We start from the raw sequence: 209,304 nt of genomic DNA on the forward strand, positions 1-209,304 counted from the left end.
TATTTTGAGCGTGCTGTTGATGGCATAAATAGACAAGTTGGAAGCATAGAGGATGATGCCGTTCGTAACATTAAAGGTGGATTACCAAATGGTTCTGGTAAAGCACTACTTGGTCACGAAAACTTATCTATTGGTGATTGCGACGGGGCTTTTTCGATATATCATGCCGGCGATGATTATCTTCAAATAGGTAACCGCAAAGTAAAATGGGGATTTTTTAATTTTGACGCATCACGAGTAGTTCCAACTGCGCACGAAAATAGACCAATCAACATCGGTATGACACCAGCAATCTATCTAGGAGTTTAGTATGATTAATTATTATTTCGATAACACAAATGAACTAAGACCATTCACACATGAGTTAGAAGCGAATATCGACACATTGCCACCCGATAATGCATTACGCATACCTCCCGAATTCAAAAACGGTTGTTGGCCATGCGAGCAAAATGGCGCATGGATTTTAGTTGAAGATAATCGAGGAAAAACGGTATATAACATTAATACGAAAGAATCAAGTACAGTTGATTATCTCGGTGAAATCAAAGATGGTCATACACAACTTGAACCATTTGAATTTTGCAAATGGGATGGAAAAAAATGGATTTTAGATGAAGAAGAAAAACGAGAGTTTAAAATCAAAAAAAATGTAACTATAAGAGATTCATTATTAAACGACGCTAATACAGAAATTGAAATCATTAATCGAGCAATTCGACTACGCAGAGCATCTGAAGCAGATAAAACTCGTTTAGAAAAGTTAGAACTCTACACTATCGATTTATACGAACTAGATTTAAACAATGTTGACGTTGTATTTCCAGAAAAGCCGTAAAGTTGTAATTCACTTTCAAATATAGAAATCAACGGCGTGGTTAATTATCAATTAATTTAAACAATAATTATCACACGCCGCATCACAAAGATAATACTAAAAAAGATGAAAGTAGCCTATCAGTAATCAAAACTGATAACAAATGGATGATTAATCTTAAATAAAAGGTAATATAGCAATGTTATATTAGAAAGGGTAGATACTATTTACCCTTTCTAGTTAAGAAAGAATTTTGATGAACTACTGTCGTTTTTTCTCGATTATTTTTATTATGCTGGCAACGGTTGTTTTTGCTAATGAGTCTGTTTATTCTTCAAATCCAACCTCTAAATTGCCTTATTCAGTAAAAGTAGGAGATTGGATTTTTAGAAAAGGTATACAAACCGATAGCCTTATTGTTAAACAATTAGGTGGTGGTGATTTTTCACATATTGGCATGATTATATCGACTAATCCCGAAATTAAAATTATTCATGCGACCACGAGTGATGATGACAAATTTCCTAATCAAGTGATTGTATCGACCTTACCCGAGTTCATAGCTCCTGAATTAGCCGAAAAATATGCTATAGCAAGACCTAATTTTTTATCTGATGTACAACAACAGCAAATTGTCGATGATCTTCTAACCAAGCAAGGTAAAGCCTTTGTCTTAGCTCCTCGCGAACAGCCACATCTTTATTGTACAACGTTACTTTTTGATTCGATAACTAAGTTTCAATCCGATTTTAATGTTGAATGGAAATATACCTATTTTCCATCATTAAGCGGTACTTATTTATTTCCAAGTGCATTTGCAAATTATTCTGATATTACTTGGATTTATAAGTATCCCGAAACATCAGAATAATTTGTTATACTATTGTAATCAAAAAATAAAAGCGCAATACATATTGCGCTTTGTTATTAATAAAAGTTAAATTAATCTTCGAGGTAGTTTTTTTGCATAGCTATGAAATCTTGCTCTGTGAACCCCAATTCTTGTTTGATGTAATTAGCTGGAGTGCCGGCAACTTCTTTCATAGTATTGAGAATTTCAATAACAAAACTTTCACGTGTATCAATTAAACTTAACAAATAACCTAACACATCTTCATTATCCGTAATTTTTCGATATGCTGCCATTTTTATTTTGTTTCGTTCTAAGCGATTTTGATGGGTTAACATATAATCATAAATAATGTCTTCTTCTGATACTCCTAACATTGTTTGTAGTAATAATACGCCATAACCTGTGCGATCTTTACCTCCTCGACAATGTTGTATACTCGGGCTGTTGTTAGGTTTTAACATTACGCGAAGCATCTGTTTATAAGCATTTTTCGATTTGTCACTTAATACGAAATTACGATATTGTTCAAGAACTTGTATGCCTTTACCATTAACCAATTCTTTAGGAATATCGTGTAGCACACTTTCAATTAGTGCACGATCTTCATCACTAGGGTCGGCAGCAAATTGAGCAGCAAGTTCAGCTGTTTGAGCTGAAGCATCTAAATTAAAAGTATTTTGCTCACCTATGAAAGTATTTGGACTAGTTTTGATTTCGTTAGCACAACGATAATCTATAATAGTCTTGATACCTAGTGATCGAATATAACTTTCAGCATTAGGTTTCAATCCATACAAGTGATTAGAACGATAAAGTTTTCCCCATTTTACTCGTTTACCATTACTGCCTAAGTAACCGCCAAAGTCACGAAAGTTATTTAAGCCTGCAATAGGTAAAGTACGTTCTCCAAATAAAAGTGAATCATGTTCTTGAGTTTGTAATATCAAATAAATTCGTCGCTTTGTTTGTAAAGGATCATCAATAGTGAAATCATTTTGTATATTTTTACTTATTAATGTTTTATTAGATGTATTGATATTGGCTTCATCTGTCCAATATAAATCTACGGGCATATTGTTGCTAATTTTAAATGAGATTTTTAATTTATTTTGTTTATTACGGATAACCGATGCTGTTTCAATTTGTTTTTTCATGTTACATCCTTATTTTAAAACTCCAAATACCGACAAAATTACACCTATTACCATTACACTTAAAATTAATGTAACTGTATATTTACCTTGAAATTTTTTCACTAAAAAGAATGTACCTAAAGCAAACATTAAGGTTAAAAAGTTAGGCATTACTTTATCAAACATTTCCTGAATTTTTACTGATTGCTCACCGACATTAATCGCCATTGGTGTAGATACTTTAACCGTTGTTGCAATTAAAGAGCCAAGAACCATAACTCCGACTACATTAGCTAGATTACTTATTCTTTGAATAATGTTTGAATTTTTGGATTGTTCAATTAGATCAACTCCTTTATTATATCCATAATGAATAAAAAAATATTTGGTTAATATATTGACTATATTGTAGATTAGGAACATCAAAATAGGGCCAATAATATTACCTTGTAGAGCAAAAGCAGCTCCAATACTGCCGCAGATAGGCATCCAAGTGAATTTTAAAAGACTATCTCCTAATCCTGCAAATGGCCCCATTAACCCCGCTTTCACAGAAACAACTGCTTCTTTTTCATCTTCTTTTGTTTTTTCTTCCATTGCAGCAGTTATACCTAAAATTAGTGCATTGGCATTGATTTGACAATTAAAAAATTCTAGATGACGATTCATTGCTCGAACACGAGTTTCTTTATCAGCATCATGATAAAGCCTATCTAATACTGGTGTCATACAGTGTGCAAAGCCGATCATTTGCATTTTTTCATAGTTATAAGAAAAAGACATCGTTTGTAAATTCCAAAAAATATGATTAAGATCTTTTTTTGTTATTTTTCTTTCATTTATCATAGGTCAAAATCCTCTTCAATGTTATTATTCAATACTGATTTATCATCTTGTTTATAATCATTATTTTTGCTGCTCATTGATGCCATATCGTACAGTACGGCAAATGCTAAGGCGATAAAAGTGATTGGGATAATTGGTAATTTTAAATAAGTAGTTAACATAAAACCAAGGAGGAAAAAAAACCACATTCTGCCTTTTAATAGCATCAATAGTAAAATACAAATACCTACAGCAGGAATTAGTTTAGAAGCAACCCCCATACCTGTGATAATACTTTGCGGGATAGCATCTAAAATTGTTTTAATAAGATCACTACCAAAATAAATGGCTATAAAGCAAGGTACAGCACGAATCAAAAACCATACAGGAGTTGAGAAATAATGAACCTTACTTAGTGCTTTATAATTACCATTTTCAACAGCTCGTGTTGCCCAAGGATTAAGGAAGCAGGCAAATGAACGCCATATAATAAGTAATTGTTGACACAGAAGTGATACAGGTACTCCTAAAGCGATACCTGTTGCAATTCCTCCTCCGGTAGTAATTCCAAGTGAAACACCAATAATTGCACCCGCTACAATATCTGGCGCAGAATAAGCTCCAACATTGCCAATACCCATCCACATTAACTCTAGTGTTGCACTGATTATGAGCCCTTGAACCATGTCACCCATGATGATACCTGCAATTGTGCCGGTCAATAATGGTCGACGTAACATTTGTGGTCCGACATCATCCATAGAACAAATTCCCGCCCAAATGGCGACAAGAATAGCCTGTGTTAACATAAGTTAATCTCCAAATTATATGAAAAATAAATAGTTAAAGTTTAATCAAGCAATGTTTCTAGCTCGATAATTGGATCTTTGGGTACCATTTGAATTTCTACTTTCACATTTTTCTCAATAATGTTTTTAAATGCTTGTTTCTCTTCAGGAGTTGCCGAGACCGCTCGTGATAGTTGATGTCGTCCTTCTTGCATACGCATTCCCCCTACATTAAGTTTTTCAATTTCTAGACCACCATCAATTAATTTATTTACATCAATACTATTTGTAAAAAGTAGCATTGTGCGTTTTTTTATAGGTGTTTTTTTTATAATGTCGATAAACTGTTGTACTCCAAAAACCAATACTTTTAATTCTGGAGGGGCTGACATGGTTAAGACTGATTGTTGAACTTTGTCCATTGCAACTTTGTCATTAATAATTAAGACTTGTTCAATATCATAATTTTTTACCCAGGTAGTGATCACTTGACCGTGGATTAGGCGGTCATCTATTCTTGTTAAATTTATTGGCATCATTATCTCCTTATAATAGAGTAGACTGTTCACGTTTGGTATTTAACACTTGTCCAACATCAATACAGCTTTGTGGAAATACTTCTTCAATAGCAATTTTAACGTCATTAAGTGTACCTTCTCGATTATTTAAAACTTCAAGTAATATTGGAATATTGAATCCACAAAAAAGTAAAACATCTTCATGTTTAAAGAGTAATTCCCCCGCCAAATTACATGGTGTGCCACCTATAATATCAACAAGGATAATTACACCATTACCTTGGTTGAGTGCTTGATAATTCTCCTCCATTTGTTGGCGTAATTCTTCGACATTGCTATCTATTTGAACGGATATTGCACGAATATTTTGTTGTTTACCCATTAGCATTTGAGCACAATCAAGTGCACCCTGTGCAAATGAACCATGGCTAGCTAAAATAACTGGCAATTGGTTATGCATAATCAATTTCCTTTTTTGATTAATTTTTTGTAATATTATTACTTTAAATTTGTGTTTATTTGGTAATAAAGTTACACCTATACTTAATTTTAGTCATCAATTTTTTTAAAATTTTAAAAAAAATGTGAGCTAGATCATGTTTGATTGTAACTATTTATCAAATAAAAATGTTTTACGAAGTTTATTAGATTTCTATAGAGTTATTAAGTTGATAGATAAAAAGAGGGAAAGCGTAGCTATTGTGTAATAAACTTGAATACTATATCGTTGTAAAGATAGTTAAAATGTTATTAATTGGCAGTGAATATATTACCGATGAGGATACTTTCGTTCTTCTCTATTTTGAGTTTGTAATAACAAACGTTCGTCATATTTGCGTATAAATAAATTAGTCACAAGAATATTGATAACTGAAATTTGCGACATTTTAGAACGAATCGGAATTAAACGTGAAACATGCTCTGTAGATGTAGTATGTAATATAATATCGGCTAGCATAGAAACTTGGCTTTGCCCCATTTTAGTTATAGCAATTGATGGTACTTTATTTTGTTGTCCTAATTTTAATAGCTCAATACATTCTGGTGTTTCTCCCGAGTGTGAGATAATTATAATTAAATCATTTTTATCGAGAGTGCTGACAATACTTTTTTGAATATGTGCATCAAAATGACAATTAACATCTTTTTTTATTTTAATAAGCTGGTATTCAAGCTCTTTACCGACTAAACCACTGCTACTGCTACCAAAAATAATAATTTTATTACTAGAAATAATTAGATCTATGGCTCTATCTAGCTCTTCAGGTTTGACCATTGAATGTGTTTCATCTATAGATGATTTTTCTATTGCTTGTACCTTTCTATTCACATCGATCAAAGTATCATTAAGATTTATATCATCTTGCAAAACATCAGTACTTAGTTTTTGTGGAGAGGATGAAATCAAGTCAACTTTAAAATCACTAAAACCGTTATAACCTAATTTCTTACACAAACGCAAAATAGTGCTTGTACTAACATGGTTAAGTTTAGCTAAGGTTTGAATACTCATATTTTTTAGTGTTTGTGAGTGGTCCATAATGTACTGAGCAACCCTTAACTCTTTTGAAGATAAGTCTTTTTTTACTTCTCTGAATTTTAAATTAATCATAATTTGGCCTATAATTGGAATATAGTTAGCTAAGTATATAAAATTAGCGTAAAAATAGAAAATATTTTTATAATGCATGTTATTTATATAATTTCAATAAGTTGTTATTATTTTTTTGAATTAACTTTCAAACTAATCATTATTTGATATGTATTGGGTTGCTAAAATTTTTTGTTAAAAAGCCGATTATTTGCAATACAGTTAAAAATGAAATGATTGCTGTATTTATAATCTATTTAATCTTGACGATTAGCCGAGCCAGTGCTACTATTTGCAACCTATTCAGATAGACCACTAAGGCGCGTTGGCAGAGTGGCCATGCTGCGGATTGCAAATCCGTCTACCTCGGTTCGACTCCGGGACGCGCCTCCATTTAAATTAATCAGTCTTTTGTCATCACATTTTTTCAATTTTGTAATCTAACTTTTCAATATTAACTATGAGCTACTTTAATTATCATGCAAAAGCGAAGAAGTTAATCAAGGATGGTTACCTTATCAGGTATGAGTTTGTAAATAATTGGAATGGTATCAAGCCTGCGTTAGTTTTATATTTTAGAGAGGCTAATCCCATGCCAATTAGAGAATATCGATGGAATGAGTATTTACCATTGTTGAGTAATGGGGAGAGTTTATTAAAATAAGTAGCTTTGCTTAATAAAGCATTAGGCTGATATGTAAGTGCTAATGCTCAAATTACTGTCTCCATAATACTTTGTGTAGCATTAGTTGAAATAGATATTGTTCGAATTAAATTGTCACCACTAGTAAACACTCTCAATTATTGCAAAAAAATAATCCTATTAACTAACCGTGCCAAGTAATGAGTTTAATCTTTGAATTTTTCCCTTAATTTATTTCCATTTTGCTAAGTTATATCCAAATTTATTTTAGTATTGTAATAGGTATCGCTCCATGCGGCTTTGCCTAAAAAGAATGATTGAAAATTAAAAGAGTGAAAAACATTCGTAAATTTGTTCGAATCTAATCTAATCATATTGATTAATAAAACACTTTTTAATGAGTGTAGTTTTTGCGTTATATAGCTTGACTATATAATAAATTTGCCAACTGATAGGCTAAAGCGTAAAATGCCCATCCTATTTTGCTTAACCTATTACTAATTAGTAATACTGACCTGAAATCAGAGGCATTTTTAATGACAAATTTATATGCAAAACCAGAATTACTTTCTCCTGCTGGTTCTTTAAAAAATATGCGTTATGCATTTGCATATGGTGCAGATGCAGTTTATGCAGGGCAACCCCGATATAGTTTGCGGGTTCGTAATAATGAATTTAATCATGAAAATTTAGCGATCGGCATTAACGAAGCTCATGCCCAAGGCAAAAAGTTTTATGTAGTGGTTAATATAGCACCGCATAACTCTAAGTTAAAAACTTTTATTCGCGATTTAGAGCCCATTGTAAACATGAAACCCGATGCCTTTATCATGTCAGATCCAGGTTTAATTATGTTAGTACGCGAACACTTTCCTGATATGGAAATTCATTTATCGGTACAATCTAACGCAGTTAACTGGGCAACGGTAAAATTTTGGCATCAAATGGGATTAACTCGAGTGGTATTATCGCGTGAATTATCACTGGATGAAATTGCTGAAATCCGTGAAAAAGTGCCCGAAATGGAATTAGAAGTGTTTATTCACGGTGCGCTATGTATGGCATATTCTGGGCGCTGTTTGCTTTCTGGTTATATCAATAAGCGTGATTCAAATCAAGGTACATGCACTAACGCATGCCGTTGGGAATATAAAGTTGCTGAAGGTAAAGAAGACGAAGTAGGGCAAATTGTTCATAAATGTGAACCGATACCAGTACAACAAGTTGAGCCAACATTAGGTATTGGTCAAACAACCAATAAAGTATTCATGCTTGAAGAGTCAGGGCGTCCAGGCGAATATATGCAAGCTTTTGAAGATGAACATGGCACATATATTATGAACTCAAAAGATTTAAGAGCTGTGGAGTTAGTCGACGATTTAACTAAAATTGGCGTACATTCGCTCAAAATTGAAGGAAGAACTAAATCTTTTTATTATTGTGCAAGAACGGCGCAAGTGTATCGCCAAGCAATTGATGCGGCAAGTGAAGGTAAACCTTTTGATCCTCGTTTATTACAAGAACTTAATGCACTTGCTCATCGAGGCTATACCGAAGGATTTTTACGTCGCCATAAGCATGAAGAAATGCAAAATTACGAACATAGCCATTCGGTTTCAGAAAGGCAACAATTTGTTGGCGAGTTTAGCGGTGAGAGGCTCAATGGCTTAGCTGAAGTTATCGTAAAGAATAAATTTTCTGTTGGGGATAGTGTCGAAATGATGACTCCCAAAGGTAATCAAAACTTCATTATCGAACGTATGGAAAACAAAAAAGGACAACCCGTTCCAGCAGGACTGGGGGATGGTCATATTGTTTATATTCCAATACCTGAAGATATAGATCTTAATTATGCATTATTAATGCGTAATTTTGATTAGTAAATTGGACAATAATAACTGTTCGGGATAACCGAACAGTTATTTTAAATCTTATTTTGTTATTGGCGAATTAAATCATCGCCATAACCAATCCACTTATATGTGGTTAAAGCTTCAAGACCCATTGGGCCTCGGGCATGTAATTTTTGAGTGCTAACAGCTACTTCTGCACCTAGACCAAATTGCCCGCCATCAGTAAAGCGTGTTGATGCATTGACATAAACTGCAGCTGCATCAACTTGATTTACGAATTGTTCTGCATTAAGTAAGTTACGTGTGAGAATTGATTCAGAATGACCCGTACCATATTCGCGGATATGCTCTACAGCCAGTTCAAGTGAATCAACAATGATTACGTTTAAATCTTTTGATAACCATTCTTGCCGTAATTCTTCATTTTTTACTGGTAGGATAGTTGCATTACTCGTTTTTAATATGTCATAACAGTTTTGGTCGGTATGTAATACGACGTTATTATCTACCATGACCTGGCAAAGTTTTGGTAAAAACTGCTCCGCAATATTTCGATGAACTAGTAACGTTTCAAGCGTATTACAAGTGCTTGGGCGCTGAATTTTGGCATTGACAATAATTGGTAGAGCATTATCAAAATCAGCAGTTTCATCAACAAAAATATGACAGACTCCAATACCACCTGTAATGACGGGTATTGTTGAATGTTCACGGCATAATTTATGTAAAGATGCACCACCTCGAGGGATAATCATATCAATATACTTATCGAGTTTAAGTAACTCATGAATATATTTACGATCAGGATTATTAATACATTGAACAGCTGTTTGAGGTAAACCAACTTGTTTTAACGCTTTTTGGATGACAGAAATTATGGCCGTATTAGTATTGATTGTTTCTTTACCCCCACGAAGTATTGCGGCATTACCTGTTTTTAAACAAAGAGCTGCAATATCAATTGTAACATTTGGTCGGGCTTCGTAAATCACACCAATAACGCCAAGCGGCACTCTGTGACGGTGTAACTTTAAGCCGTTTTCTAAAGTAGAACCATCAATGATTTGACCAATAGGATCAGTTAATGAAACTACTTTTCGAACATCATTGGCAATAGATGATAGTCGCTCAGGTGTTAAAAGTAGACGATCTAAAATGGCTTCGTTTAAACCTTGTTCTTTCGCCGCTTGGATGTCCTTTTCATTTGCAATGAGTATACTTGCGCTATGCTGTTCTAATAAATCAGCAATAACCATCAAACTGTTATTTTTTATTGAGGTAGGACATTGTGCTAGTTGATATGAAGCAAGTCTAGCTGTTTTACCCATTTGCTGTAACATTTTTATCACCACTATTTTATATTGCTATTTGATTGTTTTATATTATTTATTTCTTTTAGTAATGATTGTTTATCATCATCAGTCATATAATTTAAATCTATCAAAATTTGCTTATGAGAAGTATTTTGTTTGTAGTCTATTCTTAAAAAATTATTTTCTTCAATAATAGACTCAATATTTTTTAATAGGATACAATTCATTTTATTACTTTCATTGCTTCGCATCAAAGCATAGACAATAAAAAACAACGCAAAAAATAATAAATCAATTATTCTTAACTTACTGTTTTTTCCTACTGTTATATAGGTTTGACCCAAAATAATGTATTTTTCCGAACCGCGCAGCAATAAATAAATAATCATAAATATTATTGCTATACCTAATTGTAATGGCAGTTTTAAGGTTAAAGCAAGGCATAAAAAAATAACGAAAACTATAGATAATAGAATAATGCCATTTTTTATATATTTTCGTTGATAAAATACTAAGTCTTGATTTTCTTTTTTCCAGTTATTTGAATAACTATTAACTTCAATACTCAATTTTCTTTCTTCCCACTTTTTTTTGATAATAGTATTTTTTATTAAACGTAATTGTAATATTTTTAACGTTAATTTGTATATTTATAAATCATAAAATAATCAGGTTGATTTATTTTTTGAGAATTGGAAAATATTAGTTTTTTTATTGTCTTGCTTTTATTTATACTTTAAAACACATACGTAATTTATTTAATAATTTCTTTTTTACGTCATTTTTTTTAAAATTTAAATGGTTTTTTAAAGTGAATTTTTTACGAGTGATTTTATTGCAATATGAATAAATTCTTTTTATTCCATATTTGACCGATTAATTTTTTTCTACGGGGAAAGCCCAAATTAACTATAAAGTTATGAGAAAAAATACTGCCTTATTGTTTAATTATCATATCATCTCGATGAACAGCAACAGATCCATGTTCATAACCAATAATTTTGGAAATTTCTTGCGAATGGTGCCCAGCAATTTGCCTTAAAGCATCACTGTTATAACGACTAACACCTCGAGCAATATGTTTGCCTAAGCTATCACATATATCAATAACTTCACCGCGCGAAAAGTCCTTTTCAACTTTTAGAATACCTTTAGGTAATAGCGAACTGCCATTATTTAAAATCGCATTAACAGCACCATCATCTAATAACACTTTGCCTGCTTTGGGTGCGCCAAATAACCAGTGTTTTCGATGTTCTAGTGGCGTTTTTTGAGGAAGAAATCGTGTACCGACAGGGTGATTATTGATAATATCAATAATGACATTGGCTCTGTTTCCTGCCGCAATCACAACTTCAATACCCGCACTGCCAGCAACTTTTGCTGCTTGTAGTTTTGTTGTCATACCACCAGTACCAAGCCCCGAAACACTATCACCAGCAATGCTTAGTAATTTATCATCAATATGATCGACTTCATGAATTAACTTGGCACTTTTATCTGATCTTGGATCGGCTGTATAGAGGCCTTCAATGTCGGTTAATAAAATCAGCTTATCAGCTTCGGCTAAAATTGCGGCTAGCGCTGATAAATTATCATTGTCTCCAACTTTTATTTCGGCAGTTGCAACAGCGTCATTTTCGTTAATAACTGGAATGATATGATTATCCAACATGGCTTTTAACACATCTTGGGCATTTAAAAATCGTTCACGATCTTCGAGGTCGGCACGGGTAAGTAACATTTGGCCAATATAGATTTTATAGATAGAAAACAGTTGTTCCCAAAGCTGTATTAATTTACTTTGGCCAACCGATGCGAGCAATTGTTTTGATGCAACAGTATTAGGTAGAGTAGGGAAGTTTAAGTATTCTCGACCTGCTGCAATTGCGCCAGAAGTAACAATAATAACTTTATGTCCATCTTTATGTAAACATGCACATTGTCTTATTAGCTCAACTATGCGTGCCCGATCGAGTTGTTTTGTGCCATCAGTTAACACACTGGTACCTAATTTAACAACAACAATTTGCTGTTTTTTATTGATCATAACATTGCTCTTATTTTAAATCGTGAATTATAAAATAGACTCCATCCATTGTACTGATTGAGTTAACGCTTGATGCAAACTTTTTTGTAACTGTTTTTTAGACACTGTTACTACTTTATTTTGCTTAATTGAATGAATCAATTTTGCTTCACAAAGATTGCTTAGCTTATCATCCTCAAAGATGATATTCATCACCGGTACATGGCAAGCATGAGTTAAAAGCCCTTGATTTTTTAGTGAAAAGTATTTCAATTCTGCCGCTAATTGCTGATTGGATATCGAAGGTAATGCCAAGCGACTTGCGAGCATATCTTTGTAGCTATTAGGTAGATTTTTTTGCAGCTCATTATCAACAAAAATTTGGTGAACAAATGGAGTGAAGTTAAACAATCCTTTTATTTTATTTGGCATTAAATAGGCCAAACGTGTAGCAATATGCGAACCAAAACGAAAGCCTGCAACAAAAACACGATGATCATCAACCCATGGCACTGAGGACAATTGCTCTAATATAGCTTGATGAATTAGGCTACTATTTTGTGTTAAAGCAAAGTTACGGCTATATCCAACCGTCGGTAAGTCAACGGTTAACATAGCAAATCCATGTGGGGCTAAAAACTCACTAAAATAACGATAGTAATCGATTTGCAAATTACCTAATGCATTACAGATTAGCACAACAGGGCAAGCTTTTTCAGTTTTTGGTAGATGTAAAATTGCTTTGGCGCTACGATTATCAACCTTAATTTCAAGCTCTTTAATCAAAAACGGTGAAAAACTAAGTGCTTTTGTATAAGCTTGATAAGCACAAGTTTGGGCATACATTGCCAGTTCATCATTTTTAAAATGAGGATAACTGGCGATACTTGAAAATTCACTGGCAATAAGGTAATAATTGAGTAAATTATTTTTATCTTCGTTGGTCAGATTCGTTCTATCTATCGACTCTGCTTTCGCTTGCCAGATTGCTGCTTGGTTTAAAAATTCATAAACCCAGTTACCAGATTGATAACCAATAACCGTATCTAGCCAGTTATCATTTGTATGATGTCTAGTTGAAGCGGCAATTTTGGATAAAACCGCTTCAGCTTCTAATTTAGGTAATCCACGCCAATGCCATAAAATGGGATTAATAATGCGATACCACCTCGAATCAATTTCCCCATCTAACGCGCTAATACTACTACCATCACTACTATCGATACGATTTATGAGTGTTGATGTTTCAGGATAATCAAATTGTGGTTTAAATATCTGTGCCGTTAGATTTTCGGTAGTTGTCATAACAACCTTAATTTCCTTATTGATTATTTATGATCACAAATTGGTTTAACGAACATGACGCCAGTATCCCAAGGTTGTTCGATCCAAGTATCTTGCTCGATATCAACAACATAATCATCAACAAGTGGTTTACCTGCTGGTTTTGCAAAAATAGTAACAAAGTGTGCTTTTGGATACATTTCGCGGATAGTATGAGCGGTGTTACCTGTATCGACTAAATCGTCAACGACAATAAAGCCTTCACCATCGCCATTTGCCTGTTTTAATATTAGTTTTTCGCGTTGATGATCATGATCGTAACTTGAAATACAAACCGTATCGACATAACGAATACTTAATTCACGCGCTAAGATAGCTGCTGGAACTAATCCACCACGACTAACGGCAATAATACCTTTCCATTGGTTAGCAGGTAATAAACGTTCTGAGAGTTGACGCCCGTAGGATTGTAACATTTCCCAAGTGACATTGAATTTTTTCTTTTCAGCAATAAGTTCTGCTTTGTGTTGTTTTTTTGCTTGGATTTCTTCTTCTGTTAATAAAGTTTGTTCTGTTGACATGTGTAACCTGCAATTTTAATCGAATGTACGAATAAATAAATATTAATGGACTAAAAATAGTTGTAAAATTGCACCTTATTATAGAGTGATTAGTTAAAAAAAACCACTCATTAATTTATTACTTACTTAATAATTGAGGTTATATTATGCTTTCTACCTTAACACCTAAATTTGTTTGGCAGATTTTTAGTGATATTTGTAAAATTCCCCACCCATCTCATCATGAGCAAATGATAACCAAATATATTGTTGATTTTGCCAATAGGAATCACATTGATTGCAAGCTTGATAAAGTAGGTAATATTTTATTAACTAAACCTGCTACTAAAGGGATGGAGGCGTGCCCGTCGATTGCTTTGCAAGCCCATATGGATATGGTGCCTCAAAAAAATGAAGGCACTAGTCACGATTTTTTAACCGACCCAATTCAAGCTTATGTTGATGGTGAATGGGTAAAAGCCAAAGGTACAACATTAGGTGCAGATAACGGCGTTGGACTTGCATCTGCGTTAGCTGTGTTAATTGATCCTGCTGTTGAACATGGGCCGATTGAAGTGTTAATAACAGTATCAGAAGAAACCGGCATGCATGGTGCCTTTGGTTTACAACCAAATTGGTTAAAAAGCCACTATTTAATTAATACTGATTCTGAAGACGAAGGCGAAATATTTACTGGTTGCGCTGGCGGTGTTGACTTTACCACGACTTTTGCCATTACTTATGCAGTAATACCTGAAAAACATGATTGTTATATGAACATTTCGCTTAAAGGGTTAAAAGGTGGGCATTCAGGTTGTGATATTCACCTTGGTCGTGGTAACGCAATTAAATTAATGGCTCGTTTTTTAGCGCAATATGCACAAGATATCTCGTTTAGATTAGCCGATATAAAAGGCGGAACATTGCGCAATGCTATTCCAAGAGAAGCCTTTGCTGAAATCACACTAAATAAACAAGATTTACCTAAATTAGAAGCTATTGTTAAACAATATCAAACTATTTTACGCAGTGAATTAGGTCATGCAGAGTCTGCTGTTGAAATAATTTTATCAGAGGTTGAATCCAATAAAGTAAAACGTGTATTAACCACTGAACATCAAAATAAGATCATTAATTGGTTAAATACAGCACCTAATGGTGTGGTTAGAATGAGTGATCAACTTCATGGTGTGGTTGAAACATCACTCAATTTCGGTATTGTTAATATTGAAGATAACCAACTTAATGCCCATTTTTTAATTCGCTCTCAAGTTGATAGTGCTAAAGATGCCGTTGTATCGACATTGATATCTCTTAGTCAACTTATGAATGCCAATTATGAAATAAGTGGTGGTTATTCAGGATGGGAACCTAATTTAGATTCACAATTACTTAAACTAGCTAAAGATAAATATCTCGAAATTTTTTCTCAGCAAGCAAAAATAATGGTGATTCATGCAGGGCTTGAATGTGGTTTATTTAAACAAAGTTATCCAAATATGGACATGATTTCAATTGGGCCAACGATTGTTTCGCCACATTCACCAGACGAAAAAGTAAACATACAAAGTGTTTACCGCTATTGGGAATTATTGATAGCGATATTAAAGTCGGCAAGTTTTTTAAAATAATCTAAAGCGTGCCTGCCGATCTTTATCGGTAGGTATTTAAAGTTGTTTGCTTGTATTTACTTAAGAAAATAAAATCATAAATTAGATTCATTTAAAATATTAGGACAACCCCAAAAAAAAAAAATAAAAATGAAATTAAATTCATAAAAAGTGAATAAAAATTCATTTTAACACTTGTAATAGCCTTATAAATAACCTACTATATACAAATTATTGTATAAAAAATAGATAAGGATAGGTATGTTAAAGGCCATTATTGTAGGAGCGAGTGGTTATGCTGGTGCAAAGTTAGCTTATTATTTACATAAGCATCCGCATATAGAACTTATTGCTTTAATTGTATCAGAAAACAGCCAGGATGGTGGCAAGCTCATTTCTGATTACGATTTACATCCCCAGTTAAAAGGTGTTGTTGATTTACCTCTTATAGCCACTGCGGATTATTCCGCTTATATTAATGATGTCGATATCGTTTTTTTAGCTACTGAACATGCCGTTAGTCACACTATTGCCCCTTATTTCTTAGAACATGGCTGTACCGTTTTTGATTTATCTGGTGCGTTTAGAGTCAATTCCGCCACTTTTTATACTGATTATTATGGCTTCACCCATCAACATCCAAAATGGTTAGACAAAGCCGTTTATGGCTTAGCTGAATGGAATAGTGAACAGATCAAAAGAGCTCAACTTATTGCGGTACCAGGGTGTTATCCTACTGCTTCGCAATTACCACTCAAACCATTAATTAAAGAAGAACTACTAGACAGTTCACAATGGCCTGTTATTAATGCCGTCAGTGGTGTAAGTGGAGCAGGGCGAAAACCTTCGCATAATAATATATTTTGCGAAGTGAGCTTACATGCTTATGGGTTATTTACTCATCGCCATCAACCCGAAATTACGACACATTTAGGTCAAGAAGTGATCTTTATACCTCATTTAGGTAGTTTTAAACAAGGTATTCATGCCACTATAACTTGCCGAGTAAAAGAAGGCGTAACATCACAAGATATTCTTACGGCTTTGAATAAATATTACCAAAATAAACCCTTAATCAGAGTTTATCAAAAAGATTGGCCGGCATTAAAATCTGTCATTGGTTTGCCTTATTGTGATATTGGTTTTGTATTAAAAGATCGCCATTTAATATTAATTTCTGTTGAAGACAACTTATTAAAAGGTGCAGCAGCACAAGCAGTGCAGTGTATGAATATTCGATATGGTTTTGATGAAACCACATCATTATTATAAAAATGGATGAAATTATATTTAAATTCTGTAAAAAATTATTGAATAAATTAGCAGTAAGTTAAATTAATAGGAAACTAAAATGAAACCATTAATTATAAAGCTTGGTGGTGTATTACTTGATAACAAAGATGCCTTAAATAAATTATTTGTTGTTATTAGTGAATATAAAAAGAATTTTCAACGGCCATTAATTATTGTGCATGGTGGTGGTACAGTGGTCGATTCACTAATGGATAGACTCTCTTTACCCGTGGTACGTCGAAACGGGCTACGAGTCACCCCTGCTGACCAAATTGACGTTATTGTCGGTAGCCTTGCTGGCAGTGCCAATACCACTTTATTGTCAGAAGCTAAAAAACAGCAAATAGCCAGTGTGGGACTCTGCTTAGCTGATGGTAATAGTGTAGAAGTCAAACAAATTTCGGAAGATCTTGGTTATGTTGGCGAAGCCAAAACCGGCGATCCTACATTAATAAACCTACTTATTAATGCCGGTTATTTACCCATTATCAGCTCGATTGGTATCACTGAAGAAGGGCAAATGATGAATGTCAATGCTGATCACGCTGCGGTTGCGCTAGCTAAAACCTTAAATGCTGACTTGATATTGCTATCCGATGTGGTCGGCGTACTTGATGAAAACAAACAACGCATTGCATCACTAACGCAATCGCAAGCTGATCAACTGATTGCCAAAGGTATTATTACAGAGGGCATGGTCGTAAAAGTTAATTCCGCTTTTGAAGCAGCCAAAGCCTTAGGACGACCGATTGCAATTGCTAGTTGGAAAGAGTCTGACCAACTGATTAAATTATTTAACGAACAATCAGGTACAACAGGCACAAGAATTATTGCTTAAATATTAAGCTGATATTATATTAAGCTGGTTAGCTATATTTAACAATTTAAAGTAAAGGTCTCTAACTCATTTTTTACCGTAAGTTAATTTAGAAAGGGTGTAGCATGAAAAAAAGTGGAACAAAAAAAGTTGTATTGGCTTATTCAGGTGGTTTGGATACATCGGCGATTATTCCTTGGTTAAAAGAAAATTATGGCGGGTGTGAAGTTTATGCATTCGTTGCTAATGTAGGTCAAGATCCAAAAGAATTAAAAGATGTAGAAAAAAAAGCCAAAGCATCGGGTGCAGTTGCTTGTAAGGTTGTTGATTTACGAGAAGAATTTGTTAAAGACTATGTGTACCCTGTCTTAAAAACAGGGGCTTTATACGAAGGTACCTATTATCTTGGTACCTCGATGGCTCGTCCAATTATTGCTAAAGCACAAGTTGAGTATGCGCTAGAGGTTGGAGCTGATACATTATGCCATGGCGCGACGGGTAAAGGTAATGACCAAGTACGTTTTGAAACCACTTATACCGCACTCGCACCACAACTTAAAGTGATTGCACCTTGGCGTGAATGGGATCTACGTTCACGTGAAGCACTAATTGATTATTTAAAAGTCCGTAAAATTCCAACTACCGCAACTGTTGAAAAAATTTATAGCCGTGACGAAAACGCATGGCATATCTCAACCGAAGGCGGTGTGTTAGAAAGCACATGGAACCAAGCTAACGCTGATTGCTGGGCTTGGACTGTTTCGCCAGAAGAAGCGCCAGACAAACCAGAATTGGTAACCATTGGCATTGAAAAAGGTGAAGTGGTTTCAGTCAATGGTAAAAAATTATCGCCTTACAACTGTGTTGCAACATTGAATAAAATTGGTGCAAAACATGGTGTTGGACGAGTTGATATTATTGAAAACCGCCTAGTTGGCATTAAATCACGTGGTTGTTATGAAACACCTGGTGGAACAATCATGATGACAGCATTACGCGGTTTAGAACAATTAATCTTAGATCGTGACAGCTTTAAATGGCGTGAACAACTTGGTTTAGAAATGGCTTATGTTGTTTACGATGGACGCTGGTTTGCTCCATATCGTCGATCAATTCAAGCCGCAGCCGAAGTTTTAGCGCAAGATATGACAGGCGAAGTAGTGGTTAAACTTTATAAAGGTAATGCGACTGCGGTACAAAAGAAATCACCAAATAGCTTATACAGCGAAGAGTTTGCCACATTTGGTGAAGATGAAGTTTATGATCATAGCCATGCTGGTGGGTTTATTCGTCTATTCTCGTTATCATCACGAATACGTGCATTAAATGAAGAAAAGCAAAAACAACCTGCAAAAAAAGCTAAACCAGCTAAATCCGCTAATAACACAAAAATAGCAGCTAAAAAATCAGCAACAAAAGCGAAAAAGTAAACGCTAATGCGTAAATAAAAAAATGATAATAATAAATATATACAGGTTAAACCCTGTATATATTATTTTTATTTTTTATAAAATTTAAATTATTTAAGCAATTATTAAAGATAATATTGAGGTAATTATGGCATTATGGGGAGGACGTTTTAGTCAAGCGGCAGATCAACGATTTAAGCATTTTAATGATTCATTGCGCTTTGACTATCGTCTTGCAGAGCAAGATATCATGGGTTCAATTGCTTGGTCAAAAGCATTGGTGACGGTCAACGTAATATCTTATGATGAACAAAAAAAATTAGAAAAAGCCTTAAATGAATTACTAATTTCGGTTCAACAAGATCCCAAACAGATTTTACAAAGTGATGCCGAAGATATACATAGTTGGGTTGAACAAAAACTGATCGAAAAAATTGGCGACTTAGGTAAAAAATTACATACAGGGCGAAGCCGTAACGACCAATCAACGACCGATTTAAAACTATGGTGTAAAGATCAAATCCCTTACTTAATTAATGCGATTAATCACTTGCGACAATCTCTGGTTATAACTGCAGAACAGCATCAAAATGCCATTATGCCAGGTTATACCCACTTGCAACGAGCACAACCAATTACTTTTTCACATTGGTGCTTAGCCTATTTTGAAATGCTTAGCCGTGATGTCAGCCGCTTACAAGATACACTAAAACGCTTAAACGTTAGTCCATTAGGCTCAGGTGCATTAGCCGGAACCGCCTATCCAATGGATCGTGAGCAATTGGCGCATTGGTTAGGGTTTGCTCAAGCAACTAATAACAGTTTAGATTCGGTATCTGATCGTGATCATATTGTTGAATTATTAAATAACGCCTCAATAGGCATGGTACATTTATCGCGTTTTGCTGAAGATCTTATTATTTTCAACAGTGGCGAAGCCAACTTTGTTGAGTTATCAGATCGTGTTACGTCAGGTTCTTCACTCATGCCACAAAAAAAGAACCCCGATGCATTAGAACTAATTCGCGGCAAAGTAGGGCGGGTTACTGGTGCTCTAATGGGAACACTCATGACTATCAAAGGTTTACCTCTTGCTTATAATAAAGATCTACAAGAAGACAAAGAACACCTATTTGATGCGCTCGACACTTGGCAAGAATGCTTAGATATGGCCACACTAGTGTTAGAAGATATCAAAATCAACTATACAAACTGCCAAGAAGCCGCTAAACAAGGTTATTCAAATGCAACCGAACTTGCTGATTATTTAGTTACCAAAGGAATACCATTCCGCGAAGCTCATCACATTGTTGGCGAAGCTGTTGTTGATGCGATAGCAAAGCAAAAAGCACTCGAAGAACTCTCGCTTGCCGAACTACAAAAGTTCAGCTCCGTTATCGATAGTGATGTCTATCCAATATTATCGTTAGAATCATGCTTAGCTAAACGCTGTGCTAAAGGCGGCGTTGCACCACAGCAGGTAAAATCAGCGATTGAAGTTGCCAAGCAACAACTTTTATAATTACCTACATCAATCTAATTACAACCATGCCGGCATTCGCCGGTATTTTTATGCTAAAACACATGGTTTTCTGAAAATTTTTTACAAAAAATCTGATTGTATATCTGTCCATACAGTGTAAAAATAGAATCCTTCTTTGAATGGATTAAAGTGAATCGCAATGAATAAAAGTTATAACTTTAGTGCAGGCCCTGCAAAATTGCCTGCTGATGTATTAAAGCAAGTTCAAACTGAATTATTAAATTGGCGTAATACAGGCGCATCGGTCATGGAATTAAGCCATAGAGGCAAAGATTTTGATGCATGTGCTATTGAAGCCTCTAATGACCTGCGTGAAATTTTAAACATCCCTAATAATTACAAAATCCTCTATTGCCAAGGTGGTGCCAGAGCACAATTTGCTGCAGTTCCATTAAATATCTTAGGTAACAAAACCAGTGCAGACTATATTAACAGCGGTTATTGGAGCCAATGTGCAGCCAAAGAAGCCAGCAAATATTGCCAAATTAATGAACAAAATGTTGTTATCAAACAAAATGGACTAACAGCTATCAAAGCTATGTCAGAATGGCAATTAAATGATAATGCCGCTTATGTACACTATTGCCCAAACGAAACAATCGATGGAGTTCAAATCTTTGAAGAACCCAACTTTGGCAATAAAACCGTGGTTGCAGACTTATCATCATGTATATTATCGCAACCTATTGATGTAAGCCGATATGGCATTATTTATGCTGGTGCACAAAAAAATATTGGTCCATCAGGCATTACCATTGTGATTGTGCGTGAAGATCTTATTGGTTATGCACAAAAAATCCTACCATCAGTATTAGATTACAAAATCTTATTAGACAACGATTCCATGTTTAACACGCCGCCTACATTTGCATGGTATATGTCGGGCTTAGTGTTTAAATGGATAAAAAGCCTTGGTGGACTAAAAGCAATGCAGCAACGAAACCAAGCCAAAGCACAATTACTATACCAATTTATCGATCAATCCGATTTTTATCGAAATACTGTCGCAACAGCGAATCGATCAATTATGAATGTCACTTTTTTATCGCCAAATGAAGAACTAGATAAAAAATTTGTAAGCGAAGCAACTCAAGCTAACATTATTGGCATCAAAGGTCACCGTATTGCAGGTGGAATGCGTGCATCCATTTATAACGCGATGGATCAAGAAGGCGTGAATTATTTAATTGACTTTATGCAACAATTTGAAAAACAAAATGGTTAAATTAACTCAAGATATTACAATTGATTAATACCAATAAAAAAAGGGAGGCAAAGCTCCCTTTCTTATTTAACTAGCCTTATTTACAACTATAAACATCACCAACCATAACCGCATCTGTTGGCGCAATATCCGAAATATATTGCATAGAAGTATCTTGTGCGTTATAAATCACATTCCCCCCCATTGCAGCAGCCTTATTCATCAGCTCAGAAGCCGCATCGCGAATTAGCTCGCTATGCGTTTTAAGGCCAGAAAAGAAACTACTACGACGTCCTTCCGCTTTACCCAATAACTGACAAGAAGCCGCAGGTTTAGTATCAATAAACTGAACTTGACTACCAGCAGAAGTAGGTTGATATTTAGAACTACTACATGCACCTAAAAGCAAGGTTGCAAACATCGCAACACTAATAAATAATAATTTCTTGATAGACATAACATTTCCTCAACCAATAAAATAACTAACAGTAATAAACCAAATTATTGTATCAGTTTAATTAAACAAAAAATATCAGTAATTAAACTTGCATAAAATCCAATAAATTACAGTTTAATAAATAATCAAACCGACCTATTTTATTAATTAACTATAGCAAATTTGATTCAACTCTATTATAATCATAACCCTACTAACTCAGTAGCACACCCAAATGGCCCCTTAGCTCAGTTGGTCAGAGCAGTCGACTCATAATCGATTGGTCACTGGTTCAAGTCCAGTAGGGGCCACCATTAAAAATCATGATTTATATAATTTTTAAGCATTTCTTAGATTTTCCATTGTGCCATTGAATGAGCCTTGTGCCGTAAATGTGACGTTATTTGCGAATTCAAGCATGTGATCTGCGTTTGAATGGGCGTATTTATTTACTATCTTTAACGTCTCCCATCCGCCAAAATTCTTGAGCATAAAAAGTTCAATTTTCTGCGAAAAGCTTATAGTTATTCTAGTTACCAGCCAATTCCCTTGCAGTATGTCTTTGTGGTTACAGGAGCGATGCTTTCAAAGTTATTTTTAATCATACATTGTTCAAAATAATAATTTGTATAAAATGGAATATCAGGACCTATTTCCAGATAATGATATAATATGCCATCTTTTGGAATATAACGAGCGCACGCCTTATTTAATCTATCAACACTAGGAAAGTTGTCATTGTCGTCATAAGCTAAAAATTTGGTGAGGATTTGTTCTGTTGTACCTGTCAATTTTTCAGTGCTTTTACCAAAATAATAGTTCTCAATATAATTGTGTTGAATCCAAACAGCATCAGGTAAATATTCTTGGGATATATGCCCATCAGTACATAACTGGGTAAAAATATTAATAAGAATAATTCTTGCATTCTCTGCTTCTTGGCTACATTTTTTAATATCGAGCTTTGAAGCTTTAGATTTTTTATTATCAACTGATTGCCAATATGCATTTTTATAATCATTGAATGTCGATTTAACTGTACCAAAAAGGCAAAGCTCTCCACGACTCGAACAAGACGGAACAATAGCAACAATAATAGCAACAATAGCAATAATAGGGACAACAAAAAGCATTACTTTTAATTTAACCATTGATTATTCTCAATTCAATTTATGTGAACTCATTTTATATTACAAAAATCAAAAAAAATTAGAAAATGCCATTTTTCACCTAAATGGTGGGATTGTATATTTGACACAAAAAAATAGCAACTAATGTCATTGATGATTATAATTCTAATTGCATTAAAAAATTAATTTTATTTAAACTCAGCATCACTTTTTTAACCACAAACATGCAAAAATGATGTTGTTTTATTTATTAAATAATTAAATTAGTTAATTTTTTAAGATTAAAATTTTAATAATTTTTTCAGTCTTTTTATTCTTACCTTTTTAGGCTGATTTAAAGTTATTAAAGATTGAACGTTATTTTGTAAAACCACCATTTTTATAAGATACAAAACCTACTTAATCTCTTGCAATTCACTAGCACTACACTTAATCGTGACTTGTAATCGATCAAATTGATCTTTAGAATCGATTTCCCAGCAGCTTTTCATGATTGGGTTGATTTTTTTGACTAATTCTACTTCTTCATAGTTGTAGCTGCAGCTAACCCAACTACCTCCTTCGTCGTAAATGGTGTTTACGCTCCAAGTTGCTTGATGTTGTTTACCATCAATGATACCGGTTTCTGGTTTTTGCTGGATTTTTTTAGCGGGATTATCGGAATAGACGCCAACGCCATCAAGCAATAATAATGCATCTTTCTTTTCAGAAACCGCCCAATCGTTAGGCAGGTTATTAATATCTAAATGAGCGGATTTAATTGTTACTGAGCTTGGACAAGTTATTTCGTCGGCTTGAGCTGTGGGTAAAGCACTCATCCAAGCTAAAATGACAATACTAAGGCTGATTATTTTATATTTCATGGATAGATCCTAATAAAACATTGAACGTGTAATTATGCCAATGTCATCAATAACGTCAAGTATAAAAATAAGATTTTATTAAGGTTTTTAAAAGTATTGGGTATTTTATGGTAAATTTATAAGTGGATCGTTTTTTAACACAATAGTGATAAAAAATCAGTCAGGAAAGGTATTGATTTTATTGAATTTTTTTTGCTTTGTTATTTTTAGTAAAATCAAGGGATTATCTAATGTAGATCCCATCAATGTCTCAAATTTAAGTGATTTTTGCATAACCTATTAATTAATTGTTGAATTTGTAGTCATTGTGTTACATTATTATTTAGATAAGTACACTATGTTAATATGAAAAAGGAGTGCTAATTGAAATTAGTAACAAAATATATGTTCCAAAAAGTGCTAAACATTCGTCCCTTGCTTATAGCCTTTGCTATTTGTTATTTGTTTATGATTATTCCTATATTGGCGACTATTAAGTTTGATTCTTATCCAAATATTTACTTTCCTATTATTTATTTGTTTTTAGGTTTAACCCTATTGATCGAAGTTGTTTTATTTGTTTTGATGTTGATAAAACTGTTTACTGAGCCAAATAACTGTCAATTTACCTCGTTTTTAGGGCTGTTTTTCGGCGAACTTTTTTGTATTTTTTGGGGGGGAGCTGTTTACTTTAGTGCTGTGGCTTACAGTTTTGGTTTAAATGAACTTTTTGTCTTTTTATGTGCATTTTTATTTCCTGTTATAAGTGGCTTGGCATATGGCATACTGTTTATTATTAAGGTATTAAGATGGTTGGTTTGCTTTGTGTTAAAACAAAAGTAACGCTATTTTAACCCCCCCCAAGAGCCCAATTTTTCAAAACAATAGCAATATCAAAAGGATTGATTTTATTTAAAAAAACAATACAAAAACTTAAATAAAATCAATATTTTTCCTGACGGTTTTTTGTGTGATAAAAATAACAATTTCATTGATTTTTTGTTGAAAAATTATACTTGCTTTTTTCTTAAATCAGCGCTTATATATACATTGATAAGCAATTGGGCTTATCGCCAATTTTATCAGGAGGAAACTTATCATGGTACAAAAATTTGCTCCATATGGTAGTGATGTTTCGGCTGGTACTTATAAGTGTGCCGATTGCGGCTATATATATTCAAATCAAAGCAAAAAATCGTTACCTCCTTGCCCTGATCATAATAAAAAGCCGCATAGCAAAAATGGTTGGTATATTATGTCTGGGCAGGGTGATTCAGTTAAAGATCCTCATCCAAATAAAAAGTGATTTTAGTCACTTAAGACGATTAAAGGCAGCCATTGGGTTGCCTTTTTTGATTGTGTCGATTTTAGATAATTGCCGTTTTGATGAATATTTTATTCTGATTTATTATTTTTTTCTTATTTTTTGTGTAAAATAACAATCTAATTAGGCTTATTGAAACCAATAATGCCGTTAAAATAATATAACTGGATTAAGATTCAATGTAAGGAATACTGAAGTGAAAAAACGAATAAAATTGGCTGCGCTAGTTTCTGCTTTTTTTATGATTTCGAGCGCGTATAGTACCGAATTGCCTCCGTCAGCAAATATAACTAAAGCCTTTGCGGATAGTGCTAAAAGATCGATATTAGGCGAAGGTGGAACATTTCCGGTTAAAATCGAAGCGGGTTACGAAGTCACTAACATTTTTTATAACCTCAATAGCGTTGTTTTTGAATACAATATGCCAATCGATAGCCAAAGTGCATCAATGGTAGATATCACCGAAGGCATTAGGCTTGGTTTAAATGCTCAATTTTGTGACAAGCAAGACGTGATTGATGTGTTACGTGCTTATGATATTCGCTTCTTGTTCCGCTTTCAATTCACCGATAATCGTAATGTGCCCGCAACATTATCAATTGATGAAATTTGTCAAAAACAATAAGCAGATTATTGATTGTAGCCGTATCAATGCTGTGTTTGCTCTCTTAAAGTAGGTTGTAAAATTACTAGTAATTTTGCAACCTGAGTGTAATAAGAAGTTTTAAGTTAGCATTTTTATTTGTTCTTCATGGTTAAGTTTTGTTTTTTAATGTCAAATTTATCTTTTTATTTATTTCTCTTTACTTTAAAAAATTTAAATAGTTAGCGTAATTATATTTATAATTTTTAAGAAAGATTTTATCCTATCGAAAAACTTAAAAATCGACTAGTTTGTAGGATTAAACAAGCTGTTTATAACTTTAGATTTAGTGAATTGAAAAAGGAAATAACTATGAGCCTGAAAAATAGATTAATAGAATACGCACAGACTTTGAATGAAGTTCAAGTTGATCATCCTTTTAAAAAATTTCCTGATTATAAAGTACTTCGACATAAATGTAATGGTAAATGGTTTGGTTTAATTATGTCAGTTGAGAAAAATAAATTAGGTTTTCGAACTAACGATATGGTAGAGATAATTGATGTGAAATCCGATCCAGAATTGATTTCTATAATAAAAAATAGTTCAGGTTTATTACCGGCTTACCATATGAATAAAAATCATTGGATCACAATAATGCTCGACGGTTCGATATCATTTGAACAAATCATAAATTTATTAAACCATAGTTATAATTTAACGATCTAAACTGTATGGATATAGTTTTTAGGCAATATATAATTAAGCAGTTGGTTTATCCAATAACAAACGTGTTATGGATGACTTCTTGAGTATTTTTTATATAAACTATCTGATCAATGTTTTAGGTAGCATAAAGCCCAGATATTGAGCAGATAGTTTAGTTGAAGTGACTCAAAAATCATATTTTGAGCCCACACTTCGCTACTATAAAGATGAAGAGGCAAATCACGAATATCACGAATATCACGAAAGTTTGCAAAGGTGATATCATCTTTGGCAAAACTGTTAAGGCTAAAAGTGATAAAAGTTAGGCTATTAATACATTTTTAATTCGGTTAAATTTTAAATGCATATATAATCCAACAATAAGGCTGTTATAAGGTGCTAAAAATGTTGGATAAAATGAAGCAGTCTATTGTGAAATTATATTTACTAATATGACTCTAACTTTAGTTTCTGGTTGTAAAATAAACAGTAAATTTTATTATTGAAGATAGACAATAACAAAATAAACAGAAAATATTATGGAATTGCTTTATAATATAAGCGGACAATCCACTTTTCATTTATTTAGGAATCATTTCATGTCATTTGACTCTCTTGGCTTAGATGCTAAGATTTTAAAAGCAATTCAAGAACAAAACTACACAGACCCAACTCCCATCCAACAGCAAGCTATTCCAGTCATTTTATCCGGTAAAGATCTTATGGCAAGTGCGCAAACCGGTACAGGTAAAACCGCAGGTTTTGGTTTACCCATTTTGCAAAAATGGGTTGAACAGCAAGCGCAAGCAATCAATAAACCTGAGGCGAAAAAAGGCAAACGTCCTTTATATGCATTGATTTTAGCGCCGACTCGTGAGCTTGCTGCACAAATTGGCGAAAATATTCGTGAGTATAGCCGTTATTTACCCATTCGGTCATTGGTGGTATTTGGCGGAGTAAGTATTAATCCGCAAATGATGAAACTACGTGGCGGTGTGGATGTCTTAATTGCAACACCAGGGCGATTATTGGATTTAGTGCAACAAAATGCCGTGGATCTTTCAACGATTAAAATACTAGTGTTGGATGAAGCTGATCGCATGTTAGATATGGGCTTTATTCATGATATTCGCCGTGTGATTGCTAAATTACCTAAAAAACGCCAAAATTTGATGTTTTCGGCAACTTTTTCTGATGAAATAAAAGTATTAGCGCAATCGATTTTGCATGCCCCAGAATTGGTTGCTGTTGCGAAAACAAATAGCGCTTCAGAGCAGATCACCCAATATGTGCATCGAGTTGATAAACGTCGTAAACGTGAATTGTTGTCTTATTTAATTGGTAAAAATCAATGGCAACAGGTGTTGGTTTTTACTCGCACGAAATATGGCGCTAATCACTTAGCTGAACAGTTGACTAAAGATGGTATAAAAGCGTCTGCCATTCATGGCAATAAGAGCCAAGGCGCACGCACTAAAGCTTTGGCAGATTTTAAAAGTGGACAAATTAGAGCATTAGTCGCAACCGATATTGCTGCTCGCGGTCTTGATATTGAGTTACTGCCTTATGTGGTTAATTATGAACTTCCACAAGTGGCAGAAGATTATGTGCATCGCATTGGACGAACAGGACGTGCTCAAAATGAAGGACAGGCTATTTCGCTGGTATGCATTGATGAACTTCCTCAATTAAAAGCGATTGAAAAGTTAATTAAAAAAACGATTCCAGAATTAACAACTCAAGGTTTTGAAGTTGATCCTAAGATTAAAGCTGAACCGATAAAAAAATCATCACAAAGGCGAGCACCACCAAAAAGAGGAAGTGTAAGCGCAAACCGATCGTCGCAGTTCAATCAAAATGGTGTGAAATCATCAAGCCGACATAATCACACTAAAAATAAACAAACTAATTAATATTTAATAATGTAGAAGGAAACTATTATGGTAAATCGCAGCAGACGTTTACGAAAAAAATTACACATTGAAGAGTTTAAAGAGTTAGGCTTTACGGTTAGTTGGTCTTTTGACGAAGGCACAAGCGAAGAGACTTTAGATAATATCGTTGATCAGTTTATTCTTGAAGCTATTCAACCCAATGGTTTAGCTTATGAGGGAAGCGGTTATTTAAATTGGAAAGGGATTATTTGCACCCAAAAATTAGGGAACTGTACTGAAGAACATCGTGACATTGTCACAAAATGGCTAGAAACTCACGGTCTGAAAAATGTAAAAACTAGTCAACTTATTGATATTTGGTGGGATGAATTAGATTTCTAATTTAATTATTTGAATTATTTCAGTTAGAAAAAAAGCCACATTAGTCAGTGGCTTTTTGTGATCAATTGATATGTTTATACTAGACGTATCATTCAATTCCTTGACTACGCAAGTAATCTTCATAATTACCCGTATAATCAATTACTTTTTCTGGGGTGATTTCAACAATGCGTGTTGCCAGTGAGCTAACAAATTCACGGTCGTGCGAAACAAAAAATAGTGTGCCCTGATAAAGCTCTAATGCCATATTGAGTGATTCGATAGATTCCATATCTAAATGGTTAGTTGGTTCGTCCATAACAATAATATTAGGACGTTGCATCATCAATTTACCAAATAACATACGTCCTTTTTCACCACCAGATAAGACCTTAACTTGTTTTTTAATATCGTCTTGTGAAAATAGTAATCGACCTAGAATACTACGCACGGCTTGTTCATCGTCGTTTGGTTGTTTCCATTGGCTCATCCAGTCAAATACCGTTAAATCGCCTTCAAATTCGTACTCATGATCCTGCGCATAATAACCAATATTTGCATTTTCAGACCATTTTATATCGCCTTGCTCAGGAGTCAGTTCGCCCATTAGCGTTTTTAATAATGTGGTTTTACCAATACCATTAGTCCCTAAAATAGCAACTTTTTCGCCCACTTCAACCATGAGTTTAAGATTTTTAAAAAGAGGGCCATTGTCAAAGCCTTTGGTAAGGTCTTCAGCAACAAGCGCATTACGAAATAGCTTTTTATCTTGCTCAAAACGAATAAATGGATTTTGCCGACTAGAAGCTTTGACTTCTTCAAGTTTGATTTTTTCAATTTGCCTTGCGCGTGATGTTGCTTGTTTTGATTTTGATGCATTGGCACTAAAGCGACTAACAAAGGATTGCAGTTCACTAATTTGTGCTTTCTTTTTGGCATTGTCGGCTAACAAACGCTCTCTCGCTTGCGTTGATGCGGTCATGTAATCGTCGTAGTTACCTGGATAGATGCGCAATTCACCATAATCTAAATCTGCCATATGGGTACAAACCATATTCAAAAAATGGCGGTCATGCGAAATAATGATCATAGTACTTTCGCGTTGATTTAAGGTATCTTCAAGCCAGCGGATTGTATCAATATCTAAGTTATTGGTTGGTTCATCTAGTAATAAGATATCTGGATTTGAAAATAGGGCTTGGGCTAATAATACCCGCAACTTCCAACCTGGTGCGATTTCGCTCATTAATCCGTAATGTTGCTCAATTGGAATACCAACACCTAATAATAATTCGCCAGCCCGAGATTCGGCACTGTACCCATCCATTTCAGCATATTGGCTTTCTAAATCAGCAACTTTAAAGCCATCTTCTTCACTCATTTCAGGGAGTGAATAGATGCGATCTCGTTCTTGCTTGATCTCCCATAATTCGGTATGTCCCATAATTACGGTATCAAGGACGGTAAATTCTTCAAAAGCAAACTGATCTTGGCGTAATTTACCGAGTCTTTCATGTGGATCTAAAGCCACATTACCTGATGTAGGCACGAGATCGCCTCCAATAATTTTCATAAAGGTGGATTTACCACTGCCATTAGCGCCGATTAGACCATAACGATTACCGTTGCCAAATTTAACCGAGATGTTTTCAAATAATGGCTTACTGCCAAATTGCATTGTGATGTTATTTGTACTTAACACGAAAATTGACTCTCTTTAAAATGCGTTTTGCTCAAAAGCAATAATTAGCCTTTGCATGACGTCGCGAAAATATAAATTGGCGCACATTATGCCATAATTAATCATTTTTGAGGATCTTTGTTTTAGATAATGGCATTTAGGAAGGGTATATTTAATTTAATTATTAATATATTGTAAAGTATAGGAAAATTCCGTGATGTTTACACTTCATAATTAAAATAATCCTCTAAAGCTCATAAGACGTTTTCCCCGAAATCGCTTTATGCGGTTTAACCATATTATAATAGTTAATAAATCGCTTAAGTTTTTGTCGTCTATCTTTTGAATCTTCGAATATTTGCTGATTATGCCACATCGCCATTAAAGTTCGTATGACTCTTTCTGCTTTTCTATTCGTTTGCGGGCAGGCAGGTTTTGTAAATTTTTGATTGATAGGATGATTATTACATGTTTTAACAAATAGGTGTTCACATGTGTCTTGATATTCACGCCCATTATCGGAATAAATACATTCAATGGTATAAGGACATTGGGCTAACACATCATTTTGTAAAAAATAGTGCTGAGCTAAATTGGGATTTATCGGGGTAAATGATCGCATAGAGCTTACGTGAAAAATCATCGATACCAACGAATAAATAGTCTCTAGTTTGCTGTTTCGTTTCATTCTTAAGTAAAGGTAAACGTTTGGTATCAACTTTAGATGAAAAAAGTAGGGGACAAAGTCAAAATTGAAATTGACTCACAAACTCAAGCCATTGTTGATATGGTTGAACGAGTATTAGCCGCAAGAGAATGATAATATTAATCGAATTTGTGTCATATTTAAGCTAATTTGTGCTGATTATAGATTGAAAATTCCTTATGATGGCTTTTATTTAATAGTTAAAAGAGGCTAACATGCGTATTTTGTACAAAGCGAAAGCCATTATTTATAGTACATTATTATTGAGTACAAGTTGCAGTTATGCGGCGCAATTACAATTAACTAGCACTGATCTTATCGATAAAGGGTTTACTGCTCGGTTTATATCCAATCAATTTGGTTGCCAAGGCGAAAATATATCTCCGCAAATTTCATGGCAAAATCTACCCAAAGCGACAAAAAGTTTAGTATTAACTATGTATGATCCTGATGCACCAACGGGTTCTGGCTGGTGGCATTGGGTGATTGTTAATATTCCTGTACAAACGCCGCTTATTAAACAATCAGCAGGAAATAATCCCAATTTATTACCTAAAGGAAGTAGGTTAGTACGTAATGATTTTGGCGTGATAAATTACGGTGGTCCATGTCCTCCGCTAAATTCGACTCATCGATATCAATTTATACTTTATGCACTAGACATTGATCACATTGAGGTTGATGAACAAACCACACCAGCTTTAATTGGTTTTATTGCTAATTCGCATCAAATAGCGAAGGCAGATATGATTTACTCCTACTCACGTTGATATTGTTTAATAGGCTATTAGGATTATGGATTTTGCTTCAATTGGTCGAGTGACTTATATAACACAACGTTGTAATCAAACCCTAAAGCAGATTCAAAGCAATGATCCTATGATTGTCTATGTCATAAATGGCGAAAAACAGATTGAATGTGAGGGCGAATATTTTAAGGTAAAAACAGGTCAATTAGTCCTAATTCCAGCAGGTAATTTAATGAATATCAATAATTTTTATATTGATGATAAGGATTATCAAGCCATCTGTTATTCTTGGCATGCACAGTTACTAGATCAATTTGCTTTATCTCATCTTTGTCAGAGTAGTCAAATTCTTAAAAAAATTAAAGTTGAAACAATATTACCTGAAACTTTTATTACTCGATTGATACAGATTAAAACAGAATTATTGACACATAACCAATGCAATTCTAATCTTGTTAAACATTTATTTATTGAATTATTAATTAGATTATCTGCATTTGGTGTGTATTTTCCCCTGAATAATAACCCAAAAATTAGCCAAAAAATTCGCGAAATTATTAACCAGCAGCCAGACAAAAAGTGGCAGGCAGCAGAAATTGCTAAACAATTTGCTATGAGCGAATCAACTTTACGACGACATCTTGCTTTAGAAGGATATAATTTATCCAAAATTATCTTAGATATAAGAATGAATTTTGGTTTAATGCTGTTACAAACTACCCAAAAAACGATCCTACAAATTGCCCAAGAAGTGGGATATGAATCAGGCTCTCGTTTTGCTTTTTACTTTAAACAACGTTTTGGTTTTTCACCAAAGAGGCTACGTTAGTCAATTTTTTATCACTAACATTTAATTTTATTTATTAAATTTTTTTATGCGTGTTCATTACCGTGGTTTCTCAAATTACTGTATATAGCGACAATTGTTCTTACAGGTTGTCAATTATTTTCTCATAGTAATCAATTTTTATGATATAAAGTTTACAAGTGTTAAGCCAATTGATACGATCTGTATCTAGTTATTTTTTATATTCATCAATTATGCTTTATCTTATTTTTGTGACAATTATTTGGTCATTCTCATTTAGTTTTATTGCGGTTTATTTAAGTGGACAAGTCGATTCTTGGTTTGCTGTTGTAATGCGAGTGCTATTTGCCTTTATAACTTTTATTCCATTTTTACGTTTTAAAAATATTCGTTTTAAGCAGATGTTGCTTTTAATGGGAGTAGGGGCATGTCAATTAGGGATTATGTACTTTTTTTATTATAATTCTTTTCAATATATTTTGGTGCCTGAAGTTTTATTATTCACTATTTTTACACCAATCTATGTCACGGTTATTTATGATCTATTGCAACAACATCCTTTAAGGCTTAGCTATCTTTTAATGGCAATTATTGCAGTAGTTGGTGCAGCCATTATTCGTTATGATCATATTAGTGCCAATTTTATTATCGGTTTTTTATTAATTCAGGGCGCCAATATTGTTTTTGCATTAGGTCAAGTAGGGTATAAAAGGATTATGGAGGTTTATCCAATGCCCCAACATCAAGCTTTTGCTTGGGTTTATTTTGGAGCAGTGATTGTTGCCAGCTTTGGCTGGCTGCTGTTTGGTGATGCATCAAAATTACCAACAACTAATTTGCAATGGGGAATTATTATTTGGCTTGGAATAGTGGCTTCTGGTGTGTGTTACTTTTTATGGAATTATGGTGCAACCAAAGTGGATTCGGGCACTTTGGCTATTATGAATAATGTAGTTATCCCAACAGGAATTTTAGTGAATGTAGTGATTTGGCATCAATCCATTGATTGGGGGCGATTTTTAATTGGTAGTACTGTTATTATTTTTGCCTTAATTTTACATAATAAATTTAAACGTATTAAATGATACTCAATCAAGATTAAGCAAAAGGTAACTGCAACATAATAGATAAAATCAATGGCGTTGTGATAGAAGACAGCGTCGTTGATATTAGCAAACTAGAAGCAATAGGGCCTTGCAATACTTCAAACTGCCTTGCCATCATATAACAATTTATTGCGATTGAAACCGAACTGAGTAATACCACTACTTGCAATTCTAAAGTTGGTAGTCCGATGAGCTTACCTACAATATAAGTAACAATAGGTAACACAGTCAATTTTAATGTGCAGATAGCTGTTGTAATTAAAAGTTTATCTCGAATTTTATATTCAGCCAGCCCCATTCCTAAAACAATTAATGAAAGAGGTGCTGTCATCTCACTAACCATTTTTGTTGATTTATCGATAAAGTTAGGTAACGGTAAACCAATAAAATTTACTACAATACCTGTAAAAATTCCAATAATAATGGGATTTTTTGATACATTTTTAAAGGCTTTAACAATCCCTTTAGTTGAAAATTTTCCCATTTGCACAAATTCAATAGAAACCGTTGCAAGGGTCCATAAAATTAACGCATTAAAGATAACAATAATGGCAACAATAGGGATAGCACTATCGCCTAATAACATTTTGATAATAGGAATACCAACAAACACGGTATTGGTGTAGATGCTACCCATAGCAAACATTGTACTTTCTGAACCATTTAACTTAAATAGTTTAGATGCAATTAAGCAGCCAATCGCAAAGACGATAAATGATCCACCAAAAAAGACGAATAACAGTTTTATATCAATTTGTGAATGTTCAGAAAAATGGCTCATGATCTGAAATAACATGATGGGAAATGCAATATAAAAGGTAAATTTGGTTAAGCTATCGGTGACTGTTTTTTGCCAACGACCTAGTTTAACTGCTAGAAAACCTAATAAAATTAACATAAAAAGGGGCAGGGTAGATAAAAACTGCGCCCATAATGTAGTCAGAAATTCCATCGTTATTACTTTATTGATGATTGCGTATGAAGTACCATTCTAAGTCAGTTGAGCGTTTTGAATCAAATTGATAGCCCTCTAGATTAAAACTTTTAATATCTTCACTTTTTTCAATGCAATTTTTTATAATATATCGGCTCATCAGTCCACGTGCTTTTTTAGCATAAAAACTGATAACTTTATAGGTATCTTTGTTTTGATCTAAAAAGATGGGCTGAATAATAGTTGCGTTTAATTTTTTTGGTTTGATCGCTTTGAAATATTCGTTTGAGGCTAAATTGATTAATGTGCGATGTGATGATTTGGCTAGTTCGCTATTAAGGTGTTGAGTTAATTTATCGCCCCAAAATTGATAAAGATTAGTGTTATCGCCATTTTTTAAGCGGATACCCATTTCTAACCGGTAAGGTTGAATTAGGTCAAGTGGTCTTAAAATACCATAAAGACCTGATAATATTCTTAAATGAGATTGTGCAAACTTTAGATCTTTATCAGTAAAATCTTCAACATGTAATCCTTCGTAAACATCACCTTTAAAAGCAAGTATAGCTTGTCTTGCATTTTCAAGATTAAAATCACTATGCCAATTTTTGAATCGCTCATAATTGAGTTCTGCTAATTTTTCACTAATAGACATTAATTTAGACAAATTTTCAACACTTAATTTTTGACAATCTTGAATGAGTGTTTTAGTTGAGTTAATAAATTGAGGAAGTGTGTAAGTTTGGGTTAATAATGATGATTGGTAATCCAAAGTTTTCGCTGGTGAAATAATTGTTATCATATGTATTTGGCCTATTGTGTTTTGCAGGAAATAGGTTTATTTTACCTCTAATTCAACTCAAAGGAGTAGCAAAATGAACATCGATAAAAAAGAAATACATGATATTAAATCTTGGGCTTCAGTTCGTGAAACCTCGATTGAAATTGCAGAGGCGATTTTTGAGCTAGCTAACCATGATGAAAAACTTGCCGAACAAATTTGGTCGGAAGGTAATGATGAAGTATTGAAACTTGCGTTTTCTAAAACCAAAGCCGATAAGTTGTTCTGGGGTGAGCAAACTATTGAGCGTAAAAATGTTTAAATCTTTATGAATTTAACTTTTTTAGGGACAAGTGCTGGTTCCCCAACAGCAGAGCGCAATGTAAGTAGTATGGTGCTTGATCTTAGACAAGAGAGGGGTAAGTTATGGCTTTTTGATTGTGGTGAGACAACACAAATGCAAATGCAAAAAGCCAAATTTAGCCTTGCTAAACTTGAGATCATTTTTTTAACGCATTTACATGGTGATCATGTATTTGGACTACCGGGAGTTTTAACGTCTCGTTCTTTGATGCAAAATCAATCACCTTTAACATTGATTGCTCCTAAAGGAATTAAACAACTTATCGAAACGATTATTGATATCAGCTCTTCTTGGTTAACCTACTCCCTTAATATCATTGAACTTGAAGAAGACGGCATCGTTTTTGAAGATAATAAGTTTCAAGTTGAAGCAAAATTATTACAACACCGTGTACCATGTTTTGGTTATCGTATTATTGAAAAAGATCTGCCTGCAACGCTTAATATCGATAAATTAGAACAAGATAATATTCAGATTGGTTCTTTTTATAATGATCTAAAAAATGGTAAAACAGTAACCTTAGCGGATGGTCGAATCATTCATGGTAATAATTATCAAAATAAAATTAGGAAAGGTAAAAAAATAGCGATATTAGGCGACACTACCCCTTGCCAAACTTCAGTTGATCTTGCTAATGACGTTGATTTACTTGTTCATGAAGCTACACAAGAACATGCTTTAGCCGAAAAGGCGATTGAGAGAGGTCATTCTACCACAGTTCATGCTGCAACTATTGCCAAACAAGCTAATGCAAAAAGACTTATTATGACCCATATAAGCCCCAGATACAGTTTGAATGATAATAAAAAGTTAGTTGATGAAGCAAAAAGTGTCTTTGTTAATACTGAAATTGCTACCGATTTTGCAACCTTTCACGTTTAATTAATCAAATTTCTTTTATTAAACTTCGCCGAAATTATCGGCGAATTGAGATAATTGATTAAAGACAAAAATCCTTAATTAGCCTTTCTATAGTTACTTTGGTTGGTTTTAAAAAGTCCATTGAAATAAACTCATCCGGTTGATGTGCTTGTTCGATTGAGCCAGGTCCTAATACAATTGTCGGCGAGATTTGATTTAAGTATGGTGCTTCGGTGCTATAGTTAACCGTTTCGGCACTATGACCAACTAATTTTTCAATATGCTGTAATGCTGGATGATCTTTTTTACATTCATACCCCGGAATTGGCGCAACCTCATACTGTATCTCAATTCGATTTGGGTATTTATCCATAACGGGTTGTAGTGCTTCGCAAAGTGCATGATAAAGTGAATCAACATTGTTATCGGGCAACACACGAATATCAATCACAAGCTCACAACAACCACAAATACGGTTGGCCGCATCGCCACCATGAATAACACCTAAATTTAGGGTAGGGTAAGGTACGCTGAACCCGTCATTATGGTATTGTTCTTTAAATTTCTGTTTTAGCACTAACAAGCGTTCAATGACTAAATTCATCACTTCGATAGCGTTAATGCCTTTATCGGGATCGCTTGAATGTCCTGATTTACCAATCACTTTAATAGAATTAGAGATAAACCCTTTATGTGCGCGAATTGGGATTAACGATGTTGGTTCACCAATGATAGTGCAGTCAGGTTGTAGTTTGGTATTCTTGGCAAAAAATGCCGCACCAGCCATTGATGTTTCTTCATCGGCAGTAGCAAGGATATAAATGGGTTTAGTTAACTTTTTAAGATCAATATCACGCAGAGTATCTAAAATAAAGGCAAAAAATCCTTTCATATCAGCGGTACCAAGCCCATACAGCTTATTATTTTCTTCGGTTAGTTTAAAAGGATCTCTAGTCCACAGCCCATCGTCAAACGGAACAGTGTCACTGTGTCCACTTAACAATAACCCGCCTTGTGTTTTATTTTCGCTGTTTGAATAAGTAGCTAACATATTATATTTATGACGAGTATTTGGAACGGGTTGGATATCAATAACAAAACCTAAATCTTCGAACCAACTTGCTAACTTATCGATAAGTGGTTTGTTAGAATAATCTAATTGCTCGTTAGTAACGTTACTAATTGTTGGTGTTGAAATTAATTCATTATATAGTGTTAAAAAAGATGGTAGTGTCATAAATTCACCTTTAAATGACAAATCAAAGATATACTTTTAATAATGTTATAAGCATACCATTTACATTATTTTTTGCATACAACTAACCATGTGCTTTCAATTAATGTTTTATGTTTTGATAGTATTCAATATGTACATTAACTAATTCATAGTTAGCTGATTATGACTTAAATTGATTACTAAATTTGTTGATTACATCACCATATTGTTAATAAATTATTTGAAAATATAAAATGATAAGTCTGTTATTATAAGTAGCTTATCAATTAGCAACAGGTATATCACCATTATTGTGTCACGTAGTGATGTTACTAATTCCAGATCTATTAATAAAATATAAAACTATCCTTTTTTAGCTTTTATTGCGATTGTTTTATGAACAGATTTTATTTGCCATAAACATTTGATACTATCTAATCAATATAGCCAAATAACCTTTAACGATTTGTTATTTCGTTAAGATTTTCTATAAATCGTTTTAAAAAATAAGGTATTATATGAAAAATATAAGCAGGAAGTGGATTGTTATTGCAGTTGTCATTGTTGCAATTATTTTTATTTTATGGCAACAATTGAAGACAGATGGATATGGTTCGAATTTTGCCAGTGGTAATGGACGCATTGAAGCAACCGAAATTAATATTTCAGCTAAATTAGCTGGTAGAATTGAAAAAATTAATGTTGATGAAGGCGATTTTGTTAAAGCTGGCCAACAACTAGTCGTTATGCAGACTGACACTTTACAGGCACAATTAAACGAAGCACAAGCGCAATATGGGCAAGCAATCAGTAATGAGGCTAGTGCTCAATCACAAGTTGAATTAAAAATGAGCGATAAAGTCGCCGCTCAAGCCGGTGTAAGTCAACGTGAAAGTGACTTAGATATTGCATCTAAACATTTAAATAGAACTACTGCGCTTTATCAGAAAGGTGCATTGTCCATCCAACAATTTGATGATGATACCGCTAAATTTAATAGTGCTAAAGCAGCGTTAGATTCAGCAAAATCTCAAGTTACAGCGGCAGATGCTGCTATTGCTGTTGCTAAGGCCGGTGTTGATAGTGCTAAAGCCGCTATTAATGTTGCTAGCGCTAATATAAGACAAATTCAAGCTGATATTGATGATAGCACTTTAATAGCTCCTGTTGATGGTCGTATTCAATATCGCATTGCTCAGTTAGGTGAAGTTGTACCATCGGGTGGTAAAGTACTAAATTTAGTTAATTTATATGATGTTTATTTAACTTTCTTTTTACCTGAAACTGTTGCGGGTAAGGTGGCTATTGGTGATGAAGTCAGGCTTATTTTAGACGCGTTACCAGATAAAGCGATTTCAGCTAAAATTTCGTTTGTTTCAAGCGTTGCCCAATTTACGCCAAAAACCGTTGAAACAAAAGATGAACGTCAAAAATTGATGTTTAGAGTTAAAGCACAATTAAGCCCTGAATTATTAAAATGCTATATTACTCAAGTTAAAACTGGTTTACCAGGTGTGGCTTGGGTTAAACTTGACCCTAAAACGCCATGGCCTGCTGGTTTATCTGATATTGCAAAATGTCCAACCGAATAATTGGAGATAGCAAATGTCAGATTCAGACAATAAGAATTTGGTTTTATTAAACGAAGCTAAATCCATTGATGATGCAGTGGTAAAAGTAAGCAATGTCACACTGCATTACAAAAAAAATTGTGCGCTCAATAATATTAATTTAGCCATTCCACCGCGATGCATGGTGGGTTTTATTGGGCCTGATGGCGTGGGTAAATCGAGTTTATTATCGCTGATCGCTGGTGCGCATGTTATTCAAGAAGGCTTAGTGTATGTTTTAGATGGTGATATGAAAGATAAGTCGCACCGTAAAAATGTTTGTACACGTATTGCCTATATGCCACAAGGATTGGGCAAAAACCTTTATCCGACTTTATCGGTTGAAGAAAATTTGCAATTTTTTGCTCGTTTGTTTGGTAATGATGCGGCTGAGCGTCGTCGCCGTATTGATGAATTAACGCGTAGTACTGGATTATATCCATTTTTATCAAGACCAGCAGGGCGACTATCTGGTGGTATGAAGCAAAAGGTTAGCTTATGTTCGGCGTTAATTCATGATCCGGACTTGTTAATTCTTGATGAACCCACAACGGGGGTCGATCCACTTTCCAGAGCCCAATTTTGGCAGTTAATTAACAAAATTCGTAAACAAAGACCGCAAATGAGTGTGATTGTGGCAACCGCCTATATGGATGAAGCCCAAAACTTTGATTGGTTAGTTGCGATGTATGGCGGTAAAATTCTTGAAACTGGCACACCAAAATCCTTACTAGCTAAGACAGCAAAAGATAATTTAGATGATGCATTTATTCAGCTCATGCCAGAAAGCGCTAGACAAGGTTATCAAACTGTCGAAATTCCACCTTTAGATCTTAATAAAGATTTGCAAATAGCTATAGAAGCAAAAGGTTTAACGAAACAATTCGGTAATTTTATTGCAGTTGATCATGTTAATTTTTCAATTAAACAAGGTGAAATATTTGGCTTTTTAGGCTCAAATGGCTGTGGTAAATCAACCACCATGAAAATGTTAACGGGTTTATTACCGATTTCATCAGGTGAGGCGTGGTTATTTGGTAAGCCGGTTGATGCCAGTGATATTAATGTTAGGCGTCATTTAGGATATATGTCTCAAGCATTTTCTTTATATAGTGAGTTAACGGTCAAACAAAATCTAGTTCTACATGCGCGTCTGTTTGGTATTGAAGAAAGTAAAATTTCCTCTCGTGTTGAAGAATTACTGAAACGTTTTGGTTTAGAACAAGACGCAGAAAATCTGCCCGATAGTTTACCTTTAGGGGTAAAGCAACGGCTTTCATTGTCAGTTGCCGTTGTGCATAATCCGCAAATTCTTATCCTTGATGAACCAACATCAGGTGTTGACCCCATTGCTCGTGATGATTTTTGGCGTTTAATTATCGAACTTTCTAGAAAAGATAAAGTAACGGTGTTTATCACAACTCACTTTATGAATGAGGCCGCAAGATGCGATAGAATTTCATTAATGCATGCGGGTAAAGTATTAGCAAGCGATACGCCAGATAACATTATCAGCTCCAAAAATGCTAAAACACTAGAAGAGGCTTTTATTAACTATCTTGTTGATGCAGGGGCTGATGATAGTAATGCAGAAGAACATTCTGTTGAACCACCAAAAGAAATACTCAATCAAGCAACAAAAACATTACCAAACCATCACCTTCAAGGATTTAGCCTTACCCGTATGATAGGTTGTCTATGGCGTGAGACTCTTGAATTATCTCGCGATCCTTTGCGAGCATTATTAGCGTTATTAGGCTCAGCAATTTTAATGTTGGTTATGGGATATGGCATTACGATGGATGTTGAAGATCTGCGTTTTGCTGTGCTTGATCGCGATCAAAGTGTAATCAGCCAAAATTATACTCTAAATTTGTCGGGCTCTAAACGTTATTTTATTGAAAGGGCACCTATCACTGATTATAACGATATGGATGCGCGGTTACGCAGTAATGACATTGCTTTAGCGATTGAAATTCCACCAAATTTTGGTCGTGACATACAACGAGGCGATCCCGTTGATATTGCCATTTGGATTGATGGGGCAATGCCACTACGTGCCGAAACAATCAAAGGCTATGTGCAAGGCATGCATCTTGCTTGGTTAAGTGAAAAAGTAAAAGAAGTAACAGGAAAATCCTCAACTAGCTTGGCAAATATAGAAACAAGATACCGCTATAATCCTGATATCAAAAGCTTACCTTCCATGGTACCGGCGGTAATACCTATTTTATTATTAATGATTCCATCAATGCTGGCAGCTTTATCGGTCGTACGTGAAAAAGAGATGGGTTCGATTATCAATTTATATGTAACACCAGTAACTAAAGCTGAATTTTTGCTAGGCAAACAAGTGCCTTATATCATTATTTCTATGTTTAGCTTTTTATTATTGTTATTTATGGCAATCACCATTTTTGGTGTGCCTGTAAAAGGAAGCTTGTTTACTTTGTGCCTAGCTGCATTTGCTTACTGTATTATTTCAACTGGTTTTGGCTTGTTGGCTTCGACTGTCACCCGTAGCCAAATTGCTGTTATCTTTTTAACTTGCGTAGGGACAATGTTACCAGCAATTCAATTTTCAGGATTGCTCAACCCTGTCGCATCTCTAGAAGGCGGTGGCCGTTATATTGGCGAGGTTTATCCAACAACGCATATGCTAATTATTGCTCGTGGTGTGTTTAATAAAGCGCTTGGTTTTATCGATCTGCATAATTCAATATTTACTTTATTGGTCACAATCCCTATTGTGTTGGGTGCCAGTATTTTTCTTCTTAAAAAGCAAGAAGGATAGATATTATGCAAAGTTTAATTAATATTTATCGCTTAGGAATTAAAGAATTATGGGGGTTATTGCGTGATCCTATCATGTTGCTATTAATTGCCTATTGCTTTACCTTTGATATTTATATTGCTGCAACGGCCACTTCTGACTCGTTACATCATGCCTCGATTGCGGTTGTTGACGAAGATAACTCCCCCTTATCAAGGCAAATTATTACAGCCTTTTATCCGCCAATGTTTAATACTCCTGTTAAATTATATTCAATGGATGATGTCGATCGTGGTATGGATACGGATAATTATACGTTTGCTTTAAATATTCCGCCTAATTTTCAGCGTGATGTGCTAAATAATCAAAGTCCAGAAATTCAACTCAATATTGATGCAACCAGAATGGGGCAAGCGTTTGTCGGAAATGGTTACATAACGCAAATTATTACTGGTGAAGTGACTGAATATGTCAACCGTTACAGTAAGGTAACAAATTTGCCTGTTAATATACAAGTGCATACTGCTTTTAACCCTAATTTAACGCGATCTTGGTTTGGTTCGGTCATGGAAATTATCAATATTGTGACAACATTATCTATTATATTAACGGGTGCTGCCTTAATGAAAGAGCGCGAACATGGTACGATTGACCATCTTCTTGCCATGCCTGTTACCCCTTTGGAAATTATGATATCCAAAGTATGGTCAATGGGGCTTGTGGTATTAATATCAACTTGGGTAGCGTTGTTACTTGTTGTTCATAGTTGGTTAAATGTACCAATTGCAGGTTCGGTAGCTTTATTTTTGATTGGTGCAGCGCTACATCTTTTTGTGACAACGTCACTTGGTGTTTTTATGGCAACAGTAGCTAAATCCACTGCGCAATTCGCAATGTTACTTATTTTAATTTTATTACCACTACAAATGCTATCTGGAGGGAGTACTCCGCGCGAAAGTATGCCAGAAATTGTGCAAAATATTATGATGTTTGCTCCAACAACGCATTTTGTTGAATTAGGGCAGGCAATATTGTATCGAGGTGCAGGATTAAGTGTGGTTTGGACTTCGTTCGCATGGTTATTGGCAATTGGTACCGTGTTCTTTTTAATTGCTTTAAGACGGTTTCGTAGTTCAATTGTGAATATGGGATCATAACATCGCTTGTCCATGCTAATGCGACCTATGTTGAGCAAGATTATGGTAATGATAGTCGCCAAGGATTGACTTATATAAATAATAAAGCAAAGCAATTAGCATGCCTTAGAACCGACTTATAAAGTCGTTGTTCCACTATATGGTGTTTCTTTAAAAGCTAGATGAAATAAAATTGCATTAAACAATAAAAGGGACAAATATGTTGTTACTGTCTATTGCGATAAATCTGTTGATCATTCATATAAGAAGAAATGGGGGAGCAATGTTCCCGTTTATAATGAAAAAAGAAACTCTATTCTAATTATTGAATAACAGCTTTTAATCACTATCAGACAAAAAGGTGATTTTGATAAAATAAAAAGATAAAGAAGTTTTTTTTAAGATAAAATTAGTCTAAATTGCATTACGCATTTTACAATATGGCGTAAATGATTTACATTATGTTAATCATTAATTGATTATTAATAAACAAATTTTTATATATTGTTTTCTCTTTCTATCTTCATTATATAAATATCAGCAAAATATCTTTATAGCAGTAATTTGATATAAACAAATTAAATCAGGCAATTAACTGTAATTTTAGTGGTTTTTATAGCAAATAAAGCATGATGAAAACTGTTGTTTAGGGAATTTTAGTGCAATATTAATTTTTACCATACTTTAACATTTGTTTTTTGTTTTTACTTATTTGTTGTTTTTTAAAGAAATAAATTGCTATTTTTAGTAAATATCGAGCCAAATTTTCGTGTTTTTTTGTTTTTTTAAGACAGCAGGGAGACCTTGATTGACACAAGGTCTATAAGAATCAGTATAATGCTTTCAAGTTACTATATTTTCATTGAAATATAACAAAAGGTTCCTATATTAATAATATCTTTTATTAAGCATACTAAGTGTGAAATAGCGTTTAATAATATCAATTTACAACAAAGAAAAATGCTGTTTTGCATGTAATAAAAAATATTCAATTTTGTAACCCTTATTTTAGCTAGGTCTATAAATATAATCTCTAATCTGAAGTTACCGACCCATTACCGAATTTGTATTTTAAGTAATATTATTTTAGGAGTTTTAAAAAATGAATTTAATCTGGTCAGCAGTTGGGCAAGTTGTTAGTTCTTGTCTTCCGGTCTTTTTGTTAATTTTTCTTGGTTGGTTATGTGTACAACAAGGAATTTTTTCAAAAGATTCTAAAAAATTATTATCAGGACTTGTATCGAACTTTGTTTTTCCTGCATTGCTTTTTGTGCATACGTCTCATGCCAAACCATCACAAATATTCAATGGTATTTGGATGATTGCCTTTTTCTGCACTATGTCATTTTTATGGATAATTTGCTTTTTAACCAATAAATACATTTTACATAAAGAGTTAAAATCAACAGCAATGAATGCAATGCTTTGCTGCTTTCCCAATATGGGCGGAATGGGGGTGCCTTTTTTAACGTTGATGCTTGGGGCAGCTTCTACCATTTCGGTCGCGATTGCTAATTTTGTTGTCGCATTATCATTGATCCCAATGACAATCTTTTTATTAGAACTCTGTGATACTAAATTATCTGGCGGTAAAGTCACCGGTAATATGATCTTTAGTGCGGTAAAAAATTCGCTCATGAAACCGATGTTTTTAGCCGTGATTTTAGGGCTAATTGTTAGCGTTACCGATGGCACCAAATGGCTACCGCATTTTGTATTTAACACTTTTGATATTATGTCTAATGCGTGTAACTTCATTTCGCTTATTGCGGTCGGTGTTGGTATTCATGGTGTTAAATTAAAATTATCTAAACCATTGATGATTAATGTGGTTTTAAAAAGCTTCATTACGCCAATTGTTGCGCTTATTTCAGTGTACTTATTTGGTCTTACAGGTATGGAAGCTGAAGAGATGGTCTTCCTATTAGCCATGCCGACAGCATCAACAGCGGTGATTTTGGCTTACAATTGGAATGTTGAGCAAGAACAGGCATCAAGCATTTTCTTTGCATCAACAGTTCTATCTATCTTTATTTTACCAACTTTATTACTTATTATGGATTTCACCATTCCTGGTGTTGCTTAATAAATAAAGGATAAGTATTAATGCCCTCGTTTAGTTTTAAATGAGGGCATTTTTATTACCCATTATACGCTGCTTGCAAGCGACTTTTCTTTAATTGCCAATGCAACCACAGAACAAACACATCCTATTGTTATAACAAAACCCTGCCTTATTTCTTATAAAAAATCGGTCAGAAAAGGTATTGATTTTATTGGTTTTTTTGTAATAGTGGGGGATGATTGTATAAAACACCAATGTTATCAACTGATTTTATTAGTAAAATCATAAATGAACACTTTAAGTACTATTGATAGCACTAAGAACATAGCAAATTATTTAAGATAATAATTTGAAATAAATAAATTGTCGTTTTTTTTTATAAGAGTTAATTAGCTTTTTCGTTCTTTCAATCATTTCTTTACGAACATACTCAGGTTCTAAACAAATACATTGATGCCCAAAACTCATCAAAATACCATAACTATAATCATCGTCAATAAAGTTAAAATCCACAATGTATTGTTTATCGTTTAATTTATGAAGATCTTGTGCATCGAAGTAATCTAAAATACGTTTTAAAATGGAATTATCTATTAATAATTTTATTTTAAAGACTCTTTTTTTCATGTCTTTTTCGAATGAAGAAAGTGCATCAGGTGTGGTTTGTTTAATAAATTTGGTATTCGTTATTTTTATGTTAGACATTTTAGACAGTTTAAATAGCCGAAAATCATTTCTACTTAAACAAAAAGCCTGCAAGTACCACTCTTACTTGATCGAGCTCGTGTTTTGATTTGTTCTAGCGTTCTTACATTTTCATCTTTCTTTAAAATTGGTGAAGATAATAGCTACAGAGCTGCATACTTATTTACTAGGCTTTTAGTATTGGGTCATTATGGATCATGATATCTTGTGCCTTACTTGCAGGTATTGTGATAAATATTATGGCAGAAAGTTTTAAAAATTATAAATACAAAAGTGATACTCCTCAGAAATTACCACGTTCAAATCAGATTTGATAAGTCGTAAATTACTCAGGGCTGATATTTTGAATAAAAATATTACAATTAATTGTCTTCATAAGCTGATAGCGTAAAAAATGTAATAAGGTTATTCATTATTTCTGATTGCGATATATTCCATAATTAAAAATAATGAAGTTCTTATGTAATCAATGATGATGGAAGAAAATGAGAATATATGAATCTTTATTGAAATTAGACAAAATGATAGAGTCGTCATTTCATGTTTTACCAATTCAAAATATCGAAGCTATAAAATCAGAGGCCTATTATAGTAAATATAAAAAATTAATGGAAAATTTATGCATTTTTGAAAAAACCGTTACTCAACCATTTTTTGATTCTTTAGTTTTACCCTCAAATCAGATTAAAAAAAGCATGGAAGTGGCCAGTCAAATATTCAATAGTGATGCTACTCTTTTTACAACAGCAGGTTCAACAATATCTAATCAAATAGCTATTAACTCTCTATCCAAAAAATCCCGGGTGTTGGTTCAAAAAAGTGTACATCAAAGCATCCATTTTAGCTTACAGAATTATAACATATATCATGACTATATAAATGAAGAAACAATCTGTAATGAAAGATTCTTAACAGAAATAAGCTCTGATCACTTAAATGAAATTATTCAAAATGAATACGATACATTAATAATTAATAGTCAGTCTTATGAAGGTTTAATGTTAGATATGGAGCCGTTTCTTAATTCTGTTTTTCATAATAATAAGTGGATAAAAAATGTAATTATTGATGAAGCTTGGGGAGGTTGGACCTTTTTTAACAAAGAAATGCGTCACAAAAGTGCCCCATATATTGCAAAAAAATTGAATGAAGAGTTCGGTGTGAATTTCGTCGTAATTCAATCAGCACACAAATCTTTTTTTAGCCTTAGACAAGCTGGATTAATACATGTCTATGGCGATGAATTATTTTTGAAAAACATAAGAGACTCTCACTTTAAATTACATACAACTTCTCCTAGTTATCCGATACTGGCGAGTATCGAGTTGGGGATATTACATGCTAAAGATCATGGTGAATGGCACTCTATAAATGCATTTAACTTATCACAAAAACTAAGAGATTTTATCAAAAACAATACTGAGATTTTTGAGATAGATGACGTCTTCTTTAAAAATGGACTGTATTTTAGTGATCCAAATAAAGTATGGATAAAGAGTAATTTATTAACAGGTAAAGAATTGAGAGAAATTCTTTGTGATAAATATGGCATTTATCTGAGCCGTTACACAAAAAAACACATTTTGATAAATTTTCATTTTGGTGTAACTGAAGAATGTTTAGATACTCTAATCTCAGCATTATCTCAGATAGAAAAAAATACTTTGTCACGTAATTTTTCACTGAATGAAAATGAGCTGAGTGAATATTTTGTCATACCGTATCCACCAGGAGTCCCTTTTATATTTCCTGGACAAAAAATATCTAAAAATGACATAAACAATATTAAAAAGCATCAGGATGAAAAAAATATATTAATCTACATTAAGGAAGTAATATGATCCCTTTAGAAAGAATAAGAGAAATCAAGAGTTCAAGAGAAAAATGCTATGCGATCATTGATAAAAATGTGAGAGTTACTTGGGCTGAATATGAACACATTGTTACAATCTTGTTGTCTAATATAACCAATGAAATTGATGTAACAAAAATCAAAACGGTTTGTTTTTTATCCCCAAACAGGAAAGAACTTATTTATTTGGCATCAACATTTTCTACACTTAAAATACCATTTATTGGAATAAACTATACTCAGCATAATGGAAATATTTTTGACATGCTGGAAATATGTGAATGCTCAATTCTTATTATTTCTTCTCTTTTCTGTTTAGAGAATAATATAAAACTACCAGCCCTATCGTCTGAAAGAAAACTCGTTGATCTAGATTGCTTATTTTCTGGTGCTATAAATTATAATGATTTAATAATTGATCATAGTAATGAAATTGAAATTAGAAATTTTTCGAGACCATACAATGGTATATCCTTTACATCTGGAACCTCTGGAACTCCAAAAGCAGCAGTGAGGACTAAATCATTCGATTTAAGAAGATTTACTTACTTTACATTAAAGTATGGGTTCAATTCTCATGATAGGCATCTTTTGATCATGCCTTTATATCACGCTGCGGGAAATGGTTGGGCTAGGCTATTTATGAGTCTAGGTGCAACTATAATTGTAGCTGATCAAACGAATCTGGAAGACGCAACTTTAATAATATTAAATGAGCAAATAACAACATCAGCTATGACTCCTACAATATTAAAAGGAATTGTCAAAAATTATAAAAGGATAGACATAAGAAATAATTATTTAAAATTTATATTAGTTGGTGGAAAGCATTTTACATCTGAGGCTAAAATAGATGCAATAAACACCATGGGAGCAGTCATTTATGAGTACTATGGCACTACAGAAACAGGAGTTAATACCATAGCTGAACCTCGTGACTTAATAAAAAATCCTGAAAGTGTAGGTCGTCCTTACGATGGAAATGAAGTAATTATTCTCGATAAAAATAATAATGTTTTGGAAAATAAAAAAAAGGGCAGAGTGGCTATATCTAGTTATATGAATATGAATAACTATAAGAATGCTGAAAAACAATCTATAGTTTACAATGAAAAAGAATTTTTAGTCACGCCCGAAACAGGGTATCTCGATGAAGATGGTTATCTATATTTATCTAATAGAACACAAGGCATCACTACAAGGGATCTATATGGGGTTCAAAATTTAATTGAAAAAATAAACGGTGTTGTAGATTGCGCCATAATAACAGATAATACTAAGTCTAGTTCATTCATATGTGCATATGAATGTGAAGCTAATTCCAATAATGAGTTTAATAGGATCGAACATGATATTTATACTATTCTCAGAAAAAACAAAATAAATATATCTCTTGTAAAATGTGTTAAAGCAATACCTTATTCGCCCTCAGGAAAAATTAAAGTCAATGAACTTATAAATATTGTACATGAGCAAGAACCAGAAACAAAAAATAAAAAACAATCGGAATTATTAAACAACCCTAATAGATCAATATCTAACTTCATACTTGGAATATTGTTTCTAATTTTTACTGCTGTTTCTTGGGGGGCAATGTTCCCAATTACTAAAAATGCTCTGAAATATACCGATGCAGTAACTATTACACTAATTAGATATGGAGTTGCCTCACTAATCTTCATCGGAATTTTGGTTATTAAAGAAGGTTCAAAATCATTAATTCCAGATAAAAATTTTGGGAAGTTATGGCTTTTTGGAACGTTGGGTTTCGCTGGATTCAGCATATTGGCTTTTGCTGGTCTGTCCATGACAAAGGCTGAACACGGTGCAATTATAATGTCATTAATGCCCCTACTAACGGCAATCATGATTTGGATACTTAAGAAACAAAAACCACGTAAAACCACCTTCATATCAATAATATTGGCATTTACGGGAGTATTTCTCGTCATAACCAAAGGAAGCTTATCTAGTATATACGATGCGAACTTATTTGCGGGCTTAATTATTCTTTTAGGAGCATTTTGTTGGGTAACCTATACCATTGGAGCCAGTTATGTCAGCAACTATTCTGCATTGAGATACACAGCCATATCGTGCTTTTTGGGAGCTTTATCAATTCTGTTTATTGCAATCTTTTCATACAAATTTGATATAATTAGTCTACCGAACATTGATACTTTGAATGAAATCAAATACGAATTGCTTTATTTGATTATTATTGCTGGTGTATTTGCAGTTTTTGCTTGGAATAAAGGAATAACAACCTTAGGTCCTTTAAACGGGATCCTATTTATAAACCTGGTTCCTATCACTGCATTTCTAATAGGGTTAGCGAGAGGCGTATCATTTAACAATATTGAAATAATTGGCATGATGCTGACCATATTTTCAATAATAATGAACAATGTTGCTTCAAGATTTAAATAATAGTTTTCTTAAACAATAGCAATTTACATACATAGTTAATGTAAATTGCTAATTTCCCGCAAAGATCTTTTTTACTTCATCAATGACAATACTACCAGCGGTGATATTGCTTACCCTTTTAAGGTAACAAATAAGGATTTTCTTTTGTAAAACATTTTTTTCTAAAATATGTAGAGAATTATCGATTAAATAATCGGGAAGTAAGCTAACTCCAAGGTTATTTTTGATGGCCACATAAATCGAATTCTGCGTATTTGTTTCCATAAATATGGCTTTTCTGCCGTATTTACTGATTAAATAATCATTTTCTGGAAGATCTTTTAACTCAAAATTATAGAGTAACGTCTTTATCTTTTTTTTATTTAAGATATCATTTTCCATATATTGTTTAGAGCAACATAAGTGGTAATTAATATTACGTAATAAATCGCCTTCATATTCAGCATCAGTGTTAATATACCTTATTGCTATATCGCATTCTCTTTTATGAATACTCTCAATACTTGTACTTAATAAGAAATTAATTTTCATCTGAGGATATTTTTTTAATACTGGCGTTAGACCTGGTATTAATATATTTTCAGCGATAAAGGCACTAGATGATACAGTGATAGTTTGTTTCAAATGATTTCCTACGCTTAATTCTTCCTCTATATCCATCAACGAGAAGTTGATTTCCATAGCTTTCTTATATAAAGCCTTTCCTTCATTAGTCGGATAATACTTATTATCCTTAAAAAAAATTAATTTTCGCTTTAACGAATGTTCTAATCTTTCTATTTTCCTACAAACAGTAACATAGTTGACGCCCATTTTTTTTGCTGCTGCCGATGCTGTTTTATAGTCGACTATTGCAATCAAATATCGTAGATCGTCCCAATTCATACAAAGCTCTCCTAAATTATGAATATGCTATATGCAATCTATATGGTTCTCATCCAATTTTTATGTAGTAATATTACTAAAACTGGAGGATAAAAATATGATAAAAACATTATTACAGATAGCAGGTGTTGGCAAAAAATCAATTGATTGGGATAATTCTAATCTATTACTTATTGATATGCAAAATCAATATTTTGAAAGAGAATTAGATTTAAAAGATCGTGGGAAAGAGGCCGTTTTGAAAGCTAAGAATGTACTCGATTTTGCTAGAAATAGAAAAGTTAACATTTTTCACGTAATGCATGTCGGAAGTGACCGCTCTAGCTTATTTAATAGCACTAGTAGGGATATTAGAATTATAGATGAACTTGAGCCTATGGAAGGGGAAAGTATAATAACAAAAACTATTCCTAATTCATTCTACAAAACTAGTCTGTATGAATTGTTACAGCTTACAGGCAAAACGCAGTTGGTTATCATGGGTTTTGCAAGCCACATGTGTGTTACAGCTACTACGATTGAATCCTTTGAACTCGGTTTCGATAATTTTGTTATTACGGATTGCTGTGCGACAAGAAATCTCCCATTTTTTGATGATGTAATAGAAGCTGACTTACTGCATAAAACTTCAATGGCATTATTAGGGGATCGCTATGCAACACTTGTAAAATCTGAAGAATTATTAAATTAAATTCCAATTTACTTAGCTGTAAGTATTGTATATTGACACCTGCAGATCTCAGAGGATTTTGGGTGTTTTTTATACAAATAGTTATAGAACCCATTCTATTTACAATTTTTTAACTATATCCTTGAAAAGCTAATGACTTCGGACTTTGACGGATTATACCGGATGTTAAACTGGAGCGGGAAACGAGGTTCGAACTCGCGACCCCGACCTTGGCAAGGTCGTGCTCTACCAACTGAGCTATTCCCGCATAGGTAAGAAGTGGTGCCCGGGGCGAGACTTGAACTCGCACGGCCAAAAAGGCCGAGGGATTTTAAATCCCTTGTGTCTACCGATTTCACCACCCGGGCTCAAAACTGATTACTAGGAAGTAATTCGTTTTGAATGCAATGCATTTTACTGATCTTATGATTTCAGTCAATAAAAATTTTAAATTAATCGTTTAATTGTTCAATGTTTGACTGATTGACGGTTTCAATAAAGTTATTTTTAATTTGAAAGGGGATGAGTAATTTTGTTTATACGAACTTTTTGAACAAAACTACTCATATAAAAAGATGTTAAGATGGAAATATTAACCAAATGTTATTCTTCTTCTAATAAATCGCTATGTGCTATCCATAAATATTGTAACATTGATAATAGCGTTAATACTGTTGCAATAAACAACGCTGCAAGACCTGCGTAAATAACAATGTCACAAGGGCGCCAAAGTAGCCAAGTTATCGCTGTCATTTGTGCTATCGTTTTGATTTTACCAATTGACGAAACGGCTACATTGTTGCGTTTGCCGATTTCAGCCATCCATTCACGTAAGGCCGATACTATAATTTCGCGCGAAACGATAATAATTGCTGGAATTGAGATCCACCATGCTTGGTAATATTGGGTAATTAAAACTAGTGCAATTGTTACCATGATTTTGTCGGCGACTGGATCTAAAAATGCGCCAAATTTGGTTGTTTGACCTAAGCGACGGGCAAGATAACCATCTAATACATCAGTCACGGCAGCAATTAAAAAAATCAATGCAGAAAAAAAACCAGACCATTTATAGGGAAACAAATAAAATGCCAACACAAAAAAAGGGATTAAAATAACTCGAAATAGTGTTAAGGCTGTTGGAAAATTAATTTTCATGTGACATAAACTCTTTTTTTATTTTATTAATCAATGCATTAGAGATTGATAAAAAACAGTCTTTTCTTAATGGTTATGTTGCCTGAAATATGTTATTTTTTCAATGTGTTATTGTTGTAAATTTAGATAAATTTTTTCAGCTAATGATTTTGATATACCTTGGACTTGAGCTATTTCGTCAATACTGGCACTTTTTAACTCTCTTAATCCGCCAAAATGTTTGAGTAGCGCTTGACGTCTTTTGGCACCAATGCCTTCAATATGCTCTAATGCACTGTCAGTAAGTTGCTTTGTCCCTTTTTTACGCTGACCTACGATAGCATGATCATGTGATGCATTTCTAATTTGTTGAATGAGCAATAGTGCAGGGGAATGGTCATCAAGGTAATATCCCGTGCCATGAGCTTCAAAAAATAGTGTTTCTAATCCTTCTTTGCGCTCAGCGCCTTTAGCTACACCAATTAAAATAGGGTGATTTTTGTTCCAATTAACATCCAATTGCTCAAATACTTGTAGAGCTTGATTAAGTTGTCCTTTACCGCCATCAATAAAAATAATATCAGGTACTTTTTCAGTTGGTAGCTCTTTTTTACTGTAACGGCGAGTTAAAACTTGTTCCATTGCGGCATAATCATCACCAGGTATAATACCGGTAATATTGTAGCGTCGAAACTCAGATTTAACCGGTCCCTTATCGTCAAAAACAACACAAGATGCAATGGTATTTTTGCCCATAAAATGGCTAATATCAAAACATTCCATTCGATTAATTTTGTCAATCCCCAGAAAAGTTTTCAATGCATCGTAACGTTGTTTAATTGTTGAGTTTGCTAGTAGTTTATTTTTAACCCCAGTTTGAGCATTCACGGTTGCTATATTGAGTAATTTAAGATTATCACCTTTGGGTTCATCAACCAGTTTAACTTGATGATCCGCAATAAGTGACAGTGTCTCTTCCATTGGTTGTTTATCAGACAACGAAAAATTAAGTAAAATCTTTTTAGGGATATTTCTATTTTGATTGCCTTGCAAATAAAATTGTCCCAAAAAGGTTTCAATAACTTCTTCTAGTTCGGTATTTGATGGTACTTTAGGAAAATAAGAGCGATGTCCAAAGGTTTGGCCATTTCGAATAAATAAGACATATATACAAGCCAAGCCTGATTCATAATGGAAACCAATGACATCAAGATTATCATTATTATTATATATAGCTTGCTTTTCATTAATATGTTTTATTGCTTGTAGTTGATCACGCAAAACCGCAGCCTTTTCAAAATTGAGCTCTTTACTGGCTTTTTGCATATCTTCGGTTATTTTTTGTAGTATTTGGTCTGATTGACCGGATAAAAATAACCTAACATAGTTAACTTGCTCTAGATAGTCTTCATCACTGACTAAACCTGGCACACAAGGACCTAAGCAACGTTTAATTTGATATTGCAGACAGGGACGAGTTCGATTTCGATAGGTTGTATTTAAACACTGTCTTATTGGAAATGTTTTTTGCAATAGTGTTAATATCTGTTTAACTGCATAACCACTAGGGTAAGGACCAAAAAATTCATCTTTTTTACGATTAATTGCCCCACGATAAAGGGATAGTTGAGGATGCCTTTCTTTGCTTAGTTTTATAAACGGATAGCTTTTATCATCCTTTAAAAGCACATTATATCGTGGCTGATGTTTTTTGATGTATGTTTGTTCAAGTAGTAGGGCTTCAGTTTCAGTATTGGTAATTGTAAATTCAACACGATGGATATGGCTAACAAGCATATCTGTTTTTAGTGTTTTTTTACTGCTATTAAAATAGCTTTTTAAGCGATTATTGAGATCTTTGGCTTTGCCCACATAAATAATCGTCTCTTTATCATTAAACATCTGATAAATTCCCGGTTTATGTGGGACTGTTTTCAAAAAGGATGTTGAATCAAATTGGTTCATATTAGTTTTCGAATGTGAGGGCTTTTTTCTCTATAACTCTCATAATGGTGCTCAGTAAGCCATTTATCAAGAGGTATATTAGCCCTGCAACCACAAAAATAGAAAAATCATAGTAATCACCATTTAATTGATTGCTATACCCCATAATATCCATCACTTGAATCATTGATACTAAGGCCGTGCCTTTAATCACGAAAACGACTTCATTTGAATAAGTTGAAAGAGCTCGCTTTAATGCATATGGCACGACAACTTTTAATGTTTGTTTTTTATTCATACCAAGCGCTTGACAAGCTTGCCATTGTCCTTGAGGTAAAGACTTTAGTGCACCATAAAAAATTTGTGTTGTATAAGCTGCACTATTGAGTGTTAAGGCTAAGTATGCACAAAACCAAGATGACGAAATAAGTTCATAAAGGGCAGGTATTTTACTTAACGTATCACTAAATTGCGAAGGTCCGTAATAAATTAAAAATAGTTGGACAAGTAGTGGTGAACCCGTAAATAGAATAATATAAGTACGAATAACTTTAGTTAATACATTTGAATTTAATGATAATAAACATGCTAAGACGATTGCCAGTAATCCAGCCGATATAATTCCCAAAATACCTAAGCTTAAAGTATTAGGTAGACCTTGTAGTATGATTTTAAGGTAATAAATAAAATTATCAGACATAATACGACCTTATTAACTTTTTGCTGATGTTGGTTGTTCAAAATAAGTTGAACGTTTTTCAATTCGTGATATTACTTTTTTGCTTAAAATAGAGATGATGAGATAAATAATCATTGCGATGATATACCATAAAAAAGGTTGGTTTGTTCGAGCAATAATGGTTTTAGTTTGCATCATTAAATCATTAATTGCGATGGTCGAAACCAGTGCGGTATCTTTTAACAAAATTAACCACTGATTACTTAATCCAGGTAAGGCATGACGCCACATTTGTGGCATTATAATACGGAAGAATGTGCGTGATTTACTAAGCCCAAGTACTTGGGCAGCTTGTCTTTGTCCGTTGGGAATTGCCTTGAATGCACCGCGAAGCGTTTGTGACGCATAGACTGCATATAATAGTGAAAGTGCAGCGACACCACATAAAAAAGGATTAATATTAAAATTTTGAATATCGAGTTGTATTGTGAATAAGGCGAAGTAAAAATTAATTGTAAATCCATCATTTAATAATATGAGCAATAAGGGTAATCCATTATAAATGGCGACGACAATTAATAGTTCAGGTAAAGCTCGAATCGTTAAATTAAACAGAGACATTAACCATGCAACTGGTTTGAATGGAGCCGATTCTAATAGAGTAAAAATAAAGGCAAAAAACATTCCTACAACTAACGATACCAAAGCTAATGATAATGTAATTAATGTAGCTTGCATTAGTGGCAAGATATATCCATCCATCAAAGATAGAATCCAGTTTGTTCCATTTGTTAGAAAGTCTGACATAAAAAAACCGTTGTTAAATTAAAAAATAAACTCGCCGCAAAGCATGCGGCGAGATCATAACGAAGTCGAGTTTTACTGTTTAATAATTATTTATTAAACCATTTTTTATAAATAGCATCTAATTCACCATTTGCTTTGAGTTTATCCAGAGCTTGGTTAAATTGATTTAGCAATTGATCATTGCCTTTACGAACTGCAATACCTAAACCTTCACCAAAAAATTCATGATCAGTGATTTTATCACTTAATGGTACAATATTAGAATCTTTACCTAGCCATTCACCAGCGACAATTGAACTTGATACGATTGCATCAATTCGTTTTGCTTTTAAATCTAAAAAAGCAAATTGATAACTATCGTAACTAACTTGTTTAATATCAGGGAATTTTTCATTTAGATATTTTGGATAAGTTGTCCCTTTTTGAACACCTACAGTTTTACCTTTTAATTGTTCAAGGTCAGTCAATGTATCTTTTAATGTAATGAATTGAATTGAGCTATCATCATAATAAATTTTGGTAAAATCGACTTGCTTTTGACGTTCTGGCGTAATATCAATTCCAGCTATAGCTGCATCAATTCGACGAGTTTTTAAACTAGGAATTAAGCCATCAAATGATTGATTGACAATTTTGCATGAGACTTTTATCTCATCACAAATTTTATTAATCACATCAATATCAAAGCCAATAATTTCATTTTTTTCATTAGTAAATTCAAAAGGCGCATAAGTTGCTTCTGTGCCGATTGTTAAAGTGTCTGTTGCTTGAGCTACAAACGCTGTTCCTGCAAGAAAAATGGCTAGTAACGTTTTTTTCATATATCCACCTAATTTTATTTTAATTAATTAATGTGACAAATAAGCTTTAAACTCTTCAGTTTGAGGATGAGCAAAACACTCCAGTTGTCCTTGCTCAATAATTTTACCGTGCTCCATATAAATGACTTGTGAAGCAACTTTACGAGCAAAATCGACTTCATGTGTAACAATAATTTGTGTAATTCCCGTTTCAGAAAGTTCATTAATAATTTCAGCAATTTGTGATGTGATCGCAGGATCTAATGCTGCTGTTGGCTCATCAAATAATAATATTTGAGGTTCCATCATTAATGCTCTAGCAATAGCGACACGTTGCTGTTGACCGCCTGAAAGATGAAGAGGATAACGCTTTGCCATATCATCAATTTGTAATCTGTTTAAAATAGCCATTGCTTTATCGCTAGCTTCTTTTTTAGATAGCTTTAATACTTGGCAAGGCGCTTCGATCAAGTTTTCTAGCACAGTCAAATGTGGCCATAAATTGTAATTTTGAAATACCATTCCTACATTTTTACGAAGATGACGAATTGTTGATTCACTGATTTTTTTAGAAAAATCAAAATGTGAATTGGCGATAGTCATCTGTCCTGATGTCGGTATTTCAAGTAAATTAAAAACTTTTAATAAAGAGCTTTTTCCAGCACCACTCTGACCAAGTAATACAATAGTCTCACCAAGTGAATAGCAGAGAGAAACATCATTTAAGGCCTGATGTTTACCATAAAAACAGTTAATATGGTTTAATTCAATATTCATTGTTAGTTATCAATTTTTCTGTGACTCTAAAATTGATTAAATATTACTTTTTTTTGCATAAAAATGCAATCTAATTTCTTAGACTATCAACTTTTTTGCTTTGTTTTTATACTTAAATGCAACTTTCTTAAAAATATTTATTGAGCAGTAGAAAGAATAGGAATTACAGGGCCAAGGTATTTCGGTTCTTTTTTTAGAACGTAAAGATCAATAAAAGCACCAACACGAGCAAACATTTCACGAATGCGAACTAGCTTCATGCTTTTAGGAGAAGGTACGGCGAAACATTGTGCTTGTATGCCTTGTGCAAGGGCTATAAAAATGGCTCGTTCACAATGAAATTCTTGAGTGATGATGGTAAAATTATTTGCATCAAAAACTTTATTGGCTCGAATAACTGAATCAAAAGTACGGAACCCTGCATAATCTAAAACAATTGAGTCACTAGGAATGCCTGCTTTGACTAAGTCCTTTTTCATGGTGATGGGTTCGTTGTAACTTAAAAGAGCGTTATCGCCACTTAATAATAGATAATCAACTTTATTTTGCCAATAAAGATTAATTGCCCCATCAATGCGATTACGATAAAAATCATTTAAACCACCACCTCGAACATATTTTGATGTACCAAGTACAACACCAATTGCTCGATAGGGGAGTTTGTTTTCATCATGGTAAATATAAGGCGCAGTTTTATAACTAATCCAATAATCCAAACTGACAATTGCAATCATTGAAATCAAGCCAAAAGTAGCAATGCAAGCAATAAGCTTTTTTAATTTCATGCTAAAACCAGTTAAAAATAAATACCATTATTGGAAATAAAAATGGAGCTGTCAATGATGTCATGATGCCACATAAAACTAATGATAACGAACTATACGCACCTTCATTATAATCCACCTCAATACAACGAGCAGTACCGACTGCATGTGATACAGCGCCAATAGATAATCCTCTTGCAGGTGCTGACTTTATTTTTACTAAATTTAATATTTGGTGCCCAAATATACCACCTAGTGTACCAACAAATATTACACATAATGCAGCTATTGATGGGACACCACCTTGGCTACCTGCAATTGTGACCGCAATGGCTGTAGTAACTGATTTTGGTAATACTGATGCAGCAATTTCGTTATTTCCCCCTAACCAAAATACAATACAAACACCAGTTATCATTGATGCAAGTGAAGCGGTAAACGTAATAATCATTATTGATTTCCATCGCGCTTTAATTTGTGGAATAAGTTCATATAGAGGGTAGGCTAAGGCAACAACAGAATAAGGTAATAACTCATTAATAATTTGAACGTTATGGACGTATTTTGTGTAATTTGTTTTGGTTATTAGCAAAATTGGGATTAAAACAATAACCGTAATCACTAAGGGATTAAATAGCGGATTTTTTATTTTAAACGACATTCTTCGAACAATGAGAAAAACACAAAGCGTTAATGGTAGCATCCATATCATGGCTGATTATCCTCATTTTTTTGTGATTCAATTGAATTTTGTGGGACTGTTTTATGAAAATGTTCTGTTAAAAAAGCAGTAAAAAGCAATACGATAAGAGTACCTACAACACAGCCAAATATAATTGGAATCCAATTTTGCAATAAAAGTGAATAATTATCCATAATACCCATTGCAGCAGGGACAAAAAGCAATGTCATATAGCGCATAAAAAGATTACAACTATTTTTAATCCAACAAGTGGGTATTAACTGAAAAGCCAGTAAAAAAAATAGAATTAGTAGTCCAATAATACTACCAGGAATCATTATCGGTAATAATTTAGAAATTATATTACCCGCCCATAAACAGAGAGTTAAAACGAGCAAACCTCGACCATAACTAAAAGCAGTATAGTAGAAAGAATAAAGTCGATGTTTGATTGTAGCGTGCTTAGCTAAAAAATGTTTCATTATGTAAATGCTAATTATCTTAATCTTTAATTATGATTATTATGCTTACGTTAGGGTAAACTAAATTTGCCCATATAATACGCCCGCTAAAATTAATTATCCAACTAAATAATGGCAATAGTTATAAAGTTCTTTAATTATTGCTAATTTTTTTGGGTGTTGAATATAAGTTTCGGCAAGTTTTTCTAATGTTAATAAGTAATCTTGTACTTTTGATGTATTAAGTTTGTCACGACAATAATCTAACCAGATTATTTGTTCTTGCTCTGTTAATGTTTGTGGGTAATTCCGTGCTTTGTATCTAAAAAATAGGTTTGCTAAACGAGGATCATCAAACGTTAGTGATAAAGTATCTAATAAATTAACAGGTGTTGTTCGGATTGTTTCACAACGTAAATTATCTTGTTTGTTTAAAAATCCAGCATATATTTGAGCATCAACATCGGGATGAGGCGAGTAATTATCATCTATTGTGAATAATTCTCTCATTTTATTTTGTAATATTTTTTGATTCTGCAATAATTTTTGTTGCTTGATTAAGCAGTGGCTTATATCAATATTAAACCTTTTGGCATTTTCAGGTAATAGTGTTTTTATTGGGGCAACAATAGGGCATTTATTAATATGAATTAGTTTTAAAGGAATTCGTGATTCATTCAGCTCAAGATCTTCTGTTTTGGTATAAAGCTTTTCTTTAATTCTTTCTACAGGCAAATCAATAATAGAATTGATATCACCAGTTAAATCACAAACAATTACGGCATTATTTTGTAATGGATGCCAAGCAATAGGGCAAACTAATGACATATTACCACGATAGCTACCAAGCATACCCGATACGTGAACAATGGGTGTCATATTAAGGGTATCAATAAGTTCTGCTACTTTATTTTTATTGCGTAATGTAAAAAAATAATTAAAAAGTTTAGGTTGTTTTTCTTTTATTAATTTGGCTATTGCAATAGTTGCATAAACATCAGACATCGCGTCATGCGCATGTTCGTGCTCAATATTATTTTCTTTTGATAAATGTTCTAAACGAAAGCTGGGTAGATTTTCATCATTGATTGGCCAATTAATTCCTTCTGGTCTTAGTGCATAACAAGCTCGAACTACATCAAGAAGATCCCATCTGGAATTTCCATTTTTCCAGCTATAGGCGTAAGGATCATAAAAATTACGATATAAAATATTACGAGTAACTTCATCATCAAAACGAATATTGTTATAGCCAAGAATACATGTATTTGGTTCGCTAAAAGCTTGATGAATTAGGCGAGTAAATTCTGCTTCACAAACACCCTTTTTATTGGCTTCTTGCGGGGTAATTCCTGTAATTAGTACGGCTTCTGGACTAGGTAAATAATCTTGAGCTTGTGAACAATATATAACTAGTGGTTCTTCAATAATATTAAAATCTTTATCAGTTCGAACTCCAGCGAACTGTGCAGGCCTATCTAAAGAAGGGTTAACGCCAAAAGTTTCATAATCATGGAAGTAAAAAGTCTGTTGTTCTTGATCGTTTTTCATTGTGTCATTTTGCTCGTATTGTTTTATTCTATTCCCGACGCTGTTATGTTTATTCTTGAACACAGATATGGTACTGAGAAGATTTTACCTGAATATTGGACTCTAGAAGACCTTACTTTATTTATTTTTTATTAGTTGGTAGGTGCGCTTTCGATAATATTGGCCAGTTTTTCAAGTGTTAGTCTCAAAAATTTGGGCATGGTTTCTAATTCGATTGAGTCCATAAGGTTTTTAACATAAAGGCCCAACTCAGTATCTCCTTCAACAATTAAGCGGCGTTGAAAAAATAAGGTATCGGGATCTTGACGTCTAGTTGCTATCATAATTAAATCATTAGCATTACCGATAAAGCTCACATCAGCAATTTCTTCCCGGCTAACAACTAATTTATTTTCAATCAAACTTACAAACCAGATAAGCCCTAGATCAGTAACTTCAATTTTAAGCCAACGATTTTCTAAAAAATCAAGATCACCATCCTCTAGAGAATGTTCAAATTGTAGCTGTAATAATTGTTCTATGGCTTGTTTTTTGATACTAAAAGGAATGCATCGTAAGGTAAGCCCCAAAACATGGGGCGCATTATTGACAAACTGTGAATGAATCTTGTTTAAAATTTGGCTTTTTGCTCCAATCATTTATGCATCCCCAGAAATCATTTTTTCATAAATATCTAAGTCAGTATTCAAATGCTCAAAAACCTCTTCACTAACCTCATTACGAACTTTCATTTGTAAAAGAGCAGTACGTTCTGCACCTATAGCAACTAAACGCATACGTCTTTCTAGATTTTCTGCTTCAAGAGCTTTTTGTTCTAAATCTTTAAGGCCGGTTCTACGTCTTAGCGAACCGATAACACGTGAGCCGACTTCATGAATAATTTCTTGATCTACTCGGTCTTCAGCTGTTTCTTGCAACAAATTATTTTGCATTTTTTCCAGGCTTACAATTGCCTCTTCAGCCATATGACCTTTTACAGTTAAAATTTCATTTGTTTGTTCTGAATTATCTAAAATAACACTACCTCGTAATAAGATAGGTAATATGATCACTGCAACAATCAATGAAATTAAAATAATACCTGCAGCAATAAAAACAAGTTGATAACGACCACTAATTGTCATTGGAATAGACAATACACCAGCTAAAGTGATGGCACCTCGAACTCCTGCAAATGTTGAAATAAGTAGGTCTCGGTTTGAATAGGATCTGAATGCAAGAGGTCTTTTGGTTCCAAATGGCATTGTAGGCATATGTTTCATCGCCCATAACCAAGCAAATCGAGTTCCCATCAATACAGCAAAAACGAATAGAACAATTAAACATAATTGCCATACTTCAATCGAGGTGTCGATCTGGTTTTCAGCAAAAGTATTGTTAAGAATACTTGGTAACTGAATACCTAATAAAACGAATACAAAACCATTAAAGACAAACGTTAACATTGACCATGTGCTATCTGATTGTAAACGCGCAGTTAAAGGAGCATTTCGCATCATACCAGAATGATTGACCGTCATACCTGCACTTACTGCAGCCAAAATACCAGAACAATGACATTCCTCAGCAATAATATAAGCAGCAAACGGAAGTAAGAATAATAATACGATTTGGATTGCAGGGTCATTGTGAGTCAGCTGATTTATTTTACGCAAAATACGTGCATATAACCAAGTAAATAAAACGCCAATAGCCAAGCCACCAATAGCAACTATAAAAAATTGTACGCTAATATCAAAGATGTTAAATACTGCATCACCAACTGCAATAGCAATAGCAAAATTCAAAGACACCAAACCTGAAGCATCATTCATTAATGCTTCACCTTCAATGATTTCCATTTTTTCTTTTTCGATACGGCCTTTACCAACAATTCCACTTAATGCAACCGCATCGGTTGGAGATAATACTGCAGCTAAAGCTAAACCTGCAGCTAATTCAACATTTGGTAATATCCAATGTAGAATATAACCTAATGCTATAATAGAGATAACAACTAAAACTAAAGCCAATCCGACAATTTCTCTACCATTGTATATAAAGTCTTTTACTGATGTTTTGCGTCCATCAGCAAAAAGTAAAGGAGGAATAAATAAAACAAGAAATAGCTTTGGATCAAATTCTACATAAACATTAAATGCCGCCAATATGCAACCTAATAATATTTGCATTAGAGGTAGTGGAATTTGAATTGGTAACATTTTAACAACGACACCAGAAAGTGATACAATTAACACTAGAAGTAAAATTATTGAAAAAAGTTCCATAGCTTGTCTTTTATTTATCCTATAATCCTATTGTTTGCATTGATTATATCGGATCTTTAGTTAAATTTCAGGTGAAAATTTCATAGAATTATTTAAATTTTGGTCAAATGCAATTATTAATCAAAAAATAATGATGTAATTAAAAGGCATTTTGAATGGAAAATTGGCAAAGAGCATTTATACTACATACCAGATCTTATACAGAAAGCAGTTTATTAGCCGATCTTTTTGTTGAAAATGTCGGAAAGATAACAGTATTAGCCAAAGGGGCTAAAAGAAAGGGTTCAGCATTGAAAGGCATGTTACAACCATTTACTCCACTCATTGTACAATACTCGGGTCAAAGTGAAATAAAAATATTGCGGCAAGTTGAGGCTATGTCACTTACATTACCGTTGGTATCTGTTTTCTTATATAGCGCATTTTATTTAAATGAACTATTGCATCGAGTTTTAGTTGCAGAAACTGAAATACCAACTCTTTTTGATGACTATTTAAAAAGTTTACAACAATTAGCTCAACAATTACCTGCTGAAAATGTATTGCGTACATTTGAATTATCGTTATTAGAAAATTTAGGTTATCACATTGATTTTTTTCATTGTTATGTTACTGGTAATGATGTTGTTGAATCTATGTATTATCAATATCAATCAGAAAAAGGGTTTATGAGTAGTTTATTGCAAAATAGTACTAGTTTTACAGGTGAGCAAGTTTTAGCTTTAGGAAAACGTCAATTTGATAATGACAATACATTAAAAGCAGCTAAACGATTTACCAGAATGGCGTTAAAACCTTATATAGGATCAAAACCATTTAAAAGCAGAGAACTATTTTTAAAAATTTAGTTTTGCTAATTTTGTGTCTTGGTTGTAACAGATTATCAAATTTTTTTTGATGATTGATTAAGTAACATATCAAGTTGATTAGCAAATTTTTCTCGGTCTTTGCTGGAAAACGTAGTTGGGCCTTTAGACTGTATTCCGCTAGCTCGCATCGTTTCCATAAAATCTCGCATAGTTAATCGTTCTTTAATTGTATCAAGTGTGTATTGTTCTCCTCGTGGCGTGAGGACTAAAGCTCCTTTATTTAAAACCTCTGATGCAAGAGGAATGTCAGACGTAATAACTAAATCATTTGTTTTGACTAACTCAATAATTTTATTGTCTGCAACATCAAATCCTTTTTCGACTTGTAAAAGTTTAATATAAGGAGATAAAGGAATTGTTAATCGTTGGTTAGCAACTAATATTGTATTAATTGCTTTGCGATTAGCCACACGATATAAAATTTCTTTAATTGGAGAAGGGCATGCATCAGCATCAATCCAAATATCCATGACAGTTATATTTATATTATTAATAAATAATAATTATAACTATTATTTTAAAAAGCAACTATTTATTTTGTAAGATGTTTGAGGTGAATATGCCTTTTAATTTATTTTCTAAATTTATTTAGAGTAATATGATAGTTATTTTTTCTATTCAAAATTCTGATGATAAGTGGTAGTATATTTGGTCTATTTTTTATATACGACGCAAGTGCGCTTTCGTGTGGCGCACCACTGTTATAAGGATTTATTATGCCAATTATTACTCTTCCTGATGGAAATCAACGCCAATTTGATAAACCCGTTACCGTTTTAGAAGTTGCACAAAGTATAGGAGCAGGACTTGCAAAAGCTTGTATAGCTGGACGTGTAAATGGTGAGCGTAAAGATGCCTCTGATATCATTGAGCAAGATGCAACATTAGCCATCATTACTACTAAAGACGAAGATGGACTTGAAATTATACGTCATTCTTGCGCGCATTTATTAGGTCATGCGATTAAGCAATTATGGCCTGATACACAAATGGCAATCGGTCCAACCATTGATAATGGCTTTTATTATGACGTTGATTTAGATCACTCATTAACGCAGGAAGATCTTGATGCATTAGAAAAACGCATGCATGAATTGGCTAAAAAAGATTATGAAGTAAAAAAAGAAGTCGTTAGTTGGGAACGAGCTAGAGAAATATTTTGGGAGCGACGTGAACCATATAAAATTGCGATTTTGGATGAGAATATCCCTAAAGATTCAAAACCAGCACTTTATCACCACGAAGAATATATTGATATGTGTCGTGGACCGCATGTACCTAATATGCGTTTTTGCCACCATTTTAAGTTGCAAAAAGTTGCAGGTGCTTATTGGCGTGGTAACAGTGATAATAAAATGTTACAACGTATTTATGGAACAGCATGGGCACATAAAAAACAACTTGATAGCTATTTACAATTTTTAGAAGAAGCGGCTAAACGTGATCACCGTAAAATAGGTAAACAGCTTGATCTTTATCATATGCAAGAAGAAGCCCCCGGTATGGTGTTTTGGCATAATGATGGATGGATTATCTTCCGTGAACTTGAGGTTTTTGTTCGCACTAAATTGAAAGAGTACGATTATCAAGAAGTAAAAGGTCCATTTATGATGGATCGTGTTTTATGGGAAAAAACAGGGCATTGGGGTAATTATAAAGAGTTAATGTTTGTCACTTCATCTGAAAATCGTGAATATTGTATTAAGCCAATGAACTGTCCAGGGCACGTACAGATTTTTAATCAAGGTTTAAAATCTTATCGTGATTTACCATTACGTATGGCGGAATTTGGTAGTTGTCATCGAAACGAGCCATCTGGATCTTTACACGGATTGATGCGTGTTCGAGGTTTTACCCAAGATGATGCACATATTTTTTGTACTGAAAGTCAAATTCGCAGTGAAGTTAATAGCTGTATCAAAATGGTTTATGATACTTATAGCACTTTCGGTTTTACAGATATTACTGTTAAGTTATCCACTCGTCCAGAAAAACGAATCGGTAAAGATGAAACATGGGATCTTGCTGAAAAAGATTTGGCCGAATGTTTAACTGAAAATGGTATTGATTTTGAATACCTACCAGGTGAGGGTGCCTTTTATGGACCAAAAATCGAGTTTACTCTACATGACTGTTTAGGACGTGCATGGCAATGTGGTACTGTTCAACTAGACTTTATGCTACCAGAACGTTTAGATGCAACTTATGTTGGTGAAGACAACGAACGTCATGTTCCTGTTATGATTCATAGAGCCATTTTAGGTTCAATGGAGCGCTTTATGGGAATCTTAACAGAAAACTGCGCAGGATTTTTCCCTACATGGCTTGCTCCATTGCAAGTTGCAGTAATTAATATTACCGATAATCAAGCTGAATATGCAAAACAATTAACCGCGCAACTACAAAAAGTTGGCATTAGAGCAAAAGCGGACTTGAGAAATGAGAAAATAGGGTTTAAAATTCGCGAGCATACTCTTAAACGTGTTCCTTATATGTTTGTTTGTGGAGACAAAGAAATGGAATCAGGAACAATTTCAGTTCGAACTCGCCAAGGTAAAGATCTTGGTAGCTTTGAAGTGAAACATGTTATAGAATTGTTGCTTAACGAAATTCATAGTCGTTCATTAGAACAAATGAATTAATGATAAATTAATTTGGAGGAATGAGATATTAAAGTCAGTAAACGAATTCAGTCAACACGAGCACATAAGATCAACGATGAAATTACTGCTCGTGAGGTGAGATTAACCGGCGTCGATGGTGAACAGCTCGGTATAGTAAGCTTAGATGAAGCTTTAAAACAAGCGGAAGAAGCAACGTTAGATTTAGTTGAAATAAGCCCTAATGCAGAGCCACCTGTTTGTCGAATTATGGATTATGGCAAGTTCCTCTATGAAAAGAGTAAAGCAACAAAAGAGCAGAAGAAAAAGCAAAAGGTTGTTCAGGTTAAGGAAATTAAGTTCCGACCTGGTACAGACGAAGGCGACTATCAGGTAAAACTCCGCAGCCTGATTCGCTTTCTTGAAGATGGCGATAAAGCTAAAGTCACATTACGTTTTCGTGGTCGTGAAATGGCTCACCAACAGTTAGGTTCTGAAATGCTTGATCGTATTAAAGAAGACTTAGCTGATTTGGCGATCATTGAGTCTTATCCAACTAAGATTGAAGGTCGGCAAATGATTATGGTGCTTGCGCCGAAGAAGAAATAATGGTTTTACAAGCTAGTTTTTGATTTATTGAAAATTACACCATTATTTTGTTGTTATTAACAATGCGAAGTGGAAATTAATAAAATGCCTAAAATTAAAACTGTAAGAGGCGCAGCAAAGCGCTTTAAAAAAACAGCTTCTGGTGGCTTTAAGCATAAGCAAGCTAACAAGAGTCATATCCTAACTAAAAAATCAACTAAACGTAAACGTCATTTACGTGGTTTGACAACTGTGTCAAAAGGCGATTTAGGTTTAGTTACTGCGTGTGTTCCATACGCTTAATTCATGGTTAATTATTTAGAGGATATAGTTTATGGCTCGTGTTAAACGTGGTGTTATTGCTCGTGCACGTCACAAGAAAATTTTAAAACAAGCAAAAGGTTATTATGGAGCTCGTTCACGTGTATATCGTGTTGCTTTCCAAGCTGTAATTAAAGCTGGACAATATGCTTACCGTGACCGTCGTCAACGTAAACGCCAATTCCGTCAATTATGGATTGTTCGTATTAATGCTGCAGCTCGTCAATGTGGTCTTTCTTATAGCCGTTTTATCAATGGTTTAAAGAAAGCATCAATTGAAATTGATCGTAAGATCCTTGCTGACATTGCTGTATTTGACAAAAATGCATTTGCTGCATTAGTTGAAAAAGCAAAAGCAGCACTATAATAACTTGATAAAAGCCGAGTTACCTCGGCTTTTATCATTCTAATTTTGATATTTTTAGAGAGTAAATTTTAATTATGAACATAGCTATTTTTCGTTTCTTTTTTGGTTTCTGTTGCAATACAAATTCGTGAGGCAAAGAAAAAACGAAAAATGATTATAAAAGCCTCAAAAGAGGCTTTTTTTATGCAATGAACAATAAGCAGGAGAACTGTATGTCTCAATTAGTTGAACTGGTTAATAATGCCAAATCCGCTATTGAAAGTGCTAATGACATTAATACGATCGAACAAATTCGTGTGGAATATTTTGGTAAAAAAGGCTATTTTACAGTGCAAATGGCTTCATTACGTGATGTTCCTGCCGATGAACGTCCAGCTGTCGGTCAAAAAATCAATGATGCAAAACAAGATGTCATTGAAATATTAAATCAAAGGCGCAATCTTTTAGAGCGTCAGGCTCTTGATGTAAAGCTGGCAAACGAAACAATAGATATCACTTTGCCAGGTAAAACACTCGAATTAGGTGGATTACACCCAGTAACCAAAACAATCAATCGATTAGTCGATTTTTTTGGTGAGTTAGGTTTTGTTGTTGAAACTGGTCCAGAAATTGAAGATGACTACCATAATTTTGATGCACTGAATATTCCGGCTCATCATCCTGCACGTGCTGATCACGATACATTTTGGTTTGATGCAAAACGATTATTAAGAACACAGACGTCAACTGTGCAAATTCGCACCATGGAAAACCAAAAACCGCCAATCCGAATCATTGCACCAGGTAGAACTTATCGCAATGATTATGATCAGACTCATACGCCTATGTTCCACCAAATGGAAGGTTTACTGGTTGATAAGGATATCAGCTTTACACATTTAAAAGGGTTATTACACGATTTTCTTCATTGTTTTTTTGAAGATAATATGGAAATTCGTTTTAGACCAGCCTATTTCCCATTTACAGAACCTTCAGCTGAAGTTGATATTAAAGCTAAAAACGGTAAATGGTTAGAAGTGTTAGGTTGCGGAATGGTACATCCTAATGTATTACGTAATGTGGGCATTGATCCTGAAATCTATAGTGGTTTTGCTTTTGGTATGGGTATAGAGCGATTAACCATGCTACGTTACGGCGTCACTGATTTGCGTTCTTTTTTTGAAAATGACTTACGTTTCTTAAAGCAATTTAATTAATTCTGGAGATCAAAACATGAAATTTAGTGAAAATTGGCTACGTGAATGGATCAATCCAGAAATTAGTAGCGAAACGCTTGCCAATCAATTGACAATGGCTGGTTTAGAAGTCGAGGATGTCGAAAAAGTAGCGGGCGATTTTACTGGAGTAGTTGTTGGTAAAATTGTTGAATGTATGCAACATCCGAATGCAGATAAACTTCGCGTAACAAAAGTTGATATAGGTAAAGCCGAATTACTTGATATTGTTTGTGGTGCGCCAAATTGCCGTCAAGGTTTAACTGTTGCTTGTGCAACAGTGGGGGCAGTATTACCTGGCGATTTTAAAATTAAAGCGGCTAAATTACGAGGCGAACTTTCAGAAGGAATGCTTTGTTCTTATTCTGAATTGGGAATTTCAGATGATCATAATGGGATCATTGAGTTACCAGATGATGCACCTTTAGGCATGGATATTCGTGAATATTTAAATCTTAATGACGTTATAATAGATATTAGTGTTACACCAAATCGAGCGGATTGTTTTGGAACTGTTGGCATTGCCAGAGATATTTCTGCAGTTAACAATATTACTATGAAAGAACTAAAAGTTGACAGTGTGTCTGCAACAATTAATGATACATTACCAATCCAGGTAGATGAACCGAAAGCAGCACCACGTTATTTAGGTCGTGTAATTAAAGACATCAACGTTAATGCCGCAACGCCATTATGGATGAAAGAAAAACTACGCCGTGGTGGAATCCGCTCTATTGATGCAATCGTTGATATTACCAACTATGTATTATTAGAACTTGGTCATCCAATGCATGCGTTCGATTTGGCTGAAATAGAGAAGGGTATTATTGTTCGTTATGCCCAAAAAGAGGAGAAACTTGTTTTACTTAATGGTAATGAAGTTAAACTTAATGATAAAACCTTAGTTATTGCCGATCACCAAAAAATCTTAGCATTAGCAGGAATTATGGGTGGTGAAAAATCAGGTGTAACGCAATCTACTAAAGATGTGTTTCTTGAATCTGCGTTTTTTAATCCATTAGCAATAACAGGTAAAGCTCGTGAATATGGTTTACATACAGAAGCATCACACCGCTATGAGCGTGGAGTTGACCCATCTCTGCAATTTGTAGCAATGGAACGAGCTAGCAAATTATTAATTGATATCTGTGGTGGTAAAGCTGGTCCAATTATTGATGTAACACATAAAGAAGAACTTCCTGTACAAGCAACTATCCAGTTACGTCGCAATAAAATTGATCGTATTATTGGTTATGCAATCGAAACACAAAAGATCACTGATATTTTAGTTAGACTCGGTTGTGAAGTTGAATACAAAGACAATGTGTGGGTTGTAAAATCACCAAGTTGGCGTTTTGATTTACAAATTGAAGAAGATCTAGTTGAAGAAGTAGCTCGAATTTACGGATACAACAATATCCCAAATGCTAACCTGAAAATTGAATCAGTGATGAAACCAAAACCAGAAAGTCAAATATCATTACGAAGAGTAAAAGACTTATTGGTTGATAAAGGGTATCAAGAAGCAGTTACATATAGCTTTGTTGATCCAAAAGTTCAGCAAATCCTTCATCCTGAACAGCTTGGAATCAAGCTACCTAATCCGATTTCAAGTGAAATGTCAGCTATGCGTTTATCACTATGGTCAGGGTTATTAGATGCTGTTTTATATAATCAAAATCGTCAACAAACACGTATCCGATTATTTGAAACTGGTTTGCGTTTCATACCTGATGAAAACTGTGAATTTGGTGTACGACAAGAACTAATGTTGTCGGGTGTTGTTTCAGGTAGCTTATATGAAGAACATTGGCAGCTTCCCAAAAATAATGTGGATTTTTACGATATTAAAGGTGACCTTGAGACAATTTTTTCTCTTTTAGGGTGTACCGAGCAAGTGCAGTTTAAAAGATCCAAGCTCTCGGCCTTGCATCCAGGACAAAGTGCAGCGATTTGTTTAAATGAAGAGCTAATAGGCTATTTGGGAGTCTTACATCCAGAAATTGAAAAAAAATTATCTTTAAATAGTAAAACGCTTGTTTTTGAAATAAATTTAGCTAAAATTAGTCAAAAAAGAGTACCAGTTGCTCATGAATTATCGAAATATCCGTCTAATAAACGAGATATTGCTATTATTGTTTCAAAGACAACACCTGCAGCAGATATTATATCAGAGTGTAGAAAAGCAGGTGGTGAGCAACTTATAAAGGTTAATCTTTTTGATGTTTATACAGGTGAAAATATCAAAGAAGATCAAAAAAGTCTTGCTATCAGTTTGATTTTGCAAGATAAATCGCGTACACTTGAAGAAGAAGATATAACAAACATTGTAAGCAAGTGCGTCATTGCTTTACAAAATCGTTTTAAAGCCCTATTAAGAGAATAATAATATGACATTAACTAAAGCAGATATTGCAGATCGTCTTGCCGAAAAATTTAACATTGATCGTCAAGAAGCTAAAGTCCTTGTTGAACTCTTTTTTGAAGAGATTCGTGTGGCTTTAGAAAAAGGGGAGCCAGTAAAGCTATCTGGATTTGGTAATTTTGCAGTGCGTGATAAAAACTCACGTCCTGGGCGTAATCCAAAAACAGGTGAAAGTGTAGATATTTCAGCTCGTCGCGTTGTTACATTTAGACCTGGAATAAAATTTAGAGAACGTGTAGAAAAGAACTTAGTTATCTAAATTACTAAGGTTATATTGCACATTACTCAATGTAATAGCCTTTCTTTTATTGGTGATACTAGAAAGGCTAAGTTCCTTTTAAAAAAATAGTTGTGTTAATTCCTTAAATAAAGCATAATATCTCCTCCTCAATGGAGTCTCTATGGGTCCTCTTGCAACATTTTTTTGCTCATCAGGTCAGGTCCGGAAGGAAGCAGCCAAAGTGAAAAGTATGTGTGTGGGATGTGGCTGATAGAGTCTCCTCCAAGCCTTTCAGTGATTATCTAAATATTATTTCGATTGTGTTTAATAAATCAACAAGTGTCATTTAATCTTAAAATATACTTATATTTATAGTTGTATCTATGATTTATTTTTGCGATTATATACATTGTGTACTTTTAATCGAAATATTATGATTTCATTTAATTATTCAAAAATTGATATATACCGAAAGAGAGAAAAATTATGATGCGAGTAGGGTTGTTTATTCTAACTAACTTAGCAGTTATGTTTGTATTTGGAATTATCCTAAGTATTTTAGGTGTTGATTCACATAGTACGATAGGTTTACTTATTTTTGCGGCAATATTTGGTTTTGGAGGATCGTTTATATCTCTTCTTTTATCTAAGAGAATGGCTTTAAGATCAGTAGGTGGACAAATTATTACTCAACCTAGTAATAACCAAGAACAATGGCTATTTGATGTAGTTCGTCGGTTGTCGGCGGATCTTAATATAAAAATGCCTGATGTTGCTATTTATGATGCTCAAGACGTTAATGCTTTTGCAACTGGCGCTACTAAAAATAGGTCACTTGTTGCTGTGAGTTCTGGTTTATTAAATACTATGACTCAAGATGAAGCTGAAGCGGTAATTGGTCATGAAATGAGCCATATTGCTAATGGTGATATGGTTACAATGACCTTATTACAAGGTGTGCTTAATACTTTCGTTATTTTTATTTCTCGAATTTTAGCATCTGTTGTAGCCCAAGCATTGGATGATCGTAATCGCGGTTTATCACAATTAGCATATTTCTTGATAGTTATGGTTTTTGAAACAGTATTTGGTATTTTAGCAAGCCTTATAGCTATGTGGTTCTCTCGTTATCGAGAATTTCACGCAGATGCTGGTTCTGCTAAATTAGTTGGTAGTACAAAAATGATTGCAGCTTTAGAAAAACTAAAAACCAGCTATGAACCTCATGAAGATGCTTCCATCTTAGCATTCTGTATTAATGGTGCAAAAAAAGCGAAATTTTCCGAATTATTTATGTCTCATCCACCATTAGAAAAACGTATAGAAGCGTTACGAAATAGAACTTACCAAAACTAATATATATTTTAGAATAAAACGTATTGTTTTCCTGAAAATTTTGACAATTATTATTCAATTAACAATAATAATTGTCAAATAAAGATCAAACTATCAATTAGTTATATCTTAAAAGAGTTTATAATGCCACCATACAATTGCTCCAATAATAAATTAGAATTACTTAGCCCAGCCAAAAATATCGAAATTGCAAAGCAGGCGATATTACATGGTGCTGATGCTGTATACATTGGTGGACCAAACTTTGGTGCTAGGCATAATGCCGGAAATTCGGTAAGTGATATTGCCCAATTAGTTGAGTTTGCTCATCGTTATTATGCGAAAGTTTTTGTGACCTTAAACACCATACTTCACGATAATGAACTTGAACCAGCAAGACAACTAATATGGCAGTTTTATGATGTGGGTATTGATGCGTTAATTGTGCAAGATATGGGTATTTTAAATCTGGATATTCCCCCGATAGATTTGCATGCTAGCACTCAAATGGATATTAGAACACCTGAAAAAGCCAAATTCTTGTCTGATGTTGGTTTTTCACAAATAGTATTGGCTCGTGAACTTAATTTAGCTGAGATAACCAAAATTAATGAGCAGATTGATGCAAAAATAGAGTTTTTTATACATGGTGCGCTTTGTGTGGCTTTTTCAGGACAGTGTTATATCTCTCATGCACAAACAGGGCGTAGTGCGAATCGGGGAGATTGTTCACAAGCTTGTCGGCTTCCTTTCACCTTAAAAGACGATCAAGGTCGTATTGTTGCTTACGATAAACATTTATTATCAATGAAAGATAATAATCAATCAGATAATTTGAGTGATTTAATTCAAGCCGGTGTGAGATCTTTCAAAATAGAAGGACGTTACAAAGATTTAAGTTATGTCAAAAATATTACCGCTTTTTATCGTCAAAAATTAGATAATATTTTAACCCAATCTCCGGATCTACAACCAGCATCAAGTGGTAGAACAGAACACTTTTTTACACCAGATCCTAACCGAACATTTCATCGAGGAAGTACAGATTATTTTCTGCACGGAAGAAAACCGAATATAGGCGCTTTTAATTCACCTAAATTTATCGGCTTGCAAATTGGAGAGATAACCAAAATTACTCCTAAAACCATCGATATTAAATCCGAGAAAATGTTAACTAACGGAGATGGTTTAAATGTACTGATAAAACGAGAGATTTTTGGATTCAGAGCCAATAAAGTAGAAAAGCTTTCGGTCAATCAATACCGAATTTATCCAAATGAAATCCCTAAACCACTTTTTTCAGTTAAATTACCTTATGTGGTTAATCGAAATCTCGATCACATGTGGCAACAAAATTTATTAAAAGAATCAAGTAACCGCAGAATTGGTGTGTCATTTGAACTATATGATATCGAAAATGGTATTGAGCTAAAAGCAAAAAGCGAAGAGGGAATTTGTGTTAAATTAAAACTAACGGGCTCATTCGATCTTGCAGAACAACCAGATAAATCATTATTAAATATTAGAGATAATTTATCTAAACTAGGTCAATCTATATATTATTTAACTGATTTTGATGTAAATCTATCGAAAATTTATTTCATTCCAAGTAGCCAATTAAACCAATTTAGACGGGATGCTATTGATAAATTGACTGCCACAAGATTAGCGAATTATCATCCCCAAAAACGTAAACCTGAACAGAAGCCAGCTCCAATTTATCCTGAAAATCATTTAAGCTTTTTAGCCAACGTTTATAATCATAAAGCAAGAGAATTTTATACACAACATGGAGTTGAATTAATCGAAAGTGCCTATGAAGCTCATGAAGTTAAAGATGATGCACCATTAATGATAACGAAACATTGCTTACGATTTGCATTTAATTTGTGTCCAAAACAAGCAAAAGGGATTCAGGGAGTTAAAACCAAAGTTACACCAATGAAATTGATTCAAAATAATGAAGAATTACTTTTAAAGTTTAATTGTAAAGCTTGTGAAATGCAAGTTTGGGGTCAAATCAAAAAACACATTCTAAAAATGCCACTTCCTGGTAGCGATGTTATTTTTATGGAAAAAAATTAGAATACCGAATGAAATTATAGCTATAAAATCAAAATATATCCAAACATATTATTTAACATAATATACATTATGCGCATCACGATAAACGTACGTGAATTCTGTAGATACAAACCATAAAGTCATGCCGTCAATTTAAATTAAGCTACCAAACCCACTAACCCTATAATTAATCTGAAAATTAATAATATATTAACAATAAAATTAATGTATTATAATAATGTATATTATGTTAAATAATATGTTTGGATATATTTCTGATGAAATAAATAATTATGAGTAATTTTTGTTTTATTTATAAAATATGATAACCTAATCAATTAATAAACTATGATCATTTTTTTCCATTAATATGCAAAACATTTTTAAGACATTATTACGTTCAAAAAGTTATTCCGTTCCATGTGAATTATGTAGTATCGGATCTCTTTGTATTCCTATATTATACAACAATAAGTTAGGCAACATATTAGACCGAAAAATATCTTATGCCAAAGATGAAATTATAGTTAAAGCAAACACTCCTTTTACAAAATTCTATATTATTCATTCGGGAGCATTAAAGACTTTTGTGACAACTCCAGATAATAATCAACAAATTAATGGTTTTTATTTACCTGGCGATATTGTTGGTTTAGATTCTATTTCAACTAAAATATATAACAATAATATTCAATCACTTACTAATACACTTGTTTGTGAACTTTATTATGACGAACTTATGTCACTAGTTGATACTCAAAAAAATGTTAGAGACATGGTATTTAATTTGCTAAGTTCCAGTATTGATAATTATCAAAAATTAGTATTATGCTATTCACAGAAAAAAGCAGATGAAAGACTAGCCACTTTTATATATTCTCTTTATCGACATTATGAACAACGAGGTCATTCCTCATTAAATATCAAACTTATGATGAGTCGAGCTGATATTGCTAACTATTTAGGCTTAAAAATCGAAACTATTAGTAGAAACTTATCAAAGTTTCAAGAACAAAATATTTTATCAGTTAGAGGAAAATATATATTTATTAAAAACTTAAATGCTTTGATAGATTTAGGCAATTAAATTTATTTATGTTAAAATAATCACAATAATTTATTGTAAGGTCTTAATATATGACAAGTTTAAAAACGACATTTATTGCAGTAACAATGGCTCTATTCCCTCTTTCCTCATTTGCTGCTCAACAATTAACTGAGGAGCAAGCTAAAAACTTGCAGTCATTTAAAAGTATAACTATTCGTGGAGCATTTTATACCGATAATGATTATGTTTTAGCTATGTCAAAAGCGGCAGATAAAGAAGGTGCAGTTTCTTTTTTCATAACTACCACCAATATTAGCCCTTCTAATGATACTTTACGTATTGTTTATGCTAAATTATATAAAGCTGATGCACCTAAGACTGAAGAACAAACTGAAAATTTGCGCAAATTTGAAGGTGTATATGAATATCCAAAATCTAAAGCAATTCGTTTAGAACCTTTTGATATTGTGCGTATTCGTGGATATTTTCCTAATGAATATGATATAAATCAGGCCATTGCTAAAGAGGCTTCATCAAAAGGTGCTTATGCCTATTATATTGATTCTCGGTCTGAATTAGGTAGTAATATACAAATTGCTGCTTATTTGTTTAAGAAAGATGCTCCAGAACGTAAACTTCAACCAGAAGATGCTATCCCATATGATTCAGAAGCTGGACAACAAGCTCTTGCTCAAGGTGGTGAAGCAGCAATGCAAGTTGAAAAACCTGGTTACTACTCTCCTTCAGCTTTTAATGAAAAGTTTTATGCGGATAAATTTAATAATAAAGTAAAAGTTATTGATCAATCTAGTAGTAAAACGACATCTGTTTTAACGACAAATACATCTTCATCTGAAACAACTTCCGCTACAGAGCCTCAACGTGCTTCTCGTTACACTGTCACTCTTTCTGATGGACGAAAAATTCAAGAATTGAATGATGCAACTGCAGCTAAAATGGTGGCGTTTGATACAATTAAATTCAGAGGTTATTATGTTACCGATCAGGAAATTTCTTATCAGGCAGGTAAACGAGCTATTGATGCTGGTGCCAAGTATTATCATATTGCTAGAGTAGCTCATGATTCAAATGGTCCGAATATAACTGTTTTTGTCGATCTTTATCGATAAATTTATATAGATAATTGGGCGCACAAGCGCCCTATTTTTTTTATCAAACAAATATCTTCATTCAATTAACTGTTACAACTCAGATTTTACTTTGTCGATTTGTTGCTTAATACGTTTTGCTGAAATTGGATATGCAGTACCTAACTGCTGTGCAAATAGATTTACTCTAAGTTCTTCAATCATCCAACGGATATTTATTACTTTTTCTTGTAATTTTGAGTTTTCCGATAAGCTATTCACCCATTTTTTATATTGAATTTCAACCTCTTCAATTATATTCATCGATTGTCTATCTTTAATGGAATTCAACATTAGTTTTTCAATTCTTTTTTCAATCGCCAATAAATAACGATTGATATCTGGCAGTCGTTTATAACCCGATTTTGCAACAAAACCTTTATAGATAAGATGATCTATTTGCTTTTTTATATCAGATAAAGCAAAAGCTAATGATATATCAATGCGTCCCTTTAACTTTTTACTGATGTTGTAAAATAAAGTCAAAATGGACTCAACTTCTTTGGCAATATTAACCACAACATCATTAATATGACTTTTGGTATAATCCAATAATGCCTCATAATCATCTTGGCTTTGAGTGACCTTACCATTTTTTTCAATCAAATAGTCAACACCACAAGCAATGCAGTCATCAATTAAACTCAGTACCGTACCAAAAGCATTGAAGTATAAGCCTAATTTAGATTTATTTGGTAATTTTTCATGTAAATACTTGATTGGTGATGGTATATTGAGTATAAGCAAGCGTCTTAACCCTAGTTTTGTAAGTCTTTGCTGCTCATCTTGATTATCGATTAACTTAATGCTTACAGAATGTTGATTGTCAATGATTGCTGGATAAGCTTTAATCGTATAATTTTTATGATTTTCTTCATAGGTACTAGGCAAAGAGCCGAAATTCCACTCAGTTAAATTATTTTGTTCAATTTGAACCTTTTTCTTAATTGTTAAAGATGACAATGCTTGTTGAAGTTCATTTTTGAGTTGTGCTTTTAGTAAAACCAGATCTTTACTTGCAGCAATTTCTTTATTGTTACGATCAACAATGCTAAAAGTCATCTTCAAATAGTCAGGAATTTGCTCCAATTGCCAATCTTCTGGGGAAACTTTTACACCTGTCATTTTGTGAAATTCGGTTTCTAAGCTTTCAAGTAAAGGTTGATCCGTTGAAATACCTCTACTCAAAAATGCATCAGCATAATTTGGCGCTGGAACAAAATTTCGGCGCAATGATTTAGGTAATGATTTAATTAATGCAATAATTAAATCTTTTCTAAAACCGGGTACCAGCCAATCAAATCCCCTATTTTTAATTTGGTTTAATAGATTAAGAGGTATTTTTATCGTGACGCCGTCACGTTTGTGTCCGATATCAAATTGATAATTCAGTGCTAATTTCAAATTATCTTGATTCCAAAAATCAGGAAAGTCATTTAAATTAACTAGTTGTGCCGATTGTTTGATCAACATCTCTTTCTCAACATTAAGAAAGTCAGGCTCTGATTTCTGTTTTTGTTTCCACCAAGCATCAAAATGTTTAGATGACACGACTGATTTATCTATTCGCTTATCATAAAAATCAAAAAGTTCATCATCATCTATTAAAATATCTTGCCGACGAGATTTATGCTCAAGATCTTCAACCTCATTAATCAATTTTTTATTTTTTTTATAAAACTGATGATTGGTAAACCAATCACCTTCAACCAAAGCGTGACGAATAAATAGAGAACGACTTAATATAGGGTCGATTTTACTATAATTCACTATTCGGCTAGCAACAATAGGTAAACCAAATAATGTCACTTTTTCGTTTGCAATAGTTGTACCCTGTTTTTTGGACCACCTTGGTTCGTTATAACTATATTTCACCAAATGTTTTGCTATAGGCTCAATCCATTCAGCTTCAATTTTAGCTGCTGTTCTTCCCCATAGCCGGCTAGTTTCAATTAATTCACTAGCGATACACCATTTAGGTTGATTTTTGAAAAGTGCCGAATTAGGAAAAATTGCAAACTTAATATTTCGTGCCCCAATATACTCATGCTTTTCAAGTTCTTTCATTCCAATATGGGATAATAAACCGCTTAGTAATGAAACATGTAATGAATTATAATCTGCTGCTTTACTATTTATAGGGAACGCTAATTGTTTAATGGTTTGTCTAATTTGTGTATAAACATCTTGCCATTCTCGAATCCGAAGGTAGTTTAAAAATTCTTTTTGACACAATCGTCTAAATTGATTTACGGATAATATATTTTGTTGTTCTTTAATATAATTCCATAAATTAATTAAAGATATAAAGTCAGATTCCTTATCAACAAAACGACGATGTTTTTCATCAGAGATTTGCTGTTTATCAAAAGGTCTTTCTCTAGGATCTTGGATAGACAAAGCTGCAGTAATTATCATCACTTCTTTAGTACAACCCAATCGCCTTGCTTCAACCAGCATTCTGGCCAATCTTGGATCGATGGGTAATTGCGCTAAAATTCGTCCTATTTCAGTTAAATGATATCGATAATGTTTAATAAATATTGCACCAAGTTCTTCTAACAATCGAATGCCATCACGAATATATTTTGCATCAGGTGCTTCAACAAAAGGAAATGCTGCAATGTCACCTAAACCTAACGAGGTCATCTGTAATATCACCGATGCTAAATTTGTACGTAAAATTTCAGGATCGGTAAATTCAGGACGAGATAAAAAATCTTGTTCATCATATAACCGGATGCAGATTCCATCTGAGGTTCGTCCACAGCGCCCTTTTCGTTGGTTGGCTGAGGCTTGAGATATCGGTTCAATCGGTAAACGTTGAACTTTAGTGCGATAACTATAGCGACTAATCCTAGCTAAACCCGTATCGATAACATATTTAATTCCAGGCACCGTCAACGATGTTTCTGCCACATTTGTTGCTAGAATTATTCGCCTTTTAGTATGCGACTGGAAAATCCGATTTTGTTCTGATGCTGATAGCTTTGCATATAATGGTAAGATATCAGTATGACGAAGATCCAATTTATTAAGTGTATCGGCAAGATCTCTAATTTCTCTTTCACCAGTTAGAAAAATAAGTATATCACCATGGCTTTCTGCTGAAAGTTCATCAATCGCATCTATGATGGATTGAAAATCACTATTTTTATCGTTGCAATTATCATCGTCACCTAATATTGAAGGACGATATCTAACTTCAACAGGATAGGTGCGACCAGATACTTCAATAATCGGTGCTTGATTGAAATGTTTAGAAAAACGCTCCACATCAATCGTTGCCGATGTTATTATAACCTTCAAGTCTGGACGTTTAGGTAATAATTGTTTAAGGTATCCTAAAATAAAATCAATGTTTAAGCTACGTTCATGAGCTTCGTCAATAATAATAGTATCGTATTGTAATAAAAGTTTATCTTTTTGAATTTCAGCAAGCAATATACCGTCAGTCATTAATTTAATCAGTGTTGTTTCACTAACATGATCAGAAAATCTGACTTTGAAACCAACTAATTGCCCTATTTCTGTTTTCAACTCATCAGCAATACGATTAGCCACTGAACGCGCGGCTAACCGCCTTGGTTGGGTATGACCTATAAATCCCTTTACGCCTAAGCCCAACTCTAGACAGATTTTAGGAATTTGCGTGGTTTTTCCTGAACCTGTTTCACCTGCGATTATGACCACTTGATGATGCTTAATTGCGTCATAAATTGTTTGTTTTTTTTCAACGACAGGTAAATTATCAGGAAAATCAATGCTCTTTGGTAATGAATCTATTCTAGCTTGGTAATGTAACTTAGCATTTTGTATGGCTGAATCTATATTAGTTATAGTTTGACTTTTCTGGGCAAATTTTATTATTTTGTGCTTATCTAAGAAAGTCATTGAATCAAGGTTTTTTAATTGTTTTTGAGATAACATAGAGAGTCAGATATTTTTAATTAACATCATAATTAGATTTAATTATAGCAAATTTAACCTATCATTAGGAGTTCATATGAAAAAAACATTATTGCTAATTTCTCTATTTACTGTTGCTTTAGTTATGTCTGGATGCCATAAATCGAGTAAGATACAAGATACTGATCTTATGCATCACCGTTTTGTATTAATTAGTGCAAATGGTCAGCACATTCCATTAGATGATCAAGCCGAGCTTATATTCAGTGAAAAAATGACTATCACAGGCAAAATGTGTAACCAGTTTTCAGGTCAAGTTATTTTAGATAAAAACAACATTAAAGGCACAGTTGCAATGACCAAAATGCTTTGTAATGATGATCAATTAAATCAATTAGATTACATTATTGAACAATTAATTACTAATGGTGCTGAAATCAATTTAACCAATAATCAATTGATCTTAAAGAACCACGAAAACGAGCTAATCTATCAACTTAAGGATCTTATGTAACTCAAATGTTTCGTTTTTTGAAACATTTGACACAAATCGTTTTGCTAAGTTGCTATAATTCAATTATTTTAACAAACAATAAAATAAATTTAAGATAAAAACCTTTATTTAAAATACCGTTAAGAATATAATAAGAACAATTTTTAAAGGATTTAACTTATTGATGAAATTATTATATTCTTCAAATAACTTGTGCAACTTTGGTAGCTGTTTAAAGCTACAAAACACTCTTTTACCAATAATATTTTACCAATGCTTTGTCATTGGTTTTTTTTTGCGTAATACTGGTTTATCGAATTTTTAAATTGATTAAAAACTTTAACATTAAATAAATTACTAAGTAGATACTATTATGAAAAAGACAAAAATTGTTTGTACCATCGGGCCAAAATCTGAATCAAAAGAAATGTTAGCAAAATTATTAAATGCAGGCATGAATGTTATGCGTTTAAACTTTTCACATGGTGATTATGAAGAGCATGGCAACCGTATTAAAAACTTACGCGAAGTAATGCAAGAAACAGGTTTAAAAGCGGCCATCATGCTAGATACCAAAGGGCCTGAAATCCGTACTATTAAACTAGAAGGTGGTAATGATGTATCACTTGTCGCAGGTCAAACATTTACCTTTACAACAGATAAAACAGTTGTTGGAAATGCCCAACGAGTAGCTGTGACTTATGATGGATTTGCTCATGACCTTAAACCTGGTAATCGTGTACTTGTCGATGATGGCTTAATTGCCATGGATGTTAAAGAAATCATAGGTAATGAAGTTATCTGTACAGTTTTAAATAATGGTGATCTTGGTGAAAATAAAGGTATCAATCTACCGGGTGTTTCAATTAAGTTACCAGCACTTGCAGAAAAAGATAAAAACGACCTTATTTTTGGTTGTGAACAAGGCGTTGACTTTATTGCTGCATCATTTATTCGTAAACGTTCTGATGTTGAAGATATTCGTGCCCACTTAAAAGCTCATGGCGGGGAAGACATTAAAATCATCTCTAAAATCGAAAACCAAGAAGGTTTAGATAATTTTGATGAAATTCTTGAAGCTTCTGATGGTATAATGGTTGCTCGTGGCGATCTAGGTGTTGAAATTGCAGTTGAAGAAGTTATTTTTGCTCAAAAAATGATGATCAAAAAATGTAATAAAGCCTCTAAACCAGTCATTACTGCAACACAAATGCTTGATTCAATGATCAAAAATCCACGTCCAACTCGTGCTGAAGCTGGCGATGTGGCTAATGCAATTATTGATGGTACTGATGCGGTGATGTTATCTGGTGAAAGTGCTAAAGGTAAATATCCACTTGAAACAGTCAATGTTATGGCAACTATCTGCAAACGCACTGATAAAACAATTCCTGCCTCATTAGAATTAACATCCAAAGAAGAAAAATTAAGCATAACAGCCGCTGTATGTTGTGGTGCTGTCGAAATTGCTGAGCGCTTAAATGCGCCATTAATTGTTGTTGCAACTCGTAGTGGTAAATCAGCTCGTGAAGTTCGTCATTACTTCCCAAGAGCTCGCATTTTAGCGCTTTCATCAAGTCAAAAAACGGTAAATCAATTAGCCGTTACTAAAGGCGTGGAACCTATTTTGATTGATTCAATTAACTCAACGGACGATTTTTATCGTTTAGGTAAAGAGATGGCTTTAAAAGTGTGTGGCTTAAAACAGGGCGATATCATTGTGATGGTTTCTGGTGCGCTAGTACCGAGTGGAACCACTAACACAACATCAGTTCACCGTATCTAAACATTAAATTTCCAATCTATATAAAATAAAAGCTAGCTATCTGCTAGCTTTTTTTTTCACATAAGTTATTCTGTATAAAATATTATTAATAACGTTTAAAAAACTAACATGATTGAAGAAAAAGTCTATTTACCTAAAGAACTTAGCTGGTTATCTTTCAATCAGCGAGTTTTACAAGAAGCTGCAGATAAAAGTAATCCTCTTATTGAGAGAATACATTTTTTAGGCATATACTCAAGTAACCTTGATGAATTTTATAAAGTACAGTTTGCTAACTTAAAAAAATATGTACTTATAGAACAAGAGCAAGCTCATTCTTCGTCTAATGCTAAAAACTTATTACGCCAAGTCAATCAAAAAGTTATACAATTAGAATTACAGTTTGACCAACTCTATAATGATTTGTTATTGGAAATGGCTAGAAATCAAATCTTTTTGATTAACGAAAGGCAGCTTTCATCATACCAAGAAAATTGGATAAAAAATTATTATAAACAAAATCTTAGACAATACATTACCCCTATTTTACTTGATAGTCACACTGAACTTATTCAATTTTTAAAAGATGATCATGCCTATTTAGCTGTAGAAATTATTTGTGAGGATAGCATCAGTTATGCACTACTTGAACTACCGACAGATAATATTCCTCGTTTTGTATTATTACCGTCAGAAGTATCAACTAAAAATAAGTCCATCATCTTTCTTGACAACATATTGCGCTACTGTTTATCCGATATTTTTAAAGTGTTTTTTGATGCCAAAGAATTAAATGCTTATTCAATTAACATCAATAGAGATGCTGAATACGAATTAAATACAGAGTTAGACAGTTTACTTGAACTGATGTCCCAAGGCCTAAAACAACGCTTAACCGCACAGCCAGTACGTTTTACTTATCAAAAAGACATGCCCAAAGCGTTGTTTGAATTATTGATCAATAAATTACGATTAACTGAACAAGATGCAATGCCTGGAGGCCGTTATCCTAATTTTAAAGATCTTGTTAAATTCCCTGATTTTGGACAAAAGAGCCTATTAAATAAAAAAATTCCAAACTTAAGTTATAATCGATTTAAACAATTTCGTAATGCATTTGATGCGATTAAAGATCGAGATGTATTGCTCTATTATCCTTACTACTCTTTTGGCCATGTTCTAGAAATCATGCGACAAGCCTCGTTTGATCCTTCAGTTACACATATTCGAATGAACATTTATCGAGTAGCCAAAGACTCGCGCTTTATTCACGCTGCAATTAATGCGGCCAATAATGGTAAAAAAGTTACCGTAGTTGTCGAATTACAAGCACGGTTTGACGAAGAAGCCAATATAAAATGGGCAAAACGACTAATTAGCAGTGGTATTAAAGTTATTTATTCACAACCAAAACTCAAGATTCACGCGAAATTATTTTTGATCGATCGTAAAGAAAACGATGAAATTGTTCGCTATGCTCATATTGGTTCAGGTAACTTTAATGAAAGAACTGCACGAATTTATACAGACTTTTCACTGTTAACGGCAGATCCTGCTATTACCGAAGAAGTCAAAAAAGTCTTTAATTTTATTGAAAATCCATTTAAACCAGTCGCTTTCAATCATTTACTTGTTTCACCACAAAATACGCGATTACGATTCAATGAATTTATAGAACGCGAAATAAGCAATGCCAAAGCAGGTAAAAAGTCAGGAATTTATCTAAAACTTAACGCACTTACCGATAAAGAAATGATCGACGAACTTTACCGTGCATCGTGTGCTGGTGTGAAAATTAGAATGATTGTGCGAGGTACTTGTGTATTAGTGCCACAAATACCTAATTTAAGCGAAAATATTTATGTTACCAGTATTGTGGATCAATTTTTAGAACATGCTCGTGTGTATATCTTTGAAAATGAAGGGAAAAAAGACACTTACATCTCCTCTGCAGATTGGATGCCTCGTAATATCGATAATCGTATTGAAGTGGGAGTAAAAATCTTTGACTCAATAATAAAATCAACTATTCATAGTATTTTTGACATACAGTGCAATGATAATGTCAAAGCTCGCATTATTGATAAAGACGCAACAAACAATTATGTGCAAAGAGGAAATAAGAAAAAGATCAGAGCCCAATATGCCATTTATGATTATTTGAAGCAGTTGGAATCATTTGCATAAGGACTTTAAAATGAATAAATTCAATGAATATGCGGTAGTCGATCTTGGTTCAAATAGCTTCCATATGGTAATTGCCCGGATCATTAATGGTGCAATACAGATTATTTATAAAAATAAAAAAAATATACACTTAGCAACGGGGCTTAATGCTAATAATAAACTGAGTGAATCAAGCATAATGCGAGGTGTGGAATGTCTTGCATTATTTGCAGAGCGATTAAATGGATTCCCTCCTGAGCATGTTCGGGTTGTTGCAACTCATACATTACGAGTTGCAAAAAATAGACATGAATTTTTAACAGCTGCAGCTAAGGTATTCCCTTTTCCTGTTGAAATTATTTCAGGTCAGGAAGAAGCTCGTCTTGTTTATTTAGGTACAATGACTGCTGAATCAACATCGTCAACTGATACAAAATTTGTCATTGATATTGGCGGTGGATCGACTGAAATTGCAATAGGAAAAGGAAATGATTTAAACCCCGTGATCGTTGCTAGCCGCCCGATGGGTTGTGTTACTTACGCGAAACGTTTTTTTCATGAACAAAAAATTAATTCTGCTTCTTTTCAACAGGCAAAACTTGCTGCCGAACAACAAATTGAAGGTATGATTAATGCAATAAAAAAATTGAATATTACTGCCGCATTTGGCACATCGGGAACCATAAAATCGATTTATCAGATATTATTAGATCTTGGTGTTAGTGATGGCATTATTACGCCTAAAAGGTTGGATGATTTAATTAGTTATGTTTTAGAATTCGATTCTTTTTATGATATTGACTATCCTTCACTTTCCAAAGAAAGAAAAAACGTATTTGTTAGCGGACTGGCTATATTTAGTGGTGTTTTTAATGCGCTTGGATTAGAGGCTTTACAATTTAGCCCATGTGCATTACGAGAAGGCGTATTTTATGAATTAATCGACGGTCCTAATTACCAAGATATTAGGCAAAACACCGCACAATCACTTTCTGAGCATTACAACATAGATAAACGTCATGCCAAGCAAGTGGTTAAAACTGCAAAATATTTCTTTTCACAATGGCAACAACAAGCATCAATGACTATTCCTCCTAATCTTGAATCTATTTTATATTGGGCTGCTCAGTTGCATGAAGTTGGATTAAAAATCAACTTTTCTTCTATCCATAAGCATTCAAGTTATATCTTACAAAACAGTAATTTACCTGGATTTAATGAAGAACAGCAGTTACTGTTATCTACTCTTGTCCGTTACCATAGAAAGTCGATCAATATTGATGCAATACCTTATTTTAGTTTATTTGAATACAAACATATCATATCGTTAATGCAGATTTTAAGATTGTCTATACTAATCAATAATCAAAGAAATCCTGAGATTGATTTACAGGCATTTCAATTAAAATTATTAAAAAATAAACTCACTAATGTGACTTTAGAAATTAATCAAAATTTTGTTGAAAATAACAAATTAATATTGCTTGATTTGGAACAAGAACAAAAATATTGGAAAACAGTTAATGATTGGAAACTATCGATTGTAATTAGTTAACAATGAAAATACATAAAAATACCGCCAACTAGGGTGGCGGTATTACAATATTAAGAATAGAATTATCTACTTGTTATTAACCAAGACCAATGATCTTCCACCACAAAATACCGACAGTAAAGACAATTATTAGATTCACAACACTACAAATAAACCCCACTTTCCACCATGTTTTTACTGGCACAAAGCCTTCTGCAAATAATAATGGATTTCTCGCATTTGCAAATTGAGTAATTGAACCAAAGTAATTAGTACAAATAACTAATGCAAAAATAGCTATGAGTTGTGGCACACCAAGGGCAATGGAGACAGATAAAAATACGGGAAATAATGCGGCAATATGAGCATTCCCACTCGCAAAAAAGTAGTGTAAATAAACATAAGCAACACATAAAATAATTAAGACCAACACCCAACTACTTTCACCTAGATGACCTTTTACAGCACTACCTATTGTGTCACCAAGCCATTTAGTTACACCCAATTTATTTACTTGGTCTGCCATCATAAGTAATGCCGCAAACCAAATTAATGTGTCCCAAGCCGCTTTTTCACCTTTTACATCATCCCAACTTAATACTCCAGTTAAGATCAAAATAGTCAAACCAATAAAGGCTGTAGTTGTTGAATCAATACCAACATTTTTGCCAAAAATCCAAAGCACTAATAATAAAAGAACAGTGCTCCCCATAATAATTTCTTTAACTGTAATTGACCCCATTTTTTTTAATTCTTCAGCAGCTAATTTTGGTGCTTCTGGGGTTCTTTTGAGTTCTGGGTTAATTAGAAAATAAATTACCAAAGGAATCACAACAAATGAAACTAAACATGGCACAATGGCTGCTACAAACCATTGCCCCCACCCGAGTGTAATACCTAGCGATGTGGTGACTAATTTAGCAGCTAATAAGTTGCCAGTAAATGCCGTTAAGAACATTGCCGAGGTGATATCATTCATATGGCTAATTGTTAACATTAAAAAGGTACCAATGCGATTTCTTGATTCATCTTTAGGATTTGAATTAAAGTTAATGGCTAAAGCCTCTGCTATTGGATATATTACACCACCAGCACGAGCCGTGGTACTTGGAATAGCGGGTGCCAATGCAATATCAGTGACAGATAAACCATAAGCAAGCCCCAATGTATTTTTACCTAACATTTTAACAAGATAATATGCAATGCGTTTACTTAAACCAGTTTTGATAAAACCACGAGCGATCATGAAAGCAATAACAATCAGCCAAATAAGACTACTATTTAATTCGCTTAACGAAATTTTTATCGATTCAGTTGCGGAGGTTGCACCAGATGGTTTTAATACGGCAAAAACGGTAATTGCTAATAAACCAATTGCCCCAATTGGCATTATTTCAGCCACAATGCAAGCTATGGTGGCAACAAAAATAATACTCGTTTGCCAACCTTCTTGGCTAATACCTTCCGGTAGTGAGACATATAACCAAAGTAACGCGGAAATTGCCGCAATAATGATGAGCGCAGGCCATTTCACTGGAGGTTTCTTTGCTAAATTCATAGTATTTTCCTTTTAAATTTAAATATTTTAATAAGTTAAGATTTAATTCTGTTACAATTATGCTACTACTCATACTATTATTGGCCAAATTTATCGCACTAACATCAGTATAAAAACTTCAATAAAATCAATACCTTTTCTGACAACTTTTTATTGAAATTAGTTTACCTTTGAATTAAAATACATCAAACAAATCCAAGAAAAAAATCAATAAAATCAGTATCTTTTTTGAAATATTTTGAATCAAAAATTTAATTCTAATCAGTCTTTATTTGATATTGAGTATCAATTTGTTGAAAAATAAAATTATCGGGGTTTACTAATATGGCTGTTTTATTTTTTAACAAAAAGATAGCCGACAAGTTTTGATGCTTTTGCAAGTATTGTCTGCTTTTATCAACTCCCCATCCATAAAAGACGGTTGAGTAAATATCACCCTCTAATGAAGAATCTGAAATGATAGTTACGCTTTCTAATTCATTATTTAATGGGTAACCTGTTTGAGGGTTTAATAGGTGATGATAAAGACGATCATTTTGTATAAAAAAACGCTCATAAATGCCGGATGTGACAACTGATTTATCTTTAACTTTTATAATTCCAGATAGTTTTCCATTAGTGGAAAAGGGTTTTCTTAATCCTATATGCCAATAGCCGTTACCATCTGTTAAAGATGAGTCTAATGTTAATACATTACCACCTAAGTTAATGATACCTTTGTACACTTGATGTTGGTGTAAAATTGATTTGACAACATCAGCAATATATCCTTTAGCAATTGCACCTAAATCAATTTCCATTCCTGGTTTTTTTAAAAAAACAGAATATGTGTTTGCATCAAGTTCAATATTTTTAGGATCAATTAACAACAGTTTTTCTCTAATTAACTTAGCAGATGGAACTTGATAACCATTGAAACCAATTTTCCAAAGTTTAACTAAGGGACCAATAGCAAAATTAAAGCAACTATTAAAATATAGACTTATTTTTTGCGCTTGTTCAATCAAAGAAAAAACAGAACGGCTCACTATAACGGGATGGTGTCCTGCAGCTAAATTAATAGACATAACTTCTGATGATGACCTGTTAACGGTCAGTTTATCCTCAAGCATTTTTATGGTTTGAAAAACAGCTTGCACTGCGGTTTCATTAGGCTCAAAAAGCATTAATGAAACCGTTGTTCCCATCAAATGTTGAGTGTATTCATAGTTTACATTTACCATGCTAAACAAACTCAAAATAGTTGTAACAAATTAGTGTTTAATATAATCAGCCGCTTTTTTACCTGCTTGCATACCAAAGATAATGATATCGGCGACAGCATTGCCACCAATACGATTAGCTCCATGAACACCACCTACGACTTCGCCAGCAGCAAATACACCTTGAATCACATGTTTATCGGTATTCAACACTTGTGTTTGGGTATTAATAGTGACCCCTCCCATCGTGTGGTGCACACCTGGTGCAATTTTTATTGCATAAAAAGGCCCTTTTTTGATCGGATGGCGCATGCCTGTTATTCTGCCAAAGTCTTGGTCATGCTTAGTTGACGTAAACTGATTGTAACGTTCAATTGTTTTAACTAATGCGTCGCCATCAATCGATAACTTTTGTGCTAATTCTTCAAGAGTATTTGCTTGAATAACAAGCTCGTTTGCAACATACTCTTCAACGGCTCTGTTTTCATCACGAACTTGCTGATCAAACAAAATATAAGCATAATGTTCAGGTAATTTAATAATTTCAGCTGATACTTTATCCCTTGTATCAAGTTCATTAACAAATCGTTGACCTTTTTTCGATACCAGAATCGCTCCACCACCACGGATGGATTCAGAAATTAAATAAGACGTTGTCTGTTCAACCGTTGGATGGATTTGAATTTCACCCATATCGACAGTTCCAGCGCCCAATTTTTCTAATATCTCAATTCCAGAACCAGTTGCACCCTTATGATTAGTGGTCACAAATCCTTTAAGGTCAGGACGATATTTTTCAACCATTGCGGTATTGGCACTAAATCCACCAGTTGCAATAATAACTGCCTTAGCTTTTATAAAATGGATCGAACCGTCTTCTTCTGAAACTTTAACACCTGTCACTTTATGATGTTCAGTGACAATTTCAGTCACAGCAGTATCAAGTATAACTTCAATACCTCGTTTATTAATATTTTTAACTAGACCACTAATTAAAAAACCACCAACAGCAGCACCACTTTCTGGTCGATGAGTCCGATCAATGCTCATTCCCCCCGTTGTAGTAATCCCACTAAGTTTAATGTAATTATCATCTAACCAATTAATTGCATCTGGTGCATTTTCAACAAAATAACGAAGTAAATCAGGATTATTTTTGTTTTTACCTCCGGTCATGGTTTCTTGATAAAATAGATCTTTACTATCAACAATCCCTTTTTGTTTTTGGAATTTGGTTTCAGCCGCATTCATACCCGCTGAAGCTTTATTGGTATTACCACCTATTACAGACATTTGTTCAACAATAACGACACTTGCACCAAGATCATGAGCTTGAATCGCAGCAGTAAGCCCTGCTCCACCACTACCAACAACCACAACATCAAAAGCTCGATCATTAGGATCACCACCTTCGGCAATAATCGCCTCTTTATTAGATTTTGCCATCGCTTTGGTTACGGCTTTTTTAAACGCTTCACATTGTGTTGTTGCGCCAGAAATTGCATCAACATGTGAGCTATTTGAGTCAATAATCCTATGTTTAATTTCAGCAAAATTATCCAAAACTTCATTATCAAAATTTTGGGCATTAATTAATTGCATATCTTTTATAAAATCTTTACCCAGCTCAACGTTAATTAAAAACTCGTAAGACTCATCATTAACTTTTTCTTGATAATGACCTGGTTTGAATTTTTTTACATTAAGATTCACATCACGAATCAAACTCTCGACAAGAGAAAAGCGCCATAAAGGTTCTGGAATATTAAGCGTTTCACGCTTATCACTATTAATAAATAATTCTAATTTCTCACCTTTTTCAATACGGTCAACCCAATCAGGATAAGCTATACAAGCACGTCCTACAGCAACTAAATCATAACCATGCTCAATCGCATCATCCGCATCACTTTGATTAACTATATTACCGACGCCTACAACGGGAATTTTTGCTAATGTTGCAGAACGCATTGTCACATATTTTTTAATTAATGGAGTCGGATCTTGTGTATCAACAATTGATGGTCTAAGCGTATCGCCCATTGAAAAATGGATATAATCAAGTCCTTTTTCAGCCAATTTTTCAAGCAAATACATTGAGTCATCAAAACGAATTCCCGGAACTTCTAACTCTTCAGGAGAAAAACGGTATCCAACAATAAATTTAGATATTGCATATTGCTTAACCATATTATGGGTAATATCTAAAACAGCAAGCGCGAATCGCGTACGATTATCACGGTTCCCACCCCATTTATCGTTTCTTTGATTTGAATTAGGTGAATAAAATTGCTGAATTAAATAAGTATTAGCACCATGAATCTCTACACCATCAAAGCCAGCTTGAATCGCTCGACGTACAGCTTGACCAAACTTATCAATTGTTTCTTCTACCTCTTCTGCCGTTAATTCAATTGGAGTGGGCGAATTTGGGCGAGGGGCTGCAATAGCACTAGGTCCTACTGGCAATTGACCTCCGATAAGTTTAGGCTCCACCATTCTTCCACCATGATAAACTTGAATAACCGCTTTCGAACCTTTTTCTTTGATGGCTTGCGCTATTTTTGCTAACCCTTCAATCTTATCATCACTATCTAAACCAATAGCTCCAGGAAAAGCCAATCCTTTATTATCAACAAATCCACATTCGACAATAATGGTGCCAATTGATCCTGATCTTGCTCGATAATATTCAATCAAGTCATGCGTAACAGAACCATCATAAAAACCAGAACAAGTTGTCATTGGTGCCATCATTATGCGATTTTTTAGTTCAACACCATTAGGCAAAGTGAATGACTTAAAAATATTTTCATTTCTCATTTTTTATATCTAACCATTATCATTTAATCTTTATAGTTATCAACGATAATAACATTACCAATAATCATTCTCCACTTACATTAGTTTCATTAGTATTGAACAATGATAAGTATCATTTTTGCGACAGAAATTTTTTTAGCTTTATTAATCAATTAGAAAATTATCGATATTAATAAAATAAGATTTTACCGATTTTTGATATCTTATCGTTTTTAAAGTATCGGATATGTCATTAAAAATCTAAAAAAAAACACTGTAACTTTTTCATTTAGTTATATATTTTTTGTGTTTTTTATGTTGAACTTTAAATTTGTTGAGATAGAATGCTTTGAAATATAACGCAAAGAGAACATCGGAATGTTTGTAATACCAACTAACAGATTAAAATCAACTTTCGATTTTCTATTTATTCTATTTTTTAATCCTCCTTCATGGAGGATTTTTTTTGGTTTAAAAATCGTTTCTTTTATTTCTCATTGCAAGGTTAATAATAAATTCTACGTTGATAACACGTATAATTAGGAGGCAGTATGAAATCTTTAACACCTTTTTATGATCCAAGTATAAGCTACGAAGAAAATTATGCTCAAGGACCATTTGGACTTTTTAGACAATTAGATAAAGCACAACAAGTATCAATAAAACCTTCAAAATTTTTAAATGTTGAGGTTAATTTACCATTTGGTCAACCTGCAGGTCCACTATTAAATGCAAACTATATCAAAGCTGCTTTTGCTTATGGATTTGACTTATGTGTATATAAAACAGTAAGAACTAAGCTACATAAATGCCATCCATTACCTAATGTTTTATCAGTTCATCCTAACGGTAAATTATCATGTAATTTAGATACGGTATTAGCTGATACCAATTACAGCCAACCATTATCAATAACTAACTCTTTTGGCGTTCCTTCTTTTGCTCCAGATGTCTGGCAACCTGATATGGCTGATGCCGTCAAATCAGCAGGACATGGTCAATGTGTTATTGGTAGTTTTCAAGGTACACAAGGTAACGGTGAAATTGCAAAAGATTATGCTTTAGCGGCAAAATTAGTTCGAGAAACAAATGCTCCAATTCTTGAAGCAAACCTAAGTTGCCCAAATGAAGGTGCTAGCAAATTACTTTGCTTTGATATTGATAAAGTTGAACGAATTGTTAATGAAATTAAAACTGCTGTTCCCGATCGTCCACTTATTTTAAAACTAGCTTATTTTGCTGATGATGAAAAAATTATATCATTACTCAATCGAGTAGGATCCATTATTGATGGTTTAAGTACTATTAACACGTTATCTGCAAAACCTGTTGATGCTCATGGCCATCCTGCATTAGGCGAAAATAGAAAAGAAGGCGGAGTTTGTGGTGATGCAATCCGTTGGGCGGGTTTAGATATGGTGAGCCGTTTAGCTAAGTATCGTAAACAAATGGATCTAAAATTTGCTATTGTAGGCGTTGGTGGTGTTAGTTCTAGTGAACATTATCATCAATTTATAAAAAGTGGTGCTGATGCGGTTATGAGTGCAACTGGTGCTATGTGGAATCCGCTCCTTGCGATAGAAATCAAAAAGAACCTTTAATTTGATAAGCATTTCCAGTACAGGGTACTATGCCCTGTTTTTTTATTTAAAAAATCAAGAGTAGTTTAACAATAAAATTTAATAATAAATGAATAAAATCAAAATACCAATAGCAATAAAATTATAACCAATACTCATATTTGCTTAGTAGCATAGAAATAAAGAACACTCAAATTCTTACTAGTATAGGAAATGCATTATCAGAAAACACCACAAACTTGATACAAAAAGTATTGCAATAAAAAAGCACTTTCATGAAGTGCTTTAATCTATTGAAATTGGCGGAACGGACGGGGCTCGAACCCGCGACCCCCTGCGTGACAGGCAGGTATTCTAACCAACTGAACTACCGCTCCGCTTTTTTGATAGCTTTAATGTTAGAGCATTAAAGTAGGCATGATATTAAAGATTATTTTTATTCACGTCAATAAAATTCTATAAATAAATGTTCAACTGAATATAAAACAATCATTAATTCAAATTCCACAATGCTCCACCACATTTTTTATCAATTTTTTTTAAAACCGATTCATGTTCAGAAAGTTCATATTCTGTTGCCTTAATTACTTTTAAAGGCACACCATTGCGTTCAACTCTTTTTATTACATTAAATTCGGATGTAGATGAGTTATTATCCTCTGAACTAAAAGATAAAGTTGTCTGCCCACCAGTCATTGCTAAATAAACTTCGGCTAAAATTTCGGCATCTAATAATGCACCATGCAATGTTCGGTGAGAGTTATCAATCTGGTAGCGTTCACATAATACATCTAAGTTATTACGTTTTCCTGGAAACAGACGCCTTGCCATAGCTAAGGTATCAGTAACAAGACAATGATCGGAAGTTTTAAAATCCAACCCACAAAGACGAAACTCATAATCAATAAAACCCACATCAAACGAGGCGTTGTGAATAATTAATTCAGCACCGTCAATAAATTTGATAAAATCATGTGCTATATTCTTGAATATTGGCTTATCCTTAACAAATTCATCACTGATACCGTGAACTTTAAATGCACCTTCATCAATTAAGCGTTCTGGATTAATGTAGACATGAAAATGGTTACCCGTTAAACGACGATTAATGACTTCAACGGCACCAATTTCAATAATCTTATGTCCTTCATAGTGATTATTGCCACCTTGGTTCATACCTGTTGTTTCAGTATCTAAGACAATTTGTCGCGCAGAATTATGTATCACTTTCTTCTCTTTTTATATCAACAATTGGGGAAAAATGTTTTTAATGGTATAGTTTAGCACTAAAAACTTTTAATGTTGATACCTACATAAATGAAAGTAGCAGCCAATTCAATTAATTTATAGAGTAATTATAAATTAATTAGAGGCTACTAACTTGCCGTTTAATTGAAATTTAATTTAAATAAGAAATTTAATTTACATAGTTATAAAAGAAATAAAAAATATGCTAAAAAAAATCGAAATATATACTGATGGTTCATGTCTTGGTAATCCCGGCCCTGGTGGTTATGCTGCTATATTAAAATATAAGCAAACCGAAAAAGTATTATCGGAAGGTTTTTTTAAAACAACAAATAACCGTATGGAATTATTAGCTGCGATTGTTGCTTTAGAACAATTAAAGCAACCTTGTCAAATTGAATTCTATTCCGATAGTCAGTATTTACGAAATGGAATTATCAATTGGATACACGGTTGGAAAAAAAATGGTTGGAAAACAGCTAGCAAACAACCAGTAAAAAATGTCGACTTATGGAAAAGACTTGATGAATTAGTACAGATTCACAAAATTCAGTGGATTTGGGTTAAAGGTCATGCTGGCCATATTGAAAATGAACGTTGTGATATTATAGCTAAAACACAAGCTCAATCCCCTACTTTGCAAGACACTGTATTTGAACAATCCATACAGGATTAACTAGTGAAATAAAAATACTTTTTATGTAACTTATATAATTTTGTCTACTTTTAAATAGGTTATTCCTAAATAATGCTAAAACATAATAATATGTATTATATTGCATTCTAGGCTTAAAGATAACTATATTTGAATTTTAATCAACTCAGTTAATATTATTGACTCTTAAGAGGCCAGAGCTGAAATTAATTATATTAACAAATATAAAATATTTCCTCTTGCAATTTTACTTATCATCACCATATTGATCACACTGATGGGGTGAGTACGAATTAAAAGCACAATATCAAAACATTGATGTTTTTGCCCCTAATGAAATCGATTTATTGATTAATTATCTTATTAATCAAGCTAAAATCTATATTGATGATTTTAGCTTTGATGTAATAGCAGTACCTAGGCATAACTCTTTTAATAATGCTTATTTTTTTGCAATATTTTAATTTACACAGGTCATGAAAATATCTTATTAAATTTAGCATTTGTGACTCACAATGCTACCCGATGATAAAAATATTAAAGACTATTTAAATGTGATTTCAACAAAATCAGTAACATTACCGTCTATTTTGTCTAAAGAAAAATAAATAAACTTATTTTTACGATGCATAAGCATTAACTAAAAAATAAATTTAAATTTAACAATTAATTATATTTGTTTATTTTTTTTTAGGAGCCAAAAAGACATTTTTTAGGTATAATGCCAAACTTAATTTGAGTAAAAGTCACAAACTAATGAAAAAGTTATTAATATTTACAATGTTATGTTTATCTTTGAGTGCTTGTCAGAACCATGGTTCTCAATACAATAATAGCGTCTATAAAAAATCTAACTCAAAATCAATAGTTACTAGTAGCATTAAGAGTGGCGGCATTAGTCGCACATCTGTCACGCAAAATCCTTGGCAATTTATGCTAACTCAGATCAATGTGAAAGTACCTGAAAATAACCGCATCAAAGCAGAAAGAGAGCGTTTGTTACGTAACCCGCAAGGATTTGAAACTGTTGCATTACGCTCGGAACCTTATGTTTATTACATTATTAATCAACTAAGAAAAAACGATCTACCTGTTGAGTTAGCCTTAATTCCATTGATTGAAAGTGCTTACGATCCATTGGCAACTTCGCCTGCGCAAGCGGCTGGTTTATGGCAATTTGTGCCAATTACCGCCAAAGAATATGGCATTAAACAAAATAGTTATTTTGACGGACGACGAGATCTTATTGCTTCAACAAATTCAGCTATTTCGTTATTGCAAAACTTAAATAATCGTTTTAATGGTGATTGGCTATTAACATTAGCCGCTTACAACGCCGGCGAAGGTCGAATAAGAAAAGCTATCGAAAAAAACCAGGCAAATGGTTTACCCACCAATTATTGGTCTCTTGATTTACCAACTGAAACAATGCATTATGTGCCTAAAATTTTAGCCATTATTGATATTGTAAAAAACAACAAACGATATGGTATTAAATTGCCTGATTGTAATTATGAAAACTCGCTTGTTCGTATTGATATGTCTAAAAATATTTCATTAGCTAAGGTTGCTAAATATACGGGCCTACCATTGAATGATTTAATGACATATAACGCTGGTTATGTGCAGCAAAAAGTCAATGGTCCGTTTCATTTGCTAGTACCATATGTTCATGCTCAAGAGTTATTTAAAAAACTGAAAGCAGAAAACTTAGTAGTAAATCAAGTTACTGAGCTTTTACAAGATGTACCGCATACCAATATGCCATTTGAAGTTAAATCAACGACAACCATTAAATATAATGCAATTGATAATAGAAAAACGAATTCTATTTTTACTGCTAATGCAAGTTCTAATGGTAAAAAGCAGATAACTTATCAGGTTAAAGTTGGAGATAATTTATATTCTATTGCACAAAATTATAGAGTTAAAATAACGGATATACTTCAATGGAATAATCTGAAAAACGCTCGTGTCCAAGAAGGCGATATTTTGACGATTAATATTGTGGATGCAAATCCAATCTAAAATTTACTAATATAGGATTATGATCTGATGTAGTTGTGCTAATAATTTCCGCTGTATCAAGTCGTAATCCTCGGTAAAAAACGAAATCAAGTGGTCTACCCATAAATTTTTTTCTAATATCAATAGAGAAATCAACAGGCTTAAGTTCAATTGAACGAACAAGGTTATACAACAAATCAAGTCGCCGTTTACTCCATGCATTAAAATCCCCAGCCAAAATAACTGGACCATTATGTTCTTTTATTCGGGTTAATAACATGCGTATTTGTTGACGGTATACTTTTACACCAATACTAAAATTTACAGCATGAATATTAGCAACTAATAATTGTTGCTTAGAATCTCTAATCGGATAAATAGTAATTAAAGCAGATTTAGGAACACGAATTAATGGTTCTTTCTCTCTAAAAGAGAAAAGTGAAGTTGGTAACGAGTCAGAGATTGTCATGACCCCAGCATAAATATTGTTAAAACAATATGCAGGGACATGATCGGCAATTTTATTATGCTGTGAAATAAAATGAAGTAAAGGTAATGTTGTTTGTGCTTCTTGTAATAAGATTAGTTTAGCTTTATCAGCATATTGTTTGAGTACAGTGATACAATCAGATTTCTTTTGTTTAAAAATATTCCAAACTAAAACAGTAAATGATGTTTGATCGATTAACGGTTTATTAACTGTAATTTGTTGATTAGGCAATAGCAACTCAACTTCGTTGCTTGCCTGATAACGTAAAGTATAACATCGATTTTTAAACATTTTTATCGTTCAATTTTTTCTGTAAATATTGATCAAAAGTTAAAGTATCACTCTGCTCTTTCTTCCTCTGTTTTTCAATAGATAAATTGCATTGTTGAACAAAATCACTTTCAGTTAATAATGTTAAAGGTTCTGCCATAAGCTGTTTTTTATATTGGCTTGCTAAAGCTAAACCAAATTTTGCTGTACCTAAATCGCTTATTGCTTGTAGTGTTCTTGCTGATAAAGTTAATTCAGGTTGATCAAACATCAAATCTAAACGCTCACAAACATTACGATAACCCTGCTTGTCATCTTGATGATCTAAAACATCAGCAACACGTAATAAATCTTTGAATAATTGGTGTCCAACTTTGGACAAAGGTTCTCGATAGCTATTGCAACCAATACCAATCTCAAGCCCTGGTTTTCGTCCTTCCATTATTACCCTATTCCAATTTAATTTGGCACACTCAAGTTCTTGACTGCTCATTTCAGGCGCTGGTGCTAGTGCACACCAAATTAAAAATAGATCGATAAATCGTATCTGTTCTTCAGTAATCCCCACCGGTGAAAATGGATTAACATCTAATGCGCGTACTTCAATATATTCAATACCGCCACGTAAAAGTGCATCCGACGGCGACTCCCCAGTCATTGCAACTCTTTTAGGTCGAATTGGCCCGTAAAATTCATTTTCAATTTGCAATACATTATCGTTTAATTGACGATAATGACCATCAACTTTGATGCCCAGTTTAGCAAATTCCGCTGATTTTGTATGCGTTGCTCGTTTTAATCCTTCAACATAAGTATCTAAATGATTAAAAGTAATGCCTAGTTGCTTTTGTGCATTATTAGTATACCCAATATCGCTTAACCTTAAAGAGGTTGCGTAAGGCAAATAACAATTACCATTTGTTTGTTCAATAAAGGCTTTTGCTTTTTGTGGATCTTGAATAAATGAGGAGCACATCGATGGTGATGACCCAAACAAATAAGGAATAACCCAACCAAAGCGATAATAGTTACGAATCAATGTAAAGTAGCCTTCAGAAATAACAGCTTTACCCTCTTCTGTATTTTTCACACCATCTCTTGCTTGCCAAAATGCCATGGGTAATGAAAAATTATAATGAACGCCAGATATGGTTTGCATCATTGCACCATAACGGTTTTTTAGACCTTCTCGATAAACCGTTTTAAAACGCCCTTCATTTGATGAACCATATTGAGCTAAAATAATATCTTCTTCATTGGCAACAAAACATGGCATACTTAATGGCCACATCATTTCGTCATCAATATTTACACTAGCATAACGATGCAGATCGCGTAAAAACGTTAGCATATAATCGATATTGGTATTAACCGGTGTAATAAATTCTAACATTGATTCAGCAAAATCAGTTGTTATCCAAGGATGAGTCAACGCTGCGCCAATTTTTGCGGGGAATGAAGTTTTCGACAATGTCCCGTCAGGCAAAATGCGTAAAGTTTCACGTTCAACACCGCGTTGAATACCTTGTAAAATGGTGTAGTGTTTTTCTAACCAGTTAAGCGCTTTAGAAACATCAGGAATCATATTTTGCCTTCCTTAAATGAAATTATTTATTTTTTTATATTAACATAATTTGATATTAACAATGGTCTAATTTATAACAACCTTTAAAATAAAAACTAAATATAATTTGTAATTTAATGATTAGAAAATACAATTCACTATTTTTATCACAGATAATTGAATATTAGCAGATTTTTAAATATAACAACTACCTCATAGATTGAAGATAATATTAGGGTTTGATAATTAAATTATCTATCTTTTCTTTGTAATAAAACCAAGACTTCCATATGTGAAGTATGGGGAAACATATCAAACAGTTGCACTTTCATGATTTGATAGTTGGATAACAACATCAAATCTTCGACTAACGAGGTTAAGTTGCAACTTGAATATAAAATATAGCTTGGTTGTACATTTTCTAAATACTGCATAAGCACTTTACCAACCCCTCGTCTTGGTGGATTAAGCAGCACTAGATCTGGAATGTATTGTTCAGCAATAGCGTATTGGGTAGCATCAAGTGATTTAAACGTTAACCGCTTAAAACCTAACTTGTTAGCTGATTTTGTTGCACATTCAATCGCATCTGGACTAATTTCAATTCCTGTCAGCTGGATTTGATTTTCAATAGCAAGACTAACACAACTTAAGCCAAAACCACCTACACCACAAAACAAATCCCAAATTGAGTGAATAGATAAATTTGTGACCCAGTCACTTGCAGTTTTATAAAGATTGCTGGCAACAACACTGTTTGTTTGAAAAAAACTTTTAGGCTTAATGAAAAGAGGAACTCCATTTAATATTATTGGTAAAAATGAGGTGTCGGTTAAAACTAACTCTTCTTTCCCTTCTAAAATAGCTGCATGATTAGGTTGGATATTTATTGAAATTACCTTTAAATTTTGTATTTTATCTTGTAATTGTTTAAAAGAATTATTTATTTTTTCGACAAATTTGTGCGATTTTAAAACAAATCGCAGCATAAAAAAGCTTGTATTATTCTCTTTACTTTCAGTAACTATAACAAATTTCAACTCTCCTTTTCGCTTATTAATATTATAAGGTACAAGTCCCTGTTTACGGATGAAAGTTCGAACAAGTTTTAGGATGTTTTGCATACTATTTGAGTAAAGAGGACAATCACATAAATCGACCATCTCATTATCGGTTTGTATCCCTAAAATAGGTCTTTCAACAGTACCTAACACCGCCATTTTTGCTTTATTACGGAAAGCGAATTCATTACTAGCAAAAGGTTCTAAAACGTCATTAGGTTTAAATTGAGTTAATTGTTGTAACAGATTATTTTGTTTTTCTGCTAGTTGTGCATGATAGGGTTTATCCATCCACTGACAAGATAAACATTTTTTCTGCTGATAAAAACGACATTGCATTGCGATAAAACCCTTTTTTATAATAAGTTATTATATATAAAACCGTATTAAAATAAGTATAATTTTTTATTTTATACTAAAACATATACTTTCCTGAAACTTTTTTACAAAATTTTATAAGAATATAAGCAAAATGCATAATTAATCATCCGGTATGATTTGACGAAATAACGGGGTATGATAGGATATTGTCATTAATATTACAGGAAAAATTTAATGTCTATAAAGTTAAAAACCCCCGCCGAAATTGAAAAAATGCGAATAGCTGGAAAACTTGCAGCTGAAGTATTAGAAATGATTGAACCTTATGTTAAACCGGGCATTAGTACTGGTGAACTAGACAAAATTTGTTATGAACATATTGTTAATGTTCAAAAAGCTATTCCAGCTAATATTGGCTATAGTGGCTATCAACACACTAGTTGCATTTCAATTAATGATGTGGTTTGCCATGGTATTCCAAGTTTTGACAAAAAGCTAAAAGATGGTGATATTTTAAATATTGATGTAACAGTTATCAAAGATGGTTATCATGGTGATACTTCTAGAATGTACATTGCTGGCAAGCCAACTATCGCAGGTGAAAAATTATGCCAAGTTACACAAGAAAGCCTTTACGAGGCGATTAAAATTATCAAACCCGGTATACGTTTAAAGGAAATTGGTAAAACGATTCAAAAATATGTCGATAAATTTGGTTTTTCTTCAGTTCGGGAATATTGTGGCCATGGTATTGGTGAAGTCTATCATGACGAACCTCAAGTTTTACATTATGACGCTGATGACGGCGGTGTAATTTTAAAACCAGGCATGACTTTTACTATTGAACCTATGATAAATACAGGCGATTGGCGTACCCGTACCATGAAAGATGGCTGGACAGTCAAAACCAAAGATCATGGGCTTTCGGCTCAGTATGAACACACTATCTTGGTTACTGAAAATGGTGTTGAAGTCTTAACATTACGTAGTAATGAAGATTTTCCTCGCATTATTGAACACTAAATAAAAAGATTCAACAATAGTTTATTGTTGAATCTTTTCACTTATAAATTTCTATCTATAATTTTTATATTCGAATTTTTTTGTGCTAATTTTTTATTTAGTTCATCGATTTTACTTCTATGTATATCTTTTTTTAGAGAACGAACATAAGAAGCACATAGAATAGCAAACCTACTGTTTACACTTAGCAAAAATAATAAACCTATAAGTAAATGCTTAAAAATTCGTTCCAGTTTAAATTTCATAAAATCTTAATATAATAAAGTATACAATTTACGTCGATAACTACTAGCTAACGGGTTACTTGTTCCTAATGCTGCTAGTAAATCAAGTAATGTTTTCTTCACTTGTCCATCACCAACATTAAGATCTTTTGTCAGCGGTTTAAATAACAACTCTAATGCTTCCTCATGACGCCCTACATGCATTAATTGAGAAGACAATTGAATCATTAATTCAACGTTATCAGGGTGTTGAGCAAATTCTGCTTGTAATTGCTGTAATTCAGGAGAATTAGCGGCTTGTTCAAGTAGTTCTATTTCGGCTTGTAATCCATGATAACTTGAATCTTGATCTTGTAGAGGAATAGTTGCAAGCACTTCTTTTGCTTCATTTAGCTGTTTAAGTTCAATTTGTGATTTTATTAGCATTAATGCAATATCTGTTCTTGGTTTACCCAAATGATCAGTAAGTGATTTCCAAGTTTGCCGTAACAGTGGTAATGCTTCTTCATATTTGGCTTCATGAAATAAATTTTGTGCTTCAATTAATTTAAGCTCATCTTCATTTGGTAACACTTTTTCTAAAAAATTTTTGATGGTTTCTTCAGATTGAGGTCCTTGAAAACCATCTACAGGTTGACCATTTTGAAATAAATAAACCGTTGGGATAGCCCGTAAACCAAATTGAGCAGCTAACATTTGTTGTTCATCACAATTAATACTGGCTAAAATAAATTGCCCATGATGTTCATTAGCCAATTTAGTTAATGTTTGAGTCATTACCTCATAATTTGGACTTCTAGCTGACCAAAAATAAAATAACACTGGGGATGTCGATGATCTTTCAATCACATCTTGAATATTTTGCTCACTAACATCAAAAATAAATTGATTTTGCATATTATGTCCTAGGGTATAATGATTTATTATTTATTATTTATTCTTTAAAATTTTATCCATTAATCTATCAGGAAGCAAACGTTTAGCAATAGCTGCTATTTTTGTTATTTTTGTTACCCTGTAACGTATTTTGGGTTTGCCGTGTTCAAGGGCATGGAATAAGTAAGGCAAAACAGCCTCGGGTGGTAAAGTAAATCGTTGAGCTATAGGTGGATTTTTTACCATATTCTTTTGCTCTGTTTGATTTACATTGTTTGAAAAATATGTCTTTAATGGACCAGGTTCAATTAAACAAACCTTGATATTGGTTTGTGCTAATTCCAACCTTAACACATCAGACCAAGCTTCTAAGGCATATTTGCTGGCTGAATAAGCCCCTCTCCCCGGGGTTGCAACAATACCAACAATGGAACTTGTTTGAATAATGCGCCCTTCATTTTGTTCTAGCATGGCTGGAAGCAGTAATTGCGTCAACTGATGGACACCAAAAAAATTGGTGGAAAATTGAGATTCTAACTGATCCCGACTGATCGTGCTTAATCGCCCATAAACACCGTAACCTGCATTGTTAAATAACGCATATAATTTGCCTTCAGACAAAACGAGAACTTCTTGAGCGGCTTGCTTGACTGAGTCTGGATTGTCAAGATCAAGAAGCACAGTTTCAAATCCTTGCTCGATAAGTTTTTGTTGGTCCAATGATTTGCGACACGAAGCAATAACACGATAGCCACGTTTTTTTAAAGCAATGGCCGAGATTAGCCCTATTCCACTTGAGCAGCCTGTAATAAATATTGTTCGCAATTTCAGCTCCGATTGATTCATATATTGTCAAATTTATTTTCTCAAACTATGATAGCACATCTAATTTGAAGTTACCCAAACTAAGCCAAGAGGATCGCATGAAAATTGCTATTATTGCTGCAATGGAAGAAGAAGTAGCCATATTAAAAAGTAAAATCACTCATTATCACGTTGAGCGTTATTTAGGTTGTGATTTTCATTTAGGTCAAATTGCTGGTTGTGAAATCGTACTGCTTCAATCTGGTATTGGTAAAGTAGCTGCATCATCAGGTACTACCTTATTATTAAATAATTATAAAGTAGATGCTGTTATCAACACTGGTTCGGCTGGTGGGTTATCGTCCGACCTTAATATTGGTGATATTATTGTTTCAAAAGATGTTTTTTACCACGATGTTGATTTGACTGCTTTTGGTTACAAGCCAGGTCAAATGTCAGGTTGTCCTGTAGCATTTGATGCTGATCAAAAATACCAATCATTAGCAAAAATCTGTATCAAAAAGCACGGAGTTAATGCGATTGAAGGTTCGATTGGTAGTGGAGACGCTTTCATAAATGGTAAAAGCAATTTAGCAAGAATAAAACAAACTTTCCCAAATGCTATTGCTGTTGAAATGGAAGCCGCAGCTATTGGTCATGTTTGCTGGTTATTTAAAGTACCATTTGTGGTTGTTCGCGCTATCTCGGATAATGGAGATAATGAATCTGCAGTTGATTTTCAATCCTTTTTAAAATTAGCTGCAACACAATCATCACTCATTGTTGAATCAATGCTAAGTGAGCTTGCGTGAGTTATCTTTTTTGGTTTGACATATTAGGTACCATTGTATTTGCTATTTCTGGTGTACTACTAGCAGCTAAAAAAGAAATGGATCCAATCGGGGCCTTAGTGTTAGCGGTCATCACCGCTATTGGTGGTGGTACAATCCGCGATATTGTTTTAAATCATGGTCCGATCTTTTGGATCACTGATTCCACTGATCTGTATATTGCTATCATAACCTCGTTAGTCACCATGCTCTTATTACGTTACTCATCATCAATTACAGTCCCTAAATGGTTATTTTCTGTATTAGATGCAATTGGCCTTGCTGTATTTGTGGGTATTGGCGTGAACAAAGCGATTTATTCTGACGTAAACAGCTTAGTGGCGGTTTGTATGGGCGTGATGACAGGAGTAGGTGGTGGTATTATTCGAGATGTACTTGCTCGAGATATTCCAATGGTATTTAAAACCGACATCTATGCCACTGCTTGCGTCATCGGCGGAACAATCCATGTTATCGCTTATAATGCATTTAAACTACCTTTAGAATATTCAACATTCATTGGTATTTTGGTTACACTGGTTATTCGATTATTAGCTATTTATCGTAACCTGACTTTACCTATTGTTGGATTAAAAAATCATTAAATGCACAAACTACGCCTACACTTAACCAATAATCAAAGACAATACTGCTCAAATAAAGGTTTACGCCAACCTATTAATAATTCTGGTACCTTTCCCTTTTTATCGATTTTCCACTTTATGTATTGATTAATTAATCGACGTGAAAGCAATAAATCCTCACTAAGACCTGTTTGTGAAGAAATAGTCAGTGCTGCTTGTTTTAACTCACTAGTAATTTTTTTATAATCTGGATAGCTATTAACTCGGCGAATTGGTTGAATTTCGGGTATGGGAGTAGATAAAAGATCCAAAATTATTTGACCATACAAGCGAATTTCTTTCCCTTTCATACCTAACTTATCAAGTTCTCCTAATGATGTCGGTGAAAAGCGTGCAATTTTCAATAATACTTCTTCATGTACTACAAAATTTATAGCAATATCTTGTTCTTTTGCTAATCTATATCGCCAGCTCGCTAATTTATACAATTGTCCTAAATTTTTCCCTTTCAATTGCCAACTATTTTTAATATTTAGATAAGCATCATTTGGATCCATTAATTCCGATTTACGGACAACCGCCATTTGGCACTCTTGATAAGCTGCTTGTAAATAATGATTAGTACTTAACTGTGATTTTAAAATATTAATTAATGGGAAAAGATATAACACATCATTAATAGCATATTTACACTGTTTTTCAGTTAATGGACGTTTTAGCCAATCTGTTCGGGTTTCACTCTTATCAAGTTCGACCTCTAAATATTTTTTTACTAAACTAGCATACCCACTACTTAATGGATTATCTAGAAAAGAAGCTAATATTTGGCTATCGACAATCGGTGTTGGAACACAGCCAAAATGATAAGAAAAGACCTCAATATCTTCACTACACGAATGAAAATATTTTTCAATAGTTGGATTATTTAATATAGCCAAAAAAGCCTGCCAATCAGTAATATTAATTGGATCAATTAATGCTGCATGTTCACCATTAAATACCTGCAGTAAACCCAAATGAGGGTAAAAGGTTCGAGTTCTAACAAATTCAGTATCTAAAGCCAAAGCCGAGCTATTTTCGATTTTTGAACAATAATCAGCTAACTGATCATTACTAATAATAAGTTGATAAGACAAAATCAAATTCCTGTTCAAATATATTTATTCATTGTGTGTATTTTTATCAAAAACGATATCCATTACCACGATTTCGGAACGAGTCATTAAGCGAATTGGTGGTCCCCAAAATCCATATCCACTACTCACAATGCTGCTAAAATGATGATCTTCGTTTCTATATAATCCATAAGTATTTTTATATATTAATTTTTCAATAATATTAATAGGAAATATTTGCCCAGCATGAGTGTGCCCAGAAATCATCAAATCAACTCCCAATTTTTCTGGCTCATTAAGGTCTTTTGGTTGATGATCTAATAAAATAATTGGTGAATCAGTATTAGTAAACATAATAAGATCTGACAGTGAAGCCCTATTTACATCATAATGAAATGAAGAAAAATCATCTCGGCCCACTAATGTAATCCCTATATCATCAAAATAAATGATATCATCCTTTAATACTTTCATACCTGCTTGCCTAAAAGCATTAGCAATATCTTCTTCTCGGTTATTTTCTTGGTTAGTAGCTAAGTATTCATGATTACCAAAAATAATATAAGTACCATATTTTGATCTTAATTGTTGAAATTGCTTATCAAAACCATTTTGTGTAAAAGGTTTTAAACGTTTATCTAATGTATCCCCCGTAATCACAATAAAATCAGCATTAAGCTTATTCACTTCATCGACCATTTGTTGAATAAATCGATGTGTCGTTAGTTCATTAAGATGAATATCAGAAAGTTGAACAATACGTAAACGTTCAACATTTGCGGGCTTATCTATTTTAACTTGGTAATTAACGATCTTTGGATTAATTGCCATTTCATGACCAAAACAAAACAATACTACGGAGACAATAATATAAACAATTTTAAGCCATAAATTGGGTTTAACCTTTTTTTTACTAAGCCAACGTACAGTGTCAAAAGTAAGCGAAGTAAAAACGCAGCAGATCATCAAACCAGTAATAACATTACAGCATAATGGCAACCAATAAGTTGATATATTATTAAATATTTTAGAAAATATTAGCGATAATCCGGCTATAAAAACAACGATCCAATAAATAAATCGATGACAGCCAATGAAATTAAAATCAAACCAAAATAGCCATCGTTTTCCTAGATAGAAAGTTATTAAAACACTAACAACAATCGCTATAAAAATAGTAATAAAATCGACAAAACTCATAATTATCCGAGCAATTGAATATAAAAAAATGATATGATAACAGAATTAATTTCTATAGTACCAATTAGTTTTATGGATACCAAAAAAGACCAGCTATTCTCGACACCAATAGATAAATTAGGCGATTGGACATTTGATGAAAAAGTCGCTGAAGTTTTTCCTGATATGGTGCAGCGTTCCGTACCTGGTTATTCTAATATCATCTCAATGATCGGCATGTTAGCAGAAAGATTTGTACAGCCTAATTCAACGATTTATGATTTAGGCTGTTCCTTAGGTGCTGCCACATTATCTATTCGTCGTCATGTTAATCACGAAAACTGCCATATTGTTGCAGTAGATAATTCCCAGCCCATGGTTGATCGCTGTAAAAGGCACCTTGAATCATATAAAGCAAATACACCAGTGGATGTAATTTGTGATGATATTTGTAACCTCAATATGCAAAACGCGTCAATGGTAGTACTTAATTTTACTTTACAGTTTTTGACGCCAGCAAATCGCCAACGTATTTTAAATAACATTTACAGCGCATTAAATCCTAATGGTATTTTAGTGCTGTCTGAAAAATTTAGTTTTAGTGATTCAACTATCGACGAATTGTTATTTAATATGCACCATGATTTTAAACGTGCTAACGGCTACAGTGAACTTGAAATCAGCCAAAAACGTAACATGTTAGAAAACGTCATGCTAACAGATACAATCAAAACCCATAAACAGCGACTATCTGAAGCTGGTTTTAAACATATTGATACATGGTTTCAATGCTTTAATTTTGGCTCTATCATTGCCATAAAATAACTGATTGATTTAAGCTTAATTGATAAGGAAAACAGAATGATTGATTTTGGTGATTTTTACCAGATTATCGCAAAAAATAAACTAAGTCGCTGGCTAGAAGTCTTACCAGCACAACTGGCAAACTGGCAAAACCAAAATATTGATAACCGTTTTAATCAATGGCTCAATAGTATTAAACACTTACCAGCTATCCCCCCTTATCAAATTGATTTACTGCATAGTGTAACTGTCAATAGTGAAAAACCTATCTCGATTGGTGAACAGCAACGAATTACTCAACTACTGAAAAACATGATGCCATGGCGTAAAGGCCCTTTTCACTTATATGGTATTGATGTTGATACAGAATGGCGTTCAGATTGGAAGTGGGAACGCTTAATTAATCATATTGATAATTTAGAAGGTAAAATTGTTTTAGATGTGGGTTGTAATAGTGGTTACCATTTATGGCGCATGATTGGCGCTGGAGCAAAACTTGCTGTTGGAATCGATCCTATGGCACTTTATCTATGCCAATTTGAAGCTATTCGCAAATTATTGGGTAACGATCAAAGAGCGCATTTATTACCACTTGGTATTGAGCAGTTACCCAAACTTGGTGCTTTTGATACAGTCTTCTCAATGGGCGTTTTATATCATCGTAGGTCGCCACTTGATCATTTATTTCAATTAAAAGATCAACTCGTTGAAAATGGTCAATTAGTACTCGAAACATTAGTCATTGATGGTGCTGAACATACAGCACTCATGCCGGGTGAACGCTATGCTCAAATGCGGAATGTTTATTTTATTCCATCTGTTCCAACGATGATTAGTTGGTTAGAAAAATGTGGATTTTCTGATGCAAAACTAGTTGATATATCACTCACCAGTTTGGATGAACAACGTAAAACAGAATGGATGACATCTGATTCTCTTGCGGACTTTTTAGATCCGACCGATTCAACAAAAACCATTGAAGGCTACCCAGCTCCAATGCGAGCGGTTTTTATTGCTAAAAAATAAAGTAAATTGATAATTATAAATGCCTATTTTTTCAACTGGTTATCCGATCCCTTTAAATATCTACATTTTATATTTGTAAGTGGCATTATTATGTAAAGTGTTATATTATAAAAAATTAGTATTTTTAAAATAATATTCACTATTAAAAATAAACGATAAAAAAGCTTGTCGAAATTTTGAAAAGTGTGCGTATTGAAATACAAAACATAATAAAAAAATTGATTTTTAAATTTTATATAAGGAATAGGAATAAATAATGGGATTACTGAAATTAATCTTGCAACTACCTTTCTATATTTTGCAAAAGGCTTGGGAAATAATCAGTTATTTTTTGCTTTTTTTACTAATTTTAGCAAAAGGATTTTTTTGGTTATTTAGTCCAATTATCGGTGATATAAAATGGTCAACACCAGATTGGCTACCTAATGCAAAAAGATTTTACTATGCAGTAGGTTCTACATTAAAAAAAATAAAAACTTTAATTGGTGCAAGTATTATTTTGGGATTTATTGCTTACTTTTCTGGTAATTACGCCTATCATTGGTATTTAAATCGTCCAAAACCGATTGAACCAGCACCTGTAGTAATAAATACCTATTCAGCTGAATTAACCCCACCAAGTACAAGTGACGGTATAATATATATCCAATTCATCGGTGCTAAACGCCCACCAATTCCCCTAGAATCAATCAATAAAGATGAAATAACAGAAGGTATTACCATTTCACCAAACATTGAGGGGAAATGGACATGGTCAAATGATTCAATAATAAGATTCATACCAAAAGAGAGAAAGTGGCCACTTGGTATTAAATATACAGTCGTATTGGATAAGTCAAAATTATTGGCTGAAAATAGCGAACTAGAAAAAAATAGTGAAATCTTATCCTTTATTTCTCCTGATTTCGAATATAATTTCAAAAATCGAGGTGAGCTTTATTCCAATCCTACAGAAACTAATGTTAGGAATGTCATAAATACAATCAAATTTAGTCATCCTGTTGATAAACAAAGTTTTGAAAAAAATATTGTTTTATCACTTTATGAAAAAGACAAGAAATATGACAGTTTTTACGGAAAAAACTATGATAAATTTTTAAACCATGTCGATTTTACTATAACCTATGGTGATAATGACAAAATTGCATATATAAAGAGTGCACCTATTCCCTTACTTGATAACGAAGGTTATTTAAAAATAAGAATTAACAAGGGGGTTAAGTCAGCTTTAGGTGGTAGCCCAATAAATTACGATATAACTAATAATGTAACTGTACCGGATAAATATCATTTAAGCGTTACAAAAACAGAGCTTACATTGGTCGAAAAAAGCAACGAAAAAATACAGCAGGTATTAGTATTATCATTAAGTCATGCTGTAAGATCTGAAGATGTATCAAAAGCAATCAAAGTTTGGCAATTACCTGAAAATAAAAATGGTTCGTATAGTGAAAAAGATAGCAATAGCACTTCTGGTAGATACGAAATAAAATATAATGTAACTCCAGAAATACTCGAAAAATCGACTCCAATATCAATGAAACCAATTGATACTGAACTTACTTATCAGAATCAAATTAGCTTTGAATTCAAAACCGAACAAAACTCAAAATTATATATTGAGGTTAATCAACCTTTATCTTCTCAAGATGGGTATTTTTTAAAACAAGATTATCAGACGATATTGACAGTTCCTAGTTACCCAACTTATCTTGATTTTGCTGCATCAGGTTCTTTACTATCCTTATCAGGCGAAAAAAAATTACCAATCGTTTCACGTAATTTAGAACAAATGAAGTTAGAAATGGATCGCGTTATTCCTTCACAATTGCAACATCTAGTAGCGTTTAATCAAAGCTATGAATTTAAAGATATGGATTTTGGTGAACTTGATAATGATCATTTTGTTGAAAAATACAGTATAACTAAAGATTTTACAGGAGCTCCAGAGGAAGTAAAATACACCAATGTCGATTTAACTCGTTACTTAACAGCCGATACAAACGGTAATAAAAATCGAGGGGTCTTTTTATTAAGACTTTATGGGAAAAAAACGAAAGATACTCAATATGAGTTCATGGCTTCTCGTTTTATTGTTGTGACTGATTTAGGAATTATAGCTAAAAAATCGCTTGATCAATCAAATGATCTATTTATTCAATCGATAAGCTCAGGTGAACCGATTAGTAATGCTAAAGTTTCAGTATTGGGAATGAATGGAATCACTATTACTTCACAAAAAACTGATAGTAACGGTCATGTCCACTTTTCACCATTATCTGAATATTATCAAGGTATTAAACCACTTTTATATGTTGTTGAAAAAGGACGTGATTTATCATTTTTACCAATCAAAAGTTATGAAAGAAATTTAAATTTATCTCGTTTTGATATAGGTGGTATCCGTGAAACCATAGAAGGTGGAGAATTACGTTCACATATTTTTTCAGATAGAGGTATTTATCGTCCAGGTGATACATTCCACATTGGCACCATAGTTCGAGCTCAAAATTGGGAAAATTCCTTGGAAGGGATCACTGTAGAAGCAGAAATTTATGATCCAAAATCCAATTTAGTACTAAAACAACCAATTGTGCTAGATAAATCAGGATTTAATGAGCTTAGCTATAAAACCAATTATGAGTCCCCTACTGGTGATTGGTATATTAATTTATATTTAAAAAATGATGATGAAGAGTCTCGGGTACTGTTAGGTTCTAGTTCGATTGTGGTTCGTGAATTTGAGCCCGATAAAACAACCGTATCGCTTAAATTATTACCAGAGATAAAAGATGGGTGGTTAAAACCTGAAGATATTCAGGCTGAAATCAAAGCCAAAAACTTATTTGGTACAGATGCTGCTAATCGACGAGTAACAAATACATTGATTCTTGAACCTTCAACCCCTTATTTTAAAAAATATGAGGACTACTATTTTTATCAAAACATTTCAGGGGGAAGAAATAGTTTTAAAGTTGAATTAGATGACGAAACAACAGATGAAAATGGTGTAGTAAAAATCGATCTTAATGACAATATGCAAAGCTTTGAAGGCAACTATACATTAAGAATGTTAACAGACGTTTTTGAACCGGATAGCGGTCGAAGTGTTGCTGCAACAGCAAGCACCTTTGTATCACCAAATGATTATTTGGTTGGTGCAAAAGCTGATGGTACTTTAAGATACATTAATAAAGATTCGGTTCGTCATATTGATTTTATAGCTATTAATCCTGCCCTAGAAAAAATAGAGTTATCTGATCTAAAACTTGTTATAATGGAAGAAAAATATCTTTCAGTATTAGTCAAACAGCCTTCGGGGGTTTATAAATACGAATCACGCCGTAAAGAATCAGTACTATTAGAACAGCCATTTAAGATTAGTTCTGAAAAAACAACATACGAATTAGATAGCAAAAATCCAGGTAATTATATTATCCAAATTAGAAATAAAAACGATGAGTTACTTTACCAAAGTAAATACTCTATTGTAGGTACAGCTAATATTACTCGTGATTTAGATCGTAATGCAGAATTAACATTAAAGATTAAAGATGCACAATATAATCCAGGTGACGAAATCGAAGTTTCAATCACTGCACCGTATGTAGGTAGTGGTATTATTACCATTGAACGCGACAAAGTGTATGCTTGGAAATGGTTCCATACAGACACAACAAGCTCAGTACAAAAAATAACACTTCCTAAAGACATTAGCGGCAATGGTTATATTAATGTCCAATTTATTCGTGATCCAAATTCAGATGAAATTTTTATGAGTCCACTTAGTTACGGTGTTATACCATTCAAAATTTCAAATGAGCAATTTAATGATAAAATTGTATTACAAGCACCATCACTAATAAAACCTGGAGATACACTGCCAATTACTTTACATACAAATACACCACAAAAAGCGGTTGTATTTGCGGTAGACGAAGGAATTTTACAGGTCTCAAATTATAAACTTAAAGATCCATTAAATAACTTCTTACGCAAAAAAGCACTATCAGTAAGAACTTCGCAAATTTTAGATCTTATATTGCCAGAATTTCGTCATTTATTGACAGCATCCGCTCCTGGTGGTGATGGTGATAATGATGATGTCTTATCAAATCATTTAAATCCATTTAAACGCAAAGTAGACGAACCTGTATCCTATTGGTCAGGTATTATTGATGTAGATGGCGATAAAACTTTTGAATATAAAGTGCCTGATTATTTTAATGGCAAAATTCGTATCATGGCTGTATCGGTTGGTGATAAAACAATGGGACATACTCAAATGTCAACAACTGTACATAATGATATTGTTTTACAAACTAATGCTCCATATTTTGCTGCACCAGATGATGAGTTTGAAGTGTCACTAAATGTAACTAACCTGATTGAAAATATTGGAGATAAAGTCGTTCCGATCAATATTAAGGTTTCAACATCCCCTAACCTATCAATTATTGGCGACAGTAACAAAGCTATTGAATTAGCTAATGGCAAAACTGGAGTTTTAAAATTTAATTTTAAGGCAACCGACAAACTTGGTAATAGCGATCTTCACTTTTCAGCCAACTATAATGATATTACAATCACACGTGATGTTAGCCTTTCAATAAGGCCATTAACTGAATACAGATTAATCACAAAAATGGGAAGAATGGAAGATCATAAACAAACGTTTACTGATTTTAGAAACATGTATAGTAACTTAAGTAAACGAGAAGCTACCGCATCTTATTCACCATTTATACTAAGTAAAGGCCTAAGTACCTATTTACAAGACTACCCACACTATTGTTCTGAACAGATTGTAAGCCGAGCAATTCCTGTTTTAATAGCGAGTAAATATCGTGATTTTGATCTGGCTTCGAAAGAAGGGATAGCACCATTATCAGAACTATTCCAAGTGTTGCAATCTCGTCAAAATAGTGAGGGTGCAATTGGTTTATGGTACTCAACTTACAATGTTAATCCTTTTATTACATTATATGCAGTAAACTTTATGCTTGAAGCAAAAGAAATGGGCTATAAAGTACCTAAAAAAATGCTTGATAATGCTAATAAATATCTGCAAACAATTGCTGTATCTAGAGATAATAGTACTTATGGTTTAAGAGTCCGTGCTTATGCTATCTATTTATTAACAAGGCAAAATAAAGTAACAACAAGCTATTTAGCCTCTACCATGAGCGATCTTAATCGAAAAGAAGATTCATGGAAAAAAGATATAACGGCAATGTATTTAGCTTCATCTTATAAAATGTTAAAAATGGATAAAGAGGCAAATAAATTAATCAAACCTGTTTGGCAACAATTAGAAGCTGCATATGATCGTGCTTGGTGGCTAAACAACTATTATGATCCACTAGTCGTTAATGCAGGAAAAATCTATTTAATCGGCAAACATTTTCCTGAAAAAGTAAAAGATATTCCTGCGCAAGCATTAGAAAATATGGTTATCATGCTGAATGAACAAAAATATACTACTCAATCATCAGCAATGACAATATTGGCTTTAAGTAGTTATTCGCAGAGCATTGAACAATCAAATTTATCTAAAGATACCCTTCAAATTAATGCAATATCAAAAGATGGAGAAAAACAAAGAATTATTGCAAGTTTAAATGGAATTTTGACTAAAGGTAGGTTTAATGTTCAAGATACGCAATTAAACATAACTAATAAATCAAGCTTACCTGTTTGGTATATGTTTTCTGAACAAGGTTATGACAAAGATATCCCTAAAGAGCCAATTAAAGAGGGGCTTGAAGTATATCGTGAATTTACTGATCTTGATGGCAAACCTGTTGAACAAGTCAAACTTGGCGATAAAATTAACGTAACAGTTAGAATCCGAGCACTAGCAGATGAAGGTGCAACTAATATTGCCATTGTTGATTTACTACCAGGTGGTTTTGAAGTAGTACAACAACCAATAGATTCTCAGGAAGAAGATTCTGACGAATATATTCAAGATAATGAAGAATACGATGACTATGAAGAAGATGATTATGATGAAGATGATTATGATGAAAATTATGGTTGGGTTTCACCAATTGGTATAAAAACAGGAAAACATACTTGGTATCCTGAATATACAGATGTACGTGAAGATCGTGTTATTATTTATGGTTCAACTTATAATAATAAAATACAAGAATTCACCTATCAGATCAAAGCAACCAATATAGGAACTTACAGTATTCCTCCTGCATTTGGAGAAGCAATGTATAATCGTGAGATTCAAGCTGTATCAAAAGGTGGACAAAAGATAAGCATCATCCCACAACAATAGTTATTTACAACTAGCCATTCACTAAAACGGGCTTATGCCCGTTTTTCAATAAAATAACCCTTATAATAATGAAAAAAAGGCCATGTCCTAAAACACAGCCCTTTATGTTTACCACTCGTTTTATACTTATACGGCTAAAATGCTAGCTAAATAACAATTTTGCTGACACTAAAAGTATTTAATTTATTTACTGAGTAACAAAAAAATTGATTTGTTTAGTTTCATCGAATGCCTCCTCAAGTTGTCTTGTCGCCGATTGATAACTTTGATTTTTATCCCCTTCTGATGTGCATTCTTTTATAATGGCATGTTTTTTCTGAAAAGTTTCATTCGATGTTAACTGTTTATATAATGATGCTAAGTCTTTACCGGTCGAGGTAAAAAACTTATTCCAATCATTTAATTGAGTTTCTACAAATTCACGCCCTTTCTTACAAACAATAGCATCTAACTGAATATTTGGAATCGTATATTTCTTTATCTCAGAAAATGTAGGATGCTGATTTATGAAGTTTACTTTCTCATTAAATCCTTCTGCTTTCAAAGATTCAATAAAACTATCTTCGCGGAATAATTTGATTTTTTGAGATTGGAACTGTCCTTTTCCTCGTAAAGTAACTTCAGCTGGATAAGGCTCATCAACTGAATAATCCCAAAAATCTTTTTGACGCTCAATAAAAACATCATTAATAACTTTAACCGGCAGTTCAAGCTCTTGTTGTTCACCGTTAATAATTACAGGAACTGAATTTAAATGTTTAGCTATCAACTTATCGTAAGTTTCGTCACTTACATTCGAAGTTGTATAGAAAGTTGTTAACAAATAATAGTTACTTTGAGTAGGATTAATTAATCCAGAACTATCAGTTGTTGAAGGCTTAGCGATAAAATTTAACGATTGATTGCCGTAAGACAATGTATGCTTACCGTACTCAAATGTATAATTTACACTTGATTTTGCTGGAATGGTTAATTCTTTTCCATCAACAATCACTTTTATTTCATTCGGAGTTGGATTGTCAATCATACGATCAACTGAGCTAGACGAAAAGGTATCTGAACCAAAACAACCAACCAATGTTATATTGCAAACTAGCAACAAAGAATATTTTATTTTTTTCATCGCATTAACTTTTCAAGGTTTTAAAGGGGACCAAATATTATCATAAATTTAATAAAACAACTATTTTAGCTATCATTTTTAATATTATTTGTAGTAATACCATAAATTTGAAATGCTGTAGAAAAACCTAACTATTTACTGATTATGCTACATCTGCATTAAAGCACGAATCACGCTTTCAGCTACACATTCATTTGACAACTGGCAAATTTTTTGAATTTTTAATTGCTACGATAGTGATCATACCTTTTAACAATGAGGAGACAGCAAAGTCTCAATCAATCACTAAACGGTATAGAATCCTGAATATTTTTTACAAAAAATAACCTAGACAGAATCAATCCTCTTCTTTAACTTCCAAATACACAAAAAAAAGGATGCGATCATTTTTTTAGCAAAAAAATCAATGAATGCTTTAAGTCTTTTAGAGTTTTATATGTCGAAGGATAAAGAAAGCAAACTTGCCAAGTATTTTCTTTATTATACTCAGGCGAAATTCCAACTAACTGTTTTCTCTTTAACTGTTGTTGTACAGAGAAACTAAAAAGTTGAACGATAAACTGGAGTTCTTTTTGTGGACTTGGTGCCAGTGGTCGGACTCGAACCGACACGCTTTTAAGGGCGGCGGATTTTGAATCCGCTGCGTCTACCAATTTCGCCACACTGGCATTAAAAGTGTAAATAAGTAAACGTTAGCATTATACTTAGCTTTGCAATATCTGCAACAACTATTATCATAAAGTGCTTTGTATGTCTAAAAAACAAGCTACCTTCTAGGCTTCCATGCAGGTAATTTTTTAAGGATTATATAAGCCGTTTGTTTAGCTATAGCATTATCAATATTGTAATTTTTAGCATATTGTAATGTGACTTCATGCCATTTTTCATCAAATGTTTTCATTGTGCCATCCTTATGAGCACAATGTTTACAATAGCTTTTAGACATATCAAGCAATGGATAATCAGCAATAGCTGTCATTGGCATGCCACAAGCAATACACATTTTCATATTCTAAGTTCCAATAAAATTAAAAAAGGTGACTCAAAAATTGCCATCTTTATATGTATCAAAAATCCTACTCTTAGTTAAACAAGATTACAATATACAGTTAAAAATAGATAAATAGATTTCAGAAATTAAGATCAAATTGTGATGTGTTTGGATTTAATTGTTGTTGTCGTTGTTGCTGTAATAATAGATAATGGCGCCTTAATGCCCGTTGTTTGCACAAACGTAAGACTTCTTGCTTTTGGCTATCACTCAAGGTTAACCAGTTAAATCGTTCTTCTCTTGAGCGATAGCAGGTAATACAATAGCCTTGTTTATCAGTTTCACAAACTCGTTTACAAGGGCTTGGGATATCAAAAAATTCAATCTGATCCAATTTATTCCTCGTTTTTTAGACAAAGCGATATATTTACTAGTGTTCTTTTAAGCCCAAACCTTTACTAAGCACTTTGAAACAGTCATCACAATCATGTGTAGCGGCATGGAGTAATGTTTGAGTCGGTGCGTGGATTAATTTATTGGTTAAACGATGGGAAAACTCAGCAAAAACATCGTCAATATTAGCACCTTGCTTGATCGAGTTTAAGGCTTTTATTTGTAACTCACGCTTAATACTTTCCGCATTACTACGATATTGCTTAACATAAGCAACAGCGTACCTAGTTTTAAGCCAATCAATAAATTGTTCAGCTTGTTCTTGAATAAGATATTGCGCTTCTTTCGCGGCAATAGCGCGTTGCTCTAAATTACTTTCAACCGTTTTTTGTAAGTCATCAATAGTGTAAAGATGCACATTATCGAGCTGATTAACCTCTTCCTCAACATCGCGAGGCACAGCTAAATCAATAAACAGCATTTTGCGATAATTTCTAGCGCGTAAAGTGCGTTCAACCATGCCTTTACCTATGATAGGTAAAGGGCTCGCTGTTGAACTAATCACAATATCAACATCTTTAAGCCGATTAGCGATATCAGGCAATGAAATGATTTCTGCATCGATACCTACTGCAAGTTTTAATGCCTTTTCACGGGTACGATTGGCAATAATCACTTTATTAAACCCATGCTGTTTTAAATAGCGTGAGATAAGCTCTATTGTTTCCCCTGCTCCAACAAGCATAATATTTAAACTAGAAGTATCAACAAAAAGATGGCGAGCAACTAAACAAGCGGCATAAGCAACAGATGCCGTATTAGCACCAATATTGGTTTCACTGCGAACAATTTTTGCCACATGAAATACTGTTTGAAATAGTTTTTTTAATTGGACAGATAAGCAGTTTTGTTTTTGAGCAAAACTATATGCCTTCTTAACTTGTCCTAAAATTTGTGGCTCACCAATGATCATTGAGTCCAAACCACTAGCAACCGACATCAAATGCTCAATAGCTTGTTGGCCGTCATACCAATAAAGTGAGTCTTTATATAGCTCAATATCAAGATGATGAAATTGCCCTAACCAACTTTCTACCGACTGTTTTAATCTTAGATAGTCAGTTTGATGCTCATAACTCAAATAAATTTCTGTTCGATTACAGGTAGACAAAATCACACACCCTTCAACCAAAGGATGTTGGTATAAGCTGTATAACGCTTTATCGACAATCTCAGCAGGAAAAGCAAGCCTTTCCCTTAAAGCGACTGGCGCAGTTTTATGATTAACACCAAAAATTGTAATGGACATTGCATCGCTTCTTTTTTGAAGGTTATATATTGATATAATTATTTTATTTATATTAAACGAGCTTTAAACCTATATTATACATAAAAAAAGAATAAAGATTAATTTACATAGTTACTTTTTCTTATTCAGATAATTATCGGTTATAATACACTCATCGTTGACAACAAACACTAACAACTAAGAGTTACTTCATGTCTAAAATCAAATATGCTTTTCTTATCGTATTATCTTTATTTATCGCCGCTTGCCAATCAACTAAATCACAAAATTCCATTTCAGTTGAACAACAATGGCAAGCTCACCAACAGAATCTACAACAAATAAATGCGTTTCAAGTAAACGGCAGTATTGCTTATATGAGTAATAAGTCTCGTAATTATGGTCGATTTTTAATTACCCAACAGTCAACAGATAATTACGAAGTCAAATTAACCACCCCCGTTGGTACCAATATTTTAAGCTTAAAAGCCGAGCCTAATTATGCACAACTGCTTGATAAAAATGGTGAAAGTTATCAAGATGTCAACGTTGAAAATCTAATGAAAAAAATCTCTAACGTAAATATACCATTAAATTCTTTACATAATTGGTTAAAAGGATTTTCAGACAACAATAATGCTGACAAATTAGACAATTCAGGGCGCTTAATATCAACCGTCTTTATGCAAGGCAATAATAAATGGACATTAAAAATTTCCAGTTATACAAATTATACCTATAAAAATAAAGAAGTTTATTTACCTGCAAGCATTGAACTTACCCATGATGATGTAGTGGTTCGATTAAAAATTAGCAACTGGGTTTTACGATAACGGATAATATTTATGAAACAATGGTTATCACCTGCTAAATTAAATTTATTTTTATATATTACAGGCCGTCGTGCTGATAATTATCATAATCTACAAACGCTATTCCAATTTGTAGATTATTGTGACATTTTGACCTTTACAGTCCGTCAAGATGACAGCATAAAATTATTAACACCATTTGCTAACATTCCCGACGATAAGAATTTAATTACGATCGCCGCAGAACGATTAAAGTCGTATGCTAACAAAAAAAATATTGGTGTAGATATTACAATTGATAAAAAAATGCCAATGGGTGGTGGACTAGGCGGTGCTTCTTCCAATGCTGCCACTGTATTAGTCGCACTAAATCAGTTATGGCAACTTAACTTATCGACTGAAGAATTAATCGAAATAGGCCAAACAATTGGGGCTGATGTGCCAATTTTTATTCATGGGCATGCAGCTTTTGCTGAAGGCATTGGTGATCAACTCCAAAGCGTCGACATTCCTGAACACTGGTATCTAATCGCCTGCCCTAATATTGAAATATCAACAGCCAAAGTCTTTAACGAACCAAACCTATCTCGTGATACACCCAAGCTCAGTATCCAAGAGCTTATTGCTTTACCGTTTGATCAATTTAAAAACGATTGTGAAAATGTAGTACGTGAGCGTTATCCTGAAGTTGATAAACTCATAGCTTACTTATCACAATTCGCTCCTAGTAGATTAACAGGTACGGGAGCTTGTGTTTTTACACAGTGTGAATCAAAACAGCAAGCATTGGACATTCAAACCAAACTTAAAACACTATCAGTCAACAGCTTTGTAGCAAAATCATTAAACAATTCACCTTTATACAGAAATTAACTAAAAAACTTAACCAACACATCATTAATTGGTTAAGTTTTTTTATTCTAAAGTCTTTCTTTATGGCAAATTTTCAATATAAAAAATAGTTGTCGTTTTTTCGGTTGCAGCCGCTACTATATTATTTAATATGCATACTAATTATTAGATGTAATAAAATTAAGGCTTAAAAAATTATGGTTATTAGTAATGCGGACAAAATAAGAGAGTATTATCAAGCTTTACTCACAAAAGATCAAAACTATGTGGGAATCTTTTATGCAGGAGTTAAAACAACATCAGTATTTTGTATTGCGACTTGCAGAGCAAGAAAACCAAAATTTGAAAATGTTGAATTTTTTACTACATTTAAAGCCGCACTTGATGCAGGATATCGACCTTGTAAAATTTGCAAACCAACTGAAAATGCTAATGAAGCACCTATTGACGTTACTAAAGCCATCACATTAATTACAGAAAATCCTAAAACAAAAGTATCTGATACCATATTAAAAAAACATCAAATAAGCCCTGAAATGGTCAGACGCTGGTTCAAAAAACATTATGGAATCACCTTCCAAACTTATCAAAGGATGTACCGAATTAATCAAGCCTATCAAGAGCTTAAAGTAGAAGGAAATGTTATTAATACCGCTTATAACACAGGGTATGAATCTTTAAGTGGTTTTGGGTATACCTATAAAAAGATCATCAAAAACACGCCATTAGAAAGTATCAATCAAGACATTATTTTAATTAATCGTTTAACAACGCCATTAGGCCCCATGTTTGTATGCTCTACCAATAAAGGGATCTGCTTATTAGAATTTGTAGATAGAAGAATGTTAGAAACTGAACTCGAACAACTACAAAGACAATTAAAAATGAAAATTATTTTTGGTGATAATAGTCATATAAAACAGGCCAAAAAAGAGATTGAAGAATATTTCCAAGGAAAAAGGCATTATTTTAATGTCAAATTACATACACCAGGAACAGACTTTCAAAAAGCCGTTTGGGATTGTTTAAAGCAAATTCCTTACGGAAAACTAACCACCTATAAACAACAAGCAGAAAAAATTAATAATCCACAAGCTATACGTGCAGTGGCAAGTGCAAATGGATTTAATCGAGTTGCAATTATCATACCTTGTCACCGAGTCATTGGCTCGAATGGCGAATTAATGGGATATGGTGGAGGCTTAGAGCGAAAACGTTGGTTAATTGAACACGAAAAAAAATATTCAAATAAAAACTAAATGCATTTGCTCTCAAACAAACTGTGTGAATATTGTATTTTTTTGTAAAAAAAAGTAAAAAAACAAGTCAACGATTCTATTTTCCAGCGATATTACTTTTTGTTTATTGCCATGCCAAACGGCGAAAGTATATAATAAAAAATTGTCCATTCTTATAGAAGAGAGATAGAGAACATTTAATATGACTCAATTACAAGAAAAACTTTCACTAATCAAAAATAGTATTATCACCATCCCAGATTATCCTAAAAAAGGGATTTTATTTCGTGATATTACTAGCCTGCTTGAAAATCCTATTGCATTTCGAACTTCTGTTGAGCTATTAATCGATCACTATAAAGATAAAAAAATAGATAAAGTGGTTGGCACTGAAGCGCGTGGATTTATTTTTGCAGCTCCGATTGCATTAGCATTAAATATAGGTTTTGTACCAGTTAGAAAACCAAATAAGTTACCGCGTCACGTATTTAAAGAAGAATATCAATTAGAATATGGTACTGATACGCTCGAAATTCACTCAGATGCCATCAATCCCGGTGAACGCGTATTAATTATCGACGACTTATTAGCGACTGGTGGTACTGTTGCTGCAACAGCAAAATTGATTCAAAAAGCAGGTGGCATTGCCGAAGATGCAGCTTTTGTCATTAACTTACCAAGTTTAGAGGGTAAAACTAAACTCACCAATATGGGTATTGATTGTTTTACATTGGTAGATTTTGAAGGTGAATAATCCAACGATTTAAAAACATCTTTAAGGGTAATTCATATTACCCTTTTTTATATAATCCCCCAATGACATCCATACTTCTGTACAATTATCCATTCGTAACTCACTTACAATATCAGTAAAAATTCAGTACTAAACACAACAAAAACAAATTGCATAAAAAATCAAATTTAAGCTTGATTTAGTTAATATAGTGAATTATTATTCAAAAATAAAGCATAATTATAAGACAGGAGTAAGTAAAAAATGAAAAAATTTAACCATATTATTGCAAGAATGCCCGCCAAATCACTAATTAACGGTTTAACATCAGCCAACTTGGGCAAACCAGATTATCAAAAAGCCCTAGATCAGCACAACAATTACATCCGAGCATTACAACAGTGCGATGTCGATATCACAATTTTACCCGCTGACGAACGTTTTCCAGATTCGGTATTTGTTGAAGATACAGTCCTTTGTACGCCATATTGTGCCATTATTACAAGACCTGGAGCCGAAAGCCGCAGAGAAGAAACTGAAATTATCGCTGACACCATCGAAAGATTTTATCCAAATAAAGTGGAAAGAATTAACGCACCTGGTACAGTTGAAGCGGGCGATATAATGATGGTTGAAAACCACTACTACATTGGCTTATCGGCTCGAACCAACCAAACTGGTGCTAACCAAATGATAGCTATTTTAGAAAAGTACGGATTAACTGGCTCAGTAGTTAAGCTTGAAAAAGTGTTACATCTAAAAACGGGTCTTGCTTATTTAGAAAATAACAACTTATTAGCAGCAGGCGAATTTATCACTAAACCCGAATTTCAACACCTTAATATTATTGAAATCCCTGAGCAAGAAAGTTATGCGGCTAACTGCATATGGGTTAACGACCACGTTATTATGCCAGCAGGCTATCCAATTACAAAAGGCAAAATCGCAAAGCTTGGTTACCAAGTTATCGAAGTGGATACCTCTGAATATCAAAAAATAGATGGTGGCGTAAGTTGCATGTCATTACGATTTTAAAATGATTGAATAAAAACCTACTAATACTCAACTTAACAATAAGCGAACTATGAATACACCAATACAAAAAAAGCTAGGCATACTTCCCCTTACCCTATTAGTTGTTGGCAGTATTGTAGGAAGTGGAGTTTTTAGCCTACCACAAAACATGGCCGAAGGGTCAGGGACTGCAGGGATTTTAATTGCATGGACAATAACCCTTTTGGGCATGTTCATGCTAACACGGGTATTTCAGTATTTATCGATCCGATTTTACAAAATCAATGATGGATTATACGGCTATGTACGAGAAGGATTTGGCGATTATATCGGCTTTAATGCAGCATGGGGATACTGGATATCGGCATGGATGTCGTGTACTAGCTACTTAGTTATTTTATTTAGCGCATTAGGATCTTTTGATAGCTTAAACTTCTTTGGTCATGGCACCACATTACCGGCGGTTATTGCAGCTATTTTATTGTTATGGATAGTACATTATTTTGTATTGAAAGGAATATATCGCGCCTTTTTATTAAATTGTTTAGTGACATTAGCTAAAATTGTGCCTATCGGTTTATTTATTGTTTGTGTTAGTCTCGCCTTTAAAATCTCGACATTTAAGATCGACTTTTGGGGAACACCGCAATTAGGATCAATTATTGATCAAGTTGAAAACACCATGCTTTATACCGTTTGGGTCTATTTAGGAATTGAAAGCGCAACGGTTTATGCCAAAAGAGCCAAAAATATTATCAGTATTAGTCGCGCAACCTTTTTGGGCTTTGCTATTACCAGTTTATTACTTGTTTGCGTATCTGTGTTATCACTTGGCATTGTACCGCAACAAGAACTGGCGCAAATGAAAAATCCATCAATGGCCTTAGTCATTGAACGTGTCATTGGTAGCTGGGGGGCGACCTTGATCAACATCGGCTTAATCGTGTCGGTCAGTGGCGGATTATTATCGTGGCTAATGCTAGCTGCCGAAATGCTATTTTTAAGCGGTCAAGGCAAACAGCACACGGTGCCAAGTTGCTTTGGTAAACTCAACAAAGCGGGTACACCTTCCAACGCTTTATGGTTAACAACAAGCTTAATAACGGTATTAATTATCCTTGCTCATTTCAATCAATCGGGCTACAACACCTTAATCCAGCTATCAACCTCAATGGTACTTATCCCCTACTTGCTTTCGGCGCTTTTTGTTTTCAAATTGGCTATTCAACAAGGCAAAGCCTATTTAATTATGATTGGCGCTTTAGGATCGATTTATGGAGTATGGTTGATTTATGCTGGTGGTACAACTTATTTATTACTTTCCATGATACTCTATAGTGTGGGACTATGTTTTTACCTCTATGCCAGAAAGGAACGATCTTTACCAGCATTTAGTTACTTACACGACAAAGTGTATGCTATTGCAATTATCCTATTAGCTATCATCGCTATTTTATACTTCTTGATCTGATCATATTTAGTCGAGGCTTTTTGACAATCTCAAAAAGCCTCATATGAGCAAAAAATACGAATATATAAAAGGAATACAAGCGACTTAAATAATAAGTTATATTTGTATATAACATTAATTTTATGCTTTAACTTTTGAGGATGAAAATTTCTTTTATCAAGATTTATTATTTACTATTAAATAAATTAGATTCACTATGAAATTAAAAATAAGTAAGCATCTAAGCGTTATTTTCGAAACAGATAAAAATCAGCTAACAACCGTCTAAACTCTTGTGAATAACGCCCATCATCATCTCGCATACACAATTCCTGCGAATTAACCTTATTAGACTCAATTAATGAAAAAGCCATCAACGACAACGAAAAGTCTTTATCTGCACTATATCTAACATTCATCAATTCGTGTAAATATAACTGATTAGATTCACATAAAAACCTAAACTGATTGGATAAATGATAAGGCAAAACTAAACAAAATTGACCTGCGGGGTTTAATAAACGCTTAACCGTGCCAATAAGCTGTTGAAAGTTTAAACTTTCGGTATAGCGTGCTAATTGCCTTTGCGGATTACGACAATCAACAGCGGATTCAAAATAAGGGGGATTGGTCACAATCAAATCATAGCCCACGGCATGACTTGGCTCAAATTGATTAATATCGATATTAATCGCATTAACCGAGGTAAACCCAGCTTGTTGGCTATTTTGCTGACATTGTGCCACCGCCTGCACATCAATATCAATCGCATCAATTTGACAGTGATTATGCTCTAATCGCTGAGCTAACATCAACGCAATTACGCCACAACCACAGCCAATATCTAGTATTTTTTGCGGAACAGAACAAATGGGCGCCCATGCGCCTAACAAACAACTATCGGTTGTTACCTTCATTGGACTTTTGTCATGCCCAACAAAAAAACGTTTAAAGGTAAAGCCACCTTTTTTTAATGGTAGTGGATTATTGTGCATGTTTAAACTTCTTAAACAAAGGTTTATTTGACGCAATCGCATCAGCCCAGCGAGTGGGTTCGGGCAAGCGATAGCCACGCAAGCATAAATTAACCCATTTTAAAGCGCTATCTTGACTCACTCGATGACCGGCCGAAATAAATAAAGGATTGCAATTATTTTTACTACATAGCACCCAACCAATCTGCTCTTGCTTATCTTGCAAAGGCGTGACACTACCTGCTTGTTTTGGCAATGGTTCATACTGACCACACAACTTTTTTTTAGCCACTCCAATCGTTGGCATATCTAGCAACAAACCTAAATGACTGGCAATACCTAAACGTCGAGGGTGAGCAACCCCTTGTCCATCAACGAACAATAAATCGGGTTTCTGAGTTACCTGCTGCCATGCCTCGATCAGTGCGGGATACTCACGAAAAGATAAATAACCGGGAATATAAGGAAACTGCGTTTTTATTCGAGCAATATGGTATTCAACAACTTTAAAATCAGGATAAGTAAGAACAACCATTGCAGCTCTAGTCACATGACCATCATCCTCAAAACCTACATCGGTTCCACCAATAAATTTAACCGACTGACAAAACGCATCGGTTAATATAACTTGTTTTGCTAACGTCTGTTGTGTTTGCCTTAATTGTTCTAAATTAATAGACATTTTGATTCTGTTCAGTATTATTATCCACAATAAATTGATTTTACCAGAATTAGCATGCCATATACATTAGCAAATCCCGTTGAACTAACAGAAGAAATAAAAAAAAGCCGCTTTATTGTCAATGCTGCGCCAGTTACAACAGCCGAACAAGCCACCGACTTTATTAACCAAATCAGTGATCCCAACGCTACTCACAACTGCTGGGCATGGAAGATTGGACAACAATATCGATTTAATGACGACGGCGAACCGACCAGCACTGCCGGTCGCCCTATCCTTTCCGCCATTGAAGGGCAAGATTGCGATCAAGTGGTTGTGGTGGTAACTCGCTACTTTGGTGGCATAAAACTGGGTACTGGCGGGTTAATTCGTGCTTATGGTGGTTCGGCTAGCCACTGCTTACAACAAGCTGAGCTGATTGAACTTATTGCCCGTATTCCTCTGCAATTTCACTGCTATTATAGTGAATGGCCAATTATTGAAAATCGTCTAAAGGAGCTTGATGCCATTATTGAAAATCAAGAGTTTGATGCTGAAGGTGTCAAAGTCACAACAGGCATAACACAAGATAAATCGCAATTACTGCAAAAAAATATCAGCGACATCACCCGTGGACGCGTTATTATTGAGTTGTAAAAACAAGGATTCTAATAAACCAACAAATACTAAAATGAACAACTTTTTCGTTGATTTTCATAATTCGTGGCTTTCGTTTTTATTCAATTATGATACTGCTTTATAAAAGCCGACTTCATCGTCGGCTTGTTTAGTATTTTTGTTTGGGTTAGATGGATTGATAACGTCTATATTTAACAACCAACCTTATGCGTCATTAATGGTTAATCATCTCTGCAGAAAAAGCTTCCTGAGTAGGTACTTAGACCACCGATAATACCTCCAAGACTCACGCGCATCATATCAGATCGGCCTGCTACTTCTGCAGTCCAAATATCACTAGTAGAAAAAATTCCCCACTCAGTAAAAAATGTCCCAGTATCACGAATAGAAAACGTAAGATTCGCGTAACTACTAGGAAAAGAACTCCCCTCTGGGAAGCTGGGTCCAAAAAATGTAGACGCCACCGTCAACTCGTCCCGCCGGAATAGATATCTCTGCCTAAATTGTTTGCTTGCGGCATCTAAACTCCTTGCTTCCTGATAGGTTGTCGTTCCTAATGGAACGCCTCGACATGTATCTAATGCTGGGAATCGTGTCGGATTAGGCAGATCATTAGCATATCTCCCACCACCTTTAAAAATTCCCCACTTCTTCGGTTTCGGTATTTGGTAACTATCCATTTCAATCCAATTTCCACCGCCGGTATCGTATTCCATCGTGATCTTCGGCGTTCCCCCTGCGGTAAATGATGCTCTAGTTTCGGAAAGATAGATCACCGTGCAATTGCTACCCACGCGACCGGGATAAGGAAATAAAAACAGATCAGCCCAATTAACACTTAACCTAGCAATATCACTTGATAAGTGTATCTTGACACCATCATCCCGCGACTTGCAACGATACTTGCTCTGGTCTTGCCCCGGCCCGATTAAACTGAATTTCGCCCCTTTAAAACCTGTCGTTGGAAATCCAGAATCAGCCTTAAATCCTATAACACTAGCTCTATTATCATAACGACCGTGAGACTCTGACTTGAGCTCAAAAACAGAGCGGTTATATTTAAAATTTGCTCCTGACTGTGGGGAAGGAAGATATAACTCAGATGGCTGGAGATAACAGATAGTCATACCAGGCGAAACCGTATATGTTATCCCATTATGAGGTCCATAAGTATCGCTACTATTAGGTACACCATATCGCGTGTGAGCATTAACCGCCGTTGGGATTTCTATTTTCAATTTGTAAGGACCATCACACGACGAGAGCCTTTGTGTTAAATCGGTCACGCGCCGGCCTCCGTTATACCACGTCGCCCTCATTTGGCCTGTGATGCTTATATTGGTAGCAGTGTCGGCATCACCATCATCATCCCCCACGCTTGCAACATTTTGTACATTATACAAATTGCCATCAGTGGGGATTAACGCAACCAAATCACTGTATTTAGTGCCTGCCGGCACGCGTATCACGGAGCCTGCCATGCTGGCATCTATTTGGACTCGATTACCCGAACCATCGCTGCTTGGAGCATTAAAACCAAGTAGCTCGTCTAAATTGGTTATTTTGGTTACACCATCTGATAGCAATAAATAGGGTTTGTGCCCCCTTATCGTACTAACTGTTGTTGCCGTTAACGCATAAACTGGATGGATTGTTAGCAATAACAATAGCAGTAACAACAGTGACGCAAAAGCCCGCGCTAACGAGTTAGATAACCGTTTGGATAATAACTTGGAAGTTGGCGATAATCTTGACGATAATTCAGCCAATAAATCCAGCGCTTTCGCGGAGTTGAGTGATAAAAATGAGAGCTGAACCGATTTTTGACTACGGTGAAATTGAAAAAGATTTAGGGCGTAGGTTTGGCAGGCCAGATGCCAGATGCCAGATGCCGATTATGATAGCGCATTTCGATTGTCCTGTCAAGTAAAATTTTGTTTTATTTCGATTTTTTATAATTATCTGCTCAATTAGCGAGCATCCCCTTGCTTTAAAAGCGCTTAAATTATAGTCGGTTGACTAATAATGCGCTAGTTTTTTTGTTAAAAATTTGTAAAGTTTTATTAAGAATAGGAGGTTAAGATTTTGTCGGTATATTTTGGGAAATGGTTTTGGATTGTATGTTTTGATTAAAAACGACCAAATAAAAACTTTAATAAAATCAATACCTTTCCTGACCGATTTTTATACGACTTTTTTGAAATTTAGGAAATAAAAAATAAGATTTATAATTAAATATATCTTTGTTTGGTTGTAATTTGTGATTGTAATTTATGTGTTTTTTACATAAAAAACAGTCAGAAAAGTTATTGATTTTATTTAAGTTTTTTTGAATGCAAAAATCATCATCAACTTTATTTATTTTTTAATCAAAATATCCCTTATTGCCTACATTCAATAATAAAATTACAATAATTTCTTTTTAACCACTTACAGCAAAAACATGATCACTTACCACAATGCTACATTAGAAGATTTACCCTTTATTGTCGATGTCTATAATTCAACAATTGCTAGTCGTCAAGTGACTGCCGATACGGTACCTGTTTCTGTTGAAAGTCGATTAGAATGGTTTTACCAGCATAATCCTCAAAATCGTCCGCTTTGGTTAATTAAATATCAAGATCAACCTTGTGGTTGGATCAGTTTATCTTCGTTTTATGGGCGCCCTGCTTTTTATAAAACGGTTGAGATTAGCTTATATCTTGATCAGGATTTTCGAGGTAAAAAAATTGGTCAATTTATGGTAGATAAAATTGAACAATTTGCAAAACAGGCAGGAATTGAGGCAATTTTTAGTTATGTGTTTCGACATAATTTACCCAGTGTTAATTTATTTAAAAAAATGCAGTACCAACAATGGGGGCTGCTTCCAAAAATTGCTGAATTGGATAATGTTCAGCGTGATTTAGTAATATTGGGTAAACGATTAGATTAACCCGCCTATTACCAATAAATTCAACTATTCAAAAGGAATTTTAATGAGCACCTTAAATGATATTAAATATTACGCCAGTCAATCTAAAATCACCACGGCGCTAGTAGTAATCAACATTCTGTGTTTTTTTGCATTTCGGCTACTTGATAGCCGTGGGTTTTCGCCACTAAATGAAAATCGCTTTTTAATTGATTGGGGTGCCGATATTGCGGAGCTAACTTTTTCTGGCCAGTATTGGCGGATGTTTACTAATTTATTTATGCATGTCAGTTTTACGCATTTAGCCATGAATATGCTGGCATTATGGAGCACTGGACCAATTTTAGAAAAGCGCATTCCCGCCATGGCTTTTTTAGGTATTTATCTTTTTTCAGGCTTAGTTGGAAGCTTATCAAGTGATATTGCAACTATCAATCACAATGTGATTAGCTGTGGGGCATCGGGGGCAATTTTAGGGATTATTACCGCTTTACTAGCTTATTGTTTGGTGTTTAAAACCAATATACAAGAAATGCCAGTCAAAGCAATGCTAGTTAGTTTGGTATTAACTGCAGGATTAGGATTATTACCTTCAATCGATAATATGGCTCATATCGGTGGCGCTTGCACTGGGTTTGTACTGGGTGGGCTGATTTCGTTATGCCTTAAAACATTCAAATACCCAAGTAAGCTAAGTTGGCTTATTATTAGCCTTGTATTTATTGTCACTGCATTGGGGATCTATGCACAATATATGCGCTATGCTTTACCTAGTGGTTATTACGTCTATTATTAACAATAAAAAGGCGCAGATTATCATCAATCAGCGCCTTTTTTATGCAAACTTGATACGACTAAAAGCTATTTAAAATCCGTGCAGGATCGATGTTACAAGCCCGTTTAGCTGGATAGTAACTAGCAATTAAGCTGAGTAACATAGCGGTAATAAACACTATTACTACATCAAATAGATGGATTTCAGAGGGTAAAAAGTCGATAAAATAGATATTACTATTTAGGATTTTATGCCCCAGCAATGACTCAACTCCACCCATAATATTCGATAGTTGCCAAGACAATATCACACCTAAAACAACACCCATTAAGCTACCAATTAATCCTGATATCACACCATACCAAATAAAAATATGCCGAATTAACCGATTGGTTGCACCTAGCGTTTTTAATATGGCGATATCTCGCTGTTTGTCTTTGACGGCAATGACAAGCGTTGACACAATGTTAAAACAAGCCACGCCAATCACTACAATCATGGCTAAATACATGATTTGCCGGATCATTTGAATATCGCGATACATAAAGCCAAAGGTCTGTTCCCAACTATTAAATGTTAGGGTTTCATCAAGGGCTAATACAGCCTGCCCTATAAGGTTATTAGCTTGATAAACATCATTCACATTGACCATAATGCCTGTAACGCTATCGCCCATACTTAGAAGTTTTTGTGCATCGGTTAAGGGGATCAATGCCATATTGTTACTTAAGCTACCGCTTAACTCTAAAATGCCCACCACTTGCAAACGAACCCGTTTAGGCGGCTTGAGTTGGTTTGGCCCACTCGATACAGGAATTAATAAAGAAACCCATCCCCCTTCATTTATCGACAAGCTCTTAGCTAACCCAGCTCCAATAATCACTTGCTGGCTATCGGGCTTAAAATCTTGCCATTTATTATTCAGGACATAATTAGGCAGTGCGCTAACTTGCACTTCTTGCTCGGGATCAAGCCCTTGTACTTGTACTGCGGCTAGTTTGCTGCCGTTTTCGATTAATCCGGTAAAATTAACAAACGGTAAGGCCGATACAATATGGCTGTTATTTTTGAGCTCTTGTTGAATATGTTGCCAATTATCTAAATTGCCGTATTCAGGATATAGTTGCCCATGTGGCACCACAGATAAAACCCGATTATGTAGCTCGCGCTCGAAGCCGTTCATGGCACTTAACCCTATAATTAAGGCGGCAATGCCAATGGCGATACTAAGTGTTGAAATGATCGAAATCAACGATACCATACCACTTTTACGGCGACCTTTACGGAATTTGATGGCGGTAATTAAAGATAAATTCATACTAATTACCTATTCATTGATTATTTGATGATGCGTTATCAGATAGTTGCCCATCTCTCATCACCATTTGTTTATCAAGTTTATTAGCGAGTTCAAGATCATGCGTCACCACCAAAAACGCGGTGCCATGTTCGCGATTTAGTTTAATAAGTAAATCAAAAATCGCATCAGCAGTTGATTTATCAAGGTTTCCTGTTGGCTCATCGGCCATAACTAGTGCGGGGTTATTAATTAACGCACGCCCAATTGCCACACGCTGACGCTCACCGCCTGATAGCTCAGATGGACGATGATTGGCTCGTTTAGCCAAATTAACCGATTCAAGCATTGCCATGGCACGTTTTTTTGCTTCATTAGGGGATACACCACCAATTAATAATGGCATCGCGACATTTTCTAGCGCTGTAAAATCGGGCAATAAATGATGGAATTGATAAACGAAGCCGATTTCTTGATTACGTAGCTGCGCCTTTTCAACCTCGGATAATTGGTTAAGTTGTTTGGACTTAAACATGATTTCGCCCGAAGTGGGTTTATCAAGCCCACCTAATAGATGTAATAACGTGCTTTTACCTGATCCTGAACTACCAATAATGGCGAGTAATGATTTTGGGTAAATATCAAACGAGACATTTTTTAACACCTCGGTCACCATTTTGCCTTCGTTATAGGTTTTATAAAGGTTCTTGGCGCTTAGAAGTATTTGTGGATTATTCATAACGTAAAGCCTCGGCTGGTTGTATATTGGCTGCACGATATGCAGGATAAATAGTTGAAATTAGCGATAACATAAGCAATCCAATAATAATAAAAACAACTTGTGTTGGCTCAACCAATGATGGCAATTGAATGCCAGCAAACGATAAACCAAGCACTTGCATAATTTCGTTTAGATAACAAGCAAGTAACAGGCCAAATGCACTACCTAATAACGTGCCAATTACCCCTGAACTTGCTCCTTGAATAATAAAAATCAGCATGATTTTAAAACGAGACAAGCCTTGCGTCTTCAAAATCGCAACTTCGCCTTGTTTTTCCATAACGAGTAAACTTAGCGAGGTGATAATGTTAAAAGCGGCAACAATGACAATTAAACTAATCAATAAGCCCATAACATTTTTTTCCATTTTAATCGCTTGAAACAGCTCACCACGTTTAACACGCCAATCATTAAAAACTAACCCGTCTGGTAATGGAGTATTTGTTACAGAAGCAATATCAAGCGGTTTATCTAAAAATAAACGCCAACTTGTTATCATATTAGCAGGGTAACGTAACAAATTCCGAGCATCGGACTGATGAACATAAATTAGAGATTGATTAATATCATGATTAACTGAAAATAGCCCAACAATATTAAATAAGCGCTGTGAAGGAATGCGTCCAACAGGCGTAATTTGACTAGCATCTGTCACCATTAAGCGAATTTTGTCACCAACGGTTACGCCTAATTGATTGGCTAATGTTTGCCCAATAATGACATTATACTGCCCTGCCTGCAAATCCAAAACAGAACCACTATAAATATAATCATTGATTGGGTCATTATCTTCTGGCGTAATACCCATTAAGGTGCTCACAGTGATACTTTGCTCACTTTGCAAAACCACATCACCAGTAACTAAAGGGCTTATATGATTAACGCCTTGAATATGGATAAACTGTTCACGAGTAACAACATTAGGATCAATACGCCCCTGTGGAGTTGTGATCTGCGCTTGAGGTAGAAACTTCAAAATACTACCTTGCATTTGATCTTCAAGCCCATTCATGACCGATAAAACGACAATCAAGCCAATGGAACCAAGCATAATCCCAATCATCGACAACCATGACACAAAGCGACCAAACCCATCCGTTTTTTGCCCATACACATAGCGCAAACCAATAAAAAAGACTAATGGACGAAATATCTTTGACATAAACGTATATATTACCTAAAACTTTTTGACAAAGTTCTGCTAGTTAATTGCAAGGTGCTTATCATACAGGATTAAACAGTTATAGAAAACAACCACGTAATTACGTTATAATCTGTTGATAATTTTTCAGCAATATCAACAAATTCATCATGTCAAAAATACAACCTAGTTCAACATTGATTCCTCAAAAATCGGGTGAAGTAAAGCAAATTGGACAACTTATCGGTTCATCATTGTCACAATTTTGTGCCCAAGTAATAGACGCACACGATGGTTTAGTGGTGATTATTACTGATGATATGCAGCAAACCGCCCGCATACATGGAGAGCTTAAGCAATTTTCGCCGTTTCCTGCTATCTTTTTTCCCGATTGGGAAACATTACCTTATGATAGTTTTTCACCACATCAAGATATTGTATCAGAACGTTTATCCTGCCTTTATCATCTTGGGCATTTAACCAAAGGTGCATTGATTTTACCCATCAATACCTTAATGCAAAAAGTCTGCCCTCAAAGCTATTTAGGCGGGCATGTATTTATAATGAAAAAGGGTCAGCAAATTAGTCGTGAACACTTACGTTTACAACTTGAAAATGCAGGCTATCGCTCAGTCAGTCAAGTCATGGAGCATGGCGAATATGCTACTCGCGGCGAACTGTTTGACATCTATCCAATGGGCAGTGATAAGCCTTATCGTATCGACTTTTTTGATAACGAAATCGACAGCATACGCACCTTTGATGTTGAAAACCAGCGAACGCTTAACGAAATTGAAGAAATCCAGCTACTACCTGCACATGAATTTCCATTTGATAAAGCATCGATTGAGCTGTTCCGCAGTCAATGGCGTGAACAATTTGAAGTCAGATTAGATGCAGAAAGTATCTATCAACAAGTGAGCAAAAATATTTTGCCAACGGGTATTGAATATTGGCAAGCACTGTTTTTTAACGAACCGTTAACACCACTATTTTCTTATTTTTTAGCTAATACCTTAATTATCAATACTGTTAATATTGAGCAATATGCTAATAAGTATTGGCAAGACATTACTCAGCGTTATGAAAGTCGCAAAGTCGATCCTATGCGTCCATTACTTGAGCCTGCAATTATTTGGTCTAAAACTGATGAAATTTTTGCTCATTTCAAAAACTACCCAAGAATAGTAATATCAAATGCGACAATCATAGAATCGAATAAAAATATTAATTTACCTTATTCTGCATTACCTGAAATCGCCATTCAGATCCAACAAAAAGATCCCTATTGGCAATTTCAACAATTTGCTGATAATTTTTCGGGTAAAATCATCTTTTCGGTTGAGTCTGAAGGACGCAAGGAAGCGTTACAAGAAATTCTTGGCAGAATTCGTATTCATCCAACCACCATCAATCAGCTTGATGAACAAACCAATACGGATAACCGTTTTTGTTTAATGATTGGTACCAGTGAACAAGGCTTTATTGATCAACAAAAAAATTACGCTTTTATTACCGAAAACGAACTATTAGGTCGGCGCATTATTCGTCGTAAAAAAGAAAATAAACAAGCGATTAATACCGATTCACTCATTCGTAGCCTAGCTGAATTAACACCAGGAAAACCCGTTGTACATTTAGAGCACGGTGTGGGTCGTTATGCAGGTCTTACAACGTTAGAAACAGGCGGTATTACAGCAGAATATCTAATTTTGTTGTATGCCAATGATACCAAGCTTTATGTTCCCGTTTCGTCATTAAACTTAATAAGTCGTTACTCTGGTGGCGATGAAGAAAATGCCCCACTGAATAAATTAGGCACCGATACTTGGAGTAAGGCTCGGCAAAAAGCGGCCGAAAAAGTGCGTGATGTCGCAGCAGAATTACTCGATATCTATGCTGAACGTGAAAGTAAACCCGGATTTCAATTTCAACAAGACCGTGAGCAATATGAACTATTTTGCCAAGGATTCCCTTACCAAGAAACTGATGATCAACAAAATGCGATTGGTGCAGTAATTGGCGATATGTGCTCGCCTTATGCCATGGACCGATTAGTCTGTGGTGATGTGGGTTTTGGTAAAACCGAAGTTGCTATTCGTGCTGCGTTTTTAGCCGTGATTAATCATAAACAAACAGCGGTTTTAGTGCCAACAACCCTGCTTGCTGAACAACACTACGAAAGCTTTTGCGACCGTTTCGCCAATTGGCCTATCCGTATAGAGAGCCTGTCTCGCTTCAAAACAGCCAAACAACAAAAAGCCATTATAGAAGCTCTTGGCGAAGGCAAAATTGATATTGTGATTGGTACGCATAAATTGCTACAAGAAGATATCAAATGGAAAGATTTAGGTTTACTAATTGTTGATGAAGAACACCGCTTTGGCGTTCGTCAAAAAGAACGCATTAAAGCAATGCGAGCAAATATCGATATTTTAACGCTAACAGCAACCCCAATTCCACGAACGCTAAACATGGCAATGAGTGGTATGCGAGATCTTTCGATTATCGCAACACCACCTGCTCGACGACTGGCGGTAAAAACCTTTGTTCGAGAATATGATGATCTTGTGATTAGAGAAGCCATTTTACGTGAAATTTTACGTGGTGGTCAGATTTATTATTTACACAATGATATCTCTGATATCGAAAAAGTCAGCGAAAAACTGGCAGAACTGGTGCCCGAAGCACGCATTACCATTGGACATGGGCAAATGCATGAGCGCGATTTAGAACGTGTGATGAATGACTTTCATCATCAACGCTTTAACATACTTGTTTGTACTACCATTGTTGAAACCGGTATCGACATTCCCAACGCCAATACTATTATTATTGATCGTGCCGATAAATTTGGTTTAGCTCAGTTACATCAACTCAGGGGGCGAGTTGGGCGTTCTTACCATCAAGCCTATGCTTATTTATTAACGCCACATCCTAAATTACTCACTAAAGATGCTAAAAAGCGCTTAGATGCGATCGCATCCCTAGAAGATTTAGGAGCCGGCTTTGCCCTAGCCACACACGATCTTGAAATTCGGGGTGCAGGCGAGCTATTGGGTAGTGATCAAAGTGGACAAATTGAAACTATTGGCTTTAACCTTTATCTTGAACTGCTTGATGATGCGGTCAAATCATTAAAAGAAGGCAAAGAACCGACACTAGAATCATTACTTAATAGCCAACAAACCGAAGTGGAATTAAGATTGCCGACATTAATTCCTGATGACTTTATTCCCGATGTCAACACCCGACTATCGCTTTATAAACGCATTGCTAGCATTGATGACCTAGACGAGCTAACCGACATTCAAGTCGAAATGCGAGATCGCTTTGGGAAATTACCTGATGCAGTACTATTTTTATTAGAAACCACTAAAATCCGTTATCATGCAAGCCAATTAGGCATTACCAAAATCGAATTTGGCGAAAAAGGTGGTTATATAGAATTCGGCAGTAATAATAAGGTATCAGTCGATTATTTAATTCAAATAATTCAAAAAGAACCAAAAAATTATCGCCTAGAAAGTTCAAATAGATTGAAATTACAAAAATCAGAATTACAACGCATTGATCGCATTGAATATATTAAAAATTTATTGATTGATTTTGCAGAACATCAAGAATAATAATTTAAAATATCATGAATAATTAAGAGAACTATAATGAAAAAACACACACTTGCTATAGGAATAATTGCTGTATTGGGTATGGCTTATGTAGGTACATCATGGTACACCGGTAACATGATTGAAAATCATATCGACAACCAATTAGCCCAAGTCACAAATAAAGTTAATCAGATTCAAGACCTTTTCACATTTTCCGTTACGAAAAGTCATTATGAAAAGGGTATCTTTTCAACTAAAGCACACCTAACTGTGACAGCGTCACTAAATGAATCTACTATCCAAGATGCTACCCCAAAAACTTTATTTGATGACGATGTCACTATCCATCATGGCCCCTTCCCTATTGCTGCGCTTGCCAAAGGGACTTTTGCCCCACAAATGGCTTGGTTAGAATATGAAATGAGCCAACAAGCTAATCCAACGCTTTGGAAACTAGCCGGCAATCGGCCATTTATTAGTGGGCATACAGGTATGAGTTATGGCGAATATATCACCGTTAAACTTGCAAGCAAAGCGATTAAAGCCTCACAGAACGAAATCCAGTCCATTCATGATTGTATCTTAGATATCAGTAACGGCAGTTATACCTTTAGTAGCTATACCAATGGTTCTGACATTAAGGCTGAAATCAAATTGGATAAATTAGTTTTTCTTTCTGACGATACCCATCATTTTAACTTTGATGACTTTAATCTGTCATTAAAGCCACTCAGTACCACTGAAGACATCGATTATGTATTTAATATTGGCAATATTAAATACAGTTTTGATAGCTTTATCTCAAAAGGGAATTTTGATGTCAACAATTTCAAATCCAAAGGTCGGGTTAACTACAAAAATCAAAATATTGATGAGCAAAGCAGTATTGATAAAATCACATTAAATATGAAATCATACACCCCTAAAATCGAATCGGTATCGGTGATTATTAATAAAATCGTGGTGAGTCAAAAAAATGTCTTAAATGACACCAACAATACGATTGATGGTTCGCTTGTCAGTAGCATTGGTTCGATTATTTATGGTCAACAAAATCTGGGCAATGGATCGCTTGATATTAACTTCAAGGGGGTTGATAAACAATTTTTAAATTATCAATTTAAAACACATGCTTCTGACATAAGTAAGAACGACAAACATAATATCGAATTTTCGTTAAATAAATTCAATTGGCACAATGCTGGTGGCGATATCAATGTTAACTTTTTGTTTAATATATCAGATATTAATAACGCAAGTATTAATGAAAAAAATTACGACAAAATCAACACATTTAAATTCAAGCTTGAAGCACCATTTGACGTGTTAGCTCGTTTGTCAGCACAAATCGAAAACCCTAACGCTAGCCATGTTACAGCAGAACAAATTGCAAAAGAAAACTTTGTAATAAAGACCAATTCAAAAAAGCTTTTTAGTCAATCACCATTTTTTACCTTTAATAAAGATCAAACAGAAGGTTTCTACTCTGATGTGCAGTACACAAAAGGCAGTCAAAACGTAAATGTAAATGGGAAATTACTAGATAAAAAAGATTTTTTTAAAAATTTATAATTTGTTTTTGTAACACTCATATAATTATAAATTGTTTCGGTTATTTTGGTTAACTTAGCGATTATTTTAAACTCGAGCATAACGGTTGATAATTTATTGACCATAATACAGTAAGGGATCAATTTAAACTTGTGTTAAATGCGCTTTACAAAAAGTCAAAAAATTATCGCCTAGAAAGCTCAAATCGATTAAAATTACAAAAATCAGAATTACAACGCAATGAACGTATTGAATATATTAAAAATTTGTTGACTAATTTTGCAGATCATCAAGAATGATAATTTAAAATATAATAAATAACTAAGAGAACAAAAATGAAAAAAACTACACTAGCGATAGGAATAATTGCCGTATTAGGAGTTTCTTATGTTGGTACGGCGTGGTACACCGGTAACATAATTGAAAGAGATATTGATAGCCAATTAGCGTTAATCACCAACAATGTTAACCAAATTCAAGACAAATTTACCTTTAATATTGAAAAGAGCAATTACGACAAAGGAATATTCTCAACTAAACTCCATCTAAAAGTGACATCGTCACAAAATCAATCTTTGGATGAAATTGCTACCCCCCAAAAACTATTTGATGATGATATCACCATCCACCATGGTCCTTTCCCTATTGCAGCCCTTACCAAAGGTACATTTGTTCCACAAATAGCTTGGTTAGAATACGAAATGACAGAACAAACTAACCAAAGACTTTGGAAATTAGCGGATAATCAGCCATTTATTTCTGGGCATATGGGAATAAGTTATGGTGAATATGTCACTGCTAAATTGACAAGCAAAGCGATAAAATTTATGGATAACGACTTTGATATTGGCAAAGGTTATTTTACCTTTAGTGGCTATATTGATGGTACTGATATGACGGCTAATTTGCAATTAGATAGATTACCTTTTCTATCAGACGACACATACGACTTTAATGTTATCTTTAGTGACTTGAATCTGTCACTAACACCACTTAGCACACTAGATGAGGTAGATTACAAATTAAATATCGGTAATATAAAATACAGTTTTAGCACATATTCAATAGCAGGTTTGGATATTGATAACATTAAATCAACAGGTAAATTTAATTACAAAACCCAAGATATGGATTCGCAAGGCAGTATCGATAAAATGATATTAGAGTCCCCCCCATCATTATATACCCCAAATATCAAGCCATTGGTTTTTAATAATATCACTATGAAGCAAAAAAGTGTCTTAAATAAGGCTTCTAATATAATTGATAATTCGTGTTTTGCTAATATTGATTCGATTATTTATGGTCAACAGAATCTAGGCAATATTCAGACCGATGTCGAGTTTCAAAGTTTGAATAGAGGTTGGTCCAGTAACCTATTTGATATGAATGATATGAATGATATGAATTTAAACGATATCAATCCCAAACAGAATATCAAATTTTCACTCAATAAATTCAATTGGCACACGCCTGCAGGTGATATTAATATTAACTTAATGTTAGATGTATTTGATATATATGAGATGTCTCTTGTTCAAGACCCTTACGAAAATATTAATGCGATAAAATTCAAGCTCGAAGCACCATTTGACGCATTAGCGCATATATCAGCACAAATAGAAAACCCTAACGATAATAACGTAACACCACAACAAATCACAAAAGCCAATCAAATGATACAATTGGCGGCTAACTTACTTAAATCTAAATCCAGCTTTTTAATGTTAAGCAATGGTAAAACTGATGGCTTTTATTTAGACGTGAACTTAGCTAAAGATAGTGACGAAGTTGAAGTGAATGGTAAAACAATGTCAAAAGAAGAATTCTTAGACAATTTATAACTAATCAGTCAACTTATCTAACTAATCTGATCCGCCAGTCATACTGGCGGATATTATTCAGCTGCCCTTTTCAAAAAAAATAAATTGATAAAAACCGACTTATTACCCTTAAAGAAACTAAAATAATCAAAAAATTATCGCCTATAAACTGCAAATCAATTAAAATTACTAAAATAATACCCAATAAAAAAGAGAAGAAACAATGAAAAAAAGTGTAATCGCTATAGGCATTATTGCAATATTAGGATACGTTGGCTCGTCTTGGTATACAGGGAACGTAATCAAAAACAACATTGACAAAAAAATAGAACAAATTACACAAAAAATTGACAACGACCAAGATGAATTTAGCATTGTAATTGAATATAGCGATTATCAACAATCTATCTTTTCAACCAACCTACACCTTACTGTAAAGGTAATTCCAAAGAATTTTAGTTGGCTTATTGAAGACACAAAAACACTTTTTAATGACGATATCACCATCCACCATGGCCCATTCCCAATCATTGCCCTTTCAGAAGGGAAATTCACTCCACAGATGGCATGGATAGAATATGCAATGAGCGAAGCACTATCGCCAGAACTTTGGCAACTAGCTGGTAATCAACCATTTATTACAGCTAAGCTCGGTATGAGCTACCAAGAAAATCTCACCATAAAATTAGCCAACAAAGCGCTTAATCTTGTTGATTCAGATTCCAATAATAATTCTGAGATTTTGAGTTTTATTGATGGCTCCTTAGAGGTGTCTGATGGTGATATTAATATTGAAGTCAATAAACATCTTTCCGATTTACATGCCCAAGTGAATATAGATAAATTCATTTATAAAAACTATAAAAATTTCTCAAAACCACAAGTCACCCTACAGAAATTTAATTTATCAGCCTACCCAAATTCAGACAAAACAGGAATACATTATAATATCAATGCCGATAAGATTGCATTAGGCTCTCACAATCACTATATCGAACCGCGAATTACTTTTGATAATCTAAAATATCAAGGCGATATCCTTCATAAAACTGGTGTTATAATCCCAAATCATCATACCGAAATGGGAAAAATGACACTTGAATTTAATACCTCTTCAGAACCCGTTCCAGATGATCAAAAGATCATCATTAACAACTTAATGGTCGATCAAGAAAACATCTTCAACCCAACAAACAATACTGTTGATGGCTTATTAAAAGCCGATGCAGAATCGGTATTACTCGGTTTGCCAAATGTAGGCAGTGTTAGTTTAGATCTTAGTTACCAAAATATTCCTGTCACAATGCTATCTAATAATTTTGATTACACCGACTTTGATGACAAACAAACATCATTAAATTCCCAAATTTCACTAAATAAATTCCATTTTAAAAACACCATAGGTGAAGTTAATGCCAATGCTTTTGTAGCTTTATCAGGAATACGCTCAAGACTGGAACGTTTTATAATCAACATTAACAATATTGATAGCCTTAAACTAAACGTCGATGCACCATTTAACGTATTGGCTTATTTCTCAGCACAGCTCAAAACCCCAAATGAAGAAGCATTAACACCTGAACAAATTGAAAAAGAAAATTTATCAATAAAATCATCAATAGCGGAAAATAATTTTATCAAAATCCCACTATTTACCTTTGAAAAAAATAACATTGAAGGGGTCTATTCTGAGGTGGATTATGCCAAAGATAAACAAGAAGCAACATTAAATGGACAAATATTACCAATACAGGATTTTTTACAAAAAGTTTTTGGAGATAATTAATAACAATTAACAAAAAAGCAGCCCACTCATTTATTGGTGGTATATTAATTTAAACATAATAACAATGAATAGAACAAAACGCCTTATGAATACACAACAATCAATCTCATCAAACAAAAACCAATTCAAACGCACCATGAAAACTCGGCATCTTATTATGCTATCACTTGGTGGCGTTATTGGTACGGGTCTCTTTTTTAACACTGGCTACATTATTGCTACCGCAGGTGCAATTGGCACAATTATCGCATATCTAATTGGTGCATTAGTGGTCTACCTAGTCATGTTATGCCTTGGAGAACTCGCTGTCGCCATACCAGAAACAGGTGCCTTTCATACTTATGCCTCGCGGTTCATTAGCCCTGCAACGGGTTATACTGTTGCTTGGTTATATTGGTTAACATGGACTGTCGCACTCGGCTCAAGCATTACCGCAGCAGGATTTTGTATGAAGCATTGGTTTCCAAATACACCTATTTGGGTCTGGTGTTCTGCTTTCTGTACCGTGATTTTGGCATTAAACATCGTTACCGCACAATTTTTTGCTGAGAGTGAATTTTGGTTTTCGATTATCAAAGTAATCACCATTATTATCTTTATTATTGCTGGTGCTGCGGCTATTTTTGGCTTTGTCCCTATGAAAAATGACATCCCTGCGCCCTTTTTACACAATATTACCGATAATGGTTGGTTCCCGAATGGCATTACCCCGATTATTATGACGATGGTATCGGTTAATTTTGCCTTTTCAGGCACGGAACTTATTGGTATTGCCGCTGGTGAAACAAAAGAGCCAGAAAAGACCATTCCGTTAGCAATAAAAACCACAATTCTAAGACTTATCATCTTCTTTATTGGCACCGTTTTTGTCTTAGCAGCCTTATTGCCAATGGATCAAGCTGGCGTTATCGAAAGTCCCTTTGTTACCGTTTTTGAAAATATCGGCTTACCTTATGCTGCCGATTGTCTTAATTTTGTAATTTTAACCGCCATTTTGTCAGCTGCAAATTCGGGACTTTATGCTTCTGGACGCATGTTGTGGTCGCTTTCCAACCAAGGTACATTACCCAAATGCTTCAGTAAACTTAATCAGACAGGCGTTCCAGCCTTTGCTATTTCCATCAGTATGTTAGGTGGCTTATTGGCATTACTCACAAGCATTATTGCGCCTAACACGGTTTTTGTTGCCTTGACAGCTATTTCAGGATTTGCCGTGGTGGCCGTTTGGCTAAGTATTTGCGCTTCACACTTCTTTTTTAGAAAAAGTTTAACTCGTGAGGAGCAAAACAATCTAAAATATAAAGCCCCATTTTACCCACTTGTACCTATTTTAGGCTTTATTTTATGTTTAATTGCTTGTATTGGACTAGCATTCGATCCAGAACAACGTATTGCACTTTATTGTGGCATTCCTTTTGTGGTTGTCTGCTTTATTGCCCACCACTTTACCCAAGCCCATCAAAAGAGAGTGGCAAAAAATGAAAAATAACAATCCAATGAGTGCACTGTTAAAGCAAAAAAAGCACATCATTATTGATGGTGCACTAGCCAGCGAGTTACAACGTCGTGGCTGTGATCTTAACGACAGTTTATGGTCAGCAAAAGTGTTAATCGAAAGACCAGAACTGATCCGCCAAGTCCATTATGACTATTTTAAAGCTGGTGCTGATTGTGCGATTACCGCTAGCTATCAAGCTACACCATTGGGGTTTGCTAAAAAAGGGATTACACTAGAGCAATCCATCAAGCTAATAAAAACCAGCGTCGAGCTTGCCAAGCAAGCAAAGAGTCAATACCTAGATGAAACAAAACAAAATAAAACACTACTAATTGCTGGTTCAGTTGGTCCTTATGGTGCTTATCTTGCAAATGGTTCAGAATATACTGGTGATTATCAACTTTCTGAATCAGAATTTATCGATTTTCACTATAACCGCATCAAAGCATTGGTTGACGCAGAAGTCGATCTGCTGGCTTGCGAAACACTGCCCTCTTTTGCTGAGATCAAAGCACTCACAAAGCTTCTCGAAAAATTTCCAACTGTAACAAGCTGGTTTTCGCTAACATTAAAAGATCCCAATCATCTTAGCGATGGCACCCCATTATCTTTGGTCATTGAGCATCTTAATCACTGTCAACAAGTAGTTAGTATTGGTGTTAACTGCATTGCGCTAGAAAATGTCACTGCAGCGTTAGAATCGTTACAAAAACTTACGCAAAAACCGCTGATTGTCTATCCCAACTCTGGTGAACAATACGATCCAACCACCAAACAATGGCACAAAAATCATCACCACAATTGCACCTTTACAAACCAATTACCCATCTGGTTAAAACTAGGCGCAACATTAATTGGTGGCTGCTGTCAAACAACGCCAAACGATATTAACGAAATTGCAACGTTATTAAAAGGTAGCTAAATCACTTAATATTTGGGCGTAATAATTTATGATGTTCAACCTATCACATTCAAAAACGCCCAAAAACCAACAACAAAAAGGCAATAATAATCGGTCAGAAAAGGTATTGATTTTATTCAATTTTTTATTGACATTTAAAGTGCAAAAAAAATCACTCAATATTCGCATGTCGACACTTCATTACCTCTGGGGTCTGTTGTAAGCTTTCCATTAAACTATAAATAAGACTGTCATAAGTCAGTAATGAGAGTTGCTCAAATGTGCTACCCATTGGTTGGTTTAACTTATCAACTTTTATGGGAATAATAACCATATTATCGGCTAATTTTGCCAAGGTCGAAGTACCGTTTGTTGTGAATAATATGACTTTGACACCCAAGTCTTTTGCCTGCTGTGCATAGGCAATTAAGCTTTTGGTTTCGCCTGAATTAGAGCCTAAAATCAGCAAATCACCTTTATTGGCTTTGGGTTTACTAATTTCGGTAATTAAGCTGACCTTTAAACCTAAATGCATTAACCGATTGGCAAACGCACTTATCATTAATCCCGAACGCCCTGTTCCCGCTAAAAATAGATGGTTTGCACTAATAATCGCATTTTTAAATTCGTGTAATTGCACTTCGTTGATTGTGTCTATTTGTGCCGCTATTTCAGTTAATATATTACTTAATATTGTTTTTATACTCATTGCACTTTCCTTAATTAGTTGCCACTTTTAATTTTTCAATATTGTTTGCAATATCATTATTTTTAAAGATAAACCCACCCGAAACAATATTATTAGCCCCAGCTTTTACGCATAGTGATAGGGTTTTATCAGTAATATTTCCGTCGACTTGAATATCATAATGATGATTGCCTTTTTGCCGTTCTAAGCTCAGTTGTTCAATTTTTTGTAATGTGAAAGGCAAAAAGGTTTCGTTTTTTTGTCCGGGATTAACGGTCATAACAAGGACAAGATCAACAAGTGGCAATAGCATTTTAATGTGTTCAACCGGTGTGCTTGGGTTGATTGCCAGACCGACTTTTATATTATTGTTTTTTATTTTATTGATGATAAACGAATGATGAACCGTTGCTTCAAAGTGAAAAGTGATAATATCGGGTTTAGCTTCAATAAAATCAAAAATTGATAATTCAGGTTTTTCAATCATTAGGTGGCAATCTAAAATAAAATGGGTATGCGATTTCAAATTTGATACAAAACCAGCATTAAAACCTAAATTTGGGACATAGTGATTATCCATTACATCAATATGTAACTGTGTGATGCCTAGTGATTCAAGCGTATTTAACGTTTCTTTGATCAAATAAAGATCTGAATTAAACAATGATGGAGACAAAATCATAGTTATCACCTTTATTAGCAGCCCATCAACATAAAATTAACATTACGGATTCGTTCTCGTAATGCATCCCAGTCAACAAAATAAATTCGCCCTAGTTCGCCCATAAGTGGCTTGCCATCTTTGATGATTAATACTAATGAAAAACTACCAAATAGCGATGATTTGATATGAGCATCGGTATTAAGCATTACCCATTTTTCAGCAGGATAATTGGGATCATTTAGGCTTAAACCAAACTCAATATGCTTTGGTCCAGGACTATTGTATTGATTTTCGCTAGTCATTTTAGGAACAATCTGCTCTAACACATTATTAATATCAACATGCAAATATTCATCACCAAAAAAATTGGTGTCGTGCATACATTCATCAAAAAAAAGTGAACATGTCGTATGCGTTGTAGCGATGGTGAGTTGACCATTTTGGATATTTGATTGTGCAATAAACTGGTTTAATTCATTAGTAATATCATGATAAGAGTGCCGGCCAGATACCGTTTCAATTTTTATGGCGTGGTGATAAATGTTCATATTGGTATTATTCCTTATTTATATGCCCCCATTTACTCGTTTGCCGTTGGGCTAAATAGCAATGTAAATGGGGCTTGGTTTTATACACCTTATTTAATTTGATAATGCTAGATGGCTAAACGCTTTTTTAGTTCAGCAAAAAATTCGTTTAAACCAACGCCAGTCAACAAAGCTAAACCATTTATAACTTTACCCTTAATTGATTCTGGTACGATGGTAGTGCTAATAACTACATCATATGTGTCTATTTTATTTAACTCATCGGCTATTTTTGATTGATAGATTTTGACACTTTCTGTTAATTTTTCATCATTTAGCCATTTAGTCACTTTACTAACAGCAATAGTTGATGTTGCATGCCCTGCACCACACATAATAAGTAATTTTTTCATAATCATGTTCCTTTTAGTACATTTCGATTTTTTTGATTTTATTGATATAAATTAGCAAGCATAAAATCACTAGTGCTAAACCTATCAATCCGATATAACCAAGATAGTTTAATAACAACACAAATAAGGTGACTGGCCATAAACCACATAAAATAACTGTGACAATGCCCGCAGTGCCCACATCATAGTTAGCCAAATGGAATACATCAGTAATAACTGGCGCTAGCCAAGTTGCCATATATAGGCAAATCACTAAATAAATTGTGCCCCCAATAATTGATCGAACGATATTTCCTTTAAAAAACGGAACCATCAAACAGATACCAAAAGCGTAGAAGGCTAAATCACCAAAAGGTAACACTTTATTACCCGGCAAGATTAAGGCCAATAGGAGTGAAACCGGCACCATAATTAATGCCGTTGCCATAACAGCGGGATGTCCAACTGTTAATGCCGCATCCATACCAATATTCACTTGCTTACCATTGAGTTTTTTGCTGGTGAATTCTCGAGCAGCTTCAGCAACCGGTAGCAAACCTTCCATAAACATGGCAACCATTTTGGGCATTATTTTCATAATTGCTGCGGTCGAAATTGCTAGCTTACCAATTTGCGGCACATCATAACCGGCTAAAATTCCCACAACTAAACCAATAATTAAACCAATAACGACCGTATCACCAAAAATACCGAATCTTTTGGTTAGAGCTTCTGAATCGGCATTTAATTGATTAAATCCAGGAATACGATCAAAGATCCAATTTAAAGGAATTGCCACAACAGCACCCGACAAGGCCATCAAGTGAGTAATTGAAATACCTGGATAGCCAAAAAATGAACTTATCGGTTTTTGTAATAAGTCGGCTAAGAACCATTGCAACATAACAGCCGTGATACATCCAATAATCCCTACCCAATAAAACCCCGTTACCGAATAAGCCACTAGGCCTAAGAATATCGCAAACCAAAAATTCCAAATATCAACATTTAAAGTGCGCGTCCAACCGAGTGAAATAAAGATAAAGTTAATTATCAACGAAATAGGAATAAGCAGTAATCCCAACGTAGTTGAAAATGCCAATGGTCCACCTACTCCACACCCAATATCCATGATGCTTAATGATGTTCCGTATTGTTCCCCCATTTTTTGAATTGCAACACCTAAAGTGTCAGACAATAACGTGATAACTAAACCTAAACCGACTATACCAATACCGACAGTAATACCGGACATAATCGCTTTAGAAAACGGCACTCTAAAAAATAAGGCGATAATAAAGATAATGATAGGTAAAAAAACAATCCCACCTAAATTTATTAACCATTGAAAAATGTTAATCACACTATCCATTTTAGGACTCCTTTATAAAAGTTAACTTTCTATTTCACACCAGCTACATTTAAAATAGCGATAAATTCGTTAATTGAATGACATTGTTCCAATAATTTTATTTGTTGTTCATTTTGGAATAAGCCTATTAAATTTTGTAAGTTTTCAACTTGTTCATGAGGTTGTTTCATGGCAAGCATAAAAATAAATTTGACGGGAATTTTTTCGTTTTCATCGGTCATACATCTAAAAATGACTGGCTGTTTTAATGATGCAAAACAAATTTGTGATTGATTAACTTTTGATGAATCCGTATGTGGCAAAGCAAACCCAACAGAATTAACCAATAAACCAGTTGGATATTGTTGTTCTCTTTGTAAAATGCCGTCTAAAAAATCTTGTTTAACTATCCCATTGCTAAATAACATTTGTGCCATTTGCGTGAGAACTTGTTCTTGATTTAATGCCTCGATATTTAAAAGGCATAACTGTTTATCAAAGTACATTTTTGATTCCTCTTTGATTATCCAAAAATAATTTTAGTTGTTTAAAGCTGGTGATATTTTTTAATGCTGATATAGCGTGTTTGTTCGAAACAATTTCGTAAATTTCAGTAAATACTTCATTGATACTATTAATGTTTTTTTCAGAAAGGCTAACCATAATAATCACGCTAACATCAATAACACCCCATTTGATGGGTTTGCGTAATGTCATAATGGATATACTGGATTTAGTCACAAACATCGGTGAGCCATGAGGTAAGGCGATACCATTTTCGATAGCCGTGTCGCCTATTTCTTCGCGCTGTAAAACAGAATCGCGGTAGTGAGAAGTGACATAACCTTTATCTTCAAGACGATGTATTAATTGGTTAAGACATTCATTTTTATTATCAATATTGACATTTAATTGAATAAGGTCAGGATCAACAAATTTTGCCGTGGATGGATAACAATTCTGTTTTTCAGAAAAATCAGACTGTTTATTTAATACATAATTGGCATATGCCTGAATAATATTTTGGTAGTCATTGGTATTTAGCAATGATGATATTTTAACAACTGGCTTATTCAGATTATTGATATCAAGTGTAGTAATAAATAAATCAACATTACTAAGGTTGGTCGATGTCAATTTCGAAACCGAATAAACTTCAATATTATCTTTAGACGGTAATATTTTTCGAACTTTATTAAGAATTAGATTTGATGAACAGCAACCATATTGGCAGACAATCACAATATTATTAGCATCAGCAGCTTTATCTAACGCAATTTGAAAATGAATCAATAAAAATGAGATTTCGTGATCATTTAAGCAAATATCAAATTTACGTTCTAAATCGGAAAGTGCATACCACAATACACTAAATAATTTTGAATATTCGTGTTTTATCTCTTTTAATATCGGATTAATAATACGTATTTGTTTTTGCAAACGGGTAATCATGGGTGGAAAGTGAGATAACAATGAATGGAACAATTTGCTATCTTTCGATAAATCGATTCCTTCAATTTCACCAATTTTTCTTATAATCTTGCGGATGATTTGTTCATAAAAACTATCATCAACTTTTACCGATTCATCGATAATTCTATGTGCAAAAAACAACTTACTAAGGTATTTAATATCATTCGTTGAAAACTCAATGGTAAACGCAACCTCAAGCAGTTGAGCAAGGTCGGATGCAATTAAATACGATTGCATGTAACGAATATGGTTAAATAAAAAATCATCTTCTTCATCGATGGTATAACCTAGCGTTAACCGTTTTAACAGTATTGCTATCGATATTAATAATGATGATAAATAATATTCAGAGGATCGCTGAACAATTGATTCGTAATGTTCAAATAATAATTGGCTAATTTGCTCAAAAGAATCATCATCCATCAATGACTTCATAAGTTGATTAAGATAATAACTGTCTTGTTTATGAATATATAACAATAAAAAATGCTTAATAGCGCGTTGAATTTGGTTTTCTTTACCCTCTACAACAATGGTTTTATGCGTGACATTTAGTAAGACATTTTCAGATGCTAATGAACGGTTAATAAACTCAATATCTTTATGTAGCGATGTTTTACTTACAATATAATCATCAGATAGTTGCTCTAATGAGACGTTTTCTTGATTTAACAAACAACGTTTTACAATATCTAATCGGCGATATTCTGGCATTAATCGACGTGAGTTTTTATTAAAATAGCCATGGCTATTATTTTGCTCTAAATAACCAATTATCGAATCAATACTGCCTTTGTTCCCTACCAGCATTAATCCTTTACGGGGGGATTTTTCGATATAAATATCGCTATTTGGGACGGTTAATAGCTGATCATTTAATTTTTCAATGTCAAAATAAATGGTTTTGGTCGAAATGGATAATTTTGAACTAAAATAGGCAGCAGGTTTAAATTCGGATTCATTAAAAAGCAGTTTCAGTAACTCTATTTGTCTTTCCATTACCAAACTCCTTTTTATGTTTTTTGTAAAATATTCATGATTCAATGTGCTAAAGTATAATTAGTTGAATAAATAAGACGATGACATTTTTTTCCAGATTAATCTGGAATCAGGTGTAATTAAAAGAACTAAAAACAGAATCTATTGGGATGCGATAAGGGATGGCGTATTTATCGGGATTTTTGCTATGATGCTCTAGTTTGTTTACGATTTAATCACGACAAAATTGTGTAATGCAGTCATAGCATTTTAAAATATCAAAGATCTAAATACATAAAAACATTTTATAAAAACAATTCACCTTTAATTTTAATTAAAAATCAATTTGTTATCCAATAAAAATCTGACAGAATTTTTCTTAAAAAAATCTATTTTTATCGATATAAAAAATTTGAAATAACGCTTAATTTATTATATATTTGCGAAGCTTTTAATAAATAAGGAGTATTTAAGTGTTAAGTAAAGCAATTAATTCATGGCTTGATGGCTATAAAAAAATATTTTGTTATAAAGGACGTTCAACTCGTAGTGAATTTGGATTTTTTCTTCTTATCCAATTTATAGTAATGTACCTCTCTTTTTCATTGCTATTCAATCTGGACAATATATTACCATCAGCTTTACTAGGGCTCTGTGTAATGTTGATTTTTATCACCACTTTTCTTGCAACATTGTCTTACAATGTTAGACGATTACATGATATAGGTCAAAGTGGTCTGTGGTGCTTTGTTTATCTTCTCTGTTCAGGAGCTATAATAATTGCATGTTTAATAATAAAACCAACTCCAGGTGAAAACCAATACGGACCTAACCCAAGAACATTGTCAAAATAACAAAATATCCCTTCACCTCACAAGGTAGAGGGATTGCAGTTTTATCTATATTCAATTCCTCGTTCTTAACTATTTTAAACCCTTTATTCTAGGTTTTAAAATAAGTCTCACCTTGGCATTTTAATGATTTAATTAATGCAAATTTTTTGTTGCTAATACTCGCTCAACAGTATCAACAATCGCTTGAGTTTGTGAGTCGATTTCGATATTAACTTTATCTCCAACTTTTTTAGCTTCTAATGTAGTAATTGCAAGTGTTTCGGGGATTAGGTGAATATGGAAGCAATTATCGCTAACTTCGCCAACTGTCAAGCTAGCGCCATCGATGCCAATAAAGCCTTTGTATAATACATATTTGCTAAATTGTGGTGGTAACTGTAACGTCATTTGGCAATTGGTTGCAGTTTTTTCAATATTAACAATCGTTGCTGTGCAAGAAATATGACCAGACATAATATGCCCACCAACTTCATCACCATATTTAGCACTACGTTCAATATTGACAAAATCGTGGATTTTTTTATCACCTAATGTAGTTAATGCTAAGGTTTCTTGCATAATATCAAATGACACCCAATCTTGCCCAAAACCTGTCACTGTCAAGCAACAACCATCATTGGCAACAGATGCGCCAATTTCAAGGTGATACATTAATTTATTGGGCAATTTGACTTTATACGTTCTTAATTTATCTTTATCTACAATATCAATAATCTGACCAACGCCTTGCACAATACCCGTAAACATATATATACCTCAATTATTCTTAATATTGAATATTCTATCGTAATCTGATTAGAATTTCCTATTTCTATTTTCTACTGGTATGATCGTTTTATATATTTATTGATCAATTACTATTGATATCGATAACAAATTCTTATTTCAGTGTATGGGCAAGGATATATTATTATGTTAAAACTAATTTTAGCCATTTCAGTCGGCTCTGTGGCGGGTGGTTTATTGCGTTGGTTTTTATCGCTTAAATTGAATATTATCGCTTTTGCAATTCCGCTAGGCACACTACTGTCTAATTTAGTTGCAGGTTATATTATTGGCTTTGCCATTGCCTTTTTTAACCACTCTAACCTTTCTGCCGAATGGCGTTTACTTGTCATAACTGGTTTTTGCGGTGGATTGTCGACCTTTTCAACCTTTTCAGCTGAAATTGTTAACTTTTTACAAGAAGGTCGAATATCTTGGGGATTAGCAACAATATTGATCCATGTAATTGGCTCAGTTTTAATGACATTTTTAGGTATTTTATCGTATCAATATTTACGTTCTTAAGATGATTCAATTGGAAATAATACAAAAAATAATCATAAATAGAGTTTACAACGCCAAAATACTGTATTAATATACACTGTATATAGAAACAGTATTGAGGTTATTATGTTAATTGAACATTCATCGCAACAACTTATGGCTATTCACTTTGAATCTCCTTTCCAACAACTGTTACAACAACAGCGACCTTTATTAAAATCATTGAATAAAGCCAAAAAATGGCAATTATGGTTATCAGATCGTCCAATGTTAAAACGTTCATGGATCAATACTGCTGGCCTAGACAAACAAAAAGTTGTCCATTTAAGTAATTTAAAAAATGAAAATTTAATATCGACGATAGAAAAGGCTTTACGAAGCAAAACTTGTAGTTATATTGTTGCTTGCATTAACGATCTTAATGAACAAAACAAACAGCGATTACAGCAAGCCGTATTATCAAGCAATACCTGCTTGCTTTTAGTTCACGATGAACAGTGTGGACAACTAATTCAATAGCATCAAGCACAAAATATGGTTAAGAAGACAAATACAATTGAGCGAGTTTTTTCCGATCAACTTTACCAATCCCTGTCATGGGTAATTGATCGATAATGACGATCTTTTTCGGCATTTGATAACGGGCAACTTGAGACTTTAACCAATCAACTAGTACTGTTTCGGTTATTTTGGTATTAGATACTAAAACAACAAAAGCCACTAACCGTTGCCCAAATTCTGTATCAGGAACACTAATGATGGCGATATCTTTTATATCGGGATGCGACAGTAAGCTTTGCTCTAGTTCAAACGGATAAACATTTTCGCCACCAGACACAATCATGTCATCTACTCGACCTTGTAGATAATAATATCCATTAGTATCCTTATCGGCTAAGTCTCCTGTTGCTACCCAACGATTACCTAGTGTTGACCAAGCACATTTGATATAGAGTTCGTTTCGCCCTTCTTTTGTCACTAATTTAGCACAAAGACCTCTAAGTGGTTTACCAATTGTAGTTGGCTCGATGGCTAAATCCTCTGGGGTGGCAATCATACAAACACCTGCCTCTGATGTTCCATATAAATTAAACAAAATCTTACCAAGACAATTTAGAGCTTGTTTAACCAACGTTGCTGTAATGGGAGCGCCACCGCTGATAATACAACGTAAGCTTTTAAGTTGATCTTCGGAATATGTTAGCATTCGATTTAACATTAATGGCACTAATGTAACCACTTCGATTTTATTGTAAGAAATTAATTGGCACGCTTCTGAAGCTTCAAATCGTTTGGTTAAAAATATGGTAGCACCTAACAATACTGACATACATAAAGTCGCTATCCCAAAACCATGATAAATCGGCGTTGCAATATAGATTTTTTTATAATGACTAAGATTCAATTTAATTAGCAATTGAAAAAAAGGACTCATAAAATTTTGCGCCTTACTACTACGACCAGCTATTTTAAAGCGCCCTGTCGTGCCACTGGTTAAAACAGTTATTTTTGAAAAGTGGGTCACTTTAATTTTAGTTTGATGCATTAGCGGTAAGGCAGTTAACAAGGAATCAACGGACTGCTTACTTTCATGGTAAGTCGGCAATGCTTTGATGGGTGGCAGATTGGTTATTTCTGGATCATGAATAATCCAATCAAATTGTACATTATTGTTAATATCATTAAGTTGTGTTGCCGATAACTCCGTATTTAATAGATAAATATCAGCACCAAGCCTTGCAACGGCAAATATTGTATGCACAAGATTAACGTGATTACTTGCGATAATAGCAATTTTTTGATGAGGTTTAATACCACAATACATCGCTAATTGCGTTGCCAAATGTTGAGATTGAGAATAAAGCGTATGGTAATTAATGCAAACACCATCTTCATTAATCGCAATTTGCTCAGGGCAAAGCTTTTGACGAACATAAAGTAAAGCCATTAAATTCATACCGACAAGGCGAATACTAGCTAATAAATGCCAAATACCTTTAAAAGTCAACAATTGCGTTTTATACAAAGCTAGAATCGATTTTATCATTGTTTTTTCTTAATATAATAAGAATTTAATTTGCACCATACGCCATTAAAAATAACTGAAGCAAGTTGTCCAATAATAACCCACCATGGTTTATATTGACGTTTTTGGCTAACAAGCAAACGGCTAATAATGGTTGCTGCTTGACAGGGTTGCAGTGCAGGTAGTTTTTTATAGATTTTGGTTGGCGCTATCATTCGGGTTTTAACCAAAGGCAAATAAGCTGTAGAAACTTTTATTTGCCGGTTTTTAAGCTCACTACTGGCACAGCGTAGCCACTGATCAAAAGCAGTTTTAGACGCCTGATAAGCTGCCCAATTAACTGTTGGCGCTAACAGCACATTTATAGCCGACACATTAATAATGTGCCCTTTAGATTGTTGTAATTTAGGAATTAACGCCAAACACAATTTGACCGGTGCCAAATAATTTAGCTTGATGGTTCTTTCAAAATCATGCATACGATCTAGTGATTGCATAATTGGACGGCAAATCGATATGCCAGCATTATTAATAAATACATCAACATGGTAAGACGCTAAATAAGCAATAAAACTATCTAACTGTTCAACATCACGCAAATCGGCACAAAACAGATCGATTTTTGCTTTTTTGTTAGATAACGATTGCTCAATTAATTGTAATTTATCTGCAGTTCGAGCTACCAAAATAAGTTGACACTCAATATCGGATAAAAGATGGCACAAAGCTTCACCAATCCCAAAACTCGCCCCTGTAATAATAATAGTTTTATGCCGTAAACACTGCGCTAACTGACAAAAATTAGGTTTGCGTATGGGAAAAAGGAGACAATTAAGCAAGTTAGTCAAAATCTTCATCTATCAATAGTCAGTATTTTAATGTAACAGTATAAAATTAATGTTAAATAAGTCAATATGATAGACCCTTTAACAAGGGCCCATTAAACAGCCAACCATCATCAGTGGAACAAAAATTGGAAATATAATCAATCCAGCCACATCACCTTTGATATCAAGATCCGAATCTATCTCGTGATTTGGTCTAACTAATACAGTTATTGATTTTGGCAATAAATATTGATCAGACAATGTATTGGCTTGCCTATAAACATTCCCTTTTGTTGTAAATAACACTTGATAATAACCATTTTTCAAAATCACATTTGATTTATACTTTTCGAGTAACTTTTTATCACTTAATCTCTTATTTTCTGGGATAAAATTGATATACTGAGCAGTAATTTCGCCATCTAAATTATCTTGATAAAAAATGATGGATACACTTTCAACATCATTTTTATATTCGGCTAAAAAATCACGATAATTTTTCAGTTTTTTTAACGCATCAGGGTGAGTAAATTGGTATGAGTATTGTTCAGACTCGGCAATAATACCGGTGTTTTCATCTACTTTTAATTTTATAATAGTGTCATTGGTTGGCAAAATTTTGACTTGCTTATGTGCACAACCACAAAGACAAAAAATAAGAATAAAAATAAATCCTTTCATTATAACCTTCCTGCTTTCAATATATTATATGCATCATTATTTTGTCCGTTTTTTTACAATCCAAAATAGCCTAACAATATCTGCATAATTTTGATATAAATTATATGAACTTAAAAAAATAATTCAAACAATCACTGTTGTTTTTTCAACTAACTGACCATTGATAATCTTTTAGCTCACTAATCAAAAAATCGATTAAACAACGCGTTCGGAGTGGTAACAATTTACGGCTTGGGTAAACCGCATAAATGTTCAAATCCTCAACTTTATAATCCAACAAAACACGCACCAACCGCCCTATTTTAATATCTTGACCAATAATAAAATCAGGTTGCAACGAAATACCGCCCCCTTGTAACATAATCTGACGACAAGTATCACCATTATTACAATAGATATTCGCCTTTAAATTAACCGACAGATCAACATTATCTTTATAAAAATGCCATTGCTCCTTTTTAGCCCATTGGCTATACATCACAATTTTATGATTAAACAAATCATCAGGATCATTCGGCATGCCATATTTAGCGATATAATCGGGCGAAGCGGCAACTATAATTTGCGTGGTTGCCAGTTTACGACTAATTAGCGAGGAGTTTTCTAACCGACCAATTCGAACAGCAAGGTCGTAGCCCTCTTCAAGCAGATCAACTACACGATCTGACAGCGTAATATCTAGCTCAATCTTAGGGTACTTATCGATAAATTTTTGCCATAAAGGCGCTAAATGTAAAATTCCAAAACTAACGGGCACATTAACTCGAAGTATACCTTGTGGACTTGCGTGATCTAAAGTGAGGCTGTTTTCTGCTTCTGCAGTAGCATTAATTATGGCTTTAGCTTGCAAATAAAAAGTTTGCCCTTCAAGGGTGATAACCATTTTGCGCGTGGTTCGTTGTAACAACCGTACTTGCAAGCGATCTTCTAACGCTTGAAGGTAACGTGACACCGCTTGCTTAGACATCTTTAACTTAACCGCAGCATCAACAAAGCTATTACAATCAACCACCGTCACAAAAACCATCATTTCTAGTAATTTATTAGATCTATCCATCTGCCTTCACCTACCAAGCAATTGTTCCACTTATTGTGACAATAAGTCACATAATAGCTTATTTATCTATAAAAAAATAACTATTAAGATAAACAAATAGTGCTAATCAATCACAATAATTAACTTACAGGAAAAATAAAATGAAACAATATCAAACCGATCTAGCCTCACTCATGTTACGAGTTGCATTAGGTGTCATGTTCTTGGCGCACGGATTAACCAAACTACTCGTCTTTACTCCAGCAGGTACAGCACAATATTTTGAATCAATTGGCTTTCCGGGGTTTGTTGGTTATTTGACGATGGTATTTGAAATTGGCGGCGGTTTATTATTGCTTTTAGGCATCTTAACCCGCATTGTTAGTTCATTAACCGTAATTCAAATGGTTGTCATTGCTTTTATTCATTCGGTGAATGGCTGGTCATTTAGTAATGCCGGTGGCGGTTGGGAGTATCCTGCTTTTATGGCGCTAACAGCACTCAGTTTAGCATTGTTGGGAAGCGGTCGATTTAGTGTGTTATCTAAAAATAGGGAATATTAGTAGGTAAAACTAGCGTTTTTTAAGGTTAAAAAACAACAGAAAAAACTTTAATAAAATCAATACCTTTTCCGACCGATTTTTAAGTGATAAGTAGATATTTTTTTACAAAAAATAACGCTTACAAAAAATGCTAAAGGTTATTTTGTTTATCTTGTTCCGCCATCAGAATGTACCGATAACAAATTTGAATATCTGGGCAAGACAAAGATAGCCTCAAATAGACAAATGAGACAGTAAGCTCTGTCATCAACCACATCCTGTATAGACGCCCCTCTGTGCTAAGGGGCTGTTCTTTGTTAAATTGTTCTTATTTGACCATAAGTACCTCTGCAACCTAAGGGTTGAGAACTAAGGTGTGACACAAATAACATCAGAGGGGTAGGTGAAACTGTGGATAGAACCGTCAACACCGACAGCGAACAAAGAGTTATTTCTTCCTATTACAGGACCAACACTCGTCCAGAAATCACTACTGAAGCCCGCACGATAGTAACCCAAAGCCCAGCCCCACTCTGCGAAAAGGCCTGCGCCTATGTGACGCATGTAATTATTACCAGATGACCTAGGCATGGCGCCATCTATTCCTCCTATACATGGGAAGTTGTTATCAACACCACAGTTCGCGTTAGTCAAATCCTTAGGTAATGGCATACGGTAGCCAGTACCACACGAAGAGTCATTAATACGCGTGGATGATTGCCTCCTAAGCTTTATGACGAACCACTTCTGCAATACAAACCCATACTTAATCACCACACGCCCCTGTCTATCCTTACCTTCTAATTCAAATTTCTGAGGTAAAGGTGGAGGAGTATTTAAACGATTCTTTAATATTACCCCAGTTACCTTCTGGGATTTATCTCTAATCCATTTATCGGATTCTATGGTGAAATATCCACCATTTGGGAACTGGAATGAACCTGAGTGAGGCATTATCCAACTCACTGTAGCTGTTATATCGCCATTCGTGACAACAGACCACGTCAACTGACTTCCATCCACTCCATCAGGCATCTCTAAGTCAAAATACAACCCATTTGCACCCGTTGTAGGAAAATTTTGGTCGTAAGATGACGAACTCGTTGACTGAGTTAAAAAACCCTTTGTAGGACTCCATATGTTAGATGGGCCTGCGTAATGGAAATCGTCACGGATACTATAATTCCAAGGGTAAGAAACAGTATCACCAGTACCACCTAAGTACAAATTCGGCCTTGCGAATTGCACAAAACAACTAACTGATGCGCCCGGACTGATGTAATACGTCACAGACTGACTACTAAAAAGACTACTATTAGGCACACCATACTGTGTAGTTAAACTACTATGTGTAACATCTAATGTCACTCTATAAGGAGAGTTGCAAGCACTTAATATATCACTACGACTTACGCTACGACCATTCTTATCAGAGAAATAAACCGATATTCTTCCCGTCGCTGTTACACCATTTGTACTCTGACCATCCCCATCATCATCCCCCCAATTGCCCAATGCTACTAAGTCACTTAAATTTCGTGAAATATATCCCGGCGGCACCAACATTCCTATATCACCTAATGTACTCCCTGCCGGTAATCTTATCGGATTTGTCGCACTTGATGTATTTGTTGATGGTGTAATCCTTGTACCATCCGGCAACGTTATAGCAACGAAGTCATCCCTTGAAGTTACCCTCGTTCGACCTCCATCAAACGTAAAATAAGGTGCACTACCCTCTATTACCCTTGATGTCTGTGCCGTTAATGCCATAGAACCTTGTGTATATAACAACAAGAACAATAGCACGAAGAACAACGATAATTTAAGTAAGTTTGGTAATTTAGATAGAAAAGATAAATACCTCGACCTTAGCGATAACCCTGCTGATAGACACGGCGACCTCGCCAAGAGCGATGAGCTTGATAACTTCGGTGATAAAAATAAGAATGGAGTCTGATTTCGACTACGGTGAAATTGAAAAAGATTTAGGGCGTAGGTTTGGCATGCCAGATGCCAGATGCCAGATGCCGATTATGATAGCGCATTTCGATTATCCTGTCAAGTAAATTTTTGTTTTATTTCAGTTTTTTATAATTGACTGCTCAATTAGCGAGCATTTCCTTGCTTTAAAAGCGCTTAAATTATAATCTGTTGATTAATAATGCGCTACTTTTTTTGTTAAAAATTTGTAAAGTTTTATTAATAAGATAGAGTTAAGCTTTTAGTGGCATGCTTTGGGAAACGGTTTTGGTGGTGTTTTTTGGCTAAAAACAACCAAACAAAAACTTTAATAAAATCAATACCTTTTCTGACCGATTTTTGGATAAAAATAAAGCTTTTTTTGTTTGTGGTGGTTATAGTGGATTAGATGCAGCGGTTTCGGACGTTTGTAGTTTAGTGTTCAAAATAGCGACGTCCGAAACTATTACCTTTATTGTTCTATTCGCATTTCCTCAAAAATTGATGTGACAATTTGATGGGCTTTTTGGGCTGCGGCTATTTGTTTGTCCATGTAGGTCTGACTGTAGTTTTGGGGTTGAATTGTGAATTCATCTTTTTGTGTCTCGGTTAAATCGTAGGTGTAATCAATATACGCATTTTTTTGATATAGATAGAAAGCACGGCAATATTGGTTACCTTCATAATTAAGATTACAATAAAGAGTAAAAGGTTCTGTTTGTGGATGGAGCCAATTCGGATTATTTATGATTATATTATAGATTTTGTTGTATTTATTTCGATCATAAGAAACATATAAAGCAACGCCATTATCAAACTCTTTGTAGTTTTTAAGATGATGATAATCAAGTGGCGCTAAGTCAGCGTTGCCTTGTGTTAGTTGCTTGTTTAAGTCTTCGTTTAGTTTTGTTTGTAAATCTGGCCATATTCGATGACTAGGTGCCATATTGCTGGTTGCTTTGATTGTGACATCTGATAATAAGATCTCATCTTGTTTTACGTTATCGCAGTATGCTTTTTGATTCGGCGTTTCAGGATGCCTGCACATTTTTTTAAAGGAATATGACAGTTCAACAACGGGCTTCGGTTCTGTTGCTGAAAATTTGTCACAAAACTCTTTAGTTGTAACATCTGTCATATTTACCCAAAATTCATTACCCCGACTATGTTGGGGATAAAGACGATAAACCACATCATTCGCCAGTGAAATCAAACGTCCATTTTGCTTGCATTCGCTACTTGGGCGGCTGTTCCAGTATTCAATAAGCATCGGCATTCCAAGATAAATCGGCCAAAAAAAGGTTGCCAATAAGGGGAATACAACATAAACAACGGCAAGATTTAACTTTTGTTTTATGCCTTGGTAGTGTTTTTTGTGCATTTGGCAATAACGAAGACCAACTGGAAAGAGCGCTCCAGTTAACGAAAACAAGAAAAAATGAATATCAGTTGGGGGAAAAATGTATACCAACCACGCACCCACTATAATTATAAAGCCGATTTTTACTTTTTTATTTAATTTAGTATAAACAATAATAGTTGAAAACAGATAAACCAAATAAAAAAAGGGAAACATTAGCGCCCATAAAAAAGGGTATACTTCAATATTATGGTAATAAGGGTGTAACATGATGATTAAGCCTTTCAATATTCTATATATAATTTATTGAATATAAATAACATAAATTAAATTAGACGTCAAAATTGTGTAGCTGTACGGCTGTTTTGAAGTTGTTAATCTAATCACGCTGACTATTTTAAATAAAAAAAACTAGTTGCGAATAAACAAATTCTGTTATATTTTGTTCAGTAGCTTTAATTATCAACTCAGTTAAAGGTTTTTTATTTTTATGAATTGTTTTTGCGTTTTTATTACTAATTCTATTAGTACACATCACCACCACCATCATTCCTGAATAGTCTTCGGGCGATTGGTGCTGGGAGACTTTGGTCTTCCGGTGATATCGCAAAAGCAAGCAGAGAACCCTCGGAAGATCAAACTTCCGAGGGTTTTTTGTTTGTGGTTTATAAATTTTAGATAACTTTGGAGAAAGATATGTTGGATAATTCGCGTTTACGCATTGCAATGCAAAAGTCAGGTCGTTTAAGTGATGAGTCAAAAAAGTTACTGGCACAATGCGGCATTAAAATAAACCTTCAAGAACAACGTTTGATCGCTTTTGCCGAAAATATGCCAATTGATATCTTACGCGTTCGTGATGATGATATCCCCGGGCTGGTTATTGATGGCGTTGTTGATATTGGGATTGTGGGCGAAAATGTTTTAGAAGAAGAAGTATTAGATAGGCAAGCCGAAGGCGAAGATCCACAATTTATAAAACTGCGCGCACTTGATTTTGGTGGATGTCGGTTGTCGATCGCCGCACCGCGTGATTTTGAGTACTCTGGTCCTGAGTGTTTAAATGACCTGCGTATTGCCACCACTTACCCTCATCTGCTCCGCCGTTATCTTGCACAATATAATGTTACCTTTAAAACCTGTTTACTTAATGGTTCGGTCGAAGTTGCACCACGTGCTGGGCTGGCTGATGTAATTTGTGATTTAGTATCTAGCGGTGCAACACTTGAAGCAAACGGTCTTAAAGAGATCGAAGTTATCTATAAATCAAAAGCCTGCTTAATTCAACGTCAAGGCGACATGTCACCAATAAAACAGGCGTTAATCGATAAAATCATGACGCGTATTCAAGGGGTTATTCAAGCTCGTGAGTCGAAATATATTATGCTCCACGCCCCTACCGAGGTGTTAGATGATATTGTTGCACTATTACCCGGCGCTGAAAATCCTACCATTTTGCCTTTAACTGGCGAGCAAAATCGGGTTGCACTACATATGGTGAGCAGTGAATCGCTTTTTTGGGAAACGATGGAAAACCTAAAAGCGTTAGGTGCAAGCTCAATTCTTGTATTACCAATTGAAAAAATGATGGAGTAATAATATGAAACTCTCTTATTGGCAACAATGTACAAATGAACAACAAACAGCACTATTAACGCGTCCAGCGATTACAGCCTCTGATTCGATTAGCAAAGCTGTTGCAGATATTTTGGCACAAGTTAAACAAGATGGTGATAAGGCATTAAAAGCACTAAGTAGCAAATTTGATAAAGTCCAAATTAAGCAGATCAAACTCACCAAACAGGAAATCAACACCGCCGCAGACCGCGTTAAGCCTGAATTAAAACAAGCAATGCAATTGGCTGTTGCGAATATTGAAAAGTTCCACCAAGCTCAAGTAAAACAGACCATTAAGCTTGAAACAATGCCGGGGGTAGAATGCCAGCTAGTTACTCGACCAATTGATTCGGTTGGGCTTTATATTCCAGGGGGATCAGCGCCTTTGTTATCAACGGTATTAATGCTTGCAATACCCGCTAAAATTGCTGGTTGTCGTCAGGTGATTTTATGTTCACCGCCACCTATTGCTGACGAGATTTTATATGCAGCAGACTTGTGTGGTGTCAGCGAAGTATATCAATTAGGCGGTGCACAAGCGATTAGCGCAATGGCACTAGGCACCGAATCCGTTCCTAAAGTGGATAAGATCTTTGGTCCGGGCAATGCCTATGTTACCGAGGCTAAACGACAAATTAGCCAGCGACTTGATGGTGCTGCGATTGATATGCCTGCAGGCCCGTCTGAAGTGCTGGTCATTGCCGATAGTTCGGCTAATCCTGCTTTTGTTGCCGCTGATTTACTTTCACAAGCTGAACACGGTCCTGATTCGCAAGTGGTGTTATTAACACCAGATGAAAGTATTGCACAAGCGGTCTCGCAAGAAGTGGATAAACAATTAAGCACGCTATCACGCCAAAGTATTGCTGAAAAGGCATTACAAGAAAGCCGACTAATTGTAACAAAAGACTTGAATGAATGCGTGGCTATTAGTAACCGTTATGGACCTGAACATTTAATTATTCAAACCGCCAATGCCGATGAATTAGTTGAACAGATCACCAGCGCAGGCTCCATATTTTTGGGTAATTGGTCGCCAGAATCGGCTGGTGATTATGCCTCTGGGACTAACCATGTTCTGCCTACTTATGGCTATACCGCAACCTATTCTAGTCTTGGGCTGGCCGATTTTCAAAAAAGAATGACAGTACAAAAATTATCACCAGAAGGCTTAAAAGCAATTGGAAACGCAGTTGAACTTATGGCAGAAGCCGAACAACTGACCGCCCATAAACAAGCGGTTACTTTGCGCCTAGCGGCATTAAATTCAATGGGTTAAAAATAGGTGGATAACATGGATATCAATCAATTAGTCAGAAAAAATATTCAAAAACTAACGCCATATCAATCCGCCCGTCGGATTGGTGGTAATGGCGATGTGTGGCTCAATGCCAACGAATACCCCGTCGCACCACATTTCGAATTAACCGAACAAACCTTAAACCGTTACCCTGAGCCACAACCAGAAAAGGTGATTCAGCGTTATGCTCAATATGCAGGTGTACAACCCGATCAGTTAATTGTTAGCCGCGGCGCTGATGAAGCTATTGAATTATTAATGCGTGCATTTTGCGAGCCTGAAAAAGACAGCATTTTGTACTGTCCACCAACTTATGGCATGTATCAAGTGAGTGCTGAAACGTTAGGCATAAAAACCAAAACAGTCCCAACCAAAGCCGATTGGCAACTTGATCTTGAAGGTATTGAGCAGCATCTTGATAGCGTTAAACTGATTTATGTCTGTTCACCAAATAATCCAACGGGTAACTTAATTGATCCAGAGGATATTAAGGCGTTGCTCAATATTGCCAACAATCGTGCTTTAGTGGTGATTGATGAGGCTTATATTGAGTTTTCCCCCGACTCAACGGTGGTGAGTTGGCTTGCTAACTACCCTAATTTAGTGGTGTTACGTACATTATCAAAGGCGTTTGCTTTAGCGGGGTTACGTTGTGGTTTTACGATTGCGAATAAACCAGTAATTGATGCATTACAAAAAGTCATTGCTCCCTATCCACTCGCTACGCCCGTGGCCGATATTGCGGCACAAGCGCTGAGTAAAGATGGCATTAATGCCATGAAGTTGCATGTAATCAATTTGAACAAACAAAAAGAAAAATTTGCCAGTTCGCTAGCACAGTTATCAGTTGTTGAAAAAATTTATCCGAGTTCGTCTAACTATTTATGTGTGAAGTTTCAAGATAATAAAGACGTGTTTAATATCTTATGGAATAAAGGGATTATTTTACGCGATCAAAGCAAGTCGATTGGGGAAAATAATATGATTCGAATCACCATTGGTACTCAAGCAGAGTGCGAGGCAGTTCTTTCGGCGCTTAAAGCAATAAAATAGGAGCAAAAATGTTACAAAAATACTTATTTATTGATCGAGATGGCACATTAATTACCGAACCTCCAGTTGACTTTCAAGTTGATCGTTTTGATAAGCTGGCTTTTGAACCAAATGTCATCCCTGCGCTTCTTAAATTGCAAGCCGCTGGCTATAAATTGGTGATGGTAACCAATCAAGATGGACTGGGTACTAACAGCTATCCACAAGCAGATTTTGATGGACCACATAATCTAATGATGCAGATTTTTAAATCGCAAGGCATTAATTTTGAAGATGTGCTAATTTGCCCTCACTTTCCCGAGGATAACTGCGAATGTCGTAAACCTAAAATCCAATTAGTGTTACCTTATCTTACTAGTGGTAAATTGGACAAACAAAATAGCTACGTTATTGGTGACAGGGTCACTGATATTCAGTTAGCTGAAAATATGCAAATCAAAGGGTTACGCTATCATCCTGAACAGTTAAACTGGCTCGAAATCGCCCAGCGGTTAACCACAACAGATCGCTATGCAAAAGTTGAGCGTAATACTAAAGAAACCAAGATTTTAATAGAAGTATGGCTTGATCGCCAGGGAGGGAGTAACATCAATACAGGGATCGGTTTTTTTGATCATATGCTTGACCAAATTGCCACTCACGGCGGAATTAAACTCAATATCCAAGTCGATGGTGATTTGCATATTGATGATCACCACACCATTGAAGATACGGGACTTGCCTTGGGCGAAGCATTAAAAATAGCACTTGGTGATAAACGTGGCATTACTCGCTATGCCTCTGTGATCCCGATGGATGAATGTTTAGCAAAATGTGCAATGGATATTTCAGGCCGTCCTTATCTTAAATTTTCGGCTCATTTTTCCCACCAGAAAGTGGGCGATATGAGTACACAAATGGTTGAGCACTTTTTTTATTCAATCAGCTATGCAATGGCAATTACCCTGCATATTGAAACCGCAGGTGATAATGATCATCATAAAGTAGAAAGTCTGTTTAAGGCTTTTGCTCGTACTTTAAAACAAGCAATTAAAATTGAAAGTGATCGACTACCTAGCTCAAAAGGAGTGCTATAAATGAATATTGTCATTTTAGATACTGGTTGCGCCAATCTTTCATCGGTGAAATATGCAATAGAAAGACTTGGTTATCAACCCATCATTAGTCTTGATCCTGATGTGGTATTGAATTCAGACAAGTTATTTTTGCCGGGTGTCGGATCGGCTTCATCTGCAATGCAAAAATTAGAAGAGCGCAATTTAATTGAACTGATAAGAGTTTGTACTCAACCAGTATTAGGGATCTGCCTTGGTATGCAACTTTTAGCCGATTATAGTAATGAAGGACATGTGCATACACTTGGTATAATTAATGAAAAAGTGATTGAAATTCCTGATTGTGGATTACCACTACCCCATATGGGCTGGAATCAGGTCTACCCAAAAGCAGGTCATCATCTATTTAGAGATATTCCTGATGGTGCTTATTTTTACTTTGTACATGGATACGCGATGCCACTATGCTCAGCAACAATAGCAGAAACCAATTACGGCGAAAGCTTTACCGCAGCCGTACAAAAAGAAAACTTTTACGGCGTGCAATTTCATCCCGAGCGTTCTGGCTCAGCCGGTGCAAAATTGCTCAAAAACTTTTTGGAGATGTAACAATGGCAGTTTATCCAATGATTATCCCTCCAATGATTATCCCTGCACTTGATTTAATTGATGGTAGCGTGGTGCGATTGCATCAAGGCGATTATGAGCAAAAACGCGATTACGGCAATCATCCACTTTTGCGCCTACAAGATTATGAAAAGCAAGGTGCTAAGCTATTGCACTTAGTGGATTTAACCGGCGCCAAAGATCCTAATGCTCGTCAAATTTCGTTAATACAAACGTTGATTAATGGCGTACAAGTTCCTATCCAAGTTGGAGGCGGAATTCGCACTGAGAAAGACATACAATCATTATTATCAGCCGGTGCTGCTCGCGTGGTAATTGGGTCAACCGCCATCAAGCAACCAGAAATAGTTAAACAGTGGTTTAAAAAATACGGCGCTGAAAAATTGGTATTAGCACTGGATGTGCGCATTGATACTAAGGGCAATAAATATGTGGCGATTCATGGTTGGCAAGAAGACTCAAAACAGACATTAGAACAAGTGATTGAGGATTATCTACCTTATGGGTTGAAACATGTGCTTTGTACTGATATTTCGAAAGATGGCACTCTCAGCGGTTCGAATGTTAAGTTGTACCAAGAAATTAGTCAAAAATACCCACAAATTGCTTTTCAAGCATCTGGCGGTATAGGTCAATTAGACGATGTTAAAGCACTTGCCAATAGCGGCGTTGCAGGCGTAATTGTAGGGCGAGCTTTACTCGAAGGTAAATTTACTGTTCAGGAGGCAATTTCATGCTGGCAAAAAGGATAATTCCTTGTTTAGATGTTCGTAATGGTCAAGTGGTTAAAGGCGTGCAATTTCGAAATCACGAAATTATTGGTGATATTGTGCCTTTAGCAAAGCGCTATGCGCAAGAGGGTGCCGATGAGCTCGTTTTTTATGATATTACTGCTTCATCTGACGGTCGTGTGGTGGATAAAAGCTGGGTTGCAAAAGTTGCCGAAGTTATTGATATCCCCTTTTGTGTTGCTGGCGGCATTAAAACGATTGATGATGCAGGGCAAATATTAACCTTTGGCGCTGATAAAATTTCAATTAACTCCCCTGCGCTTGCTGACCCTTCTTTAATTACAAGGCTTGCAGATCGTTATGGTGTGCAGTGTATTGTTGTTGGCATTGATACTTGGTATGACAAAGAATCAAACAATTATCACGTTTATCAATTTACTGGTGATGAAAAACGCACCGTTGCCACCAAGTGGAATACGCTTGATTGGGTAAAAGAGGTTCAAAAACGTGGTGCCGGCGAAATTGTATTAAACATGATGAATCAAGATGGTGTACGTAATGGCTACGATCTTGATCAACTTAAAGCAGTTCGTGAGGTTTGTCATGTACCACTTATTGCTTCAGGTGGTGCTGGCACCATGGAACATTTTTTGCAAGCTTTTAAAGAAGCCAATGTTGATGGTGCATTAGCGGCCTCGGTGTTTCATAAACAAATTATCAATATTAGCGAACTTAAACAGTATTTAGCTCAGAATGGAGTAGAAATTCGATTATGTTAACTCAAAATAGCGATATAAAATTAGATTTACAGCAACTTGATTGGCAAAAAGTGAATAATTTAATACCGGTCATTATTCAGCATTATGTTTCTGGCGATGTACTAATGCTGGGTTATATGAATCAAGATGCGTTAACTCAAACACAAGCTAGCGGTAAAGTCACTTTTTATTCACGCACTAAGCAACGCCTTTGGACCAAAGGTGAAACCTCAGGCAATTTTTTAAATGTGGTGAGTATATCAGCAGATTGTGATAATGATACTTTATTAATTTTAGTCAATCCCGTAGGTCCAACCTGTCACACTGGGTCTAATAGCTGTTTTACAAAGGCGAAAACCGAGTGGGGATTTTTGTTTGAATTAGAACAGTTACTTGCAGCACGTAAAAATGCCGATCCTAAGTCGTCGTATACGGCAAAACTGTATCATGATGGCACAAAACGAATAGCACAAAAAGTGGGAGAAGAAGGTGTTGAAACCGCACTTGCTGCGACAGTTCATGATCGAGAAGAGTTAAAAAATGAATCTGCGGATTTGATTTATCATTTATTAGTCCTGCTTCAAGATCAAAATTTGTCATTGCAAGATGTGATTGGCATTTTAAAAGCAAGGCATAAATAATAAAAATAATCAAAGTGCGAATCATATCGCACTTTGATTTATATCTTTTTTATTATGATAAAAATAAATTAACTTAACAAACAGGCAATTTTACCCCGTTAAACATTGCTAATACTTCGGTATTGTTTTCACATAACATCAGTTTGTCTACTGTTTGCCGATCCAATTGAGGCGAAAACTTACCGATAAAATCATACATATAACCACGTAAAAATAACGAACGAGCAAAAACGATATAGGTTGTACTGTAAGGAAAGATATGTCCTGCATTAAGTACGACAAAATCATCATCGGATGTATCACTCACAGCCATTTTTGCGACAATGCCAACGCCTACTCCCAACTTAACATAGGTTTTAATTAACTCTGCATCCGTTGTACTAAAAACAATATTAGGCGACTGACGAGCTAGCAAGAAAGCTTGATTTAAATCGGAACCATCGTTAGAAAAATCATAACTAACTAACGGAAATTTTGAAAGTTCTTCAATCGAAATTAAGCTGCGTTTGGCAAGTGGGTGATCTTTCATCACAATCACTGCTTGGTTCCAGTGATAGCACGGTAACGCAATCATATCATCGCTAAGCTGTGAAATGTCGGTCACGATAGCTAATTCGGCCTGCCCTGTTTGTGCTTGAGATATGCACTGTGGTGATGATCCTTGCTCCATATGCAAAGTAATATTTGGATATTGTTGCATAAACTGCTGGATCACAACAGGCAAGGCATAACGTGCTTGAGTATAAGTTGTGGTAATTGTTAATGAGCCTTGATTTGGCTGACTAAATTCTTTGGCAATAATTTTAATATCGTTAGATTTGTTGAGGATTTCTCGAGCAAGCGCAATAATTTTTTCACCGACAGGCGTCACTTCTGAAAGGTGCTTACCCACTCGGGTAAATATCTGAACGCCAAGCTCGTCTTCTAACAATTTTATTTGTTTGCTGATGCCTGGTTGAGATGTATACAGTTTTTCGGATGTTAACGATACATTGAGATCGTTATTGACGACTTCGACAATATAGCGTAATTGTTGCAATTTCATGACAAACAAAAGCTCCTTTAACTGTATTCTTTCTCCCTTTTAATCACATTTCAAAAGGGAGAATTGGTAAGGTAAGTCTTTTCACTGTCTAGCACAAACAATAATAACTATTTTTATACTAAAACATATGCTTTCCTGAAACTCTTTTTGACAAAAGTTTAGTTGCTATTACCTATTTTTTACTATTAATCCATTTGCCATCTACGTATTGCATCACCCAACCTGTCGATTTACCATTAACTTCAGAGGTAACATATTGTTGTTTGCTTTTACGACTAAAACGAACAATGGATGGATTACCGTCAGGATCTTTACTTGGTGCTTCGGTCAAGTAAATAAACTTTTCTGGCAGGCGATCTTTAAAACGTTGTAACTCTTCAATCAACGGTGCACGTGTTTCTCTTGATTTTGGAAAATTATGTGCCGCCAAAAAGATACCCGCTGCACCATCACGCAATACAAAATGTGCATCAGATTTACTACATTGAAGTTCTGGTAAATCAACCGGATCTTCTTTAGGTGGTGCAACATCACCATTTTTTAAGATCTTACGTGTATTTTTACAATCAGGATTAGTACAGCCCATATATAAACCAAATCGCCCTGATTTTAAATGCATTTCAGATCCACATTTTTCACATTCAATAATTGGTCCTTCGTAACTTTTTACTTTAAAGTTACCTTTTTCAATTAATGAACCATCACAAATTGGGTTATTACCACATATGTGTAATTTACGTTCGTTATCAAGCAAATAACTATCCATTGCTGTATGGCATTTTGGACAGCGTTTACGTGCTCTTAATGCTTCGGTTTCGGCTGTTTCAGCTTCTTCCAAAATATTTAGAGTTTCGTGCTCCGGAATTAAGTTGATGGTTTGTTTACAACGTTCTTTAGGCGGTAACGCATAGCCTGAACAGGCTAAAAATACACCTGTACCCGCAGTTTTAATGCCCATTTCACGACTACAATTAGGGCATTTAATTTCAGGCGTTAACACTAATGGATTTAGTTGCATACCACCTTTATCAGGCGCTTGTTCGGCAACTTCAAGATGCTGACTAAAATCACTGAAAAACTGGTCAAGTACTTCGCGCCATTCTTGTTTTTTATGAGCGATTTCATCCAATGCATGCTCCATACGTGCAGTAAAATCATAGCTCATCAAATCATTAAAGTTTTCGCTGAGTCTATCAGTAACAATTTCACCGATTTTTTCTGCATAAAAGCGACGATTATCTAAACGCACATAGCCGCGATCCTGAATTGTTGAAATAATGGTTGCATAAGTCGATGGACGTCCAATTTCACGTTTTTCAAGCTCTTTAACCAATGATGCTTCGTTATACCTAGCAGGTGGTTTGGTAAAGTGTTGATTTGGATTTAAGCTAATTAAATCGAGTTTGTCGTTGACTGATAACGGCGGTAATATTTTATCTTCATTGCTTTTGGCTAGTTGCGGTTGTACTTTAGTCCAACCATCAAAGCGCAATGTACGACCTTTTGCTTTTAAAGTAAAATCGCCAGATTGGACTGTAATGGTAGTTGAGTTATATTCAGCCGATGTCATTTGACATGCCACAAATTGTCGCCAAATTAATTGATATAATTTACAAGCATCAGCATCAATATCACTAATTTTTTCGGCAAGAATGGTGACATCAGATGGACGGATAGCCTCATGTGCCTCTTGAGAATTCTTTTTGCTGCTATATACATTGGCTGACGTTGGTAGATATTTATTACCAAAATTCTTACCAATATAATCACGTACCATTGTCAATGCATCCTGACTTAAATTGGTCGAATCAGTACGCATATAAGTGATGTAACCAGCTTCGTACAATCGCTGAGCTAATGTCATGGTCTTTTTAACACCAAAGCCTAAACGCGTGCTAGCGGCTTGTTGCAAAGTCGAAGTAATAAACGGTGCTGTTGGGTTACTTTTGGTTGGTTTTTGCTCAATGTTTGTTACATGATATTGGTTTTTATTAAGCTCAGCTAAGGCTATATCAATCGCAACTTTATCTTTTGGTTCGAACGCTTTGTCTTTGTAATGGGTGACTTGTAATGTTAATTGTTCTTTTTGAGCAGTCGTTAAATCAGCATAAAGATCCCAATACTCTTCAGGAATAAAGGCATGGATTTCACGTTCACGCTCAACGACTAAACGCACTGCAACTGACTGCACACGACCAGCTGATAATCCACGTGCAACCTTTTTCCAAAGTAATGGCGATAACATAAAGCCCACAACCCGATCCATAAATCGACGCGCTTGTTGAGCATTGACTCGATCCATATCAAGCATTGATGGCTCATTAAAAGCGTTTTTGATCGCTGTTTTGGTGATTTCGTTAAAAACAACACGACGGTACTTACTCTCATCTCCACCAATGACATCTTTAAGATGCCAAGCAATAGCTTCTCCCTCTCTATCCAAGTCGGTTGCGAGATAGATCATATCAGCGTCTTTAGCAAGTTTTTTAAGTTCAGAAACTACCCGTTCTTTGCCCGGTAAAATCTCGTAATGTGCTTTCCAACCATTGTATGGATCAACACTCATACGATCAACTAAGGCTTGCTTTTCAGAACGTTTAACTTTTTTCTCGACTTTACTTTTTGTATCTTTTGTGGCTTTTTCAGCTCGTTGGCTGCTACCACTCACTGGCAGATCACGAATATGACCTACACTTGATTTAACCACGAAATCTTTGCCAAGATATTTATTAATCGTTTTTGCTTTGGCTGGTGATTCCACAATAACAAGGGATTTTCCCATAATTAAACCTTTTATTCTGTTGTTTGTATTATTTACTATCTAGCTTCACATCAAGAAGCGATAGTAAATCATCTTTAATTGTCGATACCTTTGTTGCATATTGCTCTTTCTGCTCGGCATCTTCAATTAGTTGCGTAATAGTTTGTGATAATGTACATCCACGACGTTTGGCTAAATTTGCTAATCGTTGCCAAACCAAAAATTCTAAATCAATGGATTTTTTTCGTGTATTTTGTTGCTCTGCATTAAAATGCCGTTTTCGTCTTGCCCGAATAGTTTGCTTCATTCGATTATCTAAGTCGGGATTTAAATGTGCTTTTATCCAATCAACAACTTTCGTTGGATTATGTTCTAATAATAGTAACTCATTGACAGCATGCTCAGCAGCGCTTTTTTCAATATAGCGAGTAATTAATTCACCTTCTTTATGTCTTTTTACTAAATAGTGCCACTTCCAACCACATTCAAGGTTTTCTAGTTGTTGATATTTCATCGGCTCACCTTGTGACGCTGTAACTAAATAGCTTATTTGTAGCATAACCTTGGCACACAATAAAGAAAATTATTGCATTTGACAAATTTTTTATAAATCTGCTATCGTTCAGCTTTCATTTTGCTCTCTATGTTAAGGAGTCACAAATAATGGCTAAGGCTGATGTCATTTACATTAATGGTTATATTTACACTGCCGATAAACAAGACACCGTTTGTCAGGCAATTGCCGTTGCAAATGGTTATATTATTGCAACGGGGACTACGCAGCAAATAAATAATAGTCAATATGTCGATAATCATACAACTGTTTATGATTTACAAGGCAAAACCATGATGCCAGGTATCATTGATTCGCATTTGCATACTTTTTGGGGAGGTATGCAATTATCGTCATGTAATTTGAATTATCAAAGCTTAACTATTGATGATACGTTAGCTATTATACAGCAATATTTAGATAAAGATTCTATCAGTGATAATACTCATTGGTTACAAGTTCGTGGCTGGCTAAGGCAAGAGGTTTTACCAATTGGCACAGATATTACGCGCTTTGATCTCGATAGACTTAATACAAAACGTCCTGTTATTTTGTTTTCAAATGATTGTCATACTTTAGTTGCCAATAGCATTGCTTTAGAGAAATTTGGTTTAGACAGAAATACCCCTGAACCAACTGATGGAAAGATTGGACGTACTGATGACGGTGAATTAAATGGCATATTAGAAGATGCCCCTGCCATGCGTGCGTTTGACAGCATTTCTAAGCTCACCGATGAACAAGCAATCAACATTGCTAAATTATCGCAAGCAGAACTAAATAAACAAGGCGTTACTGCTGTTATGGATGCTCGAATTACCGAAACCCAAGCCGATGCATTTTTAAAACTACAACAGCAAGACCAATTATCTATTCGCTTATTTGGTGCACGTGAATTACCGCCAGATGATGTATCCTCAATAGAAGAAATTCCAACTTTACTTAACAAAGTTAAACAGTTCGCTGCACGTTACGATGACAAAAACTGGCAGCCAAAGCCTGGTATTAAAATATCTCATACTAAATTATTTGTAGATGGCGTAATGCAAGCACCTTTAATGACCGCTCGCTTGCTTAAACCATATAATTTAGCTGACGAAAAAGATCGTTATGGTGATCTTTATTATTCCATTGAGATGTTAGATGCGTTAATACTTGAATCCGCAAAAGCTGGTTTTCATCCGCATATGCATACAGTTGGTGAAGGAGCTATCGAAGTTGTACTTGATGCCATCGAAAAAATGCGTAAGGCACTACCTAATGCCGATATTCGTCCAAGTACTGCGCATAACGAACTAAGCGCACTACACCAATTTACTAGATACAAACAATTAAATGCATGTGTAGTATTTTCATTCCAATGGGCTGGTTGTAGTTCGGCAATGGTTGAACAATATCAAACCCTATTTGGTCCAGAACGCTATAACGGTTTAGAAGCGCACGGACAATATATTGATGCAGGTGTAACATGTGCTTTTGGTAGCGATTGGCCAATTGATCCATTAAATGAATGGTACGATTTCCAAATTGCAATGACTAGACAAATCGATGCCGATCATCCTCGGTTAAACAGTGATCGCAATCTAACCGCTATTGAAGTGTTACGTAGTGCCACTATTAATGCCGCATATGTATTAAAACAAGATGAATACATCGGGTCAATTGAGAAAGGTAAATTTGCTGATTTGATTATTTTAGATCGCAATCCATTTACCATCCCAGCAACAGATATGCAAAATGTCAAGGTACTAACAACGATTGTCGGCGGTCAAATAGTTTACCAGCAAGCATAGTTTAAACTTCAATTATTTTTAACACATTGCTACACCAACCATGATTGGTGTAGCATGAGTCATTATTTAGCCTCTAATCAACTTCAGCTACTGCCTCTGTTTCTACTGCTGTTGGTTTCGTTAAATGTAAAATAGCAGCAATAATTAATGCGCCAATAAACATATCAATGACATACCACGCGGCAGCTTTGGTCACCCCACCTAACGCCACTAACCCGCCAAATGCCACCAATGATTCAATACCATTAATCATACCTAGCATACCTGCGATGGCAGTGCCAACAACAATAGCAATAATAACACGCTTTGGATCTTTAGCCGCAAAAGGGATCGCACCTTCGGTAATGCCCGCTAATGACAAAAAGAAAGCGGTAATGCCAAACTCTTTCTCTTCTTTGGTGTATTTTGAGCGTGACACAATCAATGATGACACCGCTAATCCTAATGGAGGAATAGCACAGCACATACGAAATACGCCATTTGGACCATAAACTCCCTCAGCCATTGCCGCTAAGGTAAATGCAGTCGCCGCTTTACTACATGGCCCTCCCATATCTAGCGCCGCTAATATACCAATGCCAATACCTAAAAATGCAGCATTAACCTCTGACATACCTTTTAAAGTTGCGACCATAGCTTTAACAAACCAATCAAGCGGATAAGATAGCCCATAAATATAAAGTGGTGCCATCACTAGTATCGTTACAGTTGGAATAATCATCACAGGCATAACCGAAGCTATCACTGGATGAACTTTAACTGTTTTGAACCATTTAACAAAATAGCCAATTAAAATACCAAAAATCATTGCACCAATAAATCCTGTACTGACTTGGTTAGAACCAATTGGATTATTAACCACATACCCCATAATAAATGCAGGCGCTAAAGCAGCATTACCACCAATGGAATAAGCCATATAAGCAGCAAGCACAGGCACCATCATGGCAAAGCCATATAAGGCAACTTGTTTTAAATCAATAAAGAATTGATTACTTGGCAAAATAGTATCGTTTGTTACCTCACCTGTCATTAACACAATTGAAAAAAGTATTCCCGATGCAATGATAACGGGTAAAAACTTACTAATACCCGTATTCAATGCTCTAAATATCTCTTTACCAATACTATCTTTAACCACTTTAGTCGACATAGTTTCTGCATTATTAAAAATATTGGCAGTATTTTTAACTGCTTCACCAGTACTCACTTTTATGACATTTTTATAAGGCTCAAGCCTATCGGCATTTTCAATTGAAATATCAGTCGCTAATAAAATTACATCGGCACTTTTAAAATCTTGTTCGGTTAATGAATTTTCAATACCTGCGGCACCTTGTGTTTCAACTTTGAAATCCCAGCCTCGTTTTTTTGCTTCATTTTCAATTTTTTGCTTGGCAATATAAGTATGCGCCATTCCAGCTGTACATGCACAAATTGCAACAATCTTTTTTCTACTCATATAGACCTCTAATCTTATTTGCTACAGATTCAATATCGCTTTTAAGCAAATCTTCTACAAAATCATCATTAGCTAAATTCGATGCTAATTTAGCAATAATGGATAAATGCTCTTTATTGGCATGTTCTGGAGCACCAATCATAACGATTAACTTCACTTTATTATCATTATTCCAAATGATGCCATCGCTATATTTCCCCACCACAATAAATGGCATTTTAACTGCACTACTTTTTGCATGTGGCAAGGCAATATCAGGTAGCACATCGGTTTCCATTTCTTGTTCATGCGCCATAACATCGTCAAAAAAAGTTTTTACATTGGTTAAATAAGCTTGACTAGTTTCGACCATTAAATGGATAACTGATGATTTTTGATTCACAGCATCACCGGTTAAATCAACCGGTAAAACAGGGATTGACTGCATAAATGGCTCCTCTTAATAATAATAGATTATTAACAATAACTTAATTTCCACTCTATTTGTTTTGTGGATAAAATATACAATAATTTATTTACACTGACACTTATTTTGTCTAATAAATAATAGATTTAGATCACAAATATACAAATAGAAATTTTACGGTTTAACGTAATAACCTAAATTAAATTGAGCTAAAATAACTCGTAAAGCACTTTAAAGCTTATAATTTGCTTGTTTAAGTACCTTTTTACTAAAAATTAACTTGCATAATTATCACAATATGGCAGAATTCCCTGCCGCTTTAAGCGGGTAAAAAGGCAAAACTATACTTAGTAGTTTTTTATTGTTTTTTGGGACAGAGGAGCAAAGTCATGTCCGCAATAAAAATGAAACGAGTTTTAACCACACCTGCATTAATTGCATTTGGTTTAGCTTATATGGTTCCTTTGGGGATCTTTACCACTTATGGGGAAGTAACTGTTGCCAGTAATGGACACTTACCTATAGCCTATATCATCACCCTTGCCATGATTTTTTTCACTGCATTAAGCTATTGTCGTATGGCAAATAAGTTACCTATTGCTGGTTCTGCTTATTCTTATGTACAACGTACTTTTGGTGGAAAAGTTGGATTTTTGGTGGGTTGGGCACAAATCCTTGATTACCTATTTTTACCAATATTAAATTATTTAGTTTTAGGTATTTATCTTCACGATCGATTCTGTTTTATTCCTGCTTACGTTTTTGTATTGGCGTCCCTTTTAGGGGTCAGTGTATTAAACTATCTTGGAATCAAACTAATTAATTGTGTGAACATTACTTTGAATTTATTACAAGTGGTGTTCATCATATTATTTATCATTTTAACAGTGACTAATGTTCATTTGACACCAGAAACAATGCTAAAACCATTATTAGTTGATACAAATGATTTTAGTGGATTGCTATCTGGTGCAGCAATATTATGTTTAGCTTTTTTAGGCTTTGATGCAATAGCAACACTTGCCGAAGAATCAAATGATGCACAAAAATCATTACCTAAAGCTATTATATGTACCGTATTAATTGCTGGTTGTATCTTCTTAGTTGTTTCATATTGTGCACATTTAGCCTATCCTCAGTGGACAGATTTTGTAAATAATAAAGATACAGCAAGTTTAGACGTAGTTCGTCGTGTTGGTGATATTAGTACATTGGGCGGAGAATTTATGTATAACTTCTTCCAAGCTGCTTATATAACTGGCGTTTTTGCATCGGCTATGACCGCACAAACCAGTGTATCACGGATTTTTTATGCAATGGGACGTGAAGGAGTGCTACCTAAACAGATTTTTTATAAAATTCACCCACGCTTTAGAACACCTTATTTATCGATAATTTTTGTTGCTTGCTTTTCATTGCTGTCATTAGTACTAGATCTTAGTTTAGTAGTTTCAATGATAAGCTTTGGCGCATTAGTGGCTTTTACTTTCGTCAATTTATGTGTGATTAAAAGCTATTTAGGGAAAGGAAGCTCAAAAACAGCATCAATGCTATTTAAATACGGATTATTACCTACAATTGGTGTATTACTTTCATTATGGTTATGGACAAGCCTTGATGCGACAGCGATGATTGTTGGTTTAGTTTGGTTAGCAATGGGTTTTCTTTATTTACTTTATCTTACTAGAGGGTTTACACGAATGTTACCTTCGATTGATCATAAAGAACTAAATTCGATAATCAAAGACTAACGGTCTAATTAAAGAAATACGTCTACTCAAAGTATAAAGTTAACGCCTTTTTATACAATTCCGTCGACCTAAGTCGACGGAATCAAGTGTTTAAATTGATGATTAGCTAAGCTAATTTAACAATTATTCACCAAAACCAGTAGCAAATAATTCACGGATTTCGTCCATTGCGGCTTTCTCATCTTCACCATCACAAATGATTTCGACGGTTGAACCACCTTTAACTCCAGCACCAAGTAAACCCATCATGCTTTTTAATTTAATTGCTTTATCATTATAAACAAGTTCAATTGATGATTTATAACGACCAGCTAATTTAACTAGTGTTGTAACAGGGCGTGCATGCAAGCCGGTTGAATTTTTTACTACCATTTGTTCTTTTAACATAATAAAGTCCTTATCTATATCTTAACGTTAATACAATGTCTGTATTTATATCACAAATTAAACTGTTTTGCTCATTTTTTACGGTGGATTTTTATATTCATTCACATAATTTGATTTTTTTGTAATTTATTTAAACTATGGCTATTTAAATATCATGTAAATTCTATACCCAAAAAAAACGTACAACATGAAAAAAAACAGGAGCAGTAAAACAGATAGAGTCTAGACGATCAAGCACTCCACCATGACCGCCGATTAGATTTCCCCAATCTTTTATTCCTCTATCACGTTTGACGGCTGACATAACTAAGCCTCCCAAAAAACCTAGTAAGGTTAGCATAAGTGAAATTAACCCAGCTTGAAAAAAACTAAACGGTGTTATCCAAAATAAGCAAGCGCCAACAAAGCTTGCTGTTAATATGCCACCAAGAAAACCTTCAACAGTTTTTGATGGCGATAAATTTGGGCTAATTTTGTGTTTGCCGAATAATTTTCCAAACACATATTGCAACACGTCTGAAAGTTCAACAACCAATACTAAAAAAGCAATCAAAAGAAGGTTACGATCTTGGTAATGGTCGATTGGTAATATTAATAGTGCCGGTACGCAAGAAATGCTATAAACTGTAATCATTAGTCCCCACTGCACTTCAGCCGTTCGTGCTAAAAAATTATTGGTTGAACCAGTTATTGCTGCCAAAATGGCTAATAATAAAAAACCATAAACAGGAATAAAAATGCTAAACAATCCATACCATGACATAGCCACAAAAATAAATTGCAAAGGTAAAGCAATAAAATAAGCAAATATCAGTGCATAAAAATCATAACGATTAACTGGCGTTAAACTTAAAAACTCTTGAAGCGCAATACCAGATGCCACAAAAAATAGAAAAATTACAGCTAATTTACCTAACAAAAAAGCGATACCAATAATTACGACCATTATCCACCATGCTTTAATGCGAGTATTGAGATTATTAATAACACTATTTGGGCTTTTCACGTATCGTTTCAACAACAAACCAATTATTGATGCGATAATCAATAACACACCAATACCAACAAATAACAATAAAGTATCGCGTTGATAATTAGACATCCATTTTCTCCTTATTGTGTGTTTATCGCTGACTTAAATTTATAATTTTTAGCGTTAAATTTTCTAGTTAAAATGAATAATGCCACTCATTAATATTCCGATTAACAGCAATATCTGTAAAACAAGCCAGATAACTTGTTTTTTAAATAGCTTTATTGTCCCCTTTTGACGCTCATTAATCGAGCGTACTGGTAGTTGGCGTGATTTGATCAAATTAAATTGTAGTAATGCATCATCCAACTCAATAAGTGTGTTAGGTAACCGATAAATATTAATAACTAAATAATCAAACAGTTTTTTATCAAATTCGATTCGCAAGGCATAATATTTGCTTATTAATCCAAGCAAAAAAGCTGCAAGACAATAAATCGTAAACAAAAAAGAACCTATCCACCAACTTGCCATCATCCCAAAAAATAATGCAATTATAGTGAGTAATAGCGACAGAACATTCAATTGTTGACTTATCGCTAGCAAACTACAAAATGTTACTAGTGTAGTTTGATTGGCAGCTTTTGTTGATTCTGTCTTATCACAACTTAACATACTAACTTCCTTTGTCTATTTGTAATAACCAATTCGATAAGATTAAACGTTGTTTATCTGAAATGACGATGGTGCTACGGCGCACTTTTACCATAGCTATTGCTGTATCTAAACTTGGTACTCTTTTCGTCAACAATAACCAAGCAATAATAGCTGTAGCACTGCGTGAATAACCCAATGCGCAACAAACCAATAATTTTCCTTGCTGGTGATACTGCTCAATGATTTCAGCAACATCTTGGCACTGTTTAATAGTTAATGGAGTCATATCCAATACAGGAATCAGATGATAATAACCTTTAAATTGTGTTATTGGTAATTCAGCACAAAGATCAACAATCGAAATAAAGTGATTTTTCTGCAATATATTATTGGATGGTATTCTCCCTAAATGAACATTATCACAAATTAAATCTACTGACCTATTTTTAAAGGTCCACAACCGTGAATTAATCCACATAATGATAAAATAAGGCAGATATAAAATAGTAGTAGCCAGATTAAAATGACCATTAACCTGCTTTTGAAAACCTGTGGCACCAAATAATAAGTAATTTACTGAAACCAATAAAAACGCACCTGAAAACCATAATAGCCACAATGCCCAATAATAAAAGTAAATAGCAATACAAAACGACAATAAAAACAGTAAAAAATAGATGCAACTCCAAAGATATTGTTTAGGCCGTTGGCAATTTTTTATTGGTGATAGATCATGATCAGGCCATAACCAAATACAAAAGCACCCAACCCAAACGCCTGTTGGAATGTCAAAAAAATGATGCTGCCAAGTAGTTAATACCGATATTCCAATTAATAAACACCAAATATGCAAAATATAACGCCAACCACTACGAAAATAGTTAGCATAAAATTTCCACAAAATAACCAATAATGTAACATGAAGCGACGGAGCTTGATTAAAGGGTTTATCAAATCCCATCAAAATATCAAATAATCCGCCAAAAAATCCATCTAATGCGGGACGTTCAAAAGAAAATTTGAGCGGAAACATCAAAAAACAGATAATGCAAATAATCTGAGCGGATAAAAGTCGAAAACAGAGAATTTTAAGAGTTCGATAAGAGTACGCCAATAAAATTGCCAACCCATACATAAGATCTATCGACCAATAAGGTACGATAGTCCAAGACCATAAAGGAATTAAACGCTCCCATCCAAAAACGATATGCCCTACATCACTACGTGTAGCTGTAAACCAATTGACAAAATTATAGCTAGTAAAAAAGAAAATAGTTAAGCTAACTAACCATACCAACTTATAAATAGCTAGCTTATCAAATCGTCGTTTTACTATATCCATGAATAATTACTTAATTCTTTGCGCTAGTGATACGGTAAAAATACCCCACTGATCAATACGCATTGTGATTTTTTTAAAACCAGCAGCCACAACTAACTGATCCATTTCAAGTTGAGTTCGTCTTCGCATAACCCAGGGGTGACCATCACGATGTGATGTTAATGCTCTTGCAATAAATTCTAATTGTGGATGCCATGGCTGATTGGTATAAATTAAATATCCTCCTTCTGGTATTGACTCAGCAAGCCCTGATAGAGAATCACGTAGTAACTGGTTATCACTAAACAGTTCATACAAACCAGATACAACAGCCAAAGTAGGTTTAGGTGATAATTGGGCTAGTTGCTCCCGACTAAAAGCATCACCTTTTTCAAAGCGCGCTATATTCGCTAAGCCTTTTTCCTCTATTAATGCTTGGCCTTCTTGTACATTAATATCGCTATAATCTCGTAATAATACTGAATTAGGCTTATTTGTGATTTGATTAACTGTTTCTAAAATATATCGACCATGCCCTGCTGCTATATCCACAATATCAACAGAGCAATTATGCTCATAAAGTTTATTAATAGCCAGTTTTAATAATTCTTCAAGATGTGCTTTACGTTGCCGAATTCCGCGCCAACCTATAGATTGTAAATAAATATAATCAAAAAAGCGTCCTAGTTTTGATGTTCCTGATGGCTCATTACGATAAACATAATCAAGCGTACTACCCGAATCAAAACCTGTTTCAAAACCCAGTTTAATTCCATCAGAGAGTTTACTAGCATATTTTAAATTGGCTTTAATAAACTTCCAATATAATGGCTTAATCCAACCCGATGGTGGCATTGTTAAATTATCAGCCTCTTGCCTTGTATAACCAACTCGATCAGCATTAACTAGTGATGGAGTACTTAGTTCATTGGCAAAACAACCAACAATAAATCGTCTTGCCCGCTCAATAGCAAACTTTCGATCTTTTTCACCAAAGGTATCATGATAAAAATTAGGCAATATATGAAACTCTTTTTGTTCGGTACCTAAATTATCATAAAATTGTTTTTGTGGTTTACGCCTTACCACATAATCTGAACCCGAGACCAATAACTGTGTTGGAACCCTAATGGCATTGGCATCTTTAACAATACGATCGGACACTGCATATAAATCAAGAAGTAATCGAACCGATATTGGTCGAGTAATTAATGGATCTTGAGTAAATGATTCCGCACGCTCCGTATCATGTGTCAACAATTTAGGTTTAACATAGCTATTAACAAAAAAATTACCTTTTAAATTATATAATAGTTTTAAGCCTGGTACGGCGAGTGGAACATAAAGCTTAACGCTAAAAGCAGGCGAACCTAAAACTAAAGCCCGAATATTGGGTACATAGTCATGTACCCACGCCGAAGCAATAACTGCACCAACACTTTGGGCAATAATGGCAATATCTTCTTGATGAAGCCCATACTCATGTATGATATGCTCAATAAAACAGTTAGCATCTTTAATTAATGTTGCAAAATTAGGAGCGTCACCGCGTTCGCCTTCTGATTGACCATTGCCTCTGGCATCCCAAGCAAAAATTTGGTAATCGGGTAGATTTAATTCGTCAGCAAGATGAGCAACACGCCCCGAATGCTCATGCCCTCGGTGAAAAAGCACTATTGCTTTAGAAAGATTTGTATTGCTATCAACGGCAGACCAATAGCGATAAAATAACTGACACCCATCGTGACTAATAAAGGTTTTTTGTTGCTGTTGGCGCATGTTTTTCTCCTTGTTATTTGTTTGCTTCTTGCATACCTTTTCGGACTCGGTTAATGACTGTATACATAAGTAAAAAACTGATAATCCATAGCAGTATATTGATCCAACTTAAAGGTAATAAATAAGTTGCAATGCCTAAGCTTATCGCTCCAAAAATAAACGCCCGATCACTTTTCCCCATTGGCCCATCATATCGTCTTGAAGCACCAATCATAACACCTAAAATACCACTATATTCCGTTAGAAACGACAGCAGAACTACAAAAATAACTAAATAAATATTTACATCAACTAGTTGCGTAAAAATAAGTAACAATGCACAATCCGAAATCACATCACAAATTTCATTCAAATAAGCACCTAAGTTTGATTTTTGGTTGTATTCTCGGGCTAACATTCCATCAATAGCATTGAGTGCCATACGAATGAACATCCATAAAGGAATCAAGCCAAAAATCCATTGATATGATGCCAATAATCCAACGATAAAAGCAATCATAACAGAGCCCAAACAAGCAACTAAGGTTACTTGATTAGCTGTAATATTGGCTTTATAAAGACGATCTGTATAAGGACGGAGTAATGTTTGAAATTTGGGTTTTAATTGATAAATTGATAACATCTACATTCCTGTCGTCAAATCGACTGCTATAATTAAATTTGAAAAATAAATCTAACTATATCATTTTATAAGAATTAAACAATGCACAGTAATTGTGGATTTTTTAAATAAGGAAGCATAAAATGTAAATAATTTTGCTCATGAAAACTGCTAGCTGGTGATCCCAATTGCCACTTTGTCATAAAATATCGGTTCAACTGCTATGAATTTTAGTATAATAAACAAAGTACAACAGTATTATTAAATCACACGCTGTTCTGGATCTTTATATTGCATCAGAAAAATCAACAGAATGACACGACGTTTTAGGCAATATATACTTTTGAGTATATATTGCCAGATTAAATATGTTAATCGTTTAAAGACTACTTTTGGCTAAACCTTGCTTAGCAATTGTAATCACATTTTTTAAATCAACACCTTGTGCTTTCGCTGCAAAAATACAGCCACAATAACATTGACGATAAACATCGTACTCTTTGCAAAGTTCGATAGAACGTTTATAACCATTATTTTTTTTAAAATCAGAAGGAAGGTAATTGACCGAAAAGATTTCTTGGATTTCAAACCCCAATTCATTAATTTTTTGGCTATTTTTTTTAGGACTAAGAGTTAATGCACTAGCAAAATAATCAAAACCCAGTTCTTGAGCTTTTATTGCAGCTAAATCCAAACGCATTTTATAACAAAGATGACAACGCTCACCACCTTCGGGGGCATCACGTAAATGTTCAACTTGTTTAATAAATTCTGCAGGCTGATAAGGAGCTTCTAAAAACTGAACATTATTACCCGTTTTTTCATTAAAATCAGCAATAAACTTTTGTTGCACTACACTACGATATTCATACTCAACACGCGGATGAATATTAGAGTTAGCAAAATAGATTGTAATATCGGCATACTGCGCCAAATATTCTAAAACATAAGTGCTACACGGTGCACAACAGCTATGAATCAGCAGCTTAGGTCGAACTTCGCCCGATTGCCAATCAGCAATCACTTCTTTTAGAACAGAATCGTAATTAACTTTATTATGTGGGTTTAATTTATCAAGAATAGTTTTAGCATTAATTAACATGAGGACTCATTTATTTGTTATTTTAGTGAATAAAGCCTTTATGGTTGGCTATGATATAATGATATACATCACCCTTCAAGATGAGCTTTAAATTTTTATATTTATAGTTAATTATCAAAACTTAATTTAGAAAATGAGTTTTTCATCATAGAGTTAAAAAGATAAGCCTATTTTAAAAAGCACTAAACAAATCGATGCAAAACTTAGAAAATACCCTATCAAATCTGTGTTTTTATTTTGATTTAAGCACAGTAGTTTTAATTTTTTTCTTTTTCTTCACTAATATATGCAGACATTGCCTTTTGAATGCAACGTTTTTCTAACATGAATGCGATACAAAAATAAACAATGGTTAATATCCACAAATGCCAATATTGCTGGCTAAATTCAGAAAAGCTTGCTCCCATTTGATTAATTTTTACCGAGCCTACTATGGCAGGTACCGCAGGAAATATATCGCCGATCAAGTAGAACAAAGAAGGCATTAATTCTTTGGGCCAAGAGAGTCCTGTAACAAAAAATATAACCATACTTGACGGTATGATTAAGCAAAACACATCACTCACCGTATGGACAACATGTGATATCACTTTACCTAATAACGCCGTAGAAAAAATAAAGGGAATAATAAATGATAACGAAACTGAAAGATGACTTAGTCGTGGTAACTCATACCAATAATTAGCAAATACGGTATAAATAATAAAATAGATTAAATAGAGTACTAAATAGGTCAATAATTTACCCAAAAGTAGTAATAATGCTGAAGATGAGGAATTATTCTGCTTTTTAATAAAATCTTGTTCAAAATTAGAGTTTTTACTAAATAAACGACATAAAATACTGCCAATAAGTAATGTTTGATATAAGATCAAAATAAAAGCTGCAGGAATAATATAGGTTGCATAACCTGATTGAGGATTAAATAAGCTAATCAACTGAGTATTAAACGGCGAAACATTATTAGTCGCTACCGCAGGATCAACACCTTGAGCTATTTTTCGAGAAATTGAAATGTTAGCGCCAAAATTGCTAGCAACAGTATTAATAGCGGTTGCGACATTACTATAAATTAAAATATAGCTAGCATCACCATAATATAAAACAGAGCTGGTTTTCCCTTCTAAAATATGCTGCTGAAAACGATAAGGTATCAGTATTGCACCATATATTTTACGTTCTTCAATCTGCTTTTTAGCGGTTTGTAAATCCGCAATATGCAAATCTATTTTAATAGATTTATTGGCATCCATTTGCCTTATTAGTTCTCGACTATAGTTGGAATTATCTTGGTCGATAACTGCAATGGGAACATCTCGTATCGCTTCATTTAAGTAAGGTTGTGGATAAAAGAAGAAATAGATAAAAATCCCTACAAACATCACGCTAACTATCGCTTTAGTTTGGAAAATACGTTTTAATTCATCATAGGAAATTAATAGTAAAGATTTAATCATATTAACCGCCTACGGATTTTTCGTAAATGGAGAGTGATAAGAGTGACAACAACGCTTAATTGGATCAATAAATAAACAAATGGTTCTAATGAAGTCATTATACTCGGTGCTCTTAGAGTTTGATCCAGACGAATCTCTATATACCATGTCACGGGTAATAAAGCCCCCCAAACATAAGCAAAGGTATTCATTGCAATACGAGGGAAAATAAGCCCTGTAAATCCAAAACATGGCGATGCAACTAAGCTTGCACTGCCATAAGCTTGCGCTAGTGTTGAACCTGTTAAACCAAAGAAAATACCATATAAACATGAAGTTAAAATAAATCCCATTCCACCGAGTATAAGCAGTATAAAATGCCCATTTAGTGGTAAATGAAAATAAGTGATTAAAATAATATCAAATAAACTGAGGCAAAATAAAAAATAACAAAAATAAGGAAGAATACGTCCCAATAGAAAAATAAAAATATTATGATTAGCTAATTGTAACGTTTTTTGATAACTCGTTACATCAAAGCGGTCACGAGTAATACTTGTTACCATTGCCATCATAATAATTATCTGCAAAATAGTCGGAATGATACCGCTAATTAAGGTATATAGATAATTTAATGTTGGATTATATAGTGGATGTAAACTTGTTGGAACAGTTTGCATTTGACCTTCTGCCACAGGTGCTGCAATCCCCTTTTCTAACAACCCTTGCAAGACTATTTGGCTATTTGCCGTTTTTAATGCAGAACTCATAGCTCGGAAAATAATCGTACCAGCAGACATATATTGGTTATTATAAAAAGCCACAACTTCTGGTTGATGACCGGCTATAAGATCTTTTTCAAACTCAGGCTGAATAAAAAGCACAGCATAAACATCTCCCTTAATTAAGGCATGTTTGGCAGAAGAAAGATCTTGATAACGTTTAGCTACTTGTAACTGCGGTGAAGCGGCAACTTGTTGGATCAGTAAACGTGATGATTTAGTTGTATCTTGATCAACAACAGCGATAGGTACCTGAGTAATAATGCCAGCATGGTACATGTAAAGAAATAAAAAAATAAATAATAAAGGATAGATGAAAACCATTAAAAACAAAAAACGTTGTTTTATTACTTTACTCAGTTCCCACCTAATCACTTTTAATAGCGAATTAGACATCAATGCCGTTTCCTTTTGTGTAAAATAATCGCCACCTGAGTGATTATTTTAATGAGATTGCCATTTTGTTGTGACACTCATTCCCGGACGAAGACCAGACACTTTATTGATTGGTTTAGCACGCATTTCAAAAGTTTTCAGATCAAAATCCCCTGTTGCTTTAGTCGCTTGCCAATTAGCATATTGACCTAATGCATTTAATACAGTGACTTTAACATCAATAATTTGATTATTTAATGCTGGTACTTTTACTTGAAACGTATCGCCGACTTTAAGATTTCCAAGTAAATCTTCACGAATATTAAAGGTAAACCAAATATCATTTAAATCAATAATAGAATAAAGTGGCGTTCCTGGGCTATACAATTGCCCTGTTTCTGCAACACGGGTAGTAATTTGTCCATTGATAGGAGAAACCAAAGTTAATTCATTTACATCCGCTTTTACTTGCGATAATGCAGCTTCAGACTGTTCCACCTGCGCATCAGCTAATTTTTTCTGTTCTATACTACTACCATTTTCGGCTAATTCTAAATTAGCTTTAGCAGCTTCATGAGCTTTAATCGCCGCTTGATATTGGTTAAAAGATTCATCATAACTCTGTTTTGAAACAGTGCCATTTTTAGCTAAGCGATCGATTCTTTCATAGCTTGTTTGTGCTAAAATTAAATCCGAATTCGCTTTATCTAATTGCGCTTTTTGCACATCAATTGTTTCTGGCCTAGTACTATAAGTATTATCACGACTCGCCATTGCTACTTTTAATTCTGCTTCAGCTGTCGCAAACTGTGCTAACAACGCAGGGTTTGAAAGGGTAAGAAGAACATCACCTTGTTTAACATTATCCCCAACATCATAATTAAATTGAATCACTCGCCCCTGCACTCTAGCTGCGACATCAACACGGCTAGATTCAATCTCACCTTGTAATATAATCGTACTTGGTTGATTAGCAAGATATATAATGATAACCAAAGCAATAAGAGCAATGATCGCTACAATCAAAGAAAGACGTTTTTTATGCATAAATTATGTTTATAAATGATTAGAATAGAACGAGAATAAGATTATTGGCAATAATATAAAGCCAAATACGAAATTACGCAATAAAATATAGCGTTATATGTGTTAGCAATTTAAAAAAAACATTTATTTTTAGTTAATTTTGAATCATTAATATTTAAAATATTAACATTAAATTATTTATCAACCGATTCCAGATGTATTTTTTAAGCATAAACTTATTTCTGTTAAATAATAGCGTTATAATAAACAACATATTTTAATGTATAAATTTAGGCCTTAAATTGAATGTTGAAATTATTAGCCGCTTAAAAGAATTTCAAATATATAAAAAAAGACATTCAAATAATGTACTCTTATGGCGAGAAATTTACCCTTTAGCCATTCCTATACTCATTGAAAACCTGTCAGTTATATTAATGGGTATTTTTAGTACATTTTTAGTTAGCTGGATAGGCAAAGCCGAGATGGCTGCCGTAGGTCTAGCTGAAAGCTTTAATATGATTATCATGTCATTTTTTATGGCTGTTGCGCTTGGAACATCGGTAGTCGTTGCCTTTAGCCTTGGACGTCACAACCGAAAAAAAGCCGTTATTGCCGCCAGACAATCCATTTCTTTACTCATTATTATCTCAATTTTATTATTTATTTTTATTGAATTTTCAGGATATTGGATAATTGAGATTATCGCAGGTAAAGCCGAAGCCAATGTTAAAGAATTGTCATTAACCTTTCTTAGATTAACTGTATTAGGTTACCCTGCACTAGCCTTTATTTTAATTGGTTGCGGTGCACTACGTGGGGCAGGAAATACTAAACTACCCATGTATTTAAACATTATCATGAATATCTTAAATTTATCGATAAGTTATGTATTAATCTACGGTATATTTGATTGGCAAGGATTAGGATTTATTGGTGCGGGTATTGGTTTAACTATATCACGTTATTGCGGTATGTTTTTTATATTACTAGTATTAACTATCAAACCAAGCCGAGCACTTTTTATCCCTTTTAGAAGCTACTTTCATTCGTTTAATGCAAAAATTCTTATTGATATATTAAGCATCGGTTTACCTGCAAGTGTTGAATCGGTAATGTTTAATATAGGCAAACTACTAACCCAAACCTTTGTAGCAGGAATGGGTACATCAACCATAGCCGCCAACTTTATTGCGTTTTCAATCGCAGGCTTACTTAATTTGCCTGGAGGTACTTTAGGTTCCACATCTACTATCATCGTCGGTAAGCGCATAGGTATGGGACAAATATATCAACCAACCAGACAACTTAAATTTATCTTTCATTTAACAAATTTTCTATTATGCCTTTTAGCTTTTTTATCAATACCTTTTGCGGGCTTATTAAGCTCACTATACACCAACGACCAAGAAGTTATTGATATAGCCAAACACCTGCTATGGTTTAATGCTCTATTCACCCCATTTTGGGCATCCTCATTTGTCTTGCCATACGGTTTTAAAGGCGCAAAAGATGCCAGCTATACCATGTGGATAGCAATAGGTAGCATGTGGATGTGCCGAATTGTAGTTGGATATCTTTTAGGGGTTTATTTTTCATTTGGTGTGATAGGTGTTTGGTTTGGTATGTTTATTGATTGGATAATCAGAAGCCTATTCTTTTATCATCGATTAGCCAGTGGGAAATGGCTATGGCGCTATAAAAAACAAGATAGAGAACTTTTATCTCGAAAAATAAAAAATCCAATATAAAAAATAAAAAGCCTTGATTAACAAGGCTTTTTATAAAATATATCTATTTTTAAATGGAATCATTCCCACTCAATGGTAGCTGGCGGTTTTCCACTTATGTCATAAACAACTCGCGAAATACCATTAACTTCATTGATGATGCGATTGGATACACGACCAAGAAAATCATAAGGTAAATGAGCCCAATGAGCAGTCATAAAGTCAATAGTTTCAACTGCACGTAGTGAAACGACCCAGTCATATTTTCGACCGTCACCCATTACACCAACAGAGCGTACTGGTAAAAATACGGTAAAAGCTTGGCTGACTTTGTGGTATAAATTTGCCTTATATAGCTCTTCAATAAAAATGGCATCGGCTTTGCGTAATAAGTCACAATATTCTTTCTTTACTTCACCAAGTACCCGCACACCTAAGCCTGGTCCTGGAAATGGATGACGATAAAGCATGTCATAAGGTAGCCCAAGTTCTAAACCCACTTTGCGCACTTCGTCTTTAAATAGTTCTCGCAAAGGTTCAACCAAGCCCATTTTCATATCTTCTGGTAAGCCGCCAACATTATGATGTGATTTAATTACATGGGCTTTGCCGGTATCAGCAGCTGCCGATTCAATAACATCAGGATAGATAGTGCCTTGAGCTAACCATTTTACATCTTTTAACTTTGCTGCTTCTTCATCAAATACAGCAACAAATTCACGTCCAATAATTTTGCGTTTAGCTTCTGGATCTGCTTCACCTTTTAGTGCAGCTAAAAAACGCTCTTCGGCATTTACTGCAATAATATTTAAGCCAAATTTATTACCAAACATATCCATAACTTGTTGTGCTTCGTTCAAACGTAACAGACCATGATCAACAAATACACAAGTTAATTGATCACCAATCGCTTGGTGCAATAACAATGCTGTAACAGAAGAATCCACCCCGCCCGATAAACCGAGTAAGACTTTGTCATTACCAACCTGTTCTTTAATTCGAGCAATAGCATCAGTAATGATTGAAGATGGTGTCCAAAGTTTTTCGCAGTGACAGATATCAATCACAAAACGTTGCAATAACTCGAAACCTTTAACAGTGTGAGTCACTTCTGGGTGGAATTGAACACCATAAAATTGTTTTTCGTCATTAGCCATAATAGCAAATGGGCAAGTTTCAGTACGACCAATCAGTGTAAAACAATCAGGCAAGGTTGTTACTTTGTCACCGTGGCTCATCCAGACATCAAGTTGATTAATGCCTTGTTCGCTTGTACTATCCAAAATACCATCAGTTAATTTTGACGATCCAATAAGATCCACTTTAGCATAACCAAATTCACGTTGGTTAGAGCCAGTGACTTGACCGCCCTTACCAACTTGAATTGCCATAGTCTGCATGCCATAACAAATACCCAAAACAGGTACGCCAGCATTAAAGACATACTCGGGAGCACGAGGGCTATTAGCTTCTGTAGTACTTTCTGGACCACCTGATAAAATAATACCTTTAGGATTAAATTGTTTAATTTTTTCTTCTGATACATCCCACGGCCAAAGTTCACAGTACACACCAATTTCACGAATTCTACGAGCAATTAATTGAGTAACTTGTGAACCAAAATCGAGGATTAATATGCGCTGTTGGTGGATGTCTTTTTTCATCAATTTTATTCCTAAACTATGAACTAATACAAAATTAGACTGATATTGTACCATTTACCAATTAAATTGAGAGCATTAATTAAAAACAATTATAAATATTTTATATTATTAATAATTTTGAACTCATCTTATTACAGAATTCAATATCATGGTCATCAAATTAACCTCGTAATAGGTCAACAAATCAAAAAAATTGAATTCTCTTTACTTAATTAATAAGTAAACTTATAATAAGTCAACTTATAAAAAAGAGCCGCTATGAATACCATTTCAATTTCTTTCATATTACCAACCAAAGCTAAACCAACTCAAATTTGGCAATACTATACTGATCTTAATTTAAGAAAATTATGGGAAACTGATCTTGAAGACTTTCGTATATTTGGTGACTTAAAAACAGGGTCTAAAGGTATTTTCAAATTACAAAATATACCGGAAATGGAAGTGACTTTATCAAAGATTATTGATGAGCAAGAATTTACAGAACAATTTGATATGCCTGAAATAGGTTTACTGTTTTTCTCACATCAAATTATTGAAATATCACATAATCAATATGCATTAAAATCAGAAATTTCTCTAAAACCGGAACCAAAAATGGATACTAAAGCATCCTATGATTTTATAAAACAGATTTCAGATGATATTATTGATAAAACTTACAAATTAAATGGCTTAGTTGAAGGTTAAATTATGACAAAGGACAATAAGTTTTTGACTCAATTCAAAAATGACTCTGAATCTATTGGTTTTGTTTTTATGAAAACTTATTCGTCCTGGCATACGAATATCAAAAATTGCTTGAAAAAACAGTCTATCACTCACCCTCAATTTATAGTGCTTGCAACGCTTGCTTATCTATCACAACGACCAGACGAAATAACACAAGTTATTTTATCAAATAAAACAAATATCGATGTGATGACAATTTCCCAAATATTAGAGAATTTAGAAAAAAAGGATTATATAAAACGCTCTTGCTCAATTAAAGACAGTCGAGCAAAATCCATTCAATTAACACAAAAAGGATTGAATAAAGCAAATGAAACTGTACCTTTGGTTGAACAAATAGATAAAGATTTTTTTTCGACATTACAAGGTGATAAAGAACAATTTATGAAAATGTTATTAACACTATTAAAAACTAACATAGAGGGATAAAATCATTTATAAATTTTTATTATTTATTGTTTTTATCAACTTTGAATGTTTGGACTTGACTTAAAATAAGTTTTTGAAGACCTTGTCTCAAATTTCTAGAACAAAATACTTTAAAACTAAATCGTTATAACTCAAGCTTTTAAAACCCATCACTTAGCTAAATTTAATTAAAAAAAGGTGATATTGCATCACCTTTTATCTATAGTTAAAACGTTTTGCTAAACTTATTTTGCAGCGTTTTGTTCTTGTGCTGATTGAATTGCGGTTAATGCAATAGTGTAGACAATATCGTCAACTAATGCACCACGAGACAAATCATTCACAGGTTTACGCATACCTTGTAGCATTGGACCAATCGAAACAAGATCGGCTGAACGTTGTACTGCTTTATAAGTAGTATTACCCGTATTAAGATCAGGGAAGATAAATACTGTTGCTTTACCTGCAACTTGTGAATTTGGTGCTTTCGATTTTGCTACATCTGGCATTACCGCAGCATCATATTGCAATGGACCGTCGATCATAAGATCTGGACGTTTTTCTTGAGCAATTCGGGTTGCTTCTTTCACTTTTTCAACATCAGCACCTTGTCCTGAACTACCTGTTGAATAAGAGATCATCGCAACGCGTGGTTCAATACCAAAGGCGATTGCTGTATCAGCAGATTGAATAGCTATTTCAGCTAGCTCTTGTGCATTTGGATCTGGATTAATTGCGCAGTCACCATAAATATACACTTGATCAGGCATTAACATAAAGAATACTGATGAAACAAGTGAACTACCTGGGGCAGTTTTAATTAATTGTAATGGTGGACGGATAGTATTAGCAGTTGTATGTACAGCACCTGAAACTAAACCATCAACTTCATTTGCTTCAAGCATCATTGTACCAAGTACTACGTTATCAGCTAATTGCTCACGAGCAATCACTTCTGTCATACCTTTATTTTTACGTAATTCAACTAAACGAGGTACATATTTTTCACGAATTAATTCAGGATCAACAATTTCAACACCTTGACCTAAAGTTACGCCTTGAGAAGCGGCAACTTTACGCACTTCGTCAGGATTACCAATTAATACGCATTTAGCGATATTACGCTCAGCACAAATTGCAGCTGCTTTAACTGTTCTTGGTTCATCACCTTCTGGTAATACCACTACTTTTTTCGCATTGCGTGCAAGTTCAGTTAATTGGTAACGGAATGCAGGAGGAGACAAACGACGTGCAGAATTCACCACTTCATTTAATGATTTAACCCATTTAGCATCGATATGGTCAGCCATATAATTTTGGGTGTTTTCCATACGCTCTTTATCATCAACAGGAATTTCTAAATTGAATTGTTGTAAATTGATCGACGTTTGGAAAGTGTTAGTTTTAACTGTAAATACAGGTAACCCTGTATCAAAAGCAGGTTGGCATAATTTTGCGATTTTTTCGTCGATTTCGTAACCACCGGTTAAAAGCACACCACCAATAGCTACACCATTCATAGCTGCTAAACTAATCGTCACTAATACATCAGCGCGATCAGCAGAAGTCACTAACAGTGCATTTGGTTGTAAATGACTAATAATGTTAGGCACACTACGTGAGCAGAAAGAGATATGTTTAATGCGGCGGTTTTTGATATCACCTTCATTAATAATTTTTGCGTCAAAATGTTTTGCAATATCAATAGAACGACAAGCACTTAAATCCATATTCCAAGGAATACATCCAAGTACTGGCAATGGGCTATGTGCATTTAAATCATCGATAGTGATTTTTTTATCATCAAACTTAGGGGTGTGATAAATTTCAGCAACATCAGGACGAGCAAGGCTTTGTTCTTCAACTGGCGCATTGACTTTATTAACAATCACACCAACGATTTTTTCGTTTTTAATGCCACCAAAGTTAGATCGAGCAATTTCAATGCGATCTCTAAGTTGCTCTGGCGTATCTTTGCCCATATTGACCACAAAAATAATTTCGGCACCAAGCGTTTTAGCGATATTATTATTGAGTTCATTAGCAAAAGGATAATCAGACGTTGGTACAATACCTTCAACCAAAACAACATCAGCACCTTTCGTGTTTTCGGCATAAAGGGCTACGATTTCTTCCATTAACACATCTTGTTGATTTAAACCTAATAGGTTTTCAACATGGCTCATTTTAAGCGGTTTTAATGTTGGGATTGAAGTGTTATGACTAACTAATGTTGTCGTATTGTCTGGTGCATCGCCACCCGCTCTAGGTTGTGCTACTGGTTTGAAAACGTTTAAGTTAATACCTTGACGTTCCATAGCTCGAATAACACCAAGACTCACCCCTGTTAGTCCAACATTGGTACCGGTAGGAATCAGCATAATAGTACGAGACATAATTGTTACCTCTTAATTCTTTTTATATAAAAAAACAAACCGCCATTTAGGCGGTTTTAAATATTTATTACGCAGTTAGACGCGCAGCATCTTGAGCAATGACTAGTTCTTCATTGGTTGGAATCACCATCGCAATAGCTGAACCATCTTTAGTAATTGTTCCACCTTTACCAAAACGAGCTGCAAGGTTACGTTCTTGATCAAGTTCAAAACCAAGAATACCTAATTTTTGTAATGCCATACGACGCACTTCTTCTGAGTTTTCACCGATACCACCAGTAAATACTATAGCATCTAAACGACCGTCTAAAAGCATAGCATAACCACCGATATATTTTACTAAGCGATGAACAAACACATCTAAAGCGTTTTTAGCGTTTTCATCTGTTTCGTAATTATCGGTTACATAACGGCAGTCACTGCTCACACCCGTTAAACCTAATAAACCAGATTTTTTGTTTAAAAGGTTATTAATATCAGCAACAGACATTTTTAAATTATCGTGTAAGAAGAACATAATCGCAGGATCGATATCACCACTACGTGTACCCATGACTAAACCTTCAAGTGGTGTTAGACCCATTGAAGTTTCAACACATTTACCGTTTTTAACTGCAGTGATTGATGCACCATTGCCTAAGTGACAAGTGATCACATTAGTTTCTTCAACTGGTTTATTTAATAATTTGGCTGCTTGTTGGCTTACATAATAGTGACTTGTACCATGTGCACCATAACGACGGATACCATGTTTTGTGTATAATTCGTTAGGAATCGCGTATAAATAAGCTTCTTTTGGCATTGTAGTATGGAAAGCTGTATCAAATACTGCCACATTTTTATTTTTTAAATGTGGAAACGCAGCAAACGCCTCACGAATACCAATTAAATGCGCAGGATTATGTAATGGAGCAAAAGCAGCGGCATCTTCAATACCTTTTAGTACTGAATCATCGATAACAACTGATTGAGTGTATTTTTCACCACCGTGAACAATACGATGGCCAATAGACTTAATACTATCTAATAATTCTGGTTTTTGTGGGAAGATACTATTAACAATAAATTTAATTGCTTCACTATGTGCAGCACCTGCACCTAAAGATGCTTCACCTTTAACGCCATCAAGTTTCCACTTAATACGTGCATCAGGCAGGTTAAAACATTCGGCTAATCCAGAAAGAAACTCATCACCGTTTTCAGGGTTTATAATAGCAAATTTTAATGATGAACTTCCGCAATTAAGAACAAGAGCGTTATTACTTGATGACATAGTAATTCCTATAGATTGAATAAAAAGATATATACCAATCAAAATTGGTAACTCTGCACATGATTTAAAAATCAATGTGACTACGCTAAGGTGACTTCTGATATCTTACTTTTTGAGATAGAATAAAAAGAGTCCCCAATTTGAATAGTACTATTTTAAGATAATAAGAAGTGAATGTCGAGGAGTCACAAAAATATGAATCTAATAAACACATATAAAGCTGGGCAAAGGTATATGAAGCTTTGCCCGACAGACAAACAACTAGCACATTCATTTCCTGAAGTAAAAATCATTAACCACATAAAAACCGCAACTAAATACTTGCCTCCTATCGTGATTAGTTTGCTGGTTTGGCAATATTACATGCCAGCACCAATTGCGGTCACGGCAATAACGATACTATTTACCTTAAGCCTGCCGCTACAAGGAATATTTTGGTTAGGTAAACGTGCCCTATCGCCCTTACCACTTAACTTAGTTGACTGCTATAATCAACTAAAAGGAAAATTAATTACTAAAAAAGTCATTGCCGAAAACGGTACCGAAACCAATACATTAACATTTGAATCATTTATGAAAATCATAACATTAGCAAAATTGCACTTAGGCGATTATTTTGGTCAAGATAATGATACTCCCACCTTATAACAAAGACTAACAACAATGGCAAATTTACTCGCTACACTACAAAAGCAAATTGACCAATTAGAACAACAAGTTCATTTGGCAAACGAACAGAAATTTAAAGAGCCTTATTTTGACGAACAACTTTTTCATACCAATAAAATTGTCACAGATAAAACGTTTTACCTTGAAAAGGTCAAACAAACGTATCAAGCATTAGTCGCAAATATCGAATCAGAAAAAATTGAGCAAATTACTTTTTTATCAGAAACATTAGTCAATCAAATGGCTGCCCTAACGCGCGAACTTGCCACCCACAACTTGCGCCAAAAACAGCCCAAAACCATTATTGAAGAAACCCTAGCCCAAAAACACATGCGCCATTTAGATTATTTACGCCGATTGCAAGAGATGAAATACGAACTAGAACTATCGCAGGACGTCATCAACCAAAGCAAAATAGCCGCACTTGATAATCGTATTTATCGCTGTACACAGGCGATTAAGAAGATCGAATTAGAGATGGAAAGTGATGTTGATGGATGAATTTAAAAAAAGTTTAGATATTGCTCTTTAAATTTAATCCCCTCATAAAATTATGCCTAAATCGGTAAATTGCTAGATTTTAATACAATTAAAAATAGGTACACAGTACTATTAAGAAAGATATAAAAAACATAATTGACTATGCTTATGACCAAAACGAATATTGTTATAATTATTAATTAGTATCATCTTTTTGAGTTATCTTTATAATACTAATTCATAAAAATTAGCAAAAATTTTAAGGCTATCCGTTTAAAAGTTATTGATAAGGATACATACATGAGCAAAATATTTGATGATAATTCACAAACCATTGGTCATACCCCACTTGTTCGTTTAAAACACTTTGGTCATGGCAATATATTAGCTAAAGTTGAATCGCGCAACCCCAGTTTTAGTGTTAAATGTCGCATTGCATCGAACATGATTTGGGATGCTGAAAAGCGAGGATTATTAACTTCAGACGTCGAACTAATCGAACCAACCAGTGGTAATACAGGCATTGCGCTAGCGGCAGTTGCTGCTGCTCGTGGCTATAAATTAACTTTAACCATGCCTGAAAGCATGAGTATTGAACGTCGAAAACTGCTAAAAGCCTTAGGAGCCAATTTAATTTTAACTGAAGCAGCCAAAGGGATGAAAGGCGCAATCGAAAAAGCCGAAGAAATTGTGGCAAGTGATCCTAAAAAGAATCTCATGCTACAACAATTTAGTAATCCTGCTAACCCAGAAATACACGAAAAAACAACGGGACCAGAAATATGGCAAGATACCGATGGGCAAATCGATATTTTTATTGCTGGTGTCGGAACAGGCGGTACATTCACTGGCGTAACGCGTTACATAAAAAAAACACAAGGCAAAAATATTACCGCAGTTGCCGTTGAACCGACCAATTCACCCGTCATTAGTCAAGCACTAGCAGGCGAGCCTATCAAACCAGGTCCACACAAAATTCAAGGTATTGGAGCTGGTTTCATTCCGACAAATCTTGATTTAAGTTTAATTGATATAGTCGAAAAAGTATCAAACGAAGACGCTATCGAAACAGCTCGCGAATTAATGGAAAAAGAAGGCATATTAGCGGGAATATCATCGGGTGCTGCTATTTTTGCCGCGGATCGCTTAGCAAAATTACCTGAAAATATCAACAAAACCATTGTGGTGATTTTGCCATCTTCTGGCGAACGTTATTTAAGTACCGATTTATTTAGTGGCATTTTTACTGAAAAAGAACTCGGTTAAGTCAAAATTAGCAATATAACATCAGTAAATAAAAAAAACGTGACTCATCTAATAGTCACGTTTTTTTATGAACCTTAAGTTTCTCACAACTTTAACCTAATTATCCTGAATAATGCCAAAATGGCGATACGCATGTGGTGTTGCGATTCTGCCACGAGGTGTTCGTTGAATATAACCTTGTTGAATTAAAAAGGGTTCGAGCACATCTTCTATCGTTTCGCGCTCTTCACCAATGGCAGCGGCAATGTTATCTAATCCGACTGGACCACCCATGAACTTTTCGATAATAGCCAACAACAATTTGCGATCCATATAATCAAAGCCCTCGTTATCAACATCAAGCATATCAAGTGCTTGAGTGGCAATTTTTTTGTCGATAACCCCTTTTGATTTTACATCGGCATAGTCGCGTACACGACGCAAAAGACGATTGGCAATTCGTGGTGTACCGCGTGAACGTTTAGCAATTAAATGTGCACCTTCGTCTGACAAATCCATCCCCAAAAATTTAGCGCTACGACTAACAATATATTCCAAATCCTCAACTCGATAAAACTCAAGGCGCTGCACAATACCAAACCTATCCCGCAGTGGTGAAGTTAACGATCCAGCTCGAGTTGTTGCACCAATTAACGTAAAGGGGGGAAGATCGATTTTGATCGAACGTGCAGCAGGGCCTTCACCAATCATAATATCTAATTGGTAGTCTTCCATCGCAGGGTATAAAATTTCTTCAACTACAGGGGAAAGTCGGTGGATTTCGTCAATAAACAGCACATCGTTAGGCTCTAAATTAGTCAGCATAGCCGCTAAATCACCAGCCTTTTCTAAAACAGGACCAGAAGTGGTGCGTAAATTGACATTCATTTCGTTCGCCACAATATTGGCTAAAGTTGTTTTACCAAGTCCTGGTGGACCAAATATAAGTACATGATCGAGCGCATCACTACGTTGTTTAGCTGCTTGAATAAAAATCTTCATCTGCTCCCGCACTTGCGGTTGCCCAATATATTCGTCCAAACATTTAGGGCGAATAGCACGATCAAGTGACTCTTCTTCCTTTTGTGCTTGTGGGGCAATTAAACGATCCGCTTCAATCATAATAAATTCCTATTTATAATGCTGATTTTAAGGCTTCACGAATCAGCGTTTCGCTATCCATGTCTGGCTTAATGACTTTATTAATAATGCGACTAGCTTCTTGCGGTTTATAACCTAAAGAAATTAAAGCTGAAACCGCCTCGCCTTCAATTTGATTAGCCGATTTAAGAATATTACCTGTATCAACAATTGTACTAGCGCTTGATAATTGCTCTCCAAAACGCTTAATACGATCTTTCATTTCAACAATTAGCCGTTCAGCCGTTTTATTACCTACGCCCGGCAACTTAACTAAGGTTTTAATTTCACCTTGTTCAACCGCACTAATAAATTGCGATGCAGACATACCCGACAAAATAGCTAACGCTAATTTGGGACCAACACCATTAACCTTAATTAGCTCACGAAATAACTCACGTTCCTGCTCTTGATTAAACCCATAAAGCACTTGGGCATCTTCACGCACAGCAAAATGAGTTAACACAATAACTTCCTTCCCGTTTTCAGGTAATTCATAAAAACAGGTCATCGGCATAAACACATTGTAACCGACTCCACCAACTTCAATCAGTACTTTAGGAGGTTGCTTTTCAATAATAGTGCCACGTAAACGACCAATCACAATATATCCTTAATAATAAAGCGTAATAATTAAGCAAATGATTAAAGTAGTTTACCTGATAGCAAAAAAATAATAAAGAAAAACTGTATAAATAGACAGGCATAACTAAAACATTGCCGAGTTGATTAACAAACTCGGCAATATAAAAGGGTTAATTGACTAAATGAATGCGTTAACTTAAAACGGCATTTTAAAGCCTGGAGGTAGTTGCATACCACCAGTTACTTGCGCCATTCTTTCTTTTTGTGCGTCATCTAAACGACGAGCAGCATCGTTATAAGCAGCGGCAATAAGATCTTCTAACATCTCTTTATCGTCTTCTGCTAATAGTGATGGATCAATTTCAACACGTTTACAGCTATGCGTACCGTTAATAGTGACTTTAACCATACCCGCGCCCGACTCGCCAGTTACTTCTAATTTAGCGATCTCTTCTTGAGCTTGTTGCATTTTTGCTTGCATTTGTTGGGCTTGTTTCATTAAATTACCCAAGCCGCCTTTTCCACCTGAAAACATAATAATTCCTCGTTAAAAAATATAGCCACGATTATACAGGACGAACACTTGCTTCATCAATCTTGGCATCAAAATATCGGCAAATTGTTGCCACTTTTGGATCTTCGGCAATGGTTATTTTTGCCTGAGCTAGTTTTTGTTGATACAACTCTTCACGCATTTCGATTGGCGTCTTACGATTTTGATCATCATCAATAACAATCTTCACATCAAGATCTTGATTATGATATTTACAAAGTGCTTTTTTCACTTTAATCACATTCCCTGCTGAATTAATTAAGTGTTTAACTGCCGATCGCATATGCAACACTATCGTTCCATTATCTACTTGCTCAAAAGCGGAGTTAACCACAATTTGCTTAATTAAAGGCGACAGATCCAACTGTTCAATTTCAGCACACCATGCATCTTTTTGAGCCATTTCGGCAATCAGTTTTTTGGTCATTTCGGGGGTCTTTTCGCCATTAAGTGACTCGCGGAATGCTTTTGTATCAACCACGATCTCATCTTTCATAGCAATTAAACCACTGGCTTGCCATTGATAATTTTCCGCTGTGATTTCTTCTTCGTTATCACGACTATCTTCACCACTACGGGTATTGATAGACTCAACAGGAGCCTTATTTTGTTTAATTCGTTTAAGTGATGAACTGATTACTGGATTTTTTGGTTGGGCCACATTAGTCGCGCCAACCGCGTTAGACTTTTTTGGATTTTGTTCCTCTTTCATCAACTGCATACGCATTTCTAAAATACTCTTAGTCACCGATGAAACATCTTCAGGAATCGCTACATCGCCAGTGGTTGATTTAGTATTAGCCGTTTTCTCAACCTTTTGGGTTATAACAGGCGACGTATCACTCATAAGTTGCGAAGAGTTTTGCGGTTGTTTTGATAAAGGTGAACTAAGCTCTGATTTTTGCGAATCAAGAGCTGATGATGTAGTTTGCTCTGAGTCAGCAACTGAGATATTCTCAGGCTGACTTACTTGTGGTGCACTTGTTGCTAGCGCAGGGATATCGTTCTGAGTTTGCGAATGCATTTGCCCTTGTGGCTTCGTATTGCTTTCAACAGAAACAGGACTAACTACGACGGGGGGAGTGACAGCATCAACCGCCTTAGGCATAAAAGCCAAAGCACGCAAAAAGCTCATTTCAACACCGATTTTTTTATCGGGAGCAAAAGCAAGCTCTTTACGACCCATCAACAAAATTTGATAAAACAACTGCACATCATTCGGCGACATATATTGTGCTAAAAAGCGGATACGGTCTTCGTTATCGGTATAATCACCTAATGCTGTTGGCACTACTTGTAATAACGCAATTTGGTGCAACAAGGTAATGGTTTCGGCTAATAAATTATCCCAATCCGCCCCCTGCATAGCAGCGGCTTCGATTTGTTGCATTAGTGCATTACCATCACTATGATGCAATGCCTCAACAAACGAAAACGGAATCGATTTATCAAGCGTACCAAGCATAACCGCCACCGAATTAGCATCAACCTTACCATTACCAAGGGCAATGGCTTGATCGGTCAAACTCAGTGCATCACGCATACTTCCATTAGCGGCTTTTGCCAACATCCCAATCGCTTTAGGTTCGCTGCTAATTTGTTCTAACTGTAAAATATGAGCTAATTGTTTGCTGATTAGCGCTGTATCAAGCACATTTAAATGCAAATGCAAACAACGCGACAAAATAGTAATCGGTAATTTTTGTGGATCCGTTGTCGCCAATAAGAACTTAACATGCTCGGGCGGCTCTTCTAGGGTCTTGAGTAGTGCATTAAAACTACTGCGTGACAACATGTGGACTTCATCAATCAAATAGACCTTAAAACGCCCTTTGGTTGGCAAGTATTGAATATTATCAAGTATTTCGCGTGTATCTTCGACCTTGGTACGCGATGCGGCATCAATTTCGAGTAAATCAACAAATCGCCCTTGCTCAATATCACGACAATTATCACAAACCCCACAAGGCGTTGCTGTAATGCCAGTTTCGCAATTAAGCCCTTTAGCTAACAAACGCGCAATTGAGGTTTTACCCACGCCACGCGTGCCTGAAAATAAATAAGCATGATGAACGCGACCAAGTGATAGCGCATTAGACAAAATTTTAAGGACATGTTCCTGCCCCACAACTTCAGAAAATGATTTTGGTCGCCATTTGCGTGCCAGAACTTGATAACTCATAATCACCATAACTTATTGTCGTTGAATTTGGCGATAATCATACCATAAACCAATAAAATAGTCTTTAAACTGCCGATAATTGATGCAATATTAAACAATGTAAATGACCTCACAACGAGGGGAAGTGGTTTATTGGTGAATGAATTTAAATAAGGGGGATGTAGACTAGCTATTAGCAAAAAGTAGCAGTGAGTAGGTTATCAATGCAAATCGATAGGTTTTTTAAATGGTTGATTTTACTTAAAAAAACAAAAATAAAGACTTTAATAAAATCAATACCTTTTCTGACTGATTTTTGAGCGGAAAATCAAGCCTTTTGGGGTTGGTGAATAGAATAAATTGGGTGCGGTGGTTTCGGACGTTTTGACCTTGGGTGAATAAAATAGCTACAGTGACCACGTCCGAGTCAGGGAATTAAAGCGAATTCCCTGACAACCCACGCTTTGGCTGCAGAATGTGGCCTTCGGCTACGCTACTCGTATCATCCTGATACTCGCCTCTTCGAGGCCATCTTCGCTTTGCTCAGATGTTCAAATTTGTTCCAGACAAATTTGTCCGCCGTCGCTCGGTCTTAACGCACCGGCTATGATTCGCTCCCGGCGAAGCATAGCCTCGCCAAACATCCTTGTTTGGCGTGCTAACCTCGCTCTGTTGTCGGCACATTCTGACGCCAGAATAGGACAAATAACATAATCATCTTTTTTGGGAAGAATTGTTGTGTTTTTATTAGGCGGTTTTTGTAAAAAAACAGCCAGAAAAACTTTAATAAAATCAATACCTTTCCTAACCGATTTTTTGTGAGTAAATAAGGTGTTTTTTTTGTGAAATAAAAACGTTTAAATTAATGCGCTTTTTTAATTTTGTTTTTGTTTTAGCCTTAGCTTAAATCCTCATCATTCACCTGCGCCATAAACCAATGTTGCCAACCAGTGGTCTGCTTTTGGATGTTGTCGATGGATTGGTTGAATAAAGCAAAAGCACCGTGTGATATCATTTTCATTTTCCAACCTACACACAATAGCCCTTTGATAACATCTAACGAGGCGCGAATATGTTGTAACTGTTTAATGGCGGATTGGCATTCTTTGATGTTATCTCGGTCAACGATATTAGATAATACTGCAGAACGAATTGCCTCAGTTAGCTCGGTCAATATCGCTTCGCCAGTGGTAAATTTAAAGGACTTTGGTAAGTGGCAATGCGTTTGCCAATAGCATTGGTATAATGTCACTA

At 34.5% G+C, this 209,304-nt stretch carries 181 protein-coding genes, 6 tRNA genes, 1 other RNA gene, 3 pseudogenes and 1 other annotated feature (1 of these 192 running past the window's edge); of the genes and pseudogenes, 93 read left to right on the plus strand and 98 right to left on the minus strand.

Features of this window, described 5'->3' with window-relative positions; all coding sequences use genetic code 11:
- The 3 genes from ACYH9I_RS00715 to ACYH9I_RS00725 form a co-directional block, all read left to right on the plus strand.
- On the plus strand, positions 1–309 hold the 3' end of the coding sequence (locus tag ACYH9I_RS00715) for a hypothetical protein (RefSeq protein WP_483558128.1). It extends 411 nt beyond the left edge of the window; the window shows 309 of its 720 coding nt (coding positions 412–720); the start codon falls outside the window, past its left edge; its stop codon occupies positions 307–309.
- A gap of 1 nt (position 310) precedes the next feature.
- On the plus strand, positions 311–838 hold the full coding sequence (locus tag ACYH9I_RS00720) for a tail fiber assembly protein (RefSeq protein ID WP_483558130.1): 528 nt from the start codon (positions 311–313) through the stop codon (positions 836–838).
- Between the two features lie 235 nt (positions 839–1,073).
- Positions 1,074–1,688 carry a C40 family peptidase gene (locus ACYH9I_RS00725; RefSeq protein WP_483558131.1) on the plus strand — a complete coding sequence of 205 codons (615 nt, stop codon included), beginning with the start codon at positions 1,074–1,076 and terminating at the stop codon, positions 1,686–1,688.
- Between the two features lie 71 nt (positions 1,689–1,759).
- On the opposite strand, the gene ACYH9I_RS00730 is transcribed toward ACYH9I_RS00725, so the two are convergent.
- The 6 genes from ACYH9I_RS00730 to ACYH9I_RS00755 form a co-directional block, all read right to left on the minus strand.
- A complete protein-coding gene (locus ACYH9I_RS00730; RefSeq protein ID WP_483558133.1) occupies positions 1,760–2,824 on the minus strand; it encodes a tyrosine-protein phosphatase in 1,065 nt (354 codons plus the stop codon).
- Between the two features lie 9 nt (positions 2,825–2,833).
- Positions 2,834–3,649: a PTS system mannose/fructose/sorbose family transporter subunit IID gene (locus tag ACYH9I_RS00735; protein ID WP_483558135.1), complete on the minus strand. Its 816-nt coding sequence runs from the start codon at positions 3,647–3,649 to the stop codon at positions 2,834–2,836.
- Complete coding sequence (locus ACYH9I_RS00740; protein ID WP_483558136.1) at positions 3,646–4,437, minus strand: PTS mannose/fructose/sorbose/N-acetylgalactosamine transporter subunit IIC; 792 nt, start codon at positions 4,435–4,437, stop codon at positions 3,646–3,648. Before ACYH9I_RS00740 ends, ACYH9I_RS00735 begins: the two co-directional genes overlap by 4 nt.
- A gap of 41 nt (positions 4,438–4,478) precedes the next feature.
- Positions 4,479–4,952, minus strand: coding sequence for a PTS sugar transporter subunit IIB (locus tag ACYH9I_RS00745; RefSeq protein WP_483558412.1), 474 nt, complete (start codon positions 4,950–4,952; stop codon positions 4,479–4,481).
- 10 nt (positions 4,953–4,962) lie between these two features.
- Positions 4,963–5,394 carry a PTS sugar transporter subunit IIA gene (locus ACYH9I_RS00750; protein WP_483558138.1) on the minus strand — a complete coding sequence of 144 codons (432 nt, stop codon included), beginning with the start codon at positions 5,392–5,394 and terminating at the stop codon, positions 4,963–4,965.
- 309 nt (positions 5,395–5,703) lie between these two features.
- On the minus strand, positions 5,704–6,546 hold the full coding sequence (locus tag ACYH9I_RS00755; protein ID WP_483558140.1) for a MurR/RpiR family transcriptional regulator: 843 nt from the start codon (positions 6,544–6,546) through the stop codon (positions 5,704–5,706).
- A 298-nt stretch (positions 6,547–6,844) separates the two neighbouring features.
- Between ACYH9I_RS00755 and ACYH9I_RS00760 the strand changes: the two genes are divergently transcribed.
- The 3 genes from ACYH9I_RS00760 (at position 6,845) to trhP (ending at position 9,048) form a co-directional block, all read left to right on the plus strand.
- A tRNA-Cys gene (locus ACYH9I_RS00760) sits at positions 6,845–6,918 on the plus strand.
- A gap of 67 nt (positions 6,919–6,985) precedes the next feature.
- A complete protein-coding gene (locus ACYH9I_RS00765) occupies positions 6,986–7,189 on the plus strand; it encodes a thermostable hemolysin delta-VPH (protein ID WP_483558141.1) in 204 nt (67 codons plus the stop codon).
- 515 nt (positions 7,190–7,704) lie between these two features.
- Positions 7,705–9,048 carry a prephenate-dependent tRNA uridine(34) hydroxylase TrhP gene (trhP, locus tag ACYH9I_RS00770; protein ID WP_483558143.1) on the plus strand — a complete coding sequence of 448 codons (1,344 nt, stop codon included), beginning with the start codon at positions 7,705–7,707 and terminating at the stop codon, positions 9,046–9,048.
- 59 nt (positions 9,049–9,107) lie between these two features.
- Here trhP and proA read toward each other — a convergent pair whose 3' ends face one another.
- The 5 genes from proA to gpt all read right to left on the minus strand — a co-directional run bounded on the left by proA (position 9,108) and on the right by gpt (position 14,228).
- A complete protein-coding gene (proA, locus tag ACYH9I_RS00775; RefSeq protein WP_483558145.1) occupies positions 9,108–10,361 on the minus strand; it encodes a glutamate-5-semialdehyde dehydrogenase in 1,254 nt (417 codons plus the stop codon).
- 11 nt (positions 10,362–10,372) lie between these two features.
- Positions 10,373–10,903, minus strand: coding sequence for a hypothetical protein (locus ACYH9I_RS00780; protein WP_483558147.1), 531 nt, complete (start codon positions 10,901–10,903; stop codon positions 10,373–10,375).
- A 368-nt stretch (positions 10,904–11,271) separates the two neighbouring features.
- Entirely contained in the window at positions 11,272–12,384 is a 1,113-nt protein-coding gene (gene proB, locus ACYH9I_RS00785; RefSeq protein ID WP_483558149.1) for a glutamate 5-kinase, read from the minus strand.
- Positions 12,385–12,411: 27 nt separating this feature from the next.
- Positions 12,412–13,668, minus strand: a complete 1,257-nt coding sequence (locus ACYH9I_RS00790; RefSeq protein WP_483558151.1) for an alpha/beta hydrolase — start codon at positions 13,666–13,668, stop codon at positions 12,412–12,414.
- A gap of 23 nt (positions 13,669–13,691) precedes the next feature.
- Complete coding sequence (gpt, locus tag ACYH9I_RS00795; RefSeq protein WP_483558153.1) at positions 13,692–14,228, minus strand: xanthine phosphoribosyltransferase; 537 nt, start codon at positions 14,226–14,228, stop codon at positions 13,692–13,694.
- A gap of 146 nt (positions 14,229–14,374) precedes the next feature.
- Here gpt and ACYH9I_RS00800 point away from each other — a divergent pair, with 146 nt between their 5' ends.
- The 6 genes and pseudogenes from ACYH9I_RS00800 to serC all read left to right on the plus strand — a co-directional run bounded on the left by ACYH9I_RS00800 (position 14,375) and on the right by serC (position 22,104).
- Positions 14,375–15,838: an aminoacyl-histidine dipeptidase gene (locus ACYH9I_RS00800; protein ID WP_483558155.1), complete on the plus strand. Its 1,464-nt coding sequence runs from the start codon at positions 14,375–14,377 to the stop codon at positions 15,836–15,838.
- 240 nt (positions 15,839–16,078) lie between these two features.
- Positions 16,079–17,089 (plus strand): N-acetyl-gamma-glutamyl-phosphate reductase, encoded by a 1,011-nt coding sequence (gene argC, locus ACYH9I_RS00805; protein ID WP_483558157.1) that lies wholly within the window; start codon positions 16,079–16,081, stop codon positions 17,087–17,089.
- 79 nt (positions 17,090–17,168) lie between these two features.
- Entirely contained in the window at positions 17,169–17,948 is a 780-nt protein-coding gene (argB, locus tag ACYH9I_RS00810; protein WP_483558159.1) for an acetylglutamate kinase, read from the plus strand.
- Positions 17,949–18,052: 104 nt separating this feature from the next.
- Positions 18,053–19,270 (plus strand): annotated as a pseudogene (locus tag ACYH9I_RS00815) (argininosuccinate synthase); the annotation flags it as partial.
- A 214-nt stretch (positions 19,271–19,484) separates the two neighbouring features.
- Positions 19,485–20,858 (plus strand): argininosuccinate lyase, encoded by a 1,374-nt coding sequence (gene argH, locus ACYH9I_RS00820; RefSeq protein ID WP_483558161.1) that lies wholly within the window; start codon positions 19,485–19,487, stop codon positions 20,856–20,858.
- A gap of 160 nt (positions 20,859–21,018) precedes the next feature.
- Entirely contained in the window at positions 21,019–22,104 is a 1,086-nt protein-coding gene (gene serC, locus ACYH9I_RS00825; RefSeq protein ID WP_483558163.1) for a 3-phosphoserine/phosphohydroxythreonine transaminase, read from the plus strand.
- A 76-nt stretch (positions 22,105–22,180) separates the two neighbouring features.
- On the opposite strand, the gene ACYH9I_RS00830 is transcribed toward serC, so the two are convergent.
- Complete coding sequence (locus ACYH9I_RS00830; RefSeq protein WP_483558165.1) at positions 22,181–22,540, minus strand: DUF4156 domain-containing protein; 360 nt, start codon at positions 22,538–22,540, stop codon at positions 22,181–22,183.
- Between the two features lie 216 nt (positions 22,541–22,756).
- On the opposite strand from ACYH9I_RS00830, the gene ACYH9I_RS00835 reads away from it, so the two are divergent.
- Positions 22,757–22,833, plus strand: a tRNA-Ile gene (locus ACYH9I_RS00835).
- A gap of 25 nt (positions 22,834–22,858) precedes the next feature.
- Here the strand turns inward: ACYH9I_RS00835 and ACYH9I_RS00840 are convergent.
- From ACYH9I_RS00840 to ACYH9I_RS00850, 3 genes and pseudogenes are all read right to left on the minus strand, one after another.
- Positions 22,859–23,017, minus strand: a pseudogene (locus tag ACYH9I_RS00840) (site-specific integrase); the annotation flags it as partial.
- Positions 23,018–23,052: 35 nt separating this feature from the next.
- Positions 23,053–23,670 (minus strand): hypothetical protein, encoded by a 618-nt coding sequence (locus ACYH9I_RS00845; RefSeq protein WP_483558167.1) that lies wholly within the window; start codon positions 23,668–23,670, stop codon positions 23,053–23,055.
- A gap of 374 nt (positions 23,671–24,044) precedes the next feature.
- Positions 24,045–24,512 carry an STY0301 family protein gene (locus tag ACYH9I_RS00850; RefSeq protein WP_091346768.1) on the minus strand — a complete coding sequence of 156 codons (468 nt, stop codon included), beginning with the start codon at positions 24,510–24,512 and terminating at the stop codon, positions 24,045–24,047.
- 363 nt (positions 24,513–24,875) lie between these two features.
- On the opposite strand from ACYH9I_RS00850, the gene ACYH9I_RS00855 reads away from it, so the two are divergent.
- The 6 genes from ACYH9I_RS00855 to ACYH9I_RS00880 all read left to right on the plus strand — a co-directional run bounded on the left by ACYH9I_RS00855 (position 24,876) and on the right by ACYH9I_RS00880 (position 29,382).
- The gene (locus ACYH9I_RS00855) at positions 24,876–25,334 is read left to right on the plus strand and encodes a hypothetical protein (RefSeq protein ID WP_483558169.1); all 459 of its coding nucleotides are present in this window, start codon (positions 24,876–24,878) and stop codon (positions 25,332–25,334) included.
- Positions 25,335–25,590: 256 nt separating this feature from the next.
- On the plus strand, positions 25,591–25,797 hold the full coding sequence (locus tag ACYH9I_RS00860) for a hypothetical protein (protein ID WP_091346771.1): 207 nt from the start codon (positions 25,591–25,593) through the stop codon (positions 25,795–25,797).
- Positions 25,798–26,011: 214 nt separating this feature from the next.
- The gene (locus ACYH9I_RS00865; protein WP_483558171.1) at positions 26,012–26,440 is read left to right on the plus strand and encodes a hypothetical protein; all 429 of its coding nucleotides are present in this window, start codon (positions 26,012–26,014) and stop codon (positions 26,438–26,440) included.
- 330 nt (positions 26,441–26,770) lie between these two features.
- On the plus strand, positions 26,771–27,127 hold the full coding sequence (locus ACYH9I_RS00870; RefSeq protein ID WP_483558173.1) for an MmcQ/YjbR family DNA-binding protein: 357 nt from the start codon (positions 26,771–26,773) through the stop codon (positions 27,125–27,127).
- 578 nt (positions 27,128–27,705) lie between these two features.
- Positions 27,706–29,019, plus strand: coding sequence for an ATP-dependent RNA helicase RhlE (rhlE, locus tag ACYH9I_RS00875; protein ID WP_483558175.1), 1,314 nt, complete (start codon positions 27,706–27,708; stop codon positions 29,017–29,019).
- A 27-nt stretch (positions 29,020–29,046) separates the two neighbouring features.
- Positions 29,047–29,382 carry a YggL family protein gene (locus ACYH9I_RS00880; RefSeq protein ID WP_483558177.1) on the plus strand — a complete coding sequence of 112 codons (336 nt, stop codon included), beginning with the start codon at positions 29,047–29,049 and terminating at the stop codon, positions 29,380–29,382.
- Positions 29,383–29,470: 88 nt separating this feature from the next.
- Here the strand turns inward: ACYH9I_RS00880 and ACYH9I_RS00885 are convergent, their stop codons facing one another.
- Both ACYH9I_RS00885 and ACYH9I_RS00890 read right to left on the minus strand, forming a co-directional pair.
- A complete protein-coding gene (locus ACYH9I_RS00885) occupies positions 29,471–31,063 on the minus strand; it encodes an ABC-F family ATPase (RefSeq protein ID WP_483558178.1) in 1,593 nt (530 codons plus the stop codon).
- 226 nt (positions 31,064–31,289) lie between these two features.
- Positions 31,290–31,664 (minus strand): integrase core domain-containing protein, encoded by a 375-nt coding sequence (locus ACYH9I_RS00890; protein WP_483558180.1) that lies wholly within the window; start codon positions 31,662–31,664, stop codon positions 31,290–31,292.
- Positions 31,665–31,769: 105 nt separating this feature from the next.
- Here ACYH9I_RS00890 and ACYH9I_RS00895 point away from each other — a divergent pair.
- The 4 genes and pseudogenes from ACYH9I_RS00895 to ACYH9I_RS00910 all read left to right on the plus strand — a co-directional run.
- Positions 31,770–31,862: pseudogene (locus ACYH9I_RS00895) on the plus strand (riboflavin synthase); the annotation flags it as partial.
- Between the two features lie 101 nt (positions 31,863–31,963).
- Positions 31,964–32,518: a YbhB/YbcL family Raf kinase inhibitor-like protein gene (locus ACYH9I_RS00900; protein WP_483558182.1), complete on the plus strand. Its 555-nt coding sequence runs from the start codon at positions 31,964–31,966 to the stop codon at positions 32,516–32,518.
- A gap of 25 nt (positions 32,519–32,543) precedes the next feature.
- A complete protein-coding gene (locus ACYH9I_RS00905; protein WP_483558183.1) occupies positions 32,544–33,326 on the plus strand; it encodes a helix-turn-helix transcriptional regulator in 783 nt (260 codons plus the stop codon).
- Between the two features lie 170 nt (positions 33,327–33,496).
- Complete coding sequence (locus tag ACYH9I_RS00910; RefSeq protein ID WP_218055899.1) at positions 33,497–34,390, plus strand: carboxylate/amino acid/amine transporter; 894 nt, start codon at positions 33,497–33,499, stop codon at positions 34,388–34,390.
- Positions 34,391–34,403: 13 nt separating this feature from the next.
- On the opposite strand, the gene ACYH9I_RS00915 is transcribed toward ACYH9I_RS00910, so the two are convergent.
- The gene (locus ACYH9I_RS00915) at positions 34,404–35,363 is read right to left on the minus strand and encodes an AEC family transporter (protein ID WP_483558184.1); all 960 of its coding nucleotides are present in this window, start codon (positions 35,361–35,363) and stop codon (positions 34,404–34,406) included.
- 10 nt (positions 35,364–35,373) lie between these two features.
- The gene (gene yaaA / locus ACYH9I_RS00920; protein WP_483558186.1) at positions 35,374–36,147 is read right to left on the minus strand and encodes a peroxide stress protein YaaA; all 774 of its coding nucleotides are present in this window, start codon (positions 36,145–36,147) and stop codon (positions 35,374–35,376) included.
- A gap of 73 nt (positions 36,148–36,220) precedes the next feature.
- Here yaaA and ACYH9I_RS00925 point away from each other — a divergent pair, with 73 nt between their 5' ends.
- Positions 36,221–36,448, plus strand: coding sequence for a YccJ family protein (locus ACYH9I_RS00925; RefSeq protein WP_174797431.1), 228 nt, complete (start codon positions 36,221–36,223; stop codon positions 36,446–36,448).
- A gap of 6 nt (positions 36,449–36,454) precedes the next feature.
- On the plus strand, positions 36,455–37,372 hold the full coding sequence (gene rnz, locus ACYH9I_RS00930) for a ribonuclease Z (protein WP_483558188.1): 918 nt from the start codon (positions 36,455–36,457) through the stop codon (positions 37,370–37,372).
- 58 nt (positions 37,373–37,430) lie between these two features.
- On the opposite strand, the gene argE is transcribed toward rnz, so the two are convergent.
- The gene (gene argE / locus ACYH9I_RS00935; RefSeq protein WP_483558189.1) at positions 37,431–38,588 is read right to left on the minus strand and encodes an acetylornithine deacetylase; all 1,158 of its coding nucleotides are present in this window, start codon (positions 38,586–38,588) and stop codon (positions 37,431–37,433) included.
- A 497-nt stretch (positions 38,589–39,085) separates the two neighbouring features.
- Here argE and ACYH9I_RS00940 point away from each other — a divergent pair, with 497 nt between their 5' ends.
- The 4 genes from ACYH9I_RS00940 (at position 39,086) to ACYH9I_RS00955 (ending at position 46,172) form a co-directional block, all read left to right on the plus strand.
- Complete coding sequence (locus tag ACYH9I_RS00940; protein WP_483558191.1) at positions 39,086–40,159, plus strand: HlyD family secretion protein; 1,074 nt, start codon at positions 39,086–39,088, stop codon at positions 40,157–40,159.
- Between the two features lie 13 nt (positions 40,160–40,172).
- The gene (rbbA, locus tag ACYH9I_RS00945; RefSeq protein WP_483558193.1) at positions 40,173–42,971 is read left to right on the plus strand and encodes a ribosome-associated ATPase/putative transporter RbbA; all 2,799 of its coding nucleotides are present in this window, start codon (positions 40,173–40,175) and stop codon (positions 42,969–42,971) included.
- 5 nt (positions 42,972–42,976) lie between these two features.
- Positions 42,977–44,107, plus strand: a complete 1,131-nt coding sequence (locus ACYH9I_RS00950) for an ABC transporter permease (protein ID WP_483558194.1) — start codon at positions 42,977–42,979, stop codon at positions 44,105–44,107.
- 1,081 nt (positions 44,108–45,188) lie between these two features.
- Positions 45,189–46,172 carry an AEC family transporter gene (locus ACYH9I_RS00955; RefSeq protein WP_483558196.1) on the plus strand — a complete coding sequence of 328 codons (984 nt, stop codon included), beginning with the start codon at positions 45,189–45,191 and terminating at the stop codon, positions 46,170–46,172.
- 315 nt (positions 46,173–46,487) lie between these two features.
- On the opposite strand, the gene ACYH9I_RS00960 is transcribed toward ACYH9I_RS00955, so the two are convergent.
- Positions 46,488–46,910: a helix-turn-helix transcriptional regulator gene (locus ACYH9I_RS00960; protein WP_483558197.1), complete on the minus strand. Its 423-nt coding sequence runs from the start codon at positions 46,908–46,910 to the stop codon at positions 46,488–46,490.
- Positions 46,911–47,341: 431 nt separating this feature from the next.
- On the opposite strand from ACYH9I_RS00960, the gene ACYH9I_RS00965 reads away from it, so the two are divergent.
- The gene (locus ACYH9I_RS00965) at positions 47,342–48,697 is read left to right on the plus strand and encodes an aminotransferase class I/II-fold pyridoxal phosphate-dependent enzyme (RefSeq protein ID WP_483558199.1); all 1,356 of its coding nucleotides are present in this window, start codon (positions 47,342–47,344) and stop codon (positions 48,695–48,697) included.
- Positions 48,694–51,138, plus strand: coding sequence for an AMP-binding protein (locus ACYH9I_RS00970; protein WP_483558200.1), 2,445 nt, complete (start codon positions 48,694–48,696; stop codon positions 51,136–51,138). Before ACYH9I_RS00965 ends, ACYH9I_RS00970 begins: the two co-directional genes overlap by 4 nt.
- Before the next feature lie 48 nt (positions 51,139–51,186).
- Here ACYH9I_RS00970 and ACYH9I_RS00975 read toward each other — a convergent pair whose 3' ends face one another.
- The gene (locus ACYH9I_RS00975; protein ID WP_483558202.1) at positions 51,187–52,023 is read right to left on the minus strand and encodes a LysR family transcriptional regulator; all 837 of its coding nucleotides are present in this window, start codon (positions 52,021–52,023) and stop codon (positions 51,187–51,189) included.
- A gap of 97 nt (positions 52,024–52,120) precedes the next feature.
- On the opposite strand from ACYH9I_RS00975, the gene ACYH9I_RS00980 reads away from it, so the two are divergent.
- On the plus strand, positions 52,121–52,714 hold the full coding sequence (locus ACYH9I_RS00980) for an isochorismatase family protein (RefSeq protein WP_483558204.1): 594 nt from the start codon (positions 52,121–52,123) through the stop codon (positions 52,712–52,714).
- Positions 52,715–52,885: 171 nt separating this feature from the next.
- On the opposite strand, the gene ACYH9I_RS00985 is transcribed toward ACYH9I_RS00980, so the two are convergent.
- From ACYH9I_RS00985 to ACYH9I_RS01050, 14 genes are all read right to left on the minus strand, one after another.
- Positions 52,886–52,961: transfer RNA gene (locus ACYH9I_RS00985), tRNA-Gly, on the minus strand.
- Positions 52,962–52,973: 12 nt separating this feature from the next.
- Positions 52,974–53,061: transfer RNA gene (locus ACYH9I_RS00990), tRNA-Leu, on the minus strand.
- Between the two features lie 235 nt (positions 53,062–53,296).
- Positions 53,297–53,851, minus strand: a complete 555-nt coding sequence (gene pgsA, locus ACYH9I_RS00995; protein ID WP_483558206.1) for a CDP-diacylglycerol--glycerol-3-phosphate 3-phosphatidyltransferase — start codon at positions 53,849–53,851, stop codon at positions 53,297–53,299.
- 108 nt (positions 53,852–53,959) lie between these two features.
- Complete coding sequence (gene uvrC, locus ACYH9I_RS01000; RefSeq protein ID WP_483558207.1) at positions 53,960–55,795, minus strand: excinuclease ABC subunit UvrC; 1,836 nt, start codon at positions 55,793–55,795, stop codon at positions 53,960–53,962.
- A gap of 1 nt (position 55,796) precedes the next feature.
- The gene (gene artM, locus ACYH9I_RS01005; protein ID WP_483558209.1) at positions 55,797–56,474 is read right to left on the minus strand and encodes an arginine ABC transporter permease ArtM; all 678 of its coding nucleotides are present in this window, start codon (positions 56,472–56,474) and stop codon (positions 55,797–55,799) included.
- 12 nt (positions 56,475–56,486) lie between these two features.
- Entirely contained in the window at positions 56,487–57,215 is a 729-nt protein-coding gene (gene artQ, locus ACYH9I_RS01010) for an arginine ABC transporter permease ArtQ (RefSeq protein ID WP_483558414.1), read from the minus strand.
- A 131-nt stretch (positions 57,216–57,346) separates the two neighbouring features.
- A complete protein-coding gene (locus ACYH9I_RS01015) occupies positions 57,347–58,081 on the minus strand; it encodes a transporter substrate-binding domain-containing protein (protein WP_483558211.1) in 735 nt (244 codons plus the stop codon).
- 27 nt (positions 58,082–58,108) lie between these two features.
- The gene (gene artP, locus ACYH9I_RS01020; RefSeq protein WP_483558213.1) at positions 58,109–58,837 is read right to left on the minus strand and encodes an arginine ABC transporter ATP-binding protein ArtP; all 729 of its coding nucleotides are present in this window, start codon (positions 58,835–58,837) and stop codon (positions 58,109–58,111) included.
- 137 nt (positions 58,838–58,974) lie between these two features.
- On the minus strand, positions 58,975–59,622 hold the full coding sequence (locus ACYH9I_RS01025) for an ElyC/SanA/YdcF family protein (protein ID WP_483558214.1): 648 nt from the start codon (positions 59,620–59,622) through the stop codon (positions 58,975–58,977).
- Between the two features lies 1 nt (position 59,623).
- Positions 59,624–60,313, minus strand: a complete 690-nt coding sequence (locus ACYH9I_RS01030) for a CidB/LrgB family autolysis modulator (RefSeq protein WP_483558215.1) — start codon at positions 60,311–60,313, stop codon at positions 59,624–59,626.
- Positions 60,310–60,765, minus strand: coding sequence for a CidA/LrgA family protein (locus ACYH9I_RS01035; protein ID WP_483558217.1), 456 nt, complete (start codon positions 60,763–60,765; stop codon positions 60,310–60,312). The genes ACYH9I_RS01030 and ACYH9I_RS01035 overlap by 4 nt, the downstream gene beginning before the upstream one ends.
- A 96-nt stretch (positions 60,766–60,861) precedes the next feature.
- Complete coding sequence (gene sbcB, locus ACYH9I_RS01040) at positions 60,862–62,295, minus strand: exodeoxyribonuclease I (RefSeq protein WP_483558219.1); 1,434 nt, start codon at positions 62,293–62,295, stop codon at positions 60,862–60,864.
- 131 nt (positions 62,296–62,426) lie between these two features.
- Complete coding sequence (gene ubiT / locus ACYH9I_RS01045; RefSeq protein WP_483558416.1) at positions 62,427–62,912, minus strand: ubiquinone anaerobic biosynthesis accessory factor UbiT; 486 nt, start codon at positions 62,910–62,912, stop codon at positions 62,427–62,429.
- Positions 62,913–62,933: 21 nt separating this feature from the next.
- Entirely contained in the window at positions 62,934–64,562 is a 1,629-nt protein-coding gene (locus ACYH9I_RS01050) for a Na+/H+ antiporter (protein ID WP_483558221.1), read from the minus strand.
- A gap of 155 nt (positions 64,563–64,717) precedes the next feature.
- Here ACYH9I_RS01050 and recO point away from each other — a divergent pair, with 155 nt between their 5' ends.
- Positions 64,718–65,410, plus strand: coding sequence for a DNA repair protein RecO (recO, locus tag ACYH9I_RS01055; RefSeq protein ID WP_483558223.1), 693 nt, complete (start codon positions 64,718–64,720; stop codon positions 65,408–65,410).
- 35 nt (positions 65,411–65,445) lie between these two features.
- Here the strand turns inward: recO and ACYH9I_RS01060 are convergent, their stop codons facing one another.
- A complete protein-coding gene (locus ACYH9I_RS01060; protein WP_483558225.1) occupies positions 65,446–65,901 on the minus strand; it encodes a YaiI/YqxD family protein in 456 nt (151 codons plus the stop codon).
- Positions 65,902–66,147: 246 nt separating this feature from the next.
- On the opposite strand from ACYH9I_RS01060, the gene thrS reads away from it, so the two are divergent.
- The 12 genes from thrS to ACYH9I_RS01120 all read left to right on the plus strand — a co-directional run bounded on the left by thrS (position 66,148) and on the right by ACYH9I_RS01120 (position 78,743).
- Entirely contained in the window at positions 66,148–68,073 is a 1,926-nt protein-coding gene (gene thrS, locus ACYH9I_RS01065) for a threonine--tRNA ligase (RefSeq protein WP_483558226.1), read from the plus strand.
- A 27-nt stretch (positions 68,074–68,100) separates the two neighbouring features.
- A complete protein-coding gene (infC, locus tag ACYH9I_RS01070) occupies positions 68,101–68,640 on the plus strand; it encodes a translation initiation factor IF-3 (RefSeq protein WP_065587350.1) in 540 nt (179 codons plus the stop codon).
- 84 nt (positions 68,641–68,724) lie between these two features.
- Positions 68,725–68,922, plus strand: coding sequence for a 50S ribosomal protein L35 (gene rpmI / locus ACYH9I_RS01075; RefSeq protein ID WP_025315575.1), 198 nt, complete (start codon positions 68,725–68,727; stop codon positions 68,920–68,922).
- A gap of 31 nt (positions 68,923–68,953) precedes the next feature.
- A complete protein-coding gene (rplT, locus tag ACYH9I_RS01080; protein ID WP_024496189.1) occupies positions 68,954–69,307 on the plus strand; it encodes a 50S ribosomal protein L20 in 354 nt (117 codons plus the stop codon).
- 212 nt (positions 69,308–69,519) lie between these two features.
- Positions 69,520–70,503, plus strand: a complete 984-nt coding sequence (gene pheS / locus ACYH9I_RS01085; protein WP_483558230.1) for a phenylalanine--tRNA ligase subunit alpha — start codon at positions 69,520–69,522, stop codon at positions 70,501–70,503.
- A 16-nt stretch (positions 70,504–70,519) separates the two neighbouring features.
- Positions 70,520–72,907 carry a phenylalanine--tRNA ligase subunit beta gene (gene pheT, locus ACYH9I_RS01090; RefSeq protein ID WP_483558232.1) on the plus strand — a complete coding sequence of 796 codons (2,388 nt, stop codon included), beginning with the start codon at positions 70,520–70,522 and terminating at the stop codon, positions 72,905–72,907.
- 4 nt (positions 72,908–72,911) lie between these two features.
- Complete coding sequence (locus ACYH9I_RS01095) at positions 72,912–73,205, plus strand: integration host factor subunit alpha (protein ID WP_065637551.1); 294 nt, start codon at positions 72,912–72,914, stop codon at positions 73,203–73,205.
- A gap of 141 nt (positions 73,206–73,346) precedes the next feature.
- Positions 73,347–73,442, plus strand: an RNA gene (gene ffs / locus ACYH9I_RS01100) — signal recognition particle sRNA small type.
- A 210-nt stretch (positions 73,443–73,652) separates the two neighbouring features.
- Positions 73,653–74,522 carry a protease HtpX gene (gene htpX, locus ACYH9I_RS01105; RefSeq protein WP_483558234.1) on the plus strand — a complete coding sequence of 290 codons (870 nt, stop codon included), beginning with the start codon at positions 73,653–73,655 and terminating at the stop codon, positions 74,520–74,522.
- Positions 74,523–74,645: 123 nt separating this feature from the next.
- On the plus strand, positions 74,646–76,586 hold the full coding sequence (locus tag ACYH9I_RS01110; RefSeq protein ID WP_483558236.1) for a peptidase U32 family protein: 1,941 nt from the start codon (positions 74,646–74,648) through the stop codon (positions 76,584–76,586).
- 349 nt (positions 76,587–76,935) lie between these two features.
- Positions 76,936–77,652: a helix-turn-helix domain-containing protein gene (locus tag ACYH9I_RS01115; RefSeq protein ID WP_483558237.1), complete on the plus strand. Its 717-nt coding sequence runs from the start codon at positions 76,936–76,938 to the stop codon at positions 77,650–77,652.
- A gap of 50 nt (positions 77,653–77,702) precedes the next feature.
- Positions 77,703–78,743 (plus strand): YdgH/BhsA/McbA-like domain containing protein, encoded by a 1,041-nt coding sequence (locus ACYH9I_RS01120; protein WP_483558239.1) that lies wholly within the window; start codon positions 77,703–77,705, stop codon positions 78,741–78,743.
- A 72-nt stretch (positions 78,744–78,815) separates the two neighbouring features.
- On the opposite strand, the gene hrpA is transcribed toward ACYH9I_RS01120, so the two are convergent.
- Positions 78,816–82,691: an ATP-dependent RNA helicase HrpA gene (gene hrpA / locus ACYH9I_RS01125; protein ID WP_483558241.1), complete on the minus strand. Its 3,876-nt coding sequence runs from the start codon at positions 82,689–82,691 to the stop codon at positions 78,816–78,818.
- A 76-nt stretch (positions 82,692–82,767) separates the two neighbouring features.
- On the opposite strand from hrpA, the gene ACYH9I_RS01130 reads away from it, so the two are divergent.
- From ACYH9I_RS01130 to ACYH9I_RS01145, 4 genes are all read left to right on the plus strand, one after another.
- Positions 82,768–83,184 (plus strand): META domain-containing protein, encoded by a 417-nt coding sequence (locus ACYH9I_RS01130; protein ID WP_483558243.1) that lies wholly within the window; start codon positions 82,768–82,770, stop codon positions 83,182–83,184.
- A gap of 352 nt (positions 83,185–83,536) precedes the next feature.
- Positions 83,537–84,949 carry a pyruvate kinase PykF gene (gene pykF, locus ACYH9I_RS01135; RefSeq protein ID WP_483558245.1) on the plus strand — a complete coding sequence of 471 codons (1,413 nt, stop codon included), beginning with the start codon at positions 83,537–83,539 and terminating at the stop codon, positions 84,947–84,949.
- A gap of 108 nt (positions 84,950–85,057) precedes the next feature.
- Positions 85,058–87,115: a polyphosphate kinase 1 gene (ppk1, locus tag ACYH9I_RS01140; RefSeq protein ID WP_483558247.1), complete on the plus strand. Its 2,058-nt coding sequence runs from the start codon at positions 85,058–85,060 to the stop codon at positions 87,113–87,115.
- Positions 87,116–87,125: 10 nt separating this feature from the next.
- Positions 87,126–88,649, plus strand: a complete 1,524-nt coding sequence (locus ACYH9I_RS01145; protein WP_483558249.1) for a Ppx/GppA phosphatase family protein — start codon at positions 87,126–87,128, stop codon at positions 88,647–88,649.
- 76 nt (positions 88,650–88,725) lie between these two features.
- Here the strand turns inward: ACYH9I_RS01145 and ACYH9I_RS01150 are convergent, their stop codons facing one another.
- The 3 genes from ACYH9I_RS01150 to ACYH9I_RS01160 form a co-directional block, all read right to left on the minus strand.
- Positions 88,726–90,186 carry a DASS family sodium-coupled anion symporter gene (locus ACYH9I_RS01150; protein ID WP_483558251.1) on the minus strand — a complete coding sequence of 487 codons (1,461 nt, stop codon included), beginning with the start codon at positions 90,184–90,186 and terminating at the stop codon, positions 88,726–88,728.
- A 257-nt stretch (positions 90,187–90,443) separates the two neighbouring features.
- On the minus strand, positions 90,444–91,409 hold the full coding sequence (locus tag ACYH9I_RS01155) for an FAD:protein FMN transferase (protein ID WP_483558253.1): 966 nt from the start codon (positions 91,407–91,409) through the stop codon (positions 90,444–90,446).
- 30 nt (positions 91,410–91,439) lie between these two features.
- Complete coding sequence (locus ACYH9I_RS01160) at positions 91,440–94,211, minus strand: flavocytochrome c (RefSeq protein WP_483558255.1); 2,772 nt, start codon at positions 94,209–94,211, stop codon at positions 91,440–91,442.
- Between the two features lie 530 nt (positions 94,212–94,741).
- Between ACYH9I_RS01160 and ACYH9I_RS01165 the strand changes: the two genes are divergently transcribed.
- Positions 94,742–95,791: a dihydroorotate oxidase gene (locus ACYH9I_RS01165; protein WP_483558257.1), complete on the plus strand. Its 1,050-nt coding sequence runs from the start codon at positions 94,742–94,744 to the stop codon at positions 95,789–95,791.
- Positions 95,792–96,070: 279 nt separating this feature from the next.
- Here ACYH9I_RS01165 and ACYH9I_RS01170 read toward each other — a convergent pair.
- Both ACYH9I_RS01170 and dnaQ read right to left on the minus strand, forming a co-directional pair.
- A tRNA-Asp gene (locus ACYH9I_RS01170) sits at positions 96,071–96,147 on the minus strand.
- Between the two features lie 115 nt (positions 96,148–96,262).
- Positions 96,263–96,997, minus strand: a complete 735-nt coding sequence (gene dnaQ / locus ACYH9I_RS01175; protein ID WP_483558258.1) for a DNA polymerase III subunit epsilon — start codon at positions 96,995–96,997, stop codon at positions 96,263–96,265.
- A gap of 223 nt (positions 96,998–97,220) precedes the next feature.
- On the opposite strand from dnaQ, the gene rnhA reads away from it, so the two are divergent.
- The gene (rnhA, locus tag ACYH9I_RS01180; RefSeq protein WP_483558260.1) at positions 97,221–97,694 is read left to right on the plus strand and encodes a ribonuclease HI; all 474 of its coding nucleotides are present in this window, start codon (positions 97,221–97,223) and stop codon (positions 97,692–97,694) included.
- A gap of 735 nt (positions 97,695–98,429) precedes the next feature.
- Positions 98,430–99,701: a transglycosylase SLT domain-containing protein gene (locus ACYH9I_RS01185; protein ID WP_483558262.1), complete on the plus strand. Its 1,272-nt coding sequence runs from the start codon at positions 98,430–98,432 to the stop codon at positions 99,699–99,701.
- Here ACYH9I_RS01185 and ACYH9I_RS01190 read toward each other — a convergent pair.
- The 3 genes from ACYH9I_RS01190 to rlmC all read right to left on the minus strand — a co-directional run bounded on the left by ACYH9I_RS01190 (position 99,673) and on the right by rlmC (position 103,404).
- Positions 99,673–100,461 carry an endonuclease/exonuclease/phosphatase family protein gene (locus tag ACYH9I_RS01190; RefSeq protein WP_483558264.1) on the minus strand — a complete coding sequence of 263 codons (789 nt, stop codon included), beginning with the start codon at positions 100,459–100,461 and terminating at the stop codon, positions 99,673–99,675. The two genes, ACYH9I_RS01185 and ACYH9I_RS01190, sit on opposite strands and share 29 nt — an antisense overlap.
- On the minus strand, positions 100,454–102,025 hold the full coding sequence (gshA, locus tag ACYH9I_RS01195) for a glutamate--cysteine ligase (protein WP_483558266.1): 1,572 nt from the start codon (positions 102,023–102,025) through the stop codon (positions 100,454–100,456). Before gshA ends, ACYH9I_RS01190 begins: the two co-directional genes overlap by 8 nt.
- 230 nt (positions 102,026–102,255) lie before the next feature.
- On the minus strand, positions 102,256–103,404 hold the full coding sequence (gene rlmC / locus ACYH9I_RS01200) for a 23S rRNA (uracil(747)-C(5))-methyltransferase RlmC (protein ID WP_483558268.1): 1,149 nt from the start codon (positions 103,402–103,404) through the stop codon (positions 102,256–102,258).
- 216 nt (positions 103,405–103,620) lie between these two features.
- Between rlmC and map the strand changes: the two genes are divergently transcribed.
- Positions 103,621–104,409, plus strand: a complete 789-nt coding sequence (gene map / locus ACYH9I_RS01205; protein ID WP_483558270.1) for a type I methionyl aminopeptidase — start codon at positions 103,621–103,623, stop codon at positions 104,407–104,409.
- 251 nt (positions 104,410–104,660) lie between these two features.
- Here the strand turns inward: map and ACYH9I_RS01210 are convergent, their stop codons facing one another.
- Positions 104,661–105,530 carry a co-chaperone YbbN gene (locus ACYH9I_RS01210; protein WP_483558272.1) on the minus strand — a complete coding sequence of 290 codons (870 nt, stop codon included), beginning with the start codon at positions 105,528–105,530 and terminating at the stop codon, positions 104,661–104,663.
- Positions 105,531–105,563: 33 nt separating this feature from the next.
- Positions 105,564–106,355 (minus strand): SDR family oxidoreductase, encoded by a 792-nt coding sequence (locus ACYH9I_RS01215; protein ID WP_483558274.1) that lies wholly within the window; start codon positions 106,353–106,355, stop codon positions 105,564–105,566.
- Between the two features lie 77 nt (positions 106,356–106,432).
- Here ACYH9I_RS01215 and mtnN point away from each other — a divergent pair, with 77 nt between their 5' ends.
- Positions 106,433–107,125, plus strand: coding sequence for a 5'-methylthioadenosine/S-adenosylhomocysteine nucleosidase (mtnN, locus tag ACYH9I_RS01220; RefSeq protein ID WP_174797809.1), 693 nt, complete (start codon positions 106,433–106,435; stop codon positions 107,123–107,125).
- Entirely contained in the window at positions 107,122–107,748 is a 627-nt protein-coding gene (locus tag ACYH9I_RS01225; RefSeq protein ID WP_483558276.1) for a TRIC cation channel family protein, read from the plus strand. Before mtnN ends, ACYH9I_RS01225 begins: the two co-directional genes overlap by 4 nt.
- Positions 107,749–107,780: 32 nt before the next feature.
- Here the strand turns inward: ACYH9I_RS01225 and rnd are convergent, their stop codons facing one another.
- Together rnd and ACYH9I_RS01235 are read right to left on the minus strand one after the other, a co-directional pair.
- Complete coding sequence (rnd, locus tag ACYH9I_RS01230) at positions 107,781–108,863, minus strand: ribonuclease D (RefSeq protein WP_483558277.1); 1,083 nt, start codon at positions 108,861–108,863, stop codon at positions 107,781–107,783.
- A 24-nt stretch (positions 108,864–108,887) separates the two neighbouring features.
- On the minus strand, positions 108,888–110,042 hold the full coding sequence (locus ACYH9I_RS01235) for a metallophosphoesterase (RefSeq protein ID WP_483558279.1): 1,155 nt from the start codon (positions 110,040–110,042) through the stop codon (positions 108,888–108,890).
- 33 nt (positions 110,043–110,075) lie between these two features.
- On the opposite strand from ACYH9I_RS01235, the gene cmoA reads away from it, so the two are divergent.
- From cmoA to ACYH9I_RS01250, 3 genes are all read left to right on the plus strand, one after another.
- Entirely contained in the window at positions 110,076–110,846 is a 771-nt protein-coding gene (gene cmoA, locus ACYH9I_RS01240) for a carboxy-S-adenosyl-L-methionine synthase CmoA (protein ID WP_483558280.1), read from the plus strand.
- A gap of 36 nt (positions 110,847–110,882) precedes the next feature.
- Positions 110,883–111,851: a tRNA 5-methoxyuridine(34)/uridine 5-oxyacetic acid(34) synthase CmoB gene (gene cmoB, locus ACYH9I_RS01245; protein WP_483558282.1), complete on the plus strand. Its 969-nt coding sequence runs from the start codon at positions 110,883–110,885 to the stop codon at positions 111,849–111,851.
- A 256-nt stretch (positions 111,852–112,107) separates the two neighbouring features.
- The gene (locus ACYH9I_RS01250; protein WP_483558284.1) at positions 112,108–118,143 is read left to right on the plus strand and encodes an alpha-2-macroglobulin family protein; all 6,036 of its coding nucleotides are present in this window, start codon (positions 112,108–112,110) and stop codon (positions 118,141–118,143) included.
- A 187-nt stretch (positions 118,144–118,330) separates the two neighbouring features.
- Here ACYH9I_RS01250 and ACYH9I_RS01255 read toward each other — a convergent pair whose 3' ends face one another.
- From ACYH9I_RS01255 to hemA, 5 genes are all read right to left on the minus strand, one after another.
- Positions 118,331–119,266, minus strand: coding sequence for a hypothetical protein (locus ACYH9I_RS01255; protein ID WP_483558285.1), 936 nt, complete (start codon positions 119,264–119,266; stop codon positions 118,331–118,333).
- Positions 119,267–119,847: 581 nt separating this feature from the next.
- Positions 119,848–119,934, minus strand: a tRNA-Leu gene (locus tag ACYH9I_RS01260).
- Between the two features lie 98 nt (positions 119,935–120,032).
- Complete coding sequence (locus ACYH9I_RS01265; RefSeq protein WP_483558286.1) at positions 120,033–120,275, minus strand: zinc ribbon domain-containing protein; 243 nt, start codon at positions 120,273–120,275, stop codon at positions 120,033–120,035.
- A gap of 121 nt (positions 120,276–120,396) precedes the next feature.
- Positions 120,397–120,651: a DUF1289 domain-containing protein gene (locus ACYH9I_RS01270; RefSeq protein WP_483558288.1), complete on the minus strand. Its 255-nt coding sequence runs from the start codon at positions 120,649–120,651 to the stop codon at positions 120,397–120,399.
- A gap of 36 nt (positions 120,652–120,687) precedes the next feature.
- The gene (gene hemA, locus ACYH9I_RS01275) at positions 120,688–121,959 is read right to left on the minus strand and encodes a glutamyl-tRNA reductase (protein WP_483558289.1); all 1,272 of its coding nucleotides are present in this window, start codon (positions 121,957–121,959) and stop codon (positions 120,688–120,690) included.
- A 191-nt stretch (positions 121,960–122,150) separates the two neighbouring features.
- Here hemA and lolB point away from each other — a divergent pair, with 191 nt between their 5' ends.
- The 6 genes from lolB (at position 122,151) to ACYH9I_RS01305 (ending at position 128,058) form a co-directional block, all read left to right on the plus strand.
- On the plus strand, positions 122,151–122,771 hold the full coding sequence (lolB, locus tag ACYH9I_RS01280) for a lipoprotein insertase outer membrane protein LolB (RefSeq protein WP_483558291.1): 621 nt from the start codon (positions 122,151–122,153) through the stop codon (positions 122,769–122,771).
- A gap of 12 nt (positions 122,772–122,783) precedes the next feature.
- Positions 122,784–123,623: a 4-(cytidine 5'-diphospho)-2-C-methyl-D-erythritol kinase gene (gene ispE, locus ACYH9I_RS01285; RefSeq protein WP_483558293.1), complete on the plus strand. Its 840-nt coding sequence runs from the start codon at positions 122,784–122,786 to the stop codon at positions 123,621–123,623.
- Between the two features lie 176 nt (positions 123,624–123,799).
- Positions 123,800–124,861, plus strand: a complete 1,062-nt coding sequence (locus tag ACYH9I_RS01290) for a bifunctional transcriptional activator/DNA repair enzyme AdaA (protein ID WP_483558295.1) — start codon at positions 123,800–123,802, stop codon at positions 124,859–124,861.
- A 181-nt stretch (positions 124,862–125,042) separates the two neighbouring features.
- Positions 125,043–125,594 carry an adenine phosphoribosyltransferase gene (apt, locus tag ACYH9I_RS01295; RefSeq protein WP_483558296.1) on the plus strand — a complete coding sequence of 184 codons (552 nt, stop codon included), beginning with the start codon at positions 125,043–125,045 and terminating at the stop codon, positions 125,592–125,594.
- Between the two features lie 243 nt (positions 125,595–125,837).
- The gene (ddaH, locus tag ACYH9I_RS01300; protein WP_483558298.1) at positions 125,838–126,608 is read left to right on the plus strand and encodes a dimethylargininase; all 771 of its coding nucleotides are present in this window, start codon (positions 125,838–125,840) and stop codon (positions 126,606–126,608) included.
- Positions 126,609–126,657: 49 nt separating this feature from the next.
- Positions 126,658–128,058 (plus strand): basic amino acid/polyamine antiporter, encoded by a 1,401-nt coding sequence (locus ACYH9I_RS01305; RefSeq protein ID WP_483558300.1) that lies wholly within the window; start codon positions 126,658–126,660, stop codon positions 128,056–128,058.
- 227 nt (positions 128,059–128,285) lie between these two features.
- Here the strand turns inward: ACYH9I_RS01305 and ACYH9I_RS01310 are convergent, their stop codons facing one another.
- Both ACYH9I_RS01310 and nfi read right to left on the minus strand, forming a co-directional pair.
- The gene (locus ACYH9I_RS01310) at positions 128,286–129,032 is read right to left on the minus strand and encodes a tRNA1(Val) (adenine(37)-N6)-methyltransferase (RefSeq protein WP_483558302.1); all 747 of its coding nucleotides are present in this window, start codon (positions 129,030–129,032) and stop codon (positions 128,286–128,288) included.
- A complete protein-coding gene (nfi, locus tag ACYH9I_RS01315; protein ID WP_483558418.1) occupies positions 129,022–129,687 on the minus strand; it encodes a deoxyribonuclease V in 666 nt (221 codons plus the stop codon). The genes ACYH9I_RS01310 and nfi overlap by 11 nt, the downstream gene beginning before the upstream one ends.
- A gap of 60 nt (positions 129,688–129,747) precedes the next feature.
- Here nfi and ACYH9I_RS01320 point away from each other — a divergent pair, with 60 nt between their 5' ends.
- On the plus strand, positions 129,748–130,329 hold the full coding sequence (locus tag ACYH9I_RS01320; RefSeq protein WP_091347074.1) for an IMPACT family protein: 582 nt from the start codon (positions 129,748–129,750) through the stop codon (positions 130,327–130,329).
- A gap of 203 nt (positions 130,330–130,532) precedes the next feature.
- Here the strand turns inward: ACYH9I_RS01320 and ACYH9I_RS01325 are convergent, their stop codons facing one another.
- Entirely contained in the window at positions 130,533–132,080 is a 1,548-nt protein-coding gene (locus ACYH9I_RS01325) for a hypothetical protein (protein WP_483558303.1), read from the minus strand.
- A 674-nt stretch (positions 132,081–132,754) separates the two neighbouring features.
- Between ACYH9I_RS01325 and ACYH9I_RS01330 the strand changes: the two genes are divergently transcribed.
- Entirely contained in the window at positions 132,755–133,249 is a 495-nt protein-coding gene (locus ACYH9I_RS01330; protein WP_091347083.1) for a GNAT family N-acetyltransferase, read from the plus strand.
- A gap of 43 nt (positions 133,250–133,292) precedes the next feature.
- Complete coding sequence (locus ACYH9I_RS01335; protein WP_483558305.1) at positions 133,293–134,024, plus strand: rhomboid family intramembrane serine protease; 732 nt, start codon at positions 133,293–133,295, stop codon at positions 134,022–134,024.
- Positions 134,025–134,082: 58 nt separating this feature from the next.
- On the opposite strand, the gene lolE is transcribed toward ACYH9I_RS01335, so the two are convergent.
- Genes lolE through lolC form a run of 3 tightly spaced genes read right to left on the minus strand, consistent with a single transcriptional unit; the run spans position 134,083 to position 137,234 of the window.
- Positions 134,083–135,321 carry a lipoprotein-releasing ABC transporter permease subunit LolE gene (gene lolE / locus ACYH9I_RS01340; protein ID WP_483558307.1) on the minus strand — a complete coding sequence of 413 codons (1,239 nt, stop codon included), beginning with the start codon at positions 135,319–135,321 and terminating at the stop codon, positions 134,083–134,085.
- A 13-nt stretch (positions 135,322–135,334) separates the two neighbouring features.
- On the minus strand, positions 135,335–136,039 hold the full coding sequence (gene lolD / locus ACYH9I_RS01345) for a lipoprotein-releasing ABC transporter ATP-binding protein LolD (RefSeq protein ID WP_483558309.1): 705 nt from the start codon (positions 136,037–136,039) through the stop codon (positions 135,335–135,337).
- Entirely contained in the window at positions 136,032–137,234 is a 1,203-nt protein-coding gene (gene lolC, locus ACYH9I_RS01350) for a lipoprotein-releasing ABC transporter permease subunit LolC (RefSeq protein ID WP_091347251.1), read from the minus strand. The genes lolD and lolC overlap by 8 nt, the downstream gene beginning before the upstream one ends.
- Before the next feature lie 158 nt (positions 137,235–137,392).
- Between lolC and mfd the strand changes: the two genes are divergently transcribed.
- From mfd to mmuM, 6 genes are all read left to right on the plus strand, one after another.
- Positions 137,393–140,851 (plus strand): transcription-repair coupling factor, encoded by a 3,459-nt coding sequence (mfd, locus tag ACYH9I_RS01355; RefSeq protein ID WP_483558311.1) that lies wholly within the window; start codon positions 137,393–137,395, stop codon positions 140,849–140,851.
- A 36-nt stretch (positions 140,852–140,887) separates the two neighbouring features.
- On the plus strand, positions 140,888–142,405 hold the full coding sequence (locus ACYH9I_RS01360; RefSeq protein WP_483558313.1) for a YdgA family protein: 1,518 nt from the start codon (positions 140,888–140,890) through the stop codon (positions 142,403–142,405).
- A gap of 314 nt (positions 142,406–142,719) precedes the next feature.
- Positions 142,720–144,228 carry a DUF945 family protein gene (locus tag ACYH9I_RS01365; RefSeq protein ID WP_483558315.1) on the plus strand — a complete coding sequence of 503 codons (1,509 nt, stop codon included), beginning with the start codon at positions 142,720–142,722 and terminating at the stop codon, positions 144,226–144,228.
- 202 nt (positions 144,229–144,430) lie between these two features.
- On the plus strand, positions 144,431–145,993 hold the full coding sequence (locus ACYH9I_RS01370) for a DUF945 family protein (RefSeq protein WP_483558317.1): 1,563 nt from the start codon (positions 144,431–144,433) through the stop codon (positions 145,991–145,993).
- Between the two features lie 85 nt (positions 145,994–146,078).
- Positions 146,079–147,482: an S-methylmethionine permease gene (mmuP, locus tag ACYH9I_RS01375; protein ID WP_483558319.1), complete on the plus strand. Its 1,404-nt coding sequence runs from the start codon at positions 146,079–146,081 to the stop codon at positions 147,480–147,482.
- Entirely contained in the window at positions 147,472–148,413 is a 942-nt protein-coding gene (mmuM, locus tag ACYH9I_RS01380; RefSeq protein ID WP_483558321.1) for a homocysteine S-methyltransferase, read from the plus strand. Before mmuP ends, mmuM begins: the two co-directional genes overlap by 11 nt.
- A 151-nt stretch (positions 148,414–148,564) precedes the next feature.
- Here mmuM and hxlB read toward each other — a convergent pair whose 3' ends face one another.
- The 7 genes from hxlB to ACYH9I_RS01415 form a co-directional block, all read right to left on the minus strand.
- A complete protein-coding gene (gene hxlB / locus ACYH9I_RS01385) occupies positions 148,565–149,101 on the minus strand; it encodes a 6-phospho-3-hexuloisomerase (protein ID WP_483558322.1) in 537 nt (178 codons plus the stop codon).
- A gap of 10 nt (positions 149,102–149,111) precedes the next feature.
- Entirely contained in the window at positions 149,112–149,762 is a 651-nt protein-coding gene (locus ACYH9I_RS01390; protein WP_483558323.1) for a ribulose-phosphate 3-epimerase, read from the minus strand.
- A 14-nt stretch (positions 149,763–149,776) separates the two neighbouring features.
- A complete protein-coding gene (locus ACYH9I_RS01395; protein ID WP_483558325.1) occupies positions 149,777–150,292 on the minus strand; it encodes a YjbQ family protein in 516 nt (171 codons plus the stop codon).
- 107 nt (positions 150,293–150,399) lie between these two features.
- On the minus strand, positions 150,400–150,684 hold the full coding sequence (locus ACYH9I_RS01400) for a PTS sugar transporter subunit IIB (protein ID WP_091347103.1): 285 nt from the start codon (positions 150,682–150,684) through the stop codon (positions 150,400–150,402).
- A gap of 13 nt (positions 150,685–150,697) precedes the next feature.
- Positions 150,698–152,035 (minus strand): PTS galactitol transporter subunit IIC, encoded by a 1,338-nt coding sequence (locus ACYH9I_RS01405; protein WP_483558327.1) that lies wholly within the window; start codon positions 152,033–152,035, stop codon positions 150,698–150,700.
- A 29-nt stretch (positions 152,036–152,064) separates the two neighbouring features.
- Positions 152,065–152,520 (minus strand): PTS sugar transporter subunit IIA, encoded by a 456-nt coding sequence (locus ACYH9I_RS01410; protein ID WP_483558329.1) that lies wholly within the window; start codon positions 152,518–152,520, stop codon positions 152,065–152,067.
- Entirely contained in the window at positions 152,510–154,486 is a 1,977-nt protein-coding gene (locus tag ACYH9I_RS01415; protein ID WP_483558331.1) for a BglG family transcription antiterminator, read from the minus strand. Before ACYH9I_RS01415 ends, ACYH9I_RS01410 begins: the two co-directional genes overlap by 11 nt.
- Positions 154,487–154,938: 452 nt before the next feature.
- Between ACYH9I_RS01415 and ACYH9I_RS01420 the strand changes: the two genes are divergently transcribed.
- Entirely contained in the window at positions 154,939–155,319 is a 381-nt protein-coding gene (locus ACYH9I_RS01420; protein ID WP_091347107.1) for a DUF805 domain-containing protein, read from the plus strand.
- A gap of 132 nt (positions 155,320–155,451) precedes the next feature.
- Here the strand turns inward: ACYH9I_RS01420 and ACYH9I_RS01425 are convergent, their stop codons facing one another.
- Positions 155,452–156,066, minus strand: a complete 615-nt coding sequence (locus ACYH9I_RS01425; protein WP_483558333.1) for a riboflavin synthase subunit alpha — start codon at positions 156,064–156,066, stop codon at positions 155,452–155,454.
- Between the two features lie 165 nt (positions 156,067–156,231).
- Here ACYH9I_RS01425 and crcB point away from each other — a divergent pair, with 165 nt between their 5' ends.
- Positions 156,232–156,609: a fluoride efflux transporter CrcB gene (gene crcB, locus ACYH9I_RS01430; RefSeq protein ID WP_160403901.1), complete on the plus strand. Its 378-nt coding sequence runs from the start codon at positions 156,232–156,234 to the stop codon at positions 156,607–156,609.
- 105 nt (positions 156,610–156,714) lie between these two features.
- Positions 156,715–157,107 (plus strand): SulA-like leucine-rich domain-containing protein, encoded by a 393-nt coding sequence (locus ACYH9I_RS01435; RefSeq protein WP_091347113.1) that lies wholly within the window; start codon positions 156,715–156,717, stop codon positions 157,105–157,107.
- A 19-nt stretch (positions 157,108–157,126) separates the two neighbouring features.
- Here ACYH9I_RS01435 and ACYH9I_RS01440 read toward each other — a convergent pair whose 3' ends face one another.
- From ACYH9I_RS01440 to ACYH9I_RS01455, 4 genes are all read right to left on the minus strand, one after another.
- Entirely contained in the window at positions 157,127–158,635 is a 1,509-nt protein-coding gene (locus tag ACYH9I_RS01440; RefSeq protein WP_483558336.1) for a class I adenylate-forming enzyme family protein, read from the minus strand.
- Positions 158,632–159,462: an SDR family NAD(P)-dependent oxidoreductase gene (locus ACYH9I_RS01445; RefSeq protein ID WP_483558338.1), complete on the minus strand. Its 831-nt coding sequence runs from the start codon at positions 159,460–159,462 to the stop codon at positions 158,632–158,634. The genes ACYH9I_RS01440 and ACYH9I_RS01445 overlap by 4 nt, the downstream gene beginning before the upstream one ends.
- A gap of 78 nt (positions 159,463–159,540) precedes the next feature.
- Positions 159,541–160,122, minus strand: coding sequence for a hypothetical protein (locus ACYH9I_RS01450; protein ID WP_174786766.1), 582 nt, complete (start codon positions 160,120–160,122; stop codon positions 159,541–159,543).
- A 145-nt stretch (positions 160,123–160,267) separates the two neighbouring features.
- A complete protein-coding gene (locus tag ACYH9I_RS01455; RefSeq protein ID WP_174786767.1) occupies positions 160,268–161,179 on the minus strand; it encodes a LysR family transcriptional regulator in 912 nt (303 codons plus the stop codon).
- A gap of 140 nt (positions 161,180–161,319) precedes the next feature.
- Here ACYH9I_RS01455 and ACYH9I_RS01460 point away from each other — a divergent pair, with 140 nt between their 5' ends.
- The gene (locus tag ACYH9I_RS01460; RefSeq protein WP_160403906.1) at positions 161,320–161,721 is read left to right on the plus strand and encodes a DoxX family protein; all 402 of its coding nucleotides are present in this window, start codon (positions 161,320–161,322) and stop codon (positions 161,719–161,721) included.
- Positions 161,722–162,069: 348 nt separating this feature from the next.
- On the opposite strand, the gene ACYH9I_RS01465 is transcribed toward ACYH9I_RS01460, so the two are convergent.
- Together ACYH9I_RS01465 and ACYH9I_RS01470 are read right to left on the minus strand one after the other, a co-directional pair.
- Positions 162,070–163,473 (minus strand): hypothetical protein, encoded by a 1,404-nt coding sequence (locus ACYH9I_RS01465; protein ID WP_483558341.1) that lies wholly within the window; start codon positions 163,471–163,473, stop codon positions 162,070–162,072.
- A 661-nt stretch (positions 163,474–164,134) separates the two neighbouring features.
- Positions 164,135–165,292 (minus strand): hypothetical protein, encoded by a 1,158-nt coding sequence (locus tag ACYH9I_RS01470; protein WP_483558343.1) that lies wholly within the window; start codon positions 165,290–165,292, stop codon positions 164,135–164,137.
- A 264-nt stretch (positions 165,293–165,556) separates the two neighbouring features.
- Positions 165,557–165,681, plus strand: a sequence feature (His leader region).
- A 37-nt stretch (positions 165,682–165,718) separates the two neighbouring features.
- Between ACYH9I_RS01470 and hisG the strand changes: the two genes are divergently transcribed.
- From hisG to hisIE, 8 genes are read left to right on the plus strand one after another with little or no spacing between them, the layout of a single operon-like run.
- Positions 165,719–166,618, plus strand: a complete 900-nt coding sequence (gene hisG / locus ACYH9I_RS01475) for an ATP phosphoribosyltransferase (protein WP_091347130.1) — start codon at positions 165,719–165,721, stop codon at positions 166,616–166,618.
- Positions 166,619–166,622: 4 nt separating this feature from the next.
- Positions 166,623–167,918 (plus strand): histidinol dehydrogenase, encoded by a 1,296-nt coding sequence (gene hisD, locus ACYH9I_RS01480; RefSeq protein WP_483558345.1) that lies wholly within the window; start codon positions 166,623–166,625, stop codon positions 167,916–167,918.
- Between the two features lie 15 nt (positions 167,919–167,933).
- Positions 167,934–168,992 carry a histidinol-phosphate transaminase gene (gene hisC, locus ACYH9I_RS01485; RefSeq protein ID WP_483558347.1) on the plus strand — a complete coding sequence of 353 codons (1,059 nt, stop codon included), beginning with the start codon at positions 167,934–167,936 and terminating at the stop codon, positions 168,990–168,992.
- 8 nt (positions 168,993–169,000) lie between these two features.
- Positions 169,001–170,068, plus strand: coding sequence for a bifunctional histidinol-phosphatase/imidazoleglycerol-phosphate dehydratase HisB (gene hisB / locus ACYH9I_RS01490; RefSeq protein WP_483558349.1), 1,068 nt, complete (start codon positions 169,001–169,003; stop codon positions 170,066–170,068).
- The gene (gene hisH / locus ACYH9I_RS01495; protein ID WP_091347137.1) at positions 170,069–170,656 is read left to right on the plus strand and encodes an imidazole glycerol phosphate synthase subunit HisH; all 588 of its coding nucleotides are present in this window, start codon (positions 170,069–170,071) and stop codon (positions 170,654–170,656) included.
- 32 nt (positions 170,657–170,688) lie between these two features.
- Positions 170,689–171,426 carry a 1-(5-phosphoribosyl)-5-[(5-phosphoribosylamino)methylideneamino]imidazole-4-carboxamide isomerase gene (gene hisA / locus ACYH9I_RS01500; protein ID WP_483558420.1) on the plus strand — a complete coding sequence of 246 codons (738 nt, stop codon included), beginning with the start codon at positions 170,689–170,691 and terminating at the stop codon, positions 171,424–171,426.
- Positions 171,408–172,184: an imidazole glycerol phosphate synthase subunit HisF gene (gene hisF, locus ACYH9I_RS01505; RefSeq protein ID WP_483558351.1), complete on the plus strand. Its 777-nt coding sequence runs from the start codon at positions 171,408–171,410 to the stop codon at positions 172,182–172,184. The genes hisA and hisF overlap by 19 nt, the downstream gene beginning before the upstream one ends.
- A complete protein-coding gene (hisIE, locus tag ACYH9I_RS01510) occupies positions 172,178–172,804 on the plus strand; it encodes a bifunctional phosphoribosyl-AMP cyclohydrolase/phosphoribosyl-ATP diphosphatase HisIE (RefSeq protein WP_483558353.1) in 627 nt (208 codons plus the stop codon). Before hisF ends, hisIE begins: the two co-directional genes overlap by 7 nt.
- Positions 172,805–172,877: 73 nt before the next feature.
- Here the strand turns inward: hisIE and cysB are convergent, their stop codons facing one another.
- The 3 genes from cysB to matP all read right to left on the minus strand — a co-directional run bounded on the left by cysB (position 172,878) and on the right by matP (position 177,124).
- A complete protein-coding gene (cysB, locus tag ACYH9I_RS01515) occupies positions 172,878–173,849 on the minus strand; it encodes an HTH-type transcriptional regulator CysB (protein ID WP_483558355.1) in 972 nt (323 codons plus the stop codon).
- A 172-nt stretch (positions 173,850–174,021) separates the two neighbouring features.
- On the minus strand, positions 174,022–176,631 hold the full coding sequence (gene topA / locus ACYH9I_RS01520; protein ID WP_483558357.1) for a type I DNA topoisomerase: 2,610 nt from the start codon (positions 176,629–176,631) through the stop codon (positions 174,022–174,024).
- Between the two features lie 28 nt (positions 176,632–176,659).
- Complete coding sequence (gene matP / locus ACYH9I_RS01525; protein ID WP_483558359.1) at positions 176,660–177,124, minus strand: macrodomain Ter protein MatP; 465 nt, start codon at positions 177,122–177,124, stop codon at positions 176,660–176,662.
- A 149-nt stretch (positions 177,125–177,273) separates the two neighbouring features.
- Between matP and ACYH9I_RS01530 the strand changes: the two genes are divergently transcribed.
- Complete coding sequence (locus ACYH9I_RS01530) at positions 177,274–178,956, plus strand: amidohydrolase (RefSeq protein WP_483558361.1); 1,683 nt, start codon at positions 177,274–177,276, stop codon at positions 178,954–178,956.
- A gap of 73 nt (positions 178,957–179,029) precedes the next feature.
- Here ACYH9I_RS01530 and ACYH9I_RS01535 read toward each other — a convergent pair whose 3' ends face one another.
- Together ACYH9I_RS01535 and ACYH9I_RS01540 are read right to left on the minus strand one after the other, a co-directional pair.
- Positions 179,030–180,418: a PTS fructose transporter subunit IIC gene (locus ACYH9I_RS01535; protein ID WP_483558363.1), complete on the minus strand. Its 1,389-nt coding sequence runs from the start codon at positions 180,416–180,418 to the stop codon at positions 179,030–179,032.
- On the minus strand, positions 180,411–180,845 hold the full coding sequence (locus tag ACYH9I_RS01540; RefSeq protein WP_483558365.1) for a PTS sugar transporter subunit IIA: 435 nt from the start codon (positions 180,843–180,845) through the stop codon (positions 180,411–180,413). Before ACYH9I_RS01540 ends, ACYH9I_RS01535 begins: the two co-directional genes overlap by 8 nt.
- A 368-nt stretch (positions 180,846–181,213) precedes the next feature.
- Here ACYH9I_RS01540 and ACYH9I_RS01545 point away from each other — a divergent pair, with 368 nt between their 5' ends.
- Positions 181,214–182,575, plus strand: a complete 1,362-nt coding sequence (locus tag ACYH9I_RS01545) for an APC family permease (protein WP_483558367.1) — start codon at positions 181,214–181,216, stop codon at positions 182,573–182,575.
- A gap of 123 nt (positions 182,576–182,698) precedes the next feature.
- Here the strand turns inward: ACYH9I_RS01545 and ACYH9I_RS01550 are convergent, their stop codons facing one another.
- The 10 genes from ACYH9I_RS01550 to ACYH9I_RS01595 all read right to left on the minus strand — a co-directional run bounded on the left by ACYH9I_RS01550 (position 182,699) and on the right by ACYH9I_RS01595 (position 193,035).
- Positions 182,699–182,962: an HPr family phosphocarrier protein gene (locus tag ACYH9I_RS01550; protein WP_065734887.1), complete on the minus strand. Its 264-nt coding sequence runs from the start codon at positions 182,960–182,962 to the stop codon at positions 182,699–182,701.
- Positions 182,963–183,125: 163 nt separating this feature from the next.
- Complete coding sequence (locus ACYH9I_RS01555) at positions 183,126–184,064, minus strand: phosphatidate cytidylyltransferase (RefSeq protein WP_483558369.1); 939 nt, start codon at positions 184,062–184,064, stop codon at positions 183,126–183,128.
- Between the two features lie 63 nt (positions 184,065–184,127).
- Positions 184,128–184,610 (minus strand): hypothetical protein, encoded by a 483-nt coding sequence (locus tag ACYH9I_RS01560; RefSeq protein WP_483558371.1) that lies wholly within the window; start codon positions 184,608–184,610, stop codon positions 184,128–184,130.
- Position 184,611: 1 nt separating this feature from the next.
- Positions 184,612–185,934 (minus strand): phosphatase PAP2/dual specificity phosphatase family protein, encoded by a 1,323-nt coding sequence (locus tag ACYH9I_RS01565; RefSeq protein WP_483558372.1) that lies wholly within the window; start codon positions 185,932–185,934, stop codon positions 184,612–184,614.
- Positions 185,935–185,940: 6 nt separating this feature from the next.
- On the minus strand, positions 185,941–187,692 hold the full coding sequence (locus ACYH9I_RS01570) for a bifunctional alpha/beta hydrolase/class I SAM-dependent methyltransferase (RefSeq protein ID WP_483558374.1): 1,752 nt from the start codon (positions 187,690–187,692) through the stop codon (positions 185,941–185,943).
- Positions 187,693–187,705: 13 nt separating this feature from the next.
- Entirely contained in the window at positions 187,706–188,314 is a 609-nt protein-coding gene (locus ACYH9I_RS01575; protein WP_483558376.1) for a CDP-alcohol phosphatidyltransferase family protein, read from the minus strand.
- A gap of 358 nt (positions 188,315–188,672) precedes the next feature.
- Positions 188,673–189,395 carry an epoxyqueuosine reductase QueH gene (locus tag ACYH9I_RS01580; RefSeq protein WP_091347169.1) on the minus strand — a complete coding sequence of 241 codons (723 nt, stop codon included), beginning with the start codon at positions 189,393–189,395 and terminating at the stop codon, positions 188,673–188,675.
- 257 nt (positions 189,396–189,652) lie between these two features.
- Positions 189,653–190,852, minus strand: a complete 1,200-nt coding sequence (locus ACYH9I_RS01585) for an ABC transporter permease (RefSeq protein WP_483558378.1) — start codon at positions 190,850–190,852, stop codon at positions 189,653–189,655.
- On the minus strand, positions 190,849–192,009 hold the full coding sequence (locus ACYH9I_RS01590) for an ABC transporter permease (RefSeq protein WP_483558379.1): 1,161 nt from the start codon (positions 192,007–192,009) through the stop codon (positions 190,849–190,851). The genes ACYH9I_RS01585 and ACYH9I_RS01590 overlap by 4 nt, the downstream gene beginning before the upstream one ends.
- A 48-nt stretch (positions 192,010–192,057) precedes the next feature.
- Positions 192,058–193,035 (minus strand): HlyD family secretion protein, encoded by a 978-nt coding sequence (locus ACYH9I_RS01595; RefSeq protein ID WP_483558381.1) that lies wholly within the window; start codon positions 193,033–193,035, stop codon positions 192,058–192,060.
- A 296-nt stretch (positions 193,036–193,331) separates the two neighbouring features.
- Between ACYH9I_RS01595 and ACYH9I_RS01600 the strand changes: the two genes are divergently transcribed.
- Positions 193,332–194,765, plus strand: coding sequence for an EmmdR/YeeO family multidrug/toxin efflux MATE transporter (locus ACYH9I_RS01600; protein ID WP_483558422.1), 1,434 nt, complete (start codon positions 193,332–193,334; stop codon positions 194,763–194,765).
- Between the two features lie 59 nt (positions 194,766–194,824).
- Here the strand turns inward: ACYH9I_RS01600 and guaA are convergent, their stop codons facing one another.
- Complete coding sequence (gene guaA / locus ACYH9I_RS01605; protein WP_483558383.1) at positions 194,825–196,408, minus strand: glutamine-hydrolyzing GMP synthase; 1,584 nt, start codon at positions 196,406–196,408, stop codon at positions 194,825–194,827.
- 258 nt (positions 196,409–196,666) lie between these two features.
- On the opposite strand from guaA, the gene ACYH9I_RS01610 reads away from it, so the two are divergent.
- Both ACYH9I_RS01610 and ACYH9I_RS01615 read left to right on the plus strand, forming a co-directional pair.
- A complete protein-coding gene (locus tag ACYH9I_RS01610) occupies positions 196,667–197,098 on the plus strand; it encodes an SRPBCC family protein (protein ID WP_065637821.1) in 432 nt (143 codons plus the stop codon).
- A 3-nt stretch (positions 197,099–197,101) separates the two neighbouring features.
- Entirely contained in the window at positions 197,102–197,569 is a 468-nt protein-coding gene (locus ACYH9I_RS01615; protein ID WP_483558385.1) for a MarR family winged helix-turn-helix transcriptional regulator, read from the plus strand.
- Positions 197,570–197,793: 224 nt separating this feature from the next.
- Here ACYH9I_RS01615 and pta read toward each other — a convergent pair whose 3' ends face one another.
- Positions 197,794–199,944, minus strand: a complete 2,151-nt coding sequence (gene pta / locus ACYH9I_RS01620; protein WP_483558387.1) for a phosphate acetyltransferase — start codon at positions 199,942–199,944, stop codon at positions 197,794–197,796.
- Positions 199,945–200,011: 67 nt separating this feature from the next.
- The gene (locus ACYH9I_RS01625; RefSeq protein ID WP_483558389.1) at positions 200,012–201,217 is read right to left on the minus strand and encodes an acetate kinase; all 1,206 of its coding nucleotides are present in this window, start codon (positions 201,215–201,217) and stop codon (positions 200,012–200,014) included.
- 195 nt (positions 201,218–201,412) lie between these two features.
- Between ACYH9I_RS01625 and yfbV the strand changes: the two genes are divergently transcribed.
- The 3 genes from yfbV to cysK all read left to right on the plus strand — a co-directional run bounded on the left by yfbV (position 201,413) and on the right by cysK (position 203,632).
- Positions 201,413–201,865: a terminus macrodomain insulation protein YfbV gene (yfbV, locus tag ACYH9I_RS01630; RefSeq protein ID WP_483558391.1), complete on the plus strand. Its 453-nt coding sequence runs from the start codon at positions 201,413–201,415 to the stop codon at positions 201,863–201,865.
- A gap of 15 nt (positions 201,866–201,880) precedes the next feature.
- A complete protein-coding gene (gene priC / locus ACYH9I_RS01635) occupies positions 201,881–202,387 on the plus strand; it encodes a primosomal replication protein PriC (RefSeq protein WP_483558393.1) in 507 nt (168 codons plus the stop codon).
- Between the two features lie 279 nt (positions 202,388–202,666).
- Positions 202,667–203,632, plus strand: a complete 966-nt coding sequence (cysK, locus tag ACYH9I_RS01640) for a cysteine synthase A (protein WP_483558395.1) — start codon at positions 202,667–202,669, stop codon at positions 203,630–203,632.
- A 96-nt stretch (positions 203,633–203,728) separates the two neighbouring features.
- Here cysK and ruvB read toward each other — a convergent pair whose 3' ends face one another.
- The 5 genes from ruvB to ACYH9I_RS01665 all read right to left on the minus strand — a co-directional run.
- Complete coding sequence (gene ruvB, locus ACYH9I_RS01645; protein ID WP_091347189.1) at positions 203,729–204,733, minus strand: Holliday junction branch migration DNA helicase RuvB; 1,005 nt, start codon at positions 204,731–204,733, stop codon at positions 203,729–203,731.
- Positions 204,734–204,746: 13 nt separating this feature from the next.
- Positions 204,747–205,355, minus strand: a complete 609-nt coding sequence (gene ruvA / locus ACYH9I_RS01650) for a Holliday junction branch migration protein RuvA (RefSeq protein ID WP_483558397.1) — start codon at positions 205,353–205,355, stop codon at positions 204,747–204,749.
- Between the two features lie 177 nt (positions 205,356–205,532).
- The gene (locus tag ACYH9I_RS01655) at positions 205,533–205,871 is read right to left on the minus strand and encodes a YbaB/EbfC family nucleoid-associated protein (protein ID WP_091347193.1); all 339 of its coding nucleotides are present in this window, start codon (positions 205,869–205,871) and stop codon (positions 205,533–205,535) included.
- A gap of 31 nt (positions 205,872–205,902) precedes the next feature.
- Positions 205,903–208,071 (minus strand): DNA polymerase III subunit gamma/tau, encoded by a 2,169-nt coding sequence (gene dnaX / locus ACYH9I_RS01660; protein WP_483558399.1) that lies wholly within the window; start codon positions 208,069–208,071, stop codon positions 205,903–205,905.
- 877 nt (positions 208,072–208,948) lie between these two features.
- Positions 208,949–209,304, minus strand: a 356-nt coding sequence (locus ACYH9I_RS01665) for a four helix bundle protein (RefSeq protein WP_483558401.1), incomplete at its 5' end; no start/stop codon positions are given.

The organism is Gilliamella sp. X-23 (assembly GCF_057063545.1).

Excerpts from the sequence above, each read along its gene's own strand:
- ACYH9I_RS00720 (WP_483558130.1), top strand. The coding sequence starts at position 311 with ATGATTAATTATTATTTCGATAACACAAATGAACTAAGACCATTCACA.
- ACYH9I_RS00725 (WP_483558131.1), top strand. The coding sequence starts at position 1,074 with ATGAACTACTGTCGTTTTTTCTCGATTATTTTTATTATGCTGGCAACG.
- ACYH9I_RS00730 (WP_483558133.1), bottom strand. The coding sequence starts at position 2,824 with ATGAAAAAACAAATTGAAACAGCATCGGTTATCCGTAATAAACAAAAT.
- ACYH9I_RS00735 (WP_483558135.1), bottom strand. The coding sequence starts at position 3,649 with ATGATAAATGAAAGAAAAATAACAAAAAAAGATCTTAATCATATTTTT.
- ACYH9I_RS00740 (WP_483558136.1), bottom strand. The coding sequence starts at position 4,437 with ATGTTAACACAGGCTATTCTTGTCGCCATTTGGGCGGGAATTTGTTCT.
- ACYH9I_RS00745 (WP_483558412.1), bottom strand. The coding sequence starts at position 4,952 with ATGCCAATAAATTTAACAAGAATAGATGACCGCCTAATCCACGGTCAA.
- ACYH9I_RS00750 (WP_483558138.1), bottom strand. The coding sequence starts at position 5,394 with ATGCATAACCAATTGCCAGTTATTTTAGCTAGCCATGGTTCATTTGCA.
- ACYH9I_RS00755 (WP_483558140.1), bottom strand. The coding sequence starts at position 6,546 with ATGATTAATTTAAAATTCAGAGAAGTAAAAAAAGACTTATCTTCAAAA.
- ACYH9I_RS00765 (WP_483558141.1), top strand. The coding sequence starts at position 6,986 with ATGAGCTACTTTAATTATCATGCAAAAGCGAAGAAGTTAATCAAGGAT.
- trhP (WP_483558143.1), top strand. The coding sequence starts at position 7,705 with ATGACAAATTTATATGCAAAACCAGAATTACTTTCTCCTGCTGGTTCT.
- proA (WP_483558145.1), bottom strand. The coding sequence starts at position 10,361 with ATGTTACAGCAAATGGGTAAAACAGCTAGACTTGCTTCATATCAACTA.
- proB (WP_483558149.1), bottom strand. The coding sequence starts at position 12,384 with ATGATCAATAAAAAACAGCAAATTGTTGTTGTTAAATTAGGTACCAGT.
- ACYH9I_RS00790 (WP_483558151.1), bottom strand. The coding sequence starts at position 13,668 with ATGACAACTACCGAAAATCTAACGGCACAGATATTTAAACCACAATTT.
- gpt (WP_483558153.1), bottom strand. The coding sequence starts at position 14,228 with ATGTCAACAGAACAAACTTTATTAACAGAAGAAGAAATCCAAGCAAAA.
- ACYH9I_RS00800 (WP_483558155.1), top strand. The coding sequence starts at position 14,375 with ATGCTTTCTACCTTAACACCTAAATTTGTTTGGCAGATTTTTAGTGAT.
- argC (WP_483558157.1), top strand. The coding sequence starts at position 16,079 with ATGTTAAAGGCCATTATTGTAGGAGCGAGTGGTTATGCTGGTGCAAAG.
- argB (WP_483558159.1), top strand. The coding sequence starts at position 17,169 with ATGAAACCATTAATTATAAAGCTTGGTGGTGTATTACTTGATAACAAA.
- argH (WP_483558161.1), top strand. The coding sequence starts at position 19,485 with ATGGCATTATGGGGAGGACGTTTTAGTCAAGCGGCAGATCAACGATTT.
- serC (WP_483558163.1), top strand. The coding sequence starts at position 21,019 with ATGAATAAAAGTTATAACTTTAGTGCAGGCCCTGCAAAATTGCCTGCT.
- ACYH9I_RS00830 (WP_483558165.1), bottom strand. The coding sequence starts at position 22,540 with ATGTCTATCAAGAAATTATTATTTATTAGTGTTGCGATGTTTGCAACC.
- ACYH9I_RS00845 (WP_483558167.1), bottom strand. The coding sequence starts at position 23,670 with ATGGTTAAATTAAAAGTAATGCTTTTTGTTGTCCCTATTATTGCTATT.
- ACYH9I_RS00850 (WP_091346768.1), bottom strand. The coding sequence starts at position 24,512 with ATGAAATATAAAATAATCAGCCTTAGTATTGTCATTTTAGCTTGGATG.
- ACYH9I_RS00860 (WP_091346771.1), top strand. The coding sequence starts at position 25,591 with ATGGTACAAAAATTTGCTCCATATGGTAGTGATGTTTCGGCTGGTACT.
- ACYH9I_RS00870 (WP_483558173.1), top strand. The coding sequence starts at position 26,771 with ATGAGCCTGAAAAATAGATTAATAGAATACGCACAGACTTTGAATGAA.
- rhlE (WP_483558175.1), top strand. The coding sequence starts at position 27,706 with ATGTCATTTGACTCTCTTGGCTTAGATGCTAAGATTTTAAAAGCAATT.
- ACYH9I_RS00880 (WP_483558177.1), top strand. The coding sequence starts at position 29,047 with ATGGTAAATCGCAGCAGACGTTTACGAAAAAAATTACACATTGAAGAG.
- ACYH9I_RS00890 (WP_483558180.1), bottom strand. The coding sequence starts at position 31,664 with ATGCGATCATTTACCCCGATAAATCCCAATTTAGCTCAGCACTATTTT.
- ACYH9I_RS00900 (WP_483558182.1), top strand. The coding sequence starts at position 31,964 with ATGCGTATTTTGTACAAAGCGAAAGCCATTATTTATAGTACATTATTA.
- ACYH9I_RS00905 (WP_483558183.1), top strand. The coding sequence starts at position 32,544 with ATGGATTTTGCTTCAATTGGTCGAGTGACTTATATAACACAACGTTGT.
- ACYH9I_RS00915 (WP_483558184.1), bottom strand. The coding sequence starts at position 35,363 with ATGGAATTTCTGACTACATTATGGGCGCAGTTTTTATCTACCCTGCCC.
- yaaA (WP_483558186.1), bottom strand. The coding sequence starts at position 36,147 with ATGATAACAATTATTTCACCAGCGAAAACTTTGGATTACCAATCATCA.
- ACYH9I_RS00925 (WP_174797431.1), top strand. The coding sequence starts at position 36,221 with ATGAACATCGATAAAAAAGAAATACATGATATTAAATCTTGGGCTTCA.
- rnz (WP_483558188.1), top strand. The coding sequence starts at position 36,455 with ATGAATTTAACTTTTTTAGGGACAAGTGCTGGTTCCCCAACAGCAGAG.
- argE (WP_483558189.1), bottom strand. The coding sequence starts at position 38,588 with ATGACACTACCATCTTTTTTAACACTATATAATGAATTAATTTCAACA.
- ACYH9I_RS00940 (WP_483558191.1), top strand. The coding sequence starts at position 39,086 with ATGAAAAATATAAGCAGGAAGTGGATTGTTATTGCAGTTGTCATTGTT.
- rbbA (WP_483558193.1), top strand. The coding sequence starts at position 40,173 with ATGTCAGATTCAGACAATAAGAATTTGGTTTTATTAAACGAAGCTAAA.
- ACYH9I_RS00950 (WP_483558194.1), top strand. The coding sequence starts at position 42,977 with ATGCAAAGTTTAATTAATATTTATCGCTTAGGAATTAAAGAATTATGG.
- ACYH9I_RS00955 (WP_483558196.1), top strand. The coding sequence starts at position 45,189 with ATGAATTTAATCTGGTCAGCAGTTGGGCAAGTTGTTAGTTCTTGTCTT.
- ACYH9I_RS00965 (WP_483558199.1), top strand. The coding sequence starts at position 47,342 with ATGAGAATATATGAATCTTTATTGAAATTAGACAAAATGATAGAGTCG.
- ACYH9I_RS00970 (WP_483558200.1), top strand. The coding sequence starts at position 48,694 with ATGATCCCTTTAGAAAGAATAAGAGAAATCAAGAGTTCAAGAGAAAAA.
- ACYH9I_RS00975 (WP_483558202.1), bottom strand. The coding sequence starts at position 52,023 with ATGAATTGGGACGATCTACGATATTTGATTGCAATAGTCGACTATAAA.
- ACYH9I_RS00980 (WP_483558204.1), top strand. The coding sequence starts at position 52,121 with ATGATAAAAACATTATTACAGATAGCAGGTGTTGGCAAAAAATCAATT.
- pgsA (WP_483558206.1), bottom strand. The coding sequence starts at position 53,851 with ATGAAAATTAATTTTCCAACAGCCTTAACACTATTTCGAGTTATTTTA.
- uvrC (WP_483558207.1), bottom strand. The coding sequence starts at position 55,795 with ATGAACCAATTTGATTCAACATCCTTTTTGAAAACAGTCCCACATAAA.
- artM (WP_483558209.1), bottom strand. The coding sequence starts at position 56,474 with ATGTCTGATAATTTTATTTATTACCTTAAAATCATACTACAAGGTCTA.
- artQ (WP_483558414.1), bottom strand. The coding sequence starts at position 57,215 with ATGGATGGATATATCTTGCCACTAATGCAAGCTACATTAATTACATTA.
- ACYH9I_RS01015 (WP_483558211.1), bottom strand. The coding sequence starts at position 58,081 with ATGAAAAAAACGTTACTAGCCATTTTTCTTGCAGGAACAGCGTTTGTA.
- artP (WP_483558213.1), bottom strand. The coding sequence starts at position 58,837 with ATGAATATTGAATTAAACCATATTAACTGTTTTTATGGTAAACATCAG.
- ACYH9I_RS01025 (WP_483558214.1), bottom strand. The coding sequence starts at position 59,622 with ATGAAATTAAAAAAGCTTATTGCTTGCATTGCTACTTTTGGCTTGATT.
- ACYH9I_RS01030 (WP_483558215.1), bottom strand. The coding sequence starts at position 60,313 with ATGATATGGATGCTACCATTAACGCTTTGTGTTTTTCTCATTGTTCGA.
- ACYH9I_RS01035 (WP_483558217.1), bottom strand. The coding sequence starts at position 60,765 with ATGAAACATTTTTTAGCTAAGCACGCTACAATCAAACATCGACTTTAT.
- sbcB (WP_483558219.1), bottom strand. The coding sequence starts at position 62,295 with ATGAAAAACGATCAAGAACAACAGACTTTTTACTTCCATGATTATGAA.
- ACYH9I_RS01050 (WP_483558221.1), bottom strand. The coding sequence starts at position 64,562 with ATGGAACTTTTTTCAATAATTTTACTTCTAGTGTTAATTGTATCACTT.
- recO (WP_483558223.1), top strand. The coding sequence starts at position 64,718 with ATGGAAAATTGGCAAAGAGCATTTATACTACATACCAGATCTTATACA.
- ACYH9I_RS01060 (WP_483558225.1), bottom strand. The coding sequence starts at position 65,901 with ATGGATATTTGGATTGATGCTGATGCATGCCCTTCTCCAATTAAAGAA.
- thrS (WP_483558226.1), top strand. The coding sequence starts at position 66,148 with ATGCCAATTATTACTCTTCCTGATGGAAATCAACGCCAATTTGATAAA.
- rpmI (WP_025315575.1), top strand. The coding sequence starts at position 68,725 with ATGCCTAAAATTAAAACTGTAAGAGGCGCAGCAAAGCGCTTTAAAAAA.
- rplT (WP_024496189.1), top strand. The coding sequence starts at position 68,954 with ATGGCTCGTGTTAAACGTGGTGTTATTGCTCGTGCACGTCACAAGAAA.
- pheS (WP_483558230.1), top strand. The coding sequence starts at position 69,520 with ATGTCTCAATTAGTTGAACTGGTTAATAATGCCAAATCCGCTATTGAA.
- pheT (WP_483558232.1), top strand. The coding sequence starts at position 70,520 with ATGAAATTTAGTGAAAATTGGCTACGTGAATGGATCAATCCAGAAATT.
- ACYH9I_RS01095 (WP_065637551.1), top strand. The coding sequence starts at position 72,912 with ATGACATTAACTAAAGCAGATATTGCAGATCGTCTTGCCGAAAAATTT.
- htpX (WP_483558234.1), top strand. The coding sequence starts at position 73,653 with ATGATGCGAGTAGGGTTGTTTATTCTAACTAACTTAGCAGTTATGTTT.
- ACYH9I_RS01110 (WP_483558236.1), top strand. The coding sequence starts at position 74,646 with ATGCCACCATACAATTGCTCCAATAATAAATTAGAATTACTTAGCCCA.
- ACYH9I_RS01115 (WP_483558237.1), top strand. The coding sequence starts at position 76,936 with ATGCAAAACATTTTTAAGACATTATTACGTTCAAAAAGTTATTCCGTT.
- ACYH9I_RS01120 (WP_483558239.1), top strand. The coding sequence starts at position 77,703 with ATGACAAGTTTAAAAACGACATTTATTGCAGTAACAATGGCTCTATTC.
- hrpA (WP_483558241.1), bottom strand. The coding sequence starts at position 82,691 with ATGTTATCTCAAAAACAATTAAAAAACCTTGATTCAATGACTTTCTTA.
- ACYH9I_RS01130 (WP_483558243.1), top strand. The coding sequence starts at position 82,768 with ATGAAAAAAACATTATTGCTAATTTCTCTATTTACTGTTGCTTTAGTT.
- pykF (WP_483558245.1), top strand. The coding sequence starts at position 83,537 with ATGAAAAAGACAAAAATTGTTTGTACCATCGGGCCAAAATCTGAATCA.
- ppk1 (WP_483558247.1), top strand. The coding sequence starts at position 85,058 with ATGATTGAAGAAAAAGTCTATTTACCTAAAGAACTTAGCTGGTTATCT.
- ACYH9I_RS01145 (WP_483558249.1), top strand. The coding sequence starts at position 87,126 with ATGAATAAATTCAATGAATATGCGGTAGTCGATCTTGGTTCAAATAGC.
- ACYH9I_RS01150 (WP_483558251.1), bottom strand. The coding sequence starts at position 90,186 with ATGAATTTAGCAAAGAAACCTCCAGTGAAATGGCCTGCGCTCATCATT.
- ACYH9I_RS01155 (WP_483558253.1), bottom strand. The coding sequence starts at position 91,409 with ATGGTAAATGTAAACTATGAATACACTCAACATTTGATGGGAACAACG.
- ACYH9I_RS01160 (WP_483558255.1), bottom strand. The coding sequence starts at position 94,211 with ATGAGAAATGAAAATATTTTTAAGTCATTCACTTTGCCTAATGGTGTT.
- ACYH9I_RS01165 (WP_483558257.1), top strand. The coding sequence starts at position 94,742 with ATGAAATCTTTAACACCTTTTTATGATCCAAGTATAAGCTACGAAGAA.
- rnhA (WP_483558260.1), top strand. The coding sequence starts at position 97,221 with ATGCTAAAAAAAATCGAAATATATACTGATGGTTCATGTCTTGGTAAT.
- ACYH9I_RS01185 (WP_483558262.1), top strand. The coding sequence starts at position 98,430 with ATGAAAAAGTTATTAATATTTACAATGTTATGTTTATCTTTGAGTGCT.
- ACYH9I_RS01190 (WP_483558264.1), bottom strand. The coding sequence starts at position 100,461 with ATGTTTAAAAATCGATGTTATACTTTACGTTATCAGGCAAGCAACGAA.
- gshA (WP_483558266.1), bottom strand. The coding sequence starts at position 102,025 with ATGATTCCTGATGTTTCTAAAGCGCTTAACTGGTTAGAAAAACACTAC.
- rlmC (WP_483558268.1), bottom strand. The coding sequence starts at position 103,404 with ATGCAATGTCGTTTTTATCAGCAGAAAAAATGTTTATCTTGTCAGTGG.
- map (WP_483558270.1), top strand. The coding sequence starts at position 103,621 with ATGTCTATAAAGTTAAAAACCCCCGCCGAAATTGAAAAAATGCGAATA.
- ACYH9I_RS01210 (WP_483558272.1), bottom strand. The coding sequence starts at position 105,530 with ATGCAAAATCAATTTATTTTTGATGTTAGTGAGCAAAATATTCAAGAT.
- ACYH9I_RS01215 (WP_483558274.1), bottom strand. The coding sequence starts at position 106,355 with ATGAATCAATCGGAGCTGAAATTGCGAACAATATTTATTACAGGCTGC.
- mtnN (WP_174797809.1), top strand. The coding sequence starts at position 106,433 with ATGAAAATTGCTATTATTGCTGCAATGGAAGAAGAAGTAGCCATATTA.
- ACYH9I_RS01235 (WP_483558279.1), bottom strand. The coding sequence starts at position 110,042 with ATGAGTTTTGTCGATTTTATTACTATTTTTATAGCGATTGTTGTTAGT.
- cmoA (WP_483558280.1), top strand. The coding sequence starts at position 110,076 with ATGATAACAGAATTAATTTCTATAGTACCAATTAGTTTTATGGATACC.
- cmoB (WP_483558282.1), top strand. The coding sequence starts at position 110,883 with ATGATTGATTTTGGTGATTTTTACCAGATTATCGCAAAAAATAAACTA.
- ACYH9I_RS01250 (WP_483558284.1), top strand. The coding sequence starts at position 112,108 with ATGGGATTACTGAAATTAATCTTGCAACTACCTTTCTATATTTTGCAA.
- ACYH9I_RS01255 (WP_483558285.1), bottom strand. The coding sequence starts at position 119,266 with ATGAAAAAAATAAAATATTCTTTGTTGCTAGTTTGCAATATAACATTG.
- ACYH9I_RS01265 (WP_483558286.1), bottom strand. The coding sequence starts at position 120,275 with ATGAAAATGTGTATTGCTTGTGGCATGCCAATGACAGCTATTGCTGAT.
- hemA (WP_483558289.1), bottom strand. The coding sequence starts at position 121,959 with ATGTCCATTACAATTTTTGGTGTTAATCATAAAACTGCGCCAGTCGCT.
- lolB (WP_483558291.1), top strand. The coding sequence starts at position 122,151 with ATGTCTAAAATCAAATATGCTTTTCTTATCGTATTATCTTTATTTATC.
- ispE (WP_483558293.1), top strand. The coding sequence starts at position 122,784 with ATGAAACAATGGTTATCACCTGCTAAATTAAATTTATTTTTATATATT.
- ACYH9I_RS01290 (WP_483558295.1), top strand. The coding sequence starts at position 123,800 with ATGGTTATTAGTAATGCGGACAAAATAAGAGAGTATTATCAAGCTTTA.
- apt (WP_483558296.1), top strand. The coding sequence starts at position 125,043 with ATGACTCAATTACAAGAAAAACTTTCACTAATCAAAAATAGTATTATC.
- ddaH (WP_483558298.1), top strand. The coding sequence starts at position 125,838 with ATGAAAAAATTTAACCATATTATTGCAAGAATGCCCGCCAAATCACTA.
- ACYH9I_RS01305 (WP_483558300.1), top strand. The coding sequence starts at position 126,658 with ATGAATACACCAATACAAAAAAAGCTAGGCATACTTCCCCTTACCCTA.
- ACYH9I_RS01310 (WP_483558302.1), bottom strand. The coding sequence starts at position 129,032 with ATGCACAATAATCCACTACCATTAAAAAAAGGTGGCTTTACCTTTAAA.
- ACYH9I_RS01320 (WP_091347074.1), top strand. The coding sequence starts at position 129,748 with ATGCCATATACATTAGCAAATCCCGTTGAACTAACAGAAGAAATAAAA.
- ACYH9I_RS01330 (WP_091347083.1), top strand. The coding sequence starts at position 132,755 with ATGATCACTTACCACAATGCTACATTAGAAGATTTACCCTTTATTGTC.
- ACYH9I_RS01335 (WP_483558305.1), top strand. The coding sequence starts at position 133,293 with ATGAGCACCTTAAATGATATTAAATATTACGCCAGTCAATCTAAAATC.
- lolE (WP_483558307.1), bottom strand. The coding sequence starts at position 135,321 with ATGAATTTATCTTTAATTACCGCCATCAAATTCCGTAAAGGTCGCCGT.
- lolD (WP_483558309.1), bottom strand. The coding sequence starts at position 136,039 with ATGAATAATCCACAAATACTTCTAAGCGCCAAGAACCTTTATAAAACC.
- mfd (WP_483558311.1), top strand. The coding sequence starts at position 137,393 with ATGTCAAAAATACAACCTAGTTCAACATTGATTCCTCAAAAATCGGGT.
- ACYH9I_RS01360 (WP_483558313.1), top strand. The coding sequence starts at position 140,888 with ATGAAAAAACACACACTTGCTATAGGAATAATTGCTGTATTGGGTATG.
- ACYH9I_RS01365 (WP_483558315.1), top strand. The coding sequence starts at position 142,720 with ATGAAAAAAACTACACTAGCGATAGGAATAATTGCCGTATTAGGAGTT.
- ACYH9I_RS01370 (WP_483558317.1), top strand. The coding sequence starts at position 144,431 with ATGAAAAAAAGTGTAATCGCTATAGGCATTATTGCAATATTAGGATAC.
- mmuP (WP_483558319.1), top strand. The coding sequence starts at position 146,079 with ATGAATACACAACAATCAATCTCATCAAACAAAAACCAATTCAAACGC.
- mmuM (WP_483558321.1), top strand. The coding sequence starts at position 147,472 with ATGAAAAATAACAATCCAATGAGTGCACTGTTAAAGCAAAAAAAGCAC.
- hxlB (WP_483558322.1), bottom strand. The coding sequence starts at position 149,101 with ATGAGTATAAAAACAATATTAAGTAATATATTAACTGAAATAGCGGCA.
- ACYH9I_RS01390 (WP_483558323.1), bottom strand. The coding sequence starts at position 149,762 with ATGATTTTGTCTCCATCATTGTTTAATTCAGATCTTTATTTGATCAAA.
- ACYH9I_RS01395 (WP_483558325.1), bottom strand. The coding sequence starts at position 150,292 with ATGAACATTTATCACCACGCCATAAAAATTGAAACGGTATCTGGCCGG.
- ACYH9I_RS01400 (WP_091347103.1), bottom strand. The coding sequence starts at position 150,684 with ATGAAAAAATTACTTATTATGTGTGGTGCAGGGCATGCAACATCAACT.
- ACYH9I_RS01405 (WP_483558327.1), bottom strand. The coding sequence starts at position 152,035 with ATGGATAGTGTGATTAACATTTTTCAATGGTTAATAAATTTAGGTGGG.
- ACYH9I_RS01410 (WP_483558329.1), bottom strand. The coding sequence starts at position 152,520 with ATGTACTTTGATAAACAGTTATGCCTTTTAAATATCGAGGCATTAAAT.
- ACYH9I_RS01415 (WP_483558331.1), bottom strand. The coding sequence starts at position 154,486 with ATGGAAAGACAAATAGAGTTACTGAAACTGCTTTTTAATGAATCCGAA.
- ACYH9I_RS01425 (WP_483558333.1), bottom strand. The coding sequence starts at position 156,066 with ATGTTTACGGGTATTGTGCAAGGCGTTGGTCAGATTATTGATATTGTA.
- crcB (WP_160403901.1), top strand. The coding sequence starts at position 156,232 with ATGTTAAAACTAATTTTAGCCATTTCAGTCGGCTCTGTGGCGGGTGGT.
- ACYH9I_RS01435 (WP_091347113.1), top strand. The coding sequence starts at position 156,715 with ATGTTAATTGAACATTCATCGCAACAACTTATGGCTATTCACTTTGAA.
- ACYH9I_RS01440 (WP_483558336.1), bottom strand. The coding sequence starts at position 158,635 with ATGATAAAATCGATTCTAGCTTTGTATAAAACGCAATTGTTGACTTTT.
- ACYH9I_RS01450 (WP_174786766.1), bottom strand. The coding sequence starts at position 160,122 with ATGAAAGGATTTATTTTTATTCTTATTTTTTGTCTTTGTGGTTGTGCA.
- ACYH9I_RS01455 (WP_174786767.1), bottom strand. The coding sequence starts at position 161,179 with ATGGATAGATCTAATAAATTACTAGAAATGATGGTTTTTGTGACGGTG.
- ACYH9I_RS01460 (WP_160403906.1), top strand. The coding sequence starts at position 161,320 with ATGAAACAATATCAAACCGATCTAGCCTCACTCATGTTACGAGTTGCA.
- ACYH9I_RS01465 (WP_483558341.1), bottom strand. The coding sequence starts at position 163,473 with ATGGCATTAACGGCACAGACATCAAGGGTAATAGAGGGTAGTGCACCT.
- ACYH9I_RS01470 (WP_483558343.1), bottom strand. The coding sequence starts at position 165,292 with ATGTTACACCCTTATTACCATAATATTGAAGTATACCCTTTTTTATGG.
- hisG (WP_091347130.1), top strand. The coding sequence starts at position 165,719 with ATGTTGGATAATTCGCGTTTACGCATTGCAATGCAAAAGTCAGGTCGT.
- hisD (WP_483558345.1), top strand. The coding sequence starts at position 166,623 with ATGAAACTCTCTTATTGGCAACAATGTACAAATGAACAACAAACAGCA.
- hisC (WP_483558347.1), top strand. The coding sequence starts at position 167,934 with ATGGATATCAATCAATTAGTCAGAAAAAATATTCAAAAACTAACGCCA.
- hisB (WP_483558349.1), top strand. The coding sequence starts at position 169,001 with ATGTTACAAAAATACTTATTTATTGATCGAGATGGCACATTAATTACC.
- hisH (WP_091347137.1), top strand. The coding sequence starts at position 170,069 with ATGAATATTGTCATTTTAGATACTGGTTGCGCCAATCTTTCATCGGTG.
- hisA (WP_483558420.1), top strand. The coding sequence starts at position 170,689 with ATGATTATCCCTGCACTTGATTTAATTGATGGTAGCGTGGTGCGATTG.
- hisF (WP_483558351.1), top strand. The coding sequence starts at position 171,408 with ATGCTGGCAAAAAGGATAATTCCTTGTTTAGATGTTCGTAATGGTCAA.
- hisIE (WP_483558353.1), top strand. The coding sequence starts at position 172,178 with ATGTTAACTCAAAATAGCGATATAAAATTAGATTTACAGCAACTTGAT.
- cysB (WP_483558355.1), bottom strand. The coding sequence starts at position 173,849 with ATGAAATTGCAACAATTACGCTATATTGTCGAAGTCGTCAATAACGAT.
- topA (WP_483558357.1), bottom strand. The coding sequence starts at position 176,631 with ATGGGAAAATCCCTTGTTATTGTGGAATCACCAGCCAAAGCAAAAACG.
- matP (WP_483558359.1), bottom strand. The coding sequence starts at position 177,124 with ATGAAATATCAACAACTAGAAAACCTTGAATGTGGTTGGAAGTGGCAC.
- ACYH9I_RS01530 (WP_483558361.1), top strand. The coding sequence starts at position 177,274 with ATGGCTAAGGCTGATGTCATTTACATTAATGGTTATATTTACACTGCC.
- ACYH9I_RS01535 (WP_483558363.1), bottom strand. The coding sequence starts at position 180,418 with ATGAGTAGAAAAAAGATTGTTGCAATTTGTGCATGTACAGCTGGAATG.
- ACYH9I_RS01540 (WP_483558365.1), bottom strand. The coding sequence starts at position 180,845 with ATGCAGTCAATCCCTGTTTTACCGGTTGATTTAACCGGTGATGCTGTG.
- ACYH9I_RS01545 (WP_483558367.1), top strand. The coding sequence starts at position 181,214 with ATGTCCGCAATAAAAATGAAACGAGTTTTAACCACACCTGCATTAATT.
- ACYH9I_RS01550 (WP_065734887.1), bottom strand. The coding sequence starts at position 182,962 with ATGTTAAAAGAACAAATGGTAGTAAAAAATTCAACCGGCTTGCATGCA.
- ACYH9I_RS01555 (WP_483558369.1), bottom strand. The coding sequence starts at position 184,064 with ATGTCTAATTATCAACGCGATACTTTATTGTTATTTGTTGGTATTGGT.
- ACYH9I_RS01560 (WP_483558371.1), bottom strand. The coding sequence starts at position 184,610 with ATGTTAAGTTGTGATAAGACAGAATCAACAAAAGCTGCCAATCAAACT.
- ACYH9I_RS01565 (WP_483558372.1), bottom strand. The coding sequence starts at position 185,934 with ATGGATATAGTAAAACGACGATTTGATAAGCTAGCTATTTATAAGTTG.
- ACYH9I_RS01570 (WP_483558374.1), bottom strand. The coding sequence starts at position 187,692 with ATGCGCCAACAGCAACAAAAAACCTTTATTAGTCACGATGGGTGTCAG.
- ACYH9I_RS01575 (WP_483558376.1), bottom strand. The coding sequence starts at position 188,314 with ATGTTATCAATTTATCAATTAAAACCCAAATTTCAAACATTACTCCGT.
- ACYH9I_RS01580 (WP_091347169.1), bottom strand. The coding sequence starts at position 189,395 with ATGTTAATTAATGCTAAAACTATTCTTGATAAATTAAACCCACATAAT.
- ACYH9I_RS01585 (WP_483558378.1), bottom strand. The coding sequence starts at position 190,852 with ATGATTAAATCTTTACTATTAATTTCCTATGATGAATTAAAACGTATT.
- ACYH9I_RS01590 (WP_483558379.1), bottom strand. The coding sequence starts at position 192,009 with ATGTCTAATTCGCTATTAAAAGTGATTAGGTGGGAACTGAGTAAAGTA.
- ACYH9I_RS01595 (WP_483558381.1), bottom strand. The coding sequence starts at position 193,035 with ATGCATAAAAAACGTCTTTCTTTGATTGTAGCGATCATTGCTCTTATT.
- guaA (WP_483558383.1), bottom strand. The coding sequence starts at position 196,408 with ATGAAAAAAGACATCCACCAACAGCGCATATTAATCCTCGATTTTGGT.
- ACYH9I_RS01610 (WP_065637821.1), top strand. The coding sequence starts at position 196,667 with ATGAATACCATTTCAATTTCTTTCATATTACCAACCAAAGCTAAACCA.
- ACYH9I_RS01615 (WP_483558385.1), top strand. The coding sequence starts at position 197,102 with ATGACAAAGGACAATAAGTTTTTGACTCAATTCAAAAATGACTCTGAA.
- pta (WP_483558387.1), bottom strand. The coding sequence starts at position 199,944 with ATGTCTCGTACTATTATGCTGATTCCTACCGGTACCAATGTTGGACTA.
- ACYH9I_RS01625 (WP_483558389.1), bottom strand. The coding sequence starts at position 201,217 with ATGTCATCAAGTAATAACGCTCTTGTTCTTAATTGCGGAAGTTCATCA.
- yfbV (WP_483558391.1), top strand. The coding sequence starts at position 201,413 with ATGAATCTAATAAACACATATAAAGCTGGGCAAAGGTATATGAAGCTT.
- priC (WP_483558393.1), top strand. The coding sequence starts at position 201,881 with ATGGCAAATTTACTCGCTACACTACAAAAGCAAATTGACCAATTAGAA.
- cysK (WP_483558395.1), top strand. The coding sequence starts at position 202,667 with ATGAGCAAAATATTTGATGATAATTCACAAACCATTGGTCATACCCCA.
- ruvB (WP_091347189.1), bottom strand. The coding sequence starts at position 204,733 with ATGATTGAAGCGGATCGTTTAATTGCCCCACAAGCACAAAAGGAAGAA.
- ACYH9I_RS01655 (WP_091347193.1), bottom strand. The coding sequence starts at position 205,871 with ATGTTTTCAGGTGGAAAAGGCGGCTTGGGTAATTTAATGAAACAAGCC.
- dnaX (WP_483558399.1), bottom strand. The coding sequence starts at position 208,071 with ATGAGTTATCAAGTTCTGGCACGCAAATGGCGACCAAAATCATTTTCT.